This is a genomic window from Sediminibacillus halophilus (assembly GCF_900103695.1).
In the GTDB taxonomy this organism is placed as follows: domain Bacteria; phylum Bacillota; class Bacilli; order Bacillales; family Amphibacillaceae; genus Sediminibacillus; species Sediminibacillus halophilus.
In genome coordinates this window covers 749,273-979,958 of record NZ_FNHF01000001.1, presented here as the reverse complement: position 1 = coordinate 979,958, position 230,686 = coordinate 749,273, and the positions used below count along the sequence as shown (strand labels likewise).

The window sequence follows — 230,686 nt, the reverse complement described above, 5'->3', positions numbered from 1 at the left end:
CGGCAGCCAATCGATGGTATTTGCTGGAAAGTGGCCAATCCTTTTAACAACCTGGCCCGATCGTAAGTGATATCCATTAAATCAGATAGCGTTTTTAACTCTAAATTAGCAATCTGATGGAGTTTAATCTTTGCCTTGCGTAAAGAACTTCTCTCTTCCGCAGTCAGCGGAAGTTTAGGAGTTTTAGGTGTGCACATGTAATCACCTCTATTCCGAATACTTGCCTCCTAATCTAATTCGACTTAACCTTCTGCTTTCCTTTAAATAATTTCGTAATTTTGCAGGATTTTTGGTGATTTTTCTTGTATCTTTGTAGGGAGAGTAAGAGGAATGGTAAAGGAAGCAGTTCTTGGCGTTACCGATACGTAATCGGAAGCCCTTCAAAATAAACAATCTGGGAAATACGGATATGGAATGCCCGCGTTTTACTTATGTTTAATTGGATATGATCCACTGCAACGCCACTAAGCAGTCCCTCAACTTTTCCCGCAGTAGTCATCACGCCAATTTGCTGGCCTTGGTGCCGGCTTAAGTGGTCGATATAGACGGGTTCAAAAGGGGCCATATACTGCGTCGGCTGGGGCAAAGCCGGGACAGAATAAACAGGTGTTGTCGGCGAGGGCATTTGGTTGATATATGCCGGCTGTACGATCGGCTGCAGCATTACAGGGGTTTCTTCAGGTGTTCCGTCACGGATTTCCGATTCGGCTTTAAGTTGGGAACGATCTCTTTCTTCCATATTCCTATCACGTTCCTTCCATTGATGTATGGCTTTATATGTATGCCGCCAACATCATGATTATGCCGGTTTAAAAGGAGTTGACAGGAGTGTTAGTAACCAATCATTGTATATTGCAACTGTTACAGCCCAGTGATTACGAAAGTATTCTCCAGCTTTATCGAAATGAGAAAGTTAGAAAATATCTTGGTGGCACTGTACCCGAACATAAAATCAGGGAAAACTTTCAGCATTTATTTGCCTCCGGTACGCCCTCCTGTCATTGGGCGGTAAGGGAGAAATCAACGGAGAGCTTTATCGGCACGGTTTCGCTCGATCTGCATCACGATGGAGATGCTACCGAGATATCGTATCAATTCCTCCCTTTGTTTTGGGGAAAAGGCTATGCAACAGAAGCTGTCAAAGTTGTAATCGACCATGGGTTTAGTACTTTGGGGCTTCCAGAAATAGTGGCAGAAACACAAACAGCAAATGAACGATCAAGACGGCTTTTGGAAAGGCTGGGAATGGAAGAGTCACGATCCGTCGAACGATTCGGTGAACAGCAAACGATCCATCGATTGTCGAATTGGAATTGATTGTTTTCAGGAGTAAAAAACCTGATAAAAATGCCAGTAGGTGTCTTGTTGCGACCTTATGTCGGAAAGCGGAACATACATCCAGCCCATTTCCTCCAAAAAGGCTTCATATCTTCTAAGCAGCTCCGTCTGCTGCAGAGCCATCTCTACATGCGCATTTCTCACCGCCATATCCTTCATCATCAAAGCAGAAGAGAAATTGTCGCCAGCCATTTGCTTAGCCGTGGAGTGGACCTCCAAGGCAATCCACTGGTCGTTTTCTCCCGCTTCTCCATTTTGCCAGTTTTCATATCCTTTTTCCTCGAATACATATAAAGGCGGTACTTCAATCGGTTCATGAAAAGCAGGATCAATGAAAGCGAGCATGATATGGACATGCCCCTGCATGGCATTGGCCTGCTGACTGATGATCTTCTTCAATTCGGACGACTGGACCATTCGCTGGTAAACGTTCAGTTTATGGATGATTCCCTTGTGCGCAGATAAGTGCTGGGCCATGATTCCCAAATCGGCTGCAGGAAGAATGTGCATAACAGCACCTCCGGTAAGTTGTGTTGGTTTCACTATATGAATGGGCAGGAGATGTGTGCGATTAATATAGATAGATTTTGATTTATATTACAGAATTTTTACAATAATGTTGCAATTATACATCATAATGGTAAAATAAGGTAGTGAATAGAATAATAAACAATTTGTTTATAAATTCCTGATGAAGGAGGGCGGTGTGTGAAAAAATACCTTCCAGTTCTACTGATCACGATATTGGCATTGACGTTAACAGGCATCAAATTATATCCGACGATAGCCGGGGCGTTGGAACCGCAAAAAAAACAGCAGCTATCAAATGATTCAGATGAAATCGCCCAGGAAACGAAGCATAAAAATCCCCTGCTCGAAGATGACTTCCCATTTAAACTCGAGGAACAAGAAAAATATGCGCAAGAAAATCCCGATAAATTTGCTATCGTGGAGAAAATGTATTATGCATGGGACTACATTGACAATGCCGAAGGGTCCTACGAATACGGAAATAACGGCCAAGTGGAAAATCGCGTCACCTTTCATGTCGATTTTGAACAAAAGCAAAACAAAGCCGTCTATGAGACATTGGAGAATGGAAGTGTGGTGGAAATCGAGCACTTTTTATTGCATGACGGACAAATTACCAGAAGACTAGATGAACCACAAATTTATTATCAGGAGCCTGTGAAGAACAATTCGCGACAAGACGATATCAGTGCATTGACCGATGCGCTGGGACAATACTTGGGTTACGTTATTGGCAGTGAAAAGTGGAAGTTTCTTTTCGATAACTATGAAAGCTGGGAATACAAGGAAACGACTGCATTCGACATTCCCGCTTTCAAAATAAAGGGGACACTCACCAAAGATACTTCCGAGATGCTGGCTGGTCCGTTTGAGATGACGGTCGCCAAAGAAACCGGCGTATTGCTCGATTTACACTGCTATGGAGAGGAAGACAAAGATAAATCCGTATATTTTATAAAGGTCGCGGATATTTCCATTAACGACGGGATTGAAAATGCTGAGGAAGTTTTCCAGTTGGATATAGTAGGGAGTGAAAAACTGCCTTTTAAAGAATATATTAAGCAAACATATGGCGCCAAGGCCGGTGGCGTGAAAACAGGATGGGATTAGGATGCGGGTGTTTTGGAGAGGTTATTGGTCCTGGAAACTCTTAGTGGCTGGTTTGTTTTATGCGCTGCTTGTGATCATTGCCTCGATTGCCATGTCCCTATCGGGGCCTTATAATCATTCTTTATTTGACTATATAGCGAATTTGCAAAGCGGTGGAAGCGCAGGTGCGACTGTGCTGCTATATGGTGCACTTCCCATTATTACGCTAGTATTTCCATTGATGATAGACAGGATGGAAACCGTAATGGTCGTCACCAGGCTAAAGCAGCAAAAACAGTTGTTCTCTCAACATGTAATCTTTGCTGTTTGTTTCAACTTTTTGTTGATTTGTTTGATGGCAGCGGCTGGATTGTCAGCTGCATATTTCTTGACCGGCAGTCTGGACAATTTATGGGGAGAGGAATCGGGCGCGATTTATTATTTTCTCGACAATAAAGCGCATTTCCCGTTTTATGCTCCGCACGTGACGGGTTGGAAAGTTTGGTTCTACATATGGAGCAATCGTTTTTTATATTTAATGATGGTCAGCATGTTCGTTTTATGCTTCCAAACAGTGTTCCGTAAAAAAACACTCACGTTTATTGGCATGATGGTTTTGTTCGGAACGCCATTTCCCTATTTACTCGATTTTTCGGTGTTCTTACATCCGATTCATATTGAAATACCGTTATGGCTGTCCTGGCAGGATCAAATGTTTAATCTTGTCTATTTACTGTTTTGGAATGCAGTTGCTTATTTCCTGGCTAGCAAGTTATACACTAAGAAAGAATTTTACTAGAGAAAAAAAGGGGGGGGTTCCATGCTGGAAATGGAATGGAAACGTGTTTCTATACGTCCTGCGTTTTGGCTGGCAATAGTGGCGGGGGTTGTGTTGGCCGTTGTTCCGGCTATACTGACGTGGCCGCAGCATGTGACAGAGGATTACTATTATACGTATCCGAGAAGTGCTTTCATCTCCTGGTTTTACCTTGAAGGAGCAGGCTTGTATTACATATATGCGTTGCTTGTGCCGCTTCTTGCTTCGATTGCTTTTGCAGATTCACACGCTGAGGATGCAAACACAGGTTTTATTAAAAACATCTTGACTAAAGTGGAAAAGAAAAAATATTTTCTCGTTCGTTATGTTTTTAATTTTGTCATAGGCGGAGTGGTGGCAGTATTTCCATTAATCCTCAATTTTCTGCTTGAAATGGCAGCATATCCGTTAATTGAAAACAACTACTATTTCGGGATGAACCTGGTTCAAGATGGTAACTTGCTGCCGGGCTTGTTTTACGAGCGCCCGTTTGCTTATGTACTGGTGGTTGTGCTGCTCATTTTTTTGCTGGGCGGTATGCTGGCCTCTCTTGGCCTGGCGTTTTCATTACTGGTAAAGAACCGGTACATCGTTTTGATACTGCCACTACTGGTTTTTATGGCTTTAGATGTACTGGTTCCTTTTTCGCATAGTATTTCTGCGGTGTTTTTATACAACGGCAGTTGGAATTTCGCCGGCACGACTTACTTGGCAGTCGGTATCTTCGGCTCGTTTATTTGGTGTATTGTCCAGGGGTACAAACATGAAACAATCTAACGTATGGACGATCACCCGCAAAGGTATTGCATCCCTTGGAAGTCGTTGGTTCTATGTGTGTATTTACTTCTTGCTTATCATTCTGGGGCTGATTTTTTCTGTCTTCTATTCCTATGGCTCCAGAGAGGAAGGATTGATAGAAAAAGCAGGGGTTATGGATTTAGTCGTATTTCTTGATCAAATCTCCGGAACCACGAATCATTCCATGCTCACTTTCCTGGCGATCCCGTTGATCGTCAGTATCGTCCACTTGCTAGTGCAGTACCAGGAGAGAAGCAATGTGGTCCTGAAAATCGGTTCAAGGTTCACATTATGGCAAACTCATGCCGCTTTCGCTGTGATTGTTTCGTTCATCTTGACTGTTTGCCTGTTATTTATTTCGTACGTGCTAAGTGGACTGATTGTCGGGTTTGACAATACTTGGATTACCAAGGACAGCATTTTATATGAATTATTAGGTGATAAACAGCTTTTTTCATCCGTCGTGCCTTATGTTTCTACAGGGAGAGTATTGACGGTAGTTTTTGTGACCAAGTTTCTCAGTTTTCTGTTAATCTTTTTTCTAGCGTTGTTTCTTAAACGATTTATCAAAAATATAGCGATTATTTTCATCATCCTGCTAGCTATGTCTGGACTAGATAGAACGGGCATGGTTCCATTTGAATTTTTCACTTTCTTTGCTTCACTATCCCTTGAAGACTGGCTGCATCCTGTACACATCTATTATAAGTGCTTCTATTTATTTGTTCTATCCCTTTTTTTATATTGGATAACCGGGTTGCTTTATGAAAAAAAGGATTTTTTGAAATGAGAAAACGCCTTGTCTTTACGCGGTTGCTCTATCGCGATATAGCCTACAGCTTTTCCTACAGCAAAATAAAGTACGGTATCTTTTTTATTCTTACGGCGTTGTTGGCGGCAGGCAAAGCGCTTCAGCTGCAAGGCATAGACTCTGCCGGCAGTGTCGATGTCCTCTATTTTATGTTGAAGGATGAAGGATACTTTTTGAATCTTGATAATTATCAAGTCCCTGTCGATTGGATTTTCTTTCAAACTGTCGCGCTATTTTTGCTCAGTGACTATTATGTACACGATTTGGGGAGAAACGCGCTCTATGTGACCATCCGCAGTTCTTCCAAAACAACTTTTCTTCTGGCAAAGCTTTTCTGGTTGATTTTGCAGACGACTGGACTGTTTGTGGGGTTGTTTCTGGTTGTTTTCTGTGTGACGGGATTGGTGCTCGGCCACTTTTCTCTGGAAGTTACGCCTTTTTATCAACACCACATCATGCCGATGCTGCAGCTTGATAGATCGCCGTTGCAATTGATGGCACAGTTGCTGATCGGCTACATCGTGACGACGTTGGTTCTGTCGATGATTCAACTGCTGCTCGTACAATTTTTGGATCCGGTCGTTTTGTTTTTAATCGTCGTTCTGTTGCTCGGAATCTCGACGATAGGCGACAGCAGATGGCTGCCTGCTATCCATTCGATGATTTTAAGGCAGGAAATCTTTGATCTAGAGCACGCACTGAGCTGGCAATTTTCCTATCTGTACAGTGCTGCTTTGTTTATCGTTTTATCCATAGCTGCTTTGCTGGTATACAGGCGAAAGGACATTTTATAAAGGGGGAAACAAGATGACTGGCACTGCGTTTTTAGAAGCCAATCACGTTTCAAAACAAATCAAGAAAGAACAGGTATTGGCGGATATTGATTTATCCTTACATAAAGGGAAAATTTATGGCTTCCGCGGTAAAAATGGATCGGGAAAAACGATGCTGTTCCGCCTGCTTTGTGGATTGATACGGGCTAGCAAAGGTTCCGTGAAAGTAGACGGGAAAACGCTTGGGGAGGATATCTCCTTTCCGCCGAGTGTCGGTGTGTTAATCGAATACCCGGGTTTTCTAAATGGATACACAGGTTTTAAAAACCTGAAGCTTCTCGCTGAAATCAACAAAATCGTCGATGATGAAAAGATTAAACAGTCGATTCGGATGGTCGGTCTTGACCCTGATGACAAACGGAAATATCGCAAATATTCGTTGGGGATGAAGCAGCGGCTGGGAATTGCCCAGGCGATCATGGAAGAGCCGGAACTGATTATTTTGGATGAACCGACAAACGCCCTCGATTCTGACGGAGTGGAGGAAATAAAAAAAGTGCTGCTCGATCTCAAAGCAGATGGAAAATGTATTTTGATTGCAAGCCATGATAAGGAGGAGCTGGATTATCTTTCCGACGAGATTTTCATGATGGAAAACGGCAAAATCGTCGATCACTATGCGCTGGAAGGTGATTCCGCGTGAACAGGAAAAGATTTTTGGCATTACTTCTCGTCGTTGCCGTTGTGGCGGCATACTCGGCGCGAGTCTATGCGGTCAACAAAGGGGTGGCGAAAGAATACAGCATTGAATCCTTTGCAGTAGGAGATGAAATTTCCTTAGGGGATGCCGTACTGACAGTGGAAGACGTCCGCTTTGGCGAGGAAACCGAGGAACAGCATGGTCAGGAGTGGATACAGTGCACCGTGACAATGGAGTTGGAGAACACTTCGGAAGAAGCAATTTCAAAGGTGAAAGCCATCGAAACCAAGCTTGCTTACGGTAGGGATGTGTACCAAACGAACCAAGGGGATTTTGACATAAATGCCCTGCTAAACATGGAGCCCGGGAAGCAAGAGAAAATCGAGTTGACTTATGAAGTCAAAGTCGAGGACCGACAGGGGCAAGGCAAGCTTTATATTGTACAGGATTTGTATCCGGAACTGGTTGAGAAAGCGTATAAACAAGGCAAAAGGTATGGGATGGCAGTTGAATTTTAGCATCTTTTCTTAAAGGTGTTTTCGGGCAAGATAGAAATTGCGTAACTTTCTTATGATTTCTTTCATTCCTCGATTGGACGAGTGGTAATCTATCGCTGCGGATAAACACTCCGCTATGAAACACTTCCTGGTAAGTAAAAGGTATAGTTATCTGCTGAATTTATTAGGGCGAAAATCTCCCGCTATGGAACTTTAAAGGAAGACGCAACGGACTTTTACGAACTAATGTCTTCGATGTATGAGCAACCGCGGTCCCAAGGAAGCGAAGAGACTGATAATTTTATATTGGATGATAGTTAGCTGTTTGCACGTTACGTCGAAGTTTCTATCAAAACTATTATGAGAAAGAGATAAAGTTGGCGGACAGAACCTTTCTTAAAAACAGGTATCCACAGGATAGCTGTTTTTCCTTTTCCGTCTGTTTTAGCTCTTTACGGGAGTGGGTACAGCATAAAGGATGAGCTGTACCGAGGAAAGAGGTGGAAATATGGACAGAGCGAAAAAGAAAGCGCCTGGTGCCGTTTTTTACGTCAGCTTTTGCATCATCGTATTGTTCGTCGCATGGGGAGTCTTTTTTCCAGAACAGTTGAGCCAGGCGTCGACTGCCGGTCTGCACTGGATGCGCAATTACTTCAGCTGGTTTTACATGCTGGCTACGACTATTTTTGTATTGACTTGCTTGTATCTTGCCATCGGTCCTTACCGGCATTTGAAGCTGGGCAAGCCTGACAGCAAGCCAACCTACTCATTTTTTACGTGGCTCGGACTTTTGTTCGCGGCAGGGATGGGCGTCGGTCTCGTCTTCTGGGGCGTGGCAGAACCAGTCCTGCATTATGTCGAACCGCCACCGGGCTACGAGGCGGAAACAAATGAAGCGGCAAAAGCCGCATTGACTTACAGTGTGTTCCACTGGGCGCTCCAGCCCTGGGGTGTATTTACGATCATCGGCTTATCGATGGCGTTTTTTAAATTCAGGAGAAATCGGCCCGGATTGATTAGCCATGCCTTTTATCCTTTGCTTGGCGAACGGACGGATGGAGTAGTGGGAAAAGTAATTAACATTTTTGCCACGCTTGCTACCGCAATTGGAGTGGCAACAACCTTTGGACTAAGTGCCATGCAAGTGAGCGGCGGTATCTCCGAAGTCTTCGGAACGCCGAATAGTAAAGTGACCCAGCTAATTATCATTGCAGTTGTCACTGGCTTGTTCATCACTTCGGCGGTTTCAGGAGTAAACAAAGGCATGCGCTACTTAAGCTCAAGCAACATTATCATCGCAGGTGTGCTGATGGTTTTCGTGCTTGTCCTTGGCCCGACAGCATTTTTATTGGAAAGCTTTACGACGGCGGTCGGGCAGTATATCGGTCAATATATCCCGCTGAGCTTATCGTTGTCGCCATATTCCGATGGTTCCTGGAGGGGGCAATGGACGATTTTCTTCTGGGCCTGGGTCATTGCATGGGGACCCTATGTCGGTACGTTTATTGCCCGTATTTCACGAGGCAGGACGATCAGAGAGTTCGTTTTCGGTGTCTTGTTTGTCCCGGCTTTGCTTGGGGCGATATGGTTTTCCATCATGGGCGGCACCGGCTTGCATATGCAGATCAGCGAAGGTATCGACATTGCCTCAAGAGCACAAGAGCATGAGGAAGTGGCATTCTTCATGATGCTTGGCAACCTTCCGCTTGGATTGGTGCTGAATATATTGGGTATTTTGTTGATCACGATTTTCTTCATTACTTCAGCTGATTCTGCAAGTTATGTGTTAAGTGTTTTGTCTTCAAAAGGTACGCTGAATCCTAAGACGCTGACGAAGCTTTCCTGGGGTTTTCTAATTTCGATTACGGCAGCGGTTTTGCTACTAAGCGGAGGATTGGAAGCTCTACGCGCAGTAGCAATCATGACTGCGATGCCGTTCACAGTGATCATACTGGTGATGATCGTATCGTTGATCAAAGGGCTTCGGGAAGAATTCGGCAAGCTTCCGACAAATTGAAGAAAACCGGCAGGCAAGCTGCCGGTTTTTTGCTAGTTTCACGAAAATGCATTTTATGAAAAGCTCTGTTAAAATAGGCTTACTAAACGGACGTTCGTTTGTCTGCTAATTTAACAAGTACGTAATCTATTTAATCAAATGTTTTGTGAGGCTGTTCTGGTATTGAAATTCCCGTTAATCATAGATAAATAGCTTACGCTTTTTTTGCAGTAGCTTCGTATGTTATCATTTGGCTCGAATCGGTTGGGTATTGTCCGTACTTATAGTCAGCTGAAATAATTATGTCTCCAAATCCTATCTTTTCAAGAATCAGTTTAAACTCTTCAACTCCATACCATCGCAATGGAAATTGTTCTAATTCTGTTTGGATTAGCTCGCCATTATTCCATTTTTCGTAGCGGTTATGAGATATTTTGTACTGGTTTAAATAGTTAACCTCGACTACTTTTGATTCCAATGTAATAATATCGCCATTCTTCGTTTTCCAAGTTCTCGTTGATATTTTGTCAGTTGAAAAATCAGTTTCTAGAAAAGTATCTAAAATCAGCCTACCTCCATTAGAGAGGTGGTTATAAAAATTTTTAAGTGCTTTAATAGACTCATCTCTCTTATGTAACAGCAAGAATGTTCCATTCGGGACGATAATAACTTCATATGTAGTGTCTGGTGTAAATGATTCCATCTGTCCTTCAAATAGTCTGGGGCTGAGTCCTCTCTCATCACAGTGATTACGGCATATTTTTATCATTTCTTGCGAAACATCGATGCCATCCACTTTCAACTCCCTTTCTAAGAGCGGGATAAGCATTCGTCCAGTGCCAACTCCCGGTTCAAGGATAGGACCCTCACAAGAGGCTAGTCGATCGCTATAAAATTCAACATCTCCAAATGAATGACCAATATACTTGTCCATATCATATACTTCTGAAGAAAGTTTATGATAATAACCTAACACCGTATCATCTCCTTTATAAATTTATAGTACGCCTTCGTCTGTAACGATTATGCTTTGTAAATGGAATGATCAATGTCTTGGCGTTTTAATTGATAAACTGAGTGTATCATAAATTACCACATTCTGTATCAAGCCCTTTTCACGAATCAATTTTTCCTAGCGACTCTATTAATTAGGGGGTGATGGAATTTCGAATACTGGAAACCCCGCAAGTTGCTTGTTAAGGTATATACTCTCCAATTCTATGATAGCCACGTTTGTTTTGCGATCTGTTATCTTTTACAAAACAGGTCGGATGAACCAGTAATCGTATTAATTGGGGGGTAAATACAGGTAATTTCTAGTGAATTAATTTTTATATGAACGTTTTGGAAATGATTATATGGGTGAAAATAGGTTGGAAAATAACATTGCTTGAACAATTTTGGACCACATGATACATGGTAGTGGAATATATGTTGCTAATATATTCCACTGTTTTGTATCAAATAGTGTTCATTATTGCACAAATTTTATTCGAGTAGCTCTTTTTGCTTAAAGATTTGGATAGAGGAGAGGAGAACGACGATGATAATAGCAATAGTTGTAATAAGAGCGAGCAAGAAGCCAGACTCTAGTTCTCCTGACAACAAGACCTGTCCTGTGTGCTCAGGCATTTTGGCCGGGCTCCACGTCATATTCTTTCCTAGAATCGACGTAACCGACGAAATGGAAAAGATCACTAAAATTGTAACAAAAGCGACACTTGCATTTCCTTTCATTATCGTACTAAAAAAGAGCGTCAATGTAACAACAAAAACTAACCATATGCTGTAGATCACTACACTTTGAAAAATGCGCTCAAAAGCGACTGTTTCAATGAGTAAACTCGTATAATACCAAGAAGCTACATAGCCGATAAACAATGAAATGAGTGTAATTGTAAGTAACCCAGCCCATTTCGATAATATATACGAGGAATAAGGAACTGGTTTAATCATGACCATACCTGCTACTCCACTCTGTCTTTCTGAGGAAACGACACCCATTGCACTCAAAACTAGAATAAGTACACCAAGCATCCCATAATTAGATAGAACTTGCATTAATACTTCTGCCCCAGTTGGAAGAGGCATTTCAAGGATTGTACCTTCTGGAAGATCGCCAAAAGTGTCCAAAATTTCCGGCATATAATACGAACTAACCGGCTGCATGACACCTAGCAAAATAAAGACAATTGGAATCCATAAAATTTTATAATTTCGCACCATTTCCGTCATTTCTTTTCGATAAAGAACAGTCCATTGTGTCATGACTTCACCACCCTCATAAATAAATCTTCTAATGTTGTTTGAGAAATCTCGAACTTACGAACCGGAAGTTTTCGCTCCACGATATCTTTTAATAATGTTTGCTTCCCATTTACCATATCTTTTAATACGATGCTGGTTTTATTACCTTGAATGTTTACTTCAGATACAAAGCTATAACTCGCTATGCTTTTTAGCCAATCGGCAGCCGGTGCTTCAAATTCAATTTGTAAAATAGGTTGTCGATACTCTTCCATTACACTTCTCAGGCTACCTGATATCGCAATTTCCCCGGCATGCATGATCAAAATGCTGTCACTTATTTCTTCTGCATCGTGAAGGACATGAGTGGAGAAGAGAATGGTTGTTTCCTTTTTAATCTCTCTCATCATATCCAACACTTCCCGTCTACCAAGTGGATCGAGTGCTGAAACAGGCTCATCTAAAATAAGTAATTCCGGACGATGAATTAGTGCCTGTGCTAATCCAAGGCGCTGCTTCATTCCACCTGAATACCCCCGTATTTTTCTTTTCTTCGCATTCGCGAGGCCCATTCGTTCAAGTAATTCTTCACTTCTTTTTTCTGCTTCTTTACGATTCAGCTTTGCTAATTGTCCTGCGAAAACAAGAAACTCCTTTCCGCTCATCCAATTATAGAAAGCAGGGTATTGAGGTAAATACCCAATAAACGGCCTTAAATCCTTTGCTTTTTCGCCTTTAAAATCAATACTACCTGAAGTCGGTTCCAACAATCCGGATAGCATTTTTAATGTCGTTGTTTTACCTGCTCCATTTGGTCCAAGTAATGAAACGCACCTGCCTTCTTCAATATGGAAATTGATTCCATTAACAGCATTCGTATTCCCATATCCTTTTACTAAATCGCTTGCCTTTAATAACTCCATTAATTATTTCTCCTTCCAAAAACGAAATAAAGCACTGGTCCTATTAAGCTGATAAAGAGAATAAAAAGGATCCACAACCATTTTGGTCCGTTCGTTTTTTCTTCTCTGATACAAGAAACTAATGCGGTAATCATAAGAATTAATTGTAAGACAAGAATTGGCGCAATCGCTCCCCAAGGGATTTCATTTAACGGTACATTCATTTTTTTCTCCTCCAAATTGCTTATTTACCCGTAATACGATTACATTCATTTAATCGTTCACTCACGAAAAAAATCTCAGGAGTTTGATCCTGAGACCTTTCTTTTAAATATTTTTCTTGCAAAAATAAGATAAATAATAAGATATGTTGGAAATTGAATAAGGCCCAAAAAGCCCCATAGCCAAGCATTGTGTCCCCTCTTACGCGCATCCCAAAACATCCATGAGCCCTGGCAAATCAGAATGAATGCAGTCACGACCAATAACCAAAGCGGTATGCTACTTAGTTTGTTTGAATTCATACATTACTGACCTTCTTTCTAGGTTTGTTAAGAGCCAAGGGCAGCAAGATAATCCCCACAAGCTGAAAATAAAGAAAATTAATTGGCTGACGATAAACGACAGCAATCACAACTGAAAGCATAAATACTGCAACAGAGATAAATGTTAGGAGGTCTTTCCATTGTTTTTTTCGTATTCTTTTTTTCTCTAATTCAGCATTTTCTTGAAACCATTGTAAGTTTGGAGTAGATACTGGATTCCATTGATCCAGTTTTTCTAAACCATCTATTAATTGCTTAACCGTCAATTCATCTTCATCATCCAACATAGAATTACTATTTTTAGAATCATACTCATTCAAGTTCAGCCAACTCCTTTCGTACACTTTTTAGACCATTTGAAACCCGAGATTTTACTGTTCCTTCTGCAATACCCATCATTTTTCCAATTTCCTCATATGAATATCCATAATAATGCTTTAACACGATTGGCATACGTATTTCTTCATTCATTTGGGCAAGTACATCAAGTACATCTGCCCATTCTTCGTTCATATTGGCTGCATTCCATTTCATTTTTCGGAGCGCCTGTTCCTGCTCTAGCCAGTTTTTCTCCCGCTTCTTTCTACGCTGTTGATCGATGAAAAGGTTCGTTGCGATTGTGATGAGCCATGAGGAAAACTTGGATTCACCATTATACAGTTGGATTTTTTCAATACACTTCATGATCGTCTCTTGTGTTAAATCTTCTGCGATTTGTGGATGAAGGGTAACTTTCATTAAATACTTTATGAGGAACGAATAATTCTGTTGTAGCAGTTTCGAAAGCGCTATTGTATCTCCGTTTTTCGCCTTTCGAATTAAATCCTTTTCATCCATAAAATCTACTCCATATAATATAATCTTTATGTAATACGACTAACTGGGAAAATCGTTCATTTTAAAAAATACAAGAACCACAACAAAAACGTTTAGCCACCTAATAGTATTTATTAAGTTTACTTGTAAGTTAACTATTTGACCAAAAAACCAACAATATTGTTGCTCATTCAACGAGTTCATAATACTTGTTTCATCGTTAATTCCCATAAACCCATTTATCAACTGTTAATAATGAACGGAGCTTAAAATAACGTACAGGCTGACAGACGTTTTAGAGAGATAAAATCAACAGGGATACCACTCATAACTGCTTATACACACTTTCGCGGTACGGCTGGAAGCCCTGGTGATGATAAAAAGTCTTGGCTGATTCATTGGCGGTCCAATAGTCCAATTCAACACGGTTGATTCTTTCAGATGCGGCTCGATAGAAAATTTCTTCCATTAACCTGGAACCAAATCCTTTACCTTGATAAGCGTTTTCTATGCTTATTTGATGGACATAAATGGATTGGTGTGTTTCCAGATAGGCAATGCCAGGATAGGTTCTTTTTTCAAACCAGGCAAAGCCGGCGGGCTGTTGGTCCTCTTCAACGAGTAAAAAGGTAAATTCCGGTTTATCGACGATGCTTTCAAAGAAATCAAGCGCTTTTTCGGCATTGTATTCAGCGAAAATATCGGGATAAAGCTGTCTGTGAAGCTGGTGTACGGTTTCGTTCAGTTTTGCGATGGTTTGGCAGTCGCGGGTTTCATGGATTTTCACGTTTTATTCCCCCTATTAACGGTTTCCTTGTATTATAGCTTATAATGGACAAGAGTAGGGTGGAATTGTAGCGCTAATACTAGAAATGAATAAAGACGAAAGAAAGGATTTTTTATAAATGCCACAAGGAATTAAAACGTTATTTTCAGAGCCCCGACCGTATTTGCGTTCAGCGTGGGAAAAGGCCGGTTTTACAGAGCCGACAGCAATCCAGAAAAAAGCAATTCCGGAGATAGTTCAAGGAAAAGATGTGATTGCGGAATCACCGACCGGAAGCGGAAAAACGCTTGCTTACATATTGCCGCTTTTACAAAAAATAGATCCAGAAAAAAAGCATGTCCAGACAGTGATTCTTGCATCCTCTCATGAATTGGTCATGCAAATCCATCAGGAAGTCCAAACCTGGGCTGCCGGAAGCGGAATTGGCAGTGCATCGCTTATCGGCGGAGCGAACATCAAACGCCAGCTGGAAAAGCTGAAAAAACGCCCGCAAATTATAGCCGGTACACCGGGAAGAGTGCAGGAACTAATCAATAAAAAGAAGTTGAAGATGCATGAAGTGAGAACGATCGTATTGGATGAAGCGGATCAATTAGTGGTTACCGAGCATGAGAAAACAATCCAGTCCATCATCAAAAGCACCTTGATCGAGCGGCAGCTGCTGGTGTTTTCTGCTACCATTTCCAAAGCAGTGGAGGAGGCCGCCTTGTACATGATGGAAGAACCATCCATTATTCGTGTTGGCAGAGAAGAAACGGATACCCCTCCTGTCGAGCACGGCTATTTAGTAGTAGAGGCACGAGAAAAGCTGGAAGTCCTGCGCAAACTGATTCGTCGTAAGGACCATATAAAAGCGTTGGCCTTCGGGAATGATATCGGCAGTCTCACTGTCCTTGCTGAAAAGCTGGAATACAAGGGAATCAACGCTGGTATCCTGCATGGGGATTCCAAGAAACAGGAGCGAGAGCGGACAATCAAGGCTTTCCGTTCCGGTGAATTGGATCTTCTCTTGGCGACAGACGTAGCTGGAAGAGGGCTGGATATCAAGGATATTACCGATATCATCAACATCGATCTGCCTGGAGAGGCAGACCAATATATCCACCGCGCGGGAAGAACCGGACGGCTTGGAACTACTGGAGGAGAAGTCCTTTCCCTTATAACAGAACAAGAGGAAAAGAAACTCAAAAGATATAGCAGCCAACTAAACATCCCGATAACCAGAAAAAAACTCTACAAAGGCACCTTGCGATCTTATTAGAGGGGAACAAGAAGAGGGGTCAGTCCCTCGACGCGTTCTGAACCAAAAAATGACCGGTGGAGGGACTGACCCCAAAAGGCGTATTAAAGTGATAATGAGAAGCAGAAACCTTGCGTTGACGAGGTTTCTAGCGGTTTGGGGTCTGACCCCAAACCGCTTTCTACTGCGAAATAACCAGAAAAAGGGACAGTCCCCGAAGCGCTCTTAAAAGCAAAAAACAGCTTTTTTAAACGGTTTCGGGGACTGTCCCCCTCCATTTTTTTGGAACTTTTTGGCTGACTTATTCGTATATGTAGTAATGAGGGAAAAGGCAGGTGTTTTGTATGAAGGCTATATATTTTGGGTGTATCGGGATTGTAGTGGCACTAATTACAGCTTTTTTTACAGTCGATTTTACGTATCTTTATAAGATTACGGGAGCGGCTGCATTGCTTTGTGTGGCTCTTGCCGGTTTGACATCCGGGGCTTTTGTCAGCGGTCAGCAATATGGAAGGAATATTCATTCGGAAACAAAACAGACAAGACAAGAAAGGTATGGCATGATGTTGTTTTCGTTAAAAGCTGCCGTTCCCAATATCTGTTCAGCTATCCTATTTTATTTATTGATTGCATGATAAAGTTTGAATCCTAACATAAGGAGGGATTTAATATGACGATGTTTGGCTGGATTTTCTGGGGAGCAATTGCGGTGATAGTAGTCATTGCCATCATCTTAAAGCTCAAATTTAACATGAAGTCGCCTGATTCTAGTAAATCGACTGCTCAAATGCAGGCGGAGGAACGGGCGAGAAGCCAATTCGACAAGCTGCCGCCCGGTGGTGGTTTCGGTGGCTAATTTTTTTCTGTATTCTCAGGATAATCACAGTATTCGATGATGGTACCTTCTGTATCAGCTGGATTCAAATAAACCAAGCGGCGGCCGTGCTTGTTGACACGAAAACTGTCAGGCAAGGTGCGGATTCCTGCTGTTTTTAAATCCTCCAAGGCTTTTTCCAAGTCATGGACATGGTAGGCTATGTGGTGGACTCCCTTGCCTTTTTGCCTGATGAAACGGGCAATGGGGGAGGTATCGTTATTCGTCGGCTTTAGCAGCTCCGTCCGGCTTCCATTCACTTCCATAATGGCAATTTCGCTCTCGACCCCTTTTGTTTCACTTCGATAGCGGTCGATGAGTTTTCCGCCCAGGACGTTTTGATAAAAAGCAATGCTTGCTTTTAAATCACGGACTGCAATTCCAACGTGATCGAGTTCGTATGGCATAAAAATTCTCCTTTCATCAATCGGTTGAGCTCATTTTACCATATTGTCTGAAAAGCTATAAAATCTTAAAAAGGCGGGTGATTAATATACAACACTTATTTCTATTCGGCGGGAGTCCGCCATTTACACCAGAGTTGGGAAAAGTTTTTGCTGAAACCGCCAGCCAAGGATCTGAAAAAGTTGCGATTTTATTCCTGGAAAGAGAGGGCTGGCAGGAGTATATGTCGAAGTATACTTCGGTATTGATGCAGCATGGCCTCAAGGACTTTTATTACATTCCGCTCCGAGCTGAGAGTTCTGCGCAGGCGTTGGAAAAGTTGGCTGCGTGTAGTGGTATCATCATCGGTGGAGGCGATACCGTGCGCTACCACGACTACATAGTAGATACGCCAATTGGTGAACGGATAAGGGAACGTTACCGGTCAGGAGTGCCGGTCGCTGGATTTTCTGCAGGGGCATTGATCAGTCCGGAGCACTGTGTCATACCTCCTGTCGATAATCAGGAAGGAAAACATTTATTTCTTCCTGGTTTGAAGTTAATTGAAGATATCGTCATCAGTGCCCATTTTACGAAGTGGCAAGAAGAAGCAAACCTGCAAAAAGCACTGCGGAAAACGGCCGTTCCCACGGGTTATGGCATAGATGATGCTGCTGGGTGTTATTTTAAGAATCAGTCATTGGTTCTAACAGAGGGAAATATCAGAGTAATGAAAGGTTAAAGGGGGAGTAAAATGGTTCAATTGGCTGACGACTATAAAAAACGTTCGATTCGCTTCTTAGAAATTTGGCAAAAGCAAGGTTGGCGGATGAAGGTTTACGGTATTTCCTATCAGGGGGTACATCCTAGGAAAGAACTTGTCGAAACAGCCAGAACATTAGCATTGCAGACCGTGCCTTTTCCAGCTGTCAAACAGGACCGCTATGGTGTAGGTTTTATCGGTGTACACGACGGAAAGGATTCGGATTTTATTTTCATCGACTGGTGGTCCAATGAAAATGAACTCAACCATCATGTGTATATCTCGAAACATGGAGAAAAACCGCAGTTTGAGTATTGTACCCCTAAAGGGCTGATAGCCTGCACTTGGGATCTCAAGGTGCTGAACTTTGAACGGGACTGCTGGGTGATGGCGGTGTTAAACAACCCAGCCGGCACTCCGGATATAGATCAGTATTTACAGTATCACATGAACGTGGACTTTTAAACTAAGAGAAAGATGCTTTTCCGTAGTTTGGAAGTAGCATAAAATATGCGAAAAAAATCGTAGAAAAAGGGTCCTCGAATTATATGAAGACCCTTTAAATTTTCTAATCTTTTAAAACAGAAATGGCGTTTGAAAGCTTCTGGGCAAATATTTCCGGTTTTTCAACAGATTGAACGTGGAGGTACTTAATGTTTGGCTCGGCGAACAACCAATGATTGTGCAAGGCTGTTATCGTAAGATCATTTTTACCGAGGGTCCTGGTGAATTCGGGTATTTCTTCCGGGAGTACTACGATTTCAGCGTGGTTCAAAGCAGTACCGTCTTCTTCAAGTGATTCAAAATGAATTTCCATCGACAATTCGCTTTTGAAGGGCCGCCCTTGGACCGTAACGTCCAAGTCCCGTTCTTTTTCTGCTTCACACATTCCGTCCTCGACTTCGGCCTCCACACCGAGGATGTCACCGAACGTTTTCGCTATTTCCTGGATATCTGGCATACAAGTCATCTCCTTTAAATTATCTATGTAAATCTATTTCCCTATGAAGCAAAACGTACACCCTAGATTCAGAAAAAATGAAATCTTACTAGTCTGTGAAAAGAAAAGAGGGGAAGCCGCTTGATAACCATAATAAAAGCCCGTCCGGAACATGCTGCTGGAATTGCCAGTGTATGTACGGAAGCCAATTGGGCTACATACAGGGAATTGCGAAGTGCGGCATATATTGAAAAAGTCATTGAAGAATTTTATAAGGAGTCACGTATTCAGAAGGAAATCGAACAAACCGACAGATACTGGGGCGGCTGGTTTGTAGCGCTGGAAGAGGGAAACGTAGTCGGAGCAGCGGGCGGGGGAATGACAGAAGAAAAGGAAGGCGAGATATATGTGCTTTATCTAGATCCGGTTCGCCGGAATGAAGGGATAGGAACCATGTTGCTTGAGGCAGTCACAGAACAGCAAAAAAGGCTGGGAGCAATCAAGCAATGGGTGTCCGTAGCGGAAGGAAACCAAAAGGCGATTCCGTTTTACGAGGCTCGAGGGTTTCAATTACATTGCAAACAGGTGGACTATGGAAGTTTCCAAGACGAGCGTTACCAGTCAGTCCGCTACGTGCGCTTGTTATGAGGTAAGACAAGAATAGAGAGGGGGGGATTTCGATGGAGGATACCTTGATCGCCGTAGTACTGTTTCTAATTATCGCAATAAGCATTGCCATAAAATTCAGAAAGGCAATCTGGTTCAAAGTGGTTCATTCTGCGTTTTCATTAGAAGAATACAGCAGGATCGCTTCCCGGCTTGAGCAAAACGGAATTCCTTTCAACGTAACGTCCCACCAGAAAAACCATGTACCAATCGGGACGGTTCAACCGATCAGAACAGGAGAAACCTTTACCCAGTATGACTTTTTGGTGAAAAAAAGATATGCAGCCCAGGCTCGGCACGTTTTGCAAAACGTGAGGAGTTAATTTTTTTGTTGTGGAAAGGAAGAGACATTGACGTCATTCGCCCAAGCGCGATTGGTACAGGGATACTTTTCCGCGATGGATATCCTTGTTCCGGGTCTAAGAATAGTTTGGGTGATCTGTATGGGGAAGGAATACCGCAAAAGGGAAACGCAGCATGAAAAAAACCAAGCTCTCCACTTAGAGCTTGGTTTTTGGTTTACCATTTAATTTCGACCGGAAGGACCTTTTCGATTGCTTGTTGATAGCTGTTTGTTTCTTCTGGCTTCAGCCAGATGTGGATGGTACCCTTATCGTTACTAGACCTGATCAACCTACCGACCCCTTGCCGAAGCCGGAGAAGCATATAAGGCTTATCCACCGATTCAATCGGATTAGCAGCATGCTTGCGTTTGGCCTGGAAAACAGGATCATGCGGCGGGAATGGAAGGGATGCGATGATTACCTGTGTCAAAGCATTTCCTGGCACATCCAACCCTTCCCATAAATGGTAGGAACAGAGCACCGAGGACGTATCCAATTGAAACTTACGGACTGTTTCACTGATTTCCCGATCTCCTTCATAAAGCATACGGAAGGACCAGTCTTGCTTGTCCGCCCAGGAACGGAACAAATCCATCTCCTGTTTGGAGGAGAAGAGCAGCAGGGAACGACCTTCATTTTCCTGTAACTGTTTCCTGATTCGGCTCCACTTGTCTTCCTTGTCGACGTTCCCGTATATAGCCATTTGTCTCTCATAATCAAATGGAGAGGAGACAGAAAAAGAATCATAGGATTCGATCCCCAAACTACCCGCCAAGTGGGAGAAATCTCCTCCTTGTGATAAGGTGGCCGACGAGAATATGAACGGGATGTTTTGTGAAAATACTTCTTTTTTTAGAACATCTTCTACTAAACGCGGCATGATGACCAGCGTGGTATCTGTTCCGGCCTCTTCCAGCCAATAAATTCCTTCATCGTCTTTTAACAAAATCGATAGTCCATAGGAGAAAAATTCCAGATACTCTTCAATGATGCGGATGTGATAGGGATCGATGGTAAACAACTCCGAATCGAACACTAGTTGTTCCAACACTTGTTGTACCTTTTCATTCAACGTATATGCCATTCGCAGCAGGTTATCCGTGAGCGTGACTTCCTTACGAGAGGATCCTTCCACTATCGTTGATTTTTCGGATAAAAGGCCAAACCAATCTTCATGAAGGGTAAGAATGTCTTCAATCAAATAAAGGGTTTCTTCCCGTACATCCTGACTCATGTAACCTGTCAACACCTTGGTAAGGGTGTCAGCATGGAAGCGGTACGTCAATCCTTTTTGTGCAGCAAACTCCAACAGATGTCCCTCATCAAAAACGACACAACTGGCTTCCGGCAGCAATGGCATTTGACCTTCCCGTTTCCTCGATTCTTTCGTCCAGACATGCTCCATGTAAAAATCGTGGGAACAAATAATCAAATCAGTGGCATGGCGGTAGTACTCCCTGTTCAGTGTCTGGCCGCTCCGGTGGCGCCATTCGCAAGTAGAGCATTGTTGTAAGGGGTCCCAGGCGATTTTCTCCCATGTTTGATTGGAGACCCACGGATATTCTTTCCGATCGCCATAGCGCTCGAATGCCTTCATGGATGCCCCCTGGTCAAAAACAAAGTCAGGTATTTGATCGTGGACAGCCAATACGTTTTCATCATCGGTCCGATTCGCCAGGGCGTCCAGTTTTCGCACACAGACGTATTGCTCCCTGGCTTTGGCTAGACGTACATCAATGCTCAGGCCGAGTGCTTCCTCCAGTTTTTCGATATCGCCGCCCTTTTTGACCAACTGTTCGATCAATGTTTCATCCGCACAGGAAATGATAGCTGGTTTACGTTGATGGCGGGCATAACAAATGGCATAAAGCAGGTAAACAAATGTTTTTCCCGTACCGACGCCTGCTTCTGCGAATATGGCTCGCTTGTTTTTAAAAGCTTGTTCCAATTGAAAGGCCATGTAAATTTGTTCATCTCTTAATTCGTAACCTTGTTCCGGTAACATATCGTAAAAAACGTCGCCTACATAGTCGCCGAGACGATCGTAAAAATTTTCCGTCTTGTCAACGGTAAATGGAAGTGAACTTGTTTTAGACATAACATTCTCCTCAAATACATGATCAGTCGCTAAACTTTAATGATACCATAAAATATGATGTCTTACCGGGAGAATACTTGGAAAGGAGAATTTTTTCCTTTTTTAGGAGAAGAGATTTAGAAGGAAAGGACATAGAAGAAACTTTTCAGCAAATAGGAAAGAAAAAGAAGCCAGGAAAACGGATTTTTCCTGGCAAAATAATTAATTAGTATATGGACGGGTAACGATCAGCAGCAAAACGGAAATTATCATCAGAAGAAGGGAAATGCTACTGCCGAATGCTATCCAGACTGGAGCTATACCGGAGATCATAAGAAAACCAACACCTATTGTCACACCGATTATTATGGCTGTTGATGCCCAAGTAAAAGTTTCTTTAGAGAAGTGTCTTAGAATATGTCCTTTTGTCCATCCGATCATTTTGTACATGTGGAACTCGGAATGTCTTTCGGAAATCAACGTGTTGATACACTCATTCACTCCGATTATAGCTAATGCAAAAGTAGTCGCTAAAATAGCTAGTTGAAACCACATAGCTTGATCTGTAACATAAGCTCCAAGTGAGGTTAACTGGTTTTCGTAAATGGAATCTCCGAAAGCCGCCAGTTGAATGGAGAGCAGAACCACTGCCACGATGATGACTGACATGGCTGGAATAATGAACCGTTTATAATACCGCAGCCCCGCAAGACTATTGTAACCTTGAATTCGCTGTTTTCCCTTGTTTTTTCTGCTCATGAGGAAGAGAATCAACAATAAGGATAAAAGCCAAAGCCCGGTAGAGATTAAGAAAGAAACCGTACTCGTACCAAGCGAGTAAAGAATCAGCAGGGACAATATATAAGCTAGCGTTGTCAAGATGTATTGTTCCATGCAGTTACGAAGAAGAATGAACTTTCTATTCCAGCCGATTTGCCTTAACAGTTCGTTCTCATTATCCATGGTGTGGGCTTCAAAGGTAAGTCTTGCAGCCAACCAAACAATTGCAAAGATCAGAAAAAGTCCCGTCGTGAGCAAGGTTAGGAAGTTCCAGCTGTCGGTCAGTTGGCCAGCTACTCCAAGCGTCGTCCATGGGGTAAAGACGCTGCCAATACCTTCTGCATTTATTTCCATTTCTTTAAAGGAAGACCCTGCTACGATGTCTACTTCATAACCTTTTTCAAGTAAATTAGTGGCGACATCATTGATTTTTTCCTGTGCTTCTTGGTTATAAGAAGTAATTCCGGCCACCCGCAGTCGAATAGCATCAATTGGCTGCTCCCCCTTGATATATTCTGCCGCCTCCATGGTAGTGACCCCGCTGGCAAGAGCGGGAACAAAGCTGCCCGGTACGGTGGTGGCCTGTACAGGCTTCCCTTCAGCTGTTTTTATCTCTTTATCCGTATAAATGCCTAAAGGACTGGCTGCCAGCTTGCTTTCCTTTTCTAAATCGGGAGTGAAAGTGCCGACTTGATCCACTACGAATGGAATCGGACCGGACTCCGAAGCATAGGCGCTGACACCGTGCTGTTCGATTTCTTTATAGGCAGGAGGTTTATCGTCTTTCACAATTCTTACAGATAATGATTGATCTTTTATTCCTTGGTAGTCTATTTTAGAAGCAGTAAAATAGACGGAGGTATCCATATCTCCTGTATAACGTTCTGCTTTATGTGGCTTGAACTGATTATCAAGTCGTAATGCCTCCCCCTCAAAGGGGCTTTGGAAGGAAGAAAGATCGATATCAACTTTTTTTGTGTTAACTGCAGGTTCCTCAAGTAGATTTTTTGTGAACTCCTGCCAGTTGGGAGAGCCATTAGCCTGCATTAACCATTCCTGTTCAGACAATCCCAATTGGTCTAATGCTTCCTTTGTTTCTATATCCAATGTCTCAGTTTGAAGGGAAAGATATAAAGGCACTTGAAGTTTATCTCTTTGTAGAACGGGAAGGACACGCATGTCTGGGTTGGATTCCTGCATATTTTCCAGCAAAAAAGTGTCCTCTTCTTCTTTTTCCTGTTGAGTAAGTTGTGAAAAATCAATGCCTGTTAACGCCTGTTCACTATCTGGATCAATTCCAGCAAGCATATAGTAACTAGGCGGCATCATGAACATCAAAGCATTGCTCACTTGCTGCTGATCATCCTTATAATGCTTGATATATTGGATTAATCCAGGGTTCGTTTCTTCAAAGTATGTAATCGTTTTTCTATCATCCAGTGGATAATTGTTCAGCCCATCCGTCGTATAAAATTGAAAAGACAATCTTGTTGGCTCTGGTAAATTGGGCAGTTCGATGGAGTATTGAGCCCCAGTGAAATACCCAATAGAGGAAACAGGAGCTGCGACATCAATCGACGGGTCGGCTTTTATCTCTTCCCATTCACCAATGGAAATGCCGCCTTTACTGTCACCAATGTAGTTTTCTTCTACCATGTTCAAAGCCTGTTCCACATCGGTACGTGCTTTGGCGGGACGTACCAAGATGTCATAGGCACCCATCGCTTCATCGGCAATGGTGTTTTCTACGGTCAACTGTGATTCTTTCGCGTATTCTCTTCCTAGCGGTAAACATACATACAAACAGATAAATGCAAGCATAATGGAGATAGAAACCAACTTTCGGTTTACGATTCGTTTCAGTGCCAGTTTGATCATGCGGTCACCTCTTTAACGAATAGCGAACCACCTGACAGCTGATATGTTTTATCTCCTTTTCGGGCAATTTCCGGGTCATGGGTGACCATCAAGATAGCTTGTCCTGATTTTTTCAGCTCGGAAAAAAGGTCGGCAATTTTATCACGGTTATCACTATCCAAATTGCCGGTAGGTTCGTCGCAAATAAGAATGTCTGGTTCGGCTATCAGTGATCGTGCAATTGCTACTCGCTGTTTTTCCCCACCGGACAAACCGCCAGGCAGTCTGGAGAAGAAGGTTTCTTCTAAGCCAACTAGTTTTAACTTCTCTTTTGCCCTATCATAAAGCGGCCCTTTTGCCTCATCAAAAATCAGCGGGAGCGCTACGTTATCTAGCACAGAGTAGTGCGGCAGCAGTTTAAAATCCTGAAAAATAAAACCAAGATGTTTTCTTCGCCAGTTGCTCCTTTTCTTTTCACTTAAAGAATAGATATCTGTTCCTTTAAAGTGTACGTGCCCTTCATCCGGTTGTAACAGGCCGGATATGCAATGGAGCAGGGTCGTTTTTCCTGTACCGGATGGCCCGACTACTGAACACCATTCTGCCCTGTTGATTTGCCAATGAATATTATTGAGAATGGTAGACGTTTGGGTAGCCTCTCTAAAGGATTTGGAAACGTTTTTTATTATTAACACTTCATCCCTCCATCTAATTAAATGTAAAAAATAGGAATAAATTAATTATAACAATATTTTGAATTTACTCAACGGATTTTTAACAATATTTTACTCTGTATAATCGAAAAGGTTAGAGAAAGAGGAAATCCGCACCCATTTTCAGGTACGGATGTTTACATGTCAGCCTGTCTCCAGATGAAGGAGGACAACACCTGCTATGATCATACATATCGACATGATTTTTAGCCGGTTGTATGTTTCGTGAAAAAACAGAATGCCAATTACCGCTGTAGAGACCACCGTGACTCCAGACCAGACAGCATATACGAAGCCAACTTCAAAGTGTTGCACAGCCAGCGTTAAACAGGTTAGACAGAGTGCATAGCACAAAAAAGCCGAGACAGTAGGAACTGGTCTTGTATAACCTCTGGCCAGCTTTACCGATAAATTCGATAAAAAAGCCAGCACGAGGCTGCTGATTAAATAAACATACGCCATCATGCTCCCTCCCCGGCTACGGGGGATTTTTGTCTTGTGCTGACGTTCAGACCAATAACTCCGGCAATAATCAGTAATGTTCCGGCAAGCTTTACAGAGGAATTGGACTCTCCAAAAGCAAGAATTCCGACGCTGACGATTAAGGCAGTACCTACACCGGACCAAATCGCATTAACGACACTGATTTCTGAATGGTACGCAATCGTAATATACAATGTGAATGAGATGGCGTAACAGACAGCGACTATGGCTGCTGCCATCCAGCTGTTGTCTGCCAGCTTCATGAACGAGGCACCGGTCGTTTCCAAAATGATCGAGGTACTCAGCAAGCTGTAAAATTTCATGATGTTGTCCTCCTTGAATGTTGATCAGGTCCCAAAGCCGTTAATGATTATTGCTTCAAATAAATTTGCATTACGATACCTCACAAAAAAGACATTAAAACTAAGCGGGCTAAATTTTAACTTGTTTGTAATCTTTCACGAAGAAATTTAGTGGTTAGCTGATTAGTAGAAAGCTGAACCAGAAATTTTTATTTAGGAGGAAGTGGGGAGGATAATTTTTCATCAGAAAGCTTGTCAGATATGTTGACAAAAGATTAGATAGGATGCATACCCTGTGATACATTATTGTCAGATAAGAGAGAAAAGGGGAGTCAATACGAAGTACAAACGAAGCAGTCCAGGGTAAACGGATCATTGCTCCACCCAAAATCTGGTTTATAATTTCAAACATTCTGTAGGTTAGATTTTGCTTAATAATCCAAGGGAATTAACTCCCCCCTTGGAAGGCAAAAAAACTTGTAGAGAAACCTAGGTTTCTCTACAAGTTTTTTACTGTTCTTTTTCCAATTTATAGACACCTTCCGGGCTATGTACTATCACATGTGTTTGATCAATTATTTCCAAACCTACTTCTCTGGATGTGGATGGCTTATCCTCTTCATCCGGTTGATAGAAAAATACACCGGAGAACGTGTCCTCTGAACGGCCGTTGATGGCCAGGACTTGCTCTTGGTTATGGATGAAAATATGAAGGTTACTTGTGAGCCCTTTTGTAAAAGTGATTGTTTCATCCGATTCGGTTTCTTTCCAATCCCCATACAAAGTGTCAAGCTCTTGGTTATCAAAAGCTGTAAACGTATAGGAAGCAACACCATCGATTGTCAGCTCTGCAGACTTCTCGTCCGTTTTTTTCAGACTGGCATTTTTTCCTTCCCATTCTGGTCGGTCTTCGGGAGCCTTGACGATCTGTCCGAGTACGACATTGCCGTCCCTCTCTTGTATATCCATGAAGAAAGTCGTAAGAACATCCGCTTCCATATCCTTTTCTGACCGGTTTAATTTCTGGAAATGGATAGATCCCAATCCGAATTCCATACTAGGCAGCTCGGAATTACCCCATCCAAATTCATCCATTTTGTATAAAGCATTCAGCTCTTTTGTTAGTTCCTCTTCATCCTTTTCGCTGATTTCGGCGGGGCTTGCAGCATCAACCGACAGTTTCAGCTGCCTTTCTATGTGATTATCCTCCGAGTGTGTTTCTGCGGTGGAATTTGGCTGACAACCAGCCAATACCGCCGTCATAACCACTGGAATATATATGATTGCATTTCGCAAGGTAACACTCCTAAACTTAATTTTTCCGATAGAATTGCCGTATTATAGTGTATCAGTTTTCCTGTTTTTTTTATAGAGAAATTTTTGTGACGTGGATGACGACCCGGTGGTTGAAAAGCAGGGAAGGAAATCCTTATACTTGAAAAGAAGATGAACAGGAAAGGAAATTTGGCCATGTTACATGAATTTATAGTTCGGTTAGCGACAGAGAGTGTGGACGAAGCAATCGAAAAATTAAATGCGTTTGGTGTTTATAATCTGTATTACGAGCCTCCGATTGAAATTTATCAAGTTGAAAATGGGTATGACTATCGAGAAATCGAACAAAAGTATGCTGAGTTGAAAATATATGCAGAAGAGGACAGTCTTCCCGGACTTCCGCAGACATACTTTACGAGGATAAAGCAGGCATTGAATGTGCCAAAAGAAGCTATCCGTTACCGGGAAGTGGACGAGCAGCAGTGGAATACGGCTTTTGAAGACATCGATCTCGAAAATGGCTGGGTCCTTTGCTATTCGGGAAGCGAGGATAAATATCCGAACAAGCAAGTACTAAAATTCGAACCGCAGGCTGCTTTCGGGACGGGCCTTCATGAAACGACTCAGGACTGTCTCCGTATCCTGCTGTCAACGGATTTGTCCGGCCAAACGGTCCTTGATCTTGGAACTGGTTCTGGTGTATTGTCCATAGCGGCTGGATTGAAGGGAGCACATTCGCTGACCGCCGTTGATTATGAACCGGTGGAAAGGGAAATTCGCTTGAATGCAGAATTGAACAATTTGCAGCAGCCGCTACAGGTGGAAAAGGCCGACCTGCTAACAGGGGATTACCGAATCAAAGAGCATTACGATTTGATCATCATCAATATTGGGGCAGAGGAAACAAGAAAAATACTGGACAGACATCTGCTGGCTGAAAAAAGCAGTACATTCCTGATTTCCGGCATCGTCGAGTGGAATGTAGAAAGTGTTGTCGCTGATTTTCACGAAAAAGGATTTTTCATTAAGGAAAAACGACAGGCCAATGAATGGGTGACGATTCTTTTTGAAAAAACGGCTTAATGATTGAGATATCCCCGATTACATATTCCCGGGGATATTTTTTTCTTTATTAGAGAATCCTTACAGTAGGACAGGTGCATTCTGTATGGGGGGAGGAGGGCATCTACATAGAGGGATACGATATTATCGGTCTGGTTGATAAAAAGAGTCAGTATGTTACCCTTTTCATTGTGTGTCAATCGCTGCAGGATGGAAGATTGATCTAAACTTATAAAGGAGAGATTATCAACATGGAACTTACCAACAATCCAGCATTACTTTGGTTTGTGGGAGCCTATGGTGTGGTTATGATCGCCATGGGGATATACTTTTCAAAGAAGATTGCAAGCAGCGAAGACTTTATATTAGCCGGAAAAGGCTTGGGGACTTTTGTCCTGACGGGGACATTGCTTGCTACCTGGACTGGAAGCGGCAGCATCTCCGGCGGGGAGACATCCATGGCTTTCAGTTATGGCATCATTCCAGCATTATTAATGATGCTTCCAACTTTGGTCGGTATCGGTATATTATACCTAATCGCCCCGAAAATTCGTCAATTTGGCAAATACACGGTTTCCGGCATTCTTGAAGATAAATATGGGACCACTGCACGGATGATAGCCAGTATTATCATTATTTTAGCCTTTGTCGGTATTGTTTCTTATCAAATGACAGGGCTGGGATTTATTTTGAATCTGACAACCGGTATGTCCGTTGAAGTCGGAACCATTATTGGTGCGATTCTAATTATCTTTCTGGCCACTATTGGCGGACTGCGCTCCGTGGCACCGACGGATGCTTTAAGTGCTTTTCTTGCGATTGCCGCTTTATTTATTACGTTGCCGACTATCTTTATAATAGCTGGTGGCTGGGATGAGATTACTGCCAATGTACCTGCGGACCACCTAACAGCCACCGGAACGTTATCGAACGTACAACTACTCGGGTTTTTGCTTCCTTCTTTGTTTTTATTATTAGGCGATCAAAATATGTATCAACGGCTTGCTTCTTCATCTGGTGACAAATCCTCTAAGAAGGCGCAAATTGGCTGGTTGATAGGAATGCTGCTCATTTCGCCTTCCATTTCATTTATATCTTTTGCCTCCCGTTCTCTTTTCCCTGATATTGATCCGGGTATGGCGTTGATGACTACCACCGTGGTAATGCCTACAGTTGTGGGGGGGATCCTTTTAGCAGCGGCTACAGCGTTTATCGTTACTACCGGAAACTCCTATCTGCTGTCAGCTGCTACAAATGTCACCTACGATATTGTCGGCAAGTTTATAAAAAAAGACGCGACAGACAAACAGTTATTAAAAATGACTAAGCTTTTCATTATTCTGTTAGGACTGCTGGCCTATTTGCTCATCGCTTATTTTCCGACAGTACTGGAAGTGCAAATGTATGCCTATACGGTTTATGGCGCGGGCCTGACCCCGGCAATCTTAGCTGTTTTCTTTTGGAAGAGGGTGAATGCCGCAGGAGGTGTTGCTTCGATGGTCGCCGGAGTAATTACTACCCTGATTTGGGAAATACCGCTTGCGAAACCTTTTGATTTAAACAGTGTCATTATCGCTTTGCCAGTTGCGGTAATCGTACTCATCGTTGTCACGATTATGACCTCTTCCACCACAGAAAAATAATAACTTTTTTCTTGCTGGTTTCAGCACGAGGAAGAATCGGGAAGATACTTGTGAACGATATAACTGCCTTCTTTTTACTGGTGAAAAAATAATGCTAGCGTCAGGTAAAACAAGAAAAAAGGAGAGTTGTGCTTATGAAAGTACTTGTAGCGGGTGCCAATGGACATACCGGCCGCCTGATTTTGCAATATTTGCTGGAACGTGACCATGAAGCGTATGGCATGGTTCGTGATGAACAGCAGGCTCCTCGTTTGAAAAATATAGGTGCCCATGTTGTTACCGGAGATTTGGAAAAAGACTTATCCGACCTCGTAAAAGGCATGGACGCGGTTATTTTTGCCGCAGGTTCTGGTTCTAAAACGGGTCCAGAAAAGACCAAGGATGTGGATCGTGACGGAGCCATCAACTTAATCGATACGGCAAAAAAACAAGGTGTCGACCGTTTCGTTATGCTTAGTTCCATTTTCGCCGATCAGCCGGATGTAGCCGAAGGGCCGTTTGGCTATTATCTGCAAATGAAAGGGGAGGCGGATGAACACTTGCGTAACAGCGGTTTAACGTACACGATTGTCCGGCCGGGCGGATTGACACACGAAGACCCGACCGGAAAAGTCCACATTGCTGAAGACGTCGAAAGAGGCTCCATTAGTAGGGGCGATGTTGCAAATGTGATTGTAACCTCTCTGGAAGAATCAAACACGTATCATAAATCCTTTGATTTAATCGAAGGAGAAGACGAAATCCCAGAGGCATTGAAAAAACTCTAGGCAAAAAGCGTTCCTTTTAAAGGGACGCTTTTTGTCATGAAGCATTGTCTATTGGTTGAAAAAGGATAGGAAGGGGAAGGCCTGGAGAAAAGCACTCCACCGCGATGAAAATCAAAAAGAATCAGAAACTTTGTCTCCTACTGTTAACCTCTTTGGAGCGACTTTGATGCTGTAAGTAGACTTGTCGAAGGAGCCAGCCGCAAGATTTTTATATCCATACTCCGATTAAGTACACAAAAATGCCGATGATCAAACTGCAGATTGCTGGTACCAGTGTTTTGGAGTGGCTAACTAAACTCACCAACCCGAGGTAAAAGAAAAACACGGCTAGGTAGGTAAATGGTGATACCTGTTGAAAAACTGATGCTAAAAATAGCAGTATAAGGGCCACGAGGGTATGAAGCCCGGCCAATTTTCCGGACTGTTTTCTGTCTGTCATGAAAATCGATCCTTTCGGTTTGTTACCCTGCCATTATACGTCAATTTTCCTGTCAGGGGAAACCTATCGATAAACGCAAAAAAAGACGAAAAGGAAAGTATCCCGAAGCTAGCCTTTTCGTCTCTATATAATAGAAAGGAGACTAAAATTGGAGAACGCCAATAACATTACCTACTGCTGTTTTTTTGCTGCTTGAACAGCTCCGGCAAAGCGCTTCTTCACACTGTCAAGATTTGATCGCCTGCTGGCAGCCTTCGTTACCAACTGTTGCTTTTTGGATTGAACAGCAGCTCTAAGATCCTTCAGCTTTGCCCGGTGAGCATTTGCATTTGGGAGCATAAATGGTATCCCTCCTTCCATACTATAGCGTATGGAAAGGATGCTATTTTGCTAGTATGTTTCTACTAGAATATCTAACCATTTTTGAAATGGCCGCTTTACAATCCTTGGATGCCCATTTAACTTTCCTTTTCTTCCCCCATCATATCACTTAACATTTTGGTCATTGATTTAAATTTTTCTTCGTCATTAAGCATATCTTTCATCGCTCCGAAGGCTTCCTTTGAAAGCTCTGGATCATTGAGGACCTTTTCCATCAATTTACCGCTGTCCCCGCTAGAGGTAAAGTTCTTTAACAGCTCGCTAAAATCCTTATTTGCCATTTTGCTTATCACTCCATTCAAAAAATTTTTAGGCAATCGCTTCCGGGCCAATTCTATCACTTGCTGAAATCCATTTTTTATTTGCGGTGTGTTCAAGGTTTGCAGTAAACCTTGCAGTTTATCCAGAGAGTCAGTATTCAACTGTCTGGTGCGCCATTCAGCGCGAAGACGGTCAAGAAAGTTCGTCGATTCCACTAAAACTGCTTGCTGCTGCTCGCTTTGTTGTTGATTAAGCATCCGGTACTGTTCTTGAGGATCATTAACCTGCCGGAAACCTGCAGGGGTTTTTTCAAAAAAAAGCGTCCTTTTAGCCATTATTTCACCATCCTTTATTTATACTTTCTATACATAATTACGTAGGGAGGAAGGTTTCGTCCGTGTGAATGACTAATATTGAACGCCTTTTTGAAAAATAGATAGCAGTCCGTTTCCCGGCCGGTTCAGACGACTATTTTTATGTATTTCCGCGGTTTGTTGTCATGTCTGTCTATACCAAGCGTCGTAATTTTCATAGTTTGGTAATGTGAGGCCTCACCAAAAAACTTTTTAATAGAATAGAGGTGATATTGCATGGCTATCGTAGCTGCAATCCTATTGTTGTTCTTCTGGTTTGTAGTATTTACACCAATTATTCTATTAATTGCTGTTTTGGCTGCTCTAGGCATCTAAAACCACAATATGAGCCAGCTTCTCACCCCTCCTCCAACCAGGGAAATTGCTGAACGGTAGAGGGAAATGGCAAAATAAAAGCAATGGCGCAATCATGCCATTGCTTTTATTTCTATTCTTTTTTCATCCACTCCGGTTTTCCGAAGCCTTGGAATTCCTCATCGATGATTTGTTCAAATTCATCTGATTCGACTACTTCTTTGATATCTTTGACATATTGTTTATCGAGATCTTCCGTGTTGACTACCACACGATTTCGATAATCGTCAGGCATTTCTTCAAGCGCCAGTGCATCCAGCAAATCCATATCGGCTGCCAGAGCGTAGTTTCCTGGTACGGCTGCTAAATCCTCGCTCTCTACGGCTCTTGGAAGCTGACCGGCTTCGATTTCCTGGAAATTCAAGTTTTTAGGGTTTTCGACGATGTCATCTACTGAAGCACGTAATGGATCGACATCTTCGCTGATCGTAATCAGTCCTTCATCCTGGAGCATGATCAGTGTTCTTGCCAAGTTCGTTGGATCGTTAGCGATGACCACGGTACTGCCGTCTTCAATAGCGTCTATGCTATCATATGTATTGGAGTAGAGTCCCATCGGCGCTGTTGGTACAATGATTACTTCCGATAAGTCCATGTTGTTTTCTTCTGCAAAAGATTCCATGTAGATTTTATGCTGGAACAAGTTGGCGTCCAAATCGCCGTTCGCCAACGAATTATTCGGCTGAATATAGTCGGTGAATTCCTTATTTTCCACGGTGTAGCCTTTTTCCTCAAGAAGTGGAGCGATGGCCTTATTGACCATATCGCTGTATGGCCCTGTTGTGGCACCGAAGATTATCTCTTTTTTGCCGCTGTCACCCTCATCTGATCCGCAGGCAGCCAACACTGTAAGTAGTAATATTGTCAAAATGGTTAATAATTTTTTCATTTTCGTTCCTCCTCATTCTTCGTTGATAAACTATCTTTTATTTCTCAGCGCTTGTTGACCGCTTTTGCGATAAAATCACCGAGATACTGTACAAATTGAACCAATACAATCAACACGATTACGGTGGTGAACATCACGGTATCATCATACCGGTAGTAACCATACCGGATTGCCAAGTCGCCGATACCGCCGCCTCCAACGGTTCCTGCCATCGCTGAGTACCCGATTAGGCTTATCGCCGTGATGGTCAATCCGCTGATCAGGCCGGGTTTCGCTTCTGGAAAGATGATGTCCTTGATGATCATCCACGGAGAAGCACCAACGGCAACCGCAGCTTCGATAACGCCTTTATCGATTTCCCTGGCAGCCGATTCGACAATACGGGCATAAAAGGGAATGGCGGCCACCGATAAGGAAACCGATGCTGCCAGTGGGCCGATGGTTGTGTGTGTCAGCCATTTGGTAAAAGGAATCAGGAAAACGAGTAAAATAATAAATGGTATCGAGCGAATTAAATTAACAATGATTCCGACAACCAGTTTTACAAATTTGTTTTCCAGAAAAAGTCCTTTATCGGTGACATAAAGCAAAATCCCCATCGGCAAACCGATAAGAATTGCCACCAGCAAACTTATCCCTACCATCAGCATGGTTTCAAAAAAAGCTGTATTCAACTCAGGCAAAATTTCGATAATCCGATCAAGCATGCTGAATCACCTCCAGCTGATTGACGCGTTCTTTTAAGTAAGCAACCGCTTTGTCTATTGCGGTTCGTTCTCCTGTCATTTCCATAATAAAAATGCCGAGTGGTGTTTCGCCGATATATTCGACTTTCCCATGCAGGATGTTCCCCCGTACCGGGAAAGACTGCAGCATATCGGATACAACGGCTTCCCCGGCGATATCACCGCGGAATTGGAGCCGCATCAAGGTTCCGGTGCAGTTATCCAATAATTTGGCCGGCAGTTCAAAGCTCAGGACGGTTTGAATGAATGCTTTGGTGAGCGGCTCGGTCGGATTAGCGAAAATTTCATAGGTAGATCCTTCTTCGATGACGCGTCCATCCTGCATGACCGCACAGCGATTGCAGATTTCTTTGACAACTTCCATTTCGTGGGTAATGATGACAATCGTTATGCCAAGCTCCTGATTGATTTTTTTCAGCAGCTTTAATATCGATTTTGTCGTACCCGGATCGAGAGCGGAAGTGGCTTCATCACAAAGCAGTACCTTCGGGTTGTTTGCCAGTGCCCGGGCGATGCTCACCCGTTGTTTTTGACCACCGCTAAGTTGAACAGGGTAGTCGTTCGCTTTTTCGCGCAAGCCGACTAGTTCCAGCAATTCCAAAACGCGATTTTTTCGTTTGGATTTTGGGACACCGGCTGCTTTTAAGGCGAAAGCAACATTCTCGAAAACCGTTTTTGATGAAACCAGGTAAAATCCCTGGAAGATCATCCCGATAGACTGTCTCGCTCCCCGGAGTTCCTTGCTGGATAGACCCAGCAGATCCACCCCGTCAATCCAAACTTTGCCGGTAGTCGGCCGCTCTAAAATATTCATACAGCGGAGCAATGTGCTTTTTCCTGCCCCGCTATAACCGACGATACCGTAGATTTCCCCCTTATTGATGCTGAGAGAAACATTTTCAACGCCGTTCACCAAGCCAGCTTTTGTTTTAAATACCTTACTTACTTTTTCAACTGTAATCATCCTGTTCACCCCAAACATCGTACAAAAATAAAAAAACCTCTTTCATTCAGAAAGAGGGAAGAAAAACTATTCAATCCTTATCTTTCAGAATGAATCACCATTCTGCAGGAGGTAGCACCACTCCGCATGGAAGGTTGCTGTGACGTCGACAGGCCTGTTCCCTCGGTCACTCTGGATAAGATTTATTCGATATGCAATTTGTAAGTAAGATAGATTCTATCATAATTGGCCGATAATTGTTTGTCAATGTATTTTTATTGGTAAAAATCAAAAAATTCCGGCAATCCAAAATGACAGGGTTTTCATGGAAACGAAGGGTTTTTAATGGTAAGATGCAACCAGCAGTAATGGAAGGAGTGACCTTGATGGATGGAAGAAAACGAAAAGATATTAACCCGGGCGATTTAGTCGATATTGTACTGAAGAAAGATCAGAGGTCCGGAAATTTGACCAGGGGGATTGTGCAAGACATTCTCACCAATTCAAGCGAACATCCGCATGGAATCAAAGTCCGTTTGGAAGATGGACAGGTTGGAAGGGTCAAGTCCATCCATAAGGATTGAAAAGGGAGGAAATGAAACAAAGGAGCGATCGTCATATTTAAGAACAGACGGATCGCTCCTTTATTATATGGCAGTTGGAATCTAGCCCTCTAAGTTTGAATTTCAGCTTCAGTGAGGGATATGTTCTTCCTCGGCTGTCCTTAAGCTCGCCGGGATGATCGAGACGCCCTGCACGTTTCTTATTCTATCAGTCCCAAGCTTTGTAATCCTTTATAGATGCCGGAATCTTCTACAGTTGTTGTTCGATGCTTGGCATATTGGAAAAGATCAGGGTGGGCGTTCCCCATAGCAAATCCTTCGCCGACTGCCTGCATTAACTGTTTGTCATTCATGCCATCTCCGAAAGCAATTGCGCTGTCTTTCGGGATTTGCAGTCTTTCAAGTAACTTGGCCACAGCTTTTCCTTTATTGACACTGTCTCTTATGACATCATAGCAGTGCTCCAGCCCGCCGACATTTACTTGAGAAAAGTTAATATCATTTTCAACCTTGTAGAGAGCAGGATCTGTCTTCGAAAGCTTCATTAGGGTGACACCCAAAATCTCATCGATTTTTTCTGGTCCGAACAAGGCGTTTTTCCTTAATTCAAACACATCGATGAATTGTTTTACAACCTCTGCTTCCATCGACGTATAGTAATTTTTTTCACTTGTATAAAGCACCATTTCATGTCCATGCCTGCTGGCTGTTTCGATGAATTGTCGAACCGTATCAGCCTTCAGTGGCTCATCGACAATCACTTCATCCCGGTAGACGGCAAAAGCACCGTTATAGCCGATAAAAGAATGGATGTCGAGTTCCTTGGCGATATCTGCTATTTCATGGAGTGGACGGCCAGTTGCCAGGAAAACTTCCACGCCCTTTTCTTTGACCTCAAGCACTGCTTGTCTGGTGGAGTCCTGGATTGTATGATCTGGACGGAGGATAGTACCATCAATGTCTAAAAACAAAACCTTGTAGTCGCTCATGTGATTCTCCTTTTGCTTTGAGTGATTATTCGGTAACTAGAATGAATCGTATCACATCTTTTGATTTTAATGAAAACTTAACCCTTTTTTGTTTAATACTTGATAAATGTCGTTATGGTAAAATAGGATGAGTCTAAATACGGGAGAGCAGATATGAACCAAATACATAAGCAAAACACCAAAGTAATTGATTTTCGTAATGGAGATTTTACAGAAAGCATAGGACACCTTGGAATAAAAGACGATTTTTTCATCATCGCGGGGATAGAGGTATTTTCTCCTTCCAGAACCTCATTTGGCGAACTTTTTCTAAAAGATGATTTTGGGCTGGAAGGGCCGGAAATTAACGGTCGCCTGGTACCTGTCGTGCTGGAAAACCTTAGGAATATTGTCAGCAACTTGAGAGCTGTCCGTTTTTATACTGGACATGAGCATTTTACTATTCAGACGCCGAGTAAGGAAGAAATTCAAGAAAAGATAGATGAAGTCAATTCCCAGTACGACTGTCTGGACAGCAAACAAGTGCAGCGCTGGCTTTTTGAAAATAATTCAGAATATCGACGCAAACTAGCTTCCGCCAGGGTATGCACTGAACAAACGATTCAAACCTTGTACATTTCCAATCTGGAGTTTCCTGATGTTAAGGAAACAGCAGCCGACTATTTGCAGCTGCCTGATTTCAAGGATGATTCTCTGGAAACAGGAACGGACGAGGACAAAACATATGTCGGACTGCTCCTCTGTGGCAATAATGTCGTGTGGACGGAAAAAAATGCGAATAAAACCGTTGTGAAAGATAAATTGGAGCATGAATACAGGAATTGGTGGTTGGAAAACAAAGATGAAGAGCATTTGTGCCGTAAAGTGATTGTTCCGTTGGAGAGAGTCAAGGAAGATTTCTACATTGCTGTCCATCATTATGTTTTTCCGGGATTTGGCGGGAAGTATCAGTCGGGTCGGCTGCGTTTCAGCGTTTGTTCGAGTTTTTCCAAGGGCGTGCTGGCCAAAGACGATTTGCAAAAGCAAAATAAGCTGCGGAACAGCAAACAATCTGAGTATTTCCTATTGTTCAACCGTAACTTGGATGTCGTTTATACTGCAGGACTTAACGAGCGATATTGCCAGAACTGCAGAGAGTTTTATTACCCATTGCCAAAGCATTCCCTCATGGAGGACCGTTTAAGAAAATACAGCCCGTTTATCCAGCAAAGGCATATTTCTGTAGAGGTCGGTCTTTTTAACAAAAACAAGTATTTGTTTGATGATTTCGATTGTCCTGCGTGCAGAGAGAAGCTGAAGAAGGTCTATCAAGTATTCACCAAGCCTTCCAAACCAAGAAGGTATGAGCATGAAAGCCAGGAAGATTATGATATCGACGACTACCTGTCAATGGAAGCAAAAATGGAAGCAGAAGAGAGAAGCAGCCAGCATGAACTGGAATGGATTACCGAACAGGACCAGACTATTTTTGACCGAAGTCCTTATGAGGAAGACTGATAACGGTAAATCGCCTTACTGGTTAAGCAACTCTTTTTTCTTTTCTTATTTCGATTGTTTCCGTTATCCTTATAAAATAAATAGTAGATAAAGAAGGAGCAGCAGATGAAACAAATATACAGTAACATCATTCAATTCCGCGGCACCCATTATGAGTTCGGCCGAATACAGGGAGAAGAACTGCGGGGTTCTTTGATCGTCAAGAATCGCGAAAAGCAATGGAAGGTACGAAAGGCGCGTTTTACTGTGGATAAGAAAGAGGCAGAACAAGCAATCACCCGATTTGCCCCAGGGGTATGGCAGGAACTGCTGGGATTACGGGATTCCTTGGATTGGCCCATGGAACGGGTATTGATGGAGTTTGGCGGCTATCGGGTTGAATACGATAAATCGGGCTGTTCGATTGTGACTGGGGACAATTACTTTGTCCGTAATTATGACTATCATCCTAAAACATATGAAGGCCGGTACGTTATGTTCCAGCCGACTGATGGAGGATATGCGATTATTGGTCCTTCTCAGCGTATCACCGGGCGTCCTGATGGGATGAATGAAGAGGGGCTGGTGCTAGGTTACAATTTCATGCACCGAAAAAACCCTGGTGATGGCTTTATATGTGCGATGATAGGCAGACTTGTGCTCGAATCATGTGCAAATGTAGAGGAAGCCGTCACAATGTTGAAGGAAATTCCACACCGCCATTCGTTTAGTTATATCGTCTATGATCACAGGGGGAAAACATTTGTCGTAGAGGCCTCTCCGAGAGGCGTGGAAGTTCGTCGGTCCAATGTATGCACGAATCATTTTGAAATCATGAAGCAGGAGAACCGTAACTATTTAGTGGATTCGGAACGAAGACAAGGAATCATTGAAGGAGAAAGACAAGCTTTTAAAAACGGATATGATGCCTTCCGGCTGATGAATGACTCGGATAAGGGTGTGTTTTCCGATCAATATCGCAACTGGGCCGGTACTATCCACACCTCTGCTTATTTTCCTCAGGAGAAGAAAGCATGGTTTGCCTTGGGAGGAGATCAGGAGCCAACAGAAATAGACATAAAAGAATGGCTGGATGGGGATGATTATCCCTATCAGCGAATCTTAGGAGAAGTAAATACAGACATTCCGTTCGTCCATATGGAAGAAGGCGCAAGCTGGATGAACGGAAAACGATAAAAAGAGAATGGACGGCAAAGTAGCTGTCCATTTTTTTATAAACGCTGTATTCCAATTGCATTCTTACTTTTGCCATAATGGTGCCTTTTGTCCTTGTAAAAAAGAGTGGTAAGGCGGCGCTGCAGAAATACTCTATGCTTTCAGCGGGCGGCTGGTGAGCCTCCTTGAGCTTTCGCTCTGCGGGGTCTTACCGAGGCCTTTCCTCCCGCTGGAGTCTCCGGGTATTTCCGCCGCTATCATACAGTCTCCTGTTCAGAAAAGGGGAGAAGGGGCAAGGTCGCCCGCTATGGAGCTTTACCGGAAGACAGCGGACTTCCTCGAACCAAATGTTTATGGTGGGGAGAGTAACCGCGATCCCAAGGGAGCGAAGAAGCTCCTTCATGCAGCACCACCTTGTCTGAACCTTTCCCTATGGAATGTGAGTGTTTTTCCGCAAAGCCGGATTAGAACTTGCCTGTAAAGGATAGGAGGAAGTGGTGGGAGAGTATGGCACAGTTACTGTCAACCAACGCCAGCCTAAAATAGCAATCCCATCGAAGCAGCTCACTCAATATACAAGTGTTGGAAATTTGTAATATTATGCGTGATTTTTCCATTCTTTTGCCACAATAAACTGAGACAATGTCATAATAGACTTTCCCAAAGGATGGTTTTACATATGGGCAAACATAAGGCAACAATGGGGGAAATACAAGCAAAAATAGATAAAAAGCGCAAGGAGCTTTATGAGTTGGCTCGGGTAAAAGGTATTGCAAGTTCAGAAGTGTTAAGGTGCAGTGAGGAATTAGATAAATTGATATTTTTCCTGCAACATAGGAAGTATGCGCGCTACGGAAAAGAGTGCAGCAAGTGAAAACGAATTTGGTAAACAATGTTATTGCAATTTCTGTTAAGCTAATGTAAGATAAATATCAAGCTACGTTGTTCGTAATGATAATAAGTTTTAACCTTTAAACTGTAATAGGGAGTTTTAAATTGAATGTGGAATGTCAAGCCTCCATGATAGAGGAAGACAGGAAGGATTCTGCGAACACCCACTTTGAGGAGTGGTGGTTTAAAACTTTATTACGTGAGGTTACGGCAAATGTGGCTCTAAACACGATATGTAACAGCCAGTCCATATTGGGCTGGCTTTTTGAATAGGAAAAATCCCCTGTCTTTGCGAACAGGGGATTTTTCACTTTTCACTTTCTTTCTATAATATAACCATCATAGTTGATAGAAACTGCAAACTAGTTTGAATGCCGTCTTCCTAACTTCCTACCTTTATGGAGTTGGAGTTCTGCGCTGTGGAATCTCACCATGGCCATTCCTCCCGCTGGAGTCTCCGGGTATTTCCGCAGCTAGGAACAGCTTCCTGGCAAACCTTTTTAAGGTATCTTGTTGGGACTCAATGAAAAAGCTACGCTTGCAACATTCAGCATGCCTCTTAGCGCAGGTAGCATACGCAGACTCCTGCGGGAAAAGTACGAGCTGAAGATCCACTTGGGAAAGTGGTTTTCTTTACCAAGTTAGCTGAAGCCGTGTCCGCCCGCGGAAAGCGAAGTATGCTACCGAAGCGGTGGTTAACACTCTTTTAAATAGGCAATGGCACTTCCCTTTACAGTTATTGCGTATTTCCTTTCTATTGATAAAATAACTCGTGTTTAAGAAGAAGTGTACATACCACCATTGATATGGACGAATTGTCCGGTCATATAGGCGCCTTCGTCCGATGCAAGCAGGATATAGCTCCCTACATGATCTGCAGGCTGTCCAGGTCTACCGAGTGGTGTACTGCTACCGAATTCGCTGATTTGCTCCTCTGGTATTGTGGCAGGAATAAGCGGCGTCCAAATCGGACCTGGCGCAACCCCGTTCACACGAATTCCTTTGGGTGCAAGCTCCTGTGCAATCGAGCGGGTGAAAGCAACGATTGCTCCTTTTGTGGAAGTATAATCGACCAGTTGTTTGTTGCCGACATAGGCATTGATAGAAGCGGTATTAATAATCGCGCTACCTGTGCTTAAATGTGGGATGGCCGCCTGTGTGATATAGAACATAGAGAAAAAGTTGACATCGAATGTTCTGCGCAATTGAGCCGGACTGATATCACGCACGTTTTGTTTCACTTCCTGCCTGGCAGCATTGTTAACGACGATATCCAGCTTCCCGTGTTGGTTGACAACATCATCGACTAGCTGTTTGCAAAAACTCTCGTCGCCAATGTCACCGGGATGGAGTGTGCATTTTACGCCTTCTTGTTCAATCCGTTGTTTAGCAGCTTCCGCATCTTTGTGTTCATCTAAGTAAGCTATTGCCACATGGGCTCCTTCTTTTGCATAGCCAATAGCCACTGCTTTGCCGATGCCGCTATCTCCTCCAGTAATCAATGCAACACGATTTTTTAATTTCCCGCTACCGACATGGCTTTCCACTTCATAGATCGGTTTTGGGTCCATTTCGGATTCCAATCCTGGCTGGCGGGATTGCTGTTGAGTCGGGATACCCTCAGACAGGGGAGTTTGTTTGTTTAGTTTGTCCATATCTATTTCCTCCTTTAAGTGATTCCGTTGAATTCTTTTTGGATATACCCCTTTGGGATACAGGAGAAACAAGCATGCACCTTTCTCGCCTATTCTTAACATTTGTCATTCTTATCGGTTTATGAGTAATTAACCTCATTCCCGCTTTGGTCGATGATACAGCTAAGATTTCACTTCTAAAATAAAAGGTTTCCTGCGATTAGCAAGTATGGTAGCTTAGAACTATCAGAAATTCCCAGCATAGCTGAATTGATATAAACCTAATGCAGAAGAATCACTAGTAATTCACTGGACAATTGGGAGTGTGGAAATGGGGAAACAACAATGGCAAGAAAAATGTTATTTTTGTTGACAGGGATGACGATTTTTTTAGTGGTGTTTTTATTGATTGCCACTTCCGTCATGAACCGCTTGCAAATCAATAATGCAGCCAATCAATGTAAGGAAATTGGCGGCAGTCCCAATGTGGAAAAGGATTTGTTCGCCATTAACTGGTCCTTTTCCTGCGATGTTGACTAATTATGGGAAAGAGGTAGTGTCGTGGAGCGCATATCAAAGCATGATGCAAAAATTGCAGCGAAAAAATTTATCAATAAACATTTTCCTGATTGTCAGGGAGCGTTACTAGCAGGAAGTGTTGTAAGGGGAGAAGCAACAAATACTTCGGATTTAGATATCGTTGTTTTTGATTCACAGTATTCAAGTTCTTATCGCGAGTCTTTTGTGGAGTTCGATTGGCCGATTGAGGTATTTGTACATAATTTGCAATCTTATCAAGTGTTTTTTCAACTAGATGTGGAGCGAGCCAGACCGTCCATGCCTCGTATGGTGAGTGAGGGCCTAGTTTTAAAGGATAGCAGCGGCTTGATTGACACGATAAAAAAGGAAGCCGCAGCGCTTCTAGCGGCCGGACCAAAATGTTGGACTGCAACCGTGATTGAACAAAAACGGTATTTTCTCACCGATACGCTTGATGATTTTATTGGCAGTACCCTGCGGGAGGAAGACTTAGTGATTGCCAATACACTGGCTCAGCTGACGAGTGAATTTTACTTGCGCGTCAATGGACAATGGGAAGGAGCTTCCAAGTGGCTCATTCGTACTTTGCGACACTATGATTCTGCATTTGCAGATCGTTTTACTTTGGCCTTCGATACCTTTTACCGGGATAGCAATAAAGAAAAAGTCATCCAGCTGGTAGACAGTATGATGGAACCATACGGAGGGCGCCTTTTCGCTGGTTTTTCTTCTGGAAAAACTACAGCTGCTCGAAGCAAGTAAGAGCCCTATTATCAGCATGTAAAAGCGGAGGGGGGAGAACGAATGAAGGCACTGCTATCTGTAGTTTTTGAACTTCTTCGTATTGTTTTCATTTTTGTATTTTTGTCGGCGTTGATTTGGATGGCTCTGGGCAATATTTATACATGGTCTGCCGGAGTGGAGAAGTATCAGTGGCTTGTCGGCATTGCCATCTACCTGGTTTTATTTGTCCTGTATCGAAATAAGTGGCAGTTTTCCGGTTGGTATCAGGGAGAAGGACGGAAAAGACTCAGTAAAACAGTCACCAAGGGGCTTTTGATCAGTGCACTTGTCTTATTTGTTGCTCCGTTTGTATTGAGCTTAACGTTGTCTTGATGAGAATTTTGGAAAACTCGACTGGTGACAAAGGGAGGACGTTTTATGGATTTAACCACCAGCGGCCTCATCATCCTCGCTATCTTTTCCCTCTATTTACTGATTGCGACAACTGGTATGTTGTTTTCGTTACTGTTCTATAAATGAAATAAAATATCCGGCTATATAACTGCCATACTGATACCACTCATCGGTTCATACCTATTCGGTGCACATACCTACCTGCTTGCCCCTTTCCTCATCGGGGCACTTTATGTATACAGCAGCCGCCCGGAAAACAGGCAATGGATACGTCGAGTGGGGGAGCGATACTTCTGGTCGAGTTACCTTTCTCTCCTTTGCGGCATATTTGGATGGGCATCCTGTCTTCTCTTCCTTACTACTTGAAAGAGCTTGTACTTGTACGGATGGTGGATGTTTCCTTCCCTCTCGATTCTGACCTCAGTGGTGGCTTTGTTTTCAAAAAAAAAACCTGCTTGGGCTTCTTCCATTGTCTTTTCATCTTCCGCCCTGTATTGGCTGTCGGCAGTTTTAGCGACTTCCCAAATGAGCCAGCCCAATCCGCTAGGGATGTCTGTTCTGGGCCAGATGGAATTGGCGTCTTCTTAATAGATGGAAATAAAGGATAAGTTTAGTACAGGCGATTTTCTTACTCAAAGAGAGGCAGGGTTCTAAAATGAAACAATTCGGAAGGAAAGAAAAAGATAAACAGTATAATTTTCGACCAGGGGTGTATGGATTACTGATAAATGAAGAAAACTCACTTGCCGTCATCGAAACAGAGAATGGGAAGTTCTTTTTGCCTGGTGGAGGCATTGAAGCAGGAGAAACGCATCAGGAATGTCTGAAGAGAGAGGCAATAGAAGAAATGGGGATGGAAATAGCGGTTGGGTCGTTTATCGGTTGCGCCCAACAGTACTTCTATTCTACCAATCAGTGCAAGTACATGCTGAGTGAAGGTCATTTTTATAGCTGTTACCAGACAGGATTACTTGGAGAGCCAAGTGAGCCGGGGCACTATTTGCGTTGGTTCAGCCTAGTGGAAGCGATGGAGTACTTATTTCATGAACACCAGGTATGGGCGGTCGGGGAAGTGAAAAACCGACTGACCAATGTTGGAGATAGTTATGGAAAAGATGATTGATATAGGTGCCAAGCAATTGGAAGTACTCGATATAGGGGAAGGAAAACCGGTCGTTATCCAACCAGGAATGGCTTGCTCAATCTATGAGTGGGAAAACATTGCACGGCAGTTGGCCAACCATGCAAGAGTCATTCTGTTTAACCGTGCAGGATGTGGTAAATCGACGCTTGGCTATGGGTGGAGAAATATAGAGTCGAACGTGGTTGATTTATATAAAGTGTTAGAGCAATTACACATAAGCAACCCACTTCTGGTCGGACATTCATACGGCGGTTTATGTCTGCAGCATTTCACCAAGGCCTATCCGGAAATGATTTGTGGGCTTGTTTTGGTCGACGCTTCTTCCGTTGATTACCAACTGCTTGACGAAGTGGAGATAGAAGAAGATGAAAATTCAAACGATGCCTGGATAGAGAAGTGCGTCTACTATGCAGACTTAACAAGTGCAGAGTTAAGCAAAGAACTTGCTTCCTGGATAGAAGAGGTTCCGGATGGCATCGATCGAAGCAAATGGAAAGGTTTCCTATGTAATCCTGATTTGTATAAAGCCATGGCGGAAGAGATTCAATCGATGCCGGATGATACGGCCAAGGTAAAGACAATGGGTCCGTTTCCTGAAGTACCTTTGACTGTTATGGTGCGAGATGCGGATCAATCAGTTCGCGAGATGGTAGAACAAGAGGGACTGAAGCATTCAGAGGCACGGGGTTTAGAGGATGTTTGGCAAAAACTCGTCTTCAATCAGACAAAGTTGACGACAAGCGCTACTTTCGTAGTAGCGAAAAATGCTAGTCATCAAATTCATTTTGACAGACCTGACCTTCTTGTGGAAGTAATCATGGCAATGTTGAAAGAGAAGGGGAAATGGTAATGAAAACAGAAACCGATATTATCCAGCTAATTGAGGAGGATAGTTGGATGATGGACATTATCCATGCAACAGCAAAACTTCAACTGCCAGATTGGTGGGTGTGTGCGGGGTTTGTCCGAGCAAAAATATGGGACACCATGCATCAGTTTAGTAAGCGGACACCTCTTTCCGATATCGACGTTATTTTTTTTGATCCAACACAACCTGAAGAAGAATACGAGAAGCGATTGGAGAAGCAACTATCGTTCATTCTTCCCGGTATCCCATGGTCGGTGAAAAACCAGGCAAGAATGCATAAAGTGAATAGTCTTTCTCCCTATTTATCTTCGATGGATGCAATGGCAAACTTCCCGGAAACTGCCACAGCTATAGGAGTGAAAACCAATCAGTATGGAGATATTGTCATTTCCGCTCCGCATGGAATAAAGGATGTACTAAATCTTGAAGTGAAACCATCCCCAAGATTTCTGTCCGATAAAGAGCTGTTAAAGATATTTGAACAGCGGATGAAAAGAAAAGAGTGGAAACGGAATTGGCATAACTTAACCATTTATAAGGGGGATGTATGATGAGTAAAATTGATGCTGTTTTTATCGAGCGAACCTCGACGCCCCGTAATGACCAAGGAATGGCGGGACCACCATCGAAGTAGTACTGCCAACGTAGAGCAAGGTGCCCGAGCTGCGTTCCCGTCTGTGAGGGAGTACAGCTCGGTTAAGATCCCGGTTGCGTTGATATCATACAGATGTTGGATGGCCTCAGGTGTCAACGTCTCTACGTAGCCGATTACATGTATCTGGCATTATGCACAACGGTATCAGACTATCCTACGTCATCGAGGAATGAGGGATCAGAGCATCTGTCCACCAGATGCTTCAAGGCGTGTCGCATTTACCCAGCCCATCTCATCCGTGCATAAGGAGGCGACAACTCCGCCGATATCGTCGGGTTCTCCGACTCTTCCTAATGCTGTTTCCGAGCCAATAAATTCCCTCATTTGGTGATTATCCCTTACAGCGCCAGCCCCGAAATCTGTGGCGATTGCTCCTGGGGCGACGGTATTGACTCGAATGCCTCTTTTTCCCCATTCTTTAGCCATGTACTTCGTCAATACTTCGATTGCACCTTTCATCGCAGCATAAGCTCCGAAGCCTTCAATCACAAAACGGGTCAAGCCCGTGGAAACATTGACAACTCTTCCATTGTCAGCAATGAGAGGAAACAGCTTCTGAGACAGGAAAAAGACACCCTTGAACTGCACGTTCATCATACTGTCAAATTGTTCCTCGGTTGTTTCCGTAACAGGCACGTGTATTCCGAAACCAGCATTGTTGACCAAAATGTCGAATTGTTCCCGATCCCATTTTTCCTTAAGTACGTTGGACAGTTGGGATACAAAAGTTTCAAAGGAAGATACAACACCGGTATCCAGTTGCAGCGCTGCGGCTTTTCGGCCATTATCTTCAATTTCCTTAACGACTGCTTCCGCGTCTTTCTTGCGGCTGTGATACGTGATTATCACGTCAATTCCTTTTCGTGACAGTGCGATAGCAGAATTTTTTCCTAACCCGCGGCTGCCACCGGTTACAAGTGCAATTTTTTGAGTTGAATTCATAAATCTCTCTCCTTTTTATTTAAGAGTATTTACCACTAGGTCATAATTTGTACGTGGTCAATGTAACTATATCCCTTCGAGTTAACTCTAAGTCAAGAGGTGATTTTGAATATATTCATTTATTTTTTCTCCTTCCGTTTTTTAGTAAACTACTTGATATGGTATTCCTTGTGGTCTATGATAAGCATATTAATTCGAGTTAACTCTAAGTCAAGAGGGAAGGGATAAAAATGAACTTTTCCATTAATGAAGTTGCTAAAAAATTCGGGATATCTTCTCACACGCTCCGTTTTTATGATAAAGAGGGCTTGATGCCCTTTATTGGGAGGGACAAATCAGGAAACCGGGTGTTTACCGAAGAAGATCTCAACTGGGTGGCCATGGTTTGTTGCTTGAAGGATACAGGGATGTCGATCAAGGAAATTAAGCAATATGCTGATTGGTGCGCACAAGGTATGCAAACACTCGATGAACGGAAGGAAATGCTCGCCGAACACCGCCAACAAGTTTTAAAGCAGATTGAGGACTTGAAGAAAAACCTTGACCTTATCGACTATAAAATTGAGGTCTACGAAAATCCGGAGTGGGCCCAAAAATTGTACGGGAGTCTCGAAAAACAACAATAAGCTCTTGATGCACGAACAACTTGGTGCGTGTACAACACCTTTTGGAGTAGGGTCTGCCAGTCTAATATCGTTGGAGATGGCATTGACTAGTGGCAGTTCATTTGAGCCATGTCCACTATGCGTCATGCCGGACATCTTTGCTATTAGAAGAATTGCCTTAAGGAAAGGATTGATATTAATCGAATTACGACATTTAAAATATTTTTTAATGGTGAGTAAAGAACTCCATTTTACAAAAGCTGCAGAAAAATTAGGGATATCACAGCCAACATTAAGTCATCAAATCAAGTTACTTGAACAAGAACTAGGAGCACCACTTTTCAACCGTATTGGTAAGAAAATTGAACTTACCAAGGTAGGAGAAATTGTGCAAGCAGAAGCTTTGAATATACAAGGCTCTATACAAAATATTTCCTCACAAATTGAAGCATTTACTAAGGTGAAAATAGGAGAGTTAAAGGTTGCTGTGTTACCAGGAGAGATGACGGATTTAATCTCCACTTTATGTATCCAATTTAATCAATTGTATCCTGATATTAAAGTTTTCGTTCAAAGTACTGATCAAGTAGAGAAGGCTGTGCTCGAAAACCAGGCTGATTTTGGAATTGGTTTTCACTCCAGTCAAAATGGGTTAATGCAAGTTATAAAGTTATATAATGAGGAATTCTACTTGATAAGTAATCGTAAACATGGAAGTGAGAGCATTTCATTCTCCGCTTTATTAGACAAACCTCTTGTGCTATTTCCTAGAATACATCAATGTAGAAAAATACTTGATAAAACAAGTGACGGAATGGGGAAACAAATAGAACCTATTGTAGAAACTTCCAGTATTGAATCAATCTTAAATTTAGTTCGAAGTGGGATTGGTTGTAGTATTGTGTCACGTACATTGTTTGATTTTTATGATACAGAGGACTTGTTTTTTCAACGAATTGAAAATCCATATCTAAATAGAAATGTATACCTTACAATGAAAAAGAACGCTTTTGTCAATTTTGCAACACGCAGTTTTATTAAGTTGTTTGTACGTGAAATTGAGAAGTTGAAATTTAATATTGGGAAGGATTCAATAGCTGCTTTAAATAACCTTCTTTGATAGTTTTTAACTATGATTACGATAGAAATAATGGGATAGATAAATGATATCAACCTTTTTACAATGAAGATAGCCTCATGAAAATGAGGACTATACATTGAAAAGGGTGTATTAGATAATGGTTCGTGAAATAGCAGGTATTAAAATCCCGGATTCCAGAATGGCAAAGGACGCATCAGACATTTTGAGAGAGAATGGAAATGAATTGATATGGAATCATTCAAATCGTGTGTTTCTATTTGGTGCCATCATGGGAAAGAAGGCAAAAAAGAATTATGATTTAGAATTACTATATATCAGTGCTTTATTCCATGATTTGGGGTTAACGAAGGAGTTTAGCAGTCCGGATTTGCGATTTGAAGTAGATGGTGCAAATACGGCAAGAAGCTTTTTACAACAATATAAAGTTCCAGATGAATCGATTCGTCTTGTATGGGATGCTATAGCACTGCACACAACAATTGGTATAGCGGAACATAAAGAATCTCAGGTAGAGTTATTATACTCTGGTGTAGGGCTAGATGTTATGGGAGAGGGATTTGAACAATTTCCGGCTGACTTAAGAGAAGAAGTTGTAAAAGCTTTTCCGCGCAATCATTTCAAACAAGACATTATTCCAGCTTTTTATGAAGGTTTTAAGCACAAACCAGAAACCACTTTTGGTAACATTAAATCTGATGTCGTTCAATTTTTTAATCCAAACTATAAACAAAAAAATTTCTGTGAGTGTATCCTGCAATCAGCTTGGAAAGATTAAACATAAAGTAAACACAAGTATTCTTAGTTACTGTTTTTTGAAATTTTCTTTTATGATTGAGTTCATCAAGACTGCTGATAAGAATATTGGGCATCCAAAATTAATACTTAAAAAATAGGCGAGTGGCAAACTCGCCTATTGCACTTCACCGATGACCTCGGCTAGTTGATGCCACTTTCTTCCAATTCAGGGGTTGGAAGCTTAAGAATAAGACGGTTTAAGATGGAAAGTAGTTTGTATCTTAATAATAAATTTGAAAAAACTTTTACCTTAACAACCTAATTGATAATTATACCTATTCATAAGAAACAATACTCCTTGAGCAATGCGATAATTCTTGAAAGTGTCAAAGGCATTGATTTAAAGGCTGTGCTATTGATGAGCACTACAGGCTTGAATACGGCTGCGAATTGTTGGCCTTCAGATTGGCAGTATAATTATAAGCCCCTGAGCCGTAAACCTTGTACTCCATACAAAAGTATCCTTTGAGCAGAGTCCAAATTTAACTAATCTTGGAGGCTTCTTGGAAGGCTATACATATAATAAAAAAACTCTCTGGACATTACGTCACAAAGAGCATTTTTTAAGATAATTACGCTTGGTTATAGAGTGACCTTTATCAACCTTATTTATCTGCTGCTTCAAATGTTTTGACCACTTCATACATACCAGGGTCAAACTTAGCTAAAGTTAATATTTCTTGAAAATATGGCAGCGGTTTAGGGTCTCTTCGCATAGCATTATATTCTTCTTCACTCTTCCATTGAGCATACATTGTAACCTTGGTTCCATCTAAACTTTGATGAAGGCTAGATGAAATAAATCCTGGGGCATGCCGAACTGAGATATCTGTCGCTTTTGTTAATAACTCAACAACGCGTGCTTGATTTTCAGGATCTACGGTGAATACGTTGATCAATGTTAGTATAGGGTCATTCTTTGAAATTTGAGTCATAAAGTCTCTCCTTATAATTTTTTTCACTAACAGGAAGTCCAAGTCTGACTATTTTTTATCATCATTTTATACATTGGAGAAAAAATATTTGGACTAGCAAGTGTGAATTGTTAAAGACCAACACTCTCTGATGCCGTTATGATAGAAATTAAATGAAAATATCTCATTAAGGTGATCTAGGAAGAATCAAATAGGACCATAATCAATTTATGTCTTAATTTATGCTTTTCGTAGGTTGTGTCAATGACTCGCTTTCCTGTTTAATCGGTAAGCTTCTTTGAAGTGATAATGCAATAGTCGTTTAGCTAAATGTCTTTTGAGGTTGACTTCATAGATTTTGTCTCCTTTTATTTATGAGTATTTACCACTACATAAATTATCAGTAGTTAACAGTGAGTATACTACTTCGAGTTAACTCTAAGTCAAGAGGTAAATTTTTTTCATTGCAAGGTTTGCTAAAAAATTCGGGAGGTCTTCTCACACGCTATGTTTTTATGATAAAGAGGGCATAATGTCTTTTATTGGGATGGACAAATATGGAAAATAATGAAAAGATTAAGAAAAGACTACTAAAAAGGAGGGAGAAAAGTGGCTGATCAAGGAATAAACATTGTCATAGGAGCTGGGGATTACCACAATAATCCAGGCTGGCTACATACACAGGAAAAAGAACTGAATTTGCTGGAAGAAGAAGGGTGGCGGAAAAAATTTGCTCCCGGCTCGGTTTCTGCCATATTGGCTGAACACGTTTGGGAACATCTTACTTACGAGGAAGGGATAGCAGCAGCGGAAATATGTTACCGGTTCTTGCGTCCTGGAGGCTATGTCCGGTGTGCTGTACCTGATGCAAATTTTCAGAATGAAGTATACCAAGAAGGGGTACAAGTAGGCGGACCCGGGTCTCCGGATCATCCGGCTGCCTCCCACAAAATTGTACATGACTATAAGAGCTTATCGGAAATGTTTCAAGCAGCTGGGTTTGACGTGAAGTTGCTGGAATTTTGTGATGGGCAGGGGGACTTTCATTATAATGAATGGGAGGAAAAAGACGGTTTTATCTATCGTTCAAAACGATTTGATCATCGCAATGAAAAGGAACAGTTGGGATTTGTGTCTTTGATAGTGGATGCGATTAAGTAGAAATCCTCCTGAATGGAATGCTGATAAATGGATCTATCTATCCAGATTATTCACGATAAAAGAGAATAATGATGGGGGTATGAATGCTATCGTCTATTAGAGAATTTTTCTATGTTAAGGCTGTTGACAGCAATAAGCTGTCAGCAGCTTCTTTCTTTTATTGATGAATTAGTGGAATAGTGAGCCCGAACTATTCGACTTTAATCCAAATAAAATAGGAGTAAACAAGCAGTCGTGAATGAACGAAAGACAAAGCGCGGCAGCCGTCGTCCATTTTAAAATAATTATAGTTTTCACTTGATTTACTTCCCTTTTAGTTTATAATTAAAATTAGATAATAATTATTATAAATTGATAAAAAGAGTGAAAACGAGGGGAAGTGTTGGAAATGAGCTCGGAAGTTGTTAACGCAGGGGCAGCAAAGGAAAAAAACGCATGTACTCCTATCAGAAAATTAGAGGAAGGATTAAAATTGCATGGTGAGCTTATTGCAGCTATCATCAGTGGACTGCTGGTACTGACGGCCTGGTCGATGGAAGATAGGATAACGGCGTCATTGTTTATCTTTCTCCACCTGTCTGCTTTTTTGATCGGGGGCTTTGCAAAAGCGAAAGAAGGTATAATCGAAACCATTCAGGACAGGAAACTGAATGTCGAAATGCTGATGGTATTTGCTGCAATAGGTTCAGCGGCAATTGGTTATTGGACGGAAGGAGCCATTCTGATTTTTATCTTTGCTTTAAGCGGGGCTTTGGAGACTTATACGATGAATAAAAGTCAAAAGGAGCTTTCCGGCCTGATGGATTTGCAGCCGCAAACAGCGATGAGGCTTGTAAACGGAAAAGAAATAGCAGTAGCGGTGTCGGAATTGGAGGTGGGTGATCTTGTTTTCATTAAAGCAGGCGAAAGCGTACCGGCTGATGGACAGATAAGCAGAGGGAGCACTTCATTGGATGAGTCAGCGATAACTGGTGAAGCATTCCCAGTAGAAAAACAAAAAGGTGATAATGTATTTGCCGGTACTATCAACCTGAATGGCACCATTACTGTTGAAGTCAGCAAACTTGCCGATGAGACACTCTTCCAAAAAATCATCTATCTAGTCCAATCTGCTCAGAGTGAAAAGTCACCATCCCAGCTTTTTATAGAACGGTTTGAAGGTGTTTATGTGAAAGTAGTCTTGCTTGCTGTTCTATTGATGATGATTTTCCCTCCTTATGTAGTTGGTTGGAGCTGGCAGGAAACCATTTATCGGGCCATGGTGCTCCTGGTAGTAGCATCACCGTGTGCATTGGTTGCTTCTATCATGCCGGCGATGCTTTCATCGATTTCTAACGGGGCCCGTCGCGGAATTTTGTTCAAAGGCGGGATCCATCTGGAAAAACTGTCCCGAATGAAGGTTGTAGCCTTCGATAAGACAGGTACGCTCACAGAAGGATATCCTCATGTTACCGACGCTTATTTCCGTGATGATGATGGGAGTATTTTAGAAAATATTCGGGCAATAGAAGCGAACTCCAATCATCCTTTGGCTCAATCCATTGTAAGATACGCGGAATCACAAAAATACCTTCCCAAGTCTTTACCTGAACAAATAACGGAGGAACGTGGTCACGGAGTAAAGGCGGTACTGGGAGGATCGAGTTGGAAAATAGGCAGTGCCGAATTTGTCGGAAGAGAAGAGTCTGCCAAATTTCAGGGAGGAATTGCCGGCAAATTGGCTGCAGAGGGAAAAACAGTTGTTTTCGCTGCTGACGAGAAAGGGATTGCTGCAGTGATAGCCCTCAAAGACACGGTCAGGGCAGAAACAGCTACAGCCCTAAAATCGCTGCAACAAAATGGAATCATTACGGTGATGTTGACTGGAGATAATGAAAAAACAGCTGCAGCAATTGCTGCAGAATGTGGAATCGATGATTTTGCGGCAGCGTGTTTACCTGATGAGAAACTAAACCGTATCAAACAACTGAAAGACCAGTATGGAGCAGTCGGCATGGTCGGTGACGGCATCAATGATGCACCCGCCCTGGCCACGGCTAATGTGGGAATAGCCATGGGGGCGGGTACCGATGTGGCACTGGAAACAGCAGATATCGTTTTGATGAAAAATGATTTAAGCAAAATCGCCGACGCTGTGTCGCTTTCCAGGCGGATGAGCAGAATCATTAAACAAAATGTTTTCTTTTCTGTCGCAGTCATTCTGTTATTGATCATGACTAATTTTCTGCAGCTTCTCGATTTGCCATTAGGGGTAATCGGCCATGAAGGCAGCACGATCCTGGTTATTTTAAATGGACTGCGCCTTTTGCGCTAGCTGACAGTCTCCGATTGTCAGCTATTCCATACTTCATCGGCAATGTTTACAACATGGCGTAATTTAGCCCACTGTTCCTCTTCTGTCAGCAGGTTTCCTTCTTCTGTCGAGGCAAAACCGCATTGGGGGCTCAAGCATAACTGATCCTTGTCTACATGTTCCGCTGCTTTGTCGAGGCGTTTCTTAATAAATTCTCTGTCCTCTAAATTGCCGTGTTTGGAAGTGACCAGTCCCAAAACAATTTGCAAATCTGAACGATTGACAAAACGCAGTGGTTCGAAGCCTCCGGAACGGTCGTCATCGTATTCAAGGAACAGACCGTCTACATCCAGACCGCCGAAAATCACTTCAGAGACAGCGTCATAACCACCGGAAGCGGCCCAGGTGGACTGATAATTTCCCCGGCAAATGTGCATGGTGATAGTCAGGTCATCTGGTTTGTCGGCAATGGATTCGTTGATGCATCGGGCAAAAAAGTGGCTGAGTTCGTCCGGGTTCTGCCCGCTTGCGCGTATGCGCGAGCGTCCGTCTTCCGAGAAGAACAACGACCAAGAGGTATCATCGAGTTGTAAATAACGACAGCCGGCATCATAAAAAGCTTGGATCGCCTTTTTGTATGCAGTGGTTAAGTCAGCGAAAAACACTTCCTGGTCTTCATAAGGGGAGTATTCCAGTTTTCCGCGAAAATACAACATGTTCGGACTTGGTATCGTCATCTTGGCAGTATGGTCCCCGGCTATATTATGTAAAAATCTATAATCTTCCACCATTGGGTGCTCGCTGAAGTCAACTTTTCCTGTGATCTTTATACCGCGTGCCTTCGTTTTTTTACCATGGAACTGAATTCCGCTTTCCGGTACGTAAGCTTCTACGCCCTCTAGTTGTTCAAGAAAGTCAAAGTGCCACCAGGAACGGCGGAATTCACCATCTGTCACAGCCTGAAGGCCAGCCTGTTTTTGTTTTTCTACTACCCGGATAATCTCCTCGTCTTCCACGGTTCGAAGTTGTTCTGCTGTTATTTCCCCTTTTTGCTGTTGCAATCGTGCATGTTTAAGCCTTTCCGGACGCAGCAGGCTGCCGACATGATCTCCTTTAAACGGAGGGTTAAGAAGCACGTTTACAGGTTGGTCAAACTGATTTTTTTTCATGAGATTCTCCCTTTCATTAATGAGTAAAATAGTTTCCTTCTGTCTTTTTGATTAAGAAAACAAAAAAGAGACTTCTAAGAAGAAGGCTCTTTCAATCCACGTTCTTCTTATCTGCTAGACAAAAATGTCTACTGGATTTAGCACCATACCTGATTGGCTGGTTGCTGAGGCGTCTTCGGGCCAGTCCCTTAACCTCTCTTGATAAGCGCTTATTCAGTTTCAATGATTGTCATTAACCTTACACTAAATGAAAAAGAAAAACAATAGGAATTTTCAATTTTTTTAGATCGAGAAAATGACTGCGCTTCCAATTTGTTTCCGATATAATGAGTACAAAGATAGATAAAAAGATTTGTAAGAGGGGATGGAATGAAAAAGAGAATAGCTTGGATTACTGGCAGTATTGTCTTTCTGATTGTTGCAGTTCTTCTCGGAGCAAGTGATTATTTTTACAACCAGGGAGTGAAGCGCGGGGAGAAAGTTGAACTTTACAGTGAAGAACCTGTGGAGTTACCGAACAGCGAAACGGATCGAAAATTACTTGTTGAAGCGCAAGAATGGTTCGCCACGCAGAAACTGGATAAACTGGAGATGACATCATACGATGGGTTGAAACTGCGGGCGCATTTTTTAGAGCATCCCCAAGCTTCTGGAAAAGCGGTTATCCTGGCACATGGTTACCGTGGATTTGGGGAACAAATGGGGGATCTTGCTAAATTCTACTATGAACATGGATTTTCGATCCTTATGCCGGATGCCCGGGGGCATGGGGATAGCGAAGGAGATTATATAGGATATGGCTGGCACGATCGTCTGGACTACCAAAATTGGATCCAACGACTAATCGATGACTATCAAATGGACAGCATCTTTTTACATGGGAACTCGATGGGAGCAGCATTAGTATTGATGATCAGCGGGGAGGATTTGCCTTCTCAAGTAAAAGGAATCATTGCGGATAGTGGATATACGGATGTCAGCGAAGAATTGTCTCATCAACTTCGACATTTGTATCATCTACCTGCTTTTCCCTTGATATCCATCACCAGTGGTATGACTAAACTTCGTGCTGGTTACTGGTTTGGCGAGGCTTCAGCCATTAAGCAGGTCAAAAACAATACCCGGCCATTATTTATTATTCATGGAGACCAGGATGAACTCGTCCCCACCGAAATGGCACATCGATTGTACGAGGCAGCTAACAGTGAAAAACAGTTATGGATTGTTCCGGGAGCGGGGCATACGGATGCTTACGCTGCTGCCACCGCTGAATTTCAAAAACGATTGGAAGCATTTATCGAATCGGCTCTTGGCTTTTGAAAATGAAAGAATTTTCCTCTTTAGCGAAAGCCATCGTAGAAAGGGTTGTAAGCGTTTTTGGCAAGGAGAAACGTTTAGCCAGGATAAAATTATATTTGAAACAAAACCGTCCAGGTAGTATAGTAAAGGGCATAAAATCTGATAATCAAGAGGAGATTTTCATGGGCAGACATTCTAGAAAAGTAGAAATACTTACTGCTGCATCTAAAATCGTTAGTGAACGTGGGATATTTAATCTGACCTTGGAAGCTGTTGCGGAGGAAGCTGGTATCAGTAAAGGAGGATTATTGTACCATTTTCCTTCCAAGGAAGCCCTGGTAGAAGGAATGGTAGAACACTTAACCAATAACTATCGGGAAAAGATCGCCAACAATGCAGAGATGGATCCAGAAGAAAAAGGGCAGTGGGTGCGTGCCTATGTAAACGTCACGTTTAATCAAGTGTATCAAAATAAAGACATGAATGCCGGATTGCTGGCAGCAAAGGCGGTCAATGAAAAACTGCTTGATCCCATTCGGGAACTTTATGCTGAATGGCAGCAGGAAATAGAAGAGGATGGGATTGATCCTGTAAAGGCAACCATTATCCGTCTTGCTTCAGACGGCATCTGGCTGGCGGAGTTATTTGATATTTATCATATCGAGCCGGAGAAAAAGGAAGAAGTTTATAAAACTTTATTAGAGTGGGCCAACGAATAGGGCTGTTTCCTTTTTATAGACAGCATTTTTTCTCACCCTTTAACTGGACGGATAGTAATGATTGTCTTATACGGCTCAGGTCGCGAAATGTCGATATATCAGCGGCTCTTCAGCAAAAACGCCTGTTATTAAGTGATAGCAGTATCTTGTGCCAAAAGATGAAACGGAAAAAAGACGATAGAACCACTTGGAGGCAGGTCCAAAGACCTAGTGGCGAAACAAAACCGAGCGAATTCGCTCGGTTTTTATGTATTCAATAATCTGCAAATTAACTTAGCAGATAGAAAAACCTTCTCTTAGATAATTATCCCCTCTGGCAAGCTCACTATCTTGCTGCCATGGTTGGAAACGGCACTAAACCAATAGAATGAAAGGAAGTCGATTAAAGAAAAATCCAATCTTGTTATGTCCCAGACTCGTTTTATCGACGCTCCTCCTTTCTTTAACCTTTTTTTCTTGTGCATCCTTCAACAAAACCAAACAAATTTCAAAAAGTTTTATCCCACCTCTCAACCCACTCATGACAAGGTATTGGGCAGTTCTTCTTCAATTTTGAAAGATAATGTAACCCCTTACACACAGGTGGCCGGTTTGAAACATAACCGTCTGGATGGTATAGTTTAAAACGTGTTTTCAAACCGTCCGGACAGTACAGTAAAAATTCAAAATCTACTTACGAAATAAATAGGGAGGAATCCTTCATGAATAAAGTTCTTTTGACCGCAGCCGTTACAGGCGCAGGAGATACGACGAAAAAAAGCAAGCATGTACCTGTTGCCCCGAAAGAAATTGCAGAAGCAGCCATTGCTTCCGCGAAAGCCGGAGCTACTGTGGCACATGTACATGCCCGTGATCCGGAGACAGGAGGGATCAGTCATCATATTGATCATTACCGAGAGATTGTAGACCGTATCCGTGAATCGGAAACAGATGTGATCATCAACATTACTTCAGGTGGGGGCGGGGACTTCATCCCCAGTCTTGACACACCGGCAGCCGGTGGGAATGGAACCGATATGCAGACACCGGCAGAGAGACATGAACCGGTAGGAGAGCTGCTTCCTGAAATGTGTACGTTGGACTGTGGCAGTACAAATTTTGGCAACATGATTTATCTTAGCCCAACAGACTGGCTACGCGAACAGGCAAAGCTTGTCCAGGCAAGTGGAGTGAAACCGGAGTTGGAATGCTTTGACACCGGCCATCTTCGATTTGCTAAACAGCTTATCAATGAAGGACTGATAGACGGCGATCCAATGTTTCAATTCTGCCTGGGTATTCCTTGGGGAGCAGAAGCGGATGTCGAAACCATGACATATATGAAAAATCGATTGCCTGAAAATGCTTATTGGTCCGCATTTGGCATTGGCAGAATGCAATTGCCAATAGCTGCTCAAGCAGCGATGCTAGGTGGTAATGTCCGCGTGGGCTTGGAAGACAACCTGTATTTGAGCAAAGGCGTTTTTGCACGAAATGACCAGCTTGTCGAAAAGGCAGTCACCATGCTGCACGGAAACGGCATGGAAGTGATGACACCGCAGGAAGCCCGTGAAAATTACGGATTGAGAAACCCGAACGGGGGAATTAAATCATGAATCAAACAACACAATCAACGAAGACATTTGCAGTCATCGGTACCGGGGTTATCGGCAACGGGTGGATCGCACGCTTCTTGGCTAATGGCCATGATGTGGTAGCCTTTGATCCCGCCGAAGGAGCAGAAGAAAAAACACGCCGTGCAGTGGAATTGGCATGGCCGTCTCTGGAGGAAATCGGATTGGCTGAAGGGGCAACCATTGACCGCTTGCGCTTTGTTCCTACCATTGAAGAAGCAGTTGCACAAGCTGACCTGATACAAGAAAACGTTCCAGAACGGGAGGAACTGAAAAAAAGCGTGCTGGCAAGCATCGATCAGCATTCCAAGCCAAACGCGATTATCGGATCCAGTACTTCCGGCATTATGCCTTCGACCTTGCAGGAAGGCTTGCTGCACCCGGAACGTCTTGTTGTGGCCCATCCATTCAACCCAGTCTATATTTTGCCGTTAGTGGAATTGGTCGGCGGAAAAGCTACCAGTCAGGAAACAATCAATGCAGCAAAAGAAGTTTATGCTGCTATCCAAATGAAGCCGCTGGTCATCCGGAAAGAAATCGAGGGTCATTTAGCTGACCGCTTAATGGAAGCTCTATGGCGTGAGGCGCTTCATATGGTGAATGACGGAGTAGCGACAACTGAGGAAGTGGATGCCGCCATTATATATGGAGCAGGTCTGCGCTGGGCACAAATGGGTCCATTCCTGACATTCCATTTGGCTGGCGGTGAACAAGGAATGCGTCATATGCTCCAGCAATTTGGGCCAGCTTTGAAGCAGCCGTGGACCAAACTGGTCGCACCTGAATTGACCGATGAGTTGAAAGAAAGAGTCATTGAAGGGTGTGAATCCCATGCTGGTGATGCCTCTATTGCCGAATTGGAAAGCAAACGGAATGAATTTCTCGTCAGAGTCCTGGATTTAGTGGAGGATTACTGGCCGGAAACAAAAAGCATCGCTAAAAGAGGTGAGTAAAGATGACCAACAAACCGTTTCATTATCAAAATCTGGTCCATGATGAATGGGTGGATTACAACGGCCATATGAACGATGCTGCCTATGCGAAGGCATTCAGTCAGGCTGTTGATGCATTTATTGATGATATTGGATTGGATGAGGAAACACGTAAAAGTTGGGGATATACGATTTTTACCCTTGAGTCGCATATTTGTTATTTGCAGGAAGCACATCGCGGCCAGGAACTAAGACTGGACATTCAATTGCTTGATGAGGATGCAAAACGTTTGCATGTATTTTTCACCATGAAAAACACGGAAGGTGATTTGCTGGCAACGAGCGAGCAAATGCTGATGGGGATCAATAGCGAGCAAGGCAGACCTGCTCCATTCCCGGATCCAGTCGCTGCTGCCATCAGGCAGCTGCGGGAAGCTCAGCAACAATTATCAATACCGAAACAAGCGGGCAGGCGCATCGGCATCAAACGCTAGTCCACCCTGCCCGGTGGTTTCAGGAGAGGAGAATGCTTGTGAATAAGATTGAAGTAAATAATCTGACCAAGATTTTTGGCTCCCATCCCCAGCAGGGGCTGAAACGTTTGAAAAACGGGGAACAAAAAAGCGGAATCTTAGAAAAAACCGGCATGACTGTCGGTGTGAATCAGGCGACATTCGCTGTCGAACCAGGTGAATTTTTCGTCATCATGGGGTTGTCCGGAAGCGGGAAATCGACACTCATCCGTTTGATCAATCGTTTGATCGAACCGACAGATGGAGAAGTTCGGATCGACGGAAAAGATATCACACAAATGGATACAACCAGTTTAATAGAAACACGACGCAAAAAACTCGGCATGGTCTTTCAAAAATTTGGTTTATTGCCACACAGGACGGTCTTGAACAACGTGGCTTATGGACTGGAAATTCAAGGAGTCGAGAAACAGGAACGATACCAGAAAGCAGAGAAAGCAATCGAAGATGTAGGATTGAAAGGCTATGAAGCTAGCTATCCGAACCAACTGAGTGGTGGAATGCAGCAACGTGTAGGGCTTGCGAGAGCATTAGCCAATGACACAGACATTCTCTTAATGGACGAGGCATTCAGTGCACTGGACCCGATCATCCGAAAAGAAATGCAGGATGAAATTCTTCATCTGCAAAACAAGCTCGGAAAAACCGTCTTGTTTATTACGCATGACTTGGATGAAGCATTAAAACTTGGAGACAGAATAGCCATCATGAAAGACGGGCGGATTGTCCAAGTCGGTACCTCTGAAGAAATTTTAGAAAACCCCGCAAATGAATATGTCTCCAATTTTGTGAAGGATGTAGACCGATCCAAGGTCCTGGAAGCTTCTCATGTCATGAAAAAGCCGGAAGTGCTGATGACATATAAGGACGGTCCCCGTGTAGCCGTCCGGAAAATGGAAGAAGCCGGAGCGTCGAGTATTTTTGTCGTAGACAAAGAGAAGAATTTCAAAGGGTTATTGACCATTGACGACGCCATCCGAGCATATAAAGAAAAAATTGATCTGGAAGAAGTGCTGATTACCGATATCGCTTCTGCTGCACCGCATACGCCACTACATGACTTGATCGGAATTGCTGTCGATGCCAAGTACCCGATCACGGTTATCGAGGCCGGGCGGCTGTTGGGCATCATTTCCCGCGTATCGATCCTGTCAGGTCTGGTACTTGGAAAAGAGAAAGATGAGGTGACTTCATTATGAACTATTTCCATTTCCCATTGGAAGACTGGACAAATTCCTTTGTGAATAATTGGTTGCTGCCGGTTATGGGAGGATTTTTCAATTCAATCAGTGAAGTTTTGGGGGCTTTTATCGAAGCGGTCACCAATCTTTTGATTGTCGTTCCACCAGAAGTGATCGCCCTCATCCTGATTGTGTTGTCCTGGCGAATCGCCGGTAAAGGAATGGCATTGTTCACCTTAATTGGATGCGTCTATTTAGGCTCGGTAGAATTATGGCCAGCTGCGATGCAAACGGTGGCCATTGTGCTGGTTTCGACGTTGTTGTCGGTGCTTATCGGTGTTCCTGTCGGAATATTGACGGCTACCAGTTCCGTAGTAGACAAAATTGTTCGTCCGATTTTGGACTTTATGCAGACGTTGCCTAGTTTCGTTTATTTAATCCCGGCAATTCTGCTATTTGGACTCGGCGGTGTTCCGGCTGTTATTTCTACCTTTATTTTTGCTACGCCTCCGGCTGTCCGCATGACCAGCCTGGGTATCAAGCAAGTACCGGAAGATGTGGTGGAGGCATCCAGGGCATTCGGTACAACAAAATGGCAGCTTCTGTTTAAAGTTCAACTTCCGTTGGCGTTGTCGACAATCATGGCAGGTGTCAATCAAACCATCATGCTTGCACTATCGATGGCTGTCATTGCTTCGATGATCGGAGCTCCTGGCTTAGGGTCGACCGTCCTTTCTGGTATTTCAACGGTAAACGTTGGACTCGGTTTAACCGGTGGACTTGGAATTGTTGTTTTAGCCATCATATTGGACCGCATCACCCAAGGATTAGGAAAAAGGTTTTAATGAATCCATAAGCCCGTTTATGCACGGCTGGATTTCAACTATAAAAAAACAGGGGAGAGAAAATTAGTATGAAAAAATTTTTAATCGGTCTCATGGCCGCGCTATTTGTAGTTTTGACGGCCGGATGTTCTTCTGACAATCAATCAGAAGGAAGCGGAGAAGAAGCAAGTGAGAGTAAAGATCAAACCATCACATTCGGTGTCACACCTTGGACAAGCACTGTGCCTCCGACTGAAATTGCCAGCTTGGTTCTGGAGGATATGGGCTATACGGTAGAACACACGGATGCTGATGTAGGCAGTGTTTTCATGGGACTTTCCCGCGGGGACATCGATGTATTCATGGACTCTTGGTTTCCAATGCACAAAGTTCATCTGGACAAATTTTCCGATTCTGTCGAAGATACTGCAGTAAGTTATCCTGAAGCCGATACTGGCTGGGTAGTTCCAAAATATATGGAAGATATCAATAGCATAGAAGATTTAAAAGGAAAAGAAGATCTTTTTGACAATAAAATGTACGGCATTGAAGAAGGGGCAAGCGCAACGAAAGAATCAAAAGAAATGATCGAAGAGTACGGTCTTGATATCGAGCACGTCGCTTCTTCTGAAGGTGGTATGCTAGCTCAGGCTCAACGCTTGATGAGTCAGGAAGAACCGGTCATTTTCTTTGGCTGGCGCCCGCACACCATGTTTAATAAATATGATATAAAAGTATTAAAGAATGACAAAGGCTTCTTTGAAACGTCTTCTGTCCATGTGGTAACAAATAAAGATTTGAAGGAAAACGCCCCAGAAGCATATGAATTCCTGAGCAACTGGAGTATTTCCATTGATGATGTCGAAGAAATGATTGTGAAAATCGAAGAAGAAGACCAGGATCCAAAAGAGGTAGCGCGTGAGTGGATCGAAAACAACCAGGATAAGATAAATGAAATGACTGGTAAATAACAGTGGAAAAGGGGTCTGTTTGCGGCTGATGCAGCCGTGACAGACCTTTTCTCTAGATAAAATAAAGGAAAGAGGTGAAAGTAGTGACGAAAACTATACCAGTCGTATTCGAAAAAGACGTGCCCTGTCGGCTGCGCGATGGGGTGACATTATACGCAAATGTATATCGTCCAGACCGGGATGGCAGGTATCCTGTATTACTGACAAGACATCCGTACAATAAAAATCTCGCAGATTTTTCTCACCGGTATCTAGATCCTTTCCGCTTGGCAGCGTCCGGTTATGTGGTCATTATCCAAGATGTCCGTGGTCGTTTTTCATCCGAAGGGCAATTTGTTCCATTCATCCATGAAGCAGATGATGGCTACGATGCGGTGGAATGGGCTGCGAATCTACCTTACTGTGATGGCAAGGTAGGTATGTTTGGTTTATCGTATTATGGCTTTACCCAGTTATTTGCTGCGGCGGAATCACCACCTTCCTTAAAAGCGGTCTTTCCCGCTCAGGCCGGAAGCAGCATAAAGGAAGATATGCTGTTTCGGCAAGGTGCATTGAAGTATGGGTTGTTTGCAACATGGATGCTGGATTCGATTGCTCCGGATTTGATTCACAGGGAATGTCCAGATGATTATCCAGCTGCCAGGAAAGAAATAGAGACAGCACTTCACCATATCAATGATTTTTATCATCATGTTCCGCTAATCGAATGGCCGCCTTTGCTGAATCTCGGCCCGGTACTATCTTTGTATCAACAATTTATTACCCAGGAAATATCCAATGTCTCCAAAAGTAAAGCTTCGATAAAACATCGATTGCCTTCTCTTGAACTGCCCGCATATCATCTAGCCGGCTGGTATGATTGTTTTCTCGGCTCTACATTGGAAAATTACCAGGAAATGTGCAAAGCCGGGGAAGAGCAGTGCTTAATCATCGGTCCATGGGGACACGGAGATTTTTCTGCTGTTCAAGGGGAACGTTTCTTTGGAGCCCATAGTGCCGGAGATTGGATGAATGAAAAGCGAGACATTACTTCCTTGCATTTGGAATGGTTTGACAAAAAGCTGAAGACCGCCACTTCTGCTTCTGGGAGAGAAGGTGCGCCGGTTCAATTATTTGTGATGGGCATTGATGAATGGCGTGAAGAAAAAGAATGGCCGCTTGCACGGACCCGCTATACCCCTTATTATCTCCACAGCAATGGAAAAGCAGGGGTGAAAACTGGAACCCTCTCACCCATGAAACCTGGAGCTGAGCCGCCGGACCATTTCATTTATGATCCGGCCAATCCGGTACCAACCTTGGGGGGGAACGGCTTGTTTTATAAGGGACAGAATACAGGGCCTTGCGACCAGAGGAGAATAGAAGCAAGGTCTGATGTGCTTGTTTATACATCCGAAGAATTGAAGGAGCCTTTAGAGGTGACAGGCCCGATAGAGGTGGTGATATGGGCAGCAACCGATGCTGTCTCAACTGACTTTACCGCAAAACTAGTCGACGTTTGTCCAGACGGGAAGAGTTATAATATAACAGATGGTATTGTCCGGGGTGAACCAATCCCTGAGCGTATGACCGATGCCGTTTGTTATCGGTTGGATCTATGGGCGACAAGCAATGTCTTTCTTCCGGGTCATTCTCTTCGCGTGGAAATTTCGTCGAGCAATTTTCCACGTTATGATGTCAACCCCAATACAGGGAATTCAACAATAGATTCTGAAGCAATGCTTCCGGCCAGTCAGACCATTTACCATGACGAAGATCATCCATCCTACATTTTACTACCTGTCATTCCAACTTAAATATAACGGCAGCTGAATATGCTCAGCTGCCGTTTATTATCCCTATTTTTTGTTTTTCTTGCCTTGGTTTATACGACCAATGCCTAGCTCACGGGACTCCCGGTACAATGATTTGACAAAGCTTGCTGTCATCAGAAGCATGATAATCGAGAACGGCAAGGCTGCAATGATCATCGTGTTTTGCAGTGCCTGTAAACCGCCGGTGTATAAGAGTGCCAGTGCAGTAGCTGAAAGCAATACACCCCATGTAAGCTTGATGAAGTGTCCTGGATTCTGGGAACCGCCTGTCGTCATCATACCCAGTACGAACGTCCCGGAGTCTGCTGAAGTAATAAAGAACGTACCAATCAGAATCATGGCGATGATCGAAGCGACCATACCGAACGGATAGTTGGAAAAAACCCCGAATAGAGATTCTTCTGTGGCCAACTCGGAAATGTTGGCTATTCCTTCATGCTCCAGTGAAATAGCTGTTCCTCCGAAAGTAGCGAACCAAAGAAATCCAATTACGGATGGGACAAGCAATACAGTGAACACAAACTCCCGTATGCTGCGTCCTCTGGATACACGAGCAATAAAAATACCGACGAACGGAGACCAGGCAATCCACCATGCCCAGTAAAAGATGGTCCAATCATTGATCCATTGTCGGATATCCGGGTCAAGTGGTGCAATGCGGAAGCTCATCCCTGGTAAATGCTGCACATAAGATCCTAACGTGTTGGTAAATATGTTCAACAAGAATAATGTCGGTCCCATTACGAAAATCATACCAAACAAAATAACAGCTAGTACCATGTTGGCATTACTCAGGTAACGTATTCCTTTGCTGAGACCTGTCCAAGCCGAAATCATGAACAGCACCGTAACGATTGCTACAATAATAAACTGTATGATGATATTTACAGGTATATTGAATAAGTAAGATAAACCGCCGTTTATTTGGACAGCGCCAAATCCCAGTGTAGTCGCAACCCCCATAACAGTGGCGATAACAGCAAGAATATCGATAACCCTTCCGGTATTTCCTTCAGCTGTTTTTCCAATCAACGGCTGTAAAGTCGAGCTGACTAGTCCTGAGCGATCATGTCGAAAATTGAAATAGGCTAGCACAAGGGCAACAATTCCATAGATGGCCCAAGCGTGAATTCCCCAATGGAAAAACGTAAAACGAAGGGCATCTTTAATTCCCTGCTGTGTGCCTATTTCTCCAGTCGGTGAGCTGGTGGCATAGTGACTGATCGGTTCTGCTGTTCCCCAGAATACCAATCCGATCCCCATTCCGGCACTGAACAGCATGGCTATCCAGGTTGCTCTGGAGAATTCCGGTTTGTCATCCGGTTTGCCAAGTTTGATTCTGCCTACAGGGCTGATTAATAGAACTAAACAAACAATCACGAACAAGGTTACAACGATTAAGTAATACCAGCCAAATTTGTTGGCGATAAAGGCTTGAATATTGGTGGTGGCTGTTTCCAATCCGTCAGGCCACGCCACACCTAAAATGACTAAAACTAACATAACTCCAGCGGATACTTTAAATACTGGTGTGAATTTCTTCCACATTCTGTTCTAGCTCCTTCCTTGAACCAAAGTTTAAAAAAGAGTATGCAATACTTCACGAAGGCACTCTAATAGACTGTACCCTTGTGGCAAGAGAAAAAACGGAAAATGTGTCCCTAAAAAAATTAAAAAAAGATGACTGGATAAATACAGCCTGCTATGTTGTACCATTTCATTTATATTTAGCATTAAATCTGTTTTTATAATTCGCTTTTATGTTTCTGTTAGATACTTTCTTTCTGCAGTTCCGGCTTGGCATGGGAAACAACAGTTTACAGGATAAGGAGAGGCATATTTAAAATGTGTATAAAAAACAGAAATTACATCTTTCTTCCAATGGTGAAAAGGAGAAATGAATGGTAAAATGCAGCTTTGAGGGGGAATTGGATTGAAAAAGAAATGTTTATATTTTATTGCCATCCTGTTATTGCTGCTTTTAGGAGGATGCGGTACGGGGGAGCAGGATTCCGCTTCTATAGACAAACAGGATAACCAGCAAACAGAAGAAACCCAGGATAAGCCAGAACCATCTTCAAATGAAACAGACACTGAACAAGAAAATTCAGAAAAGGAAGCAGTTGCTGAAGAAACCGACACAGGTTCAGGTTCCCTTCCGGAAATGCAGGTGCATTTTATTGATGTAGGCCAGGCGGACGCAACGCTGTTTTCATTTGGTTCTTATAAGATATTGCTCGATGCTGGAGACTGGGATAACCATGATGTAGTCGACTATTTACATTCCCAAGGCATTTCTCAAATCGACATCGCCATCGGAACACATCCTGACGCTGATCATATTGGCCAACTTGATAAAGTGATCAATCAGTTTGAAGTTGGCGAAGTATGGATGTCTGGAAACACAAGTACATCGGACACATATCAACGGGTCATGGAAGCAATCGACTCCAACCAAGCAGGTTATGAAGAACCGCGTTTAGGAGATCGGTACGATGTTGGTGATTTACAGGTTGAGGTTCTTTATCCTGCCTCGATTTCCGGAGAGACGAATCAGGAATCGCTTGCTTTTAAGATGTCCTATGGAGATATTGATTTCATTTTTACCGGCGATGCGGAAAAGGCACAGGAACAGGAAATGATCGACAGTGCAATCAATCTGGACGCGGAGATTCTGCAGTTGGGTCACCACGGTTCCGATACGTCAACCAGCCAAACTTTTTTGGAAGCCGTTTCTCCTGAATTGGCCATTTATAGTGCAGATGCCGATAATCAATATGGACATCCACATGAGGAAGTGATAGACCGAGTCAGGAATGTAGGGGCGGAGTTATACGGAACCGATGCACATGGTACTATCATGGTGACAACGGATGGAAAATCCTATCAAGTGACCACTCATGAAAATGGAGAAATCAAAGCAGGGCAGTCTAATCAGCAGGAGCAAACAGTGGAAAAAGAGACGGAGTCAACAGAAGCAGGACAAGACACGAAGGGACAATGCATCGACATTAATAGCGCCGGTTCCGAACAGCTACAGGGAATTATCCATATTGGGGCGGAGCGAGCAAAGGATGTAATCGATCTGCGTCCATTTCAGTCAATCGATGAATTGACAAAAGTCAGTGGCATTGGACCATCCCGACTGAATGACATTAAAGGTCAAGGAATTGCTTGTATAGGAGGATGATTATACATGAAAGGTGTTTTGGACCGTATTGAAGACGAAAAATTTGCTGTTATTCTTGCTGAAGAAGAGGGCAAGGAATTTGTTACTGATAAGAGGCTACTTCCTGAAGGAGCAAAAGTACACGACAGGTTGGAATTTACCGTCCATGAAGGTGACATAGAAAACATTCGTATTGATAAGCAAAAGACGTCAAACCGTCAAGAGAACGCGGAAATGTTAAGGGATCGGATGCGTTCCCGATCAAAAGGAAGTAAATTTAAACGGTAGTAATCGAAATGGGGGAGCTTGAGCAAGCAGCTCAAGCCTGTTTTGTTTTTAACCAGACACGTGCAGAGAAATGACATGGGAAGTGGTTGGAAGCAAGCTTTGATTTTGGCAGACATGGCTATTCCAGCCTTCATGCAAAGTATACTTCCGCTAGATGAAGCGATATTGGACTGAGCCAAATATCCTTCAATCACTGGGTGCATAAAAAACCATCAGCGTATGATAAGAACGCTGATGGTTTTTTATGCAATAGTAGACTGGATTTTTTTCGTCGTTTTATCTACTTCATTAAGTCTCCAACGATTTCATAGGAACGCAGCCGGTCTTCGTGATGGAAGATTTGAGAATTGATGATCAGCTCATCGGCTTCTGTCTCCTTGATGAATTCCTTCAATTTTTGTTTTACTGTTTCCGGACCTCCAATAATAGATGCCGGTGATTCGAGCGTTTTTGCTACGGCTGCCTTTTCATGCGGAGCCCATAAGTCGTCAATGTTTTCCACAGGCGGCTGCAGTCTGGATGGCTGGCCGCGAGTAATGCTCAAAAACTGCTGCTGCTGCGAAGTTGCCAAGTACTGAGCTCGTTCGTCCGTGTCGGCGGCCACGATATTTACGCCTAGCATGGCATACGGTTTGTCCATGTTTGCCGACGGTTGAAAATGATCCCGATAAATTTTCAAAGCAGGAAGGGTGTAATCTGGTGAAAAGTGACTGGCAAATGAAAACGGCAATCCCTTCATTGCAGCCAGTCTGGCACTGAACCCGCTGGATCCAAGCAGCCATATCGGGATATTCAGTCCTGTTCCCGGATAAGCGCGAACCCTCGCCGAAGAATTTTCATCAAAGTAACTTTCTAATTCTTCCACCTGCTGAGGAAAGTCTTCTGGTGTCGTATTCAAGGTGCGTCGAAGAGCATAAGCTGTAGCCTGGTCACTTCCGGGTGCACGGCCCAAGCCAAGGTCAATCCGTCCTGGGTACATGGATTCCAATGTTCCGAACTGTTCGGCGATTACTAAACTCGCATGGTTTGGCAGCATGACACCTCCAGAACCGACTCGGATACGGTCGGTAGCTCCCGCTACATGGCCGATTACTACAGAAGTTGCAGAGCTGGCAATCCCCGGCATGTTATGATGTTCTGCCAGCCAGTAGCGGTTAAATCCCCACTTTTCTACATGCTGAGCCAAATCGACTGTGTTTTTATAGGATTGTCCCGCATTGCTTCCTTCATTGATGGGCGCAAGGTCGAGAACCGACAAGGGTATATTGTTAAAAAAAGTTGCCTGATTGGTTGTCATTACATTCCCACTCCTTTTGTAAATCACTGCCACTAAATCATACGGCTAATCACCAACACCGTCCAATATTCTGTTTCATGGGCAGCTAGATTCGATGGTGGTAGAAGAGGAAGTCAGCATGGAGCAATTAAGATAAACAGGCCATCATTAATCTAGCTATTGTTAAAAAGGATACCTGTTCTAAGGAAGTGATTTATACCAGTTGTATTCTCTTTGGCATGAGGACTGAACCATATACCCTTCATATTAGCATTTTGACAACCGGCAATATCCTTTCTCAGGTCGTCTCCCACAAATATTACTGCTTCCGGTTGGACTTGTAGCTCCTTTAATGCTAATTGAAATATGTGTTTGTCAGGCTTACTGTAACCCACTTCTTCGGAAATGATTACCGTATCAAAGCAGTGGTTGAAACCGGTAGTAATTATTTTTGCTTCGCTGCGTCGTACCGTTTGTGATAATAGCAACTTCCACATGTTCCTTTAATGTATTTATGATATTTATAGCAGTTTGAAAGCATTCACTACTATCTATTTTAAAATAAACATAAAATGACAGCTGATTATTTGGATCTTAATAAATAAAGAAGCGGACCCGGAGTTCCGCTTCCATATTAAAATCAATCTGATTCATCCATTTTTAAAATGATTTTACCAATGTTTTGATTGCTTTCCATGCGGCGGTGTGCATCCTGGACCTCTTCCATTGGAAAAACCTTATCAATGATTGGTTTTAATTTATTTTGTTCAAACAAAGGCAGTGCTCTTCCTGCAAAGTCGGCTGTAAGTTCAGCTTTATAGTGATCAGACCTTGGCGTAAGCAGAGTGGCTTTCCATTGAACCCGTTTGCTCATCAATTCCATTAAGTTAATGTTTTCCAGATGCGCGCCACCTAACAAGCCTATTAAGATCCACCGGCCATCGGTTTGAATGCTGTTCAGGTTTTTCCGGTAATACGAAGCACCGATGAAATCAAGGATGACTGCCGCCCCATACTGGTCGGTGGCGGCCAGCACTTCTTTGTCAAAGTCCTGCTCTTTATAGTTGATGGTGGTGTCAGCGCCTAACGACTTACAAAAATCGAGCTTTTGGCTGGAACCTGCAGTTGTAAGGATATGAGCGTCCGCAAGCTGCCTGGCCAATTGAATTGCGGCGGTTCCGACTCCACTCCCGCCTGCGTGGATCAGGACGGTTTCTTTATCCTTCAGTTCTCCCAGCCAGAATAATGTTTGGTAAGCGGTTAAAAACACTTCTGGTATTGCTGCTGCTTCTTCGAACGAGAGGTTGTCAGGAATGATCATTGCCCGGTCTGCAGGCATAACAGCGTATTCCGCATAACCTCCGCCATTTACCAATCCCATTACCTTCGTACCGGGCTTGATTCCTGTATCATTTCCGGCTGACTCGACTATACCTGCTACTTCAATACCTAACACGTCAAAATCTAAATAACCGGAAGAGGTCTGACGATTGATAATATCGGTTCGGTTGATGGCTGCTGCTTTTACCTTGATCAACAATTCACCGGATTTCAGTTCCGGTTTTGGACGTTCACTTAGCTGGAGTTGTTCAGCGCCGCCTGGCTGCTTGACTGTAATTACTCTCATTATAAAAACTCCTTTATCTCCAGTATTTAATGGTCTCTATCGTTTTTATCCTATCACAGCCCCCTGCCAACGGGAAAAATTTGAACCGGCTGGATATAGATTCACAAGCATAGACGGGCCTTATGCGATATATAAATGTAGAAATGACTATTTGGAGGGAGGTCCTGGATGAACAGCAATCAAGAAGTAGCATTAAGCGATATCCGTCTGGCCCAAAACCGAATTTCTAAACTCATCGGAAAAACTCCGCTTCTTAAAGCACCTGCACTTTCGGAGCATGCAGGGATTGAGGCGTATTTGAAATTAGAAACAATCAATCAAGTTGGTTCCTTTAAAATCCGGGGAGCAGCCAACAAAATGCTGCAGCTTACAGAGATACAGCGCCGGAAGGGGGTCACCACCTATTCGACCGGCAACCATGGCATGGCTGTTGCGTTTATCGCACGGGAGCTGTCCATACCGGCGGTGATTTGTATCTCCAACCGTGTGCCACATGTGAAGGTAGCTGCGCTTCAAAGACTGGGAGCAAAGATTGAGATAGTTGGCGATGGGCAGGATGATGCAGCGAGACGTTGTCAACAGTTACAGGAGCAAGATGGTCTGACGATTATACCGCCGTTCGATGACCGGGATATAATAGCGGGACAGGGGACGATTGCTTTGGAACTATTAGAAGATTTACCGGGACTGGAGGAGGTGGTCATTCCTGTATCGGGAGGAGGATTGATAGCCGGGATAGGGTTTGTGTTGAAACAACTAAAACCAGATGTCCGGGTAACAGGTGTATCCATCGAGGCGGCATCAGCGATGCATGAGAGCCTTAGAGAGGGAAGACCCATCGATATACCGGAAAAAAACACGATAGCGGATAGTTTACTGGGAGGAATCAATCTGGATAATCATTATACTTTTAAGATGGTACAGCAATACATGGATCAGATGATTCTTCTTTCGGATCGGAATATTGTCCAAGCGATGACGTTCCTGCTGGAACAAGAACGGATCGTTGCAGAGGGTGCCGGAGCGGCTGGAGTTGCTGCCGTGTTAACCGAACCGTCTGCCGTGAAACAATCTACTGCTATCCTTATCACCGGAAATAATCTCGATTGGCAGCAATTTTTCACAGCAAGGGAGGAGGAACAGGGATGATTGTATGTACGGAAGCACAAATAAGAGCGCATATTCAACAGAATTTTCAAATAGTGAAAGCAATGGAGACAGGATTCTCCCGCCATTCTGCAGGGGAAGTGACCATGCCGTCTATCATGCGGATCGATTTTCCTGAACAGCATGGGGAAATAGATATTAAATCCGCTTATGTACACGGTTTGAATCAGTTTGCGGTAAAAATGTCGACTGGGTTCTTTAAAAACCAACGATTAGGACTACCGAGCGGGAATGGGATGATGCTAGTATTTAGTGCGGAAACAGGCATACCACTTGCAGTGCTGCTGGATAATGGCTATCTAACCCATTTACGTACAGCAGCTGCAGGAGCTGTTGCGGCAAATTTTTTAGCAAATGAGACGGTGGAGGCAGTAGGATTGATCGGGACCGGTGCCCAGTCACGCTACCAGCTCGAAGCATTACAGCTAGTCCGACAGTTTCCTAAACTGTATGTCCATGGACGGAAGGTTGACAATGTGCGCAAATTTATAACAGATATCAGGGGCATATACAGTGGGGAAGTGATTGTCTGCGAATCAGCGGAAGAGCTAGTACGGAATAGCGGTCTTGTGATAACAACCACTCCGGCAGAATCTCCGTTGATTCAGGCAGAATGGCTGCATCCGGGCCTGCACATTACAGCGATAGGAGCGGACGCCGAACATAAGAACGAACTTGATCCAGCAATTTTTAGTAAAGCGGATAGAATTGTCTGTGACAGCAAATCACAATGTAGCCGCCTAGGAGAGCTTCATCATGCTTATGAAGCAAATATTCTGGACGCTCAAACTCCTGTCGAAGAAATAGGAGCGATAGTCTCCGAAGCGAAGCCGGACCGGCGGGAGAAGGACTCCATCACGGTTTGTGATTTAACAGGTACTGGTGTGCAAGACACGATGATTGCTGCTTATGCCTATGAATTGCTAAGCAAAAGCAACGCAGGTACGGTGTATTGAAAATGGAAGGCGGGGAGCAGGGCGTGTTTACTAAGGAAGAATATAAAGAACGTGTGAAGCGTACCAAGGAACAGATGGCAATCGACGGTATTGAAGTCCTCCTGATCACAAATCCATCCAACATGAATTATCTGACCGGGTATAATGCGTGGTCTTTTTATGTACACCAAATGGTCGTTGTCCTTCCTGACGAGGAAGAGCCTCGTTGGATTGGCCGTAAGCAGGATGCAAATGCAGCGAAAGAAACGACCTGGCTTCAACATCAGCATATTTTATTTTATAACGATGATTATATTCAGTCACCGATTCTGCATCCAATGGACGCAATTGCCCGTGTTCTGGATAAGATGGGAAAAGGGAACCGCCGAATCGGTGTGGAAATGGAAAACTATTATTTCACCGCAAAATCGTTGAAACAACTGGAAAGAGGGCTCCCCAACGCAGTATTCCTCGATGCTACGCTTCTGATCAATTATTTACGGATGGTCAAGTCGGACAAAGAAATCACCATGATGAAAAAAGCGGCAATGATTGCCGGGCAGGCAATGGAAAAGGCAGTAGAAGCCATCAAGCCTGGCCGGAGGGAAAATGATGCGGTTGCCGACATCTATCATGCTCAAATCAGCGGTACTGCAAGTTTCGGAGGGGACTATCCTGCGATCGTACCGCTCCTTCCTGCAGGTAAAAGGACATCTTCCCCGCACATCACCTGGTCAGATCGCGCTTATCAGAAAAACGATACGGTGATTGTTGAATTAGCAGGCTGTTATCAACGCTATCACGCTCCATTGGCGCGGACAGTTAACCTTGGAAGCCCAACGGATAAAGTGAAAAATTTAGCCGAGGTGGTTGTCGAAGGTTTGAATGAGGCCCTGCATGCAGTGAAACCGGGATTGACCTGTGAGGAAATAGAGGAAGTTTGGCGGAAATCAATCGCAAAGTATGGTTTTCTCAAGGATTCGCGAATCGGTTATTCTGTCGGACTAAGTTATCCACCTGATTGGGGCGAGCATACAGCAAGTATCCGCGCCGGGGACAAGACAATACTTCGGCCAAACATGACATTTCATATGATTCCCGGAATTTGGTTTGACAGCTATGGAGTCGAAATCAGTGAGACGTTTCAGGTTACCGAAACAGGATGTGCTGCGTTGACGGACTTTCCCAGAAAACTTTTCGTGAAGTAAATGAAGGATGTTAGCTCCTTGGGCTAAGGGGACAGAAATTGGCAAAGTGACAAATGAAAGTATAAAGCAATTCTTATAAACAGAAGCGAGCCTGCATACAGCTCGCTTCTGTTTTACATGTTTAATTCCGTTTTTTTCTCTAACGGTTTGATATATTTTTTCAATAACCGTCGAGAAATAGGGCCGACAATCAGTAACTGTGATGGTAACGCGACAAGAAAATTCAAACCGACTAACTTTAAATAGGCTTTAAATAGGTTACCTTTCACTCCGGCCATGATGGAAGTTAAAATAAGTCCGTACCCTGACATAATCAGGACCATAACAGGAACCATGCAAAAAGCGATGGCTACTATTATGTTACTTTCTTTCGTTTTATCATAAGGTAATGATAGTGCTGCTTTACGCGCTGCCGTTCCCACTAATGATTCAGCGAAGAAGGCAACGGAGAAAGTTATCAAAAATTGTATCGCCATGGAACCCGGTGTTACAGAAGAAAATCCATGCAATGCTGTATTGTAGAGGGTCATAATGCACACCATTCCAAAACACATAAATAATCCGAAAATAATACCCTCTTTCTTATTGCTAGGCAAATAGATCATCCTCCTTTAGTCATAGATGATATTATATCGACCTTCCAGCTTTTACATAAGTGACAATTTTGTGACATTATTGCGAGACTACAATTGTTGTCTAGAAAACAAACCAATAGTTTAAATAGAGAAGGGGATAAAGTGAAGTTTGTTGACCTATGCTAACAGTGCTTTTCTTTCTTCCTTCCTTAAGTTGAAATAAAACCATAAGGTGTTATAATTAAAGTGAAACCAAATGGTTATATATTGAGGGGGTTATCGAGAAATTGAAAAAAGTGTCGGACATTAAACAATCGGTTTTACTAAACGCGCCGATTGAAAAAGTATGGAAAATCGTTACGTCTGCTGAAGGTTTGGAGTCTTGGTTTATGCCTAATGATATGAAAGCAATACCGGGTAAGGAATTTCACGTCCAGTCACCATTCGGTTCCTCTCCATGTAAAGTCTTAGAGGTAGAAGAGCCGAACTTCTTTTCTTTTGCATGGGATACGGAGGGATGGATTGTTTCGTTTTATTTAAAGGAAAAGGATGGGAAAACAGAGTTCACGCTGGTACATAGTGGTTGGAAGGAACCGGATGCTATATTACCGAAAGCCAATGAAAAAAGTTATGTGATTCGCGAACGGATGAACAATGGGTGGAGAAATCTTGTTACAAACCGGCTGCGAGAGGCAGTGGAAGAATAAGTGGCTGCTGAAAAACATGATGTGTTTCAGGCTATTGCGGATCCTACTCGCAGGCAGGTTTTACAGCTGCTTGTTGAACAAGATTTACCTATTTCAGAAATTGCTTCTCATTTTCAAATTAGCCGCACAGCTGTTGTGAAGCATCTTGGTGTGTTAACGGAAGCAGGTCTCGTAGACAGTGAGAAAATAGGCAGAGAGAAGCGTTACCATCTTCGGCCAGAACCACTTTCCGAGGTAAAGGACTGGCTTGGGTTCTACGAACAATTCTGGGAAAACAAGCTGACAAGACTGAAGCACGTGTTGGAAGCAGAAGAGGGACGAGAATGATTTTTATAGGAATTTAAATAAAGTAGAGGAGATACTCAAGCAGTTGCTAGTTCTCCCGTAGGGTCATCAGTTAACCAAATCGAGTCGAATTGTCATAATTGCAGGTTGTTTAATTGTTGTAAAAAAATGGTATAAACTCCCTTTCCAAGTAAACAATACAGGTAAATAGTTTTTACTTGGAGGGATACCCATGATGGATAAAAGTGATAAGGAAGGAATTTTGCCAAAATTTCCGGACTCCTATTGGCTGGAGCGTTCAAATATTCCGCAATTTTCTCCTTTACAGGAAGATATACAAGTCGATGCCGTTATCGTTGGCGGCGGCATTACTGGAATAACAGCCGCTTATTTGCTCGTCAAGGAAGGATTAAAGGTAGCCTTGCTGGAAGGTGATCGGCTGATGAATGGAACAACCGGCCACACTACCGCGAAAATAACTGCCCAACATAATCTAATCTATGATGAATTGATTCGTCATTTCGGAGAAGAGGCAGCGAAGCATTATTACGAAGCCAACACAGATGCACTGGAATTTATTGCTGAAACGGTAAAAGAACATGATATTGATTGCGGATTCATCCGGCAAGAAGCATATTTGTATGCAACGACAACTGAATATGCCAATAAATTGGAAAAAGAGTACGAGGCATATCAAAAACTGGGGATTAGTGGCGAGTTACAAAATGAAATTCCGTTTGATCAAAAAGTAGAAAATGTTCTATCGATGAAAAATCAGGCACAGTATCATCCGTTGCAATATCTAATCAAGCTTGTAGAAACAATTGATAAATCAGGCGGGCAGATTTATGAAAAGACAACTGCTGTGAATGTAGAACATACCGATAAGGGTACCGCTGTATTGACAAGAGGTGGTTTGCGTGTGGTAGGGAAACATGTTTTGGCCTGTACGCATTTTCCTTTTTATGAGGGAGCGGGGCTGTACTCGACAAGGATGTATGCAGATCGTTCCTATTTAATGGCAGTCAAGACGAAACAAGACTATCCTGGGGGCATGTACTTAAGTGTAGATCAGCCAAGCCGTTCTCTCCGCGCTGCAACAGCTGGCAAAGAAAACATTGTTCTTGTCGGAGGGGAAAGCCACAAAACGGGCCAGGGGAAAGATACACTGGAATATTACAAAGCGTTGGCTTCCTTCAGCGATGAAGTATTGCATTCAAACGATATCCTTTACCGCTGGTCGGCTCAGGACTTGACGACCTTGGATAAAATCCCCTATATAGGCGAGGTGACTGCAGGGCAGCCGAATGTGTTGATTGCGACAGGTTACCGTAAATGGGGCATGACAAGTGGGACCGCAGCAGCAAGACTGCTAAGAGATATCGTGATGGATAGACAATCCCCATATCGGGCCTTATTTGCTCCGTCACGTTTCCAGGCCGATCCTAGCGCAAGAAAATTTGTGAAAGAAAATATAGACGTAGCCAAGCACCTAATCAAGGGCAAGCTTACATTGCCTGTTCAAAGAATCCACGACTTATCCAGGGACCAGGGGGCGGCTGTCACGATTAAAGGGAAACGGAAAGGTGCATATCGTGATGAAGAAGGAAAAATGCACGTTGTTGATACAACCTGTACCCATATGGGTTGTGAGGTGAATTGGAACCATGGGGACCGGACGTGGGATTGTCCGTGCCATGGATCCAGATTTTCTTTTACTGGAGAAGTGGTCGAAGGACCAGCCGAAAAGCCACTTCAAAAAGATGAACATACCTTTTTCGATAATATTTTCTCGGAGGATTCAGGTTACTGATGTTGAAGTCTGCGAAAGGGAAAAGGGATCGCCTAAATGGCGATCCCTTTTATTCGTGCTGTTGCATACTGTTTAGATTCTTATCTTAAAAAGGCGCTTAATCAGCCAATTTTAACGCTGCTTTAGAAGTCTTTAGGTCTACCTCAAGCTGTTCTTCCAAATCACTTGGATGATAATAGCCCTTGTCGATCATATAATGGCTTATTTTTTCATGGGCTTCAATTGCATAGTTCAACTGTGTACGTAAAACATCTCTTACTTCCGGAGTTGCTGCCTCGGTCAGCGCAAAAGTCATATTCCGGACAGCCGATTTAGTTGTAATTAAAAAATCAGTAGCAATAACTTGATCTGTCATTCCGCTCAACCCTGCCACTTTTTGCAGCATATTTGTCATGTCAATTCCTCCTCTCTTGTTTTAACAGCTGATTCAATTGTTCTACATGCATTTTCCCTTCACTTACATCCGTTTCCAAAATCGACTTCAGCTGATCACATCCTACCAGCCCGTGCATGGTGGCCGACTTTGTCAGGCACAAATTTTTGAAGGTGAGTATTTCATGAAGTTCTAATCGTTCATGGAGCGCTAATTGATCCGACATTTACTCACATCCCATCGTCTGCTTTTTTTTTAGATTGCTTCCTTTAATCGTAATTATTCGTTGGTGCAGTTTTGTATAGACTCTCCGGATTGAGATAAAATATCATTTAGTTCAATACATTTTAGGAGGATTCCGATGGGACAGGAAGACTTAGCTTTTCATGAAACAATGGATCTGCACGAACTATTGAATCTAAAGACCGTGGCCTTGCTGAAAGCCAAAATGATGCAGGGAATCGTATTTGATCAGGATCTTCGCGCTATGTTGGATAAAAGTGTCCAAATATCGATTATGGACATCAAGCAGCTTCAACGCCTTTATCCATACACAAAGACACAGTAAAAATGGGGTGGAACAAATGAACGATTACCTAGATCCAATCAATTCGGTGGGTATGCCGGAGAAAATCGATTCAGCGATAGCGCTGGACTTGCTTATTACAATTAAAGAAGCAATACGTAACTATTCCGTAGCTTTGACAGAGGCCGCCAGTCCGGAGGTCAGGACGACCATCCGCAACCAAATGGAAGCTGCCCTTGATTTTCAAGAGGAGATCACCGATTTGCTGGTAAGGAAAAAGTGGTTTCATCCGTATGATGTAGCTGAACAGCAAATGCTTGATTTGAAGTCCGCTCAGACGGCGGTCGATATAGCCGGACTCGACCTCTTCCCGGAAAACAATAATCGAAAAGGGTTGTTCCCGACGCCGCCGCAATAAGAAAATAACGGAGGAGATAGACACCATGAAAGCAGTAACATACCAAGGAGTGAAAAATGTTGCCGTCAAAGACGTCGAAGCACCTAAAATAAAAAAAGCGGATGACGTCATTGTAAAACTGACTAATACCGCCATTTGTGGCTCCGATTTACACTTGATTCATGGCATGATCCCTAACACCCAGGAAAATTACATTATTGGACATGAACCGATGGGAATTGTGGAGGAAGCAGGGCCTGAGGTTACGAATCTGAAAAAGGGCGACCGTGTCGTTGTTCCGTTCAATGTCAGCTGCGGAAAGTGCTGGTTTTGTGAAAACCAACTGGAAAGTCAGTGCGATAACGCCAATGATAATGGGGAGATGGGTGCCTATTTTGGTTACTCGGGAACCACAGGAGGCTATCCTGGAGGTCAAGCAGAATACATGCGTGTACCCTATGGGAATTTCACTCCCTTTAAAATTCCGGAGGATAGTGAGGTGGACGATGATAACCTGGTGTTACTCTCCGACGCCGGTACAACAGCCTACTGGAGTGTCGATAACTCTGGCATGAAAGAAGGCGATACCGTCGTTATATTGGGGTGCGGTCCGGTCGGACTGTTGGCTCAAAAATTTGCCTGGCTAAAAGGAGCAAAAAGGGTAATCGCAGTGGACTATGTCGGTTATCGACTGGAACATGCCAAGCGCACCAATCGAGTGGAAATTATCAACTTTGAAGACCATCAAAATACCGGTGCCTATCTTCATGAAATAACCAAAGGCGGTGCGGATGTGGTGATTGACTGTGTAGGCATGGATGGAAAGATGACCGACCTGGAATTCCTCATTACAGGCTTAAAATTGCAAGGCGGCTCGATGGGGGCTTTGGTAATGGCGAGTCAGGCCGTACGAAAAGGTGGGAATATCCAGGTGACAGGGGTCTATTCCAGCCGGTATAATGCTTTTCCTTTTGGCGATATTTTTCAGCGAAATGTTTCGATAAGGAGCGGACAAGCACCTGTCATCCATTATATGCCGTACTTACACGACCTTATTTCTCAGGGAAAGGTTGACTTAAGTGATATTATTACGCATACATTGCCGCTGAGCGAAGCAAAACATGGCTACGAAATATTTGATACGAAGACGGAAGACTGTATAAAAGTCGTTTTGAAACCTTAATACATGATTCCTTGGCATTTTATACACATTAAGGTCGTAAAAGGAAAGGAGGTCACACTTATGGATGCACACCGTGCGCAGGAAATCACCTCGTCTGAGATAATGATCGATGTCACCTACAATGGAGGAAAAGTGTATATTGAACACGTCGACCAAGGAGCAGGGATGGCGACCATCCATCCGCTCGAAGATCCGGAAACAAAACAAAGTGTTCAGGTGGAAGACTTGTTAGAACAGTGACAGCGCTCAATACTTGCTAAATCAATGTTAACAGGATAGGAACCCATGGACTAGTTGATAACATTAGGAAGCAACAGCAGATGAAAGCAAACGCTTAGACTTCCTTTCATCCTGTTGCTTGCTGCACCTCGCTGTTCCGAGCAACTGTGCTTTCCTCGGCTATGGCTCCTACTTCCTCCGAAGTTTTGCATCCATTCTTTCTAAGCAGAAAGATTATTCGCTTTTTATAGGAACAACAAAAAACCGAGCGATTTGGAATCATCGTTCGGTTTTTGCTTTGGACAAGAATTCCAGTAAAAGTATACTTTCCTGCAGCTGGTTTGCTTACATACTGCTTGTTTAGGTTTGTTATTTTTATGGCTATAACTGTATATCGCCATCTTCTTTGACCGGTAGATATTTCGTGAAATAGGCTCCTGCTATCAATAACAACAATGTCATTGTCCAGCTGATGGTACCCAAAAAGTCCAACCAGTAACCTAACAGCTGTATGACAGCGATCAAATAAAAACAAATTGATGTCAAGGCGGTCTTTATTCCGGTTACTTTTGCTTTTCTTCTTTTCTTTATGTTGATGCTTATAGAAAAAACCAGAGCTACCACCGTGAGTATCGTGAGAAAAATCGGAAGCAATTTACCACTCCTTATCTAACGTTTATTCAATTGATAGGTTTAGTTTAGCATATTTTGGGAGACTTGGAAGGATCGGCAACTAATGATTTCAAATTGGAAGAAAACAAATTTGATTGATACGGAGGGATAGAAGGTTATGTTAAGATAGAAACTATCCAGAATGTCAACGAACAAAACCCAGTATAGAAGTTTTTTAGGGTGTATGGCCGACTATCAAAATAGGTACAAGGAGTATAAAAAGATGGAAATAAGAAAACCTGACGAATTTGAGCAGGAGCTGATTTTGAAATTGTCTCCTCAAGCGGTACGAGAGGGGACAGCAGGAGAATCAGCACCTGATGCAAATAAGACGAAAAAGCTGATCGAGTCCGTTCTGCAAAAAGGTGGCTGCTATTGGGCTGCTTTTGAACACGACCAATTGCTTGGATGGAGTTTAATAGGTAAGGGGAAGGATTCGTTTACAGACAAGCCCTTCGGTTTTGTTTATGAGCTGTTCGTCGTTCCTGCTTATAGAGGAAAAGGGATTGCCGAACAATTGCTGCATGCTGTTTGTGATCAACTTAAGAGTGCAGGGCATCAGGAAGTGCGCTTGAGTGTTCATGCAGAAAACAGTGCGATTGAACTTTATAAAAAGTTGGGATTTACAGAAAAGACGTTTACGATGAAAAGGGAGTTATAAGTACTATCGATTAATTGTTGTGTTGCCAGGACTCATAGAAATACCAAATAAAAAACAGGATACTGATCAACAAAAACACGGGTATGAAAAGATTTTGGTAAATGAGCTGCATGTCGGGATTGGTAGGGAATTCACCAGTAGAAGTTTGGGCGAACCAATAGATATAACGATTTAACCGTTCCATTGTGTATAAGAAGCCGCTTGCTAACAAAAACACTAGTCCAAAAATCAGTTTTGTTTTGCGATCGATCATTTGTAAGAGTTCCCCTCCCTTTGTTATTGCTTCCATTTTACCTCGATTTAAATTCCAGTTCCAGCTATTAGGAGAAAAGAGGTGATTTCAATTGATAATAAAAAAAATTTCGTGCCACGTACCCCCTGAAGCTAAACAGGTATTTAGTGAACAGCAAGCCATGTGGAATGCCTTGAAGCAGTGTAATGGCTTTCTTGGCCAGTTTGGCGGCTGGGAAGAAACCAACTCATATACAGCTTCCATTTACTCTTTTTGGGAGACGCTTGACGATTATCGGCATTTTATGGAACATACACATGATTCAATCGTTGAGGGAACAAATCAACAAAAAACCTATAACTCCATTTCAATAGACTTATTCGAGAGGCAATTCAACTTATCGGAAGAACGGGACATCTACAATGTTCTAGAGAAAGCGCATTTTGTGCGAATTGCGTTAGCTACTGTGAAATGTGAATTTATTCCTCGTTTCATATATTTCCAACAGGGGATATGGAATCCTGGTATGCAGCAGGCTGAAGGGATGCTGGGTGGTGTGTTTGCTCGTTCCCGAGAGGTTGAAAACCAGTTTCTTGTATTGTCAGGCTGGAAAAGTGCATATGATCATCGACAATACATGCAGAGCTTTTTCCCATCCCTTTTGGAAGCTGCCAATCCTAAAAGGGATGTCTCTTTCCTTGTAGGAGAGCAGTTCAGTATTCAAGAAACCTGGCGGGTTAGCAGATGATATCAAATCTGGATATAAGGAAGAAAAACGATGGCAGCAGATAACTTTCGAAATGTTAGGTTAGATAGCCAGATACCATTTTCATAACCTGCTTGTCAGGATTTAGCGTTAACTTGACGGCTTAAAAGTTTGCCTGTTATGCTAATTTCATTCTTTCCCTGGTGAATGGGTATCCTGTGCAAAGAAAGATAGCATTACGTTTTATCCTCTCTGAGGAAAAACGGTAATATCCTCTTACACGAGATGCCGCTTAGAATGTAGGAGGTAGCATGATGGACAGTGTATTGGAAATGATAAGGAAAAAACTTACATATAAATATGTTTTGGCTGTTGCTCTGCTAGCACTTCTAGTTGCCTGTTCGATGTATTTTGTGCATCATAACTATTCCTTTTACGATCGACCGATTGCAAAAGTATTGGAAACGAACCAGGTTGCTAACAAAGAAGTAACAGCAGAGCATGGGAATAAAGATAAGGTTTTCACACAAGAGATTTTGGCAGAAATCATGAATGGCGAAAAAAAAGGACAGCAACTTCACTTAACGAATGAGTATTCCGCTTCAGCTACTTACAGTCAGGCATATCGTCCAGGAAATGATTTATTTGTATCCATCGACACTGACCATGCAAATGAAAATGCGAAGTTGACCGGAACTATCTTGGATGTCAAACGAGACAAATATATCCTGCTTGTTGCGTGGGTGTTTGTGTTCATTTTATTGGTAGTCGGAAAAAAACAAGGTTTGTATTCTGTCCTCAGCTTAGCCATCAATGCTGTATTAATTTCTTATGCTTTAGATATGTATATCCAGTACGCAAATTTCGGCTTGCTGTTGATGTGCGCATGCAGTGTGGTTTTATTCACTTTAACTTCCTTATTGCTTGTCAACGGATTCAACCAAAAAACGTACGCGGCGGTAGCTGCTACCCTGTTAGGAACCTTGACATCCTTGCTGATTACTTATTTGGTTATGTGGATCACTGCTGAAAAAGGCCTTCGTTACGAGGAAATGGGCTTTTTAACGCGTCCGCCGCAAATGGTCTTCATGGCAGGCATTTTGATCGGTTCATTAGGAGCAGTCATGGATGTGGCGATCACGATGTCTTCTTCCATTTTCGGGTTATATGAGAAGAATGCTGACATTACAGTCAAAGCGCTTAAAACTTCTGGGATGGAAATTGGAAAAGATATTATGGGCACGATGACCAATATCCTGTTCTTCGCTTATATCAGCGGCTCGATTCCGACCATGATTTTATATTTGAAAAATGAGTATCCAGTGTCTTATACGTTTTCCATGAACCTTTCCTTGGAATTAGCCAGGGCTTTAGCTGGTGGAATAGGAATCGTGCTTACCATTCCTATCGGGCTATATACAGCGATATTTTTTATAAATCGAAAGCGGGCGAAATCATGAACACTTTAGTTTGGCTGGCAGTGATCCTGTTTTTATTGATGATTGGCATTGGAGGAAAAAAGGGAGCACGATCCTTTTTCGCCATCATGTTGAACTTTGGTGTACTGATTATTATCTTGTTTATGATGCTTGGAAGAGATAACGATCCGGTTATTTTAACGATTGTTGCCAGTACCCTTATTAGTTGCATCACACTCTTTTTTATTAATAAAGTCAACATTACGACTAAAACGGCATTTGTGTCTACGGTTATCACCATTGTCCTGTTAATCTTTTTTATTGTCTACCTGACGGATCGATCGATGATTCAAGGATTCAGTGAAGAAGAAATGGGTGAACTGTACGTATTTACGATGCATATAGGGGTGGACTTTGTAAAGATTGCAGCATCTGTGATCATTATGAGTACAATCGGCGCAATAACAGATGTTGCCATTTCGATTTCCTCTCCTATGCGGGAAATTTTTTACCATAATCCCTCGATGAACAGGAAAGAGTTATTTTTTTCTGGTCTAAGTATCGGCAGGGATATCTTGGGGACGAATACGAATACGGTTTTCTTTGCGTTTATGGGAGGCTATTTGGCATTGTTGATTTGGTATAAAGACTTGGCTTATTCACTTGGCGAAATTATCAACTCCAAGGTGTTCGCAGAAGAAATGATCGGCATTCTCTGTGCGGGAATGGGAGTGGCTATCGTCATTCCGATAACTGCATGGATTACCGCTCTTGCGTTAGTGCGGACCAAAAAGAAGAGTGGGGCAACCCAATAAAATGTTAAACAGAAACAACCCAGCATGAAACGTGACCCCTGAAAAAGTCCTTTTTAATCAAACGAGCCGTCAACAGTGGCCAATCTAAAAAGAGTGATTTTCTTTGATTTATAAAAGAAAATCACTCTTTTTCCTTGAGGGAGAAGGAATTATAAAATTAAGTGCCTGTGGATTATTAGTGACAGGGACAGTCTCGTCCAGCTCCAGCGCCTATCCCCTCGAGGTCTTAACCCCACCCAGTAATTCATAAAGTGAAGGATTTGATGCCAGACTGTCAATTATCCATTCATGGAACTTCAGTTTTTCAGTCGCCTCGCATAAAACCAGAGGGTCTGTTGAGTTAGTGGCTGAAATAATGTTGAATTCCTTCGCTTATGCCAGCGGCCACGTTATTCTGATAGGCTTCGGTTTTGATTTCCCCAAGCTCTGCTGGATTGGAGACAAACCCCAGTTCAATCAAAACGGATAAATCGCTATTTTTCTTAAGTACACGATAGTCTGCTTGTTTTGTCCCCTTATCCTTAAGAGAGACGCGGTCTATTATGCCCGATTGTATGTTTTCCGCCAATTCCAAGTCTTCATCGTCGGTATAGTGATAGGTACTGATTCCACCGACTGTACTGATAGGAAAGGAATTGTAGTGAAAACTGATAAAAGCGTCAGTATTGGAACGATTACTGATTTTAATCCGCTTTTCCAGAGAAATATACGTATCATCATATCTAGTCAAGATAACGTTGGCGCCGCTAGCCTTCAGGTTTTTGGCCACTTTGGAAGCCGTCACCAATGTTAAATCTTTTTCATAGGTTCCGTCAATTCCGATCGCACCAGGGTCTTTACCGCCGTGCCCTGCATCCAGAACGAAAGTATAGCCTGTCAATGGTTCGACTGTTTGGCTTTGCTCCTGTTCATTGTTAATAGTGACAGAATTCTGTTTTTGCTTTCCCTTTTCTTCTGTCAACCTGCTGCCATTTTGCTTCTTGTACATTGCTGTCTGCTTGCGTTTATGTAAAGAATCTTGATTTTGTTCCACAGGGAAAAGATGTTGCGAGGCTACCCAGCCTACTTGATTATTATAATAGGTTTTTACCCAGCCATAGGCTTCATCGAACACGGTGACCTGATCCCCATTCTGCAGTTTTCCGACTACTTCTCCACTGCTGGAAGGCTCATCTCGGATTAAAAGGGAAGAACCATCCACCACGTCTACCATGTAAGTCTCGTTATCTGCTGCCATAACAGATGGAGCGAACAACAAGGAGAGAAGCAGCAATATTACGCCTGCCGTTAAAGTAATTAATCGGTTCATCAAAAAACCCCTTTCTATCAAACTATTTTCCTGCCACAGCTGTCTAGCACGATATTCCTCCATCTTACCCAGTCTGCAATCCTTTTAAACATGTTCTCTATTATTTATAGAGAACTATCTAGCAAAATAGTACTTCCAAAGGAAAAATAGTAAGAAAGATAGGGATGACTAGGAAAATAGAAAGGGGGGAGAAGGCGGATGATTTTCCCTGAAAAAGGCAGGGGAAAAGAAGAAATTCTCCACGGACCCAAATAGGCCATTGTGGGAATTTCTTCTCTGAATCAGGATGACAATTTTTGTTTGAAAGCAGTCAGTTTTTCTTTTACTTCTGAACTCAATTGTTTGATTTGTTCCATATCCGGTGTTTGGTTTTGGGCATACGCAATCAAAGGATAGAGACTATCTTCAATGTTTTTGTAATCGTCGGGAAAGTTGGTTTCCACTGCTTTTTCAATCTTGTCCCATTCCTCAGACAGGCTTTTACCCAGTTGGTTTATGGTTTCCGTTTGGTCCGGTTGGTTGGTAACAGCAGTAACCAGTTCCTTGAGGACTTCCAATACATTTTCCACACCGTCTGCAATTTTTTGCTCGCTTCGTGCGTCGAGGGAAGTAACCTCTTCCACAGGAAGCGTTTCCGTCGGCCCAGATTGCTGCTGTTGTTCCTGTCCGTCCTCTCCAAGGTAATAGTACAGTCCGAGTCCTAGCAAGGCAATCCAAAAAAGCTGCTTCAGGGGAATCATCTCCTTTTGTTTTGTCGAAGGTAGCTTTCCCCTAAAGCAGGTAAAATTATGCAAATGAATATTTAGCAGGAGTTAATGGAGACTTTTCTATTTGAGCTTCTACCCATCTAGTCCAGCCAACGATGGATTGCAAATTGATTGGCCCCGCTTGAGATCCTATTAAAAGCTTTCAGATAAAAACAGACTAATCATCATGGTTCTTTTCCAGGTAATTAATCAAATCGGAAACCTCCTGGAATATCGCTTCAGGCTCTACTGAGTATTCCGAGGACTGGTATTCGGGCAGCCATTTGGCCGCGCCAATGTGAACGCCCGCTTTCTTACCAGCATTCATATCATCATCACTATCCCCGATATACATTGCCTCCTCGGGAGAAACCTCTAATTTTTTCAGAGCTTGCAGTATTCCTTCTGGCGCCGGCTTGGCCTCCTTGACGTCATCGCCTGTAATCAATATATCAAAATATTTTTTCATATTCAGTTCTGCTAAAGAATATTCAAAGCTTTTTCGGGATTTTCCGGTAACGACTCCCAGCTTCATTTCCCGGTCTTTTAAGTTGGATAGCAGCTGGTCGATCTCCTGATTATTATCGACCAACCGGTTATGATTTTCTTCATATTGTTGGTAATAATAAGAGACAGCTCCTTTCACATCATTGCTCTGTAAGTTTTGTTCGATTAATTCCGGCTCGGGCGGCCCGAACATTTCTTTGATTTCCTCTTTCGAATAGTCTTTTTGATCAAATTTTTTAAACACCTCTTGAAATCCGAAAATGTTGACGGGGAGTGTGTTAGCTAGTGTGCCGTCAAAATCGAAGATGATTGCTTTCATTGTTTCCATCCTTTCTTCTAGTTTCTTTCTGCTATCGTCTGTTCCGGTCTTTGATGTTATACCCGAAAAATGGTATAGAAAAAAGTGACATAGGAATGAAATTGGCTACCACTGCTGTGCTAACCTAACAATCAATAGTCGCCAAGCCGAAGTTATTTTTCTTTCTTCTCTTCGGACACTTTTGATCTTCCAGTAGACAAAGAAGGAAAGAGACAACTCCCTCTCCCTGAATATAAAATTTAGAATTATATATATTTGATGGGATTGAATATGTCCTCTGTCATCGTTAAACTTGTTTTCGTACATTAAATCGTCCACATAGATGTTTGAAATGAAACCGGGAAAGGCATTAGATTAGTATAGAGAATAGGAGGGTGGCAAATGAATAGACTGATTGCTGGAAAGACGATTAATGACTGGATTCAACAGTTTCCTTTACTAGAACAAATCAAACAATATCAGCCGGTATACTGGGAGAACGCAGGGGTCCGGGAAGACCTTCCGGGTGTGGAGAAGTTAAAAGCAGATGATATTACCGATGCAGCGGAAAGATGGAAGCGTTTCGCTCCCTTATTAAAGGAACTTTTCCCTACCTTGCAGGATACGGAAGGGAAGGTTGTCTCCCCGCTTCGCAGGCTTGACAGGTACAAGGCAGCCCACCTTAAAGTGCTGAAAGAAGACAGCCCCTTTTTTCTGAAGTGTGACAACCAGCTGCCGGTGGCAGGATCGATCAAAGCCAGAGGCGGTATGTATGAGGTGCTCAAACATGCGGAATCTCTGGCACTTAAAGAAGGATTGCTTAAGCAGTCAGATGATTATCGTGCGCTTACTTCCCCGGCCTGCAGACAGTTTTTTAGCAGACATTCTATTGGAGTTGGCTCGACCGGCAACTTGGCTCTCAGTATAGGTATTGTCGGAACGGCACTTGGATTTGAGGTGCATGTGCATATGTCGAGCGATGCCAAACAGTGGAAAAAGGATCTGCTGCGAAAACATGGTGCGCAGGTTCATGAATATAAAGGCGATTTTAGTGAGGCAATCACTAAAGGCAGACAGCAGACAGAAGCAGATCCAGCTGCTTATTTTATCGATGATGAAGATTCCAAAGATTTGTTTCTGGGCTATAGCGTAGCAGCAGCTGAACTAAAACAACAGCTGGATGCAGAGAATGTTTTCATCAGTGAACAAAACCCACTTTTCGTTTATTTACCTTGCGGTGTCGGCGGAGCACCGGGTGGTATTGCTTATGGTTTAAAGCAGTTGTTCGGCGGGTTGGTTCACTGTGTTTTTGTAGAACCGACTCATGCACCGGCAGTATTGCTTGGACTAATGACAGGTCTCCATGAAGGTATATCTGTTCAGGATTTTGATTTGGATAATCGTACTGCTGCGGACGGTCTTGCGGTGGGAAGGCCATCCAGGTTTGCCTCTTCTATCAGTCAACATACGGTAAGTAGTATTTATACAGAAAACGATGACATTTTTTATCAGTTGACTTATGAGCTTTGGAACCAGGAAGGCATTTTTTTGGAACCTTCGGCAGCGGCTGGATTGTCAGGGCCAAATCGGATTCAGGAAGATTCCCGTTTATCATACACAGCGCCGGATGGAGTCCATGTCGCTTGGGCGACAGGTGGAGCGTTAGTACCTGATTCGGAACGGGAAGTGATTTATCAGAAGGGAAAGCAGCTTGCTGAAAAGAAATAACCCTCGAATAACAAACGTTTTGCAAAGGGCTCCTGTGGACATATGTTCTGCAGGGGCTCGTTTTACGGAGGAATGGCTATTTAAAAACAAACATATTATGGTATAAATTCCGTGATGAAGGTATGATGAGAATATAGACAAAGAGCAAAAGTTGAATAATCAGGGGGGTTGGGGATGAGAAAATGGGAAATACTTTTGCTTGGACTAACAGGGTTGTTTGTTTTGTTTTTAATTGTAACCGGTTTCAAGTTTGTTGCCTTGACCAGCAAACAGCCTGCAGCACATCCGGTAAAGATCGACCTGACTGAAGAGGATGCGGTTGCCAGGTTTTCTAAGGCGATTACCTATCCCACCATATCTCATCAAGACTACAGCCAATTCAGTTATTCGGAATTTGATGGTTTTCTCGATTTTTTAAAGGAAAGCTATCCCCTCGTCGATGAGCACCTCCATCTTGATAAGGTCAACGAATATGGATTAATTTATAGGTGGCAAGGCAGTGAAGAAACAAAAAAACCAATTGGCCTCACAGCCCATTATGACGTAGTCCCTATATTAGAAGGGACAGAAACAGATTGGGGTCAGTCCCCATTTAGTGGGGAAGTGGTGGATGGGAAGATTTGGGGAAGAGGAACACTTGATGACAAGATCGGGGTTATAGGTATTCTCGAAGCAGTCGAAAAGTTACTGTCCGAAGACTTTCAACCAGAACGGGATGTGTATCTTTTGTTTGGCTTTGATGAAGAAGTCGGCGGTGAGAAGGGAGCGCAGGCTATTGCGGATGAATTGAAGCAGAGGAACATCAAGTTTGAATTTATCCTCGATGAGGGGGGCGCCATCATCGAGGGAATGGTCCCGGGATTAGATAATCCTGTTGGCGTGGTTGGCTTATCGGAAAAAGGGATGGCGACAGCCGAACTTTCTACCGAAGGAAGCGGAGGGCATTCTTCACAGCCAGAAAATCGAACGAATATCGGCAGGATAGCACGGGCGATAGCCAAACTGGAAAAAGAACAATTCCCGGCTGATCTGCAAGGCCCGGCAGAAGAACTATTCGCCTATACTGCTCCTGAGATGAAAGGAGCAATGAAATATGTTTTTGCCAATCAGGCCATATTTGAACCAGTAATCGAGTCAATCCTGTTGGAAAAACCGGCTACCGCCGCCCTGCTTCGCACGACAATTGCCCCGACCATCTTCCAGGCAGGCGAGCAGTACAATGCACTACCAGAAAAAGCAACAGCGGTGGTTAATCTGCGTGTTATGCCGGGTGAATCTTTAGAAGACGTACGGACTTTTATTGAAAAAACGATTGATGATGACCTCGTCCAAGTAAACGTAACCGGAAATGAAGCATCCCCCGTTTCTTCTATTGACAGTTGGCACTTTAAAGCCGTCCAGCAGGCTGCCCGGAATGTATATCCGGAGGCAGTTATCGCTCCCTATTTAATGTTTGCGGGTTCTGACGCCAGGCATTACGATCGAATCGCCGACAATACGTATCGCTTTTTGCCGGTATTGATTACTGCGGAAGATTTGAACCGTATGCACGGAAGCAATGAGCATATCAGCATCGATAATTTTCTTCATGCCATTTCTTTTTACCAGGAAATCATTAAAACTGCCGACCAACAGGCAGGAGATCAATAGGAGGCTATAGAAGTGTTCAGTAAATATTCAAGCAAAGGGTGTGATCTGTCATGAATAGGGTGTTTTGGGTGGTATCAATTCTGGTCGGTGTGATCGCTTTTCTGGCAGCTTTGCTAGTGTTTCTGTGGATAGATTCTCCATCACCGTACCTTGGTGCTTTGGTAATAGGTTTCTTGATTTTTGAAATAAGTTTCTATCACCGTTTTCAGCAGAGTAAAGAAAAACGATTGCAATAAGAGAATCAAGGCCGTTCGTCAGAATTTCAACGTTGTACACAAAAGGCTCGTAGCCGAGAGGAGTGTGTCCATTTAATGAAGCTTGCCTTTACTACACTAGGCTGCCCGAAATGGAACTTGGATACCATGATCACTTACGCAGTTGAAAATGGTTTTCAAGGCATAGATTTTAGGGGATTCCAAGGAGAAATGGACATCTTCCGCACGCCTGCGTTTTCCAGCCAGCGGGAGGAAACCAAACAAAAATTTGATCAAGCAGGTCTCGAAATCCCCTGTTTTTCCAGCTCTGTCAGGTTATATACAAAATCAGCAGAGCAATTTCAAACTTACATGGAAGAGTTGAAGAACTATGCAAAATTATGCCAGTTTTTTCATACTCCTTACATTCGTGTTTTTGGAGGAACAATCGGTGACATTGCAAGGGAACAGGCGGTGGAAATAGTCGAACAAAATCTTAAGGGAATGTTGGCCATTGCAGAGGAGTACCAAATAACATTGCTGCTGGAAACGCATGATGATTGGACGGATTGCGGCTATGTGGAAGAAGTTCTACAGCGTGCCCGATCCCCTTATTTGCAAGTTTTGTGGGATGTCCACCACCCATACCGAATAGCTGGCGAAACACCGGAACAGACATGGGAGAGACTTGGCGGACATATTCGGTACACCCATTGGAAGGACTCTTACAAAAGCAGTAATAACAAAAAGGGGTATCAGCTTTGTTTGATGGGAGAAGGAGATATGCCATTACAGCGCATTTTTCAGTTGCTTCAAACGAAAGGATTCAAAGGTTATTTTACATTGGAATGGGAAAAAGTATGGTGGCCGGACATTGAAGAACCAGAAGTGGCTCTTCCCCAATATGCAGCGTTTATGAGAGAAATGGGCTGAAACAAGGTGGTGCCAGAGAAACATATAAAAAATCAGAAGACAATCGGCAGTTAATTAAATTACTTCCGAAATTAAGAAATCCGTTCTTAGATTAATAAGACGGATTTATTTGTTTTTTATATGATAGGGATAATCTATTGAGGGAGATTTTTGAGAAAAATGCCTTCCGTAAAGCAAGGAGGTAGGAGTTCTTGCGAAACAAAATTTATCAGGATAAGGGGCTGTCAGCACAGGCAGAGTGTTCGAACTATGTGAGTCGTACCCCCTGGTAAGAGCTTTACCGCCTTTGGGAAGACAGAGGCTGTGCCGGGAAAGTGAATTATCTTATTGTTTTAAAGGATTAAGCAGGTTGCAGTAAATTACTTATTGACTAAACGCCTTTCGTAAATTTTAATTTGGGGAAGAAACGAAATGGATGTAAGCGTTTTACAAAAGGAGCGATAACAGGTGATCAATTTTGCAGTAGTGGGGTGCGGACGTGTAGCCGGGGTACATACTGAAGCTATTGCGGAAGCAGACCATGCGAATTTATACGCATTGTGCGATATCGACCAAGATAGAATTCGGCAATATGCCAATCGTTATCATGTCGAAAACGTTTATACCGATTTTGAAGCCATGTTACGAAACCCAACTATAGATGTGGTGAATATTTGCACCCCGCATGGTTTGCATGCAGATATGGCTGTGAGAGCAATGGAAGCAGGAAAGCATGTCATGATAGAAAAACCGCTTGCCCCTACCTTGGAGGAGGCCGATCGCATTATCGAGACTTCCAGGCGGCATCGTGTGAAAGCGACAGTGGTTCAACAAAACCGTTTTAACGAAGCGATACAGATCACCCGACGTGCTTTGCAGAACGAGCGCTTCGGCAAGTTGACCTACGGAACCGCCTATATCCGCTGGCGGAGGGAACAGGATTACTATGATCAGGACGCATGGCGTGGAACAAAGGCTATGGCTGATGGCGTTCTGATGAACCAGGCAATTCATACCATAGACTTACTCGTTTGGCTCATGGGACCAGTTAAACGGGTAACCGGCAGGACTGTAACCAGTCAGCATAGATTGGAAATGGAAGACCTGGGGATAGCCATGCTGGAATTTGATAGTGGAACGTTAGGAATCGTCGATGGAACTACTACGATTTTTCCCTCTGATTTAGGCGCTGGTTTAAATTTGTTTGGTCAGAATGGAATGGTCTGTATTGGAGGAAATGCTGCAAATCGTATTGAAAAATGGCGGTTTGGCCGGAATTTTCAGCAGGAAGAAAACCAAGTGCTCGCTTTACAAAAGGAGAATCCTGCGAGTGTTTACGGTATCGGGCATAAGCACTGTGTGAAGGACTTTGTACAAGCTATCCGGGAGGACCGCAATCCATTCATATCGTTAGAGGATGGACGTTATGCCTTGAAGTTAATATTGGCAATCTATCAATCTAATGCGACGGGTCTTCCGGTCGATTTAACCACATAAGTTTCCATGAAACTGAAGCTGTTGGCAAGCTGGTCAAGGAAAGGATGAGCGAAGATGGAGCAAGTACGTATCGGAATCATCGGGGTTGGGAACATGGGAAGTGCCCATGCGAAGTACCTGCAGGAAAATACTGTCCAGGGGGCTAAATTAACCGCTGTTCTGGATACGAATGAAGAGCGTGCCCGGTGGCTGGAAAGTCAACTAAAGGAAGAGATCTCCGTGTATTCGGAGGAAGACGCCTTTTTTGATTCTGGTTTGGTTGATGCAGTTCTAATCGCCACACCGCATTATCAGCATTCCCGGTTGGCAATAACAGCCTTTCATCGAGGGCTTCACGTGCTTTGTGAAAAACCAGCGGGTGTTTATACGAGCCAAGTACGTGAGATGAATCGGGCTGCTGAAGAAAGCGGAAAGGTATTCTCTATGATGTTTAATCAACGAACCAATCCGCTTTATCAAAAGCTGCGTGATGTCATTCTATCAGGAGAAATTGGGGAAATTCGTCGGATCAATTGGATTATTACCAATTGGTATCGCTCACAGAGCTACTACGATTCCGGAGGATGGAGGGCAACCTGGGCGGGGGAAGGTGGTGGAGTACTGATCAATCAGTGTCCTCACCAGCTCGATTTATGGCAATGGATGACCGGCATGATGCCAGAAAGAGTACGTGCTTTTTGTTATTTCGGTAAACACCGGGATATCGAAGTGGAGGATGAAGTGACCGCTTTTGCTGAGTATGACAATGGAGCGACCGGTGTTTTTATCACAACAACAGGAGAAGCGCCTGGTACGAACAGGCTTGAAATTGCTGGAGAGCGAGGCAAACTGGTAGTGGAAGACGGCCGGCTCCAGTTTTGGAGGCTGCGGGTTCCTGAGCCCGAATTCAACCGGACTTATAAGGGCGGTTTTGGATCACCGGAGTGCTGGGAAGTCGAGATTCCAGTAACGGGGGAGGAAACTGCACACCGAGGTATCACCCAAAACTTTATTAATGCCATCTTAAAAGGAGAGCCCCTTTTGGCTCCTGGTACGGAAGGAATCAAAGGGCTTACGCTATCCAATGCCATGCACATGTCTGCATGGCAAGATGACTGGGTGAATCTTCCTTTAGATGAAGAGGCTTATTACAAGATTTTGAAGGAAAAGATTGCGACTTCTGAGAAAAAGCGTACAAATGGCGATGTCCGGCTTGACGTAGACGGGACGTATTAAATAGGAATCGGGCATGGGATATAAATCTTGTCAAAAGGGGGAGGAGAGGAAATGCGATTTTCCGTATTTACAGTGATGACACCTGATCTTACGCCGAAGCAATTAATAGAGCATCTGGTGGAAACAGGTTATGACGGAGTAGAGTGGCGGTATAAGGAAACCCCGGAAGAATTTAAGCGGGAACAGCCGAGCTATTGGCGCTTTAACAAATGTACCTTGCAGCCAAACACTACCGATGAAGAACTTGCAAGTCTGCGTAAGTCAACGGATGAAAAAAGGATTGAAGTAGTCAGCGTCACGCCTTACCTTGATGTGGATGACTTGCAAGCGACGGAGAAGGTTTTGCAGACGGCTCAAAAACTGGGAGCCTCCACTATAAGGATTGGCGTTCCCCGGTATGATAGGACGGAAACGTACCAGGAATTATTTAAAAAGGCGGTACAGTACGTGAAAGAAGTGGAAGGAATGTGCAAGCAGTACAAGGTGAAGGGATTGGTGGAAACGCATCATCAGACAATCACGCCTAGCGCAAGCCTTGCTTATCAGTTGGTTTGTCATTTCGACCCCAGCCATATCGGCGTGTTATATGACCCTGGCAATATGGTGCATGAGGGCTTTGAAAATTATCGCATGGGATTGGAATTGCTAGGAGATTATCTCGCACATGTTCATGTTAAAAATGCAAGCTGGCAGATCGGACAGAAATACCCGGATGGAAGCATAGGGTGGGAAGTACAATGGGCACAGCTGGAGCATGGCGTGGTCGATTGGAAGCAGGTATTAACCGATTTGAAGGCAGTAGGATATGACGGATATGTCGGGTTTGAAGATTTTAGTGGCGTGTTTCCTACGAGGGAGGCACTATCCCATAATATCAACAGAATCAAGCAGTTATTGACCGAAATATAAGGAAAGGGAGACGGTGAGTCATGAATATTGGGTGTTGCACCGATATCCAAAACGCCAAATTAGTGAAAGAGGCAGGATTTGATTTCTTGGAATGCAAAGTCGTTTCCCTTATGGAAGAGCAAACAGATATCATTGAACAACAGGCTCAATTCTGTCAGGAAATCAAGCTGCCAGTAATGTCCTGTAACATTTTTTTACCGGGAACTTTAAAAGTAGTTGGCAATGAAGTAGATGAAGCGGCTATCGCCGGATATCTGGAAACGGCAATGCCTCGAATCAAGCAAATAGGGGCTGAAACGATTGTCTTCGGAAGCGGCGGTTCACGTTCAATACCGGAAGGTTTTTCACGACAGAAGGGGGAAGAACAAATTGGCCATTTTCTTGATTTAGCAGCAGATTATGCGGAACCACTTGGTTTGTCTATTGTGATCGAACCGTTGAATCAGTTGGAAAGCAATATGATTAACAGCATTCCCGAAGCCGTTCGATTTGCCAAGTCGGTCAACCGTCGATCGATTCAAGTGCTGGCTGACTTTTATCATATGGAGATAGAGAAGGAGCCATTAGATAATATCATCACAGCGAAAGAGTATTTGAAGCATGTCCATGTGGCCGACACAGACCGGAAACCGCCTGGTACTGGGAGCTATCCGTACCATAAATTTAAGGAATGCCTGACAGCGGCCGGATATGACGGCAGCATAGCTGTGGAATGCAATTGGTCCAATCTGTCTGGTGAATTACATGCTGCCCGAAAATATCTAACAGAAGTTTTCGCTTGTCCATCGTAGTGTACTTTTTTCATAGATATCCCTATAAATCCCTGCCAATAATCTACTACTCCTATTTCTCCATAATATACCATTTGAAAGACGTTCTATTAACTAGCATAAAACAACATAACGGGCAATATACTAGGACAAACAGAAAGATAGTTTTCGATTTAATGTAAGCGCTAACAGAACTGCTGTCAGGTTTTCCGAGTCCCTGAATTCTATGAAGGAAATCTTCAGGAAAGGAGAATACGAGAATGAAAGACAAGGCGGAAATCGAGAATCAAAGTCCGGCAGGTACGGCTCAAAACAGACTTATACCAGCCAGATCGACAAAAAAACGTCCTCTCCGTTAACTTGGTATGTTTTTCTGATCCCCAGTTTCTTAGGTATCTTGTTGTTTATGATCTATCCCATCTTTGAATCTTTGCGGTTAAGTTTTTACCAGTCAAACGGAACGATCGAACACTTTATTGGTTTGGCAAACTTTAAAACGGTTTTGACATCAGGCCCTTTTTGGAACGCTGTTGGAAATACATTCTTTATCGGTATTTTTCAAATTGTCATTACGATACCACTCGGCTTTATTTTTGCTTCTTTGATTAACTCCACCCCTAGAGGAAAAAACTTTTTCAAAGTCATTTACTTTCTTCCTAATGTCACTTCCATTGTAGCTGCAGCCATGATCTTCGCATTTGTACTCCATCCAGAAATGGGGATTGTCAATTATTTACTTGATATCCTCGGACTACCGACACCGGGCTGGCTTTCGGATCCATCGACATCGAAGTGGGCTGTTATTTTATTGGCGGTCTGGCATTGGATCGGGTTTGTCATCATCATTTGCCTTGCCAATCTGCAGGCAATTTCACCTGAAATGTATGAAGCGGCCCGGATTGACGGCGCTAGTGGTATACAGCAGTGGTTGTTTATCACCGTTCCCAACATGGGAGGAACATTTGCCTTCTTATTGATAACCGGTTGGATCGGAGCCTTACAACGATTTAACGAAGTCTATGTGCTTGGCGGACCGAACGGCAGTCCAGCCCGTTCCATCCAAACCATGGGCGCATTTATTTATGAACGAGGGTTTACTGGATTTGAGTTTGGCATAGCCTCGGCGGCCACCTACATTATGTTCATGATTATCCTGGTGTTCACCTTTATCAATCTCAAGCTTTCCAATATGAAAATTTAGTAAGAAAGGGGTGAGTGAAGTGACACGTACGCTTTCTAATAAGCAAGCTGAACGTATGTCTGGTGCCTTCAAATTTATCGTTTTACTGTTTTTCGGACTATTATTGATGGCCCCGTTCATTTGGATGGTAAGTGTTGGTTTTGACCGAACGGCAAATATCAGTATGCCTTTTCCTCCACGCCTGATACCAGAAGAGCCTTCCGGTTTTAATTATGGCATTGTTTTTGAAAATGGGCGATTGATCCAGTCCTATATCAATTCAGCCATTGTAACAGTAAGCTCGGTGTTGCTAGGAGTAACTGCGTCTCTGTTTGCCGGTTACGCTTTTTCTAAAGGCAGGTTCAAAGGCAAGAAACTTCTATTTATTCTTGTGTTGTGTACACTGATGATCCCAATGGAACCTCGATTGATTCCGTTGTACAAATTGTTCAATTCAGTCGATTTGCTGAATACGTTTTGGCCGTTGATTTTGCCTACAGTCATCAATGGCATGTTGATTTTTCTTTGCAAGCAGTTTTTTGACCAACTGCCGGATACCTTAAGGGAAGCAGCGCAAATCGATGGTGCTGGTGAATTTAAAATCTTCTTCCGGGTATATTTGCCTTTGGCCGGACCGATTGCTGCCACCATGGTCATCCTCGCCTTTATTTGGAGTTGGAATGATTTCATGTGGCCGCTCGTCGTTCTCAATAATCAAGAACTGCATACAGTCCCTCTTTATCTGGCAAGCTTCTCGCTGGAAAATGGCACAAGTCTTGGCGGATTGACGATGGCACTGGCAACCGTGAGTATTTTGCCAATCATTATCCTGTACTTGTTCCTGCAGCGCTACATTATCCAGAGCATCGCTTTAAGCGGAGTTAAGGGTGAGTGAACTGCGTCATGTTGGCCGTCCCTTTTGTTTCTAAAAAAGTCGAGGAGGATAAAGCATGGAGAAAAAATGTTTTTCCAAAGTGAATGTACTGTTGGCTGCAGTGTTGGTCGTGGCAGGTCTGCTTGCCGGCTGCAGCAAGTCAGGAGCAGGGTCGGGAGAGGCTGATGGAGAATGGGCTGGACAAAAGATCAATGTTCAATTAATTGGTGACTTTGCGATGGAGACGAAAACAGATCCGGTAACTGGTGAGTCTGTCAAAGGAGTGGAAGTGCTGAAAGAGGAATTTGAAAAGCAGCACCCAGGAGCCACAGTTGAATTTACACTAATGCCATGGGAGGGATATACCGAAAAAACACAGGCTATGATTACATCGGGAGATGCAGATGTCTATCAAATGCCTGGAACCGTCGATTTTGCTCCGCAAGGTGTACTGGAACCTCTTCAACCGTACATCGATAAAGATGAAGAGTTCGATTTAGACATCTTCATCGAAAATCAGGTCGAAGGCTGGAAAGCGTTGGGACCGGATGATGATGAACTGCAAATATATGGTCTGCCATTTCTGGGAGACGCCCGTTTCATTGCTTATGACAAGCAATTGTTTGATGAATGGGGCGTAGATTATTTGTCAGATCATCCAACGATGGAAGAAGTAGCTGAAAAAGCAAAACAAATGACTGGAAAAAACCCGGTTACCGGTGAACAAAACTATGGGATTTGGTTCAGGGGAGACTGGTCATCAGCATTTACACTGATTGATCTGGCAGAAGGGCAAAATGGCTCTTGGGGCTCTGGTTTTGCCTGGGATGAGATTGAATTCAATTTTGATTCACCAGAAATGGTCAACGGTTTGAATTGGCTGCTTGATATGCAAGAGCTTGCCCCTGAGGGATTGGTGAGCAATCAAGGGAATGAGAAATGGCTGACAGAAGAAAACAATATTGCCATCATGCTCAATCAAGGACCGGGAGATACAGTTAAACCAGCCTACGCACAAGGGCTGGAGGACAGGATTGGGATAGCCCAGGAGTTCAAAAATGATGAGGGAGTCGGTGGATTGTTTGCCGGGAGTCCGATAACGATTGCCAAGGATAGTGAAAACAAGGACTTGGCTTGGGAATGGGTCAAGTTCGCAACAAGTGAATTTACTCAACAGTACATTTTTGAAGAAATGGGCCTGGTTCCATCCATCAAGTCGGCAATGGAATGGGATAGTGTAAAGGATACCGAATTGATGCAGCCAGTGTTTGAAGCGATGAGTTCACCGTGGACACCGCGTTATCCATGGGGGTCGGCACAGCCGAGGTTTATTCTGACATCCGAAGTGGAAGCAGCGCTCACGGGAGAAAGAAGTGCAGAAGAAGCACTTAACAAGGCCCAAAAAGAGAGTACGGAGTGGCTGGAGAACAGGTAACCAATCAAAATCTTAGCAGGAAGCAGGGAGTATCCTTCTTCCTGCTAAGTGCTCTTTGTCGGGAGGGGATGAGAAGTGGAAGCAGGAGTATTAGCTAAGGTTTGTATTTGGATAAACCGGTTCGCTTATCTTAACTTATTGTGGGTGTTATTTTGCCTTGCGGGATTATTGCTGGCAGGCATATTTCCAGCCACCGCTGCCATGTTTGCCGTTCACCGGAAATGGATTAGCGGGAGGACGGAAATACCTGTCTTCCGTACCTTTTTTTCAACTTATAGGCTGCTTTTTTGGAAGGCCAATCAACTTGGATTTCTCCTTCTGTTATTTGGGAGCTTGCTTTTTATTAATTTCCGTATGGTTACGAACTGGGATGGAGCGCTAACCGATCTGTTTCAATTGCTCCTTCTGTTGCTTAGCTTTTTATACATGCTGGTTTGGCTGTATCTTTTTCCGGTATTGGTTCATTTTGAGGGAACTGGCTTTGATACCGTGAAAAATGCATTGTTCACAGCAATATCGTCCCCATTTTTGACTATTTTAGCGATTATAGGAGTTTTTTTGCTTTTCTGGTTTAGTATGATTTTACCTGGAATCTTACCCGTGCTTGGGTGCAGTAGTATAAGTTTTATCCTGTCTGTCTTTGCCCAACGTGTGTTTCGTAATATCGAGGCTAAGGTCTCTTGATTTAACATGGAGAGTGAGGGAGCGGCAATCGAACATACCAAAAATAAAGAACGGCATTATTGGTTGAAGATGATGCGAAAAGTCGCTGATCCGGTACTTTATGCTTTAGAGGACCGTCAATTAATAGCTACCATGCCGGTGGAAATGAAATCGAGAACTACTCGGGAAGCGTTTTCGGCTCTTGAAGCGATGGCTCGGCTATTGAATGGAATGGCCCCTTGGCTGGAGAAGAAACAAGAGGATTCAGAGGAGGAAAAAATCCGTCAGCGATATAGTGCTTTAGCACGGAAAGCGATTGACGCGGGTACCGATCCAACGTCCCCCGATTATATGAATTTCACGGAGGGATTTCAACCGATTGTGGATGCAGCTTTTCTGGCCCATGCCATTATCAGGGCACCACAGCAGCTTTGGGAATCGCTTGACAGTCGGGTTAAGGCAAATGTGGTGACGGCTTTACGAGCTACTCGCGATCGAAAACCCTATTTTTCAAACTGGCTGTTGTTTTCTGCTATGATTGAGACTGCTTTATTTCAACTAGGCGAACTGGATTGGGATCCTATGCGGATTGATTATGCTTTAAAACAAACAGAACAATGGTATGCAGGGGATGGAATGTATAAGGATGGCCCGTATTTTCACTATGACTATTATAATAGCTTTGTCATTCAGCCTATGTTGTTTGATATAGTGAGAACAATCGGGGGTCAATATCAGGAATGGCAGGACCAATACTCAAAAATTTTACACAGGGGACAAAGATATGCAGAAATTCAGGAACGCTTGATAGCTGCTGATGGAACCTTTCCTCCAGTAGGAAGGTCACTTGCCTATCGAACCGGTGTTTTTCACCACCTTGCCCAGCTTGCACTTCATGAAAAGCTTCCTGATTCTCTTGAGCCAGCTCAGGTTCGGACCGGTTTAACCGCTGTTATAAAGCGAAGTTTGGGAATGCCGGACAACTTTACAGAGGATGGCTGGCTTACCATTGGTCTTAGCGGTCATCAACCGAGTATCGGCGAAGGTTACATATCGACCGGGAGCACGTATTTATGTGCAGCAGTCTTTTTGCCGCTTGGTTTATCTGCAGATGCACCGTTCTGGCAGGATCCGCCGCAGAACTGGACTGCCAAAAAGGCATGGTCGGGGAAAGAGTTTCCAATCGATCATGCGCTTCAGGATTAATCGGAAAGGAGATATCGGATGGAAAAAGGACTATTCATCATGCGCCTGGAACCGTTTGACTACGTTTATCCTTCCGCAGTACGGGAGGAAATCAAACAATTCATTGAAATATTAGCCCCTCCTATGACAGAAGAAACGGCCAGGTTGCATCCAGAACTGTTAAAACAGGCGGATGTCATTTTTTCCGGTTGGAGTGGACCGAGGCTGGATGAATCCTTTTTGGAGACAGCTGAAAAATTAAAGGTCCTTTTTTATGCGGCCGGCTCTGTTAAACCGATTGTGACCGATGCAGTTTGGAAGCGTAACATCAAAATTACTACTGCAGTCAGAGCAAATGCGATTCCTGTAATAGAATTCACCTTGTCTCAAGTATTGTTCTGCCTGAAGAACGGTTGGCAGTATGTCCGGCAAGTCAAGCGTGATAAAATGTTTCCTGAAAAACCGTTTCCTATAGCAGGTTCCTTCCAGAGCACGGTAGGGTTGATTTCCCTAAGTACAGTCGGTAGGGGTGTTGCTGAGCAGTTGAAACGCTTCGACATCGAGGTGCTTGCTTATGACCCTTTCGTGAACAAAAAGGAAGCAGAAAGACTAGGCGTCACGTTGTGTTCCTTAGAACAAGTTTTTCAGCAATCCGATGTTGTTTCCCTGCATACTCCTTTATTGGGTGAAACTCGAGGGATGATTAGAGGGGAGCATTTTGCCATGATGAATCAGCATGCCAGTTTGATCAATACCGCGAGAGGAGCTATCATAAGGCAATCAGAAATGATCCGTGTATTAACGGAACGAACGGATATCACTGCGGTCCTCGATGTCACCGATCCGGAACCACCAGCAGTTGATTCACCATTATATCAAATGGAAAACGTCGTGCTTACGCCGCATTTGGCAGGCAGTGAAGGTGCGGAATGCGGGAGGATGGGAATGTATATGTTGGAAGAGTTGAAGAGGTATGTGTCTGGAGAAAGGTTAAAATGGCAAGTAAATCCGGAAAATCTCCGCATTCAAGCATAATGGAAATTTAGATAAATGGGAGGGCATACAGGGGTGAATATCACCTATGAAAATGTAGTCAATATACCAGAGGACCCAATACTTGAAGGGATACTGCTGCTGCATGATTCCATATTTGAGGATGGAGACAACCTAGCTGAAAAAATAACAAAAAGGCAGCAGCTGCTATTTACGCTGGCTTTTGATCACGATACGGTGATCGGTTATAAAATCGGCTACCCGCTTGATGAGAAAAAATTTTATAGCTGGTTAGGGGGAGTGAACGCTAATTACCGAAACATGGGGATTGCTTCCGCTTTGATGCACCATCAGCACGGATATTTACGCGAAAAGGGGTATGACAGGATACAAACAAAAACAATGAATCGGTGGCGTTCTATGCTGCTACTGAATATCAAAACAGGTTTTGCTATCACTGGCACGTACCTTGATACGGCAGGGGAATTGAAAATCGTTTTAGAAAAGGAATTGAACTAGAAGTTACGTGAAAACATCTTTTACTAAGTGGAAAAGTTATGAATCAGCCGGAAAATACAAGGCCTGGAAAGAGGCACGGCTTCCGTTTTCACAGGAAGTCCGAAACGCTTTTATGCGGGACTTTCAGCTTGTGCCTGCTGAAAGTGAAGTGGATTTGTGTAGTATTTATCACCCTTCAAAAAAAGAGAAAGTTAATTTGCGCTATTGTAAAAAAATTAAAAAGACCGAACGTGTTCGAATGGCCCAGTTGGTACCGCCCCCCAAAAGTTAGAGTGAAAAAACTAACTTTTGGGGTAACCACCGTTCGAACACGTTCGGTTTTTTGTTTTGGCAACGATCCTTTTGTCTGAGCCTCTTTAATGTACGATAGAAAAAACTTTTCTAAAGAGCGGGTAGATTAGATAGCCAAGTAGAATGCCACTGGTGTTCAGGATTAAATCGTCGATATCCATGCTTCCGCGGTGGGTAAGAAACTGCAGAATCTCAACCAAGCATACGGAAGCAATGGCCATTCCCACCAGATACGTAAGTTTCGCTTCCTCTCTTTTACAGCAATAGTAGATACCAAAAGGGATAAACAGCCCGATATTGGCAGCGAGGTTGTAAAAAGAAATGAATGGAGACGTCTCTCCATCCAGGTAAAACATTATTGTTTTGAAGGGAATTATATTGTAATTGTCATAGACTGGGCCTGCCGGACGGAAAAACAAAAGGACAAGCAAGAAAATACTATAAACGATGATACATACATTCAGCGACTTTTTGGCAATCTTGAAGCGCTTCTTAAATGCGATGCTGCTAATAGAAAAGAAAGCAAAACTGTAGCAAACCCAAACAACAATCAACACGAGGGAATGCAGATATTCAGTAAGGGTTATCCAAATCGGAAGTAATAAAACAAATACGATTTGTGACACCCATAGACTGATAACAAACCTTTTCTCCACTTTATAACCACCATCTTTCCTATTTAGTTTACCATCAAATCTGCTCAGGTCGTTACGTTAGAATCAAAAAGAATATTGATTACAATAATGTGTCATTTACAATAGTGTGCGACATACACTATAATGGAATCAGGAGTTGATTGTATGAGCGAAGTAGATGAATTGGTCGACAAACTGCTGCAGGAATTGCGTCGCGGAACGATTACAATAGGGGTTCTCAGCCAGTTGGATAAACCACAATATGGCTATTCACTGGTAAGCATTCTCAGTGATAAAGGAATGCACGTAGAACCGGGAACGTTATATCCGTTGTTGAGAAGATTGGAAAAACAAGGGTTGTTGGAGAGCAAGTGGGACACCAACGAGGGTCGGCCGCGCAAATATTATTTGTTAAGCAGGAAAGGAAAAGAAGTCTTTGCCCAGTTGAAAAACGAGTGGAAAAGCATTGTCGGCAATATGGAAGGATTACTCAGAGAAAGTGAGGAAACAAACGATGGAAATGGTTGAGCGCTATATATACGCGGTCACGCAACGTCTTCCGCAGGGGCAGCGGATAGATATTGCTGAGGAATTACGAGGCTTGATTGAGGATATGCTGGAAGAAAGGAACGATGGCCGTCCGGTAGAGAATACGGATATAGAAAGGGTATTAATAGAATTAGGGAGTCCAGCAGAGTTGGCGGAAGAGTACCGTGGTACCAGCCGCTTCTTAGTAGGACCAGACCTGTTTCCAGCCTATTTATCTGTAATGAAAATGGTTTTAATTATAACTGTCTCCGCCATGGGGATCATTTTTGCAGTGGAAACAATCCTGACGCCCATGAGCATTCTACACCATTTTGTCGATCTTCTTATTTCCCTATTTGTTACCGCAACACAAGTGTTTGCCTGGATTACGGCTGGTTTCGCTGCTGCTCAATATTTTGGTGTGGCACCACCTGGATTGTCAGGGGGATATAATCGGAAAAATTGGAACCCGTCCGAACTCCCGCCTGTTCCTGACAAGAAAAAACAAATAAAACGCGGTGATGTCCTAACAGGAATTATTTTTTCCATACTACTATTGGTACTAGTGCGGTTTTCTAATCACTTGTTCGGAGTTCTTTTATTCGAGGATCATCACTTGGAAGCCACAATTCCTTTTTTGAATGAAGAGAAGCTGTTAGAACTAATGCCGCTTATTTACCTAATGGTAGCAATTGGAATTGTAAAAGAGATCTCAAAACTAATGGCTGGAAGGTGGACCAAAAATCTGGCAATCGCCAACCTGGTGATAAATGGTGCAATTTTTTTACTGGCGATGTTTATATTGAGAGATCAGGCGATTTTAAATCCAGATTTTGTTCAACAGCTCAGCGATAGCTGGGGAATCAGTAAGCAGCAGGAAGAATACACGACCATAAAAACAGTCTGGAAGCTATCGTACAATCTGGCTCTTGCTGCTTTTGTTATAACTTTGCTGATAGACACGGTGACGGGTTTTTATAAAGCTTTTAGGAAGTGAGAGTACTGACTTGAACTGCCTATTCGGCAAGAGGTCTTTTGGTAGAGAAGCGATTCCATTTGCCTGAAAGGATCCGTATTTCCTAACATTCCCCTCTGGACATTTGTTACTTGGAGCGGTTAAGAATGCCCAAGTATTCCTGCCAGGGTCCTACATCAGTACGGTAGCGTTCTGCCATCACCCGGACGATTTGAGAAATGTGGGTAAAATCGTGAACTACCCAGGTTGAAAGCAGTTCCCGGAGTTTCACTTCACCAAAGGCCGGGTGGTTGCCGATCCATTCAAACTGCTGTTCAGAAACAATAAGCCGTTGAATAAGAGAGATGTTTTCGGCTCTCAGTGTTTTAAACTCCTCCAACTTTTGATCAACCGTTTTTTCTTCCGATTGATTCAAGTGGGCAAACCGATCAAAGGGTGGAAAGGAGGTATCTTCCCCTTGGTCTAAAATAGTTTTGATTCGCGGCACCCAGTTTGTTTTTTCCGCATCAATAAGATGGCCGATTACTTCATCAGCATTCCAAGTCCCTTGGCCCTCATTACAATGAAGCCAGCCGTTAGATAATCCTGTCAAAAAGGCTCCTAGGGTGTGAGGTGTTCGTTCGAGAATTTCGATTGACTCGTTTATCCGAAAGTTCATTTTCCAGCTCCTCTCCAGATTACGTACATTTATTTTATGCTTCCGGTTCTTTGTTTCATTCGGCAAATTACAGGGATATCCTTCTGTAATTTGCTGTTTTCACTTTAGAAAAATTTGTTAGACTAACTATGAAGAAGCATTGTGAAGGATAGGTATTGGGATGGCAAACATTTTTCTGTAATTATGCTACTTGTCCCTTTTTCTTTCGCTTATATTCCCCGGGAAAGGGGGGAAGTGAGTGTCTTATCTAGAGAGTAATATAAGCAAAGAAGACTTTGATAAGACGTAACGAAAGGAGTCAATTATGGATTATAAAGTAAGAGAAAAATCGGGTTACACACCCCAAATCGGACATCTTGTGTCGATGATGGAGTATGCAAGAAAGACGACACTCGATGCTGTTAGTGGCCTTTCGACGGAGCAGCTCGATTACTTGCCAACGGAAAAAAGCAATAGTATTGGTGCCTTGTTACTACATATGGCAGCAGTAGAAGTCGGTTTCCAAATAGAAGTATTTGATGGACGAAGCCCAAATGATGAGGAAAAGACCGAGCGGGGAGCTGCTTACAGCCTTGGGCATCAAGGTCGATCTGAAATTAATGGAAATCCTCTTGATTTTTATCTTGATAAACTTGTTAAAGTTCGTCAAAGAACATTGGCGGAATTCCGGCTGCGGAATGATAAATTGCTTTATGAGGATATACAATGGGATGGTCAGCCTTCTAATCACTTTTTTATCTGGTTCCATGTAATGGAGGATGAAATTAATCACAGGGGGCAGATACGGATTCAGAGAAAAATGGTGGAATAATAGATCGACAAGCTCATGCCATTATGGGAAATACAATTTGATTGTCCTTGGATGTTTTTATCAGCTCCCCTTTTTCTGACGGCAGTGAAGAATTTCCGTCTTGGGTATCAAGCCGAGGCTTTCATTCCGATTACAAAATGCGCAATGGCTTTCGATCAGATAAGGGTTGTTCCTTTATCATGCTATAATAAAATGGAGAAACAGAATCGTGATTCAACTAGTTTAGGAGTTTTTAATATGAAAAGTATTGCTGCTTCAGGGTTTGCGGCAGCCGTCCTTATCTATGCTGTGATGCATTATGTTACCTTTTTGACTCCTTCTTATGCAGGGGAATGGATTTTGTCTGTGGCAGGAATTGCAGCTGTCCTTTTTGCTGCATTGATTTTACCGCTCCGCTCGTTTACGGTTCCATTGTTTTTGTTGGCAGTGGCAACCTCTATTCAACTAGCGTCAGGCGGTTCTTTTCTTTCCTTTCTTCTGGAAGGAATCATTCAGATGCGCAGCCTGATTGCTTTATTGCTGATTGTTCCGGTCATAGGCTGGATTCTGCGTGAGGAACCTTACATTGACAGTATTATGAATGCTGCCCACCATTTTCTGGATACTAGCAGAAAGTTTTATTTTGGCATCATGTTGGTCAATCAGCTTATTGCCTATTTTCTGCTGTTTGGCTGTATTCCGATGATGTATCAATTTATCCATGCGTTTCTTCGCGACAAAACGGGCGAGGCCTGGGAATATTTCAAGGGTACTGCCTTGTTGCGTTCCTTTGCGTTGACAACACTTTGGGTTGTCAGCATACCGAGTTTTGCATTTGCCGTCGACCATTTGGACGCATCTTTGGGAGGAACAATCGCCCAAGGGCTGATGATTTCGCTCGCGGGGACTGGATTGGCTGTATGGTTTGCTGCAAGAAAAGAAAAACAGTATGGAATAAACTTTACAGCAGGAATTAAATCTGAGATTGATAGACTGGTAAAATCAAATGAACAAGAAAACCATACAAGAAAACATGTACTGGAATTCGCCATCCTGTTTGTCTCATTGTTTACGACTATTTTTCTTCTTCATATCTTCCTAGGGTGGGGATTATTAATAGTCATCCCGCCTGTCATTATCGTATGGACCTGTGGTTACTTTATCCTTAAAAAACGAATAGGAAGTCTTATAGGCCAGGCAAAGCAATATTTTGGGGTGGACATGAAATACAAATCCCAGCAATTCAGTCTACTGCTTGCTGCCGGGATGCTAATCTATGCAGTCAATCAGTCGGGTATAGGCAACTACTTGGTAGAAGGGTTGTTTTATTTAGAGGATGCTGTACCGTTCATGAATTTCCTAGTCATCTTGCCATTCACAACCATCCTTCTAGGGTTTTTGGGCTTGGGTCCATTGACGGTCATCGTTTTGGTTGCCGGAATTCTCCAGCATGTGGATATGCCATATCCTCCGGAGTTGGTTGTGTTGTCGTTGACCTCTGGGAGCGTCATATCGGTTCTGCTGTCGCCGGTCATTCTCCCCATCATTATTTTGAGTGCAACGAACGGATTGAGCATTCTGAAAAACGGCTTTCGTTTCAACCTTGGCTACAGCATTGTTTTTTATTTCATGGTTCAAGCCTATATCCAATTTATGTGGTATGTTGTTTATTAAGCTGAAGAAAAGCAGGCTGAAAGACGTTTGGAAACGTTTTTCGCAAGGAAGGGTGAAAAAATGAAACAATTGCAGCAAGATGCAGATTCTTTTCAGAAGGAAATGGGCTGGGAAATCAGGAAGGAAAGCTATGAAGCAAGCAGGGAAGATTTATTAAATAACTATATGCTGCTGACAACGGAAGTGGCAGAGGTGGCCGAAGAGTTTAGAAAGGCTTTTAATCTTACAAATAAAGCTATTCAAGAGGGCAAGGCAGAACAGGAAGCGTTTGATAGGGCTAAGGCTCACGTTAAAGAGGATGTCGGAAAAGAACTCGCTGACTGTGTTGCTTACATAACCAAAATGGCGAATTATTTTGAGATAGATTTAGAGGACAGTTTTTATAAGAAAATGGAAGAAGTGAAACATCGGAAAAATAAGGATGGCAGGAAAAGCTGAAATGGACTGCCCAAAGTCATGTTCGATGACTGAGGGTGGTCCTTTCTTTATTTTAGACATCCATACAATAGGAGTTTCTTCTATAATGAAGAAGTTGACTTTCAATTTATTAAGCATTTATAAAGATTTTCTCTAAAGCTAATACCCGCCATTATAATAGAACGTGAAAGAGGGGTCTGGTAATGACAAATCAAGAAAAAATATTAATCGTCGAGGATGATGCAGAGATTGCCAGAGTTATGATGGATCACCTGCGGCAAGAGTGTTACCTTCCGACATGGGCATCCACTGGCAGCGAGGGATGGGATGAATTTAAAAATAGCAGATTTGATTTGATTTTGGTCGATTTGATGCTTCCAGAAATGGATGGCTTTCAATTAAGCGAAAAAATCCGCCTGGAAAGTGATGTGCCGCTTTTGATCGTGAGTGCAAGGCAAGAGCAGGAGCACAAAATACAAGGGCTGGATTTAGGTGCGGACGATTATTTAACCAAACCATTCAGTCTAGGTGAATTGAGCGCGCGAATTAGTTCACACCTCCGCCGATATCGCAGGTACAGGAATAAAACCGGACATGCTGATAAGCAATTTTTCTCCGGTGGGTTGGAAATCGATTTTACCAACAATGTTATCAGGTTGGATAAGGTTGTCGTCCCTTTATCTGCGAAAGAAAGGGAGTTACTATTCTTACTTGCCAAAAATACGTTTAAAACCTTTTCAAAATCGGAGTTGTACCATCACATTTGGGAGCAGCAGGAACTACAAGGCAACAATACAGTAACAGTCCATATCAAAAGTCTGCGTACGAAATTAAAGGATGAAACAAGATCGGCAAAATACATTGAAACAGTATGGGGTGTCGGCTACCGCTTCATCGGGGAGTCTATTGAATGAGGATAAAAACCTGGCTTGCTTTAAGTTACTTGATCGTACTTCTTCTGCCTTTCGCAGCCGTGTATGGATTATACATAAGCATCAGTCACTTTGATCGTCGTCAGGATCTTCGGGAGTTTGTAGCGGCGAGACAGCAAATGGAGGAGTTGGAGACTATCCTGCAGGAGGAAAAACTATATCACATTCAGCCTCGGGAAAACTATCAGGAAATCGAGAAAGCGGCGACAGGCTCCATTCGAATCACGCTTTATCGTCCCGACGGTATTACCCTCTATTCTTCATGGGATGATTCATATGCTGGCAGACTCTTGCAGGTAGACACTTCCCGCCTTTACAGTGGATTGAATCACTTGAGCAAGCATGCTCGTACCTATTCGTTGAAACAAACAGTCTTTCATGATAGAGAGTTGACAGGCATTTACGAAATCACGCTTCCAAGGGATGTATGGATAGATGGTGTGAACAACAGAACCATCATGGTCGGCGGTATTCTCGGCTTGTTTGTTGTGCTTGTCTATGGCACGGTTATCTGGCTTCTTCATCGCAAGCTAACCCGGCCGCTTGGCCAATTGCGCGAGAATATGATGGCATTTGCCAATGGGGAGCCGTTAAACGATCAATGGAACCATTCTCGTGACGAGATCGGTGAATTGATTGCCCATTTCTATCAAATGAAAAAACAAATAGAGAGAACAAGGCAGGAACTTGTTCAACAGCAGCAAGAAAAGCAATTTATCGTGGCTGCCCTTTCCCATGATTTAAAGACACCCTTAACGGTCATCCAGGCGTACTCGGAGAGTTTGTGGGGAGGACGGTTGCTGTCGGAAGAAGAAAGACTGGAGTATGCAGAAATTTTATTCAATAAAATAGCATACATGAAGCAGCTGCTACAAGACTTGTCGTTGTACACCTCCCTGCAATCGGAAGAAAAAGAGGCTGAACAAGTACTGGTGGATGGTGAAGAATTCTTTGACATGCTGTTAAATGGTTATGAAGAACCGTGCACCCAAAACAAAATCAAACTCCATACGGAAGTATGTGCAGCAAATACATACTGTTTGAACCCAGGACAGATGATGCGGGTGGTGGATAACGTAATGTCCAACAGTATCCGCCACACTCCGCCTGGTAAGAACCTGTGGCTTGCCGTCGTTTCCAGTGATTGTCCATTACCGGAATGGGTGTTCCATCCTTTTCATAGGGAGCTGGAATCCTTTTGGAAAGGAGGGACCTTGCTGTTGATACAAAACCATGGAAAAGCAATACCCAAGGAGTTACAGGAACGAATTTTCCTCCCCTTTGTTCAAGGGGAAGATGCAAGGGCAAACGGTAGCTCAGGACTTGGGCTCAGTATAGCGAAGAAAATAATCGAACAACACGGCGGGAAAATCGGTTTATGGTCTGAAGATGGCTATGGAACCTTGATCGCATGCTGGTTGAGAGAAGGAGAACAAAAAGATGAGGCATAGAGCTTGGTTGAGTATCGGATTATGGTTGTTAATTGTCATGACAGGGTGTAAAGGAGAGGTGAGTGTGTCCTCGGAGGAAATTTTTACAAAAATGTTGGCTGAAAGTGAAGAACCCCTTGCCTATTATGGAGAGGGCAGGGTATCAATTAAAGATGGTGAGACAGTTGAAAAGACAACCTTTGAGGAATATGCAGGCCGGAATGGGCAAAGAAAAGTGATTACGGAAGAACCTGCCACAAGCAAAAGGTCGATAGCAATTTTGGATGGGGAATCCATGACCATGTATGAGGAGGGGAGTAAATCAGCTCAGCGCATGGACTTATCATCTGGTGAACTGCCTGCTGCTTTGACGCAGAAGGAGCAGTTACTGAGCATGCTTGAAGTGGTCAAGGATACACACGATACGGAGTTGGTCAGTGAAGATACCATTTTGGATATGGAGACCTATCATCTAAAACTAACCAGTAAGGAAGATGGATTATTGGGGGACATGGATATTTGGGTCGAACAGGGAAACTGGTTCATTGTCAAAATGAAACAAAAAAACGCCGATATCGAGACAAGTGTGGAATACACAAAGCTTGATTTAGAGCCGGGTTTTCCAGATGATACGTTTTTGGTAGATTTGCCGGAAGATGTAGAAGTATCTGACCTAGAGGAGGGGATGGCTGTCCCGGCTTCCTTGGAGGAGGCAGAACAAGCCTTGGGAACGGAATTTCTCCTAGTAGATGATGAGAAACAGGACTTGGATCGGATTGAGATGGACAAAATCGGTGGCGAAATAAATCGGACAGAGGTCACATTCTATTATCTTCAAGATGGTGTCCCATCTTTTTCTATTTCGGTATTTCCGACTCCCGAAGGGGAAGGGATGTCTTTGGGTGACGGGAAATTGAAAGTACGTGGCAAGGATGCCGAAAAAATGGATGAAATCCGCGGAATCAGTTGGGATGAACAAGGGCTTCGTTATTCCCTGCTGATGGAACATCCGGATATGACGACTGAAGAAGTTTTGCAGCTAACTGAAACGATGAAAATGCGTTCCGAAATGTAGGTGAGAATGTATGCTGCCGGGTTTTTATGAAATTATTGTATGTGTTTTTCTCGGACTGACGACCCATTTAATCGGTCTTCTGGCCGGAAAGAAAAACAAAAAGCTGGGCATAGCGGCCGAAGGGGTTGCAGCCCTGCTCGTAACAGGTATCGTTTTTTATTTGAATCCCTCTACGGACGGATTCCTCTACTTTTCGTTTCTTGCGAGTGGATGGTCTTCTGGCTTCACCCTGACCAGGGGATTAGAAAAGTATCGAGAGGTAAAGCGAGAATTGGACACGGCTGGTGTGGAACAGATTATTACCGTCCGTAGTAGCTCCCGGATAGCCTTCGATTTAGTTTTTGTCATTATCGTATATGCCGGGGCTATCTTGTTTCTTTTCTATGGACCAAAAGAAAGTCCGCTTCATTTCGTGATTGTTTTCGGCATGTTTCCATCGCTTTCTATGCTGGTGAAAAGAGTGATTGACTGGAAAAAAGTCCGATTTTATTATGGAGAAGCGGAGCAAAAGCTCTATATTATTTCCTGGTTCCATGCACGTACATACACGCTGCAGGATGCCGAGTCTGTTGCGGTGGAGTCTGCAGTGGATTTGCTAAAGCTTCATCCTTATTTCACCCTATTCACTAGCAGGGTTGACTTTACTACATCGATGCAAAGGGTGCTTCGAATCCAGTTTCCGGGAGAAAGCGTGTATATGACCGTTGAGCAAGCGGAACAGTGGCAAAAGCGGTTGACAAACTTTACCGCCAACCAAACCGGAGATGATCAAGAGCTAGTGGTGTTGCCGTTTTATCATCGTAAAAACATAAAGAGATTATTCGGAAAGCTTTACTTTGCGATGACAGTCAAGGGGATATCGGCGTATACTGGGCTGGTTTTGCTACTTTATTTTTTAAAGGCTCCTCCGATGATGATGGCTTTTTTGGCTGGTTGTTATTGGGTTTTCAATCTATACATCTCCGACAGGGTGTTGAAAACAGCGATGGATGCAAAAGAAGTAGAAGATCCAATCGTGATCAAGGCTGCCCGGAAGGTGTTTTCACGGGCGGGAATTCCAAATGTGAAAGTCTATGTAACAGAATCAGACGAATATAACGGCTTGGCCGCCGGAATGAACATCGGCCATTCACTGGTTACGTTGACTTCAACAACATTAAAGCTTCCTCCAACTGTTTTGGAGGGGATTCTGGCTCACGAGGCAGTTCATGTTAAAAAGAGAGACGTGATGTGGAAACAAATTGCCAACGCGCTCTTGTTGCTCGGATATGTAAGCATTGTATTCGTCATTGCGGAAAACATTTCCGACATCGAAGCTGTTAAGACGCCATTATTCTTCGTTTTCTGGCTGATGTTTATGTTGTTTCCTGTTTTTCAATCTTTGTTGTCGCAATGGTGCGAAGTCCGTGCCGATTTTCTTGGTTCCTCTTATTTAGATGGAGGTACGGAGCAGATGGCGGAGAGCATGACGGCAATCGCTGTCAAACAAGACGAGGCAGCATTGAAGAGCGTCGGTTACAGCGAAACAAAACAGAGCGAGATGGTGAAGGAATCCTCGCTTGACCGGTCACCATGGTGGCTGCGGGTTGTGGAATTTCAAATGATGCCCCATCCGCCGATGTATTGGCGCATTCAGGCTTTGCATTCACAACCGTGCGGATGGGGAATAGCGGTCTGTAAGTATTGGTTTATATCCAGGTGGAAAGAATCTTTTTACCGGAAAAAGTAGAAAGCAAAAGCTTGAATTCCTTTCAAGCTTTTGCTTCGTTATGCCGAGAGGATAGTGCTTCCTGCCAAATGAATCAGCGCGTGTTCTTTCTCAAAATCCCTAGTAAATAATAAGTAAAGGAGGATGAAGATGACGACTATTAATCCCCAAAAAACTGTTTTTTTACCGGTCTCTCCCTTAAAAAAGAAAAAGACAAATAGAAAATAAACAATACCTGCTATTATAAAGAATACGACACCTGATACAAGTTCGTCCTTTGTGTATTCCGGTGAATATCCCCAAAAGTGGAGCACTATAGTGATAAACGAAAATATACCGAAGCCATACATGATTTTTTGTATTTTAATTTTTAATCCTTCCCTTCTGTTCGTAGGTTCATAGAAAGTCCTTATCTTATATTTTAATGACTTTTTGTTTTTAAAGCTTGTAAAAACAAGGAAGGTCACCAATACAAAGAAGACGATCCCCACACCAAGTAATAGCTTAACAATCTGGCTAATAAGTTTCTCCTAAATAAAAGTGCCTAAAGTACAAATTAGTGAAGCCTTTTACAGAATAAAATCCGGTCTTGTTTATTTCCTTCATAGTTGGAATGTATGTCGATATGTTCTACCTGCTTGTCTCCTTTTTCGATTTCAAATCCTAAACGGGTGTGATAGGCAATGGACGTCTTGTTTATCGGAGAAGTGACAGCCCTGACCATGCTTCTGTCGTGACCGGCGGCAGTTTGGAAGAATCGCTCATAAAGTTGTGTGCCGATATGCTGATTGCGGTAATCGGGATCGACGCCGACAAAATGGATATATGCCTCATTTAAATTGGTTTGTGAGAGGAAGCCAATCAGAAAGCCGATGATTTTTTCATCCTCCTCCATAATAAAACTGGTCGGCTGAAAATGCACAAAAAAGAGCTTTGGAAGTTTATCCTCCATGGCCCTGCCACCCCACCAGTTATTAATAAGGGGACTGATTTTTTCAAAATCTGAACTTCTTACATTTCGAATGTGCATAGGTACCTCCTCAAAATCATTTATTCCATATTCTGAACACTTTGCAGTTGAAAGGTTTTTAAGTCAAGTTTTACATAAGCAGGCATACCGAGCTTTTGCCAAATTTCATACGGATTTACGAGATTATATCTTGCAACGAATAAAGAGATCACTGTTCCATGCGCAACGATAACCATGTCTTCCTGCCTGGATTGACTATGGATCAATGATTTTACCGCAGCATCGAACCGGTCAAATGCTTCAGAAGCTGTTTCTGCTCCGAAAACTAAATCGTTTGGACAGTCGAAAAAAGACTTGATTATAGACTGCCACTCATTTTCTGGATAAATTATCCGATTTTGATGGCGTTCGTGTTCATGTAACCCTTTTTTTATTTCAACTTGTTGATTCAACTCTGTTGCAATAATTCTCGCAGTATGAATAGCTTTTGGTTCCTCGCTTGTAAAAATCGTGCTGAAGTCATACTTATCAAGGAAGGGAGCCAACTTTGCTGCCTGCTTAATCCCCGCATTTGAGAGCACCCAGTTTGAGGATGGAATGGAAGAGGAGATGATCGGCTTTGCGTGTTTAATCAATAGTAATTGTCCCAATTAAATGGCCTCCTATTCCTATACTTATTTTAAAGATTAATAGCTTTTAAACAAAAAATTTAGTAAACCAGGCAATATATTCTGCACCTGGGATGAACAGGAATTGTGCCAATATGGTTCCGAGCAGCCGGGAGAAAATCATCATTAACGATACGCCTTTAAGGTTTAAATAATTGCCTTTTTTATTGATGACATCATCTGCGATAATCGAGATTTTTGGATCAATAAAGATGATAAGCAGAATTGTTGCTATGCCATTAATCAAACCTGAAGCCATAGTTGCTGTCAACGCTCTTTCCGGAGCCAGAAGTGCAGCATACAAGGCTGCTAACACACCGATTGTATAGATGGCGGTGATGACCATATTAGTTAAAAACAATTGAACCGGGATGTCTTTCCAGTGTATGTCTTTTAAATACGATATTCTGGGTAGATGGATATGCTTTCTTCCGCGTTTTATGTATTCAAACGTAAATCCCTTCCACAAAAGTGCTGGTATCGAGCCTCTTTCTTTTGACAAGTGAATGATTGCTCGGGAGAAAATCGCAATGAAAGTGGGAAGTAAAAGCATTCCAACTATCGTTCCGACCGTTGCAGAACCGATAATAAATCGGAACTGTGCTGCTACAAATGTTAATGGATCGGTTGTTGGGGCATTATCAATCAGGCTTCCAGTAAATGGCTGCTGCATCATGTTTGCCAGGCGGGATACCATGACCATCAGGTTGAACAAAGACAAAGCAGATGCGAGCAGCATGACTCTCGCTCCTGATAAAACGAACTGCATAAGCCAACGTTTCTATCGAATGGATAATAAAGATAAACAAGGAGATGAGTAGTAATTTTTCTGTGATTAATTCCACTATTTTTAGCTCTTTTCTATCTGTTTATTTTGGAGGCAATAACAGGTCATTTATTTTGACTCCAACGCTTTGTTAACAAATCGATTATCAAACACCCGATCGTACCGCCCATCATCATGCCTATCCACCAGCCCCAGTCAAAATCATTCTTCCAAATGCTTGCAAAGAGGAAGGCGATCGTAAATCCTAACAAGATGCCGATATATAGGGAGAACCTTCTCAAAAATTTCAGCCTCCTAATAAAAACATTTGAGTAAATTTTAACATAAATTTCCTAGTAATAAGAGGCGCATTCGATCATAAAAAAACAGAGTGCCCATCTTTAACGTAAATGGGCCTCTGTTTTTTTGGATAGTTTACTTATCTTCATGTCTCCAAGTGGTTTCTTCACCAGTAACCGGGCACATCGGAAAAGACTCCCCTTCCTTGAAAGTCACTTTTCCCCCGGACTGGCATTGATACTGCCCGCCTACAGGAACCCCTTGCCCAGTTCGGTATTCGTCATATCGTTTTTCCATTTGGATACCTCCTGTACTGCTATTTTTTCCTGACCAATTGGTTCTTACTCTCCTCATTCTGATTCTCATAAGTAAAGAGAAACAGGAAAGAATAGTAAAGCTAACATTCAACTGGTCAGGGAGGTCATTCACAGTGAAGAAAAATAATATTTGGCGGAATCCTGTGTTTTCCGTATCTGCGGTCATCATATTTGCATTGGTTATTTTAGGCGCTCTGATGCCGAAAGGATTCGGAGCTGTTGCGAATCGACTGTTCGATTTTACTGCGATTAATTTTGGCTGGTTGTATTTATTTGGCGTTTTTATTTTGATCGTTTTTTTAGTTGGGTTGGCTGTCAGTAAATTCGGTGCTATCCGTTTAGGCAAGGATGGGGAAAAACCCGAATTTCCGTTCTTTACTTGGGTAGGAATGCTATTCTCGGCAGGCTTCGGGGTAGGACTGGTGTTTTGGGGAGTTGCTGAACCGATGAGTCACTTTTTCACCACACCATTTATCGGAATGGAAGGGGAGACCGATGAATCAGCAAGAGTGGCAATGGGTTACGCGTTTTTCCACTGGGGAGTAAGTCAGTGGTCCGTTTTTGCCATCGTTGGATTGGTGATTGCTTTTTATCAATTCCGTAAGCAGGAAAACGGCTTGATTTCAACTGCGTTACAGCCGGTATCCGGAAACAATCCGCTCGTGAAGAATACAATCGATTCACTTGCGGTCATTGCAACCGTTATGGGTATTGCCACTTCGCTCGGGCTGGGGGTTCTACAGATGAACGGTGGACTGCACTCCGTTATGGGAATAGAGAACTCCGGTACGGTCCAGGTGATCATCATGGCCGTACTGCTGGTGGCCTATATGTTTTCATCGGCTACGGGGCTTGATAAAGGAATCCGTTATTTAAGCAACCTTAATCTCGGACTGGCATTAGGCCTGCTGCTATTCGTGTTTATTGTTGGTCCCACGGTGTTTATCCTCGAAACCTTCACACTGGGAATTGGTGATTATTTCGCCAATTTCGTATCTTACAGTTTTCGGATGCAGCCCTACAAAGAGGGGACTTGGGTCAGGGAATGGACGATATTTTACTGGGCATGGGCGATTGCCTGGTCGCCATTCGTGGGTGCGTTCGTAGCAAGAGTCTCCCGGGGCCGGACTATTCGCCAATTCATTTTGGGCGTGATGGTGATTCCACCCTTGATAGCCTGCTTGTGGATTGCGGCTTTTGGCGGAACAGCATTATGGCTGGATTTAAATCAGGGAACCGATATAGCTGAAGCAGTCAATGAGGATGTTGCGACTGCACTGTTTCAGTTATTCAATCATCTCCCACTCAGCCTGTTGATGTCGATTTTGTCTATCTTGTTGATTTTTACTTTTCTTGTTACGTCCGCCGATTCTGCCACCTATATTCTTGGAAGCATGACGGCTTTTGGAAGCCTGCATCCACCGAAGTTCGCCAAGTTTGTTTGGGGATTTTTAATGGCAGCAATCGCTGCTGTATTATTGTTTTCCGGGGGATTGGAAGCCTTGCAGACGGCATCCCTGATCGCTGCTTTGCCATTTACGATCATCTTATTGTTTCTTATCGTTGCGATTATCAAGCTGCTTAGCAAGGAACCACTCCCCGTGCGTAAGGCTGATGTCAAACGTTTCCGCCGGATTAGTAAAGAAGCAGATAGACGAGAAAAAGAATAAAGACAACCGCTCCTTTATGGTGGGTTAGGAAAGCCGGAAGAATTTACTTCCGGCTTTCTTCTAGCCCTTTATTCCTTATAGAAAAAGCGGTAAGATGAGGGAAGGGTGATGGATACCACAGGAAAGGATTAGAGGAATGGACAAGATTATTCAGCAAGATATTAATGATAAGTATGGAAAATATTATTTTCTGAAGGTATTGTCTCTTCTTACCTTTAGAAAGTCAGCGAAACTTGAGGCATTAAAGCAGCAGGTCAAACAAGAGCTGGAAGAAGAAAAAGAATATACCCGATTATAAATTAGAGAAAAAGAGGGGGGACGGGTCTATGAGCGAAGCAACAGCAGTGCAAAAAATCGACAGACCTAATACGCGTTCAAGCCTGCATTACCAGTTCAAAGAATTAGGTTTAAAAGAGGGGATGGTAGTGATTGTCCATTCATCGCTTCGTTCCTTGGGCTGGGTATGCGGCGGACCGACTGCTGTTATTCAAGCATTGATGGATTCAGTTGGAAAAGAAGGGACGATTGTCATGCCTGCGCAGACAGCAGAAAACTCTGATCCGAGCGCTTGGGAGATGCCTCCGGTACCAAAAGAATGGTGGCCGGTTATCCGAGATGAAATGCCAGCCTTTGACCCAGAATACACTCCTACGAGAGGCATGGGCGATATTGCCGAAGCGTTTCGCAGCTTTTCGGGAGTCAAAAGGAGCAATCATCCGACTTACTCGTTTACTGCCTGGGGAAAGCATGCGGAGGAGATTATCCTTGAACAACCATTGACTGCAGGATTTGGCGAGGGTTCCCCATTGGCAAAAATCTATCGGTTGGATGGATTTATTCTGTTGCTTGGTGTCGGCCATGACAGCAATACCTCCCTTCACCTGGCAGAACATGCCGTTCCGCACAAGAAGAAAGTGGAAAAGGGGACAGCACTTCTGGAAGATGACAAACGAGTTTGGAAAACATATGAAGAAATCGATTATGACTCCGAATTGTTTGCTGAGTTGGGAAGTGATTATGAAAAAACTCACACGGTAGCTGCAGCTAAAGTCGGGGCTGCTGAGGTAAAGCTCATCAGACAGCGCCCGATGGTCGATTACGCCCGTCAGTGGTTGAAAAACAAACATTAGAAAACGGCACTACATAATAATTTCTTCGTAATCTTTTTTATTCAGAAAAGCCAAAGAGTATCCGTTCTTTGGCTTTTTGTCTACCCTGTTTCACTCATCAGGGTTTATCACAGTAAAAGGTCGCATCATATCATAATCCTCATGCTCCAGTATATGACAATGCCAGACATAATCGCCGGTATATGGAGCGAATTTGGCAATGACACGTGTGACTTGAGCAGATGGGGCTGCAATCGTGTCCTTCCAGCCGCGTTCACTCAGAGCGGGTGCAGTTACTGAACCGCTATAGACAATTTTGCCGTCCTTGTTATAACGCTCCAGGTCAAACGGCTGTCGATCAAGTACTTGGAATTGAATAAGATGAATATGGATTGGATGCGTAAAATTCGTGACATTGACTAATGACCATATTTCGGTAGCTCCGAGTTCAGGTTTCTCCGTTACAGGATCGTGCCATTTCTTGTTGTCCAACAGTAGCAGTGGCCGGTCATACTCATCGGTGGAACCGACTAACTTTAATTGACGGATAGCAGTAATATTGTTTTGTTTAAGGGAAGGTATTCGAGATAAATGCCGAGGAATTTTGCTTGTGTCTTTTCTCGAGAGTGGTTTTGTCACCCGGAACTGCATGATTTCCCCGGTCGGATCATTTGGGTCGGCGTTGGCTCCAAGGTTGTTTCTCATCACTACTGTCTTTCCCTTTAGCTTGGAAAAATCCACAATAACATCTACTCTTTCAGCTGGTTCGACCCCGATTTGTTCCAATTTTACTGTTCTCTTCAGCAATCCGCCGTCCGAACCGATTTGATAAAAAGACTGGCCGGAATCCAGCGACAGCTGATAGTCCCTCGTATTCGAACCATTGAGAATACGAAAACGGTATTTACGAGGTTCCACTTCTAAATATGGCCACACTTTTCCGTTCACCACAATCGTATCACCCAGAAAGGCTGGCACGATCGATGGATTCGGTAGATTGTCCGCCGCGTCATCAGGCTGACGTGGATAGGCCAGGGAGCCATCTTGGTTAAAAGAACGGTCTTGAATCAGCAAAGGTATTTCGTATTTGCCTGCTGGCAGTTGCAGTGCTTTCTCCTGTTCACTGCGGATGATATACATTCCGGCAAGCCCTGCATAAACATTCAATCTGGTAATCCCCATGGCATGGTCATGGTACCACAATGCAGTAGCCCGCTGGTGGTTCGGGTATTCATACACTTCACGGCTGAATGATGGGCCGGTCTCCTTAAAGCCGTTCGTAAACCAGGCTTCTGGATAGCCATCACTGTCCGGCCTTGTTTCACTCCCGTGCAGGTGGACGACCGTTCTCACCTCCGGTTCATTGGCGACATTGTGAACCGAACCGTCAATTGGAAGAATGTGTCTGTTCGGTAAGTGATTCATCCAACGAACACGAATTGGTTTATTCTGATTCACCTCGAAGGTAGGGCCGGGAAATTGACGGTTATATCCCCAAAGCCTCGTCGGCGGCAAATCCCTGTGCAGCTTTTGTCGGAATTCTTCCATCCTTACTTCGTAGTAAGGACCGTCCTTTGTCCTGTGATTTGGCTGTAGAACGTTCATAATCGGCAGCTGATCCACAAATTTCTCAAGTGTCGGACTCATAGTCTCATCTCCAGTCTTGGTGCATTTACTATAGTAGATGACAGACGCACAAGTATTGGAAAGGCTGATATAACAAATTGCCGTTTTTGTACTAGTCGAGAATGTATTTTAAGTTCCAGTCCATGCAGTACGATTTTTAAACATGGTACAATGGGGAAAGGAAAAACAGAGGTGAACGAAATGAAGCCAACACAGATAGTAAAAAGATTACAGGGTCATGAGCCAGCTGTATTAGGGAGTGAACAATTTGCCAAGTTTGCCGTGTTGCTCCCACTTATTGAAAAAGAAGGGGAGTTGCACGTATTATTTGAGGTTCGTTCCCACACGTTGAGAAGACAGCCGGGCGACATTTGCTTTCCAGGTGGAAAAATTGATCCAAGCGATCAGTCTGCACAAGGGGCTGCTGTTCGGGAAACGGTGGAGGAACTTGGAATTAAAGCGGAAGAGATAACGGATGTTTATCCTATTGATTATATGGTTTCCCCATTTGGAATGATCGTGTATCCCTTCACAGGATTTATCAAGGAGAGGGCAGACATCAGTCTCAATCCGCAGGAGGTCGAGGAAGTATTTACTGTACCACTATCCTTCTTTTTAACTACGAAACCTATTATTCATGAGGTCAATATGCACATCGAACCAAAGGAAGATTTTCCATTCGAACTGGTAGCCGGCGGAAAGAACTATGAGTGGCGGCCTTTAAAAATGGAAGAATATTTTTACCAATATGAGGACAAAGTTATCTGGGGACTGACGGCAAGAGTAATCGCCCACTTTGCATCATTGATGACTGGCTGAGTGGGAAACGTACGGAAGACTGTCACTTAGGCAGTCTTTTTCTTTTGTTTTTATATAATATAGGAAAGAATATAAGAAAGTGAAGTATGAATAGAAAAGATATAAAAAAAATTGCAGAAAAAGCACTACCATCTTCGTCAAAATAGGAGTATGATGGGTAGCAAAATGTGTAGCTTCATGGCAATATGGAAAGGAAGTTTTGGAAGTGAAACCTTCAAGAAAAGAATTCGCCATTATCGGACTGGGCAGGTTTGGCGGAACGCTTTGTAAGGAATTGGCAGAGTCGGATATCGATGTGTTGGCAATCGATAAAAGTCCGGAGCGCATACAGGAATACGCTGCAATCGCCAGCCATGTTGTGGTGATGGATGCAGTGGATGAACATTCGCTTCAGTCCGTGGGCATCAGCAATTTTGATTGTGCTGTTATCAGTTTTGGAGAGGACATTCAATCCAGTATCCTTGCCTCCCTGTTGTTAAAAGAGATGGGGGTAAAGAAAGTGTGGGTAAAGGCCAGGAATGAAAGTCATCAAAAGGTTTTAGAGAAAATAGGAGTCGATAAAATCATCAACCCGGAGCAAGATATGGCAAAGCGGATCGCCCATCATATTGTCTCCGATCAAATTGTCGATTATATACAGCTATCCAAACGACATAGCATGATGGAGGTGATCGCGACGAAGGACATGGAAGGAAAAGCGATAGGCGACCTGAATATTACCAAAAAACATTTTTGTCGCACAGTTGCGATCAAAAAGGATGAAGAGACACTTCTCATGGAACCATCTCTTGATACGAAGATTGAGCATGGGGATATCCTCATCATAATGGGGGAAAATGAACGGTTGAACCGATTGGAAGTCAGAGGAGTATAACTGCCATGATAATGAAGAATGACCTTGTTAATATCAGTCCTCCCAGGTTTTTACTGGGGATTTTTATCCTGTTTATTTTTATAGGAACCGTTTTGTTAAAGCTACCGATTGCAACTACAGAGTCAATAAGTACTTTGGACGCCTTGTTTACTGCGGTTTCGGCAATGACCGTTACGGGTCTCGCAGTTTTAGACACCGGTGCAGTTTTCACAACTTTCGGCGAAGTGGTTATTCTGTTGTTAATCCAAATCGGCGGACTAGGGATTATGACTTTTGCGGTATTGATCTTTTTAATAATCGGGCGGAAAATCGGTGTTAAAGAACGAGTGATTGTAACCCAGTCTTTGAATCAAACATCCCTCGGCGGCGTGGTGTCTCTGGTAAAGAAGCTATTTATTTTTTCGATTGTAATGGAGAGCATTGCCTTTATGCTGTTATCCATACGCTGGATTCCAGATATGGGATGGAAGCATGGTCTATATGCTGGTTTATTTCATTCTATTTCGGCCTTTAACAATGCTGGTTTTTCTATTTGGTCTGATAGTCTATCAGAGTTTGCGGCTGATCCTATTGTAAACATTGTGATTACTCTTTTATTCATTATTGGAGGGCTTGGATTTACTGTCATCTTTGATATATGGAAAAAAGGAGATCCAAACAGCTTAAGTCTGCATACCAAATTGATGCTAATTGGCACTTTCTTATTGAATAGTGTTGCGATACTGGTCATCTTACTATTAGAGTATGACAATCCTGGTACATTAGGGACCCTTTCAGGTTTGGACAAACTCCAGGCCGCTTATTTCCAGGCAGTGACTCCCAGGACAGCGGGTTTCAATACCGTAGACATAGGGAGTATGAATGATTCGACTTTATTTTTCATTATTTTGTTAATGTTCATTGGGGCTGGAAGTGCTTCTACTGGCGGGGGAATCAAATTGACCACCTTTTTGGCTTTGATTTTTGCGGTATTTGCCTTTTTGAAAGAAAATGATGAAGTAGTAATGTTCCGGCGAGCCATTAAATACAATACAATCGTCCGCGCGTTGGCTATTACTGTCATTGGCTCAGGGTTGATTGTTACCGGTATTTTTATTTTGAATATAACCGAGGATGCGACCTTCATATCTATAGTATTTGAAACCGTTTCAGCGTTTGGTACAGTAGGTTTATCGATGGGGCTTACTTCGACCCTGACAACTGTCGGGAAAATAACAATTATCCTAATCATGCTGATTGGAAAAATCGGTCCGCTTACGTTAGCTTTTTCTTTTGCGCATTCCTCACAAGCGAATATCCGGTATCCAAAAGAGGATATTCTGACAGGTTGATTATCTTGATTTTTAAGCCTGTATATTAACAAATGTCCTTCTGGTAATAGATTATAAAGGGGCTGTCCATTCATTAAAAATCGCAATGGGCAGCCCTCAAAAAATAGGAAATATAAATATTAATTTTCCGTTTTTGCTTCAGCAGGCTTCTTTGTCAACGTAAAGAAGGCACTAAACCCGATAAAGGAACTAATAAACAGAATCAAACCCATAGGAACTGCAGAAGTTTCATCAATTCCTACAAGCGGGGAAGCTACTGACCCGATAATCAGTGGAAGCAATCCCAACACTGCACTAGCGCTGCCGGCGCGATGGCCTTGATGCTCCATTGCCAATGTAAACGAACTGGTCAAGGTCATTCCCATGGTGGTCATGTAAATAAAAATGGCAATGACCAGTAGTGCAAGCGGACCTTCGATAATACTGATGAACAAAATAAGCGCTGTGGCAGTAGCGGCGGTACAAACTGCGATCCGAAGTAAATTACGTTCGTGGATGATGCCGCCAAAACGTCCGACAATCGAACTTCCAGACATTATTGCCAGACCGTTAATCCCGAATAATATACCAAATACTTGCGGGGAAACACCATAGATTCCCTGATAAACGAACGGTGTACCGGATACATAGGCAAAACTTCCACCATGGACAAAACCGACAATAATCGCATAGCCAATAAACGAGCGATCTTTAAATAGGCTTCCCATTGTCTTTACAGTATTACCGATCGAACTAGGAATCCGCTTTTCTGGTGGTAAAGTCTCCTTCAAACGGAAGAAAACTGTCATCACGATCAATAAACCGAGAAGGCTCAAGAAATAAAAAATAGTGTGCCAGCTGGCAAATGGAAGCAAGAGAATGGCACCGCCTGCCATCGGGGCAATCATTGGTGCTGCTGCAAGAATTACCATTAACAAGGCATAGAACTTTGTCAGTTCTCTTCCGGTAAAGACGTCCCTTACTACAGCACGGGATAGGACAACACCGGCAGAGGCAGTCATTCCTTGTAAAAAACGGGCAGCAATCAGTGTGAAAATATTAGGTGCAAATGCACAGAGTATCGATGCCAGGGCAAATAACATAATTCCGATTAAAAGAGGCTTGCGTCTCCCGACTGCATCGCTGATTGGTCCAATGATTACCTGGCCGGTTGCCAGCCCAATCAAACAGGTCGTCAAGCTAAGCTGGACAAGCGAAGCACTTGCATGTAAATCGGAAGCGATATCCGGAAAGCTGGGCAAATACATATCAATATTCAGTGGGCCCATTATGGCAAGCATTCCAAGTAATAAAGCGAGCGAAAAACGCTCTTTTCCAGTTGGGTTTTGCAGCATGAATTACCAAACACCTTTCATCAATCGATCAATCTTTTTCTTTAAATATCAATAGATTATAGTCTAATTCAGAAAGGCGCGGCTGTCCATTGAATTATCCTGAAAAGAAAACCAGGCAGCTGTCGAAGGATACCCGACAACTGCCTGTTTGTTTTACATTAAATCATAAATGGATTCTTCTAAATAGAGCCAGTGGTAGTATTCCACTTCTGCGTCCGTCATGTTGTTCACTTCGTTTTCATTAAGAGATGCCAATTCGCATAAATCTTGTTCCAGATTATTCCGAAGGGCTTGGCTCATTGTAAAGTCTCCTTTTTATTAATGGTTTTGGGAAATTTATTCTACTTACTATATATCTCATTCTGCGATAAATAAAATATCATTTTTCGATTGATTTTCTGAATATGATGCTAAAGTGATATTTAAAGATGATTTGAGACTCTTTAATTTTCTTATAGGAAGAGAAATAGGGAAAGGAAGAACATCCGCTTATTTTTGAGCCTTTATTTTAAAGGATTCTCCCTTTTGCACAAACGGTATAAACAGCGAACTAACCTTAATGAGTCTTCCTGACATCCAACCTTTATTGAGAAGGTGAACAGCGCTGCGGAAAAATGCGAGACTCCAGTGGGAAAGTCTGAAGACCCCGCAGCTGGCTTTTCCAGCGAGGAGGCTGAAGTTGCTTCCCACGGAAAGCGATTGTTTTTCCGCAGCGCTGGATTAGCACTCATTCTGAATATAACTAGGAGGAAGCAGTGACAGAGGTAGTTAGCAGTTTCTATCAACTGAAAAAAGATTAAAATGGTAAAGTCGGAGAGAAGAGCTATTTAAAAATGGCAGGAAAAATAAAAGAGAAAGGAAGCGCATTCATTGACTTCTATTATCCCTGGGAGTATACTTTTTATCAAAGCTACTTACTCTTAAAATGGCAGGCAGGGGACACTTTTGGAGCGTTACTAAATCGATTTAGTAATGAGTTTACTGAAATTATTTTTCTGATGGCTGGTTGAATCAGTCGTTCTCTAAAGGTGGCTTGCATCGTAAGAGGATGGCAGGAAATAGAAAACAGCTAATTGAAACCGCTTCACCTGCGTGAAGGGGGAACTTATAAGGGGGATGGACAATGCCACAACAAAATTGGGGAATTCTTGGCCCAGGGACAATTGCCAGAGAGTTTGCGGTTGCAATAAATGAAGTGAATGGAAAAATTGCCGCAGTTGGAGGCAGAAAGCTGGAAAAAGCCCAACAATTTGCTGAGGAATATAACATAGACAAGGTTTATGGCAGCTACGATGAATTACTGCAGGACGAGGACTTGGACATTATATATATCGCGACGCCTCACACTTTTCATTATCAATATATCATGGAGAGTCTAAGACAAAATAAGCATGTGCTTTGCGAAAAATCGATTACCGTCAATTCGAAGCAGCTCCAGGAAATTGTCGAGTTGGCAGAAGAAAAGAATCTGGTAGTTGCGGAGGCCATGACAATATTCCATATGCCGGTGTACCGAAAAGCAAGGGAAATCTTGCAGTCTGGCAAACTGGGAAAACTGCGAATGATCCAGGTATCACATGGGAGTTACAAAGACCCTGATCCTGCCAACCGGTTTTTTAACCCGGAACTGGCTGGCGGCGCTATGCTGGATATAGGAACGTATGCGTTATCCTTGTCACGGTTTTTCTTATCGGAACAGCCGGACTACGTAGAGAGTACGGTGAAAAAATTTCAAACCGGAGTGGATGAACAAGTAGGCATTCTGTTGAAAAATAAAGCAGATGAAATGGCGACCATTTCGATGACACTGCGGGCAATCATGCCGAAAACCATCTTGGTGGCAGGGGAAGAGGGGTACATTAAAGTCGATGACTATCAACGCCCGACCAAGGCAACGATTTATTATACCCCTGAGAATCGGACAGAAGTTATCGAAGCCGGCGAATCGGAAAAAGCGTTCCATTATGAAGTAGAAGCCATGAATGATTACGTTGCGAATAACCGTGAAAATGATACCCTCCGGTTATCTGTCGATGTCATGAAATTGATGGACGAAGTTCGTAAGCAAGGCAATGTGCATTATTCTTTTGAATGAATAGGATGTTTGAAGGGCGTCGCATGGAAGGATATTCTGTGTGGCGCTTTTTTGTGCTGGAAGATTGGCCGTCGGTGAAACCAAAACGGTTTTCATTCCGTAAGAATAGAGGAGGAGCAAAAAATGATCGGGCTGCCTTTCATCCTTCGTCGAGAGAACAGACATTATGGTAGAATGAAAGCAGTGTGCAAATGAAAGGTTTAGAGGGGGAGAAGATTGGAAAATCAAACGTTTAACATGAATACTCAACAGAAGGCGAAGCTGAAGAAATTCGGCGGATTCTTCGGTAAATTGATTGGTTTCCTGGTAGTATTATTGATTCTGGGCGGCTTGTCATTGCACTGGATCACGGATTATATATGGATGGATTCGCTCGGATACCAACAGGTATATACAACCATTCTCGGCAGTAAGGTACTACTTGGTGTAATCGGGTTTGTCGTATTTGCGGCATTGACCTGGATAACGGCAGCATGGATCCGAAAATCGTTCTTGAAACAATTTAACCCGTCACAGCTGCCAGCGGTTATTCGCAGCAAGCGATTGAGCGCATTTACTATATTATGCATATCTTTGTTTGTCGGATTCATCGGAAGCAGTATTGTACAGGGATTCGGCTGGGAGCTTTGGTTGAAGTTTCTCAACCATACTTCCTTCGATATAACAGACCCGCACTTTGGCATGGATGTTTCGTTTTATATGTTTGTATTACCGTTTATACAATTTGCAGTAAATACACTGATCGGTTTAGCGTTCTTTTTATTGCTTGCCGAAATTGGTGCCTATTCTGTATTTCATATGTATCGAATCAGCCGTTCCGCGCAATTGCAACTAGGCATTACCTTGGGCAGCATTGGTTTGTTGATGGCAGTGTCCCAGGTGTTGGAACCATATAGCACGATGCTGACCAATAAGGTCAACCTATTCCAAGAAAGCGTCGTACATGGCATGAGCTATACCGACAAAGTTATCAATATCCCTGCGTCCTACGTCATGGCCGCTGTCGCCGTGATTGGAACGATTTGGGTGATTGTCTCGCTTGTGCGCGGACGATTGAAGGCAATGCTGATACCGGTTATTGCTTATATGGCAATTGGCGTCCTAGCAGAAGGGGCTTCCATCATTGTACAAAATTATGTTGTGTCGCCGAACGAATTTTCCAAGGAAAGCCCTTATTTAGAGCATAACCTGGAATTTACCCGGGCAGCTTATGACCTTGATAACATTGAAGAATTCGAACACCCGGGGAACGAGTCGCTTGATCAAGCAATGGTCGAACGCAATGAGCTGACGATCAATAATGTTCGTATCAATGATGCAAGGCCGATTCTCGATATATACAATCAATTGCAAACCTTCCGGACTTACTATCAATTCAATGACATAGATATCGATCGTTATCAAATTGACGGCGAGTATCAACAAGTCTTTCTTGGTGCCCGGGAATTGAATACCGTCGATTTGCCTTCTCAGGCGAAAACATGGGTTAACGAAAATCTGCGTTATACACACGGTTACGGAATTGCAATGAGTGACGTCAATCAAATTACTTCGCAGGGACAGCCGGAATATTTATTGAAAAATGTTCCTTCAGAAGGTGCTATGGACGTGGAAAGACCACAAATATATTTTGGGGAAGAAAACTATGATAATGTCATCGTTAATAGTGAAGTGGATGAATTCGACTACCCTGCTGGCGATGAAAATATGTCGAACAGGTACGAAACGGATAAAGGGATAGCATTATCTGGTTTAAATAGGCTGTTGTTCGCATTGGACGCTGGTTCATTTAGAATGTTTGTGTCCGATCAGTTGAACAGCGACAGTCAGCTGTTAGCAACACGTAATATCATGGACCGGGTCGAGCGGATAGCACCGTTCTTGGAATATGATGAGGATCCTTATATTTTTGTAAGAGACGACGGCAGCATGGCGTGGATGATCGATGCTTATCTGACAGCAGACCGTTATCCATATTCAGAAGCACATCAAGGTAATGAAAGCTATATCCGCAACTCGGTAAAAGTGACGGTGGATGCTTACAGTGGGGAAGTCCATTTTTATGCAGCCGAGCCGGACGAACCGCTGCTTCAAACCTATCAAAAGATGTTCCCGGATTTGTTTACAGAGGAAATACCGGAAGACGTGGCAGCGCATTTCCGGTACCCGATTGATATGTTCAAAATCCAGGCGAAAATGTATGGTACGTACCACATGTCCAATCTGGAAGTATTCTACAATCGGGAAGACTACTGGCAATTTCCAACCGAGAAATACTTCAATGAAGATGTAGAAATGGAGCCTTATTACATTACAATGAAGCTTCCGGAAGCGGAAGAAGAAGAGTTTGTGCTGATGATGCCTTATACACCGAGAAACAGGCAAAACATGGTAGCCTGGATGGGTGTGCGAAATGATGGAGAGAATTATGGCGAAACCTTTGTCTATCGTTTTCCGAAGCAGCGAAACGTATATGGTCCGCAACAAATAGAAAACAGGATTAACCAAGACAGTACAATTTCTCAGCAACTGAACTTATGGTCTCAGGGTGGATCGGAAGTCATTCGCGGAAACCTGCTGGCTATTCCACTTGAAGATACCGTCATCTATGCGGAACCGATTTATATCGAGTCTTCCAACGAAACATCGCTTCCTGAGGTGAAACAAATTATTCTTGCTTATGGCGATGAAATCGTCATGGAACCGACATTTGATAAGGCGATGGATCGGATGCTTGGCTTGATTGACCCGGATGTTGAACTTGATGAGGGAGAAGATGACACAGAAGGTAATGATCAAGTAGACGAAATTATGGGCTCTGATCAAATTTTAGAGGAAATTTCTTCCTTGTTCGACCAATACCAGCAAGAACTTTCTGCTGGAAACTGGGAGGAAGCTGGCGCGATTATGTCGCAAATTCAAGATCGACTAAGTGAAAGGGAAGAAGAACAGGCAGAGACGGAAGGAACGGAACAGCCAGAAGATCAGGCAGAACAGGATGGAGAAGAAGACCAACAGGAATAATAGAAGGGAGCTTCCTTGTGAAGGAGCTCCTTTCTTGTATCTAAAATTAGTCCTGCAATATGGTGCACAAATAATCGGATATCAATTTTTCTTACCTGCTATTCTTTAGGAGAGAGGAGGTCATTGAATGGATTCCCTGAAACAAATGAATGAAGCAATCAAGTATATTGAAGCCCATTTAGCTGATGAAATGGATTATAAGGAAGTCGCAAAGAGGGCGTTTTGTTCAGAATATCATTTCAAACGGATGTTTTCCTTTTTGGCAGGGGTCACCCTTTCCGAATATATCCGGCGAAGAAGACTGACCTTGGCAGCATTCGACCTGCAGGAGGGACAAGAAAAAGTTATTGATTTAGCAGTTAAATATGGATACCAATCGCCGGATGCATTTACGAGAGCCTTTCAAATCTTGCACGGTGTAACCCCGTCAGCAGCCAGAAAACTTGGCCATCCCTTAAAAGCCTATCCACCGATGACCTTCCAGCTTACCATTAAAGGAGGGAACGAAATGGAATATCGAATAGTAGAGAAACCAGCATTTCGTATTGTGGGCATCAGGAAGAGAGTCCCCATTGTTTTTCAAGGAGAAAATCAGCATATCGCTTCGATGTGGAAGTCATTGAACCAGGAACAGATTGATCAGCTTAAAGGCCTGTCCAATACGGAGCCGCACGGACTCATTCAAGCGTCGACCAATTTTTCGGAAGGGCGCATGGAAGAGAAAGGAAAACTTGATCACTATATTGGTGCCGCGACCACCAGTGACTGTCCTGATAACCTGGCAAATCTGGAAGTGGCTGCGGGTGTATGGGCAGTGTTCCGAGCGATCGGTCCGTTCCCGGATACGTTGCAGAATATTTGGGGTCGCATCTATGCAGAATGGTTTCCTTCATCTGGTTACCAACAAAGACAGGGGCCGGAAATGTTGTGGAATGAGCATATGGATACCGGTTCTCCAATGTTTACCAGTGAAATATGGATACCGGTGGAAAGAAAAAGATGACATATAAAGAGGGCTGTTTTGTCAGCTCTCTTTTTCTATTTGGATGACCTCCTAGGTTCATATTCAGCTGTGGTAAACTAAGAGAAAATAGTTCTGGAAAAGGAGTGTGGAAGATGAAAGCTGGTTGGGAGCGGTCAACCCCTTTAATTGTGCCAAGCCTTGAAACAATCCGGCAGCTATCAATTCCGATATTAAATGACAGGGAATTAACCGACATTACACCCTTAAATGGAGGTTTGAGCAACTCGAATTTAAAAATCACCACCGATAGTGGAGAAAGATTTGTACTGCGTATCTACAGTAAGGATAATACGTCTATTGAAATGGAAAGAAACATTTTGAATATGCTGGAAGACCGGATTCATGTACCTAAGGTTCTCTATAGTGATTCTTCATGTGCGAAACTGCAGTATCCTTTTTTAGTCCTAAGCTGGATGGAGGGTGTACGGTTTTCTGATTTTATGCAAAATGGCCAGAAACAGGAGATCGTTTCCTTGGCAGGTGAAGTTGGAGAAACGCTGGCAAAAATTCATCAAATCCATTTTCCAGATGGAGGCTTTTTTGATGCCAGTTTAAACATTGATGAGACAGTTAAATTGGACCGGAGCAGTTTTCTGGAATTTATTGAAGGAAGTCTTGTAGCAGGGCATGGATGCAAGCACCTTGGGAAAAAGACTTGCGAGGAGATACTTACTTTTGCCCGGGAGCATGCCAGCGTACTTGATTGGCTTGGAGAACAGGACTGCCTCGTTCACAGTGACTTCAATCCATTAAATATACTGGTGGATACTCGGGAGAAGGGTTATACGATTAGTGCTGTTCTTGATTGGGAGTATGCTTTTAGTGGTTCCCCGTTATTCGATATCGGAAATATGCTCCGCTATGAAAGCGTAGAAGATTCGGATTTTATTCCCCCTTTTATTTCCGCTTATCAGAAAAAGGGAGGCATCTTGCCAAAAAAATGGTTGCAGCAGGCTAAGCTATTAGATTTAATCGCATTATGTGAACTTACTAATAAAGAAGTATGCGGGAAGGCAAAATTGAAAGATATAAAACGGCTCATACTGAAGATGACGGTAGATTGGGAGAAGTATGAAGCTGTACAAGCAAGTTACGTGTGACTGGAAGACAATATTTTTTGTATATCACTATCTTGCGCTTTCATTCGCATGTCGTTTCAATCCTGGTTATATCCGTTATAATAAATCAAGAGGTGATGAAATGGACAGACAGGATTCAACTTTCATTCCTGAAGCATGTTGGCATGCGATTACGACCAATGATTCCAGCTTTGACGGGGTGTTCTACTATGGTGTACAAACAACCGGGATATTTTGCCGTCCCTCCTGTAAATCCCGGTTACCCCTGCCGGAAAATATACGCATCTTTTCTTCCGCCAAAGATGCGCTAGCCAAGCACTTTCGGCCGTGTAAAAGATGCAGACCGGACCAGCTAGTAATGCCGGAAGAAAAGTGGGTAGAGGAGCTGGTCAACTGGATCGACTGTCATCTCCATCGTAAAATAACCTTGAACGATTTGGCAGAAGTTGTCCATGTCAGTCCTTATCATTTACAGCGAACCTTTAAAAGAAAGAAAGGGAAAAGTCCTCAAATGTATATCCGTGATGCCAGGATGGAAATGGCAAAGGAGTATTTGGAAACTACGGGAAAATCAATAGAAAATATTGGAGCGGTAATCGGACTGAAAAACACGGCTTATTTCATAGCTTTATTCAAAGAGATCACGAATTTAACGCCCGCAGCTTATCGGGTTAAATACAAAAGAAAGGAGGCTCTATCTTGAAAGCCAGTCAGCCACAGACAATCTATTATTCTTTGTTTGAGGATGAAAAGTGGAAATTATATCTTGCCGCAACCGAAAAGGGTCTATGTTATGTCGGTTCACCTGATAAATCCTTTAACGAGATGAAAGGATGGAAGGATAAACGATTACCTCAAGCAATCCTGCAAGAAAACAACCAAGTGCTTGCGCCATATAAGCAGGAACTAAGCGATTACTTCAATGGGAGGCGAAAAGTTTTCACGTTTCCGATCGATTTACACGGCACCGCTTTTCAAAAGGCTGTATGGGAAGAGTTGGGCCGAATCCCTTATGGCGAGACATACACGTATGGGCAGGTCGCAGAATTGATTGGGCGTCCGAAAGCGGTACGGGCGGTTGCCGCCGCCATAGGCGCCAATCCAGTGATGATCCCCATCCCCTGCCATCGTGTGATTGGAAAAAATGGTAAGTTGACAGGCTTTCGCGGTGGCCTGGAGATGAAACAGGCTTTGCTGCGATTGGAACAGTCACCGCTTTCCTGTGAAACCATCACTTAACTTTATGATAGAAGAAAGATAATTTCCATAAACAATAGTGGTTCAGATATAGAGGAGTGTAGGCTAAATAGCAATTTATACAGAACGAAACTGGGACCAAAGCATCGTGACCAAAATAAAAAGTTAACCGTTCCACCCTTCTCTTATGAATCGAGCAACGTTCCACTCCGGCAAGGCACTTCGCTTTCCGCGGGCACGGCTTCAGCTAACTTGGCAATGAATCCCGCTTTGCCAAGTGGATCTTCAGCTCGCGCTCATCCCGCTGGAGTCTACGTACCTTGCCTCCGTTGGATGGAGATTGTTTTTCTTCTGGTGTGATTTCCGTGTTGCCGATTGCCGTTACAGGGAGAAAGCTAAGTCGCATGGTAACCGTGAGTGTTTCTTTATTCTTTTTATCTGTTGGTTTGCACCTTCCAACTTCTGAAGAATAAAAGAATCCCCTATTTTTTCGTCTTCGTCACTGTTAGATACCTATAAGCCAATAGAAGAATACGGTTCTATTCATCGTGTCTTTAGCATGTGGAAATCAGACCGCGAAAACGTAGCGAAGGCAAGATACGGAGACACCAATGGGAACAGCACGAGCTTCAACTCCCTCAGAAAGTGGTCGGTGCTTTCTGAGGGAGTTGAAGCCGTGACCGTGGAACGCGATACCTTGCCGTAGCGATTCGAAGCACGCTAAAAACCGCATGGATTCAATTAGCATTTAGTTCGTTCGGTTTTTGCCTTGATAGCCATGCCATGCTTTTATCCCAGCCTCGTTCTGTATAGTAAAAAGAAACTCAATGTGTCTGTCTACAGTTCAAACCCTTAGCGAACCACGAAACCCTCTGGCAGCGTAGTAGGATTCTGCTCCATTGTGATAGACAAAGACGTGACCAAAACGACGATCGCAAAAAAGAGCACCACCGAGTTTTCTTATATCCTTCGGTGTTTGTACCCAACTCGATGTTTTCAAATCGAATTCGCCAAGATTTTGCAACGCTCGATATTGTTCTTCAGTCAACAGGGTTATGCCCATAGAGGCAGCCATATCGATAGCGTTATTTTCGGGTTTGTGTTTTTTTCTGGACTCCAGGGCTTCCCGGTCAAAACAGACACTTCTGCGTCCTTTAGGGCTTTCCTTGGAACAATCATAAAATATGTACTCGTCCTTCTTCTGATCATACCCAACAACATCCGGTTCACCACCCGTTCTTTCCATTTCATGCAGCGACCACATTTTTTCTGTATCAGCTTCGAGTTTTTCTTGTACCCCGGCCCATTCAATCTCCTCGTGCCGGTGCCTGTTTTTCTCAAAACGGGCTTTCAATATGCTGCATAATTCTTCCTGTTGTTCACGGGATAACTGCTTGTTTTTCCCTGTCATATTTATTTCCTCCTTATTGCTTTTATATAAAGACTAAACAGCTGTCTGCTTCTATATTCTCCATAATGCCGTCAGCCTCCTTCATGAAGAAAAAGTATACCAGATAGTTAGAAAGCAGTTTCGATGTCTTTATTTTTGCTTCTTCCATTCCTCATAAAACTTTTTCAAAATCGAGTTGATTTCATCCAGCGTAAGCAGGATTAACAGGAGCATCATAAAAGTGACCATTTCCCCTGTGAAAATGGATAACACGGCAATAATGCTTATCCAAAACCAAAAATACTTTTTGTTCATACGCCCCCTCCACTGTCAACGTAAAACAAATACGCTGTTGCATACGTCCACTGCAACCACCGCCTTTATTAAACGAACTTCCTCTTTAACTTAAGAACCCTGTTTAAAGACTCTACATGTATTTCAATAAGAAATGATTATTATCCTTTTTTTGTTTAAACAAATCGTCCAAGTAATGGATTTACTCACCTGTGAATAACCTGGATGGGCAGGAGACTACAGTCATTTTCTTAACCAGGCAAGGAAGGATTCAGTAAGGCGCTGGCTGATAGAAGTAATTGGGAGTCTTCACTTCATCGTTATATTTATTGTGGAAAACATGGGTTGACGCAGGTGAAACTGGAGGAATCAGCCATGACCAGCGCCCAGTAACATTCCTTCCACTTTCCGTTTCTTTTTGTTCAAACATGTTGAATTGCTGGGCGGCGGTATGATGATCGACGATACTGACGCCAGCCTGCTTGAATGAATTGAGCACGGCTACATTTAACTCAACGAGTGCTTTGTCTTTCCAGAGCGATGCGTTTGATTTCGTGTCCAGTCCAATCGCTTTGGCGATGTCAGGTAAAAGATTGTACCGATTTACATCGGCCAGGTTGCGGGCGCCGATTTCGGTTCCCATATACCAACCGTTGAACGGAGCGGCTTCATACTTTATTCCGCCTATTTCAAGCCGCATGTCCGATATGATCGGGACAGCATACCACTTGATTCCAAGCTCGTTTACTTGCGGGTACTCCGGATGGTTGATTGCTACTTCTTTTACCAGGTCAGTTGGTAAGTCAAACCAGCGAGGTTTTTGGCTGCCGATCTGGACGACCAATGGCAGTAAATCGAAGTCGGTCCCTTTTCCTGTCCAGCCTAATTCCAGACAGGCTTTCGTAAAAGCTAGCGAGGATGAATCACCGATGATTCCTTGTTCCGTTTGATAACCAGCATAACGGATCAGCTGATGATTCCAGATCCGGACATTTCTTCCGTCATTTGTTTCTTGTTTGAAGATAGTAATGGAAGGACGGATTTTCCCCTGATTGGTGGCGAACTGCACATGCTCGAAAAGTGCTTCAATAATTGCATCTTCCGTATCTAGATCACGAGCGTCGGTGACATGGAGCCTGTCCCAAAATAATCTGCCGATACAGCGGTTGGAGTTCCTCCAGGCCATTTTCGCCCCACGGACTAATTCTTCTTCTGTATGTTGGTAGGTTCCTGTTTTGAAAATTTCCCGTTCGATTGATTGAAGTCGGCGTTCCGTTTCTGTTTTTGTTTTCCCTAGTTCCTGGTAGCATTGGGAAATAAACGGAGTGGCCTCAGTATATATTTTTCCTTTCATATTTACGCCTCCAGACGATTGACTAGCAGTCTACTTTTATTCTAAGTGACTGCCTGTTGCAAGGCAACGACTTCACGAAACCGTCATAATTGCGGCGGCAAAGGATTAGGAGGATAATGAGAACAGAACATTGTGTTAGGAAGGAGACAGTACAGCATGGTACTATCCGTAAAAAAATCTTTATATAAAAAGCTATTGGAAAATTTGTCGACTGAACCATTCACCGTTACTTTTTGGGACGGCACCGTCACACAATACAATCAAGGTGTACCGGAGTTCCATATTGCCATTCATCAACCACTTGACACCAAACTGCTGGCCGAGGATCCGATGCTGGCGTTTGCGGAAGGGTATATGGATAAACGCATTGAGGTGGACGGGGATTTGGAATACATCATCGAAAGCATTTTCAACCAGCAGGGCAGTATTCTCAATCAGCCATTAGCACTGCGGACGTTGAAAAAGTTTAAATCGACCGGTAAGAAGCAGTCCAAAGATAACGTGGCCCATCATTACGATTTGGGGAATGATTTTTACAAGCTATGGCTCGATGAAACGATGAATTATTCTTGTGCGTATTTTCAATCGGCGGAGGACAGTTTGTATCAGGCACAAAAGAATAAAACTCATCATATCTTGAAAAAATTGAATCTACAACCAGGACAAAAGCTGCTGGATATCGGGAGCGGCTGGGGCTATTTATTGATTGAAGCTGCGAAAGAATATGGAGTACAGGCACTTGGCGTCACGCTGAGTGAAGAGCAATACAAACAAACGAAGCGCCGCATTGAAATTGAAGGCCTACAGGACCAAGTAGAAGTCAAAGTAATGGACTACCGGGAATTGATCAAGGAAGGGACAACGTACGATCGGATTGTCAGTGTTGGGATGCTGGAACATGTCGGCCATGTCAACATCCCGACATTCATGGAACATACCAATCACCTGTTGAAAGACAGGGGAGTAGCTCTCTTGCATTGTATTACCGGCTTAGTCGAAGTGGAAGGCAATGCATTCTTGAATAAGTATATCTTTCCGGGCGGGCAAATTCCTTCGGTCCGTGAACTGGTTGACGGAATGAGCCAGAATGATTTGCGTATCACCGACATGGAAAGCCTGCGATTGCATTACACGATTACGCTCAGACACTGGAAACGCAATTTTGAAGAAAATCTAGGAGCGATCAGCCAGCAATTCGATGAACGGTTTATCCGTATGTGGCGGCTTTATTTGAGTGCCTGTGCGGCCAATTTTACATGTGGTATCTCGGATCTTCATCAATTCCTGGTCACCAAAGGCCCGAATAATGAATTGCCAATGACAAGGGATTACTTGTATGAGTAGTTTGGAAGCAGCGGGGAACCGTTGCTTTTTTTATGGCGACAAGAAGTTTCTGCTAAAAATCTACGGAAAGTCTTGGAATCTATGAAAATTGGAGTAAAATGAAGACATGTCATGCAAAAGCGGGATTTTTAGCCAGCGAAATACACCAAAATTTTTAATGAAAAGTTAACTTACACCAGGACGGCAGTCAGCGAATGATTGTCGTCTTTTTTATTGATGTGGGGAGCGTGAAATGGACGCTTAAGCGAGGTGTTTGATCGAGGCTATTCCAGAATGAAGATGGAGGCGGTTCATTACGAAGATTTAAAACGTCAGCAGGAAGCACTGATGAACAAATGGGCAACAATCCGCATAATGTTAAAAATTTGCGAAAAGCTTTCGGAAAATAAAGCGGTTGCAAGAAAGGAGAAAGCCAGATGGATTATCAGGTACGATTCCTTTTGAAATCAGATTTACTGATTTGCTCTAAAACGTACACAGATGTATTCAACCGTCCGCCATGGAACGACGGCTGGGAACGGGAAAAGGCACAGGAGCGGCTGGCCGATATCTTTTATCAGCCAAAGTTTGTTGGGATCGGGGCATTCACTGAAGAGGGCACATTGATCGGATTCCTGTTAGGTTATTCAGAGAAATGGGTAAAGGCAAATCACTTTTATCTCAATGAAATGTGTGTGGCATCTGCATATCAAGGACGGGGCATTGGTTCCAGTTTGATTGATGAATTGGAAACCTATTGTGTTGATCATAATATCAACAGTATATACCTATTGACCGCCAGAGAAGGACTGACGGAGGCGTTCTACAAGAAGAATGGATTTAATAGTAATACCGGGATGGTGATGTTGGCCAAGCGTTTGGAGGCAAATAATCAGTAAGAGGAAAAAAGATATAGACGCTGCCTCCTGTCTATATCTTAGTTTAGCCATTCTTTCTGTCAATCTCTTAATAATATGGATAAGAAGGAAAAGAAGGATAGTACCCCTGATGGCCGTACGGCATATTAGGTTGGCTGCCTTGCTGGCAGTCTTTATATGGTCCGATGTAAGTGGAAGGCTGGATAGGGGCAATCGTTTTCTCCCATTGCTGCTGATCCAGGCAATACGTATGGGCCATGACATTGGCAGGGGTGAACTTCAGCAGGTCAGAACCGAGAATTACCTCAGGTGTCGGTGCATCAAAAATGGCCAGCAGATGGGTGTTATCAACCGTCGCCATTTCATAATGCCACCAGCCCTGCGGCACGTTGGCCACCTGGCCCGGGGTGATCGGAAAGTTGAGTATTTCCTTTGTATAGGGATTCATAATCGAAACAGTTGCGGCGCCTGAAATACAATACACGAGCTCTGCAGCATTTTGATGGTAATGCGGTTCGACGACATTCGTCCTGCTTAGGAAAATGTCGAGCAACGAAACGTTTTCCAATGTATTGAGTTGTTGAATGCCTAAAATATTAATCAAATTTTGGTTGTCTTTTTTGAACAAATTGCTTTTATTCACGTCAAACGTAAACTGAGCAGAAGGGGATGTGTAATCAACATTAGGGTTCATCCAGTTCACCTCTTTAAATTTTATACAGCCTTCCTCCGTATTCTATGCCGGAGGCAAAAATGGGTGAATGTCATGATTACAGAAGGAGGTATTCCCATGAAAAAATCTTTAGTCATTGCCATCTCGGCAGTATCGGGAGGTGGCAAAACCACTCTCACTAAAGAGCTTGCTAGTAAGTTGCCAAAGGTCAGCGTTTTACATTTCGATGATTATACTTTTCATGGACCGGAAAACCTTGCGAAATGGTCGAAGGAAGGAGCAGATCACAATGCTTGGAATCTTGCGCCTTTGGTTGAAGATGTCCTGCTTCTGAAAGAAAGATATGATTACATTTTGCTGGATTATCCTTTTGCCTATCAAAATCATTGGATGAAGGATTTCATTAATATCGCCGTATATATCGATACGCCATTGGATGTCGCTTTAGCACGGCGGATGTTAAGGGATTATCCAGAAGGATCTGCAGAGGAGATAAGAAATGACTTATCGTATTATTTATCTTACGGAAGAGAGGCTTATTTGGAAATGGAACACAAAATCAAGCCAAACTCTGACCTCGTGATTGATGGAACACTTTCGAGAGAAGAGATCATGCAACGAATCATAGAGGAAATACACAAGCGGTAACGATAGAAAAAATGAAAAAATTTGGATTTTTAATGTGATAGCCAATATTTTTTAGTAAAATAAACGTGTAGTTGTCATAATTTAGCAATAAATAGTGAAAGTGAGGGAGTTCCAGTTGTCTACCTACCATAAACTAGTCCGGGATTACATACCACAAATCATCGAACAGAACGGGAAAAGCTGTTTAACGAGCATATTGTCAGATCAGGAATACAGAGCGGCCTTGAAAGAGAAAGTGACCGAAGAAGCGGAAGAATTGGTCACTGCTGAAACGAAGGAGGAGATCATTGAGGAAGCTGCGGATATGCTGGAACTGTTGCATGTAATAGCAGAAATGAATGGGACTTCCATACAAGAAATAGAAAAAGAGAGGAAGAAGAAAAAGGCAGAGCGTGGCGGATTTAAGGAGCGGGTGTTTCTTGTAGAGGTGGATAATTGAAAATGAAAATAAGGTAGCTGAACCTTAATATAGCAAAGAAGAAAAACAGTGAGGAGAAAGAAAATGGGAATGAGTTTTGGAGAAAGTTTAAAAATGGGGTTTGATTTATTCTGGACGTTCGTTACTGCGGAGCCTAAGCTGACAATGTTTTTATTATTAATGATTATCTTTCATGGCATTTATGCGGTTATCATTAACACCATCAAGCAGAGCAGACTAAGAAAATCCGGTATCCTGGAAATTGATAAAATGAATGGCAAAACTTTCGAGGATTATCTGCACGCTTTATTAAAAACGAGAGGTTATCAGATTAAATTGACGCCGGCTTCAGGGGATTATGGAGCAGATCTTGTACTAAATAATAAGGTGAAGAAAATTGTTGTGCAAGCCAAGCGATACAAGAAAAATGTAGGAGTTAAGGCGGTACAGGAAATTGTTTCGGCAAAGACCTATTACCGAGCTGATGAATGCTGGGTGATTACCAATAGTTATTTCACTGTAAATGCTAAAAAACTAGCTGCCTCGAATCAAGTGCGTTTGGTAGACAGACCTGAGTTGATGAGCTGGATGTTAAAAGAGAATAAGACGGCATGAGGGAACCGATTTGGAAGCCTTATTATACTGCGTAGTAGACTCATACTGTGCAACAAATTATTTTTCATAATTGTGGAAATTAAGAACAAATATCCATTATCTTCTGCTATGATTCTAGTATAAAGATTGGTGACATTGTGAATTAATTCACTTGAATTAACGAAGCAGGAATGTTTAATAAGGACTGTGTTATAGTAAGTAAAACAATTGTTAATGAGGTGAAAGAAATGGTTAGAAGGAGATAGTTAGCCTCCTGAATTAGAAGTTGTTTAATTTTAGGAGGCTAACTTAATCATTAGGAGTTGTATAAAGTTATGAAGCAAAACAAATATGATGATGTTAATTTCTTTTCTGCATATAAAAAAATGGAACGTTCTGTCAAAGGACTTGAAGGTGCAGGAGAATGGCATATATTAAAGGGACTTTTACCCGAACTAAAAAATAAAAGTGTACTTGATTTGGGATGCGGTTTCGGTTGGCATTGCCGTTATGCTCGTGAACAGCAAGCAAGGTCTGTTATTGGAGTAGATATATCTGAAAAAATGCTTCAACAAGCCCGTGAAATGACTAATGATTCCTTAATTTCATACATTAAAATGCCAATTGAAGACATTGCATTTTCAGACTCTCAATTTGATGTTGTTATCAGTTCATTGGCTTTTCATTATATTAAGTCCTTTAAAACAATCTGTAAAAAGGTCTATGATTGTCTAAGGCCTGGGGGTTCTTTTATATTTTCGGTTGAACATCCAATCTTTACTTCAAGAAACAATCAAGATTGGATTTATGATGACAAAGGGAATCGCCTGCATTGGGCAGTTGACAATTACCAATTGGAAGGATTACGTGAAACCTCATTCCTAACTGAAAATGTTATAAAATATCATCGTACATTTTCAACTTATATCAATGACTTAATTATTGCTGGTTTTAATATAAGGACAGTCAAGGAGCCAATCCCCTCTAAGGAATTTTTAATAAATAATCCTGAGATGAAAGATGAACTCCGAAGACCAATGTTCTTAATAATTTCATCAGAAAAGTAAATATTTATTATACGTTGCGTTCCTACGAGATGTAGGAACGTTTCTCTTATTTGAATTAACGGGGGCAAGAGTTGAAGATGAAATCGTCAATACGACTGTCTTTTTTAATTAAAGGGGCAGGTTTTGTTGAATAAATTTAGTTATTGGTATTTGGATTAAAAGATAACTCTCAATTGAAATGTATAATCTCTTAATGAAACCTTTTGTCAGAACTGTTCGTATATCAAACATAGAGAAAATTAATTGAGGTGAAAAATAATGCACAATCGGCAAGAGAGAACTTGTCTTAAATGTGGAGACAAAATAATTAAATGTTATGTTGATGATGGATTGAAGGGACTATTGGTTAAAAATCCTGATGGAGATAGGTTGTTCAGCAACAAGAAAAATACAAATATAAATCCATTTATATGTACCAATTGTGGGTTTGCAGAATGGTATGCAGATAAACCAGAAGATTTAATTTAAAAGTAAACTGCAAATTATATACTAAGTGAACACCCCTCTTTTACTTAGGAGGACTTCCCCGTAATGAGGTTTCGTTTTAAAGATGTTTTAAAAACGGTAATGATAAGTTTGGGATGGTTAATAGCCATTTCCATAACAGCAATTTTAATATTATTTGTGTTTGGTAATCCAGACGATTCAGACCCTATCTTATTGTTAGTCGGTATCTGCTTTATCCCAACCTTTACTACTACAATGCTTTACTATTAATAAATACTTGCTTAGAAAAATTGGCTTAGGTTGGAATTCATTAGGTTTTGTTCCATTGAAGAAAAAAATTTCTAAATTTAGCGTGGCAGGTTCCTTTGTGTTGGTTTTTAATTTTTTTGACCGAAATAATCTTTTTAGTCTTGCTTTTTGGGGAAAGTGAAAATCTACCAGATACACAAGCTTCCGCACAAATAATGGAGTTTACCCCTTTTATTTTCATACTGGTTTTTTTGGCTTATGCCATCTTTACTCCCATTTTAGAAGAAATTGTATTTAGAGGGGGAGTGTTACAGGCTCTTGAAAATAAAATTAACGCCCCTATGGCGATGATTGGAAGTTCCCTCTTATTTATGATTGTACATGGAATACCTCTTATCATGCCTGCATTATTTGTTAGGGGTCTATCATTTTCCTACCTTTATCAAGAGTACAAGAGCATTACGCACCGATTATTTTGCATATGTTTATCAATGGAATAAATGTAATTGCTGTAAATGTCGTTTTTAAATTTAATTTATAAATGTATCAGTATCTTAAAAAAATAAGTTGCATAATGTATTTGTGAATAGGTGTACTTAAAGTAACGGATCCGTTAATTTAAGAAGCCATTTGGTTTAAGGGATTATATTAATGCGCAGTACAACCATACTGTGAAGTAAACACAACCTTATGTGGAGGATTTTCTTTCAACTATCCCTATAAAGTTTCTTCTGTAGCAGAACAACATAAACCCATACAGGATGACAAGTAAAATAGCTAAGAGAAGTAAAGAATGATCGAAGAATACATGAAGTAATAGAATGTTGGTGATAATTGGTGCCAATATCGAAAGGGCTAGTGGTACAAACCGATTAATTAATAGTAATAAACCACAAATAATTTCTAATGATTTTTCAAAGATAAGTAGATATTGAAACTCAAACAATGCCATTGCTTCAGGACTGGTTGCAATAAATGGTTCTATATTGAAAATTACAAAATAACCATTTATTCCTGCCGTTAGGAATATGAAACCTAAAGAAATCCTTGAGAAAACAAGAAAGTAATTGGTCATTTTACACACCTTCTTACAATTTTATATTTGTAGGGATTATAACATTTAAGAACGTGGGAGTATATGGAATTGTGGTTGCACACTGCTACGAAACAATGCATTTATCTTATTCTTTAGAATCATATGCCATGTCAATCCATAAGTATTCTAGATATCATGATAGGTCACTAAACAAAGGGGGATGAATTTTTGGCAACCATGACTAGCTAATAAAATGTTTGATAAAAAATTGTTTTGTATTTTTAAGGGTCAAGATGGAGAAGTATGTGCCGATTTGTTAAATACATCCCTTCCAAAACCCATGCATATGATTTTTCCATCTTTGGAGAAAGATATAGGATGGAAGTAAGACAAAACCAATCGAGGAGATATCATGACACATAACAATATGGGATGGAACTTTGACAACAGTTATGCACGTTTGCCGGAACGGTTTTTTGAAAGTACGGAGCCGACGCAGGTATCCTCTCCAAAAACCAATCTATTCAATAAGCAGCTGGCAGAGGATTTAGGGTTGGACATAAACGAACTGCAAACGGAATCGGGTACCGCGATTTTTGCAGGGAATACAATCCCGGAAGGAGCGCAGCCGATTGCACAGGCCTATGCAGGTCACCAGTTCGGTAATTTCACCATGCTTGGTGATGGCCGGGCGGTCATGCTTGGAGAGCAAATCACTCCAGCCGGTAAAAGGAAGGATATCCAACTCAAGGGATCAGGTCGCACCCCTTTTTCCCGTGGCGGTGACGGGCGAGCTACACTTGGTCCGATGCTTCGTGAATATATTATCAGTGAGTCGATGCATGCTCTTGGTATTCCGACCAATCGCAGTTTGGCTGTAGTGACGACAGGCGAATCGGTTAGGCGTGAAATAGACCTTCCCGGTGCGGTTCTTACCCGGGTGGCAGATAGTCATTTGCGGATTGGAACATTTGAATATGCGGCCCGTTGGGGAAGCGAAGAGGAGCTTCGCATGCTGGCGGATTATGCGATTAACCGGCACTATCCGGATATTGAAGACAATTCGGACCGTTATCTGACCTTTTTCCGGGAGGTAGTCAAACAGCAGGCAGAATTGATTGCCGAATGGCAGCTTGTCGGCTTTATTCATGGCGTGATGAATACCGATAACATGACGATTAGTGGAGAAACGATCGATTATGGTCCGTGTGCGTTTATGGATGAGTATGATCCGACAACTGTATTCAGTTCTATTGATGTGCAAGGACGTTATGCGTATCAAAACCAGCCGGGAATCGGTCAATGGAACCTGGCCCGTTTCGCCGAGGCTCTGTTACCGCTGCTTCATGAAAAGCAAGAACATGCCATCAATCAGGCGAAAGAAATCCTTGGTGAGTACAAAGAATTCTATGATGATTATTGGCTTGCGGGAATGAAGAAAAAGCTTGGGCTCCACAATCACGAGGAGCAGGATGAAGTGTTGATTCAAGACTTGCTCGACATTATGGAAGAACACGATGCCGACTTTACCAATACCTTCCGCGCTTTGACGTTAGACAAACCAGAGAAGACGCCCATGCATGATACATCAGCATTTTCGGACTGGCATAACCGCTGGCAGGAAAGGATTTCCAGGCAGGGAGAAACGAAGGATGCAGCTTTTCAATTGATGAAACAGTCTAACCCTAACGTGATTCCCCGGAATCATCTTGTCGAGGAAGCGTTGGAAGCTGCAGTGCAGAAAGGGGATTATACCTTGACAGAACGCCTGATTGAAGTGCTTTCCGCGCCGTATGCTTATACTGACAAACAGGAGCCTTATACTGAATTACCAGAACCATCCGACCGTCCGTATCAGACTTATTGCGGAACGTGAGGTTATAGAAGTAGTCCCCCTTTGATAAAGGGGGGGCTCGTCTATCCTTCCTCTACTAACTTTGAGAGGCCTGACAACAACTAACCTAAGAAGGTATGGAGGTAATTTATAGCACCGAGGAGAAGACAGCTTTAACTATATTGCCGGCTCTCATTTTTGATTCAGTATTACCATTCACACCAACTTGTGGTGGACTAATTTTCATTGTGTTTTACTACAGAATCCAGTAATTTTTTCAATTCTTCCGGTTTTTGAGTGCCAATTATCACTGTGTTATCTTTCAACTTTAATACGATTCCTTGCTTACCACCCAAATTATAAGCTATTTCACCTTTAGCATTCCTTCTGATTCCCCAACCACCAAATTGTTTCAGCGAGTTGTAAGTAATCCTTTCATATTCATGTAGATCTCTCAAAAGGTATTTCTTAAATTGAAAATGAAAGGGGGAAAAACGAATATAAATCCCATCTTTATGAACTTCAACTATCAACCTTAATAATCCAAACAACATTGGAATAGTGATACCAAAAATCAACCAAAACACAATTGTTATCGCATCTGGTGCGGGGTTACTCCCGATAGGAGCATCAAAAATAATTTGTTGAATGAACCAATACCACATGAAAGCAACATCCAGTAATATAAATCCCCATAGCCAAACTTGACGTGGTCGCTGGACTTCACGATACTCGAATTTATTTTCTTCCGTCATTAAGATTCTCCTTTTTCCTTACTCTATACTTCTATTAAAGCACAATTCAGGGGGCGGGAACGATGGGAATTTGTTTCTTATTCAACTAACAGGCAAGTTAGCCAAGAGCGGTTTATTTGGTTCAAAAATCGAGCCAGGTTGTTGAGAGGATAAATTCTGTATTTGGCGAAATAGAATGATAAACAAACTTATCAAGAATACAGAAATGGCAAAACAACAGGAAAAAGGAGGTAAGGATATGAAAATTAGTAGAATAGACCATGTAGGTGTAATCGTAAACGATCTCTCTGCTGCTAAAGATTTTTTTCTCGATTTTGGCCTTGAAATGCTTGGAGAGGGAGAAGTGGAAGGAGAGTGGGTAGAGCGAATAATTGGACTTCATGGCGTTAGAGAGACGGTTGTTATGTTAGGGATGCCGGACGGTCAGGCAACTTTGGAGCTGGTCAAATTCCATACACCGGTAGATGATAAAGGTATGCAGCAGTCTTTTGCAAATACTTTGGGGCTCCGGCATATTGCCTTTGCTGTTGAAGATATTGAAGGTGTGGTGGCCAAATTGAAAAAGAAAGGCACGGAACTTTTTGGAGAGATACAAAATTACGAAGACACTTATAAGTTATGCTACGTTCGCGGGCCTGAAGGGATTATTTTGGAGTTGGCGGAGAAAATCAGATAATTAGAGAGGTTATAAAGCAATGTTGTTTGATTAGATGATACCTTACTTGATGGATAAGCAGTAGATAAAATGTGTTTAATTATTTTATAGAAGTTAAGTGTTGTGCGAATTTGGCACTTATCTTATCCATATGCTTATACAGACGAACAGGAGTCTTATACTGAATTGCCAGAACTGACCAGCCGTCCAGATCAGACTATTTGCGGCACATGACTTATAAGAAGACTGCTCACCTTAAGGAGGATGGGCAGTTTTTTACGCTTAATTTCAAACACCCGTATCTTTTTTACTCCACTTTTCGTTTATAATAAGTGAAAGACTAAATTCAAGGAGTGATTGGCAATGCGGCCGCTTGTTAAACAAACTCCAGCCGAAACGAAGGAAACCTTCACAAATGCTATCGAAGCTTATGTGCCTCATTTGAAGAACTATTGCATTTCTCTGACCAGATCAAAGTGGGATGGGGAAGACCTTATGCAGGAAACGCTGGCAAAAGCCTTTCAAAGCTATAGGAAAGAAACGAAGTCAATCACCAAAGCATACTTGTACCGAATCGCTTCGAATACCTGGATCGATCAGTACCGTAAACGAAAGCCGGATGAAGACTTCAACAGGGAGTTATCTAGTCTGCCTGCGGAGAAAACAGCGGATACGGACTTTGCTTGGGGAGCAATTGAAACGGCTTTGCGTCGGTTGTCCCCCAAACAGCGCGTGTCTCTGCTTTTGACTGAAGGCTTTGGGTACACTGCCTTGGAGACAGCGGAATTGATCGAAACGAGTGAAGGTGCGGTAAAGGCAGCGCTTCACAGGGCTAGGGCTGCGTTAAAACGTCGAAGCAACTTCGAAGACACCGACAATGGCGGGGGGAATGTAGCCGGCTATGTCGCGGCGATACAAAGTGACAACCCGCAAAAGGTCGTCGAGCTTTTTAAAACAGAATCGCAGAATCCTGTCATGGCTTTTGGATTTTCCGGCTTGCCTGCTGCCTCAATTTCAATCCAGCCTGTTTCAGGGGCAAACGCTTCTTATCTACTTGTTGCTATTCTGTTGTCCGATGGTAGTATGATGACTATCCCGTTTTACCGACAAGAGTGGCAGTCTATACTAGTCTTAATGGAGGGGGAGGTTTCCTTCGCGGCATAACGAAGGGAGTTAAGGAAATGTCCAATGTAATACCTTATGTGGTGGAACAGACAAATCGTGGAGAGCGTTCCTATGACATTTACTCACGCCTGTTAAAGGATCGCATCATCTTTCTCGGTTCAGAAGTGACAGATGAGACAGCCAACAGTGTGGTGGCGCAGTTACTGTTTCTTGCTGCAGAAGATCCGGAGAAAGATATATCGTTGTATATTAACAGTCCTGGTGGCTCGATTACAGCCGGTTTTGCGATTTATGACACGATGCAATTTATCAAGCCGGATATTCAGACAATCTGCACTGGGTTGGCCGCATCTTTTGGTGCTATGCTATTAGTTGCAGGAACGAAAGGGAAGAGGATGGCCCTGCCAAACAGTGAAGTGTTGATTCATCAGCCGCTGGGCGGTGCCAAAGGTCAGGCTGCCGATCTGGAAATAAGTGCACGCCGGATTTTGCAAATGCGGCAGCGTATTAACAAGATTATTTCCGAAAGAACCGGACAGCCAATCGAAAAAATCGCAAAAGATTCTGACCGTGATTATTTCATGACCGCCGAAGAAGCGAAAGAATACGGGATGATTGATGAAGTCATTCATTCCAAGGATTTACTGTAGAATAGGAAAATGGCCGATCCAATTACTGGGTCGGCCATTTTCTTCCTTAATAATGATTCGGTTTTCGTTCTAATTCAAACGGGGAAGTTACTTCAACAAGCTACAAAAAATGGATATAATAAAATGGCTCAGTCCATCATACTGAGCCATTTTATATTTAATTGCAAACAGAAACATAAGGCAATATAAATTAGGCTTGCTTTTTTAAATTATTGCGATAGGTATCGCAACTTAATTTGAAATTAATGACAGCCTTTTTATTTATTTTCCTATAAAAAAATGGAACCATCCCTAATTAAAATACATCTTAACTTCGAAGGACAAAAAACAAAGTGATAAGGAGGGGGATTCTTGAATAAGAAGGAAGTTCTGGAGGTAAGGATAGATGAGTACACCAATAGACTTGCCTGCTAACTGATGACTAGCTATTTAATATTTGATTAGAACATTGTCTTGTTTGGATAGAGGGTCTGATTTCTATGATCATTATTGGCTTGCGGAAATGAGGGAAAAGCTTAAGCTCTACAATCAGGAGGAGCAAGATGAAGTGTTGATTCAAGACTTGCCCTACATCATGGAAGAACACGATACCGATTTTATCAATACTTTCCGCGCTTTGAAATGAGGCCAAACGGAGAAAACAACAATGCATGGTACATCAGCGTTTATGGATTGGTTTCAAAGTTTGATTGACAGGAAAGGATTTCCAGGAAAGAGGAAGCATTGTAAGCTGCAGTGCAAAAAGGGGATTTCACCTTGACAGAGCGACTTAATGAAATACTTTCCGCGCCGTATGCTTATACCGACAAACAGGAGCCTTATACTGAATTACCAGAACCATCCGACCGTCCATCCATATCAGACTTATTGCGGTACGTGATTAAGAAAAAAATGTTTATCCTAAAAGGGAAGGGCAGTTTTCATGGGCTTTTTTCGTCTCTATAATATTGAGGGTTTAGGGAATTTTTATTTAAATACAAAAAGTCCTATCTTTACTCCTCGCGACTATTCGAAGTAACATGTGCGGTAAAATTCGAAGAAACTCAACACTAAGTGGGGATCCCGAGTTTATAATATTGCAAAAAAACCACATTCGCCGAGGTGGCAAGACCAAAGGGTTCATCATTGATGAATATAAAGGCTATACCAAGGCGAATAAATACTTGGTCATCCTAGTGTTTTATAAACAAAAAAACCGATAAATATACTGCCCGAATATGAAAGAGTTATATATATTGAATATTTAATATATGCATTTTCCGTTTTAATAAAACCAGTAAGCGCTTTATTTTTATTCATATATTCTGTTGTGTGTAAGTGATTATAAAAAAGCAATCATTTTACCATTCTTTTAGTTTTTTGTTAAGTTTGTCTTATTATTAACATCACCTGTTTGATGACTAGTCTTTATTGTGTTTTAGTACTGAATCTAATGCTTTTTTTAATTGATCCGGTTCTTGAGTGCCGATTATCACTGTATTATCTTTCAACTTTAATTTTATGCCTTCTGTTCCACTCATATTATAAGCAATTTCACCTTTTGTATTAATGCGGATTCCCCAACCGCCAAATTTTTTTAGTGAGTTGTAAGTAATCCTTTCATAGTCGTTTAGATTCCTGAAAAGGTATTTCTTATATTGAAAATTAAACGGGAAAAAACGAATATAAATTCCATCCGTATGAACTTCTATTATAAGCTTTAGTAATCCAAACAATCCTGGGAGAGCGACTCCAAAAACCAACCAAAAAACTATTGTTATCACATCTGGTGCAGGGTTATTCCCTATATCTACATCATAAATAATTTGTTGAATGAACCAATACCACATGTAAGCAACACCCAGTAAAATCAAACCCCATAACCACAATTGTCGTGGTCGCTGGACTTCTCGATACACATTTTTGTTATCTTCCCTCATAAAATTCCTCCTATTTCACTACCCATATGTTCTTATTAAAGCATATTCCAGGGTATTTAAAATGTCAGCTGAAATCATTTTTTCTCATCTGATTAACAAAAATATTAGAGTGTTAGTTAAATGAGGAGTAAAGTTATGGTAGTAACAATGGTATGTGTGTAAAAGAAATCGGCGGATTGACTAGTTGAAACATGCTGCTAAGGCCCCATATCTAACCGCCGACTATGATTCTGCCTTTTTGCATTTTACTTCTCATTAGAGAAGAGTGGGGAAATCCCATCCTTTTATAATGTTATTGTACAGAATCTACAATTTTATTCACAAGCATCTCTAGCTCCATATCCCCGGATACTGAATTACTACTTACTGTCTCATTATACGCTGCTGCAACATTAGCAACAACAAGACCATTCGCTGCTATTGCTGCATTAAGAACATATATTCCAGCAACAAAGACAATGCCTACGGCAACTGCTGCCATGCAATTTCCATTAAACTCACCATTTGGGTTTGATACATCAAAATCTAAATTTTTTATAGCTTGTTGCAATACTTCTGATCCTTTTACGATAGCACTGTAAGTTGCCTTGTGATTTCCACTCTTTATTGCTTGCTCGAACTCATTAAAAAAATTTGGGTTGACATTTTCCATCTCATTTAAAATTTTTTCTGCTCTTTTTACATTTTCTTCAGATTTATTTATTTTCTTCTGTTCCTCAGTCCAAATATCAGATAGCAATTCACTAACTGGTCCTTGACCAAAGACTAACCCCCTGTATATGGTTTTGCCATCATAATTATTAAGATTAATTGTTGATTGGGCTGAAGTAAAACTGGCTGAAATCATAGTAAATATAATGGTCATGGATAAAATAGTAACGAGGTATTTTTTTAACATAACTTCCTCCTTTCTAGAAATTGATGCTTAGTTCTAATTTTTACTTATGTTTTGTCTATAGGAGTTTCCCCTACTAATGCAATTACTTTATGCGTTTAAATTCAACATCACCTCCTTTAAAAAACTGTTTTTTTGTATTAAAAAAATTAAAATTCTTAATTCCACCAAGAGATTTGAAATTAATCTCTGATTCTACTGGTCTAAAATATAAAAGTAATGCCGCAAACATAATCAATGAAAATGTATATAATCCTATTACTACGGCAATACCACTGTGCAAAAGCATTCCTAAATATAAGAGATATTTCCAATACTTCTTGGATACGAATAACCCAATAAACATCATTGCTTCTATCACTAGTGTGCCCCAAGTAATTACTACTACAAACTTGCTAGTTAATAAAAGGTTTAGTGAATTAGATAGAAAAGGAAGAGAACCCAACATGATATCATTTAAATAATAATAGACTGCAGTACCATTTAACCACTCTTCCTCATTGAGTTTGCCAACAAATGCATGAAAATAAATGATTGAAACTTGAATTCTTATAAATACTAAATTAAGTTTAGCTATTAAAGCGCTATAAATATTTGAATTATAATAATCAGCTTTTGACAGATTACTCCAATGCCACCTTCTTGGGTCTGTAAGGGTCAAAGGTAAAAGAAGAATAGAGATTACCATTGCAACTTGTTCCCCTCCATCAAGAGTAACGGCTGATGCTTGAATACTGTATGCTATCCAAGCCTGGACAATCCCTGTTATTCTAGGCCTCCATCCTGAAGCGACAACTACCAACAGTAGTACAGCAATCCATTTCACGATGTTAAGATATAGATAATCATTAGGAACTAAACAAAAGATACTTATACTTGAAGTGCTACATTGAGGATATTCAGAAATTCCTGCAGCGGGGCGAAATAAAATACTAGCATGATTCACAGCTAATGTTAGCGCTAACATAGAAGCGATTACAGTTCTTGATAATCCATATACATTTGTCCAAGGAGAGTCAGCCCATGTCCATCTTATTACAAATCTACCTAATCTATTGAACAAGATACATCTAACCTCACAATCTTTGACGGCATATCAATAGTCTGTTTTCTACTCCAGGCCCAAGGGACGGGCTCTTGTAAAACAATATCTATTTGCCCACATATTGTTGGATATTCTAATGGGTTCTTGACACTGTGACTAATTAAATTATCACTGCAATTTTTGTTACCGGGATCACATTCAACGAAATCTTCATCCGAAATGTTAGATCTTAATAAACCTATTTCAATTCCTTGACTTCTTCCATGCCGATTTATCCCAAAAGCATTTTTAATAGAACTATTTGGCCAATTAGCGGCTAATTCGCCATTTTCATCATAAGCTAAAAACAAATCGCTTCTAGGATCACGACTATAAAATGCCCAAGTTTGCGGAAGCCATTGTTCAATTTTAATTTGTTCAGAAAAAGGCAGTTTCAATGGACTATTTGGCAACATTCTATGTATTGAATAAAAAAATATAGTAATCCATATTAAAATAATTAAAAAGGAAACCATGCCTATTGTACTATAACTTTCACTTTCAATTCTATTTTTCTTAGACATAACACCCTCCTGATCCTAAATTTTGTTCCTATACAATCTTTATGGATTCTATATATAATTGTTACATAGACTTTTATAGTTTTTTTCTTCCCTTTCTCGTTTATTGAAACTGAGGGGGAAGTAGGTATAAAAGCTGAGTGGGAAAAACTAGAAATAATAAAACATCAGGATTTGTCTTAATGTAAGAATTGAGATTGAATGATTCTGTGTATTTAGTTATCCATGAGTGAAGTGAGATTTTAAAACGAAGTAGTTATAATCTTAGGAGAGAATGCTTAGATAGTTTACATATAATTGTTATTATTGTAACATTTTATTTTTAATTGTTAATATAGTAAAAAAGTACCCTTTCAATACATAAAGGGATTTTGATTTCCATTAAATTTCCATTGGGCAAAAGTTTTAGCCGCATCCAATTAGATTATTTCTAAACTTCTCAAAATAATTTAGGAATCGGCACTGTCGGATGTACCAACATATGCACCGGGTTGGCCGCATCTTTTCGTGCTATGCTATTAGTTGCAGGAACGAAAGGGAAGAGGATGGCCCTGCCAAACAGTGAAGTGTTGATTCATCAGCCGCTGGGCGGAGCCAAAGGTCAGGCTGCCGATCTGGAAATAAGTGCACGTTGGATTTTGCAAATGCGGCAGCGTATTAACAAGATTATTTCAGAAAGAACCGGACAGGCAATCGAAAAAATCGCAAAAGATTCTGACCGTGATTATTTCATGACCGCCGAAGAAGCGAAAGAATACGGGATGATTGATCAAGTCATTCATTCCAAGGATTTACTGTAGAATAGGAAAATGGCCGACCCAATTACTGGGTCGGCCATTTTTAATGCTCCGGCTTTTGCCCTAGAGCATGCTTGCCGGCGTTAACTTGAAGGGATTGATAAAAAAGTGAAATAAACCCATATATAAGCCATCGAGAAGAAAAGAAGACTATTCTCAATGGCAGAACAACTGTAGTATTATGGAATAATTTTCTAAAGAACAAGTGTGTAAAGAATTATTTAAATCAAAAAGGAAAATTATGTCCTCAAACAGAATGTTTTTAGAAATAAATTAATATAGGTTAGGTGGTTTTTTTGGAAAGAAATGTCCCAAGAAAGATTCATATTATTGGCTCCGTTGGAAGTGGTAAAACAACTTTAGCAAAAGAAATATCCTTAAAGTTAGATGTACCATATTACGAATTAGATAATGTGGTTTGGATAAGGGAAAAGTCGGAAGATATAAAAAGGACGGAAGAGGAAAGAGAAGAGTATCTAAATAGTATCATACAATCAGATAGTTGGATAATTGAAGGGGTGCACAACGAGGACTGGGTAAGCAATTGTTTCCAAAATGCAGATTTAATTATTTTTTTAGATACAAAATATTCCGTAAGAACCTACCGAATAATAAAAAGGTTTCTTAAACAAAAACTTCGATTAGAGAAGTCAAATTACAAACCAACATTAAAAATATTTTTTAATATGTTTAAATGGAACCGATATTTTGAAGAGGTAGGGAAAATTAATTTTTTCAACAATTATTACATCCACAGAAACAAAATAGAAGTTATTAAAAATACAGATTGTATAAAGAGATACTTCAATTAACGGATATTCGGTAGTTCCAAAAGTAAAAAAATCGCCGCAACCATGCCTACAGGTGATATAGTAAAAACAAAGCGATTTTTTTGGAGGATACGATGTACCGTTATACATTTTGGCTTTGTTTTTTATTATTGGCAGGGTTATGGGGATTTGCCCTCCTGCAGCCACAGGGGGTGGTCGGGATTTCTCCTGTCCGCTGGTTTGGCAGTGCTTTGTTTTTTGCATTATATTTTTTGCTTCCGCTGTTCCGCAGCCGGGCAGCAATCCAGGCAATATTACTAAGCAGCTCCAGTCTAGTCATTATGGCTGTATTTTGGCCGTTACATACCGATACACCTAATCATTTAATCTTGTTGTTGTTTGCTTACTTGGCGGGAGAGGCTGTCTATCGGCTGCCCGGCCGTCATGCACTTATCTCCGGGGCAGTCATAGGGATCTGTGCCGTTCTTCCGGCACTTGAAGAAAATGGGGAGTATTTTTCCTTTCCGTTCTTGTTCTTTTATCTGGCTATGCTCGGCTTGGCGCTTTCCATCTTTCATCGCATCCATCAGGAATTAGAGGCAGTCGCAGTGCGGTACGATGCCTTGCTGCGTGAATATCGCGGTCTAAAGCGGAGAGCCGTTTCGGATGAAAAGCTGGCCAGGCAACAGGAACGAACCCAAATCGGCCGAGAGATTCACGACAGTGTCGGACATAAGCTCACCAACTTATTGATGCAGCTGGAAGTGGCACGGATGGAAGCAGAAGAAGCGCAAAAAAAACGGATCGGCCTGTTAAAAGGATTGGCCCAGGAAAGCCTGGATGAAACCCGCACTGCGGTCAAAGCTTTGAGCCAGGAGGAAATCGGCGGTATTCCGGCAATGATACGTTTGATCCGCAAGCTTGAGGCGGAGAAGTTTATCCGGATACAATTTGCCGTCAAAAACCGTGCCTTTTCTGCTCGGTTGACGCCTGAACAAGCCGCAGCAATGTACCGGGCTGTGCAGGAATCATTGACCAATGTGATGCGCCATGGATCGAATAGAGAAGCTTCCATCACGTTTGAATCAGCTGGCGAACGAATATTCCGGTTTGAAGTTTCCAATCCAATTCCATCTGGTTATCGATTTGAGGAGGGCTATGGATTGACCTCCATGAAAGAACGTGTCCAGCAGGCCGGCGGGAGTCTGGAAATTTTGGCTTATAACTGCTTATTCATCATCCGGGGAACGTTCCCGCTGCAAAAAAAGGAGGACACCGCAAGTGGTTCGGATTCTATTAGCTGAGGATCAGTCGCTGGTTGCTCAGGGGCTTAAAATGATGATGGAAACAGATGAAGCACTGCAAGTGACCGGAGAAGCGAAAAACGGAAAGGCAGCGATAGCTCTCTGTGAAAAACAACGGTTCGATTTGGCAGTCCTTGATATCCGTATGCCAGTAATGGATGGGCTCGAAGCGGCTAAGATAATTCGCAGCCGCTGGCCAGACATGAAGATATTGATGCTGACGACGTTCAACGATGACGAGTATGTCCTGCAGGCACTGAAGATAGGTGCGCATGGCTACATGCTTAAGGATGCGGATGCCGATACGCTGATCCACTCGGTGAAAAACTGCCTTGCGGGAGGGCTCCAGCTTCAAGGGGAAGTTGCAGCCAAAGTGATGCCGCGACTATTGCATGCAAAAAAGCCGGAGATGGAGAAAGAGCATAATTTAACTCCTCGCGAACTTGATATATTAAAGCAGATTGGCGAAGGAAAAAGCAACAAAGAAATCGCAGCTGAATTGTCTTTATCGGTAGGCACGGTAAAAAATCATATTTCCCAGCTGCTGGATAAACTCGAGCTCCGCGATAGGACCCAACTGGCTATTTACGCCATACGCAATGGTTTTGTATAAAAAAAGTGACGCAGGTCACGGTTTGTCATTTCAATTAGTGACGGGAGACAGTATGCATGCTGTCTTCTTTTTTTTATACTTTAAAAGAGATAAACCAAACGGTATCGAAAATGGCATTAAAGGGGGAATACGCAGTGTTGGAAACAACGAATTTGAAAAAAATGTTTAAAAAGAATGTTGCGGTGTCTGACGTCAATTTATATTTAGATAAAGGAGAGTCAGTTGGCCTGCTAGGACCGAATGGAGCAGGAAAATCGACGGCGATTTCGATGATCTCATCGCTCGTTAAACCGACAGCGGGAGATGTGACATGGCATGGGAAGAGCGTTGTCAAAGATCCAAACGTCATCCGTATGTACTTGGGCGTTGTGCCGCAGGATATTGCGCTATATAAGGAACTTACGGCCGTGGAAAATCTCAGGTTTTTCGGAAGAATTTATGGTTTGAAGGGCAAAGCGCTGGAATCGCAAATGGCAAATGTTCTGGAAATCGTCGGGCTTACCGAACGTAAAAACGAACTCGTTAAACATTATTCCGGCGGTATGCAAAGAAGAATCAACATCGCCGTTGCCCTGCTTCATGAACCGGAAATCATCATCATGGATGAACCGACTGTCGGAATCGACCCGCAATCGCGTAACTACATCCTGGAAATGGTCCAAAAGCTTAATCAAGAAAAGGGTATGACGGTATTGTACACAAGTCATTACATGGAAGAGGTCGAAAGGCTTTGCGATCGGATTTATATTATGGATCACGGCAAAGTGATCGCTTCCGGAACCAAGCAAGAGCTCACCAGTATTTTGTCCAGTGAAGAAACGATTTGGATAGAACTGGATCGCTCCTACCCTGATCTTGCCGCTGAGTTGAATGAGATGGAGGGTGTGCTCCGTGTCACCGAGACTGACAATGGCATCAAGCTGATCACACCTAAAAATAGCAGGCTGCTCGGAAGTATTTTTCAGGCTGCGGAACGCCAACAAGTCCAGATAACCAGTTTGAATGTCCAAGTGCCGACACTCGAGGATGTATTTTTACATCTGACAGGCCGCAAGCTGAGAGATTAGGGGGGGACGATGGATGCTATCATTTTTGAAAAAAGATGTAATGGTACTGATCCGGGATCGAACCGAATTACTCGTCTTATTATTAATGCCGATAATCTTGACGGTGATTTTAGGATTTGCATTGAAAGGGATGTTTGCTGGAGGGTTTTCTTCTTTTGATATGAAGGTTGCAGTTGTTGACCACAATGATCGTCAGGCAGGGATCGAGCAATTTACAGAAGAAGTCAAGCAACTTTCCGTACCAGAGGAAGCGAAAGATCGACTTATAGAAGCGGCGGAGTCTTCCGAGCCTTCCGCTCTGATGATGAACATGCTTGAAGGCGATGAACTCGGCCAGGTGTTGGAAACGGAAAAAGTGAATGAAAACAAGGCAATTGAAGCATTAGAGAATGGCAAAGTTACCGCCCTACTAAAGATACCGGAAAATTTCACTTATTTATCGCTGAAAAAGATGCTGCTGGACGAGGGGAAGAGCGCGGAGCTTGAAATGGTGGAGGGAAAGGATTCCTCGCTTATGGCTGGTATTTTCTATGACACGGTTGAGCGCTTTGTCCGTACGTTCAATTTTGAAACAGCTATTGCACAAGCCGCTGACGGGACGGATGTCACAAGAAAATCGTCTGAAGGGAATCAGGAAGATTTAGGGGGCGTTATTACAGTAACAGACCAGGAGCCTATTTCATCGATTGAATACTATTCAATCGGTATGGCTGTGATGTTTGCCATGTTTGTGGCTTCGACCATTGCATCAAAGGCTTATGTAGAGAATTATCAAAACGTGTTTGCTCGAATTCTATTGTCGGGAAAACATCCGCTTCTCTTTTTATCCGGAAAAGCGATTTCTACAACTGTTTTAGTGTTCATACAGCTTGTCCTGCTATTCGGCATGGGAAGACTTGTATTGCAAGCTTTTGCCGATAATTCCTGGCGGTTTTGGCTCGGCATGCTGGTGATAGGAGCAGTCTTTTCCTTATGTATCGGTGGTTTGGGTGCTTTATTGACCGCCATTACGGTGAAATCGGAAAGCAATGTTGTTCCAGGTATATTTGCTGGAGGGATCGTGACCGTATTGGCTATGCTCGGAGGAAGTTTTTTCCCCGTGTCCGGAATGCCTGCACTGTTTACAACCCTTGGAAATTGGACGCCGAACGGGATTATGTTAAATATGACACTTCAATGGGCGCAAGGTCTCGGAATGTCTTACATTTTGCCGTTGATCTTTCGGCTGCTGCTATTGACAGTTGTACTAATCGCAGTCAGTTTGTTGATTTTTTCAAAAAGGAGGGCGGCTTAAGTGAAATCAATTTTTCTTTTACAGCTGCAGCGGCTGCGCCGTGAACCTTTGATGGTCCTTTCCATGTTAGGGATGACTTTTATCTTTGTATTCTTTCTTGGCGGGTTTAAAACTTACGGACAATTGGATGTTCCAGTTTATCTTGACCAGTCCATGAATGAAGAGGAGCAGGATGCCTTGCTGGCAAAGCTAAACGAATCTGAGAGCTATGTGTTTACCGAAACAGATCAGAAAACGGCCGAAAAACAGGTCGCCTTAGGCGATGCTGCCTTTGCGATGAAAGGGATGTCTGATAACTACAGGATGCTGACTGCCGCTGATGATCCTAATCAAGTGCTTGTCGATCAGTATGTTAAACAGATCTATGTAGAAAAACTGCGTCTGAAGGAAGCAGAGCAAGCTACAGGAGATGCAGATTACCGCAGTAAGGTTGAAGCCGCCTTAGTGAATGCCCCTATTACATTGACTGCATCGACAGCTGAAGGGGAGTCGACCTCCGGCGGATATTCTCAACGCAATCATTTCTTGTTTGGCATGACGTTGTTTTTTTCGATATACACGATTATTTTCAGTTTGAGTAAAGTGGCCGAAGAAAAACGGACTGGAACCTGGAACCGAGTGATTTTATCACCGGTCAAAAAACTCCACTTATATATCGGACACTTGGCTTACTCGTTTATGATCGGGTTTTTGCAAATCGTGTTTATCTTTTCGGTATTCCGATATGGGTTTGATTATGAAATCGGCGACAATTATGGCATGATTTTAGTGGCGGTAGCCTGTTATACTTTTGCCGTAGTAGCGTTGGGGATGTTGCTGTTAGGATTGGTGAAGAGCCTTGAACAGCTCAATGCACTTGTACCAATTATTTCGGTTAGTATGGCAATGATTGGGGGAGCATACTGGCCGATTGAAGCGGTTAGTAACAACGTTATTCTCGGTATATCCAAAGTGGTTCCGGTTACGTACGGCATGGAAGCATTAAAGGGAATTTCCCTTGGCCAATCGATGTCTACCCTGGCTCAGCCTTTAGCAATCCTAGTGGTGATCGGGGTCTTATGTATGGGAATAGGAATCAACTTGATGGAGCGTAAAGTCTAACATTCCCAGTTAATGGGAGAGGCAGTCCGGTAGAGAGGACTGCCTTTTTTTTGGAGAATATGATTCCTTTCAGCTAGTGAGTATGAATTAGGGGATAAAAGCAGGAACTGCGTACAGTAACTAGAAGATTAATACAAGCAAAAGAACAAGGAGGTTTTTGATGAGCAAAGTGGAGGAAATCCGGGATAGCTGGTACGGCCACCGCCAGGTATTACAGGAATTGCTGACAAAAATTGATGATAAGCATGTAGATTTCAAGCCTTGGGACGGGGCTTTCTCCTTAGGTGGACTGGCCGTTCATTTGGCAACTTCCATGGAGATGTTCACCAAGTCCATCAAAGAAGGTGTATTCACTTTTCCAGATAGCAAGCCGGAATTCGAGACATTGCAGGACGTCCGGAATATAGTGGATAACTATACGCAAACTACTTTAAAGCATTTTGAATCGATTACTGACCAACATTTGGATAAGCAGTTAGAGATGAATGGGTTTGATGCTCCTGCGGCTGTTTGGCTGAGCAATGCAAGAGACCATGAAATCCATCATAAAGGACAGCTCTATACTTATGCGCGAATTGCCGGAGTGCAAGAGGTTCCGTTTTTTATGAAACAACCGAACAAACGTTGAATCTGCAAAGTTTTACCATAGCTTGGATGACTAGCGCATTGCTGGTTGGGATGACTTTTTGGTGTGTGAAAAGTAACGTGGTACTAATCAGAATAGTTGAAAGAATAAAAGCTCCCGTTTAGGATATGGATACAAAGGGCGGATTAGTCAGAACTTTCACCTATTTAGGAGGCGGGTTTATGGATTTAATGCTTCATGGAAAACGTGCGTTAGTAACTGGATCGACATCAGGAATAGGGAATGCAATTGCTTTAAGATTGGCAGCTGAAGGCGCAGAAGTGATTATCAATGGACGCGGGAAGGAGAAAATCAACCAGACAATCGATGAAATAAAATCAGCATATCCAGAAGCCATCCTTCATGCAGCAGAAGCAGATTTAGGTACAGCTGAAGGCTGCCAAAAGATCATGCAGGAACAACAGAATATCGACATTTTAATTAATAATCTCGGTATATTTGAGCCGAATGATTACTTTGACATCCCTGATGAGGAATGGTTCAAGTTATTCGAGGTCAATATCATGAGCAGTGTCCGGTTGACACGCCAATATTTACAGCGAATGATGGAAAAAGATAGCGGTAGAGTGATTTTTATCGGCAGTGAAGCTGCTTTAATGCCTTCACAGGAAATGGCCCACTACAGTGCGACAAAGACGATGCAGTTATCCTTGTCGAGGAGCCTTGCTGAACTTACTACTGGAACAAGGGTAACGGTGAATACGATCATGCCGGGTTCCACACTGACTGGCGGGGTCGAAGTCATGTTAGAGAAGTTATATCCAGGGGAGAATCTATCGCTTGAAGAGGCGGAAACTAAGTTTATGAAAGAGAATCGTCCAACTTCGATTATTCAGCGTTTAATTAGACCAAAAGAAATCGCGGACTTTGTGACGTTTGTCAGCAGCCCGCTTTCATCCGCAATCAACGGTTCTGCCTTACGGATAGATGGCGGTCTTGTCCGGACTGTTTTTTAACCTTACACAAAAAGCTGTTCCGTTTTTGGAACAGCTTTTTGTATAGGTTCTGTGAAAGGGAAGTTGATAGAGAAACTGGAAAAATATGCATGATTTTCTCTTTTGCTTGTTTATCAGTTTTTTACTGAAAAAATTTTATTTATTATTGCTTTTTATCTCTTCCCGTAAGTTTTTAATCTCTTCTGTTTGGTTTAATAAATTATTATTTATCTTTCTCAAAGCATCGTAAACAGCAAAAATACCTGCAAATATTAAGAAACCAAATAGGAAATTCATGTTAAAAGCCCCCTTATTGACCTGACACATATTATTTGTATACCCGTTCTCACTCAACAGCAGTGGGTATCAACCTTTCATACAGGCTCACTATTATATCTTTCCATATTTTCTACTTTATTTCCTTCCCATTAAGCCAAACTTTCACCTTTACGATCTGTTTTTTTGTGGAGGGGATATTTCTTGTGGTGACGAAAGAGATGGAACCAGCAAGGAGATTCTAAGACCGTTTAGAAACGTACATTTTCGGAATAATTATTATTTTTGTTCGTTTTAGTTCGTCATTTGGTTGATTTTTTTCTGTTTAAAAGGGTATGATGTTCGTAAATGGTAAGAGGAGGGATTCTATGTTTGGAGTGCCAGGTCAAGAAAAGGCTATGAAAATGGTATTACTAGGTTCTGGGGAACTAGGTAAAGAGATGATCATTGAAGCACAGCGTCTGGGAGTGGAAACCGTCGCTATTGACCGTTACCAAGGTGCGCCTGCCATGCAAGTCGCCCATCGTTATTATGTGAGGGATATGCTTGATGGGGCTCAACTGAGGGATGTGATTGAAACCGAGAAACCAGATTTAATCGTGCCGGAAATTGAAGCAATTGCTACGGATACATTGGTTGAACTGGAACAGCAAGGGTATCGTGTGGTTCCGACTGCTTATGCAACACAGCTGACGATGGACAGGGAGGGGATTCGGCGCTTAGCTAGTGAACAGCTAAAACTTCCGACAGCAGATTATGCATTTGCCGAATCATTAGATGAATTAAAACAAGCTGTACATAAAATCGGGACACCGTGCGTAATCAAACCCTTGATGAGTTCCTCTGGAAAAGGCCAGACAGTTTGCCGTAACGAAGGGGAAATCGAAATTTCCTGGCAGGAGGCACTGAAAAGTGGACGCGGAAAAAGTACCAGGGTGATTGTGGAAGAATTCGTCTCTTTCGAATCGGAAATCACTTTACTGACCGTCCGCTCCTCTTCCGGGACAGTGTTCTGTCCGCCGATTGGTCATAAGCAGCAAGATGGAGATTATATTCAGTTGTGGCAGCCTCATACAATGAGCAAGGAGCAAATACGGGAAGCAGAAGACATCGCTAAAAAGATCACAGACCATCTTGGAGGTTTCGGTGTCTTCGGAGTAGAATTGTTTCTTACCAGACAAGGCGTTTACTTTAGCGAAGTTTCTCCACGGCCTCACGATACGGGGATGGTAACACTGGCGACCCAGGATTTATCCGAATTTGCATTACATGTACGGACGATACTGGGATTGCCGGTGGATAAGGTGACATTCATTTCTCCTGGTGCAAGTCAAGCGGTCAAATCGGCGAGCGACATGGAATCCTATTTCTTCGAAGGTGCTGAACAGGCACTACAGACTCCTGGTACTCAGGTAAGATTATTTGGGAAGCCTACAGCCTCGATCGGACGCAGGTTGGCTGTCGTGCTTAATAGAGCAGAAGATGTAGAAGCAGCAAAACAGCAAGTGGCAGAAGCGGCATCCCAGTTGAAAATGAAGAACACGGAGTCAGTGGGAAAATAAATACGCTTTATATGGAAAGGGATGGAAGCATGAAAGCAACGTTGGCGGAAGCATTCAACCAAACGTCGTATCGGTTATCGGGCCATACACCGCGTAACCTAGAAGTGCTTAAACAGGCTTTGAATCAAGTGGATGGTGAGAGAGCGAGCGACATGTATGGAAAAGGCGAGATAATCGAGGATTTTCAGGATAAATTGGCCGATTTTTTGGGTAAGGAGGCGGCAGTGTTTTTCCCTAGCGGTACGATGGCACAGCAAATAGCGTTAAGAATTTGGGCAGATGAAAAGCAGGTGAAGCGGGTCGCTTACCATCCATTGTCCCATCTGGAGATCCATGAAGAAGACGGACTGAAAGAGCTTCATCATCTAGAGACAATATTATTGGCAGACGAAAATCGTGTGATCGAGCTGGAGGATGTCACGGGGTTGGATAAAGAGATCGCATGCCTGCTGCTGGAACTGCCGCAGCGGGAAATCGGCGGCCAGCTTCCGTCCTACGAAACCTTGGAAGCAATTTCCGAATATTGCAGAAAGCAGGGCATTCGTCTCCATTTAGATGGCGCGAGACTTTTGGAGATCCTGCCTTATTATAGAAAGTCTGCAGCAGAAATAGGTGCTTTATTCGACAGTGTCTATATCTCCATGTACAAAGGATTGGGCGGTGTAGCCGGTGCGATACTTGCTGGCGAGGCATCTTTCACAGAGAAGTCCAAGGTGTGGAAACGGCGGCACGGCGGGGACCTTATCAGCCTTTATCCATACATTCTTTCCGCCGATTACTATTTTGAAAAACACAAAGACAAAATGGACCAATATTATCAGGACGCCGTGCAGTTGGCAGAGCAGTTTAATCGTTGCCCGTACATTTCAACAGTGCCAGAAATCCCGGTATCGAATATGTTCCATGTATATTTGGCAAAAGGGAAGGAAGCTGCAGAATCTCTCTTAGCTTCGATTTATGAAGAAGGTGGAATAGGGCTCACAAGTTACGTTAAAGAAAAAAATGAACAAGCTTGTTATTTTGAAGTAAGTATTGGCGAGGGGTACCACTCCATTCCGAAACCTGAGATAAAAAAAACTTTTGAGTTGCTTGGTAAGAAGATAAGCGATCAGGAAGAAAACGAATATTGTGGCTGACGCTTGCTCCGAATTGATAAAGGAGGACACAAGACTATGCCTGTTTTCTGCATGGAGATCAACAAATAAAAAGATGGGAAAGCTCTTTTCCCATCTTTTTATGCAAGTTGCAGCTCAACATCTTGTTAGCTCCGTAGTTCTCGAGCCAGTATCTATATGGTGAACCAATTGAATTATTTGCTCTGGTTAGGTATGTTTGGAGCCTGCGTTTTTCAACCATTCTCGCAGCTTGGCTTTCGGATAATAAACTTTATGGTTGATGACGATATGGGGGATATCGGGAAAATCCTCTTTTAATGATTTTGCATCTTCCTTTGTGATCCCCATAAAATAATGCACTTCGCTTTCTTTCAATAATTGTTGGTCATCCTCTTCGCTAAATGAATCAATCAGTCCTTTGGTTTCGGGATTTTTAAAATTTTTAAGCCCTTCACCAATAAAGTAACCAGCCACAGCAATTCCAATTGCCAGCCAGAAAAAATCCATTTCCATGGTTTTCCTCCTATGTTTGTTATAAAATGCTCTACGTTTGGTTACGTTTCTCTACTCTAGAAAGTTTCACCTTTTATTGAAATCGAAAGGATGAGTGGCTCGGTTTAAAGCAAGCTACGTAACAGGAGGTGAAAGTATGCTGTCAAACATACAGGATGAACATTTTGACGGTGAACGGGAAGGTGTTTATAACGATTCGATCGGCAAAGAAATCGGTGTGCAAAGCGATGCAACTAAAGAATCGGCAAACCCTTTTCACGTGAAGGCACTGAAAAAAGATACCGAATTGAAGCGATATGATCGAACACAAAAGTGATAGAGTAAAAAAGAACAGCGGTGAGAAGGGATTCTCGCCGCTGCTTTTCCTACAAGTTGACGCCGCCCATATTAGGATAGCGATCCCCGGCAGCTACATGTTGCGGAGAAACCTTGTCGATTCGCTCCAAATCTGCTTTCGTCAAGGTAACATCAAGTGCTACTACGTTTTCTTCCAAATACTTAATACGTTTGGTGCCGGGAATCGGCACAATGTCATCTCCTTGTGCCAGCAGCCATGCTAATGCCAGTTGTGCAGGTTTACATTCTTTTTCCTGAGCGATCGCTTCAATATCGGCGACTAGGTCCAGGTTTTTTTGGAAGTTTTCTCCTTGGAAACGAGGAGAAAAGCGACGGTAATCATCTTCGGCTAAATCATCGAACCGTTTGATTTGGCCCGTCAAAAAGCCTCGTCCTAGTGGACTGTAAGGCACATAACCTATGCCGAGTTCGCGGCATGTCGGCAGGATTTCGTCCTCTACATCACGGCTCCATAGTGAGTATTCTGTTTGCAGAGCGGTGATTGGATGTACCTTGTGTGCCCGACGGATGGTTGACGGAGCAGCTTCCGACATGCCAAGAAACCGGACTTTCCCTTCTTTTACTAAGTCAGACATTGCACCGATTGTCTCTTCAATCGGGACATCAGGATCCACGCGATGCTGGTAATATAAATCGATGTGATTCACCCCAAGACGTTTTAGACTGGCATCACAGGCCTTTTTAACATAATCAGGATGCCCATTGACGCCGAGAAAGGAACCATCGTCTCCGCGGACATTCCCGAATTTGGTAGCAAGAACTACTTCGTTTCTACGTTCTTTCAAAGCCCTTCCTACCAATTTTTCATTTTCGCCTACACCATACATGTCAGCTGTATCCAAAAAGTTGATTCCCAGTTCCAGCGCCCGGTCAATCGTTTTTAAAGATTCATCGTCATCGCGACCGCTGTAAAAATCCGACATCCCCATGCAGCCTAACCCGAGAGCAGATACTTTCAATCCTTGGCTTCCAAGTTTCTTCTTTTCCATATTCCTGGTTCACATCCTTTTCCCAAATTTTCATGCTTCAGTGTTGTGATAAAGTGTAACGAAAAATAAGAGAAGATACCATTAATTGGTTTTGACTTGCTAAATAGAGGTTGTTTTATATCGTTATATAAGATATAATCTTAGTAAACGATATAATCAGAGGTGAAGAACTTGGGGCTGGACGAAAAGCTTCTCAATGAGTATTGGACCGATATATATTTTTTATTGCACTATCCGCATAAAGAGAAAGTAACACATCAGGTAATCCGAATCATGCAGTTGATCGAAAAAAAAGAAACTGTCGGTATAGGCGATGTAGCGGAATACTTTGGGATTTCCCATAATACGGCATCGGAGCATGTGAAAAGGATAATCGAAAAGGGGTTCTTGGTAAAAAACAGGGATAAGGCTGATGAAAGAAAAGTCATCTTAGCGTTGACCACCTTCGGACAAAAGGTATTGCAGCGCAATACAAGTCTGGATGGTGAGAAATTAAAACAAGTACTCGCAGGCATGACAGAGGAGGAGAGACAACACATTGAGTCAGCTTTTCAATTATTGAGGGAGCGATCGATAGATGTTTGTTCTGTTTAAGATTCTTTTGTCGGCAATAGTGATTGGGATAGTTACCGAGATTTCCAGACGGATACCTGCTTACGGGGGAATTCTGGCAGCTTTGCCGTTGGTTAGTTTGATCAGTATCATCTGGTTGAAAATACAGGGGGAAACCGGAACAGACCTAAGTAAGTTCGCTTTAGGAGTTCTTTCGGGATTTCCGGCTACTGCTGTTATGTTAGTCGTGGTTTATTTTTCTTTGAAACATGCAGTCAACCTTTACATATCCATTTTAATGGGATTAACTGGATGGATTGTTTTTCTGGTACTACAGGAAGCGGTACTTCGTTATGTGAAACAGACCATCATGTCTTAACATGACAGGAATAGTCGGGAGGATATAAATGGATATAGCAAAAAAAGCAATCCGTAACACGGACGGAGAACTGATTTCTTACAGGTTTATTCGAAACAACCCAAACAACAGCAGACTTTGTGTCATGCTTCCGGGATTAGGCTACTCAACGGATCAACCTTTGTTTTATTTTGCAACCGGGTTGTTTTTTGATAAAGGGTTTGATGTCTTACATATTCAATATGAATATGAGGTTGCTTCTTTTACAAAACGGGGCAGGGAAGAACAATTCAGACTCATAAGTGATGATGTAGAGAAAGTAATGGAAGAGGTCGTCCCAGTAGCTAAATACACGAATATTTATATGATGGCCAAGTCTATCGGTACAGGAGGGCTTGCTCATTTGCTGGAAAAAAGCAAGACAAAACTGGAGATAACAAAAGTTATTTGGCTGACTCCGCTGCTGCAAGTAGATATGCTCTATCATCATTTGCAAAAGTGTTGGATTGAGAGCTTATTGCTTATTGGCGACAAGGACAAATGCTTTGTTAAACAAAGGGTGAGCGGACTCGCTGCCAAGAGCAACTTTAAGGTGCAGATTTTTAACGGTACAGACCATTCCTTGGAGCACAAGAATGGAGTATACCAATCTATTGATTGCTTGAAGGCTGTCATGAAGGAGATAGAATTGTTTACGAAGGAATAATGGAAAAGAGCAGATGGCCAGGGCATATAAATCCATGGCCCTGACCCTTTTACAGATGCTGGTCGGCATATCGCCAGAAACCGAGAGTCCCGGCAACCCCTAGCAATCCGGCAAGGATAACGAGGAAAAGACTGCTGGCATTTAAAAGATTTCCAGTCCCCGAAATGTTACTGAACAATGCAGGTACAGCCCAGGGAAAATAACTTCCATATCCGATGACCGCAATAACTTGAGAGAGAATTAACGTTATCACAATAAATCCTAAAGGGGCTAAGTATCCCTTTCCAATACATGCAAAGAAGGCTACGGGAGTACTTACAAATATAGTAAGAAGCGTTGTAACGGAAAGCACATATATCCCGTCCTGCCAGACAGCTGTAGACCAAAGGGGTAACCCGATTGTCATTCCAATCAAAAAGCCTGCTCCAATTACCCAAGCAGTTAGAACAAACGACCACAGGATGATCGTGAGAAACTTGGCGATCGGAATGTGTGAGCGTGGAAAAGGCATCGCCAGCAAGTCTTTTACAGTACGATCCGTATATTCTCGTCCAAAAACCCAGCTGGTGATAAAACCATACACGAACAATCCGCCAACCGCTATCCCTTGTGCAAGTAACCCTAAGAAGGAAGGCCAATCAGCACTTCCGGCGAGCTGTGCTTTCGCTCCGATTAAACCAATCCTTTCGGCAAAGTCCGGATTTTTCAACACGTACATAAAGAAGCCGCCCATCACCGGCAGCATCGTGAATGCCAAGGCTGTCAGCCAAATCGTTTTGGATTTATAGGATTTGTATATCTCTACTGACACAATGTTAAAGAATGATTTCATGATCAGAAACTCCTTCCCTGCCAGTTATACGTAAAAAGTAAGCTTCAAGGTCTTCTTCCTCCACGAACAGTTTGGTAGGCGGGTATCCAGCGTTGACTAGAAAAGAATTAACGATGTCAGGATGATTAATTGCCTCCCTGTTTTTTATCTCCAAATAGCCCTCCTTACCGTCAGTAACCTGATATCCTGCATGAGATAGTATCCTTTCCGTGTATTTAACATCTCTTGTTTTCACTTTTAATGTTACCGATAGGTGGTAATCAAGCTCTTCTTTCTTTAACTCCTGTATTAATCGGCCATCGTCAATAATAGCGATTTTAGTAGCTGTTCTGGCAATCTCGCCAAGTATATGGCTGGAGATGAAAATCGTTTTGCCGTGTTGATGCGCCAGGTCCTGAATTAATTGCCTTATTTCTACAATGCCGGCCGGATCTAATCCATTGGTTGGTTCGTCCAACACCAATATTTCCGGCTCGTGTAGTAAAGCTTTTGCTATCCCTAAGCGTTGGGCGTTTCCCATTGATAGGTGCCTCACCTTTTTGTGCTCATATTTGTTCAGCTGTAACCGATTGATTATACGAGGGACGGTTGACGAATCTTTTACACCTCGTATTTTTTGTACAAGTAGCAAATTTTCCTTTACGGTAAGTTCCGGATAGGCATAAGGCGTTTCTACCATGTACCCGACATGATGCCAAACATGATGACTATTCGCAGCTATTTTCCGGCCTTTTATATAACATGCGCCGGATGTCGGACGGATCATGCCAAGCAGCATACGGATAGTAGTTGTTTTCCCGGCACCATTTAGACCTAAAAACCCATAAATATCGCCTTGATCTACCGTAAGAGAAACATGATCGACTGCTTTTACACCCTGAAAATTCTTCGTCAGATTCTCTGTTCTAATAGTCTCCATGATTCCCCTCCTTGGCTGTTATACCGCTAATAATCAAATCAATCATTAATCTCATTGTTTCGTCATAAATCGCTTCCCCGATTTCTTTTTTATGAAGGGTCATTAAAAACAAGGAACGGAACAGTCCTGTCAAAACGTCCTCTTGTATATCAACCTCTATTCCAGCTTCTTTCCACAAATTCGTGAAAACGGTCAAGGTATCTGCATCTTTCTTAAAATGTGCTTCCAATCTCTCTTTTGGTAATTTCCTTCTCAGTGCCTGAAGATTGTCTTCCTGTAACATTTGGCTAAACAATGGATTTCCCTCGACCCTTTTTAAGGTTTGGAACAGCAATTGTTTGATTGCTTCCATGGGATCCGCTTTTCGTTTGGGAGAAAAATGAGCAAGCTCTTCTTTAATGGCTTCTTCTTCCTTTTCTAAAATAGCGAAATACAAGTCCTCTTTAGACGAATAAAAAGAATAGAAGCTGCCTTGAGCAATCCCGGCGGCTTTTGATAGCTCGGCGATACTTGTTTTCTTTAAACCATACAAACTGAATAATTGTTTGCCATGTTCTAAAAGTTGAGCATAGATTTCCTCTTTCTCATTCTCGTCAAAACCCCTGGGCAAAGAGATCACCTCCATAAAATATATATGAATTAATTTATTTTTTATTCATATATATTTTATGCGATATGGACAATTTTTTCAATAGCTCTTTTTCAACACTTCTGATAAAGGAATTAAAATAGATTGTTGACGAATCCGTTTAATTTTTATATAGTAAGTAATAATTTAACACTGAATAGTGCGAGGAAAAGGACACACTTTTTTCTTACCGGTTTACAGAGAGGGAAGGCATGGCTGGAAACTTCCTAATGCAGAAGAAAAAAGTACCACCTTTGAGCTGTATTGAGGAAGTCCTAGTATTCAATACCGCAGCCGCGGCGATAAAGCGGAATGAGCCGTCACTTTTTGCAGGAGTGATGGGAAACTGGGTGGAACCACGGGTCTGACACACACTCGTCCCTTTTGTATAGGGATGCGGTGTGTTTTTTGTTTGCATAAAAATAGAAGAATTGCGAGGAAAAGGACAATAGTTTTTCTAGTACGACCTACAGAGAGGGAAGGCAAGGCTGAGAACTTCCCGGTGCAGGTAGATAAACTTACCACCTTGGAGCAGTCCCGGGGAACTTTTAGTAACCGGACCGCAGACGCTGCGATAAAGCCATAACGAAGCTGTCTTGTATCATACTTACTTGACGGGAAGCTGGGTGGAACCACGGGTATCAAACACGCTCGTCCCTTATTTTATAGGGATGGCGTGTTTTTTTATTTATTTGGAAAAGAAGGAGTGACAAGTGATGAGGTCAGAGGAAATAGTTATCCGTTTTCCGGATGGAAGGAATGAGCGGTACCAGCGAGGTGTAACGCTTGAAGAAGTAGCGGGTTCGATCAGCTCGTCTTTACGAAAGAGATCAGTTGTCGGTAAAGTGAACGGCGTGTTGGTAGATTTACGAAGCAGTATTTTAAATGATGCAGAAATAGAGCTGCTAGACGTCCAGTCACAAGAGGGATTGAAGGTGATGCGTCATACTGCTGCGCATGTTTTGGCACAGGCTGTCCGGCGTATTTATGGGGACGTTTATTTGGGCACAGGACCTGTTATTGAAAATGGATTTTATTATGATTTGGAATTGAACCAACCGTTATCGCAAGATGATCTGGAACAAATCGAGAAGGAAATGCAAAAAATAGTTTCGGAAAACCTGCGAATCGAGCGAGAAGAAGTGTCGCGAAATCGGGCAAAGCAATTGTTTGCTGAAGATCCATTGAAGCATGAACTGCTGGAGGATATACCGGATAGTGAACCGATTACTGTGTACCGACAAGGGGAATTTATGGATTTGTGCAGAGGGCCGCATCTTCCGGAGACTCGTCACATTAAAGCATTTAAGCTAACACATGTTTCTGGCGCCTATTGGCGCGGAAACAGGGAAAACCAGATGCTGCAACGAATTTACGGCGTGGCTTTTGCTTCTGAGCCGGATCTGCAGGCTTATTTTGAATATTTACAGGAAGCGGAAAATCGGAACCACCGCAAGCTGGGCCGTGAGTTGAATCTGTTTATGTTTTCGGAAGAAGCGCCAGGCATGCCTTTTTATTTGCCGAACGGTCAATTCGTACGAAATCAATTAGAGGCATTTTTGCGGAATATCCAGTATCAGTATGGCTATCAGGAAGTGCGGACACCGTTCATGATGAACCAGCGGCTTTGGGAACGATCCGGCCATTGGAACCATTATAAAGATAACATGTATTTTTCCGAGGTTGATGACCAGCGGTTTGCCTTGAAGCCAATGAATTGCCCAGGACATATGCTGATTTTCAAAGATAAACTTCGATCTTACCGGGAGCTGCCAATCCGAATGGCTGAGTTTGGCCAGGTGCACCGCCACGAATTCAGTGGTGCGTTGAATGGGCTGTTAAGGGTTCGGACGTTTTGCCAAGATGATGCCCATATCTTTGTGACACCAAATAAAATCGAAGAAGAAATTACCTCCGTGTTGAACTTGATAGACGAAGTATATAATACCTTTGGATTTGACTATTCGATTGAACTTTCGACAAGACCGGAAAATTCGATGGGAGACGAGTCGCTTTGGGACAAAGCGGAAGCGGCCTTAAAGAATGTACTGGAAAAACTGGACTACGACTATCAAATCAATGAAGGAGACGGAGCATTTTACGGGCCGAAAATTGATGTGCACATTAAGGACGCACTAAATCGAAGTCATCAATGTGCGACCGTTCAATTGGATTTTCAAATGCCCGAACTATTTGACCTGTCTTATGTGGATGAAGACAATCAGAAAGTCCGCCCTGTTGTCATACACCGTGCTGTTTTCGGTTCCATTGACCGCTTCTTGGGAATTCTGATCGAGCATTTTGCCGGTTCGTTTCCTGCATGGCTTGCGCCCGTACAAGTAAAATTGATACCGGTGTCCAGTGCTGTTCATGGTGATTACGCAGTGGAAGTGCAAAATCGCTTACAAACAGAAGGAGTACGAGCTGAAGTAGATTTACGAGAGGAAAAAGTCGGTTACAAAATGAGGGAAGCGCAAGTCAAAAAAATCCCATATATACTGGTAGTTGGCGACAGGGAACGCGACAGCCAATCAATTAATGTCAGGAAATATGGTGAAGAGGAGTCTGAAGAGATGAAATGGAGTGTCTTTATCGAATCATTGAAGCAGGAGATTGGTAACTGACGTGGAAATGATGAAGGAAGAGCATCACTTGGCAAATAATAAACTTGGTAATTGGCAATACCTCTATTTTTTCGTAATCGTTATGCTGGTGGCATCATTTTTTGATCTGTAACCGCTCTTTTTTCAGGAATGGGGATAGAATGCTGAAGGATGGTCAGAAGTGGGTGGATCTGTCGTTTTGTTTAGGGCCTTTGTGCCTGTCTGTGAGTTATAAGGAGTGTTACTATCGCTTGTAAGAGAGAGGGAGAAGGAGGAAGCAGGAATGGATGATCAGCAATATATTTTTAAAAAAATGACCCAACAGCAGGCGGAAGAAATCGCCTATAAGTGGCATTATCCAGGTGAATACAGTTTTTATGATATGGAAGCGGATGAAGAAGACCTGGAGGAATTTTTAGATGCAGATCAGCGTGCGGATGATTACTATGTAGTGGAAGAGAATGGTCAATTGATGGGATTTTTCAACTTTCATCAAAAGCAGAATGGAAAGGTGGAAATCGGGCTTGGTATGAAACCTGAATATACAGGGAAGGGGAGAGGGCTGGATTTTCTTCAAGCTGGATTGGAACTTGCGATTAAAACCTATTGCCCGTCAGCAGTCACGTTATCCGTAGCAGCCTTTAATAAAAGGGCGATCAGGCTATATCAAAAGGCAGGTTTTGTCGTAGTCGGTACATTTATTCAAAACACAAATGGAGGCAGCTATGACTTTGTATCAATGGAATGGAAGCTAAGAGAATAAACGAGCTTGAAAACATAGTCGACGAATGAGACGCTAGACCAAGATAAAGACAAAACAGCATCCTTGCTATCTTCCTGAATTTATAGCAATATCGTCTATCCCTCTCTGCTTAGATAGATAAAACCAGCAAGTACCATAATGGAACTTGCTGGTTTTATTTTTTTGACAAATTTATTTTTTGTTAACAGATGCATCATAAATGGATTCTACTGCATCTCGAAGGGCAGCGTTGAATTCCTCATCTGTTTGATTGACATTTAAGTCAGCGCTCAATGCTCTGGAGAAGCTTGCAATCAAACCGTCATTTTCTTTTAATTTCTCATTGGCTTCATCACGGGAGTAACCGCCTGAAAGGGCTACAACACGTACAACACGTGGATGATCGATTAGCTCTTTATACGTGTTTGCTACGGTAGGAATTGATAACTTGAGCATCACGTTATCTTTATCATCAAGCTTATTCAAGTGGGCGAGAATCTCGTCCTTTAAGATTTGCTCTGATTTTTCTTTATCGTTACTATAAATATCTACCTCTGGTTCAATAATTGGTACTAATCCAGCTTCGATGATTTGTTGTCCAATCTCGAATTGCTGATCAACAACAGCCTTTATTCCTTCCGGATTGGCTTCTTTAATAACGGAACGCATTTTTGTCCCAAAGATATGGCGTTCGTTCGCTCGTCTTAGTGTCTCATCCAAGTCGTGAATGGGCTTCATCAACTGTACACCGTTGGATGCTTCTGCCAATCCTTTGTCAACTTTTAGAAAAGGTACGATTCCTTTTTTATCAGCGAGATAGTCAGCAGTGTACTGGCCTTCTATTTCCCGATCCATGGTTTGTTCAAACAAAATGGCGCCCAGAATGTGAGTAGAGTCAAAAGCAGGGGACGTAATGATACGGGTCCGCATTTCATGGACAAGATCAAACATCTCCTCTTCGTTTGAATAAGCGTCTTCGGAGACACCATAACCAGCCAATGCTTTCGGCGTACTTCCACCGCTTTGGTCAAGGGCTGCAATAAAGCCTTTCCCGTTTTTGATTTTCTCCAATTGATTTGCTTGCATCTTTCCCACTCCTTTACCGGATTTCAATCACTTCTCCTGTATAGTGATAGAACAGAAGACAGCTTCCACCCTTTAGTTTAGCCTAAATAAAAGAAAACTTGTAGTAATCGGACTTGAAGTTAAAAGGGATAGATAATAGAAATGATAAAAATTCCTTCTCAGACAAGCATGGTCAGATACGTTGTCCTGATCTATCCTATATTGTTCTATAACCTGTTAAGCGAAACGTCTAAACATGCACTAATTTTCCATGTCGTACGATGGACCAAAGTTCAGATTTAAACGAGAAATTTGCAGGAATTTTTCTTGCCATAAAGAATGTAATGCTTATGGAAGAATGAGAAGGAGGTGGTAGTGTTGCGGATGGAGGATGAAATAGCTGCAAAAGTCCATCGGATGCGAGAACTTCACGAAAAATTTTCTCAAGGTCATTATCAAGAAATGAATGATAATTACTCTGATCATTTTATCGGCAGGCTTTACATGCCTGCTGAAGATAAAGTATTGACCTTTACAGGAGAAGAAATCAAGCAGGGTAACCAACAGGCGGCAGACTATTATCATGGCAAGGAGCTCAAATTCATTTAATCAGACTTACAGATTATTCCGCAGTCCGAAAAACAAGCAGCTGTATCTTACTACGTCACACATCAGGCAGACGGGAAGCGTGTAAACGCACTTTCGTTAGAAGTGTGGAAAAAAGAAAAAGACGGGGAATGGAGAATGATAAGGTGGTATGAAGAAAAAGGTCCTGGACAGCCAATTTAAATGGTATCTGCTTTATTTGTCTGCATATTTTGGGTTTATCGCAGGTATTGTTTTTGGTGGCATGAACCAAGTAAGTGATGTAGTTATAAGTGATACGAACTATGTGGCGGATACCGACATGGCCGAAGTCCTGGAAAAAATGAGAGAGGATAAGGGCGAGGAACCGCTTCATGAGGTCTACCGTGATTTACCTGTAATCGATGTGCATAGCCATAGTGTAGATGACGTTCATAGGAGCGAGACTCGAAACATGGATCATACAAACTCCGGGATAGACGTATGGGAAAAGTATGGAATCGATAAAACAGTCTTGTTCGGAGATGTTTCCGAGCCTTCTGCTGTCTGGACGGATCGACTTTCCTGGCGCTATTACCAAGTGTATCCTGATTTGATTTATCCTTCTTTCGCCGGTGTTCCTCTCGAGAAGGGTGAGGGTGGGCTGGAAAGAGTGAAAGAAAACCTGGAACAGGGATATCTGGCAGTGGGAGAGCTTTATGTGGCCTCCACTCATTCACCAAGTGCAAATGTATTATGGAAAGGCAAGCATCCTTATTGGGGAGAGCTCCCCGAAATTTATCAACTTTTAGCATCTTACCATGCCCCCGTGTTATTACATATCGATCCGCCGGAAGGCGTAAATATTAACTATCTGAAGGCAGCCCTTCGCAAGAACCTGGATACGATTTTTATCTTTGCGCATGCCAATGTCTATAATTCTCCCGACAACCTCGAGCCGCTGCTTGCTGAATTCGACAATCTTTACATTGATTTTTTTGCGGGTTTTACCAAGTACAATTCAAAAAGCAGCCACAAACTGACGGATTTTGTTCCGTTAATCGAAAAATATCCTGACCGTTTTTTTCTCGGTTCTGATTCAGGAGTGGAAATCGGCATTGATAAAGCTTATCAGGCTATGTACGAAGTCATTGACCGATTGACTCCTCAAACAGCAGTGAGAGTCGCCTATCAAAATTATGAGCAAATAATAGAAAATCAGCCGCCAACCGAGACGCAGAAACGAACCATTAAAGAACTCGTGAGGGAGTTATCGCTGGAAGGCAAAACGTATCGACTCAATAAGCGGAAGGCCAATGAATTAATCTTTTCCTTGCAGAACCAGGTGAAGAGATAATGACATACAAACAGGAGAGCGGTAATGCCGCTCTCCTGTTTGCCGTTAATATACTTTGTCGCCGTTGAAAATGGAATTTTTAACAACTACATAGTCCACATTGCGAATGGCTTCAAGCTTGTTGCCTCCCGCGTAAGATATCGCTGACTGTAAATCCTGTTCCATCTCTTTCAGCGTATCGGAAAGCGAACCCTTATGCTCGACAAGCATCTTTTTCCCTTCGACATTCTTCTTTTCCCCTTTTTGGAACTCAGAAGCAGAACCGAAATATTCTTTGAAAAGTTTGCCGTCCGTTTCGATGGTCTCACCAGGTGATTCTTCGTGGCCCGCAAACAGTGATCCAATCATAACCATGGAGGCGCCAAACCGAATGGACTTCGCAATATCCCCATGCGTCCGGATACCGCCATCAGCAATGATCGGTTTACTGGCAGCTTTTGCGCACCAGCGCAACGCGGCTAATTGCCAGCCGCCAGTTCCAAAACCAGTTTTGATTTTCGTAATACACACTTTACCTGGCCCTATTCCGACTTTTGTCGCATCGGCACCGGCATTTTCCAATTCCCTTACGGCTTCCGGAGTACCAACATTTCCTGCAATGACAAAGCTGGCAGGCAACAGTTTTTTAATATGCTGAATCATGTTGATAACAGCATTTGAATGGCCATGGGCTATGTCGATGGTGATATATTCCGGCGTAAGCTGCGCTTTTGCCAGTTCTTCTACAAAACGGTACTCTTCTTCTTTAACCCCCACACTAATAGAAGCGATTAAACCACGATTCTTCATGTCCTTCGTAAAAGCCAGGCGTTTCTCTGGTTCAAATCTGTGCATAATATAGAAATAACCATTTTCGGCTAAATAGAGTGCGATATTTTCGTCGATTATAGTCTGCATGTTGGCGGGAACTATCGGAAGTTTGAATGTGTTACCGCCAAGCGTTACTGTTGTGTCACATTCTGAGCGACTGTCTACGATACACTTTGCAGGGACTAGTTGTATATCTTCATAATCAAATACATTTTCCATGTTGCACACCTCTAAACACGAATATTTTAAACAAGTTAAATGTTATTGTTCGTACATAGGGTAATTTACATCATTTTATTCTAGATGTCAAAGGTTTTATTTGGTTAAACCAGAACTATCTTTTATAAATAGAGTTTCACAGGATGATTTCCGTTCTTCTTTGGAAAGAATGATATAATACATGCTGGCCGGGTACATTAGTTATTAAACTAATAGGCAAGTAAAGGAAGCTGTCTTAGCCCTTGGATCGAGGAAGCTCGCCTGCCGGATTGTATCTTACGCGCATAGTCTTTTTTAAACGACTATCTAAAATCGTCCTGATTAAGGAGGCAGTCTTATGGATATCCGAATTGAAATGTCATACCAGACCCCGAAGGGAACTACTACCAGTTTCCAGTCAGAAGAAATGAATCCTGGAAAAGCCATTTTGATAGCAGAGGACTTAGAAAAATCTGGGCGAGCAAAGCAAATTAAATTTCTTGACAGCCGTGATACAGAATGGACTTTAAAGGAATTAAAAAAATTTATTGCAGAAATTGAAACGGAACCACATAATGTCACGGTGTATTTTGATGGCGGCTTTGACCAGGCGTTACGGCATTCGGGTTTAGGATGCGTTATTTATTATGAACAAAACGGAAAATCGCTTAGGCTCCGCAAAAATGCCCAAGTAGAAGAGTTGGATACGAACAATGAAGCTGAATATGCTGCGTTTCATTTGGCGCTGCAAGAGCTTGCATTCATGGGGGTGCATGACCTTCCTGTAACGTTTATCGGTGATTCGCAGGTTGTCTTACATCAATTGAGTGGAGAATGGCCGTGTTATGAAATAGAACTTTCCAAATGGATAGATCGTATCGAAACACAGTTGGATAAACTGGGTATTGATCCTTCCTATCAGCTTGTTTCCCGTAAGTTGAATAAAGAAGCCGATCAGCTTGCTACACAGGCACTGCGTGGGATAAATATAACCGGCACCAAAGAGGTAAATTAACCATAATAAATTGATATATGCTGAAATCGGGAGCAGAGACAGCTTCCGGTTTCAGCATTTTTTATTTGATTATACTTTGTAACATATTATTATTTGTGATAAATTACATTGACAGACAAAGTAATATGTTTTAAATTGTATCGTAGGAGGTGAAGATAAATTGGCTAGCAACATTTCGACAGACCTAATCAGGGGTCATACCGATACGATTATATTGAATGTTTTGCAGCAAGGCGATAGCTACGGTTATCAAATTTATAAAACGATTATCGCTTTAAGCGGAAATCAGTATGAATTAAAAGAAGCGACGCTTTATACTGCATTTCGTCGGTTGGAGAAGGAGGGGTATATCGCCTCCTATTGGGGTGATGAAACTCAAGGGGGGCGTCGAAAATATTACCGCATTACGGAGACGGGTGTTGAGCGGTACAGAAAGAACAAACAGGACTGGCATTTTGCCAAGAATGTATTGAATCAATTAATCGAGGGAGGAATTCAGAATGAAGAGAATAAACCAGGATCTTAATCAGAAGGTTCGATCCTATGTAGACAATTTGTTTGCTGGAATCGGTGAAAGTCAACAATTATATGAATTAAAAGAGGAGCTGTCCATTAATCTGAAGGAAAAGATTATTGATTACAAAAAGGCCGGCATGAATGAAGAGGAAGCCTTTAAGGAGGCGGTTAGTTCGCTGGGAGACCTGAGCGGCCTGATCGAGGATATGCGGCAGATCGGCCAGGACCAGACAAGGAAATCTGTTTATTCATCCATGACTGCCCGTGTTTCCACTGCGGGGTTAATTACTGGCACACTGGTCGGTCTGTTCGGTCTGTTGACGATGGCCATGTTGTATTTTATGGGGTTGCCCCTTGAGGCTGTGACCGGACCGGCTATCTTTATCGTAGTCGGCGGAGCCATCGTCGCTTACAGTTTGTTGACAAGGGAAACCAACAAAAAGTACGCCATGACCAAAGTGCGTGCCATGCTATATGGTTTGTCGGTCGGATTAATTTTGTTCAGCTTGTTTACAGCCTTTACTTCCGGTTTTGCGACAGGTGAAATTTTCATCGGAATCAGTTCCTTCATGGTATTTTTCTTGGCCGGGTTTGGCTTGTTGCTCGGACTGCTGTTCACAGGGACAGACCGGAAAAAAGAAAGGTAGGGGGAGTGTTATGTTTTTAGCATTCAAAGAATTAAAATTTTCCAAGCTGAAATATGCAATGGTCGGCTTTATTTTAACAGCAATTCTTTTCCTGTTGTTTTTCGTTAATGGCCTGGCAAGCGGATTGGCTACTGCAGACAGTTCCTCGCTAAAAAATCTGCCCGCAGATTATGTAGTGATGAATTCGGAAGCCGAAGGGAATATTTTAAAATCGGAAGTTGGCGAAAATGCGCAGGAAGAGTTGGGAGACTCTGTCGCAAAAGATCAATTCACTCCACTTACGATTACCATGTCTACAGTGAAGGGGAAAGATGCTGTCGCAGATGTGGTGTACTTTGCATTAGAGACAGATCATCCATCTCTTCCGCCAGTCATTGAGGGAAAGCCAATAGAAGAGATTACCGGGGAAGAGGTCGTAGTGGATGAATCAATAAAAAGGCAGGGATATGCCTTGCATGATACCTTGCATGATGAAAACCTAGGTGCGGATTTTACGATTGCTGGCTTTCTTGAAAATCACACCTACAGTCATATGTCGGTTGTTTATACGAATTTAAATGATTTTAACAAGCGGTCATTCAGCAATCCGGACAAAAATCAGGCACTGCTTTACTATGGAAAGGAAACAGACGTGGCAAAGATGGATGTTTTGACATTAGAAGAGACAGTAGAATCGATGCCTGGTTATTCTGAAACACAAGGCTCGCTGCTGATGATGGTCACATTTTTGTTTATTATCTCAGCATTTGTGTCAACTGTATTTTTCTACGTGATTACGATTCAAAAAAGAAACCAATTTGGTGTTTTAAAGGCAATCGGAGCCAGCACTGCTTTTATCGCAAAAAGTTTGGTGTTGCAGGTGGTTTTCCTAACAATCTCTGGTCTTGTCCTCAGTCTGCTCGGAGTATCAGGGATGACGAAGTTACTTCCTGATGAAATGCCGTTTGAGATCTCCTGGCAAATGATTGGCTTCACGGGCATTGTTTTCTTAGCACTTAATGTTTCCGGTTCGCTGGTATCCGTTCATCAAGTTGCAAAGACGGATGCTTTGGAAGCAATAGGGAGGGCTGATTGATGAATGGGATTATAAAACTGGATAATATATCAAAGGTATTTTTGGATGGTGATAGATCGGTCGAAGTATTGAAAAGTGTTTCAATGGAAATAAAACGGGGAGAGTTCGTGGCAATTGTCGGTCCTTCCGGTTCTGGGAAAAGCACCTTACTATCGATTATGGGAGCATTATTGACACCAAGCAGCGGATCGATAGTACTCAGCGGACAAGAAGTGACCAATGCCAGGGCGCGACAATTGAAAAAAATTCGTAAACACAAACTAGGATTCATTTTTCAGACCGCACATTTGATTCCGTATTTAACGGTACAAGAGCAGTTATTATTGGTAGCGGAAATTGTCTCAAAAAGAGACCGGGAACAGCGAGAAAAAGCCGCACACTTAATAAATGATTTGGGATTGGCCCATCGGGAAAACAGTCGTGTGGACCAGCTATCCGGCGGGGAAAAACAGCGGGTTGCAATTGCCCGGGCATTTATGAATGACCCTGATTGTATCTTGGCCGATGAACCAACAGCCAGCCTTGATTCAGAGAAAGGGAGAAGGGTGGTAAAGATGTTGAGGAAAGAAGTGAAAAATAGACAAAAGAGTGCGGTTATGGTCACACATGATGAACGTATGCTGGATTTATGTGATAGAGTTCTCTATTTGGAAGACGGCATGATGTATGAGGAGCGGAAGATTCATGATGAAAAGCTCCCTTTGCGTTAAAGCAGAAGGAAGCTTTCCGAAAAAAATTGTCAGTTTCGTCCCTTGAAGACAGGGACCGGGGAGAAGTGTTGGCGCACTTCTCTCTATTTATTATAACGAATAAGATAAATTGATTCTACTAAGTTAACCTATTTATAGTGCGTGTTCAAAAGGAGGATGAAAACGGCTGGGAAATTTGAGGAGGGGATAGATTAAGTACTAGAAGTATGCGAACTGACACGAGAGTAGCCAACGAAAAAATTGAAGGATTATTTTCACGGACATTTTTGACAGCCTTTATAGAATCCTCACCCAATCTGGTATTTTCAGTGAACAAAGGATTTCTCTTTCAGCATTGCGTGGTTCTGCATAGGAACTGATTGCTTGAAGCTCGGTATCCACAAAAGCCGGATGGGTCATGACCTCCACTTTGTCGGCTGGGATCATGCGTAATTGATCGAATATGTTGCTGGTTACCCCTTTACCATAAAAGTCTGTCCACAGGGCTTCGGTCAATAGATAATCGGGACTTGTGCGAAGCGATTCTACAAAGCGAACGGGAACTCGATAGTCTTCCGCTAATCGAAGCGTTAACTCCCTCAGTGGTTCCCAGCCATGAATATGGTGGTGGCTGTCGATATGATGAAGGGGTAACCCTGTGGAAAGAAACGCCTCCATTTGTGTCCGCCATTCTTTTTCGGTTTCCTTCAGATCAGGAACAGTCCTTTTACGAAAATCACTACGCCAGCGAAAAATGCCTTCTCTGTCGACAATCGAATGTAAGTCAGGGCAGAGAGCTTTTCCCCAAGTAAGAACAAGGTGGATTCCGACTTTTAAACCAGGATGCCGTTTTGCGGCTTTTACAGCATGTTCAACGGCAGGTCCGTTCATCATTAATGTAGCGGAACCTACCACCCCATTCACAAAAGCCTCGATGATTCCATCATTCACGCCTTTCGTCAAGCCAAAATCATCTGCATTAAATAAAACTTCCATCTGTTTCCTTCCTTTATTTATGGATTTTGGTCATACAATCGTTCGATGATGAAATTTGTTTTGTCTCCGCGAAAGTAGGAGCGTGAAAATTCGATTTTATTTCCGTGTTTATCTTCTGCAGTTGTCTCGATATAGAAGAGTGGCAATCCAGCGTCACAACGTAAATGGCTGCATATCCGCTCGTTTGCAAAGGTGATTTCTACTTGTTCGGTTGTCTTGGCGATATGAAGTCCGAAGACTTCTTGTAAAGCTGCATAGAGGGAGGTTTCGGCATGTTTTTTTGTAAGACCTGGAGCCATGCTCCAAGGAATATAGGATACCTCGTATTGGGTTGGATCTTTATCGGCCAGCCGGATTCTTTCTATCCGTTGAACGGCATCATTCCTGGATATGGATAAAGAATGGGAAAGATGTTGGTCAGCAGGGATGACCTGAAGTCCGAGTAACATAATTTTTGGTTTCTTTCCCTGTATTGCAACCTGGTCGCTATATCGTTTGATTGTATGGGAAAGGGTTTGTTTTACCTTTTGATCTGCCACATACGTTCCCCGGCCTTGATGTCGTGCCAGATAACCTTCTTGTGTCAATTGATTCAGGGCTGTTCGCACGGTCGTTCTGCTCACGTTAAACCTGTTGCAAAGTTCCATTTCCGTCGGAATCTTTTCACCAATTTGGTAATGGCCGGTTTTAATGCTAGTAAGCAATTCCTCTTTAATGAATTCATGTAATGATAGATTTTTGTTCATTGTATAACTCCCATCTGCAAAGCGGCTAATACACAAAATGCCTTTGGTTTGTTATGACAAATCCGGCTCTTACTCCCTATTGTATGGGAGGAGAATTATTTGTATGATACATTTTCTGTGCCTTTGACGCATAAACATCTTTAAAAAGAACTTGTCACGACATTCGACTCCTGATCTGTGAAAGGAATGATCAACAATGTGAAGGATGGGTAACTAGGTGTTGGCTGCGGACTGAATAGGAATGGCCTTGATTTGGTGAAGTTTAGGAATGAACCGACAGGAAAAAAGCAGGGGAGTTAATGGAAATGTTGATTCGGATCATCTGCGGACTGGCATATGCCGACTCCTGCCATCAATTCATTTAGGGGGTAATCAGAATGAATCATCCGCTCATGCAAAGGTTTATTGAAGTAGCCGGGAGGATAGGAGCTCAGCGCCACTTAGTTGCTATCCGAGATGGATTTGTCGCTATCATGCCACTGGTTATCATTGGATCGCTAGGAATCCTGATAAACAATTTTCCACCTTTCGGAAGTTTCGATTTGCCAGGTATTTTAAATGGCATTTTTGGAGAAGGAAATTGGCAAAAGGTTGGCGGGAGCATTTGGAATGGCACGTTTGCAGTTCTCGGTTTGTTGATCGCATTTTCCATTGCATATAACCTGGCAAAATCTTACGAAATAGACGGTTTATCTTCAGGATTAATAACTGCTGCTGCTTATATCATGCTTGTACCGGAAACCCCTGACTGGGGCTTGAGTTTTGCCTGGTTGGGGGCTCAAGGATTGTTCGTCGCAATCATACTTGCCTTGGTTCTTACTGAATTATTTCGATACCTGCTCCAATCCAGGCTTGCGATAAAAATGCCGGAAGGGGTTCCCGATGGAGTTTCCCGTTCGTTTACCGCCCTGATTCCTGCATCCATCATTTTGATTCTCGTAGGCTTATTCCAAGCCTTGATGAGTCACTTCGCGGAAATCAGTATTTTTGAGTGGATTTTCAATATCATTCAAGAGCCTCTGCAAGGACTTGGAAATACGCTGCCGGCGGCAATGGTCGTATCCTTTTTGAATCACTTGTTATGGTTCTTCGGTTTACATGGAACCAATATTATTGGTTCTGTCATTGAGCCGGTTTATCTGCCGCTCATCGAAAAAAACCTTTCTTTGTACCAAAGCGGCGTTTCCGCTTTTGATGTCCCAAATATCGTGACCAAACCTTTCCTTGATTCTTTTGTGTTTATGGGCGGTTCTGGGACGACGATTGCTTTGCTGATCGCAATATTTTTTGTCATCCGCCAAGAGAAAAACCATCCATATCGGGAAGTGGCAAAGCTGTCAACACCTGCTGGCCTTTTCAATATAAATGAACCTGTTATTTTTGGCCTGCCAATCGTATTAAATCCAATTATGATGCTCCCCTTCATACTCATTCCTGTAATACTTACCGTTACTTCCTATATCGCGCTGGCAACTGGAATTGTTCCTAAAACAGTAGCGATACTTCCTTGGACGACGCCTCCTATTTTGAGCGGGTACCTGGTGACGGGAGGAAGTTGGCGTGGGATTGCTCTCCAGATTTTCAACCTGGCGTTGGCAGTAATTCTATATATTCCGTTTGTGGTGGCTGGTGTCCGGGCGTTAAAACAAAGAATGGAGACACGGTAGAGGCGAGAATTGGAAAACCTCGGTATGTGATAACTTCACGGTCAAGACGGCCTTCAGCGATGAAAAGGAGGATGAAATTTCTCAGATTTTATCAGAGCTGTTTTCCAAAACATCAGGCAAGATTTGCTTGCTATGAAAATATGACAGATAGAAAATATAGTGTTCCTAGTATGTCTTTTGAGAGTACGTGAGGATTGAGATAGAAGTAGTAGGCGATAAAAACCTTTATATGGAAAGGGGGAGGAAAGGAAAATGAATATCATTCTTGTATGCTCGGCTGGTATGTCGACCTCGATGCTAGTTACCAAAATGAAAAAAGCAGCAGAAGATAGGGGAGTGCCGGCAGATATCGAAGCGGTTTCCGAGTCAGCGCTTAAGCGTAAACTGGATAATCTCGACGTGGTGCTGATAGGACCGCAAGTAAGGTATTTGGAGAAAAAAATAAAAAGCCAGTTGGAGCCTAAGGGAATAAAAGTTGCAGTAATCGACCAAATGGCTTATGGCATGATACAAGGAGAAAAAGTACTTGATCAGGCGCTCGGACTATATAAAGGGAAATAAATCGTTTTTGCGTGCGGGTTGCCAGGAGCGCTTTGTAGGAAAGAGCGTTCCTGGCTTATTTGTATTGGTGAACCGCTAGGATGCAGTAAACAGAAATACAAAGTTCCTATTTACATATTCCGTGAAAAAGGGAACAATAAGAAAGCAGCACTTAATGAGGGAGATTAATGCATGGGAAAATATCTAAGCTATAAAGAAATTCAAAATAGATGCGGTAAATTGCAGGAAAAATATCAGATTGAGGAAGAAAGGTTTTATCGTGTGGTGGAAATATGGGCGGAAAGCAATGTTTCGCCGGGAGACAAATTGCTCGGAAGTTTTCATGAGTTGCTGCATATCGTCAACGAGGAAATGGACACGATTGAAAGTAACTTGGACTTGGCGTCCTCTTGTCAGATGGGCTGTGCTTTTTGCTGCTATTATCCTATTATTATCAACAAGATGGAAGCTAAGCTGATGAAACAGGCGATTGCGGCCTTTCCTGAACAACGCAGGAAGAAGCTTCATGCTCATTTTACTCATTATTTTCAGGAGTACGGCAGCCAGCTTGAAGAACTGTCAGCCATTGAAACGGAAACCGACCAGGAGTTCAAACTTGCCTACCGGGTAAAACAGCTGCCTTGCGTCATGCTCGATACAGAAACCAATCAATGCATGGCTTATGAAATCAGACCGATTCCTTGTCGCACTTACGTAAATTACGCTGATCCAAAAGTTTGCCAGCAAAACCTCATGCCAAAGGAAACCGTCAGCTTCGAGTTTTTATATGGCGAGTATATGGGCGCACTCAATGAATTTCTGCAATTCCTTTATGAAGAAGAAGATACAGCCTTCATTGACTATCCAAACGACCTTTATACCCAAGATTACCTGTTTAATTGGTTCAAAGAGGGCGAGAGGGACTGACTAGGGGGTCTAACTAAGGGGTCAGTCCCCAATAAACGAATTTCTTACGTGCCAATCCGCTTTAGGGACTGACCCCCCGATGGGGATTGTGCGAGTCTTTTAAGGGACTGAATGTGGACAGGCCGGGGATTAGGGAGAGTGAAGGTGTGTCCCCGATTCTATGGAATTTCTCATCAGTTAGGTTAAGGGGTCAGTCCCTCCTACGGTGCCTGGAGACCATTTTCGGGGCGGGAGGGACTGACCCCAAAATCTTTATTCTCTCATTCTGCTTTTGACCAGTTGCATGCGTTCGTTGAACAAGGTCGGATAAGACATGTAACCGAGCAAAATGCTGGTGACCACTGCTGTTGTCAGGATCAGAAATAAAATTAACAATTGAAATTGGACGGCTTGGACTGGGTCTGCACCTGCTATGATTTGGCCGCTCATCATTCCTGGTAGCTGGACAAGTCCGATTGTTTTTTGACTCTCAATCGTAGGAATGGTACTTGCTTTGATGGAAGTGATCAGTTGGCGATGGATCGCTTGTTTTGGCGTACCACCCAATGAGAGGATCAACTCGGTTTCGTCCTCGTGGTCTTCCACTTCGGCCGTAAATCGATTCAAAAACAATATCGACAATACCATGGAATTCCCAATAATCATTCCACTGATTGGAATGATATATTGGGGAGTAGGTGGTGTGATCGAAAGCCCGAGCAAAATACCTTGGGTAAGCACTTCCACAACTACAAAGGTGAGAATCAGTTTCCAGGTAATCCCCTGAATCGATCTGCCTTTCCGTCTTGCGTTTTGTGTAGCTGCCGCAATCATCAGGACGATCATTAATAGAATGTAGAGCATGTTTTCAGCATCAAATACATACTGCAATAGATACCCAACCGCTAGCAGCTGGATAATCGAGCGAATCGCAGCGATAATCGTATCCTTTTCCAGTTCAAGTCTCAATACTTTTGATAATAAAAGCGGAATAATAACAAAGATCAGTGCAAGGGACAATGTAAGATAATTCATGCATTTTCCCCCTTCACAAACCGTTTGACCTGTTCATTGGAAGGATTGTTCAACAAACTGCTATCCCCTGTTTCTACCACTTCCCCTTCAATCATCACCCAAGTATAGTCACCGAGGCTTATCGCCTGCTGTAAGTTGTGTGTGATCCAAACGATTGTTGTACCATAGTTTTGATTGATTCGAATGATCAGTTCTTCGATATCTTGCTGCGAAACACGATCCAGCGAAGCTGTGATTTCGTCCAACAGCAGCACATCAGGACGATTAACTAAGGTACGGGCAATCGACAGCTTTTGCCGCTGACCGCCGGACAAATCCTTAATGTTCTGTTGTATGCTATCCCGCTTCAGTCCGACTAAGTCTAACAAATCCAATGCTTCATCCTGTGCTAGTTCTTTTCCCTGCAGCTTGAGCGGAAGGGATAAATTTTCGAAAACACTCCCATTGATCATGGTGGCACTTTGCAAAGCCACTCCTACTTTTCTCCGGAGCTCTACAGGGTTATATACTTCTATCGGTTTTTCTTGCACATAGATGTTACCGGATGTGGTCGCGCGCAGCCCGTTAATCAACCGGAATAAACTGGTTTTACCCGCGCCGGACGGCCCGACCAGAGTCGTGATTCTTCCTTCTGGAAAGGAGCCTGTTACCTGTTTCAGTATCTGCTGGCCGTCAGCGGAGTACGATACGTTTTCTAGGCGAACAGCTTCTGTTTCTGTCACTGGCATGATGATTCTCCTTCTCTCTATTTTGCTAGTACAAACAGTATCCCCGATGAAAACTGTTTCTATTTTCTTAAAGCGTCAGCATTATTTTATCAAACTTATTGGAAATTTGTTGATTGAGAACATTTAAGAAGTGATTGTGAATGGAAAGCAAACCTCTACCACACTCAAGGAGAATCGGTTATAATAAAAGAAGAGCAACACAAAATTACATAAGCGAAACCACAAGGGGAGCCTAATGCTGAGAGTGAACGAGACTGTTCTGACCCTTTGAACCTGTTAGTTAATGCTAGCGCAGGGATGTGGATGATGGTGGATCGGATTCTGGCTGTCTGTATACATGTTCTCCCTTGGTGTTTCGTTTGGAAAAGGGGAGTTTTTTTATATGTTGAAGAAGTTGGGATTGGTTGCATTGATTGAAGCTTCATTTTTCGCTGCACTGGCATATGTTTTTGATTTGCTTCCTTCAATCAGATTGTCACCATCGATTTCCATCTCGTTTGCCATGGTACCAATTTTCCTGCTAGCCTTTCGAAGGGGTTTCCTAGTCAGTGCTTTGGCGGGCTTTATTTGGGGACTGTTGCAAGTAGCGCTGGGGGATGCGGCACGCTCATTTCTTACGCCATTACAAGGGTTCATCGAGTATTTTGTTGCTTTTGCATTTATTGGGTTTGCCGGCTTTTTTTATCAACCGGTTCAGACAGCATTTCGCAAAGGGAGAAAAAAAGCCGCTTTATGTTTGGTGACTGTTGCTGTTTTTGTCGGCACTATCGCCAGATATTTTTGGCATTTCATTGCCGGCTTTATATTTTGGGGTGAATTTGCGCCAGAGGGCATGAACCCTGTCTGGTTTTCCTTTGTTGCCAACGGGGTGACTTCGCTGGGCGCCGCGGTGTTGTGTTCCCTGTTGACGGTATTGATTGTAAGCAGTGCGCCGACATTAATTCGGCACAAAACCACTGCCCCTGTTTTTCCCCCGAAAAAAGCTTCTTGAGAGAAAAAGAATAGAATGATAACGGAAGGTAGGGGTAACTCATGGATCCATTGGATATACTGGACAATTTAGAGAGTATAAAACCTGTCTACCAGCCGATTGTCAGCGCGATTCGTCATACGGTAGTAGGCTATGAAGTGCTGGGCAGATTCAGAAACAAAGAAGAATGGGAGAGTCTCGGCCCTTTTTTTCATGATCCGGAGGTGCCGGAAGAGTTTAAGGTGGAAGTTGATCAACATTTGCTTCAAATCGCTTTAACGGAAATGCTTGACGCGGAAGCAGATGGTTATTTATTCATTAACCGGAATGCCAAGCAGCTGATGGTCAATGATGGCGAAGATCTATTGCAATTGCTGCTTGATTTCGAGGCAAAAGGTTTTTCGATGAACCGAATTGTCATCGAAGTAACGGAGCATGATTTTGATGAGGCATTTGAAAACTTGAATCATCTTCTGCTTTATTATAAGACTTTCGGCATTCAGATTGCAGTCGATCATGTTGGAGCGAAAAGCTCTAATATTGACCGGATTCGTCAACTGGAACCGCATATATTAAAAATAGATACAGATATCATCCGTAGACACAATGCAGATGGTTTTCAGGATATCATGCATTCGCTTTCCATGCTCGCCAGGCGGATCGGAGCAGCTTTATTGTTTGAAAACATAGAGGATAACTTTCAGCTGCACTTTGCCTGGAAACACGGCGGCCGTTTTTACCAGGGGTATTATCTGGCGAAACCCGGTTTTGCTTTGGACGGTCAGTCCGTATTAGGGATAAATGTGACAGAAAAAGTATCCGAATACATCCAGCGGGAAAAGCAACTGGTGGAACAACGTTTGCACCATGTGTTGAATTGGGAGCAAAAAGTGAAAAGGATTCAGTCTCAGTGGGAAGGAACCAAAAAGGCTGATCACTTCATCGAAGGCTTGACCAGTGACTTTGAGGAAGAGAGTTTTCGGATGTTCATTTGCGATAGTGATGGTCACCAAGTATCTTCCAACTTTCGGAAAAGAGACGACCATTGGGAGATGGAACCTGATAAAAAAGGATCGAACTGGGCCTTTCGCCCTTACTTCCTCGAAAATACCATCCAGATGAAAACATGGAGCAGGGGGATACTGTCCGATATCTATTCGGATATTGAAACAAGAGAAATGATTCGAACTTTTAGCTTTCCGCTGACAGATGAGTATTTTTTATTTATTGATATCCGCTATGCTTTTTTATTTGAGAACGAATCGCTGCTAATCTGATCAGAGCAGCCATCACGTATAAAATCAGCTATGAGCCTGGCAAATGTCGGGCTTTTTTTGATGGGCAGAAGGCAGGTTATTAGGCCGGATGAAATGGAGATATATAGTTCCATTTACTTATTTTTCTAAAAAGTTAGTTCGTTCAATTGATAAACAAAGTGAAGCTGTTTATAATGAAAGGGCTTACAAATAAGGGGAGGCAGTTTATACTATTGCTTCTCTAAGTTTATAATACGGGAGGGATGGAGGAGGGTTTTGTAACTTATTATTTTTAAAAGGAGGAAATGGTTGATGCTACAAGTCCTACGAAAACCTATAATTGCAGGCCTTGCCTTTTCTTTGCTGGTTCCTGTTGGCGCTCGTTCTGTGGGGGCAGAGCAAACAGAAAGTGCTGCTAGTGCCTTAGAAGTTCCATCTATCCAGGAAAGATATCAGGATTCCTTTGCCATTGGAGCCGCTGTGGAGCCTTATCAGTTGGAAGGAACACAGGGAGAAATACTTAAACACCATTATAATAGCATTGTTGCGGAAAACGTCATGAAACCGGTCAACATTCATCCGGAAGAAAAGCGTTATGATTTTGAAGAAGCAGACAAGATTGTACAGTTTGCCAGGGAAAATAACATGGAAGTCCGTTTCCATAATCTCGTCTGGCACAGCCAAGTACCAGAATGGTTTTTCCTCGATAAGCAGGGGAATAAGATGGTGGAAGAAACAGACCCGAAGCAACGGGAGAAAAACAAGCAGTTACTATTGAAGCGGTTGGAAAAACATATAAAAACTATTGTGAAGCGATATAGAGATGATGTAGATTCATGGGATGTAGTCAATGAAGTAATCGATGAATATGCTTCTAATGAGCGCGGACTGCGTGAATCCCCATGGTATCAAATAACGGGGACCGACTATATTAAGACTGCCTTTGAAACAACCAGGAAATACGCTGGCGAAGATGCAAAACTTTATATCAATGACTACAATACAGAAGTAGAACCGAAGCGCACGTACTTATACAATCTTGTTGTTGACATGCTCGAACAAGGTGTTCCGATAGACGGTGTGGGCCATCAATCCCATATTCAGCTTGGATGGCCATCCCTTCAGGAGATGGAAGATTCGATCAATATGTTCGCAGATCTGGGGCTTGATAACCAAATCACCGAACTCGATGTCAGCATTTACGGCTGGCCACCAGTTCCAGCATACCCAACATACGATGCCATTCCGGACAGTGTCTTTACAACCCAGGCACAGCGCTATGATGATTTGTTTGCATTGTATGAGAGACTGGAAGATAAAATCAGCAACATCACCTTTTGGGGAATTGCAGATGATCACACCTGGCTTGATGATAGGGCCGAAGAGTACAATGGTGGGATAGGAAAAGATGCTCCGTTCGTATTTGACCCGGATTATAATGTGAAACCTGCCTATTGGTCAATAATGGACTGAAAAGGTAGTGAAGAAACACATAATGTTAAGGACTGCCTGGAACTCGGCAGTCCTTAACATTTTAACCGATTCCCATATATGGAGCTTATGATTCCATTCGGTTTAAAGGAGACCGCCTTCACACTTATGTTAATACAACAGATCAGGTAACCATCCTGCACTTCATGATTGCATACCCAACCTTATAAAAAGCAACACACTCAATGCGGTTTTGTTAATTGAGGAAGCAGTCGCTTGTATACTTGGCCGATTACACCTTTCAATTGGTGGACACCCTGGTCTGCATTCGTCATGATAACCGCCCCCGTTCCCAAGGAAGGATAAGCGACAAGCATTGATTGAAAGCCAATTCCCCAGCCGAGAGAAGAAATCTCTTTTTCTCCCTCGGCCCAGTCCAAAAACATACCAAGGCCAGAAAAGGGAGCGCACCCTTGGGGGGGAGGACATTTCTTCTGCAAGAGAATGTGAGAGTACTACGGAGCTTTTTCCGACCGCTGCAAGAAGGAATTCATTCAATAAAAAATTCAAATCAGTAGGGGTTGTCCATAAACCTGCTGCTGCAGGAAATGGATACTCCGGATATTTTTCATTCACAGGCCGGCCAACCTTATTGTGACCGGAGGAAAGCTTTTCTTTTTCTGTTAATGTATATGTACTGTTTTTCATACGCAACGGTTCAAACAATTCCTTTTTCATTATTGTTTCAAAAGATTTTTCGGTAATATCTTCTATCAAAAGCTGAATAATGCAATAGCCAGCATCTGAATAATGAAAAATATCCCCTGGTTTTTCTTTGATATGGACTGGTTGGGGGCAGTAAGCGGTTTTACCTATTAATACATCTTCCATAAGGGGTAAGCCTTCAGCTTTGTTAAGAGGGCCGAAGCTTTCTTCGGGATCTTTTATTCCTGCTTGATGGCTTAGCAATTTGCGTAGTGTGACTTTGTTTGTTTTTGTAAGGGGTGATTCGGGTACCTTCCAGGAGACTAGTTTCCGATTCACATCCTCATCCAAGTCCAGGATTCCTCTTCCAGCGAGTTTCATTACAAGCATGGCTGTGACAAACTTACTGATGGAGCAAGCGCTGAATAACGTTTCAGGTTTTACGCGCTGGTTTGTACCAGCTTCTATGATACCGAAACATTCCGTTGATTGAAGGTTATACTTCTCGATAATCGCCAAACTCATTCCAGGAACAGTGGATTGCTCCACCAAGGATGCTAACTGTTTACCCATTTTTTCATCTCCCCATCTGCATTTCTTTCTATTGTATAATAAGAACATGAGTTCGTAAAAAAGATAATAAAAAGTTTTGTTAAGGCATAAATATAGAACCATTTATCAAAAGCGTCCAACAGAGCTGGAATCAAAGCCAGAGCATCCCATTCTTTAACATCGATAATACAAAAAACCGAACGAGACTCGAAGCATCGTTCGGCTTTTGCTTTGGCAATTATCTTTTGGGTCGTTGTTATCATTCGTTAAAACACTTTCGTCGTCCAATCTTCACAATTCCATTTATCCGTGACAATTCCCTCGTAAAACTCCGGCTCGTGAGAAATCAGCAATACACTCCCTTTGTATTCGGAAAGGGCACGCTTCAATTCTGCTTTTGCATCAGGATCAAGGTGATTGGTCGGCTCATCCAAAACGAGAAGATTCGTTTCCTTGTTGAGCAATTTGCAAAGGCGTACTTTGGCCTTTTCCCCGCCACTGAGGACTTGTACTTTGCTTTCAATATGCTTTCTTGTAAGTCCGCACTTAGCCAGTGCAGCTCGCACTTCCTGTTGGGTGAAGTGCGGGAATTCGCTCCATATTTCTTCAATGCATGTGTTGTCTGACTCTTTTTTTAACTCTTGTTCAAAATAACCTATATGGAGATGCTCGCCTAATTGAACAGAACCTGAAACAGCAGGGATTTCTCCAAGAATGCTGCGCAGCAAAGTCGTTTTACCAATTCCGTTTGCTCCATATAAAGCTATTTTTTGCCCGCGTTCCATGGAAAGATTTAAAGGACGGGATAAAGGTTCATCATAACCGATGACCAATTCGTTCGTTTCAAACAAATACTTACCAGGAGTCCGTGCTGTTTGAAATTGAAAGGAAGGCTTCGGCTTTTCTGCATCGAGTTCGATAAGATCCATTTTATCCAACTTTTTTTGGCGTGACATCGCCATTTTGCTTGTAGCAGCGTTTGCTTTATTGCGGGCGACGAAATCCTTTAAATTGGCGATTTCCTTCTGCTGCTTTTTATAAGCTGCCTTCAGCTGCTGTTTTTTCATCTCATACACACGGAGAAATTCATCGTAGTCTCCCGGATAGCGATTTATTTGCTGGTTTTCCATATGGTAGATAACATTTACCACACTATTTAAAAACGGAATATCATGCGAAATAAGGATGAAGGCATGATCATATGCCAGTAAATAACTTTTCAACCATTCGATGTGTTCGACGTCCAAATAGTTGGTTGGTTCGTCGAGCAGGAGGATGTCCGGTTTTTCCAGAAGCAGCTTAGCCAGAAGCACTTTAGTACGCTGGCCGCCGCTCAAATCGTGTACATCCCGTTCAAGTCCATAATCATTCAGGCCGAGCCCGTTTGCTACTTCTTCAACTTTGGCATCGATCGTATAGAAATCATTATTGGTCAGGGCATCCTGGATATGCCCGGTTTCTTCCATGATCGTTTCCAGTTCTTCCGGCTCCGCTTCTCCCATTTTTGCATAGAGAAGATTCATCTCTTCTTCCATGTCATATAAGTATTGAAAAGCGGTTCTCAGCACATCACGAATCGACATCCCTTGTTTTAGATCGGCATGCTGGTCGAGATAGCCGACTCTCGAGCGCTTGGACCAGGTAACGGTTCCGGCATCTGGTTCTAGTTTGCCAGTGATAATATTCATGAAGGTGGATTTCCCTTCACCATTGGCACCGATCAATCCAATATGTTCGCCTTGCAACAGGCGAAACGAGACATCGTCGAAAATCGCCCGGTCTCCAAATCCATGGGTCAAGTTAGCTACAGTCAATATACTCATTGTAAACACCTTTTCTAGTTGTTATCGTCTTTCCTATTATAAAGGGGATTGGATAAAAGCGATAGGGGGGAGAATAGACAGCGAAGTGCCAGCAAGACAGAGGGTCATGATATAATGATAAGCAGCACTTTTTACAATACCCTTTTAAATGATGGAGGGGCACTCAATGAAGCTAAACCTTACCCAAAAAAAGATCAAAGATAGATGTGGTACAGTCTCCTTTAGAAGTGGGGAGACTTTCTTTCGCAGTCGGAAAGTAGAACTGACTGCATCCCAACCTGGGAGATGGGAAGCAATCGTTATCGGCAAGGAAGACTTCCATGTATTAATTGAAATGGACAAAAATGGAGATATCCGTACTTCTTGCAGTTGTCCATCTTTAGCGGGATTTCCTAAAGACTGTCAGCATATTGCCGCTGCCTTGCTCGCAATCGAACAAAATGAGGCAGATGCTCAAGCATCGACGCAGGGGGGAAGTGAACTGACTGATAACCTGGTTACCTTGTTTAAACAGCCGGAGGTACGTCCAGCAAGTCAACAGTCCCATTTTGAAAATCGTCAACTGTTGGATGTCCAATTCACTTGTAAGCTTGTTAGTTTACCTGGAGCAGAGAATTATTTTGTTATTGGCCTGGCTGTATCTAATTATAAAGTGAAAAATATTCCAAGCTTTCTGCGTCAATTACAGGATGGGAAACCGGTGTTGCTGTCTCCCGCTTTGACGATCGATATGCAAATGCATTGTTTGACGCAGGAAGAAGATGCTGTGCTTAAGCATCTGACTGATGTCATCCAGGATCAACGGGAAGATATGGATAATACGGAAAATGAATTCTTGCCGATTCCGCCATCAGCCTGGGAAAAGCTCCGTTACCTCTTACAGACAGTCAAACATGTTGAACTTGAATACCTAAGGCAAAAGTACCCATATTTTGAAGCATCTGAGGAAAAATTACCCCTGCGTTTTGAATTGGTTGAATCGGAGGGAAAGCAAGGTTTTTTACATGTTGAGGGTTTGGAGAACATCGTGCTGGTGGAGCCTTATCAAACCGTACTTGCGGAAGGGAAACTGATAAAGGTAGAACGACATGACTGCAAGCGTCTTGCAGAATTGATGCGGATGTTGGGGCAATCCGGAACAAAAAAGATCCCGATTGAACGTGGACAATTCTCGTTTTTTATCGAAAAGGTTGTGCCTGGACTGAAAAATATCGGCATGGTAACCATTTCGGGAGGAGAGCATCTTAGTCTTGCGAATAAGCCTCTTATTGCAAAATTGTATTTGGATAGAGTGAATAGCCGTTTACTTGCAGGCCTGGAATTCCATTATGACCAAATTGTGATTAATCCACTGGAAGGACGGGAGCTTGCTTTGCATTCTTTAATTGTCAGGGATAGCGAAAAAGAGGAAGCGATTCTACAGTTAATGGAGGGCAGTCTGTTCACCAAAACAGATAGTGGCTATTATTTGCATAACGAAGAGTTGGAGTACGACTTTCTTACCTATACTTTGCCTGAACTCCAGAAATTGGCCAGAGTCTATACAACAACGGCTGTCAGGGTCCGGGTTGTAAAAGAAAATATTTTTCCGAGAATCAGGGTCAAGGTACATAAAGACCGCATGAATTGGCTGGAATATAAATTTGAATTGGATGGGATTGCCGATGACCAGGTTAAAGAGCTGTTGCAGGATTTAGAAGAGAAGCGTAAATATCACCGGTTAAGAAATGGTTCACTGCTTTCATTGGAAACGAAGGAATTCCAAGAAATCAGGCGATTTCTAAATGATGTTCCAGATGGGGAAGGGAACATAGAAAACGGGTTGAAGATCCCATTTGAGCAAAGCCTTCAGCTGCTTGATCAAGTAGACAGTAATCCGGTCCTGTTAGTGGAAGATTCTTTCCGGGCATTTTTGAGAAGTATCAGCCGGCCAAATGAGCATGCATTCGACTTGCCACCTGGTTTGGAAAGGGTGCTTAGGGAATATCAGATTCGAGGCTTTCAATGGTTGAAAACATTGGCATTCTACGGATTCGGTGGTATTCTTGCCGATGATATGGGCCTTGGGAAAACGGTGCAGGCTATCACATACTTATTGTCTGAACAAGAACGGATTAGGAAGCATCAGCAGCCGGCATTGATTGTTTGTCCTTCTTCGGTTACTCACAACTGGCTCCATGAATTGAAAAAGTTCGCTCCCGACATGAATGCCATGGTCATAGAGGGAGAAAAACAAACGCGGAAAAAAATCATCGAGCAAGCGTGTCAGCAGGATATCCTGATTGTCTCTTATCCTATTTTGAGAAGAGACATCGCCGAGTTGGAGAAGGCTGCAGTTTTTCATACCGTTTTCTATGATGAAGCACAAGCGTTCAAAAATCCTGTTACCCAAACGGCACGTGCAGCAAAAAGGGTTCAGTCAACTCATCGATTCGCGTTGACTGGCACTCCCGTGGAGAATACCTCTGAAGAACTATGGTCCATATTCCATGTTGTTTTCCCTAGTCTATTTCAAGGACTTCGGACGTATAGTTTTTTGTCTAAGGAAGCAGTTGCCAAACGGGCCAAACCATTTATTTTACGTAGAATGAAGACAGATGTACTTGCTGAACTTCCAAAAAAACGGCAAAGCATCGATATGCTAGAACTGCTCCCTGAACAGAAAAAACTTTACGCAGCTTATCTGGCTAAGCTTAGGCATGATACCTTGAAACACTTGGATAAGGAGACGCTCCATAAAAATAAAATAAGGATACTGGCCGGATTGACGAGGTTAAGGCAGATTTGTTGTCACCCTGGTTTGTTCGTTGATAATTATCAAGGAAGTTCGGCAAAATTCCGTCAGTTGTTTGAATTGATAAGAGAGGCAAAACTAGCCGGAAGAAGATTACTGGTGTTTTCCCAGTTCACCAAAATGCTCGATTTAATCGGAAGAGAGTTGACTGCCAGGGGATGGACATTTTTTTATTTGGACGGGCAGACTCCGGGACACGAAAGAGTGGAGACTTGTGAAAGGTTCAATGAGGGGGAACGGGATCTGTTTCTGATATCCATGAAGGCGGGCGGGACTGGACTCAATTTGACAGGTGCCGATACCGTTATCTTGTATGACAGCTGGTGGAATCCAGCCGTCGAGGAACAGGCAGCGGATCGTGCTTACCGAATTGGCCAGCAACGGGATGTTGAAGTGATTAAACTTGTTGCCCGAGGAACGATTGAGGAGAAAATGAATGATTTGCAAGAGAAAAAACGGAAAATGATTGGCGAGATACTCGATTCAGATGCAAAGCAAGAAGCATTGCTTACAGAAACAGATATCAAAGAATTATTGGCGTTCAACGAATACTAAACATGACAGCATATTTTAGAAGATGTTTTCTGCATGGATTTACAAGCAGCGGTTGGCAATAGCCAGCCGCTTTATTATGTTTGCTTTACTTTACGTTCTATTTTTTCTTATTGCCTATCCTTCTATGAAAACGATCGAGCAATTTGTGGTTGCCAATAATCGTTGCCCGGAAGGCCTTTACTATTATGAAAGGGAAAACAGTAACGACATTATAGCTTAAATCTAACTGATTAACAGTATAAATGTCTTGAAAAAAGACAGCATGTTCATGGTATGTACAGTGGGTTGCCTGATTGGGGAGGAACAGAGAGAAACTTACATTGAACGGTAGGGTTAAATATGGGCTTATCTAAAGGTTCCTAAATAAAAAAATCGATAACTCCAAGAACCCAGGCAAGCCAAAATTTTATCCCTTCATTTTAAGCGAAAATTCGATTAAAGAAGTCCATTCCGCAATACAAAAAATAATCTTGTTAACCATAATTGTCGCTCTTCTTATTCAGCGATGAACTTTCACAAGGATAATTTTCTTTGTAGGATATCCTGTACTTCTCGCCGACCAAGAAGTTTGCACGATGAATAATTCTTTCTTCCATGTAATCTTTAAAGGAAAAAGCAAAGAAATGACGAAATAGATATAAAAGAGGAAAGGGGGAGATTTGGTGGAAACGACTTGCTTTTTCTGTAAAAAGGAATTCACCATTGACTATTCGGATGACCAGTATTTAAAAATCAAAAAGAATCCCCAAGCCCGGTACGTATGTAAAAACTGTAACCGGTCGATGCAGCAGGAAGCACAGCAGTCAACCGGATTAAACCCTGACACAATAGATAAGTATGATAAATTTTTTCGTTAACAGAAATTGAAACGAGTAAGGAGGGAATTGTGCGTAACGTTGAAGTAGTACCTTACAATGATCAATGGCCTAAATTGTTCTTGAAAGAGGCAGCGGCGATCAAAGAAATTTTCGGGGACGAACTGATCGATGTTCATCATATTGGGAGTACATCTGTTCCTGGTTTAGCGGCAAAACCGATTATCGATATCATGCCGGTAGTCCGGAAAATCGAGAATGTAGACAAATACAATCAACAGATTGCTGCAATCGGGTATGAGGGAAAAGGAGAATTCGGCATACCGGGACGCAGATATTTTCGAAAAGGTGGCGAAAATCGCAGCCACCATGTACATATCTTCCAACAAAGGGATAAAGGGGTGAACCGGCATCTAGCATTTCGTGATTTTTTACGGGAGCATCCCAATATTGCCCGGAAATATGGGGCGAAAAAACAGGAATTAGCCGCGCAATTTCCATCTGACATAGAAGCGTATAGGAATGGAAAAGATCAGCTAGTTCAGGAAATTGAGCAAAAGGCGCTGGCATGGTATCAGAACAATTGAAGACAATCCCAACACGTGTTTACTCGTTTTCCATGTTAAACCAAAGCGGATCATCGTTATCTACATCGCCATTATAATTAATCAAAATTTCTTCTCCAGCTTTAATATCCTTATGGGCGAAGTAGTCAAAGGTATGCTTGGAAAAATTGATATCATAATCTGCATTTGGCTGGTAGGAATGGTTGAACAGCATGCCATAACCGAGAACAACCGCCGTGTGATTTTTCCCATATTCAAAAACATAATCATCCAGAACTGTTTGCTCGATGTATTGATGCTGATCATTCGGATAAGGAATGACAGGTGCCTCGTGGATGATTTCCCCTTTGGAAATATCACGAGTGGCAAAGACACCACGGTTAAATTCCCCATCACTGATCTTAGATGTTCTTATTTCAATCATGCATATACCTCCAAAAAAATATTTATCTATACACAATGACACCAATCATCAAGTAATGCAACCATTTTTGGATATTCTTTTGAGGGGGCAGTTTTTTCATGTCGGAAAGAAAGCGCGAGGAGCATAAAAAAGAAAGGGTGAAACGGTTTTGAAAGAGAGCTATAAGCTTTTGGAAGTACCGGGTTATCGAGCAGTAGGATTAAAGTGGGAAGGGGCTTACAAGGATGTTGGCCAATTAAAACAAACGATCCGACGTATGAATGAAAGAGTGGGGGAACTTGATAAAGCGGTTGAGCCTGATGTTCAACTGGGGCTGTCTTATCATCTGCGTCCTGATGGTTTTGTTCATTATTCTGCTTACAAAGTAAGTGAGGAACAGCAGGTTCCAAAGGGAATGGTGGAAGTCAGAATTCCCGCAATGACTTGTTTATATACGGAGCACCAAAAAGGGGAGGTTATTGGAGAAACATATTGGAAATTGAATCTTTGGCTAAAGTCTAGTTCATACCGTCCTTTTAAGGAAAAGGGTGCCGTTTATTACGACGACTTGCCGATAAAGCATGAAAGATATCCGGCAGACCGCGATGAGGAAGATCCGCATTTTTCCATATTGATTCCGGTAGTCAAGCGAAATGAGACTAATGACTGACATAACCTAAATGAATTTACCGACTTTTGGATAAGGAAGGGGGAATCAAAATGAATGGGAAAACAATCAATCAACCAATTATCAGCAAGGTTGGTGGTGCATTGCTTCATGTGGAAAACCTAAAGAAAATGGCTGCCTGGTATGGGGCATTGTTCAATATCGATGTCACAATTGATAAAGACATCCCGTTCTATGTACTCGATATGGATAATAACATCAACCTTACGCTTGATGATCACCGCAACCTACCTAGTGTTGGTAAAAGGTATCCAATCTGCCAGCTGAAGACAAAGCATATAGAAACAGCTTACAAAGTGATACAGGAAGCAGGAATACCAATTACCCTTGATTTACAGCGTCCACATCCCGGCTTGGCCTACTTTAACACACAGGATTCGGAAGGAAATCTCTTGATGATCTGTGAATCAGACTGGATTAATCCAGCTCCCATTAAGCAGAATGATACTTCGCATCCGATCAAGAACCATTTAAGTAATATAATCATTCCTGTTTATGATTTGGAAAGGGCGTCCGAATGGTATAGCAAAGTGCTCGGCTTTCCGATAAGAAAAAATCACCAGATTGGTGGTCCCGTTAACTCGTTCGATTATGAAGAAGGCACTGGGATACTGCTCGATGACAACCGAAACAATCAGGACTTAACTGCCTTTCCAGGTTTCATGTTAAAGGCGCAGGATATTAATGAAGCTTTATCCTATGTTAGGAAGAGCCATGTGGATGTTGTAAGAAATGTCCAACATGACCATTACTTTGTCATCAAAGACATCGAAGGAAATTCGATCATGATTAGTACATGAGAAAGGTGGGAAGATGTCTGCGAGGTGAAGCTTTCAATCTTCCCTTCCTTTCATTTTCGGAGGTGTACGGTTTCTTGCATCCAGTTACCGGATTTCTGTTTATTCTCCCATCAGGTGTAGAAAAAACCTGCTGCAAGATAGCACAGAGCGGCTACTCCGGCTCCGGCAGCGCAAAATTTCAACTTATAATAGGCATATTCAACCAGCGACAGCTCCATAATGGAGGCTGTAGTAATCGTTGTATCTCCAAGTGGGGAAGTCATCGCACCGAATGAACCGCTGGCGAACACGGCGCCTACTGTCATTACAATCGGTGCATCGGTGGCTGCGGCCAGGGAGAATCCTAAGGGCATAAACAATCCCCACGTACCCCAGGAAGAGCCAATAAAATAACCTACAATCGATCCCAGAACAAATAAAATTGCCGGAATTGTAAATGCAGGAAGAAAATTGCCCAGCGTTGAACTGACGAACTGTGAAAAACCTAAATCCTCCGCATTCAGTGATAAAGCCCAAACAAGAATCAACAGAATAATTGCTTGCATCATTTGGTTACCGCCATCCACGAAATGATACAGCAATTCATTTAACGGTAATTTGCGTATTGCATAGAAAAGGAACGTTACCGTCAAAGTTAAAAACACTGCCAGCAGCATGACAAATGTTGCATCGGCTTTCGTAAACGCATCGAACACCGTTTCCGCCCCTTTTGAAAGGCCATCCTGCCAAAGCAAATACAGTGACAAACCCAAAAGCAGAAATAACGGGACGATCAGATTCCAAGGCTGGGCTTTTACCAGTGATAATTCTTTATCAATACTTGCACGGTGAAAGGGATGATCTTCGTCAGTATCCCCTTTGTTCGGTTCTTTTTCAATGGCTTTAGAAGACCAAAACGTACGAGCGAGACCGAACAGAAGCATGATGATAGCAAAAAAATTAAATGGAATACTCATTAGAAATACGCTATAAGCGCTCATTTCCAAACCATTTTTATGAATCCCGTTCTCAACAAGTGAGACCATAAAACCGACAAAAGCGGTCGCGACAGGCAAAAGGACAATAACGGATGAAGTAGAAACATCCATCGTAAATCCGACCTTTTGTCTGGAAATACTCCATTTGCCCAACAATGATTTAACAACGGGACCAATCATCATAATTCGGAACATCGGCATCATAAAAGTAAAAGGCAGGGTCAACCAGATAAGGCCTAATAGACTCCGCTGAGAATGAATTTTTCCCGCTATCCATTCCGCGAATCCTTTAATTCCCCCTGATATGGTCATCATCCCGACCAGTCCACCAAATAAGTATAAAAATCCAATAATCTTGATATTAGTTTCGTCTGATAGCGTTTCAACCATGTAAGTGACAGCTTGCTCAGATCCACTTAACCATCCAGCTTTTAAAAGGATAGAACCTAACAGAACACCAAGAACAAGACCAGGCAAAATTCTCTTTAACCAAATCGACAGGGCGATCACAATAGAAAACGGTAAAATGGAAAGCCACTCGAATGACAATTGGATCCCTCCTTACGTTGTCTTAGGATTCCCATAATAAGATCTTCGATACCTGTCCATCTGTATGGCCACGGATTAGGAGGAATAAGCAATTCACACTTGACAACTAGGAATAGTTGCAATTAAGATATTTAATACAATTGTATAATCTTATCAAGAGAAGTTTAGGGAACTGGCCTGATGACACTTCAGCAACCTCTGTACGCAGAAAGGTGCTACATCCAGCATTCTTGAGAGATAAGAGTTAGCAGAACCTTCCATCTTTCTCGGAAGGTTTTTTGTGTGTTAACGAAACCGTTTTGACTAACAAGGAAAGGAGGAAATTGAATGAGCCAATTGAATGGAAAAATAGCCGTAGTGACAGGCGGTGCCAGAGGAATCGGCAAAGAGATTGTCAAAAAGCTGGAAGAGGCAGGAGCTATGGTGATCGTTGCCGATAAAGGAATACATGCTGATAAGCCTCAAACTCTTCACTTTACTGTGGATGTAACGGACAGGAGAGCTGTGGAGCAGTTTTTCCAATCCGTCACTAATAGGTTCGGTTCCATCGATATTTTGGTGAATAATGCCGGAATATCCACGATGGCAGAAGTGCTGGAAATGGAGGAAGAAGACTGGGATTCGGTCATGGATGTCAATGCGAAAGGGGTATTCCTTGCCAGTAAGTACGCTGCAAGACAGATGAAAATAGAAGGGAATGGCGGCAAAATTATCAACATATCCTCTCAGGCAGGAAAAAACGGATATCGGTACATGGGGAGTTATGTTGCTTCAAAACATGCAGTCCTTGGATTGACAAAAGTTATGGCTTTAGAACTTGCAGTCGATAATATCCTCGTGAATGCTGTTTGTCCAGGCATTATTGAAACCGAAATGAAACGTACTGAACGAATCTGGGGAGGCAAGCTACGCGGTGTGGAAGCAGCAGCGATCGAGGCAGAAGATCATTCCCAAGTCCCTTTGGGAAGAACGGGGTCTCCAAAAGATGTCGCAGAGGCCGTATTATTCCTGGCATCAAATGCCGCAGACTATATAACCGGTGAAAGTATCAATGTTACCGGTGGAATGACCATGAATTAAGAATAGGTTTCTTCCAATTTTTGCTTTAGAAAAAAGATAAACTGCGAACTAACTTGAATGAGTTTTCCTGACATCCAACCTTTATGGGGTGAGAGAACAGCGCTGCGGAAATACCCTGCGCTTTCCGCGGGCGGCTGGTGAGCTTCCTTGAGCTAACGCTCTCCGGGATCTCACTCAAGCTGCGGAAAATTGCGAGATCCTTAAAAATGAAGCCTGCATTTTCTACATGCGGTGAAAATTCAAGGGAGATTATCCATATCCTGTGGAAAGGAACAGTCTGAAGACCCTGCACGGCTGGGTCTGCTTCTCCCTGTTAAGCTCTGCAGCGGGCTTCCTCGATCCAAGGAACGAAGAGGCAGATTCATGCAGCAACCTGGCTGAAGCGTTCCCCACGGAAAGCGAGTGTTTTTTTCGCAAGGCTGGATCAGGACTCATTTTTATAAATAAGAGAAAGCAGTGTGAAAGAGGCCTAGCACACCTCCGTTGGGCAAGAGAAGCATTCCATATAATTAGTTGTTATGAAAAGGAGGACGAGAAAAATGAAAAAAGAAAAGATAGAAGGTAATCCGTATGCATTGCTGCCGTTTCTTGTATTTGTATTGTTATTTCTCGGGACGGCATTCATCACGAAAGACTTTAGCAGTATGCCAGTGGTAGTGGCAATTTTGATTGCCGGTTTGTTTTCATTGACAATGAACCGTAAAGAAAGCTTTGCCAAAAAAGTCGAAGTGTTTTGCAGGGGTGGAGGCGACCATAATATTATTCTGATGGCACTTATTTTTATATTGGCCGGTGCCTTTGCTTCCGTGGCAGAAGCTACAGGTGGAGTTGACTCGATTGTCAGTTTGGGCACCTCGATATTACCGGCGAATTTGCTGCTGGTCGGTTTATTCGTAGTCAGTTGCTTTATCTCTATTTCAATGGGAACATCCACTGGGACAACTGTCGCCATTGTGCCCATAGCTGTGGGTGTGGCGCAACAGACCGGTATCGATACAGCAATGGCGGTCGGCGCAGTCATAGGTGGTGCCATGTTTGGTGATAACTTATCGATGATTTCTGACACAACCATTGCAGCAGTTAGAACGCAGGAAACCAACATGAAGGAGAAGTTCAAATCGAATTTCTTTATCGTTCTGCCAGCGGCTATAGTAACGGCTTTGATATTGGCGTTTATTCCGGTCGGGGAAGCAGCTGTCAGTCCAGAGCAAAGCTATCAACTAATCACAGTCCTGCCATACCTGGCGGTTCTTGTCATCGCCCTGCTTGGTGTGAATGTACTGCTGGTCCTTGTCGGGGGAATCGTCTTTTCCGGCATAGTCGGCCTGGCAAATGGCTCCTTTGATTTTTATGGCCTGCTAGGTGTCATTGGAGATGGGATAGTCGGAATGGAAAACTTAGCAATCATCGCGATCTTGATCAGTGGCATGGTGGAAATTATCAAATATAATGGCGGAATCACATTCCTGTTAAATTACATTGTCAGCAAAATTAAAACCAGAAGGGGAGCGGCTTTCGGAATTGCCGGCTTGGTTAGTACGGTCGATGTTTCTACTGGTAACAATACCGTGTCCATTTTGATGTCCGGTCCGTTGGCAAAAGATATCTCGACGAAATATGGAATAGAGCCTAAGCGATCTGCAAGTATTCTTGACCTGTTCTCCTGTTGTTTCCAAGGTCTCATTCCTTATGGCGGACAAATGCTTGCTGCAGCGGGGTTGGCCTCGATTTCGCCTGTGTCCATCGTTCCATTTACCTTTTATCCAATGTTAATCGGGATCAGCGGGATTATTGCGATCCTGATTTTGTTTCGAAAAGATACTGACTTAGCTAATGAAGCTGTAACAGAACAACAAGTCCAGTAAGAGCTGATCTCTACCAACAACTAGAACACTATCTAGCAGGTTATCCAGCAAATCGCATTCTTCATGTAGACAAAATATGAACAATGATTCGAATACATTCGGTTTTATTTATCGAATCAACTGGCAAATAACAAAGCTTCCTATCTTTTTATTGATTAGAATGAGAGTGGTAAGTACCCCCTACGCTCTCTGAAGAAGCCTGTGGAAAGAGCACAGTAACTTAGCGGTCGGTGTGATTGGAAGCGCCCATTCAACAGTGAATAAAGGTAACTATCTATGGCGGATTTCCTTTATTCACTGTTTGTTTTGTTTAAACAATGGTAATTTTATGCTTCCTACCCTGTTATGCTTCTACATGCAGAGTAGTGTTATAACGAAGCCACTTTTTTATTAGCCTGTCTATCTTAAGAATTCGCTAGGTCGATTTTGACGCGAATTTAAGGAGACGAACGGTCATAATCTTTGCAAACAAGTTTCCGTAATTCGAAGAATAGAGCCTATCACTTTTAACATCTTTTCATTAATTCTGCTCGGAAGGTTTGTACATTTTGTTTTTGAAGCATTATAGGTGAATAAATGCATGATAAGGTACGTTTGAAAGAATGATCCTTCAATTCGATTATTGATAGGTCTTTCTGTATGACATCTCTTTGGATTACACTCTCGGATAGTAATGAAATCCCTATACCTTCGGTGATGAATTCCTTGATTCCTTGGCTGCTGCTAATGCTGTGCTGCGCCTTAACTTTTATTCCGAGTGAACGAAGGACATGTTCAAGGTAAGCACGAGTTCCTGACCCTTCTTCCCGTGTAATCCAAATCTGATTTTGAAGATCATCGATGGTAACCTTCCCTAGACTGTTCAGGTGATGGCTGCTAGCAGCCACAATGAATAACTGATCCTCTGTGAATGGTTCGACAATCAAGTCTTGATCACTCGTCTGTCCTTCTATTAACCCTGCATCCACATTCAATTCCCGTACAGATCCAATGATTTCTTCGGTGTTGCCGATTGTTATTTTCAATTGCAAATTTGGATAGTGTTTTTGCAGATCCACAAGCACAGCTGGCAAAATATATTCACCGATCGTAAAGCTTGCCCCTATCCTTAACTCTCCTTGTACAGCATGGTGGTGTGCGAGTATTTCCTGTTTCGTCTGCTCATAAATTTGAATGATTTGTTTTCCACGATAATAAAGCATTTCACCTGTAGGGGTGATATGAAACTGTTTGGGGCTTCTCACAAATAATTCCGTTTCAAACTCTTTCTCTAAGTTTTTGATATGTAAGCTTACACTGGGCTGTGAGATGTGCAACAACTCGGCAGTCTTGGTGAAATTTTTGGTTTCTGCTGCAGTAAGGAAGGTCTGGAGTGCATCATATTGCATATGTTTCGCTCCTTATCATTATTTTTTTTAATAGTAAAGATTACAAATATTTATTTTACTAATGGTTGGTCTTTTTATAAAGTTAAACTAGTTAATTTTATAAGGAAGAGGTTCACATAATGTGTAAAAGAAAAAGAAAGAGCTTTCCGTTAAATGGGTTTATAACAGGATTGGGTACCACCTTGCTGCTTGCACTCATTGCAACTTACTTAGCGCGTTTTCCGTTTTTATCGATAATGGGACAGTTGGTACTGGCCATCCTGTTGGGGATCGCTTGGCGGGCGATAATAGGGGTTCCGCCAACCATCATGTCGGGTATCACTTTTTCCAATAAAAAATTGCTGCGGGCTGGAATCATTTTACTGGGAATGCGACTCGACTTACTAGATATTTATCACGCGGGTCTAGGTGTATTTACTATTGCTGTTGTGAATGTGATTTTTGCATTAATCACGGTCTACTGGTTGACTCGCTTGTTTGGCATTAATAAGAAATTAGGCTTGCTAACGGCTTGTGGTACAGCTATTTGTGGGGCTGCGGCGGTTGTTGCATTAGCTCCGCAAGTTAAAGCGAAGGATAGCGAAACGGCAATTGGAGCAGCCACCGTGGCAGTGCTTGGTACTCTTTTCACCCTTTTGTACACATTTATCTATCCGATTTTACATTTAAGTTCCTTGCAATATGGTGTTTTTGCCGGGGGAACCTTGCATGAAGTCGCACATGTAGTTGCCGCTGGAGCGGCTGGAGGCCATCAGGCAGTCGACACAGCAGTAATTACAAAGTTAACAAGAGTAGTCTTGCTGGTTCCGATAGCAGTACTTGTCGGTATGATATTTTCTCGAAAAGAGCAAGGTGCTGGTAAAACAATGTTTTCTTTATCGATTGTTCCGTGGTTTATTCTGGGATTTTTGGTTATGAGCGGAATAAATACGTTGGGAATCGTTACTCCTGCCGCTGCTGATTTTATTGTTTCATTGGCTTATTTGTTGATCGGCATGGCGATGGCTGGGTTGGGTTTAAATGTTGAACTGAAAACATTCCGTACGGCCGGGTCAAAATCGTTGGCTGCAGGTTTGATTGGTTCTATCATATTGTCAATATTTGGATATGCAATGGTCGTTTGGATAATTTGACGAAGACAATTAGAATGTAAATATGGGCTGGTGGAAAACTACTTTCCTACGAAGAGAAAAAGGAGGAGGAGATGTGTGAAGAACAAAAATTATAAAGGTGTATTTCTCGTTGTCTTCCTTCTGGTATTGGCTGTTGCTGCGGTATTTTACTTACAGAAACATACTGTAGTCGACTCAGCTAGAAATCATGTTTCTTTCCTGCCGCCACGGTCACCGGTAAAAGAGATTCCTGGAATCAACCAAAACCCTGAAGAACAAATTGAAGAAATATTGAAAGATGCAAGAGAAGGAAAGATAAGGGATGCTTCTTTTATCGATGGAGAAACGGATAGACAAATGGTGATTGATCAGTGGGGAGACCCCGATCAAAAAACGGAAACGGATCTCGGTGTCTATGAAGATTATCACGAAAAAAAAGTAACCATAGGTTATGTTGGCGATTTTGTTTTTGATTTGCGTTCGTTTTCCAACACGGTACAGGCGCTACACTTCAAAGATATCATCGCTGTACTCGGTGATCCGGATAATACAACTTATTATGAGGATGAAAAACATAACCAGGAGATCCTCCATTACCAGGTAAATGATAGTTTTGAACTCAGGTGGATTTTGCCTAAACCTGATAAGGAACTTGCCAATCCAACGGTGGATCATATATCGCTTATTACCGATCCTGACGGAATAAAGGTAGAAGATTCTTCCGCTTCTACCTTGGTTAAGCAAATGAATCTATCGGAGAAGATCGGCCAGATGGTGATTGGCGGTATTTCTGGCACTGGGATGGGGAAACAAGAACAAAGCTTGATCGATGACTATCATATTGGCGGATTTATATTTTATGCCGCTAACTTGGAATCTCCAAAGCAGACAAATAAGCTCTTGAATAATTTGAAGGCAGAGAACAAGCAAAACAAGTTGCCACTATTGTTGAGTGTCGATCAGGAAGGGGGGAGAATTTCCCGTCTACCAGGAAATCTTTCGAAGCTCCCCACCAACGAATGGATCGGAGAATTGGATAAACCCGATTTTTCCTATCAAGCAGGAGAAATATTGGGAAATGAGCTAAAGGCATTTGGATTTAACATGAATTTTGCTCCAGTGTTGGATGTCAATAGTAATCCGGATAATCCGGTGATAGGCGACCGATCGTTTGGTGCTGATCCGGAAATTGTCAGTGAACTTGGCGTACAGACAATGAAAGGAATCGAGTCGAAGCAAATTATCCCGGTGATCAAGCACTTTCCCGGGCATGGGGATACTTCTGTCGACTCCCACTATCAATTGCCGAAGGTAAATAAAACCTTAGAACAATTAGAAAAACTTGAATTGCTTCCATTTCGGCGGGCAATCAACCAAGGAGCGGATGCGGTTATGATCGCACATATTCTACTTCCGCATCTGGATGAGTCCTATCCAGCTTCCATATCAAAAGAGGTTATCACAGATTTGCTTAGGAATCGTTTGGGGTATGATGGTTTGGTTATGACCGACGATATGACAATGGAAGCGATAATCGACAACTTCGAAATAGGTCAGGCCTCCGTGGATTCCGTGTTAGCAGGGAGTGACGTTATCCTGGTGGCACACGATTATCAGAAAGTAGTCCGTGTGATCGATGCGTTGCGCACGGCAGTTGAAAATGGTGAAATATCGGAGGAGCGGATTAATGAAAGCGTGAAAAGAATTATCCGGCTCAAGCAACAGTATGGATTGAAAGACGATCCAGTGAACAAAGTAGATATCACGTCGTTGAACCAGTCAATTGATACGTTGCTAAACAAATATAATCAATAAGTTCTTCTATTATTCTTGTTACCACTCTATCTTGGGCATTGAAAGGACAAGAAATAATCTGAATGTCCGTTCGTTAGAACTATATGACATGATATAATAAATATAGATAAAGTTCTTTTTAGGGTGGGTCGGCTAGCCCCGTGAAAGGGGGTGATGCCGTGAGCATGTATCAAGTATTTATGGTTCTGATTGGCTTTGGTTCTTTTTTGATTGCATTGCTCGCTTTGATCATTACCATGATCAATAAAAAATAGACCTCCCTATTTGCCCTTCAAGTGACTAGGAGAGGTCTATCTCTTGATAGCCGATCCCTCTGGGGGAACCGCTTATCTATCCAGACCACGGCATTCGCTGTGGTCTGTTTTCTATTTATATTATACCCCAATGATCTGGTTAAGAAAAGGAAGCTAAACTGCCTGTATCAAAAATGGGTCCTTGCGTTTATTCGGCTTCCAGCCTGTCTATGCTATAATAAATACCAGATAATGTTCTTTTAGGGTGGGTCGGCTAGCCCCGTGAAAGGGGGTGATGCCTGTTGAGCATGTATGAAAGTTTTATGGTGCTGATTGGATTTGGTACCTTCTTGATTGCTTTGCTCGGTTTGATCGTTTCGATGATCAATAAAAAATAGACCTCCCTATTTGCCCGTTAAGTAACTAGGAGAGGTCTATCACCACTATGATAGCCGATCCCTCTGGGGGAACCGCTTATCTACAGACCACAGTGCCCGCTGTGGTCTGTTTAGTTTTTATCCCCATTTTTATTATACCCGATTTTTGTGCGGTTGAAAAGCTGTTCATTGTCGGGAAGTCCCTTCAGATAATAACTGATAAACAGCAGCGAAATCTTTTTTGCTCAATCCCTTATGCTTGGCAAACGCATAAAGCTCCTTAGCACCATGGGTTACAGGTAACGGAGAACCAGTTTGATAAGCTGCCTCGGAAATCTGCTGTAAATCCTTATGGGCATGCTCTAGAGGAAACTGTGCTTCAAAGTTCTCATGCAACATCATATTTCGTTTTCCCTTTAAGACAGGGGCGGTGACAGGGAGATCGAATAGTACATCCATCAACTGCTCTCGGTCCAGACCTAGGGAAGTTCCAAAGCTTATGGCTTCTGCAAATGTGGCCATCGAAGTGACTAGTGAAAGATTGACAGCCAGTTTTGTTGCAATGCCGTTTCCGTGTTTTCCCATGTGTTGAATCGATTTTCCCATTGCATTTAAGTATGGTTTTATTTCCTCTACATCCTCGTCGTTTCCGCCAATCAGAAAATTCAACTGTCCCTGTTCAGCAGGTCCTTTTGAACCTGCAACAGGTGCATCGATAAACCTGCAGCCAGCCGCTTCTGTCTTTTTTGCCATTGCTTTACTAAACGCGGGGTTGACCGTGCTACAATCCACCCACAGTTTATTTTTTGTCAGTCCCTTTAGTAGCCCCTCTTTCCCTAATGCCACAGATTCTACAGCCTCAGGGTTGGTCAGCATAGTGAAAACGATATCTGCTCTATGAGCAACCATTTTAGGGGAATCTGCCCATTCTGCTCCTTTTTCCAACAATGGCTGGGCTTTTTCTTTTGTCCTATTGTAAACGATAAGTTCCTCTCCATTAGCAAGCAAATTTGCTGCCATGTTGGATCCCATTATACCTAACCCGATGAAACCTATCATGATTTTCATCCTTTCCATTCAAAGTTTGTAACAAGAAAATATTCCCTGAAATGCAGATAGAAAAACCCGGAAGAACGCTGTAAGAAAAAATATTTTACACAGTTGCACGCTCAATCAATTGAAAGGGAAGGGAAACCTTGCTCCTTTTCTCTGTATTTTGGATAAATTGGACTGCTTTTTTCCCCATTTGTTTGATCGGTATATCGATCGTTGAAATATGCATAGCTTTGGCGATCTGTTGATTATCAAAGCTCAGGATGGCAAGCTCTTCGGGCATATGTATTCCCTTTTCTTTTGCCGTAAGAACCATACCGGCAGCCACCTGATCATTGGTTACGAGGAAGGCGGTTGGTCTCTCGGTCATCCGGCACCAATTTTCCGTTAAATGGATACCATCCTCGATAGTCAAACATTTATCAAATATCCATTGTTCCCTTACTGGTTGATTAATCTTATCCATTATCGTTTGATAGGCCTTAATACGTTTATGGCTATTTGTTCCTTGTTTTCTTCCCAAAGTGCAGGCTATTTTGGTATGTCCTTTTGTCAACAAGTAATCCAAACCATCCATGAATGCCTTCTCGTGAGGAATGCTGACAGATGGAAGATCCGTTTGGTCGGAGTCTTCGCAGAGAATGATCGGGCCATGTGGATTGTATTCTTTAATGATTTTGAGAGAAGCAGCACGAGAAGTGAAAATCAACCCGTCGATTAAACTACCCCGAAGCAGCTCTAAAGCCTCCAGTTCCTTTTCAACATTGTAGTTTGTTTGAATCAGGACAAGTTGTAAATCATGTTTTAAACCCTCCTCCGCTATCCCTTCTACAATGTTACCGAAATAGGGAATCTCAATGGAAGGGAGGACAACACCCAGCAAGTTTGTTGTCCCTTTCGATAAATGGATAGCAGGAAGATTCCGATGATAATCGAGTCTTTCCATCGCTTGATGCACGGCTTGCCTTTTTTCATCCCGAACATAGGGATGGTTGTTCAGTACGCGTGAAACGGTCGAAACCGAAACACCGGCAAGACCGGCAATTTCCCGAATGTTAGCCATGTTAGGCGACTTCCTTTCCCTAAGAAATTTCTTCTTGACCTGAAACGCGTTTCATACATTACCTTTTGTTTAAACTTAAGAAAGGGTGAAGGCAGGATGATAAGCGGGTTTTTGGTTTTGGTTTGTTTATGTATGTGTGAGATTATCATAGCAAAACTGGTGGTGAAAGACAAAACAGCTTTTCTCATGGATTTTCAATCGTTTTTTGACTGGCCGGATACTAATGAGGAGAAAGGGAGTAGTAAAAAATTGAAAGAATAATTGCACTGAAAGGAACGGTTGTTAAGTTGAGTTTGATCAAAAGTGCTGCTGAAAAATACTCAGCAGCACTTTAACATTAATGGTTAAATTTAAACTTCCTTCAAAACAAACACTTGAGAACTGAAGTCATGAGGCTGTTCACTTATATGTCGATTTAGCAATATACCGATATTCATCAATTCATCCCCAAAATGATCGACAGAATCACTGTTGATCATATATCGTTTTTCGGGATCAAGTCCTTGCAGTTTAACCCTATTGTACTTATCATTTGGTTTTGCTAACACTTGATAATATCCCACAATAGCCTCTGACTGATCCTTGGAAACGACCATCCAGGCTGTTTCATTTCCGTCGAACGGACTAAGCAGCCGGTAAAATCGGCCAGTACGAATTAACGATCGTTTCTCCTTAAAAAAACGGACCTGTTCCTTTACTTCTTCTTTTTCAATTGAAGTTAGGTTTGTCACATCCAATTCAAATCCAAAAGTACCGAAGTAGGCAGTGTGTGCACGGGTATGCAATGGAGTCGTCCTGCCGACCTGATGGTTAGGAATGGCAGATACATGACTTCCCAACGCACTTAAAGGATATACGAGCGAGGCGCCATATTGTATTTTTAATCGCTCGATAGCATCGGTATTATCGCTGGTCCAAGCTTGTGGTGTGTAATACAGCATACCTGGATCAAATCTTGCCCCGCCGCCAGCGCACGATTCAAAAAGAATATCCGGATATTTATTGATCAATCTTTCATAAAGGTGATAAACACCGAGAATGTAACGGTGCATTACTTCTCCCTGTCGGTCAGCATCGAAAGCAGAGGAATAGGCCTCTGTTATATATCGATTCATGTCCCATTTTATATAGGAAATCTTTGTCTTTTCTAAAACGCTGTCCATTAAATTGTAAATGTAATCGACAACTTCCGGACGTGAAAAATCCATCACGTACTGATTACGGCCATGAGAAGCCCGGCGATCAGGAGTCGAGAGCACCCATTCCGGATGTTCTGAAAACAGTTTGGTGCCTTTGCTAACTATTTCCGGCTCAAACCATAAACCAAACTTCAACCCCAATGCGTCTATTTTCCTGGCAAGCCCGTCAATACCTTCAGGAAGTTTCTGCTTATTTTCAAACCAGTCACCTAGTGAAGAGGTATCGTCATGCCTTTCACCGAACCATCCGTCATCAAGAACAAACAATTCCATCCCTAGTTCCTTGGCAGTGTTGGCAATTGCCAACACTTTTTCTTCATTGAAGTCAAAGTAGGTTGCTTCCCAGTTGTTGATTAAGACAGGACGGTCTTTGTCCCGCCAACGACCTCTGGCAAGTCTCTCTCGATACAACGCATGATAGATGTTGCTCATACCATTCAGCCCTTTGTCTGAATAAACCATGACACATTCTGGTGTTTGAAAGCTTTCACCTGGAGCTAACTTCCATTTGAATTGAAATGGATTGATTCCCATCATCACTCTGGTCACCCCAAATGTGTCCACTTCAATTTGGCCAACGAAGTTTCCGCTATAAACAAGACTGAAGCCGAATATTTCACCACTAGATTCGCTTGTTTGCTTGCACTTTAAAGCAAGAAAGGGGTTGTGTATATGGCTGCTTGCACCTCGAGAGCTTGAAATAGACTGAACCCCTTTGAATAGGGGTTGCGCCTCAAGGTGGGTTTCACGTGCCCAGGCACCATTTAAATGTACCATTTCGTATTGATCATCAGGTAAATCGACATTTGCGCTCATCGCACTGTCCAGAAAGCAAGCTTCATTACCTAGGTTGACGAAGCGGGCATTCCGCGTAATTACGTTGCGATCTGTGTAAATGCTATAACTTAAAATCAATCTGCACTGCAGTACTTTATCGAAAAGGACAACTTGTAACGTTTCCGCTTCTCCCTCTTGCTCTGTATAGGTTGCAGGGAGGTTTTCAAGTGCCGGTTTCCCTTTGGTGATGTGATAGCTTTCATATTGGAAGTTGGTAATATGGCTGCCGTGCTGATCAATAATTTTATGAGCAGGGTAGCGATAATCTGTCGTTCCATAGCTCGGATATTCCTGTTTGATATGCTCCAGGGAGGAGGTGTAATCGCCTTCTAACATATTTGTCGAAGCGGGCCTTGCTTCACGTTCAATTAAATGTTCAAAACTTTTTCGGTGTTTCACGCCTTTTCCATAGTACAAATGTTCCAGTTGGCCAACTTTCTCCATGACACGAAAAATATAGCTTATCTTCCCATTGGTCAAGTGAAATTCCCGGGACTCCTGGTTTACTTTTATCGCCATTCTGAAAAACTCCTCTCCAAAGGATTGAGAATTCGCAATCCTATTCCTTATGAAACCCTTTACAAGCATTTAATCATAAGTTGTTAAATTGAGGAAGGTTTGAATAAAAAATGCCTTTACTTTCTTTTAAGAGGATTAAACGAAGACTAGTGGGGGAGTATGGAGTAATTGTAAGTAGTGAAGAAAATTTAAGGAAGAGTGCCAAGTACCTCCGTCAATAAAGAGGCCCTGGCACTCTCGAATTAATCGATGGAGAATTTTTCTTTTATCAGTAAATCCTCAGGGTTTTTCCCAATGTCGTCCTGATGAAAATAATCTCTGAGAATACCGTCCTTCAAATAATTCGCTATGGCGGCCATCGTCATACCTTGATCAAGAGCAAGGTATGCTTTTGTAACTTCACCTGTTTCGACATTGACGGAATCAAGGAAGCCATACTTTCCATAAGCATCAAAACTTTTTAACGTTTGAATATTTTGGAATGCCTCCATTGGGGCATATTCTAACGCTAGGAAAGTTGCATGCGGAGTGATCGTTCCATCCGACTTGTAACCGTCCATACCGAGAGGCGTCGCGGCAAACTCGGAATAACCTTCGGGAGTGGCAGCCGGTGACATTCCCCAGGCTGGATACCCTTGTTCTGCAGCATAGTTAATTTGAAGATCTACGTGTCGTTGATTATTCAACCCTAAAGCTTGTGTACCAAGTTCTTTTTCTTTCATCACAAGCGAAGGCATTAAAGCCTCAAACATACTTCCTCCCCAGCTAGGCACATATTTCTCGTCATTATAACGATAGTGGCCTTCGAATACCTCGACTCCATCATATGTTTCCATATGGCCTTGAGGAATTTGAGCTTGCCAATCCCAGCTCTCGGGCATCGTACGATACATTTTCCACCAGTGTTCTTTCGGTACATCTCCCTTTCCGATAGAAATATAGCTTGCTACTCGTGGTTCCGTATAAAATGCTCCATAATGATGGGCGGTTAAACTTCCGGCGTCGACATCATAACCTCCTCTCATTTGTCCAACTTCCGGATCATAGAGAGTAGAATAATCCATGTTTTCAACAATGGTATTGGTTTCTTCATAAAGTTCCGGATATGCTTGTCCCGCCACTATTAATCCAGCTGATAGCCAGCCGTTGTCCACGGTGGAAATGAACTGTCCCCAATCTGTCATTAGAGTGGCATCTTCCGTATAATACCAGTTATAGTAAAGACCGTTCCACGTCTCCATGTTTTTTAAAGTTTGGATGGTTTTTTGGAGGTTATTTAGAGCTTGTTGGTGGTCGATGTGTCCTAATTCTTCAGCAGAGACTACACTCATCATGTACATGCCTATGTTGGTAGGAGATGTGTGTGCCTGGATGTTCCTTTTTCCGTCACTCCAGCGTACAGCATCAGCGGTAAGACCTGTCTGTTTATCCGTAAATTCTTCAAAGTAACGGTATGTTTGTTTTGATATAGCCTTTAATTGCTTCGATAAGGCCATTTCCTTTCCTTTTGGAGGAGTAGCCGCAAAAACAGGTGTTGTAATGGCAGCATTGACTAGCAATAAAAATGTTAATACCAACGCAAACTTTTTCTTCATTCTAGCACCCTTTCTTATTAGTTATTGAAACGTTTCAATTGGTATTATACTAAACATATTTGTAAGCGCAATCATTCAAGCGCTGAAAAAGTCAAAACAGGAATTTTGCCTCATTACATGGAATGTGAAGGTTAGGACAATAGTACATCATGTAGTGAAATAGGTACATTAATGCGAGAGATTTGTTCGGCTTTTAAAAAAGAGCTGAAGCATTCTGTTTCAATTTCCATCCAATATATGTAATGATATTATCTAAACAGAAAAGGAGTTGATATCATATGACAGCACAAACCCAATTAGGAAAATCTGGTTTGAAGGTCAATCCGATTGGTCTGGGTACAAACGCAGTCGGTGGGCATAATCTTTATCCAAATCTCGACGAAGAAGCGGGAAAAAGCTTGGTACGTACAGCGATAACCAACGGAGTCAATTTCTTAGATACCGCGTTTATCTATGGACCGGAGCGCTCCGAAGAACTGATCGGGGAAGTGCTCCAGGAGACAGGCAGACGGAATGAGGTCGTCCTTGCTACAAAAGGGGCACACAAATTTGTCGGCGATGAAACCGTCATGGATAACTCTCCGGAATTTTTGAAAAAATCGGTAGAAGAAAGCTTGAAAAGGCTGCAAACAGACTATATTGATTTATTTTATATCCATTTTCCGGATGAAAAAACTCCAAAAGACGAAGCTGTTGGAGCACTGAAAGAACTAAAAGATCAAGGCAAGATCAAAGCCATCGGTGTCTCGAACTTTTCGATCGACCAATTGAAAGAAGCAAATAAAAACGGCTACGTCGATGTTTATCAAGGTGAATATAATCTGCTTCAGCGGGATGCAGAGAAAGAATTATTACCTTATACGGCAGAAAACAATATTTCCTTTATACCGTATTTTCCGCTTGCTTCCGGACTTTTGGCTGGCAAGTACACAGAGGAAACAACATTTAATGATTTGCGTAAAGAAATGCCGCATTTCCAAGGGGAAAATTTCAAGAAAAACCTTGTGAAAGTGGACAAAGTACGCAGCATTGCCGAAGCCAAAGGGGCAGAGGTTGCTCATGTTGTTCTAGCCTGGTATTTAACCCGTCCATCCATTGATGCGATCATTCCTGGCGCTAAGCGATCTGAGCAGGTACTAAATAACTTGAAGACATTGGATGTAAAATTGACTGAAGAAGAAATAAATGAAATTGACCGTATTTTTAGTTGATAAGGGAAACAAGAAAACGAGTGCTGAACCTCATTTAGGCAGTGCTCGTTTTCTAATAGATTCAGAAATTGCCGAATAGGGTATACGATAGGCAATTCCAATCTAGAAGGAACTTCTAACGTTTTCCTGTTAGATAAAATCACCAACAGATTGATTCGATACAAAATTAATGATACGATATTCGATAATTTAACCAAAATCACCCGCAGAGGAGGCATCATCATGAGGTCTGTCACAATGAAAGATATTTACCAGCATTCAATTACCCAAAAATATGTCAGGCGCTCTGGAATGGCGCATGCAATTTCTGTAGCATTTCACGCTTATGAGTTGGCTTTGTCCTACAAGGTGAATCCGGATTGGGCAGCTAAGGCAGGTTTTCTCCATGATATCGGCCATTATCAATGGTTTCGAAATGGAGAATGGGATTATCAATTATACCGGGCTTATGACATTCATCCTATTAAAGGAGCGGAAAGGGCTCATAAATTATTGGTTCGTCTAGGGGAAGACAAGCAAGCTGCAAAAGAGATTGCCCATGCGATTCTATTTCATACCGAATCTGCCCTGCCGGAGGGGAATGTGCAGTTAAATGATTTACAACGAGTGATTCATTTGGCTGATGAGAAAGATAAGCAGCCGGGGGATTCCCATCATTATCGTCACATGGACAAGCAAAAGGAATTACAGCTGATTGAACTAATCGATGAAAAAATAGATCATAGCTTGACTGCAGGGATGAATGTTTAATTTCGCACGACTCTGGAGCACATTCCCGTCCCTTCCTTCTATTGCTCGTTGCAACACATCCCAACACACCATCAAGCATGGTGTATTTTTATGCTCTCAGTGTGTGCAGGACAAACGGTTGTTAGGATATATGCCAATGCCCCTCTATCTCCCCGCCCTAAAAACTCCACAATTCTTTCTATTGTCTTCTATGTTAAAAATTCTCTTGCAGGTTGAGAGATTAGGAGCCCTTCCTCTTGAAATAGATTTTACGTGTCATCAGTTTCTTAATGGGAATAGGTAGAATAAAAGATGATAAGGAGGTATTAGGATATGAATCTCGAAACACATTTGGAAAGTCAATTGCCGGAAATGAAGGCGTTGCTTGAGGAATTGGTCAATACGGATAGTAATACGCATGATAAAGAAGGAGTAGACAAAGTAGGGACATTGCTGAAAAATAAGTTTGAGGAGTTAGGAATGTATGTTCATACTCACCGGGAAAAAAAACAGGGGAATAATCTTGAAGTTAAAGCGGAACGCAGTAGCGAACCTAAAATTTTAATTGTCGCGCATATGGATACTGTTTTTCCAAAAGGAACAGCAAAAGAACGTCCTTTTGAGATTATCGATGATTTTGCATATGGGCCGGGGGTCAGTGACGAAAAGTCCAGCCATGTCGCTGTATTATATGCACTCAAAGCATTAAAGGAGAACGAATCGGAAGCTTATAAAAACGTCCATGTCATTTTTAACAGCGATGAAGAAATTGGTTCCCCAACCTCCAAACCGTTGATAAAAAAAGCGGCGGCAGATAAGCACTATTCGTTAGTGGTTGAATCTGGGCGACCTGGTGATGCGGTTGTGTCCGAGCGAAAAGGAGTTGGCCGGTTCGACATTGAGGTCGAGGGAAAAGGTGCACATGCGGGAGTAGAACCGGAACTTGGCAGGAGTGCGATAAATGAACTCGCACATAAAGTCATAAAACTACAGAATCTGAATGACTATGAATCTGGTCTTTCGGTCAACGTTGGTCTCTTTAATGGCGGTACTTCGAGTAATACTATACCACCTGATGCTGATGCCAAGGTCGATGTGCGTGTGAAGGATAAGCAACAGGCGAAAGAGGTGACAAAAGAAATCTCCGATATTGCCGACGAGGATACAGTAGAAGGAACCACAACTCATCTGGAAGGTGGGATGGCACAGCCGCCGATGGAAAAAACAGAAGAGACTGAAAAACTGCTGGATGTCATTCGGGATGCCGGAAAAGAGTTGGGGATGTCCATAAAGGATGTCGGAACAGGAGGCGCTTCGGATGCAGCGTACACAGCAGATGAAGGAATCCCTACCGTTGACGGCATGGGACCACTGGGAGAGTATTCCCATAGCCTTACCGAAGAATATGTCGACCTCACAACCTTTGCCAAGCGGACTGCCCTGCTGGCAAGGACCATCCAACTTTTGACACCTGTAAATAAATAAAATAACAGTTGGGGACTGTCCCTCAGCACTCTGCCGCTGCGACTTGGTAGGGTGTTTTTTTATGATAGTATAGGTTCAAGGATAATGACATTTAACTGAAAGCGCCAATCGGAGGCCGGCCTTAAGCATGCTTCGAATGCAGGAAAAGGCAGAGGGAATGCGCAGTAACATGATCAGCAATGAACTATAACGAGCAATTAACACTCTGTCACGCTTGAAGCTTCTCCAATCGGGTGCGTTTTCTTTTTATCAGGATGGACAAGGTAATTGTACTGCTTTTCTGATAATTTTAATTTTTATGTTACCCTATATATTAACTGGTTAACTTTCCATTGTGGAGAAGGGAAGAATTTTTGATGAAAACAGAAAGAGAAAAAATGATCGGCGGTGAATTATATAATGCTGGCGATCCAGAGTTGGTTGCTGATCGCAAGAATGCCCGCAGGCTGACCAGACTTTACAACCAAACGGCTGAGTTTGATGACGAGAGGCGCAGGGATCTTCTTAAGGAGCTGTTTGGTTCGAGTGGTGATCGTTTTTTTGTAGAGCCGACCTTCCGATGTGATTATGGTTATAATATTCATGTTGGAGAAGGGTTCTATGCAAATTTTGATTGCACGATACTTGACGTTTGCGAGGTGCGCATAGGCGATCATTGTTTATTGGCTCCTGGTGTACATATATACACAGCTGCTCATCCACTTGATCCGGAAGCTCGTAAGGCCGGTGCTGAATTTGGAAAACCAGTTACCATTGGAAATAATGTCTGGATAGGTGGAAGGACAGTAATAAACCCTGGTGTTACGATTGGCGATAACGCTATTATTGCCTCCGGCTCTGTTGTCACAAGGGATATCCCGGCAAATGTTGTAGCCGGGGGAGCGCCGGCGAGTATTCTTAAGGAAGTAAAATAACAACTGACAAGAGGGGGGACTCCATTGAATCCTGTCTTATTGGATATACCTGTTGAATTAAAAACAGAAAGGCTGCTTTTACGCAGGCCCGAACATGGTGATGGAGAAATTGTCAATCAGGCGGTCAAACGATCAATCGAAGAATTGCGTCCATGGATGCCGTTTGCTCAAACTACTCCAACGGAATCAGATAGTGAAGCGGATATTAGAGAGGCATATATCCGTTTTCTTAAGCGGGAAAAATTAAGATATTTGTTATTTCACCGGGAAACAAATGCGTTTATCGGTTCTTCCGGTTTACACAATATTGATTGGGATGTACCAAAATGCGAGTTAGGTTACTGGATCGATACAAAGTACACTGGGCTTGGATAAATGACAGAGGCAATTGACGCCTTGACCAGCTTTGCATTTGATCAACTAAACTGTAATCGTGTGGAAATTAGATGTGAGGAAAAGAATTTTAAAAGCCGGGCAATTCCGGAAAAGCTGGATTACGAACTTGAAGGGATATTGAAGAGCGAGGATGTCTCGGCGGATGGTAAGCATCTTAGAAACACTTGTATTTACGCAAAAGTTAACGAAAAGACCAGGGTTCCCTTGCTGTAAGAGGGAGCCCTGGTCTTTTTATTCTTCTCCCGGTATGGTGAAGGATTGTTCGATTTTGTATTTCTCCCCGCCGCTCGGTGTCAACCAAGCTGTCAACTTGTAATCGCCTGGTTCCATGTCACGTTCACGTAAATCGATCTGATAATCAAGGGTGTCACCAGGATTAAGCGTTTCTTCCCCCATAACTTGGGCAAAAGATGTAACACTGGAATAGAGAAAAACTTGTTCGCCGGCATCATTGGTTATTTTGTAATCATACCGTTGGGAACTTGTGAATTCTAGCTTAATCTTTTCATCGCTTTGATTGCTAATGGAATATTGATAAACCAGTGGACTCTGTTCCATTAATTCTGCATTTACCTGATTCGGGGAACCGTCACCGTTTCCATTCACTTCTTCCGCCTCCTTATCCTGATTGTTTGAACCACAGGCTGCCAGTATTGCAGCTGCCAATAATAAAAAAAGGAATGCTCTTTTCATTCCACAACCTCCCGTATCATTTGTCGATTAGACGTCCTTAACAGCAATAACGTTACAAAAATAACTGTATCATTAATGGGATGGACAAAAAATCCAAAAAGCATACCTTTTTTAATAGAAAAAACGTCCAGCTGCCTCTTTCAAAAGAGAGGCAGCTGGTCACCGTTCACTTTATTGTGGCATTTCCCCAGTCGGCATGGTCATAACTATTTCCATCATCTGCATCTGTTACAACCAGTTTCAAAATTTCTACCCCTTCGATGTCCACTGATAGTGCATCAGCTGGAGTATCGCCGTTCTTTGTTTCACTTTCATAAAGCTTCTCTTCATCTCCGTACACTTCAAATGTTACAGATCCACTACTGCCTACTTCGGCGTCAACCCCGGCCGTTGCCTCAAATTTTTTGGCTCCAATTCCTGTTAGGTCAAAAACGATTTCAGAATTGGCATGCGTACCGATCCCTTTTTCAAACTGGCGAACGCCATCCTTTGTCATTAAACGCAGATCATTGCCTTCCACCGATTTATCTCTTTGTACCGAGCGCCATCCGCTGTTGGCACTTCTCCAGTCCATATCACTGAGGTACAGTTCATCAAAGGTTTCAAACTGGATAGTGTAGGTTTGTTCCAACAAACCGTCGTTTGATCGAGCCTTGATAATTGCTTGACCAGGTATTTCCACCGCTTGAACAATTTCAAGGTCAACATGGTCATCAATTGGTACGGCCTCAACTTTCGGTATCTCGGTAAGGCTTCCGGTTAAATAATGCTTCGTGTACTCGGTTTTTCCCGGGTGGAACCCTTGGAGAGTTTTGCCATCAACTTCGATGCTTTTCACCAGGTTGGTCGTTATCAGTTTATTACTCTCTTCCATGGCGGATTGGTCATTTGAAATCGGCTTGAGACGATAGGAATAGCTATAAGACTTATCAGCTTGTAGGGTGAATTCTGGATGAGGACGTGCTCCCCAGCTGTCGTCACCGCCTAATCCCATTTGGTGGTAATCGAGACTAACAAAGATATCGTCCTTTTTCTCTAATTCATAGGGATGCGCATGGTTTTCCAAATCCTGTTCCGTATAGTGTAAAGCGCCGACTTCCAGAGATGGCTGGCCGATTGCCATTAAGCCAATGCCTTGTTTATTGGTAAAAGTCGTCCAGCGGACTCCGGTGTGGTTTCCGGTTTCCTGTGGCTCTAAGTACGGGATGAATTGTTCCTCTACCGTACTTTGATACAAGCCGATGTCCGCCGCCTTGTTACGATCCCAATAGTTCTCATGCGGTCCCCGGCCAAACCAGGTCATCGCTTCATAATCCTTTGGCAATGTCAACTCCATTCCGATTGCAGGGATCTCTGGAAGATCCTCACCAGGCCTCAAGGTACTATCTATCACGACATCGCCACTTCCGTAAATGACGTACGATACACTGTAAGAGGATGTGTTGGTTGTCGGCAATGTAGACTGGACATTGATTTTGACAGCTTTGTCGCCTATCGGAATTACTTTTACTTCGTCAATCGTCCTATTTTTGCCCGCCTCACGCCAAGTGGCTGCTCTAGAAGGCATTCCATTTCCTTTGTCATTATCATTCGGCGCCCTCCAGAAATCGGGTTCCGGTCCTTCTTTGATCAATTGGTTTTCGCGGAAGGAAAAGCTGGAGATTGTTCCGGCTTCCTTATCGAAGTCCAATTGAAATTGGTCTCCTTCAACAGTAACTGAATCGTTCGTTTCTTCCAATTTCATGCTTGGCATTTGAGAAAGGTCTTCTACAGGCTGGTCTGGTACTTCGTAGGGGATTTTCAGCTGTTCCGATGCTACTATGTGCCCTTTATTTGCCCAATCTGTCTTATGAGAAAGCGTGAAACGAATGTTCAGCCAATACTCAGCACCAGGGGTCAATTCCGGCTGACTGTATCCAAGATCTATCTGCTTTATTTCTCCCGGTTCGATATTTAGCTTTTTCTCTTTTCCTTTTTCTATCGTTTTATCATTCTCCTTTAATTTCCACTCCAAATCATAGTTGCTCAGGTTGGTAAATAAAAAGTCATTTTGAATGTTGATTGTACCATCAATCAAGTCTTCTCCGGTGACCTTGATATTTTGATACATTTTTTTGACTTCCCAAAGTTCAGGCTGAATGGTGCGGTCTGGGAAGACGAGTCCATTAGCAAGAAAGTTACCGTCATTTGGATTGTCTCCCCAGTCTCCGCCGTAAGCAAAGTATTCTTTTTGCTCAAATTCTTCCTCAGTGACTTTGTTGAAGTCCATCCATAGTACGGTGGAACTGTCCGGCTCTCTACTGCTCGTCAATTCTTCCGCCGTTAAAGGCCGGTTATGAATGGCAGCTTGGTCAATGACTGCAGTAGTCACACGGTTGGCTTCTGTGTTCCGGCCGATATTGACAGCAAAAGCATTGCTGGTGATTTCTCCATCATAAGCTTTTTCACCCAATAGTTGTCCGTCCACATATAGTTTTAAAGTATGCCCATCATAAACCCCCGCTACATGGTGCCAATTGCCTTCCCAGTTGTCGGGAAGAGGAGCGGATACAGTTACCCATGGATTGGAGAGATTTTGGTTATAAACAAAAAACTCCAGTCGGCTGCCATTTTGTTTTAATGCATACTGACTGTCTCCTTTCGCGATAAATGGACTGTGGGTACTGGTTGCTTCGGGTTTTACCCAAGCCTCCAAAGTCAGTTGTTTCTCCGTTATGTCCAGCTTCTTTTCTTGTGGGACGGAAACATATCCATCGATTGCTTTACCATCTTCTCCTTCTATCGATTCACCAAACAAACGGCCATCGACAGGGTTAGCGCTTTGATCATTGACGATTTTTTTGACTGGTGTAGGTTCACGCAGTGATTGGTCGACCCAATCCCAAATAAATCCACCTTGAAGGTTCGGATACTTGTTGATAACATCCCAATACTTATATAGATTGCCGACGCTGTTTCCCATGGCATGGGCATATTCGCAAAGGATATATGGTTTATCATTCCCCGACTTGCCATAGCTTTCGACTGAAGTGACGGAAGGGTACATATGACTTTCTATGTCAGTCCAGCGATTATCCCCTTCATAATGGACAAGTCTGGTAGGGTCAGCTTCATGAGCCCACTCTGCCATTTTTTTAAAGGTTTCACCGCGGCCGGCCTCGTTACCCAATGACCATATCAGTACGGATGGGTGGTTCTTGTCCCTTTCGATCATAGACTCCAGCCTGTCCAATGAGGCATCAAGCCATTGCGGATCACTAGCCGGCAAAATGTTGTTTGCCCCGTGTGACTCCAGATTAGTTTCATCAATCAAGTAGAGCCCGTATTCGTCTGCGAGTTCGTACCACCGCTCATTGTTGGGATAGTGAGAAGTACGTACCGCGTTAATATTAAACTTTTTCATTAATTTTATATCTTTAATCATCGTTTCTTCGGAGATATTGCGGCCAGTATCCGGATCGATTTCATGTCTGTTTACTCCTTTGAAGACGATAGGTTTCCCGTTTAAATGCATTTGCCCCTCTTTTAATTCGAATTCACGAAAACCGATTTTACTGCTTTCTGTTTCAATTATATTCCCATTGCTGTCCTTAAGAACAAGCACCAACTTATACAGGTTCGGATTTTCTGCTGACCATTTTTTCGGGTTTTTGATTAGTTGACTGCCGTTTCGAGTAATTGCTTGCTTCCCATCCAGGCGAACATCCATTTTAATGGGTTCTTTACCAACGAGTTTGTTGTCTTCATTATATAGATGAGCTTCAACTTGGTATTCATTGGCTTCTCTGCTTTCCGAGAAGTTCTGAACATCGACTTCTACATCCAAGGAAGCGTCCACATATGCTTCATCTAAATCCGTTGTTACCGTGAAGTCGCTTATGTGTGTGGATGGAGTACTGTATAAATATACATCCCGGAATATACCGCTAAGCCTGACAAAGTCCTGGTCCTCCAGCCAGCTGCCGTCCGACCACCGATACACTTCAACCGCCACTGAATTTTCACCTGGATGAAGATAATCGGAAATATCAAATTCTGCCGGTGTATAACTGTCTTCACTGTAACCGACTTTTTCGCCATTTATCCATACATAAAAAGCTGATTCGACCCCTTTGAAGGAAAGGAATACCTCCCTGCCGTCCCAGTTGTCTGGAATAGTAAATGTACGTTTATAAGAGCCGACAGGATTGTAGAGAGTAGGTGCCTTAGGCGCTTCAGGCTGCTCATACCCTGTCCAGGGATACGTAATATTGGTATAAATCGGATAATCAAAGCCCTGCAGCTGCCAGTTGCCGGGGACTTGGATCGTATCCCAATTTGATACGTCATAGGAATTCTTGTAAAAGTCCTCTGGCCGGCCTTCCGGGTTTTTGGACCAGTGGAAACGCCAATCACCATTCAAGGACTTATAAAAGGATGAGACAGTCCTATCTCCTGCTAATGCTGCTTTTATAGAACCATAAGGCATTAAAGTAGCGTGAGCAGGTTCGCGATTTACTTCGAACGTTTCTGGGTTGTTGTTCCATTCTGGTTCGGAGTTATCCGCAGCTTCAACACTTGCCGAAACGACGAAAAAAAGAAAAAGTAAAGCTGATAAAACTATAATCCATTGTTTCTTCATTACTCAACGTCCTCCTTTTTCTTTGATTAAGATAAGAAAGCTAGAGTAATTCCTCCTTTCAAGGATTAAATTAAGCACCTTTATAAGAATGAAAGCTGCTTGTGCCAAATAAATACGCAGAGAACGGAAGCCAACAATAACGTGGTGTAGGACAAAGGTGGGAATCGGGGAGCGCTTATGCCAGTTTAAGTAAACGCTTACATAGACTATAATTGTTTTTGATAGAAATACCAGGGATAAAAACTGGATAATTTTAAGATTTTCTTCAAATTTTTAAGATTGCTAAACCCCTTTGAGAGCTGCTTAGTACTAAGGACTTAACTGGAGCAATCGCTTAAGCGGAAGATAGATAAATAGAATTAACGCTTTATTACTAAGAGAAGCTGGTTGGATGATAACGCAAAAAGGAATCAGGGCAGCATTCTGGCAGTCGTTGACATCCTTGCAGGTAAACTATATAGTCGAATTGACAGAATTTTTCAAAAGGAGGCGGAGACTGATGGAAATAAAACAGGACGAAAATTGGTGGAGCAGAGACTACGCAAAACAACTGGATCAACAGGACCCACTAGCCGACTTTCGCAATGAATTTTACATAGAAAAGGATATTATCTACTTTGACGGCAATTCATTGGGATTGCTCTCAAAGCCTGCAGAAAAAGCTGTCCATCATGTGTTGGATTCTTGGAAACAATTCGGTATTAACGGCTGGACTTCAGGAGAAAACCCATGGTACTACTTGGCGGAGTCGCTAGGGGAGTTATCTGCACCGTTAGTAGGGGCTGAACCGGAGGAAGTGGTCGTCACTGGTTCAACCACAATTAATTTGCACCAGCTTGTCGCCAGTTTTTATCAGCCAAGTGGCAGCAGGACTAAAATTTTAGCGGATGAACTTAATTTTCCTTCAGATATTTACGCTTTACAGAGCCAGCTAGAGCAAAAAGGATATGATCCGGATAAACATCTCATCCAAGTGAAAAGCACGGACGGCAGAACACTGGATGAACAACAGATTATTTCGGAAATGACGGACGAAATTGCTCTGATCGTGTTGCCGAGTGTCCTTTACCGAAGTGGTCAGGTGCTTGATATCAAACGTTTGACCGAGGCTGCACATTCACGTGGAATTCTGATTGGTTTTGACTTGTGTCATTCTATTGGTGTAATACCCCATCAATTGGATGAATGGGAAGTCGACTTTGCTTTCTGGTGTACATACAAGCATTTGAATGGCGGGCCAGGGAGTGTGGGAGGTCTGTATGTAAACCGGCGCTTTTT

General features: G+C 42.7%; 239 protein-coding genes, 1 other RNA gene, 5 pseudogenes and 4 riboswitches (2 of these 249 cut by a window edge). Of the genes and pseudogenes, 160 read left to right on the top strand and 85 right to left on the bottom strand.

The window, feature by feature from the left end; translation table 11 throughout:
• Positions 1-197, bottom strand: the beginning of a protein-coding gene (locus BLR82_RS05030; RefSeq protein WP_074597872.1) for a helix-hairpin-helix domain-containing protein. The gene continues 262 nt to the left of window position 1, outside the view; 197 of the gene's 459 nt are visible here — the first part of the coding sequence; its start codon is at positions 195-197; its stop codon lies off the left edge, out of view.
• Positions 198-355: 158 nt separating this feature from the next.
• The gene (locus BLR82_RS05025; RefSeq protein WP_083334708.1) at positions 356-739 is read right to left on the bottom strand and encodes a DUF2642 domain-containing protein; all 384 of its coding nucleotides are present in this window, start codon (positions 737-739) and stop codon (positions 356-358) included.
• Between the two features lie 89 nt (positions 740-828).
• On the opposite strand from BLR82_RS05025, the gene BLR82_RS05020 reads away from it, so the two are divergent.
• Complete coding sequence (locus tag BLR82_RS05020; protein ID WP_074597871.1) at positions 829-1,317, top strand: GNAT family N-acetyltransferase; 489 nt, start codon at positions 829-831, stop codon at positions 1,315-1,317.
• 6 nt (positions 1,318-1,323) lie between these two features.
• Here the strand turns inward: BLR82_RS05020 and BLR82_RS05015 are convergent, their stop codons facing one another.
• Positions 1,324-1,848, bottom strand: a complete 525-nt coding sequence (locus BLR82_RS05015; protein WP_074597870.1) for a hypothetical protein — start codon at positions 1,846-1,848, stop codon at positions 1,324-1,326.
• 198 nt (positions 1,849-2,046) lie between these two features.
• Between BLR82_RS05015 and BLR82_RS05010 the strand changes: the two genes are divergently transcribed.
• The 8 genes from BLR82_RS05010 (at position 2,047) to BLR82_RS04975 (ending at position 9,371) form a co-directional block, all read left to right on the top strand.
• Entirely contained in the window at positions 2,047-2,979 is a 933-nt protein-coding gene (locus BLR82_RS05010) for a hypothetical protein (RefSeq protein WP_074597869.1), read from the top strand.
• Position 2,980: 1 nt separating this feature from the next.
• Positions 2,981-3,757 carry a hypothetical protein gene (locus BLR82_RS05005; protein WP_074597868.1) on the top strand — a complete coding sequence of 259 codons (777 nt, stop codon included), beginning with the start codon at positions 2,981-2,983 and terminating at the stop codon, positions 3,755-3,757.
• A gap of 21 nt (positions 3,758-3,778) precedes the next feature.
• The gene (locus BLR82_RS05000; RefSeq protein ID WP_074597867.1) at positions 3,779-4,552 is read left to right on the top strand and encodes a hypothetical protein; all 774 of its coding nucleotides are present in this window, start codon (positions 3,779-3,781) and stop codon (positions 4,550-4,552) included.
• Positions 4,539-5,363 (top strand): hypothetical protein, encoded by an 825-nt coding sequence (locus BLR82_RS04995; protein WP_074597866.1) that lies wholly within the window; start codon positions 4,539-4,541, stop codon positions 5,361-5,363. The genes BLR82_RS05000 and BLR82_RS04995 overlap by 14 nt, the downstream gene beginning before the upstream one ends.
• Positions 5,360-6,178 (top strand): hypothetical protein, encoded by an 819-nt coding sequence (locus BLR82_RS04990; RefSeq protein ID WP_074597865.1) that lies wholly within the window; start codon positions 5,360-5,362, stop codon positions 6,176-6,178. Before BLR82_RS04995 ends, BLR82_RS04990 begins: the two co-directional genes overlap by 4 nt.
• A 13-nt stretch (positions 6,179-6,191) precedes the next feature.
• Positions 6,192-6,860, top strand: a complete 669-nt coding sequence (locus tag BLR82_RS04985) for an ATP-binding cassette domain-containing protein (RefSeq protein ID WP_026771585.1) — start codon at positions 6,192-6,194, stop codon at positions 6,858-6,860.
• Positions 6,857-7,375: a hypothetical protein gene (locus tag BLR82_RS04980; RefSeq protein ID WP_074597864.1), complete on the top strand. Its 519-nt coding sequence runs from the start codon at positions 6,857-6,859 to the stop codon at positions 7,373-7,375. The genes BLR82_RS04985 and BLR82_RS04980 overlap by 4 nt, the downstream gene beginning before the upstream one ends.
• Positions 7,376-7,862: 487 nt before the next feature.
• Positions 7,863-9,371 (top strand): BCCT family transporter, encoded by a 1,509-nt coding sequence (locus BLR82_RS04975; protein WP_074597863.1) that lies wholly within the window; start codon positions 7,863-7,865, stop codon positions 9,369-9,371.
• 193 nt (positions 9,372-9,564) lie between these two features.
• On the opposite strand, the gene BLR82_RS04970 is transcribed toward BLR82_RS04975, so the two are convergent.
• The 7 genes from BLR82_RS04970 to BLR82_RS04935 form a co-directional block, all read right to left on the bottom strand.
• Entirely contained in the window at positions 9,565-10,326 is a 762-nt protein-coding gene (locus BLR82_RS04970; RefSeq protein WP_074597862.1) for a class I SAM-dependent methyltransferase, read from the bottom strand.
• A 512-nt stretch (positions 10,327-10,838) separates the two neighbouring features.
• A complete protein-coding gene (locus BLR82_RS04965) occupies positions 10,839-11,618 on the bottom strand; it encodes an ABC transporter permease (protein ID WP_074597861.1) in 780 nt (259 codons plus the stop codon).
• On the bottom strand, positions 11,615-12,520 hold the full coding sequence (locus BLR82_RS04960) for an ABC transporter ATP-binding protein (protein ID WP_074597860.1): 906 nt from the start codon (positions 12,518-12,520) through the stop codon (positions 11,615-11,617). The genes BLR82_RS04965 and BLR82_RS04960 overlap by 4 nt, the downstream gene beginning before the upstream one ends.
• Positions 12,520-12,723, bottom strand: coding sequence for a PLD nuclease N-terminal domain-containing protein (locus BLR82_RS04955; RefSeq protein WP_074597859.1), 204 nt, complete (start codon positions 12,721-12,723; stop codon positions 12,520-12,522). The genes BLR82_RS04960 and BLR82_RS04955 overlap by 1 nt, the downstream gene beginning before the upstream one ends.
• 296 nt (positions 12,724-13,019) lie before the next feature.
• Positions 13,020-13,364 carry a YxlC family protein gene (locus BLR82_RS04945; RefSeq protein ID WP_074597857.1) on the bottom strand — a complete coding sequence of 115 codons (345 nt, stop codon included), beginning with the start codon at positions 13,362-13,364 and terminating at the stop codon, positions 13,020-13,022.
• Entirely contained in the window at positions 13,357-13,881 is a 525-nt protein-coding gene (gene sigY / locus BLR82_RS04940) for an RNA polymerase sigma factor SigY (protein ID WP_074597856.1), read from the bottom strand. The genes BLR82_RS04945 and sigY overlap by 8 nt, the downstream gene beginning before the upstream one ends.
• Before the next feature lie 304 nt (positions 13,882-14,185).
• Positions 14,186-14,647: a GNAT family N-acetyltransferase gene (locus tag BLR82_RS04935; protein ID WP_074597855.1), complete on the bottom strand. Its 462-nt coding sequence runs from the start codon at positions 14,645-14,647 to the stop codon at positions 14,186-14,188.
• A gap of 118 nt (positions 14,648-14,765) precedes the next feature.
• Between BLR82_RS04935 and BLR82_RS04930 the strand changes: the two genes are divergently transcribed.
• The 3 genes from BLR82_RS04930 to BLR82_RS04920 all read left to right on the top strand — a co-directional run bounded on the left by BLR82_RS04930 (position 14,766) and on the right by BLR82_RS04920 (position 16,743).
• Positions 14,766-15,908, top strand: coding sequence for a DEAD/DEAH box helicase (locus BLR82_RS04930; protein ID WP_074597854.1), 1,143 nt, complete (start codon positions 14,766-14,768; stop codon positions 15,906-15,908).
• A gap of 323 nt (positions 15,909-16,231) precedes the next feature.
• On the top strand, positions 16,232-16,522 hold the full coding sequence (locus BLR82_RS04925; protein ID WP_074597853.1) for a DUF5316 family protein: 291 nt from the start codon (positions 16,232-16,234) through the stop codon (positions 16,520-16,522).
• 35 nt (positions 16,523-16,557) lie between these two features.
• The gene (locus BLR82_RS04920) at positions 16,558-16,743 is read left to right on the top strand and encodes a hypothetical protein (RefSeq protein WP_074597852.1); all 186 of its coding nucleotides are present in this window, start codon (positions 16,558-16,560) and stop codon (positions 16,741-16,743) included.
• Here the strand turns inward: BLR82_RS04920 and BLR82_RS04915 are convergent.
• Entirely contained in the window at positions 16,740-17,168 is a 429-nt protein-coding gene (locus tag BLR82_RS04915; protein ID WP_074597851.1) for a VOC family protein, read from the bottom strand. The two genes, BLR82_RS04920 and BLR82_RS04915, sit on opposite strands and share 4 nt — an antisense overlap.
• Positions 17,169-17,245: 77 nt before the next feature.
• Between BLR82_RS04915 and BLR82_RS04910 the strand changes: the two genes are divergently transcribed.
• Positions 17,246-17,887, top strand: coding sequence for a Type 1 glutamine amidotransferase-like domain-containing protein (locus tag BLR82_RS04910; RefSeq protein WP_245693643.1), 642 nt, complete (start codon positions 17,246-17,248; stop codon positions 17,885-17,887).
• A gap of 12 nt (positions 17,888-17,899) precedes the next feature.
• Entirely contained in the window at positions 17,900-18,373 is a 474-nt protein-coding gene (locus BLR82_RS21240) for an isochorismatase (RefSeq protein WP_074597850.1), read from the top strand.
• A 103-nt stretch (positions 18,374-18,476) separates the two neighbouring features.
• Here the strand turns inward: BLR82_RS21240 and BLR82_RS04900 are convergent, their stop codons facing one another.
• Complete coding sequence (locus BLR82_RS04900; RefSeq protein WP_074597849.1) at positions 18,477-18,869, bottom strand: DUF1259 domain-containing protein; 393 nt, start codon at positions 18,867-18,869, stop codon at positions 18,477-18,479.
• A 120-nt stretch (positions 18,870-18,989) separates the two neighbouring features.
• On the opposite strand from BLR82_RS04900, the gene BLR82_RS04895 reads away from it, so the two are divergent.
• Positions 18,990-19,496, top strand: coding sequence for a GNAT family N-acetyltransferase (locus BLR82_RS04895; RefSeq protein WP_074597848.1), 507 nt, complete (start codon positions 18,990-18,992; stop codon positions 19,494-19,496).
• A 32-nt stretch (positions 19,497-19,528) separates the two neighbouring features.
• The gene (locus BLR82_RS04890) at positions 19,529-19,837 is read left to right on the top strand and encodes a hypothetical protein (protein ID WP_074597847.1); all 309 of its coding nucleotides are present in this window, start codon (positions 19,529-19,531) and stop codon (positions 19,835-19,837) included.
• Positions 19,838-20,033: 196 nt separating this feature from the next.
• On the opposite strand, the gene BLR82_RS04880 is transcribed toward BLR82_RS04890, so the two are convergent.
• From BLR82_RS04880 to BLR82_RS04855, 6 genes are all read right to left on the bottom strand, one after another.
• Positions 20,034-21,956, bottom strand: a complete 1,923-nt coding sequence (locus BLR82_RS04880) for an ATP-dependent DNA helicase (RefSeq protein WP_074597845.1) — start codon at positions 21,954-21,956, stop codon at positions 20,034-20,036.
• Positions 21,957-22,157: 201 nt separating this feature from the next.
• Positions 22,158-24,593 carry an FtsX-like permease family protein gene (locus tag BLR82_RS04875; protein ID WP_074597844.1) on the bottom strand — a complete coding sequence of 812 codons (2,436 nt, stop codon included), beginning with the start codon at positions 24,591-24,593 and terminating at the stop codon, positions 22,158-22,160.
• The gene (locus BLR82_RS04870) at positions 24,590-25,267 is read right to left on the bottom strand and encodes an ABC transporter ATP-binding protein (RefSeq protein ID WP_074597843.1); all 678 of its coding nucleotides are present in this window, start codon (positions 25,265-25,267) and stop codon (positions 24,590-24,592) included. Before BLR82_RS04870 ends, BLR82_RS04875 begins: the two co-directional genes overlap by 4 nt.
• A 162-nt stretch (positions 25,268-25,429) precedes the next feature.
• Positions 25,430-25,747, bottom strand: coding sequence for a DMT family transporter (locus BLR82_RS04865; RefSeq protein ID WP_074597842.1), 318 nt, complete (start codon positions 25,745-25,747; stop codon positions 25,430-25,432).
• Entirely contained in the window at positions 25,747-26,091 is a 345-nt protein-coding gene (locus BLR82_RS04860; protein WP_074597841.1) for a DMT family transporter, read from the bottom strand. Before BLR82_RS04860 ends, BLR82_RS04865 begins: the two co-directional genes overlap by 1 nt.
• Positions 26,092-26,580: 489 nt before the next feature.
• Positions 26,581-27,366, bottom strand: coding sequence for a hypothetical protein (locus BLR82_RS04855; RefSeq protein WP_074597840.1), 786 nt, complete (start codon positions 27,364-27,366; stop codon positions 26,581-26,583).
• 174 nt (positions 27,367-27,540) lie between these two features.
• Here BLR82_RS04855 and BLR82_RS04850 point away from each other — a divergent pair, with 174 nt between their 5' ends.
• From BLR82_RS04850 to BLR82_RS04840, 3 genes are all read left to right on the top strand, one after another.
• On the top strand, positions 27,541-28,428 hold the full coding sequence (locus BLR82_RS04850) for a 50S ribosomal protein L11 methyltransferase (RefSeq protein ID WP_074597839.1): 888 nt from the start codon (positions 27,541-27,543) through the stop codon (positions 28,426-28,428).
• Between the two features lie 230 nt (positions 28,429-28,658).
• Positions 28,659-30,050, top strand: coding sequence for a sodium:solute symporter family protein (locus BLR82_RS04845; RefSeq protein WP_074597838.1), 1,392 nt, complete (start codon positions 28,659-28,661; stop codon positions 30,048-30,050).
• A 134-nt stretch (positions 30,051-30,184) separates the two neighbouring features.
• Positions 30,185-30,817, top strand: coding sequence for an SDR family oxidoreductase (locus tag BLR82_RS04840; protein WP_074597837.1), 633 nt, complete (start codon positions 30,185-30,187; stop codon positions 30,815-30,817).
• Between the two features lie 208 nt (positions 30,818-31,025).
• Here BLR82_RS04840 and BLR82_RS04835 read toward each other — a convergent pair whose 3' ends face one another.
• The 6 genes from BLR82_RS04835 to BLR82_RS04810 form a co-directional block, all read right to left on the bottom strand.
• Positions 31,026-31,256 (bottom strand): hypothetical protein, encoded by a 231-nt coding sequence (locus BLR82_RS04835; RefSeq protein WP_074597836.1) that lies wholly within the window; start codon positions 31,254-31,256, stop codon positions 31,026-31,028.
• 171 nt (positions 31,257-31,427) lie between these two features.
• The gene (locus BLR82_RS20965) at positions 31,428-31,595 is read right to left on the bottom strand and encodes a hypothetical protein (protein WP_175486754.1); all 168 of its coding nucleotides are present in this window, start codon (positions 31,593-31,595) and stop codon (positions 31,428-31,430) included.
• 119 nt (positions 31,596-31,714) lie between these two features.
• Positions 31,715-32,233, bottom strand: coding sequence for a hypothetical protein (locus BLR82_RS04830; protein ID WP_074597835.1), 519 nt, complete (start codon positions 32,231-32,233; stop codon positions 31,715-31,717).
• 466 nt (positions 32,234-32,699) lie between these two features.
• Positions 32,700-33,515 (bottom strand): MetQ/NlpA family ABC transporter substrate-binding protein, encoded by an 816-nt coding sequence (locus tag BLR82_RS04820; protein WP_074597833.1) that lies wholly within the window; start codon positions 33,513-33,515, stop codon positions 32,700-32,702.
• A gap of 44 nt (positions 33,516-33,559) precedes the next feature.
• The gene (locus BLR82_RS04815) at positions 33,560-34,222 is read right to left on the bottom strand and encodes a methionine ABC transporter permease (protein WP_074597832.1); all 663 of its coding nucleotides are present in this window, start codon (positions 34,220-34,222) and stop codon (positions 33,560-33,562) included.
• Entirely contained in the window at positions 34,215-35,225 is a 1,011-nt protein-coding gene (locus BLR82_RS04810; RefSeq protein WP_074597831.1) for a methionine ABC transporter ATP-binding protein, read from the bottom strand. The genes BLR82_RS04815 and BLR82_RS04810 overlap by 8 nt, the downstream gene beginning before the upstream one ends.
• Positions 35,226-35,299: 74 nt before the next feature.
• Positions 35,300-35,407: riboswitch (SAM riboswitch) on the bottom strand.
• A 183-nt stretch (positions 35,408-35,590) separates the two neighbouring features.
• On the opposite strand from BLR82_RS04810, the gene BLR82_RS04805 reads away from it, so the two are divergent.
• Positions 35,591-35,788, top strand: coding sequence for a YwbE family protein (locus BLR82_RS04805; protein ID WP_074597830.1), 198 nt, complete (start codon positions 35,591-35,593; stop codon positions 35,786-35,788).
• Positions 35,789-35,967: 179 nt separating this feature from the next.
• On the opposite strand, the gene BLR82_RS04800 is transcribed toward BLR82_RS04805, so the two are convergent.
• Positions 35,968-36,756: an HAD family hydrolase gene (locus BLR82_RS04800; RefSeq protein WP_074597829.1), complete on the bottom strand. Its 789-nt coding sequence runs from the start codon at positions 36,754-36,756 to the stop codon at positions 35,968-35,970.
• Between the two features lie 153 nt (positions 36,757-36,909).
• Between BLR82_RS04800 and BLR82_RS04795 the strand changes: the two genes are divergently transcribed.
• The 4 genes from BLR82_RS04795 to ssrS all read left to right on the top strand — a co-directional run bounded on the left by BLR82_RS04795 (position 36,910) and on the right by ssrS (position 40,526).
• Positions 36,910-38,253 carry a hypothetical protein gene (locus BLR82_RS04795; protein WP_074597828.1) on the top strand — a complete coding sequence of 448 codons (1,344 nt, stop codon included), beginning with the start codon at positions 36,910-36,912 and terminating at the stop codon, positions 38,251-38,253.
• 105 nt (positions 38,254-38,358) lie between these two features.
• Entirely contained in the window at positions 38,359-39,429 is a 1,071-nt protein-coding gene (locus BLR82_RS04790) for a C45 family autoproteolytic acyltransferase/hydrolase (RefSeq protein ID WP_074597827.1), read from the top strand.
• Between the two features lie 658 nt (positions 39,430-40,087).
• Entirely contained in the window at positions 40,088-40,282 is a 195-nt protein-coding gene (locus tag BLR82_RS20740; protein WP_074597825.1) for an aspartyl-phosphate phosphatase Spo0E family protein, read from the top strand.
• A gap of 57 nt (positions 40,283-40,339) precedes the next feature.
• A non-coding RNA gene (gene ssrS / locus BLR82_RS04775) (6S RNA) lies at positions 40,340-40,526 on the top strand.
• Positions 40,527-41,075: 549 nt separating this feature from the next.
• On the opposite strand, the gene BLR82_RS04770 is transcribed toward ssrS, so the two are convergent.
• Positions 41,076-41,954 carry an SDR family oxidoreductase gene (locus tag BLR82_RS04770; protein ID WP_074597824.1) on the bottom strand — a complete coding sequence of 293 codons (879 nt, stop codon included), beginning with the start codon at positions 41,952-41,954 and terminating at the stop codon, positions 41,076-41,078.
• A 324-nt stretch (positions 41,955-42,278) separates the two neighbouring features.
• On the opposite strand from BLR82_RS04770, the gene BLR82_RS04765 reads away from it, so the two are divergent.
• The 6 genes from BLR82_RS04765 to BLR82_RS04740 all read left to right on the top strand — a co-directional run bounded on the left by BLR82_RS04765 (position 42,279) and on the right by BLR82_RS04740 (position 46,173).
• Entirely contained in the window at positions 42,279-42,473 is a 195-nt protein-coding gene (locus tag BLR82_RS04765) for a hypothetical protein (RefSeq protein ID WP_074597823.1), read from the top strand.
• A 21-nt stretch (positions 42,474-42,494) separates the two neighbouring features.
• The gene (locus BLR82_RS04760) at positions 42,495-43,235 is read left to right on the top strand and encodes a nucleotidyltransferase domain-containing protein (protein ID WP_074597822.1); all 741 of its coding nucleotides are present in this window, start codon (positions 42,495-42,497) and stop codon (positions 43,233-43,235) included.
• Between the two features lie 42 nt (positions 43,236-43,277).
• Positions 43,278-43,589: a hypothetical protein gene (locus tag BLR82_RS04755; RefSeq protein WP_074597821.1), complete on the top strand. Its 312-nt coding sequence runs from the start codon at positions 43,278-43,280 to the stop codon at positions 43,587-43,589.
• A gap of 676 nt (positions 43,590-44,265) precedes the next feature.
• The gene (locus BLR82_RS04750; protein WP_074597820.1) at positions 44,266-44,733 is read left to right on the top strand and encodes an NUDIX hydrolase; all 468 of its coding nucleotides are present in this window, start codon (positions 44,266-44,268) and stop codon (positions 44,731-44,733) included.
• The gene (locus BLR82_RS04745) at positions 44,717-45,604 is read left to right on the top strand and encodes an alpha/beta hydrolase (protein ID WP_074597819.1); all 888 of its coding nucleotides are present in this window, start codon (positions 44,717-44,719) and stop codon (positions 45,602-45,604) included. Before BLR82_RS04750 ends, BLR82_RS04745 begins: the two co-directional genes overlap by 17 nt.
• Positions 45,598-46,173, top strand: a complete 576-nt coding sequence (locus BLR82_RS04740) for a nucleotidyltransferase family protein (protein WP_074597818.1) — start codon at positions 45,598-45,600, stop codon at positions 46,171-46,173. The genes BLR82_RS04745 and BLR82_RS04740 overlap by 7 nt, the downstream gene beginning before the upstream one ends.
• A gap of 281 nt (positions 46,174-46,454) precedes the next feature.
• On the opposite strand, the gene BLR82_RS04735 is transcribed toward BLR82_RS04740, so the two are convergent.
• Positions 46,455-47,219: an SDR family oxidoreductase gene (locus BLR82_RS04735; protein ID WP_074597817.1), complete on the bottom strand. Its 765-nt coding sequence runs from the start codon at positions 47,217-47,219 to the stop codon at positions 46,455-46,457.
• 230 nt (positions 47,220-47,449) lie between these two features.
• On the opposite strand from BLR82_RS04735, the gene BLR82_RS04730 reads away from it, so the two are divergent.
• The 3 genes from BLR82_RS04730 to BLR82_RS04720 all read left to right on the top strand — a co-directional run bounded on the left by BLR82_RS04730 (position 47,450) and on the right by BLR82_RS04720 (position 49,701).
• A complete protein-coding gene (locus tag BLR82_RS04730) occupies positions 47,450-47,845 on the top strand; it encodes a MerR family transcriptional regulator (RefSeq protein WP_074597816.1) in 396 nt (131 codons plus the stop codon).
• A 7-nt stretch (positions 47,846-47,852) separates the two neighbouring features.
• Positions 47,853-48,944 (top strand): LysR family transcriptional regulator, encoded by a 1,092-nt coding sequence (locus tag BLR82_RS04725; RefSeq protein ID WP_245693642.1) that lies wholly within the window; start codon positions 47,853-47,855, stop codon positions 48,942-48,944.
• Positions 48,945-49,062: 118 nt separating this feature from the next.
• The gene (locus BLR82_RS04720) at positions 49,063-49,701 is read left to right on the top strand and encodes an HD domain-containing protein (RefSeq protein ID WP_074597815.1); all 639 of its coding nucleotides are present in this window, start codon (positions 49,063-49,065) and stop codon (positions 49,699-49,701) included.
• Positions 49,702-50,326: 625 nt separating this feature from the next.
• Here the strand turns inward: BLR82_RS04720 and BLR82_RS04715 are convergent.
• A complete protein-coding gene (locus tag BLR82_RS04715) occupies positions 50,327-50,656 on the bottom strand; it encodes an antibiotic biosynthesis monooxygenase family protein (RefSeq protein WP_175486753.1) in 330 nt (109 codons plus the stop codon).
• Positions 50,657-51,244: 588 nt separating this feature from the next.
• Between BLR82_RS04715 and BLR82_RS04710 the strand changes: the two genes are divergently transcribed.
• Both BLR82_RS04710 and BLR82_RS04705 read left to right on the top strand, forming a co-directional pair.
• Positions 51,245-51,796 carry a class I SAM-dependent methyltransferase gene (locus BLR82_RS04710; protein ID WP_245693641.1) on the top strand — a complete coding sequence of 184 codons (552 nt, stop codon included), beginning with the start codon at positions 51,245-51,247 and terminating at the stop codon, positions 51,794-51,796.
• A 388-nt stretch (positions 51,797-52,184) separates the two neighbouring features.
• Positions 52,185-54,110: a heavy metal translocating P-type ATPase gene (locus BLR82_RS04705; RefSeq protein ID WP_074597814.1), complete on the top strand. Its 1,926-nt coding sequence runs from the start codon at positions 52,185-52,187 to the stop codon at positions 54,108-54,110.
• Positions 54,111-54,127: 17 nt separating this feature from the next.
• On the opposite strand, the gene BLR82_RS04700 is transcribed toward BLR82_RS04705, so the two are convergent.
• The gene (locus tag BLR82_RS04700) at positions 54,128-55,258 is read right to left on the bottom strand and encodes a 5-methyltetrahydropteroyltriglutamate--homocysteine S-methyltransferase (protein WP_074597813.1); all 1,131 of its coding nucleotides are present in this window, start codon (positions 55,256-55,258) and stop codon (positions 54,128-54,130) included.
• Positions 55,259-55,362: 104 nt separating this feature from the next.
• A riboswitch (SAM riboswitch) is annotated at positions 55,363-55,466 on the bottom strand.
• Between the two features lie 161 nt (positions 55,467-55,627).
• On the opposite strand from BLR82_RS04700, the gene BLR82_RS04695 reads away from it, so the two are divergent.
• From BLR82_RS04695 to BLR82_RS04655, 9 genes are all read left to right on the top strand, one after another.
• The gene (locus BLR82_RS04695) at positions 55,628-56,578 is read left to right on the top strand and encodes an alpha/beta hydrolase (RefSeq protein WP_074597812.1); all 951 of its coding nucleotides are present in this window, start codon (positions 55,628-55,630) and stop codon (positions 56,576-56,578) included.
• Between the two features lie 161 nt (positions 56,579-56,739).
• Positions 56,740-57,276, top strand: coding sequence for a TetR/AcrR family transcriptional regulator (locus tag BLR82_RS04690; protein WP_074598274.1), 537 nt, complete (start codon positions 56,740-56,742; stop codon positions 57,274-57,276).
• A gap of 701 nt (positions 57,277-57,977) precedes the next feature.
• Positions 57,978-58,871, top strand: coding sequence for a beta-keto acid cleavage family enzyme (locus BLR82_RS04685; RefSeq protein ID WP_074597811.1), 894 nt, complete (start codon positions 57,978-57,980; stop codon positions 58,869-58,871).
• On the top strand, positions 58,868-59,842 hold the full coding sequence (locus BLR82_RS04680) for an L-carnitine dehydrogenase (protein ID WP_074597810.1): 975 nt from the start codon (positions 58,868-58,870) through the stop codon (positions 59,840-59,842). The genes BLR82_RS04685 and BLR82_RS04680 overlap by 4 nt, the downstream gene beginning before the upstream one ends.
• 2 nt (positions 59,843-59,844) lie before the next feature.
• Entirely contained in the window at positions 59,845-60,315 is a 471-nt protein-coding gene (locus BLR82_RS04675; protein ID WP_074597809.1) for a thioesterase family protein, read from the top strand.
• 38 nt (positions 60,316-60,353) lie between these two features.
• Entirely contained in the window at positions 60,354-61,553 is a 1,200-nt protein-coding gene (locus BLR82_RS04670) for a quaternary amine ABC transporter ATP-binding protein (RefSeq protein ID WP_074598273.1), read from the top strand.
• The gene (locus BLR82_RS04665) at positions 61,550-62,380 is read left to right on the top strand and encodes an ABC transporter permease (RefSeq protein WP_074597808.1); all 831 of its coding nucleotides are present in this window, start codon (positions 61,550-61,552) and stop codon (positions 62,378-62,380) included. The genes BLR82_RS04670 and BLR82_RS04665 overlap by 4 nt, the downstream gene beginning before the upstream one ends.
• Before the next feature lie 68 nt (positions 62,381-62,448).
• Positions 62,449-63,330: a glycine betaine ABC transporter substrate-binding protein gene (locus BLR82_RS04660; protein WP_074597807.1), complete on the top strand. Its 882-nt coding sequence runs from the start codon at positions 62,449-62,451 to the stop codon at positions 63,328-63,330.
• 83 nt (positions 63,331-63,413) lie between these two features.
• Positions 63,414-65,126 carry a CocE/NonD family hydrolase gene (locus tag BLR82_RS04655; protein ID WP_083334703.1) on the top strand — a complete coding sequence of 571 codons (1,713 nt, stop codon included), beginning with the start codon at positions 63,414-63,416 and terminating at the stop codon, positions 65,124-65,126.
• A 42-nt stretch (positions 65,127-65,168) separates the two neighbouring features.
• On the opposite strand, the gene BLR82_RS04650 is transcribed toward BLR82_RS04655, so the two are convergent.
• Entirely contained in the window at positions 65,169-66,692 is a 1,524-nt protein-coding gene (locus tag BLR82_RS04650) for a glycine betaine uptake BCCT transporter (protein WP_074597806.1), read from the bottom strand.
• A gap of 385 nt (positions 66,693-67,077) precedes the next feature.
• Between BLR82_RS04650 and BLR82_RS04645 the strand changes: the two genes are divergently transcribed.
• Together BLR82_RS04645 and BLR82_RS04640 are read left to right on the top strand one after the other, a co-directional pair.
• Positions 67,078-68,334, top strand: coding sequence for an MBL fold metallo-hydrolase (locus BLR82_RS04645; protein ID WP_074597805.1), 1,257 nt, complete (start codon positions 67,078-67,080; stop codon positions 68,332-68,334).
• A 6-nt stretch (positions 68,335-68,340) separates the two neighbouring features.
• Positions 68,341-68,601: a DUF3006 domain-containing protein gene (locus tag BLR82_RS04640; protein WP_074597804.1), complete on the top strand. Its 261-nt coding sequence runs from the start codon at positions 68,341-68,343 to the stop codon at positions 68,599-68,601.
• Between the two features lie 280 nt (positions 68,602-68,881).
• On the opposite strand, the gene BLR82_RS04635 is transcribed toward BLR82_RS04640, so the two are convergent.
• The 3 genes and pseudogenes from BLR82_RS04635 to BLR82_RS04625 form a co-directional block, all read right to left on the bottom strand.
• A complete protein-coding gene (locus BLR82_RS04635) occupies positions 68,882-69,898 on the bottom strand; it encodes an LLM class flavin-dependent oxidoreductase (protein ID WP_074597803.1) in 1,017 nt (338 codons plus the stop codon).
• 152 nt (positions 69,899-70,050) lie between these two features.
• Positions 70,051-70,420 (bottom strand): annotated as a pseudogene (locus tag BLR82_RS04630) (HAD-IA family hydrolase); the annotation flags it as partial.
• A gap of 97 nt (positions 70,421-70,517) precedes the next feature.
• The gene (locus BLR82_RS04625; protein ID WP_074597802.1) at positions 70,518-71,504 is read right to left on the bottom strand and encodes an NAD(P)H-quinone oxidoreductase; all 987 of its coding nucleotides are present in this window, start codon (positions 71,502-71,504) and stop codon (positions 70,518-70,520) included.
• A 168-nt stretch (positions 71,505-71,672) separates the two neighbouring features.
• On the opposite strand from BLR82_RS04625, the gene BLR82_RS04620 reads away from it, so the two are divergent.
• Genes BLR82_RS04620 through BLR82_RS04610 form a run of 3 tightly spaced genes read left to right on the top strand, consistent with a single transcriptional unit; the run spans position 71,673 to position 74,814 of the window.
• Positions 71,673-72,653: a pyridoxal-phosphate dependent enzyme gene (locus BLR82_RS04620; protein ID WP_074597801.1), complete on the top strand. Its 981-nt coding sequence runs from the start codon at positions 71,673-71,675 to the stop codon at positions 72,651-72,653.
• Positions 72,650-73,627: a cyclodeaminase gene (locus BLR82_RS04615; protein ID WP_074597800.1), complete on the top strand. Its 978-nt coding sequence runs from the start codon at positions 72,650-72,652 to the stop codon at positions 73,625-73,627. The genes BLR82_RS04620 and BLR82_RS04615 overlap by 4 nt, the downstream gene beginning before the upstream one ends.
• A gap of 23 nt (positions 73,628-73,650) precedes the next feature.
• Entirely contained in the window at positions 73,651-74,814 is a 1,164-nt protein-coding gene (locus tag BLR82_RS04610) for a M24 family metallopeptidase (RefSeq protein ID WP_281242159.1), read from the top strand.
• Between the two features lie 113 nt (positions 74,815-74,927).
• Here BLR82_RS04610 and BLR82_RS04605 read toward each other — a convergent pair whose 3' ends face one another.
• Positions 74,928-75,419, bottom strand: coding sequence for a DUF2798 domain-containing protein (locus BLR82_RS04605; protein ID WP_245693640.1), 492 nt, complete (start codon positions 75,417-75,419; stop codon positions 74,928-74,930).
• A gap of 248 nt (positions 75,420-75,667) precedes the next feature.
• On the opposite strand from BLR82_RS04605, the gene BLR82_RS04600 reads away from it, so the two are divergent.
• From BLR82_RS04600 to BLR82_RS04590, 3 genes are all read left to right on the top strand, one after another.
• Complete coding sequence (locus BLR82_RS04600) at positions 75,668-76,096, top strand: SRPBCC family protein (protein WP_074597797.1); 429 nt, start codon at positions 75,668-75,670, stop codon at positions 76,094-76,096.
• Complete coding sequence (locus BLR82_RS04595; RefSeq protein WP_074597796.1) at positions 76,097-76,423, top strand: ArsR/SmtB family transcription factor; 327 nt, start codon at positions 76,097-76,099, stop codon at positions 76,421-76,423.
• Positions 76,424-76,613: 190 nt separating this feature from the next.
• A complete protein-coding gene (locus tag BLR82_RS04590) occupies positions 76,614-78,194 on the top strand; it encodes an FAD-dependent oxidoreductase (protein WP_425440887.1) in 1,581 nt (526 codons plus the stop codon).
• 97 nt (positions 78,195-78,291) lie between these two features.
• Here BLR82_RS04590 and BLR82_RS04585 read toward each other — a convergent pair whose 3' ends face one another.
• Positions 78,292-78,588: a spore coat protein gene (locus BLR82_RS04585; RefSeq protein WP_074597795.1), complete on the bottom strand. Its 297-nt coding sequence runs from the start codon at positions 78,586-78,588 to the stop codon at positions 78,292-78,294.
• Between the two features lies 1 nt (position 78,589).
• Positions 78,590-78,793, bottom strand: a complete 204-nt coding sequence (locus BLR82_RS04580) for a hypothetical protein (protein ID WP_074597794.1) — start codon at positions 78,791-78,793, stop codon at positions 78,590-78,592.
• A 135-nt stretch (positions 78,794-78,928) separates the two neighbouring features.
• Between BLR82_RS04580 and BLR82_RS04575 the strand changes: the two genes are divergently transcribed.
• The 4 genes from BLR82_RS04575 to BLR82_RS04560 are packed head-to-tail and all read left to right on the top strand — an operon-like array spanning position 78,929 to position 80,913.
• Positions 78,929-79,135, top strand: coding sequence for a spore coat protein (locus BLR82_RS04575; protein WP_074597793.1), 207 nt, complete (start codon positions 78,929-78,931; stop codon positions 79,133-79,135).
• A gap of 16 nt (positions 79,136-79,151) precedes the next feature.
• Complete coding sequence (locus BLR82_RS04570; protein WP_074597792.1) at positions 79,152-79,511, top strand: spore coat protein; 360 nt, start codon at positions 79,152-79,154, stop codon at positions 79,509-79,511.
• Between the two features lie 25 nt (positions 79,512-79,536).
• A complete protein-coding gene (locus tag BLR82_RS04565) occupies positions 79,537-80,673 on the top strand; it encodes a zinc-dependent alcohol dehydrogenase (protein WP_074597791.1) in 1,137 nt (378 codons plus the stop codon).
• A 60-nt stretch (positions 80,674-80,733) separates the two neighbouring features.
• Positions 80,734-80,913, top strand: a complete 180-nt coding sequence (locus BLR82_RS04560) for an H-type small acid-soluble spore protein (protein ID WP_074597790.1) — start codon at positions 80,734-80,736, stop codon at positions 80,911-80,913.
• Between the two features lie 360 nt (positions 80,914-81,273).
• Here BLR82_RS04560 and BLR82_RS04555 read toward each other — a convergent pair whose 3' ends face one another.
• Positions 81,274-81,546: a hypothetical protein gene (locus BLR82_RS04555; protein WP_074597789.1), complete on the bottom strand. Its 273-nt coding sequence runs from the start codon at positions 81,544-81,546 to the stop codon at positions 81,274-81,276.
• 241 nt (positions 81,547-81,787) lie between these two features.
• On the opposite strand from BLR82_RS04555, the gene BLR82_RS04550 reads away from it, so the two are divergent.
• Positions 81,788-82,225, top strand: coding sequence for a GNAT family N-acetyltransferase (locus BLR82_RS04550; protein WP_074597788.1), 438 nt, complete (start codon positions 81,788-81,790; stop codon positions 82,223-82,225).
• Positions 82,226-82,235: 10 nt separating this feature from the next.
• On the opposite strand, the gene BLR82_RS04545 is transcribed toward BLR82_RS04550, so the two are convergent.
• Positions 82,236-82,478, bottom strand: a complete 243-nt coding sequence (locus tag BLR82_RS04545) for a hypothetical protein (protein ID WP_074597787.1) — start codon at positions 82,476-82,478, stop codon at positions 82,236-82,238.
• Positions 82,479-82,569: 91 nt separating this feature from the next.
• On the opposite strand from BLR82_RS04545, the gene BLR82_RS04540 reads away from it, so the two are divergent.
• The 3 genes from BLR82_RS04540 to BLR82_RS04530 all read left to right on the top strand — a co-directional run bounded on the left by BLR82_RS04540 (position 82,570) and on the right by BLR82_RS04530 (position 85,396).
• Complete coding sequence (locus BLR82_RS04540) at positions 82,570-83,205, top strand: YdbC family protein (protein WP_074597786.1); 636 nt, start codon at positions 82,570-82,572, stop codon at positions 83,203-83,205.
• Between the two features lie 272 nt (positions 83,206-83,477).
• On the top strand, positions 83,478-84,623 hold the full coding sequence (locus BLR82_RS04535) for a YibE/F family protein (protein WP_083334702.1): 1,146 nt from the start codon (positions 83,478-83,480) through the stop codon (positions 84,621-84,623).
• Positions 84,620-85,396, top strand: coding sequence for a YibE/F family protein (locus BLR82_RS04530; RefSeq protein WP_074597785.1), 777 nt, complete (start codon positions 84,620-84,622; stop codon positions 85,394-85,396). The genes BLR82_RS04535 and BLR82_RS04530 overlap by 4 nt, the downstream gene beginning before the upstream one ends.
• A 340-nt stretch (positions 85,397-85,736) precedes the next feature.
• Here BLR82_RS04530 and BLR82_RS04525 read toward each other — a convergent pair whose 3' ends face one another.
• The 3 genes from BLR82_RS04525 to BLR82_RS04515 all read right to left on the bottom strand — a co-directional run bounded on the left by BLR82_RS04525 (position 85,737) and on the right by BLR82_RS04515 (position 88,277).
• Positions 85,737-86,705 (bottom strand): N-acetylmuramoyl-L-alanine amidase family protein, encoded by a 969-nt coding sequence (locus tag BLR82_RS04525; protein ID WP_074597784.1) that lies wholly within the window; start codon positions 86,703-86,705, stop codon positions 85,737-85,739.
• A 281-nt stretch (positions 86,706-86,986) separates the two neighbouring features.
• Positions 86,987-87,445, bottom strand: a complete 459-nt coding sequence (locus BLR82_RS04520) for a hypothetical protein (RefSeq protein WP_074597783.1) — start codon at positions 87,443-87,445, stop codon at positions 86,987-86,989.
• Positions 87,446-87,629: 184 nt separating this feature from the next.
• On the bottom strand, positions 87,630-88,277 hold the full coding sequence (locus tag BLR82_RS04515; RefSeq protein WP_074597782.1) for an HAD family hydrolase: 648 nt from the start codon (positions 88,275-88,277) through the stop codon (positions 87,630-87,632).
• A gap of 381 nt (positions 88,278-88,658) precedes the next feature.
• On the opposite strand from BLR82_RS04515, the gene BLR82_RS04510 reads away from it, so the two are divergent.
• The 15 genes from BLR82_RS04510 to BLR82_RS04440 all read left to right on the top strand — a co-directional run bounded on the left by BLR82_RS04510 (position 88,659) and on the right by BLR82_RS04440 (position 103,980).
• A complete protein-coding gene (locus BLR82_RS04510; RefSeq protein ID WP_074597781.1) occupies positions 88,659-89,984 on the top strand; it encodes a D-serine ammonia-lyase in 1,326 nt (441 codons plus the stop codon).
• Between the two features lie 174 nt (positions 89,985-90,158).
• On the top strand, positions 90,159-91,634 hold the full coding sequence (locus tag BLR82_RS04505; RefSeq protein WP_074597780.1) for a M20 family peptidase: 1,476 nt from the start codon (positions 90,159-90,161) through the stop codon (positions 91,632-91,634).
• Between the two features lie 50 nt (positions 91,635-91,684).
• On the top strand, positions 91,685-91,870 hold the full coding sequence (locus tag BLR82_RS04500) for a hypothetical protein (protein ID WP_074597779.1): 186 nt from the start codon (positions 91,685-91,687) through the stop codon (positions 91,868-91,870).
• Between the two features lie 75 nt (positions 91,871-91,945).
• Positions 91,946-92,761 (top strand): sugar phosphate isomerase/epimerase family protein, encoded by an 816-nt coding sequence (locus tag BLR82_RS04495; RefSeq protein WP_074597778.1) that lies wholly within the window; start codon positions 91,946-91,948, stop codon positions 92,759-92,761.
• A gap of 447 nt (positions 92,762-93,208) precedes the next feature.
• Entirely contained in the window at positions 93,209-94,237 is a 1,029-nt protein-coding gene (locus BLR82_RS04490) for a Gfo/Idh/MocA family protein (RefSeq protein ID WP_074597777.1), read from the top strand.
• Between the two features lie 54 nt (positions 94,238-94,291).
• Positions 94,292-95,452: a Gfo/Idh/MocA family protein gene (locus tag BLR82_RS04485; protein WP_074597776.1), complete on the top strand. Its 1,161-nt coding sequence runs from the start codon at positions 94,292-94,294 to the stop codon at positions 95,450-95,452.
• Between the two features lie 51 nt (positions 95,453-95,503).
• Complete coding sequence (locus BLR82_RS04480) at positions 95,504-96,361, top strand: sugar phosphate isomerase/epimerase family protein (protein ID WP_074597775.1); 858 nt, start codon at positions 95,504-95,506, stop codon at positions 96,359-96,361.
• Positions 96,362-96,381: 20 nt separating this feature from the next.
• Complete coding sequence (locus BLR82_RS04475; RefSeq protein WP_074597774.1) at positions 96,382-97,152, top strand: sugar phosphate isomerase/epimerase family protein; 771 nt, start codon at positions 96,382-96,384, stop codon at positions 97,150-97,152.
• 385 nt (positions 97,153-97,537) lie between these two features.
• On the top strand, positions 97,538-98,332 hold the full coding sequence (locus BLR82_RS04470) for a carbohydrate ABC transporter permease (RefSeq protein WP_245693639.1): 795 nt from the start codon (positions 97,538-97,540) through the stop codon (positions 98,330-98,332).
• A 19-nt stretch (positions 98,333-98,351) separates the two neighbouring features.
• Positions 98,352-99,206, top strand: a complete 855-nt coding sequence (locus tag BLR82_RS04465; RefSeq protein ID WP_245693638.1) for a carbohydrate ABC transporter permease — start codon at positions 98,352-98,354, stop codon at positions 99,204-99,206.
• Positions 99,207-99,261: 55 nt separating this feature from the next.
• Positions 99,262-100,620, top strand: a complete 1,359-nt coding sequence (locus BLR82_RS04460) for an extracellular solute-binding protein (protein WP_074597773.1) — start codon at positions 99,262-99,264, stop codon at positions 100,618-100,620.
• A gap of 75 nt (positions 100,621-100,695) precedes the next feature.
• The gene (locus BLR82_RS04455) at positions 100,696-101,304 is read left to right on the top strand and encodes a YesL family protein (RefSeq protein ID WP_074597772.1); all 609 of its coding nucleotides are present in this window, start codon (positions 100,696-100,698) and stop codon (positions 101,302-101,304) included.
• Positions 101,305-101,310: 6 nt separating this feature from the next.
• The gene (locus BLR82_RS04450) at positions 101,311-102,489 is read left to right on the top strand and encodes a DUF2264 domain-containing protein (protein WP_074597771.1); all 1,179 of its coding nucleotides are present in this window, start codon (positions 101,311-101,313) and stop codon (positions 102,487-102,489) included.
• Positions 102,490-102,507: 18 nt separating this feature from the next.
• A complete protein-coding gene (locus BLR82_RS04445; protein ID WP_074597770.1) occupies positions 102,508-103,503 on the top strand; it encodes a hydroxyacid dehydrogenase in 996 nt (331 codons plus the stop codon).
• Positions 103,504-103,536: 33 nt separating this feature from the next.
• Positions 103,537-103,980: a GNAT family N-acetyltransferase gene (locus tag BLR82_RS04440; protein ID WP_245693637.1), complete on the top strand. Its 444-nt coding sequence runs from the start codon at positions 103,537-103,539 to the stop codon at positions 103,978-103,980.
• 356 nt (positions 103,981-104,336) lie between these two features.
• On the opposite strand, the gene BLR82_RS04430 is transcribed toward BLR82_RS04440, so the two are convergent.
• Entirely contained in the window at positions 104,337-104,927 is a 591-nt protein-coding gene (locus BLR82_RS04430) for a VanZ family protein (protein ID WP_074597767.1), read from the bottom strand.
• A gap of 144 nt (positions 104,928-105,071) precedes the next feature.
• Between BLR82_RS04430 and BLR82_RS04425 the strand changes: the two genes are divergently transcribed.
• Complete coding sequence (locus BLR82_RS04425) at positions 105,072-105,434, top strand: PadR family transcriptional regulator (RefSeq protein WP_074597766.1); 363 nt, start codon at positions 105,072-105,074, stop codon at positions 105,432-105,434.
• Positions 105,421-106,431 (top strand): HAAS signaling domain-containing protein, encoded by a 1,011-nt coding sequence (locus BLR82_RS04420; protein WP_074597765.1) that lies wholly within the window; start codon positions 105,421-105,423, stop codon positions 106,429-106,431. The genes BLR82_RS04425 and BLR82_RS04420 overlap by 14 nt, the downstream gene beginning before the upstream one ends.
• A 106-nt stretch (positions 106,432-106,537) precedes the next feature.
• On the opposite strand, the gene BLR82_RS04415 is transcribed toward BLR82_RS04420, so the two are convergent.
• Entirely contained in the window at positions 106,538-107,068 is a 531-nt protein-coding gene (locus tag BLR82_RS04415; protein WP_074597764.1) for a DinB family protein, read from the bottom strand.
• A gap of 304 nt (positions 107,069-107,372) precedes the next feature.
• On the opposite strand from BLR82_RS04415, the gene BLR82_RS04410 reads away from it, so the two are divergent.
• The 7 genes from BLR82_RS04410 (at position 107,373) to BLR82_RS04380 (ending at position 115,115) form a co-directional block, all read left to right on the top strand.
• The gene (locus BLR82_RS04410; RefSeq protein ID WP_074597763.1) at positions 107,373-107,879 is read left to right on the top strand and encodes a DinB family protein; all 507 of its coding nucleotides are present in this window, start codon (positions 107,373-107,375) and stop codon (positions 107,877-107,879) included.
• 237 nt (positions 107,880-108,116) lie between these two features.
• Positions 108,117-109,532, top strand: a complete 1,416-nt coding sequence (locus tag BLR82_RS04405; protein ID WP_074597762.1) for a hypothetical protein — start codon at positions 108,117-108,119, stop codon at positions 109,530-109,532.
• Positions 109,533-109,592: 60 nt separating this feature from the next.
• Positions 109,593-109,970 carry a MazG nucleotide pyrophosphohydrolase domain-containing protein gene (locus tag BLR82_RS04400; protein WP_074597761.1) on the top strand — a complete coding sequence of 126 codons (378 nt, stop codon included), beginning with the start codon at positions 109,593-109,595 and terminating at the stop codon, positions 109,968-109,970.
• Between the two features lie 182 nt (positions 109,971-110,152).
• Entirely contained in the window at positions 110,153-110,863 is a 711-nt protein-coding gene (locus BLR82_RS04395; protein ID WP_074597760.1) for a response regulator transcription factor, read from the top strand.
• The gene (locus BLR82_RS04390; protein ID WP_074597759.1) at positions 110,860-112,332 is read left to right on the top strand and encodes a HAMP domain-containing sensor histidine kinase; all 1,473 of its coding nucleotides are present in this window, start codon (positions 110,860-110,862) and stop codon (positions 112,330-112,332) included. The genes BLR82_RS04395 and BLR82_RS04390 overlap by 4 nt, the downstream gene beginning before the upstream one ends.
• Entirely contained in the window at positions 112,322-113,386 is a 1,065-nt protein-coding gene (locus tag BLR82_RS04385) for a LolA family protein (protein ID WP_074597758.1), read from the top strand. The genes BLR82_RS04390 and BLR82_RS04385 overlap by 11 nt, the downstream gene beginning before the upstream one ends.
• Positions 113,387-113,396: 10 nt before the next feature.
• Positions 113,397-115,115 carry a M56 family metallopeptidase gene (locus BLR82_RS04380; RefSeq protein ID WP_074597757.1) on the top strand — a complete coding sequence of 573 codons (1,719 nt, stop codon included), beginning with the start codon at positions 113,397-113,399 and terminating at the stop codon, positions 115,113-115,115.
• Between the two features lie 535 nt (positions 115,116-115,650).
• On the opposite strand, the gene BLR82_RS04370 is transcribed toward BLR82_RS04380, so the two are convergent.
• From BLR82_RS04370 to BLR82_RS20960, 5 genes and pseudogenes are all read right to left on the bottom strand, one after another.
• On the bottom strand, positions 115,651-116,124 hold the full coding sequence (locus tag BLR82_RS04370) for a GNAT family N-acetyltransferase (RefSeq protein WP_074597755.1): 474 nt from the start codon (positions 116,122-116,124) through the stop codon (positions 115,651-115,653).
• 20 nt (positions 116,125-116,144) lie between these two features.
• Positions 116,145-116,714: a histidine phosphatase family protein gene (locus tag BLR82_RS04365; protein ID WP_074597754.1), complete on the bottom strand. Its 570-nt coding sequence runs from the start codon at positions 116,712-116,714 to the stop codon at positions 116,145-116,147.
• Between the two features lie 46 nt (positions 116,715-116,760).
• Positions 116,761-117,577 (bottom strand): annotated as a pseudogene (locus tag BLR82_RS04360) (lipid II flippase Amj family protein).
• 46 nt (positions 117,578-117,623) lie between these two features.
• A complete protein-coding gene (locus tag BLR82_RS20735) occupies positions 117,624-117,800 on the bottom strand; it encodes a hypothetical protein (protein WP_175486751.1) in 177 nt (58 codons plus the stop codon).
• Positions 117,801-117,933: 133 nt separating this feature from the next.
• Positions 117,934-118,095, bottom strand: coding sequence for a hypothetical protein (locus tag BLR82_RS20960; protein ID WP_175486750.1), 162 nt, complete (start codon positions 118,093-118,095; stop codon positions 117,934-117,936).
• A gap of 133 nt (positions 118,096-118,228) precedes the next feature.
• On the opposite strand from BLR82_RS20960, the gene BLR82_RS04355 reads away from it, so the two are divergent.
• From BLR82_RS04355 to BLR82_RS04350, 3 genes are all read left to right on the top strand, one after another.
• Entirely contained in the window at positions 118,229-119,785 is a 1,557-nt protein-coding gene (locus BLR82_RS04355) for a BCCT family transporter (protein ID WP_074597753.1), read from the top strand.
• A gap of 136 nt (positions 119,786-119,921) precedes the next feature.
• Positions 119,922-120,083 carry a hypothetical protein gene (locus BLR82_RS20955; RefSeq protein WP_175486749.1) on the top strand — a complete coding sequence of 54 codons (162 nt, stop codon included), beginning with the start codon at positions 119,922-119,924 and terminating at the stop codon, positions 120,081-120,083.
• 28 nt (positions 120,084-120,111) lie between these two features.
• Positions 120,112-120,915 (top strand): AAC(3) family N-acetyltransferase, encoded by an 804-nt coding sequence (locus tag BLR82_RS04350; protein WP_074597752.1) that lies wholly within the window; start codon positions 120,112-120,114, stop codon positions 120,913-120,915.
• A 90-nt stretch (positions 120,916-121,005) separates the two neighbouring features.
• Here BLR82_RS04350 and BLR82_RS04345 read toward each other — a convergent pair whose 3' ends face one another.
• Positions 121,006-122,541 carry a multicopper oxidase family protein gene (locus tag BLR82_RS04345; protein WP_074597751.1) on the bottom strand — a complete coding sequence of 512 codons (1,536 nt, stop codon included), beginning with the start codon at positions 122,539-122,541 and terminating at the stop codon, positions 121,006-121,008.
• 180 nt (positions 122,542-122,721) lie between these two features.
• Here BLR82_RS04345 and BLR82_RS04340 point away from each other — a divergent pair, with 180 nt between their 5' ends.
• The 3 genes from BLR82_RS04340 (at position 122,722) to BLR82_RS04330 (ending at position 125,544) form a co-directional block, all read left to right on the top strand.
• A complete protein-coding gene (locus BLR82_RS04340; protein ID WP_074598267.1) occupies positions 122,722-123,339 on the top strand; it encodes an NUDIX hydrolase in 618 nt (205 codons plus the stop codon).
• Positions 123,340-123,544: 205 nt separating this feature from the next.
• Entirely contained in the window at positions 123,545-124,213 is a 669-nt protein-coding gene (locus tag BLR82_RS04335) for a potassium channel family protein (RefSeq protein WP_074597750.1), read from the top strand.
• Positions 124,214-124,218: 5 nt separating this feature from the next.
• Complete coding sequence (locus BLR82_RS04330) at positions 124,219-125,544, top strand: TrkH family potassium uptake protein (RefSeq protein ID WP_074597749.1); 1,326 nt, start codon at positions 124,219-124,221, stop codon at positions 125,542-125,544.
• 119 nt (positions 125,545-125,663) lie between these two features.
• Here BLR82_RS04330 and BLR82_RS04325 read toward each other — a convergent pair whose 3' ends face one another.
• Together BLR82_RS04325 and BLR82_RS20950 are read right to left on the bottom strand one after the other, a co-directional pair.
• The gene (locus tag BLR82_RS04325) at positions 125,664-126,878 is read right to left on the bottom strand and encodes a Bcr/CflA family efflux MFS transporter (RefSeq protein ID WP_074597748.1); all 1,215 of its coding nucleotides are present in this window, start codon (positions 126,876-126,878) and stop codon (positions 125,664-125,666) included.
• A 153-nt stretch (positions 126,879-127,031) separates the two neighbouring features.
• Positions 127,032-127,178, bottom strand: coding sequence for a hypothetical protein (locus tag BLR82_RS20950; protein ID WP_175486748.1), 147 nt, complete (start codon positions 127,176-127,178; stop codon positions 127,032-127,034).
• A gap of 533 nt (positions 127,179-127,711) precedes the next feature.
• Here BLR82_RS20950 and BLR82_RS20945 point away from each other — a divergent pair.
• The 7 genes from BLR82_RS20945 to BLR82_RS04295 all read left to right on the top strand — a co-directional run bounded on the left by BLR82_RS20945 (position 127,712) and on the right by BLR82_RS04295 (position 135,339).
• Positions 127,712-127,888 carry a hypothetical protein gene (locus tag BLR82_RS20945; RefSeq protein WP_175486747.1) on the top strand — a complete coding sequence of 59 codons (177 nt, stop codon included), beginning with the start codon at positions 127,712-127,714 and terminating at the stop codon, positions 127,886-127,888.
• A gap of 113 nt (positions 127,889-128,001) precedes the next feature.
• Entirely contained in the window at positions 128,002-128,973 is a 972-nt protein-coding gene (locus BLR82_RS04320) for a Gfo/Idh/MocA family protein (protein WP_074597747.1), read from the top strand.
• A 216-nt stretch (positions 128,974-129,189) separates the two neighbouring features.
• On the top strand, positions 129,190-131,997 hold the full coding sequence (locus tag BLR82_RS04315; RefSeq protein WP_074597746.1) for a UPF0182 family membrane protein: 2,808 nt from the start codon (positions 129,190-129,192) through the stop codon (positions 131,995-131,997).
• 127 nt (positions 131,998-132,124) lie between these two features.
• Positions 132,125-133,000 carry an AraC family transcriptional regulator gene (locus BLR82_RS04310; RefSeq protein ID WP_074597745.1) on the top strand — a complete coding sequence of 292 codons (876 nt, stop codon included), beginning with the start codon at positions 132,125-132,127 and terminating at the stop codon, positions 132,998-133,000.
• 113 nt (positions 133,001-133,113) lie between these two features.
• Complete coding sequence (locus BLR82_RS04305; protein WP_074597744.1) at positions 133,114-134,121, top strand: phosphotransferase family protein; 1,008 nt, start codon at positions 133,114-133,116, stop codon at positions 134,119-134,121.
• Between the two features lie 100 nt (positions 134,122-134,221).
• Positions 134,222-134,803, top strand: coding sequence for a bifunctional transcriptional activator/DNA repair enzyme AdaA (locus BLR82_RS04300; protein WP_074597743.1), 582 nt, complete (start codon positions 134,222-134,224; stop codon positions 134,801-134,803).
• Entirely contained in the window at positions 134,800-135,339 is a 540-nt protein-coding gene (locus tag BLR82_RS04295; protein WP_074597742.1) for a methylated-DNA--[protein]-cysteine S-methyltransferase, read from the top strand. The genes BLR82_RS04300 and BLR82_RS04295 overlap by 4 nt, the downstream gene beginning before the upstream one ends.
• Before the next feature lie 802 nt (positions 135,340-136,141).
• Here the strand turns inward: BLR82_RS04295 and BLR82_RS04290 are convergent.
• The 3 genes from BLR82_RS04290 to BLR82_RS04285 form a co-directional block, all read right to left on the bottom strand.
• A complete protein-coding gene (locus BLR82_RS04290) occupies positions 136,142-136,708 on the bottom strand; it encodes a DUF4256 domain-containing protein (RefSeq protein WP_074597741.1) in 567 nt (188 codons plus the stop codon).
• 129 nt (positions 136,709-136,837) lie between these two features.
• Positions 136,838-137,002 (bottom strand): hypothetical protein, encoded by a 165-nt coding sequence (locus tag BLR82_RS20940; protein WP_175486746.1) that lies wholly within the window; start codon positions 137,000-137,002, stop codon positions 136,838-136,840.
• A gap of 250 nt (positions 137,003-137,252) precedes the next feature.
• Entirely contained in the window at positions 137,253-138,335 is a 1,083-nt protein-coding gene (locus tag BLR82_RS04285) for a nitric oxide synthase oxygenase (RefSeq protein ID WP_074597740.1), read from the bottom strand.
• A 156-nt stretch (positions 138,336-138,491) separates the two neighbouring features.
• On the opposite strand from BLR82_RS04285, the gene BLR82_RS04280 reads away from it, so the two are divergent.
• Positions 138,492-139,679 carry an SAM-dependent methyltransferase gene (locus BLR82_RS04280; protein WP_074597739.1) on the top strand — a complete coding sequence of 396 codons (1,188 nt, stop codon included), beginning with the start codon at positions 138,492-138,494 and terminating at the stop codon, positions 139,677-139,679.
• A gap of 416 nt (positions 139,680-140,095) precedes the next feature.
• Positions 140,096-140,557: a GNAT family N-acetyltransferase gene (locus BLR82_RS04270; protein WP_074597737.1), complete on the top strand. Its 462-nt coding sequence runs from the start codon at positions 140,096-140,098 to the stop codon at positions 140,555-140,557.
• Positions 140,558-140,624: 67 nt separating this feature from the next.
• Here BLR82_RS04270 and BLR82_RS04265 read toward each other — a convergent pair whose 3' ends face one another.
• Entirely contained in the window at positions 140,625-141,230 is a 606-nt protein-coding gene (locus BLR82_RS04265; protein WP_074597736.1) for a cupin domain-containing protein, read from the bottom strand.
• 96 nt (positions 141,231-141,326) lie between these two features.
• Between BLR82_RS04265 and BLR82_RS04260 the strand changes: the two genes are divergently transcribed.
• The 6 genes from BLR82_RS04260 (at position 141,327) to BLR82_RS04230 (ending at position 145,132) form a co-directional block, all read left to right on the top strand.
• The gene (locus BLR82_RS04260; RefSeq protein WP_074597735.1) at positions 141,327-141,857 is read left to right on the top strand and encodes a nucleoside/nucleotide kinase family protein; all 531 of its coding nucleotides are present in this window, start codon (positions 141,327-141,329) and stop codon (positions 141,855-141,857) included.
• A 115-nt stretch (positions 141,858-141,972) separates the two neighbouring features.
• On the top strand, positions 141,973-142,296 hold the full coding sequence (locus BLR82_RS04255; protein WP_074597734.1) for a nucleoside triphosphate pyrophosphohydrolase: 324 nt from the start codon (positions 141,973-141,975) through the stop codon (positions 142,294-142,296).
• A 63-nt stretch (positions 142,297-142,359) separates the two neighbouring features.
• A complete protein-coding gene (locus BLR82_RS04250) occupies positions 142,360-142,890 on the top strand; it encodes a restriction endonuclease (RefSeq protein ID WP_245693636.1) in 531 nt (176 codons plus the stop codon).
• Positions 142,891-143,204: 314 nt separating this feature from the next.
• Positions 143,205-143,936: a class I SAM-dependent methyltransferase gene (locus tag BLR82_RS04245; protein WP_074597733.1), complete on the top strand. Its 732-nt coding sequence runs from the start codon at positions 143,205-143,207 to the stop codon at positions 143,934-143,936.
• 258 nt (positions 143,937-144,194) lie between these two features.
• Entirely contained in the window at positions 144,195-144,404 is a 210-nt protein-coding gene (locus BLR82_RS04240; protein WP_074597732.1) for a hypothetical protein, read from the top strand.
• A 365-nt stretch (positions 144,405-144,769) separates the two neighbouring features.
• Positions 144,770-145,132, top strand: a complete 363-nt coding sequence (locus BLR82_RS04230; RefSeq protein ID WP_139186888.1) for a CPBP family intramembrane glutamic endopeptidase — start codon at positions 144,770-144,772, stop codon at positions 145,130-145,132.
• 188 nt (positions 145,133-145,320) lie between these two features.
• On the opposite strand, the gene BLR82_RS04225 is transcribed toward BLR82_RS04230, so the two are convergent.
• Entirely contained in the window at positions 145,321-145,707 is a 387-nt protein-coding gene (locus tag BLR82_RS04225; RefSeq protein ID WP_074597729.1) for a hypothetical protein, read from the bottom strand.
• Between the two features lie 373 nt (positions 145,708-146,080).
• On the opposite strand from BLR82_RS04225, the gene BLR82_RS04220 reads away from it, so the two are divergent.
• A complete protein-coding gene (locus BLR82_RS04220; protein WP_074597728.1) occupies positions 146,081-147,544 on the top strand; it encodes a protein adenylyltransferase SelO in 1,464 nt (487 codons plus the stop codon).
• 194 nt (positions 147,545-147,738) lie between these two features.
• Here the strand turns inward: BLR82_RS04220 and BLR82_RS04215 are convergent, their stop codons facing one another.
• Positions 147,739-148,257: a DUF6141 family protein gene (locus BLR82_RS04215; RefSeq protein ID WP_074597727.1), complete on the bottom strand. Its 519-nt coding sequence runs from the start codon at positions 148,255-148,257 to the stop codon at positions 147,739-147,741.
• A 238-nt stretch (positions 148,258-148,495) separates the two neighbouring features.
• On the opposite strand from BLR82_RS04215, the gene BLR82_RS04210 reads away from it, so the two are divergent.
• The 4 genes from BLR82_RS04210 (at position 148,496) to BLR82_RS20935 (ending at position 151,312) form a co-directional block, all read left to right on the top strand.
• Positions 148,496-148,933, top strand: a complete 438-nt coding sequence (locus tag BLR82_RS04210; RefSeq protein WP_074598265.1) for a VOC family protein — start codon at positions 148,496-148,498, stop codon at positions 148,931-148,933.
• A 342-nt stretch (positions 148,934-149,275) separates the two neighbouring features.
• Complete coding sequence (locus tag BLR82_RS04205) at positions 149,276-150,076, top strand: RNA polymerase sigma factor (protein WP_074597726.1); 801 nt, start codon at positions 149,276-149,278, stop codon at positions 150,074-150,076.
• Positions 150,077-150,093: 17 nt separating this feature from the next.
• The gene (gene clpP / locus BLR82_RS04200) at positions 150,094-150,687 is read left to right on the top strand and encodes an ATP-dependent Clp endopeptidase proteolytic subunit ClpP (RefSeq protein WP_074597725.1); all 594 of its coding nucleotides are present in this window, start codon (positions 150,094-150,096) and stop codon (positions 150,685-150,687) included.
• Between the two features lie 457 nt (positions 150,688-151,144).
• Positions 151,145-151,312 carry a hypothetical protein gene (locus BLR82_RS20935; protein ID WP_175486745.1) on the top strand — a complete coding sequence of 56 codons (168 nt, stop codon included), beginning with the start codon at positions 151,145-151,147 and terminating at the stop codon, positions 151,310-151,312.
• Positions 151,313-152,087: 775 nt separating this feature from the next.
• Here BLR82_RS20935 and BLR82_RS04185 read toward each other — a convergent pair.
• The 4 genes from BLR82_RS04185 to BLR82_RS04170 form a co-directional block, all read right to left on the bottom strand.
• Entirely contained in the window at positions 152,088-152,606 is a 519-nt protein-coding gene (locus BLR82_RS04185; RefSeq protein ID WP_074597722.1) for a DUF6141 family protein, read from the bottom strand.
• Positions 152,607-152,898: 292 nt separating this feature from the next.
• Positions 152,899-153,504 (bottom strand): sporulation delaying protein family toxin, encoded by a 606-nt coding sequence (locus tag BLR82_RS04180; RefSeq protein ID WP_074597721.1) that lies wholly within the window; start codon positions 153,502-153,504, stop codon positions 152,899-152,901.
• A gap of 82 nt (positions 153,505-153,586) precedes the next feature.
• Positions 153,587-154,564 carry a sporulation-delaying protein SdpB family protein gene (locus BLR82_RS04175; protein ID WP_074597720.1) on the bottom strand — a complete coding sequence of 326 codons (978 nt, stop codon included), beginning with the start codon at positions 154,562-154,564 and terminating at the stop codon, positions 153,587-153,589.
• Positions 154,549-155,109, bottom strand: a complete 561-nt coding sequence (locus tag BLR82_RS04170) for an SdpA family antimicrobial peptide system protein (protein ID WP_074597719.1) — start codon at positions 155,107-155,109, stop codon at positions 154,549-154,551. Before BLR82_RS04170 ends, BLR82_RS04175 begins: the two co-directional genes overlap by 16 nt.
• 476 nt (positions 155,110-155,585) lie before the next feature.
• Between BLR82_RS04170 and BLR82_RS04165 the strand changes: the two are divergent.
• The 9 genes and pseudogenes from BLR82_RS04165 to BLR82_RS04125 form a co-directional block, all read left to right on the top strand.
• Positions 155,586-155,906: pseudogene (locus BLR82_RS04165) on the top strand (ATP-dependent Clp protease proteolytic subunit); the annotation flags it as partial.
• A gap of 293 nt (positions 155,907-156,199) precedes the next feature.
• Positions 156,200-156,715, top strand: coding sequence for a P-loop NTPase family protein (locus BLR82_RS04160; RefSeq protein ID WP_074597718.1), 516 nt, complete (start codon positions 156,200-156,202; stop codon positions 156,713-156,715).
• 92 nt (positions 156,716-156,807) lie between these two features.
• Complete coding sequence (locus BLR82_RS04155) at positions 156,808-157,977, top strand: sensor histidine kinase (RefSeq protein WP_074597717.1); 1,170 nt, start codon at positions 156,808-156,810, stop codon at positions 157,975-157,977.
• Positions 157,955-158,590 carry a response regulator gene (locus BLR82_RS04150; RefSeq protein ID WP_074597716.1) on the top strand — a complete coding sequence of 212 codons (636 nt, stop codon included), beginning with the start codon at positions 157,955-157,957 and terminating at the stop codon, positions 158,588-158,590. The genes BLR82_RS04155 and BLR82_RS04150 overlap by 23 nt, the downstream gene beginning before the upstream one ends.
• A 134-nt stretch (positions 158,591-158,724) precedes the next feature.
• Positions 158,725-159,657 carry an ABC transporter ATP-binding protein gene (locus tag BLR82_RS04145; RefSeq protein ID WP_074598264.1) on the top strand — a complete coding sequence of 311 codons (933 nt, stop codon included), beginning with the start codon at positions 158,725-158,727 and terminating at the stop codon, positions 159,655-159,657.
• A gap of 13 nt (positions 159,658-159,670) precedes the next feature.
• Positions 159,671-160,951: an ABC transporter permease gene (locus BLR82_RS04140; RefSeq protein ID WP_074597715.1), complete on the top strand. Its 1,281-nt coding sequence runs from the start codon at positions 159,671-159,673 to the stop codon at positions 160,949-160,951.
• A complete protein-coding gene (locus BLR82_RS04135) occupies positions 160,952-162,052 on the top strand; it encodes an ABC transporter permease (protein ID WP_074597714.1) in 1,101 nt (366 codons plus the stop codon). It begins immediately after the preceding gene.
• A 160-nt stretch (positions 162,053-162,212) separates the two neighbouring features.
• Positions 162,213-162,680, top strand: a complete 468-nt coding sequence (locus BLR82_RS04130; RefSeq protein ID WP_074597713.1) for a DinB family protein — start codon at positions 162,213-162,215, stop codon at positions 162,678-162,680.
• Positions 162,681-162,859: 179 nt separating this feature from the next.
• Positions 162,860-163,654, top strand: coding sequence for an SDR family NAD(P)-dependent oxidoreductase (locus BLR82_RS04125; protein WP_074597712.1), 795 nt, complete (start codon positions 162,860-162,862; stop codon positions 163,652-163,654).
• Positions 163,655-163,789: 135 nt separating this feature from the next.
• On the opposite strand, the gene BLR82_RS20930 is transcribed toward BLR82_RS04125, so the two are convergent.
• Positions 163,790-163,930, bottom strand: a complete 141-nt coding sequence (locus tag BLR82_RS20930) for a hypothetical protein (protein ID WP_175486744.1) — start codon at positions 163,928-163,930, stop codon at positions 163,790-163,792.
• A gap of 347 nt (positions 163,931-164,277) precedes the next feature.
• Between BLR82_RS20930 and purT the strand changes: the two genes are divergently transcribed.
• Positions 164,278-165,471 carry a formate-dependent phosphoribosylglycinamide formyltransferase gene (gene purT, locus BLR82_RS04120; RefSeq protein ID WP_074597711.1) on the top strand — a complete coding sequence of 398 codons (1,194 nt, stop codon included), beginning with the start codon at positions 164,278-164,280 and terminating at the stop codon, positions 165,469-165,471.
• Positions 165,472-165,500: 29 nt separating this feature from the next.
• Entirely contained in the window at positions 165,501-166,607 is a 1,107-nt protein-coding gene (locus tag BLR82_RS04115; RefSeq protein WP_074597710.1) for a threonine aldolase family protein, read from the top strand.
• Positions 166,608-166,793: 186 nt separating this feature from the next.
• Here the strand turns inward: BLR82_RS04115 and BLR82_RS04110 are convergent, their stop codons facing one another.
• Positions 166,794-167,099, bottom strand: coding sequence for a DNA-binding protein (locus BLR82_RS04110; protein WP_074597709.1), 306 nt, complete (start codon positions 167,097-167,099; stop codon positions 166,794-166,796).
• A 136-nt stretch (positions 167,100-167,235) separates the two neighbouring features.
• On the opposite strand from BLR82_RS04110, the gene BLR82_RS04105 reads away from it, so the two are divergent.
• On the top strand, positions 167,236-167,415 hold the full coding sequence (locus BLR82_RS04105; protein WP_074597708.1) for a hypothetical protein: 180 nt from the start codon (positions 167,236-167,238) through the stop codon (positions 167,413-167,415).
• 49 nt (positions 167,416-167,464) lie between these two features.
• Here the strand turns inward: BLR82_RS04105 and BLR82_RS04100 are convergent, their stop codons facing one another.
• On the bottom strand, positions 167,465-168,445 hold the full coding sequence (locus BLR82_RS04100) for an aldo/keto reductase (RefSeq protein ID WP_074597707.1): 981 nt from the start codon (positions 168,443-168,445) through the stop codon (positions 167,465-167,467).
• 171 nt (positions 168,446-168,616) lie between these two features.
• Here BLR82_RS04100 and BLR82_RS04095 point away from each other — a divergent pair, with 171 nt between their 5' ends.
• From BLR82_RS04095 to BLR82_RS04085, 3 genes are read left to right on the top strand one after another with little or no spacing between them, the layout of a single operon-like run.
• A complete protein-coding gene (locus tag BLR82_RS04095) occupies positions 168,617-169,039 on the top strand; it encodes a MarR family winged helix-turn-helix transcriptional regulator (RefSeq protein ID WP_074597706.1) in 423 nt (140 codons plus the stop codon).
• Positions 169,023-169,376: a DUF3147 family protein gene (locus tag BLR82_RS04090; protein ID WP_074597705.1), complete on the top strand. Its 354-nt coding sequence runs from the start codon at positions 169,023-169,025 to the stop codon at positions 169,374-169,376. Before BLR82_RS04095 ends, BLR82_RS04090 begins: the two co-directional genes overlap by 17 nt.
• Before the next feature lie 28 nt (positions 169,377-169,404).
• Complete coding sequence (locus tag BLR82_RS04085) at positions 169,405-170,061, top strand: alpha/beta family hydrolase (protein WP_074597704.1); 657 nt, start codon at positions 169,405-169,407, stop codon at positions 170,059-170,061.
• Positions 170,062-170,110: 49 nt separating this feature from the next.
• On the opposite strand, the gene BLR82_RS04080 is transcribed toward BLR82_RS04085, so the two are convergent.
• The 3 genes from BLR82_RS04080 to BLR82_RS04070 are packed head-to-tail and all read right to left on the bottom strand — an operon-like array spanning position 170,111 to position 172,422.
• Positions 170,111-170,893, bottom strand: a complete 783-nt coding sequence (locus BLR82_RS04080) for an ABC transporter permease (RefSeq protein WP_074597703.1) — start codon at positions 170,891-170,893, stop codon at positions 170,111-170,113.
• Entirely contained in the window at positions 170,877-171,812 is a 936-nt protein-coding gene (locus BLR82_RS04075) for an ABC transporter ATP-binding protein (RefSeq protein ID WP_074597702.1), read from the bottom strand. The genes BLR82_RS04080 and BLR82_RS04075 overlap by 17 nt, the downstream gene beginning before the upstream one ends.
• Positions 171,799-172,422, bottom strand: coding sequence for a TetR/AcrR family transcriptional regulator (locus BLR82_RS04070; protein WP_074597701.1), 624 nt, complete (start codon positions 172,420-172,422; stop codon positions 171,799-171,801). Before BLR82_RS04070 ends, BLR82_RS04075 begins: the two co-directional genes overlap by 14 nt.
• 230 nt (positions 172,423-172,652) lie before the next feature.
• Between BLR82_RS04070 and BLR82_RS21200 the strand changes: the two genes are divergently transcribed.
• The 3 genes from BLR82_RS21200 to BLR82_RS04060 all read left to right on the top strand — a co-directional run bounded on the left by BLR82_RS21200 (position 172,653) and on the right by BLR82_RS04060 (position 175,806).
• On the top strand, positions 172,653-172,808 hold the full coding sequence (locus BLR82_RS21200) for a hypothetical protein (protein ID WP_217629880.1): 156 nt from the start codon (positions 172,653-172,655) through the stop codon (positions 172,806-172,808).
• 348 nt (positions 172,809-173,156) lie between these two features.
• Positions 173,157-175,064, top strand: coding sequence for a threonine--tRNA ligase (gene thrS / locus BLR82_RS04065; protein ID WP_074597700.1), 1,908 nt, complete (start codon positions 173,157-173,159; stop codon positions 175,062-175,064).
• 262 nt (positions 175,065-175,326) lie between these two features.
• A complete protein-coding gene (locus BLR82_RS04060) occupies positions 175,327-175,806 on the top strand; it encodes a GNAT family N-acetyltransferase (protein WP_074597699.1) in 480 nt (159 codons plus the stop codon).
• Between the two features lie 171 nt (positions 175,807-175,977).
• Here BLR82_RS04060 and BLR82_RS04055 read toward each other — a convergent pair whose 3' ends face one another.
• Positions 175,978-176,871, bottom strand: coding sequence for a fructose bisphosphate aldolase (locus tag BLR82_RS04055; RefSeq protein ID WP_074597698.1), 894 nt, complete (start codon positions 176,869-176,871; stop codon positions 175,978-175,980).
• A gap of 354 nt (positions 176,872-177,225) precedes the next feature.
• Here BLR82_RS04055 and BLR82_RS04050 point away from each other — a divergent pair, with 354 nt between their 5' ends.
• The gene (locus tag BLR82_RS04050; protein WP_139186886.1) at positions 177,226-177,459 is read left to right on the top strand and encodes a hypothetical protein; all 234 of its coding nucleotides are present in this window, start codon (positions 177,226-177,228) and stop codon (positions 177,457-177,459) included.
• 148 nt (positions 177,460-177,607) lie between these two features.
• The gene (locus tag BLR82_RS04045; RefSeq protein ID WP_074597696.1) at positions 177,608-178,771 is read left to right on the top strand and encodes an amidohydrolase family protein; all 1,164 of its coding nucleotides are present in this window, start codon (positions 177,608-177,610) and stop codon (positions 178,769-178,771) included.
• Positions 178,772-178,816: 45 nt separating this feature from the next.
• On the opposite strand, the gene guaC is transcribed toward BLR82_RS04045, so the two are convergent.
• Positions 178,817-179,800 (bottom strand): GMP reductase, encoded by a 984-nt coding sequence (gene guaC, locus BLR82_RS04040; protein ID WP_074597695.1) that lies wholly within the window; start codon positions 179,798-179,800, stop codon positions 178,817-178,819.
• Between the two features lie 337 nt (positions 179,801-180,137).
• On the opposite strand from guaC, the gene BLR82_RS04035 reads away from it, so the two are divergent.
• From BLR82_RS04035 to BLR82_RS04015, 5 genes are all read left to right on the top strand, one after another.
• Positions 180,138-180,794, top strand: a complete 657-nt coding sequence (locus tag BLR82_RS04035; RefSeq protein ID WP_074597694.1) for a ribonuclease H family protein — start codon at positions 180,138-180,140, stop codon at positions 180,792-180,794.
• A gap of 160 nt (positions 180,795-180,954) precedes the next feature.
• Entirely contained in the window at positions 180,955-181,320 is a 366-nt protein-coding gene (locus BLR82_RS04030) for a PadR family transcriptional regulator (protein WP_074597693.1), read from the top strand.
• The gene (locus tag BLR82_RS04025) at positions 181,295-181,957 is read left to right on the top strand and encodes a permease prefix domain 1-containing protein (protein WP_074597692.1); all 663 of its coding nucleotides are present in this window, start codon (positions 181,295-181,297) and stop codon (positions 181,955-181,957) included. Before BLR82_RS04030 ends, BLR82_RS04025 begins: the two co-directional genes overlap by 26 nt.
• A gap of 10 nt (positions 181,958-181,967) precedes the next feature.
• Complete coding sequence (locus tag BLR82_RS04020; RefSeq protein WP_074597691.1) at positions 181,968-183,032, top strand: ABC transporter permease; 1,065 nt, start codon at positions 181,968-181,970, stop codon at positions 183,030-183,032.
• Positions 183,032-183,742, top strand: coding sequence for an ABC transporter ATP-binding protein (locus tag BLR82_RS04015; RefSeq protein ID WP_074597690.1), 711 nt, complete (start codon positions 183,032-183,034; stop codon positions 183,740-183,742). Before BLR82_RS04020 ends, BLR82_RS04015 begins: the two co-directional genes overlap by 1 nt.
• Before the next feature lie 276 nt (positions 183,743-184,018).
• Here the strand turns inward: BLR82_RS04015 and chbG are convergent, their stop codons facing one another.
• Positions 184,019-184,717, bottom strand: a complete 699-nt coding sequence (gene chbG / locus BLR82_RS04010; RefSeq protein ID WP_074597689.1) for a chitin disaccharide deacetylase — start codon at positions 184,715-184,717, stop codon at positions 184,019-184,021.
• A 17-nt stretch (positions 184,718-184,734) separates the two neighbouring features.
• Positions 184,735-185,463 (bottom strand): GntR family transcriptional regulator, encoded by a 729-nt coding sequence (locus BLR82_RS04005; protein ID WP_074597688.1) that lies wholly within the window; start codon positions 185,461-185,463, stop codon positions 184,735-184,737.
• A 377-nt stretch (positions 185,464-185,840) separates the two neighbouring features.
• Here BLR82_RS04005 and BLR82_RS04000 point away from each other — a divergent pair, with 377 nt between their 5' ends.
• From BLR82_RS04000 to BLR82_RS03990, 3 genes are all read left to right on the top strand, one after another.
• Positions 185,841-187,130: a PTS sugar transporter subunit IIC gene (locus tag BLR82_RS04000; RefSeq protein WP_083334695.1), complete on the top strand. Its 1,290-nt coding sequence runs from the start codon at positions 185,841-185,843 to the stop codon at positions 187,128-187,130.
• A 252-nt stretch (positions 187,131-187,382) separates the two neighbouring features.
• Complete coding sequence (locus BLR82_RS03995; RefSeq protein ID WP_074597687.1) at positions 187,383-187,691, top strand: PTS sugar transporter subunit IIB; 309 nt, start codon at positions 187,383-187,385, stop codon at positions 187,689-187,691.
• A gap of 171 nt (positions 187,692-187,862) precedes the next feature.
• Positions 187,863-188,597: a YkgJ family cysteine cluster protein gene (locus BLR82_RS03990; protein ID WP_074597686.1), complete on the top strand. Its 735-nt coding sequence runs from the start codon at positions 187,863-187,865 to the stop codon at positions 188,595-188,597.
• Positions 188,598-188,849: 252 nt separating this feature from the next.
• Here the strand turns inward: BLR82_RS03990 and BLR82_RS03985 are convergent, their stop codons facing one another.
• Positions 188,850-189,611, bottom strand: a complete 762-nt coding sequence (locus tag BLR82_RS03985; protein WP_074597685.1) for an ABC transporter permease — start codon at positions 189,609-189,611, stop codon at positions 188,850-188,852.
• On the bottom strand, positions 189,608-190,339 hold the full coding sequence (locus BLR82_RS03980; RefSeq protein WP_074597684.1) for an ABC transporter ATP-binding protein: 732 nt from the start codon (positions 190,337-190,339) through the stop codon (positions 189,608-189,610). The genes BLR82_RS03985 and BLR82_RS03980 overlap by 4 nt, the downstream gene beginning before the upstream one ends.
• A 214-nt stretch (positions 190,340-190,553) precedes the next feature.
• Positions 190,554-190,654: riboswitch (TPP riboswitch) on the top strand.
• Between the two features lie 67 nt (positions 190,655-190,721).
• Here BLR82_RS03980 and thiT point away from each other — a divergent pair.
• From thiT to BLR82_RS03965, 3 genes are all read left to right on the top strand, one after another.
• Complete coding sequence (gene thiT / locus BLR82_RS03975; protein ID WP_342721133.1) at positions 190,722-191,330, top strand: energy-coupled thiamine transporter ThiT; 609 nt, start codon at positions 190,722-190,724, stop codon at positions 191,328-191,330.
• 41 nt (positions 191,331-191,371) lie between these two features.
• A complete protein-coding gene (locus BLR82_RS03970; RefSeq protein WP_074597683.1) occupies positions 191,372-192,586 on the top strand; it encodes an EAL domain-containing protein in 1,215 nt (404 codons plus the stop codon).
• A gap of 291 nt (positions 192,587-192,877) precedes the next feature.
• On the top strand, positions 192,878-194,038 hold the full coding sequence (locus tag BLR82_RS03965) for an endo-1,4-beta-xylanase (RefSeq protein ID WP_074597682.1): 1,161 nt from the start codon (positions 192,878-192,880) through the stop codon (positions 194,036-194,038).
• 200 nt (positions 194,039-194,238) lie between these two features.
• Here BLR82_RS03965 and BLR82_RS03960 read toward each other — a convergent pair.
• From BLR82_RS03960 to BLR82_RS03950, 3 genes and pseudogenes are all read right to left on the bottom strand, one after another.
• Positions 194,239-195,274 (bottom strand): annotated as a pseudogene (locus tag BLR82_RS03960) (serine hydrolase domain-containing protein).
• A complete protein-coding gene (locus BLR82_RS03955) occupies positions 195,259-195,516 on the bottom strand; it encodes a hypothetical protein (protein WP_074597681.1) in 258 nt (85 codons plus the stop codon). The pseudogene BLR82_RS03960 and the gene BLR82_RS03955 overlap by 16 nt, the downstream one beginning before the upstream one ends.
• A gap of 3 nt (positions 195,517-195,519) precedes the next feature.
• Positions 195,520-197,076, bottom strand: a complete 1,557-nt coding sequence (locus BLR82_RS03950; RefSeq protein ID WP_074597680.1) for an ABC-F family ATP-binding cassette domain-containing protein — start codon at positions 197,074-197,076, stop codon at positions 195,520-195,522.
• A 166-nt stretch (positions 197,077-197,242) separates the two neighbouring features.
• Here BLR82_RS03950 and BLR82_RS03945 point away from each other — a divergent pair, with 166 nt between their 5' ends.
• The 4 genes from BLR82_RS03945 (at position 197,243) to BLR82_RS03930 (ending at position 201,827) form a co-directional block, all read left to right on the top strand.
• Positions 197,243-200,425 carry a DEAD/DEAH box helicase gene (locus BLR82_RS03945; RefSeq protein ID WP_074597679.1) on the top strand — a complete coding sequence of 1,061 codons (3,183 nt, stop codon included), beginning with the start codon at positions 197,243-197,245 and terminating at the stop codon, positions 200,423-200,425.
• Between the two features lie 22 nt (positions 200,426-200,447).
• Positions 200,448-200,645, top strand: coding sequence for a hypothetical protein (locus BLR82_RS03940; RefSeq protein WP_074597678.1), 198 nt, complete (start codon positions 200,448-200,450; stop codon positions 200,643-200,645).
• Between the two features lie 442 nt (positions 200,646-201,087).
• Complete coding sequence (locus BLR82_RS03935; RefSeq protein ID WP_074597677.1) at positions 201,088-201,282, top strand: DUF2197 domain-containing protein; 195 nt, start codon at positions 201,088-201,090, stop codon at positions 201,280-201,282.
• A gap of 29 nt (positions 201,283-201,311) precedes the next feature.
• Entirely contained in the window at positions 201,312-201,827 is a 516-nt protein-coding gene (locus BLR82_RS03930) for a GrpB family protein (RefSeq protein ID WP_074597676.1), read from the top strand.
• Between the two features lie 19 nt (positions 201,828-201,846).
• On the opposite strand, the gene BLR82_RS03925 is transcribed toward BLR82_RS03930, so the two are convergent.
• Positions 201,847-202,230 (bottom strand): SET domain-containing protein, encoded by a 384-nt coding sequence (locus BLR82_RS03925; protein WP_074597675.1) that lies wholly within the window; start codon positions 202,228-202,230, stop codon positions 201,847-201,849.
• A 148-nt stretch (positions 202,231-202,378) separates the two neighbouring features.
• Here BLR82_RS03925 and BLR82_RS03920 point away from each other — a divergent pair, with 148 nt between their 5' ends.
• Together BLR82_RS03920 and BLR82_RS03915 are read left to right on the top strand one after the other, a co-directional pair.
• Positions 202,379-202,879 carry a GyrI-like domain-containing protein gene (locus BLR82_RS03920; RefSeq protein WP_074597674.1) on the top strand — a complete coding sequence of 167 codons (501 nt, stop codon included), beginning with the start codon at positions 202,379-202,381 and terminating at the stop codon, positions 202,877-202,879.
• 50 nt (positions 202,880-202,929) lie between these two features.
• Positions 202,930-203,697 carry a VOC family protein gene (locus BLR82_RS03915; RefSeq protein WP_074597673.1) on the top strand — a complete coding sequence of 256 codons (768 nt, stop codon included), beginning with the start codon at positions 202,930-202,932 and terminating at the stop codon, positions 203,695-203,697.
• A 110-nt stretch (positions 203,698-203,807) separates the two neighbouring features.
• Here the strand turns inward: BLR82_RS03915 and BLR82_RS03910 are convergent, their stop codons facing one another.
• Entirely contained in the window at positions 203,808-205,223 is a 1,416-nt protein-coding gene (locus BLR82_RS03910; protein WP_074597672.1) for a Na+/H+ antiporter NhaC family protein, read from the bottom strand.
• Between the two features lie 147 nt (positions 205,224-205,370).
• Positions 205,371-205,467, top strand: a riboswitch (SAM riboswitch).
• A gap of 83 nt (positions 205,468-205,550) precedes the next feature.
• On the opposite strand from BLR82_RS03910, the gene BLR82_RS03905 reads away from it, so the two are divergent.
• Positions 205,551-206,303, top strand: a complete 753-nt coding sequence (locus BLR82_RS03905) for an SDR family NAD(P)-dependent oxidoreductase (protein ID WP_074597671.1) — start codon at positions 205,551-205,553, stop codon at positions 206,301-206,303.
• Positions 206,304-206,842: 539 nt separating this feature from the next.
• Positions 206,843-208,168, top strand: a complete 1,326-nt coding sequence (locus tag BLR82_RS03895) for a Na+/H+ antiporter NhaC family protein (protein WP_074597669.1) — start codon at positions 206,843-206,845, stop codon at positions 208,166-208,168.
• A gap of 506 nt (positions 208,169-208,674) precedes the next feature.
• Here the strand turns inward: BLR82_RS03895 and BLR82_RS03890 are convergent.
• Entirely contained in the window at positions 208,675-209,556 is an 882-nt protein-coding gene (locus BLR82_RS03890; protein WP_074597668.1) for a LysR family transcriptional regulator, read from the bottom strand.
• Positions 209,557-209,675: 119 nt separating this feature from the next.
• Here BLR82_RS03890 and BLR82_RS03885 point away from each other — a divergent pair, with 119 nt between their 5' ends.
• From BLR82_RS03885 to BLR82_RS03870, 4 genes are all read left to right on the top strand, one after another.
• The gene (locus BLR82_RS03885) at positions 209,676-210,689 is read left to right on the top strand and encodes a YeiH family protein (protein ID WP_074597667.1); all 1,014 of its coding nucleotides are present in this window, start codon (positions 209,676-209,678) and stop codon (positions 210,687-210,689) included.
• Positions 210,690-210,764: 75 nt separating this feature from the next.
• Positions 210,765-212,483 carry a beta-N-acetylhexosaminidase gene (nagZ, locus tag BLR82_RS03880; protein ID WP_074597666.1) on the top strand — a complete coding sequence of 573 codons (1,719 nt, stop codon included), beginning with the start codon at positions 210,765-210,767 and terminating at the stop codon, positions 212,481-212,483.
• Positions 212,484-212,647: 164 nt separating this feature from the next.
• Complete coding sequence (locus BLR82_RS21235) at positions 212,648-212,737, top strand: putative holin-like toxin (RefSeq protein WP_074598261.1); 90 nt, start codon at positions 212,648-212,650, stop codon at positions 212,735-212,737.
• A 287-nt stretch (positions 212,738-213,024) separates the two neighbouring features.
• The gene (locus tag BLR82_RS03870; protein ID WP_162832890.1) at positions 213,025-213,114 is read left to right on the top strand and encodes a putative holin-like toxin; all 90 of its coding nucleotides are present in this window, start codon (positions 213,025-213,027) and stop codon (positions 213,112-213,114) included.
• A gap of 165 nt (positions 213,115-213,279) precedes the next feature.
• On the opposite strand, the gene BLR82_RS03865 is transcribed toward BLR82_RS03870, so the two are convergent.
• Complete coding sequence (locus tag BLR82_RS03865; protein WP_074597664.1) at positions 213,280-214,152, bottom strand: NAD(P)-dependent oxidoreductase; 873 nt, start codon at positions 214,150-214,152, stop codon at positions 213,280-213,282.
• Between the two features lie 94 nt (positions 214,153-214,246).
• Positions 214,247-215,209 (bottom strand): LacI family DNA-binding transcriptional regulator, encoded by a 963-nt coding sequence (locus BLR82_RS03860; RefSeq protein WP_074597663.1) that lies wholly within the window; start codon positions 215,207-215,209, stop codon positions 214,247-214,249.
• Between the two features lie 96 nt (positions 215,210-215,305).
• Here BLR82_RS03860 and BLR82_RS20925 point away from each other — a divergent pair, with 96 nt between their 5' ends.
• The gene (locus BLR82_RS20925) at positions 215,306-215,470 is read left to right on the top strand and encodes a hypothetical protein (protein ID WP_175486743.1); all 165 of its coding nucleotides are present in this window, start codon (positions 215,306-215,308) and stop codon (positions 215,468-215,470) included.
• An 89-nt stretch (positions 215,471-215,559) separates the two neighbouring features.
• Here BLR82_RS20925 and BLR82_RS03855 read toward each other — a convergent pair whose 3' ends face one another.
• Together BLR82_RS03855 and BLR82_RS03850 are read right to left on the bottom strand one after the other, a co-directional pair.
• Positions 215,560-217,764, bottom strand: a complete 2,205-nt coding sequence (locus BLR82_RS03855) for an alpha-galactosidase (RefSeq protein ID WP_074597662.1) — start codon at positions 217,762-217,764, stop codon at positions 215,560-215,562.
• A gap of 242 nt (positions 217,765-218,006) precedes the next feature.
• Positions 218,007-219,359, bottom strand: a complete 1,353-nt coding sequence (locus BLR82_RS03850; protein WP_074597661.1) for a glucoamylase family protein — start codon at positions 219,357-219,359, stop codon at positions 218,007-218,009.
• A gap of 278 nt (positions 219,360-219,637) precedes the next feature.
• On the opposite strand from BLR82_RS03850, the gene BLR82_RS03845 reads away from it, so the two are divergent.
• The 5 genes and pseudogenes from BLR82_RS03845 to BLR82_RS03825 all read left to right on the top strand — a co-directional run bounded on the left by BLR82_RS03845 (position 219,638) and on the right by BLR82_RS03825 (position 224,307).
• The gene (locus tag BLR82_RS03845) at positions 219,638-220,570 is read left to right on the top strand and encodes an aldo/keto reductase (RefSeq protein ID WP_074597660.1); all 933 of its coding nucleotides are present in this window, start codon (positions 219,638-219,640) and stop codon (positions 220,568-220,570) included.
• A 222-nt stretch (positions 220,571-220,792) separates the two neighbouring features.
• Positions 220,793-221,320 carry an HD domain-containing protein gene (locus BLR82_RS03840; protein ID WP_074597659.1) on the top strand — a complete coding sequence of 176 codons (528 nt, stop codon included), beginning with the start codon at positions 220,793-220,795 and terminating at the stop codon, positions 221,318-221,320.
• 312 nt (positions 221,321-221,632) lie between these two features.
• The gene (locus BLR82_RS03835; RefSeq protein WP_074597658.1) at positions 221,633-222,784 is read left to right on the top strand and encodes a M20 family metallopeptidase; all 1,152 of its coding nucleotides are present in this window, start codon (positions 221,633-221,635) and stop codon (positions 222,782-222,784) included.
• Between the two features lie 356 nt (positions 222,785-223,140).
• Complete coding sequence (locus tag BLR82_RS03830) at positions 223,141-223,698, top strand: sugar O-acetyltransferase (RefSeq protein ID WP_074597657.1); 558 nt, start codon at positions 223,141-223,143, stop codon at positions 223,696-223,698.
• Positions 223,699-223,722: 24 nt separating this feature from the next.
• Positions 223,723-224,307 (top strand): annotated as a pseudogene (locus BLR82_RS03825) (GNAT family N-acetyltransferase).
• An 18-nt stretch (positions 224,308-224,325) separates the two neighbouring features.
• Here the strand turns inward: BLR82_RS03825 and BLR82_RS03820 are convergent.
• Together BLR82_RS03820 and BLR82_RS03815 are read right to left on the bottom strand one after the other, a co-directional pair.
• Entirely contained in the window at positions 224,326-224,787 is a 462-nt protein-coding gene (locus BLR82_RS03820; protein WP_074597656.1) for a BsuPI-related putative proteinase inhibitor, read from the bottom strand.
• Between the two features lie 166 nt (positions 224,788-224,953).
• Positions 224,954-229,408 (bottom strand): glycoside hydrolase family 2 TIM barrel-domain containing protein, encoded by a 4,455-nt coding sequence (locus BLR82_RS03815; RefSeq protein WP_074597655.1) that lies wholly within the window; start codon positions 229,406-229,408, stop codon positions 224,954-224,956.
• A 499-nt stretch (positions 229,409-229,907) separates the two neighbouring features.
• Between BLR82_RS03815 and kynU the strand changes: the two genes are divergently transcribed.
• Positions 229,908-230,686 carry the 5' portion of a kynureninase gene (gene kynU, locus BLR82_RS03810; protein WP_074597654.1) on the top strand. 514 nt of this gene lie beyond the right edge of the window, so the window shows 779 of its 1,293 coding nt (coding positions 1-779); the start codon lies at positions 229,908-229,910; its stop codon lies off the right edge, out of view.

Excerpts from the sequence above, each read along its gene's own strand:
- BLR82_RS04680 (WP_074597810.1), top strand. The coding sequence starts at position 58,868 with ATGAATCAAACAACACAATCAACGAAGACATTTGCAGTCATCGGTACC.
- BLR82_RS04480 (WP_074597775.1), top strand. The coding sequence starts at position 95,504 with ATGCGATTTTCCGTATTTACAGTGATGACACCTGATCTTACGCCGAAG.
- BLR82_RS20955 (WP_175486749.1), top strand. The coding sequence starts at position 119,922 with ATGGACAAGATTATTCAGCAAGATATTAATGATAAGTATGGAAAATAT.
- BLR82_RS04560 (WP_074597790.1), top strand. The coding sequence starts at position 80,734 with ATGGATGCACACCGTGCGCAGGAAATCACCTCGTCTGAGATAATGATC.
- BLR82_RS04385 (WP_074597758.1), top strand. The coding sequence starts at position 112,322 with ATGAGGCATAGAGCTTGGTTGAGTATCGGATTATGGTTGTTAATTGTC.
- BLR82_RS20925 (WP_175486743.1), top strand. The coding sequence starts at position 215,306 with ATGATAAGCGGGTTTTTGGTTTTGGTTTGTTTATGTATGTGTGAGATT.
- BLR82_RS03870 (WP_162832890.1), top strand. The coding sequence starts at position 213,025 with ATGTATGAAAGTTTTATGGTGCTGATTGGATTTGGTACCTTCTTGATT.
- BLR82_RS04125 (WP_074597712.1), top strand. The coding sequence starts at position 162,860 with ATGGATTTAATGCTTCATGGAAAACGTGCGTTAGTAACTGGATCGACA.
- BLR82_RS04660 (WP_074597807.1), top strand. The coding sequence starts at position 62,449 with ATGAAAAAATTTTTAATCGGTCTCATGGCCGCGCTATTTGTAGTTTTG.
- BLR82_RS05015 (WP_074597870.1), bottom strand. The coding sequence starts at position 1,848 with ATGCACATTCTTCCTGCAGCCGATTTGGGAATCATGGCCCAGCACTTA.
- thiT (WP_342721133.1), top strand. The coding sequence starts at position 190,722 with ATGTTGAAGAAGTTGGGATTGGTTGCATTGATTGAAGCTTCATTTTTC.
- BLR82_RS04745 (WP_074597819.1), top strand. The coding sequence starts at position 44,717 with ATGGAAAAGATGATTGATATAGGTGCCAAGCAATTGGAAGTACTCGAT.
- BLR82_RS04100 (WP_074597707.1), bottom strand. The coding sequence starts at position 168,445 with ATGGAAAAGAAGAAACTTGGAAGCCAAGGATTGAAAGTATCTGCTCTC.
- BLR82_RS04845 (WP_074597838.1), top strand. The coding sequence starts at position 28,659 with ATGGAACTTACCAACAATCCAGCATTACTTTGGTTTGTGGGAGCCTAT.
- BLR82_RS04735 (WP_074597817.1), bottom strand. The coding sequence starts at position 47,219 with ATGAATTCAACTCAAAAAATTGCACTTGTAACCGGTGGCAGCCGCGGG.
- BLR82_RS05000 (WP_074597867.1), top strand. The coding sequence starts at position 3,779 with ATGCTGGAAATGGAATGGAAACGTGTTTCTATACGTCCTGCGTTTTGG.
- BLR82_RS04705 (WP_074597814.1), top strand. The coding sequence starts at position 52,185 with ATGAGCTCGGAAGTTGTTAACGCAGGGGCAGCAAAGGAAAAAAACGCA.
- BLR82_RS04835 (WP_074597836.1), bottom strand. The coding sequence starts at position 31,256 with ATGACAGACAGAAAACAGTCCGGAAAATTGGCCGGGCTTCATACCCTC.
- BLR82_RS04055 (WP_074597698.1), bottom strand. The coding sequence starts at position 176,871 with ATGCAAGCAAATCAATTGGAGAAAATCAAAAACGGGAAAGGCTTTATT.
- BLR82_RS21235 (WP_074598261.1), top strand. The coding sequence starts at position 212,648 with ATGTATCAAGTATTTATGGTTCTGATTGGCTTTGGTTCTTTTTTGATT.
- BLR82_RS20945 (WP_175486747.1), top strand. The coding sequence starts at position 127,712 with ATGGCAGGAAAAATAAAAGAGAAAGGAAGCGCATTCATTGACTTCTAT.
- purT (WP_074597711.1), top strand. The coding sequence starts at position 164,278 with ATGTTTGGAGTGCCAGGTCAAGAAAAGGCTATGAAAATGGTATTACTA.
- BLR82_RS03860 (WP_074597663.1), bottom strand. The coding sequence starts at position 215,209 with ATGGCTAACATTCGGGAAATTGCCGGTCTTGCCGGTGTTTCGGTTTCG.
- BLR82_RS04880 (WP_074597845.1), bottom strand. The coding sequence starts at position 21,956 with ATGTCTAAAACAAGTTCACTTCCATTTACCGTTGACAAGACGGAAAAT.
- BLR82_RS04850 (WP_074597839.1), top strand. The coding sequence starts at position 27,541 with ATGTTACATGAATTTATAGTTCGGTTAGCGACAGAGAGTGTGGACGAA.
- BLR82_RS04400 (WP_074597761.1), top strand. The coding sequence starts at position 109,593 with ATGAAACAATTGCAGCAAGATGCAGATTCTTTTCAGAAGGAAATGGGC.
- BLR82_RS04035 (WP_074597694.1), top strand. The coding sequence starts at position 180,138 with ATGGATATCCGAATTGAAATGTCATACCAGACCCCGAAGGGAACTACT.
- BLR82_RS04960 (WP_074597860.1), bottom strand. The coding sequence starts at position 12,520 with ATGGAGTTATTAAAGGCAAGCGATTTAGTAAAAGGATATGGGAATACG.
- BLR82_RS03820 (WP_074597656.1), bottom strand. The coding sequence starts at position 224,787 with ATGAAAAGAGCATTCCTTTTTTTATTATTGGCAGCTGCAATACTGGCA.
- BLR82_RS04530 (WP_074597785.1), top strand. The coding sequence starts at position 84,620 with ATGAACACTTTAGTTTGGCTGGCAGTGATCCTGTTTTTATTGATGATT.
- BLR82_RS04350 (WP_074597752.1), top strand. The coding sequence starts at position 120,112 with ATGAGCGAAGCAACAGCAGTGCAAAAAATCGACAGACCTAATACGCGT.
- BLR82_RS04415 (WP_074597764.1), bottom strand. The coding sequence starts at position 107,068 with ATGAACTTTCGGATAAACGAGTCAATCGAAATTCTCGAACGAACACCT.
- BLR82_RS04115 (WP_074597710.1), top strand. The coding sequence starts at position 165,501 with ATGAAAGCAACGTTGGCGGAAGCATTCAACCAAACGTCGTATCGGTTA.
- BLR82_RS04380 (WP_074597757.1), top strand. The coding sequence starts at position 113,397 with ATGCTGCCGGGTTTTTATGAAATTATTGTATGTGTTTTTCTCGGACTG.
- BLR82_RS03950 (WP_074597680.1), bottom strand. The coding sequence starts at position 197,076 with ATGAGTATATTGACTGTAGCTAACTTGACCCATGGATTTGGAGACCGG.
- BLR82_RS05025 (WP_083334708.1), bottom strand. The coding sequence starts at position 739 with ATGGAAGAAAGAGATCGTTCCCAACTTAAAGCCGAATCGGAAATCCGT.
- BLR82_RS04340 (WP_074598267.1), top strand. The coding sequence starts at position 122,722 with ATGAAGCCAACACAGATAGTAAAAAGATTACAGGGTCATGAGCCAGCT.
- BLR82_RS04520 (WP_074597783.1), bottom strand. The coding sequence starts at position 87,445 with ATGATTCCCCTGAAGCAGCTTTTTTGGATTGCCTTGCTAGGACTCGGA.
- BLR82_RS03980 (WP_074597684.1), bottom strand. The coding sequence starts at position 190,339 with ATGCCAGTGACAGAAACAGAAGCTGTTCGCCTAGAAAACGTATCGTAC.
- BLR82_RS04515 (WP_074597782.1), bottom strand. The coding sequence starts at position 88,277 with ATGAAAGCAATCATCTTCGATTTTGACGGCACACTAGCTAACACACTC.
- BLR82_RS04925 (WP_074597853.1), top strand. The coding sequence starts at position 16,232 with ATGAAGGCTATATATTTTGGGTGTATCGGGATTGTAGTGGCACTAATT.
- BLR82_RS04985 (WP_026771585.1), top strand. The coding sequence starts at position 6,192 with ATGACTGGCACTGCGTTTTTAGAAGCCAATCACGTTTCAAAACAAATC.
- BLR82_RS03925 (WP_074597675.1), bottom strand. The coding sequence starts at position 202,230 with ATGATTGAAATAAGAACATCTAAGATCAGTGATGGGGAATTTAACCGT.
- BLR82_RS04370 (WP_074597755.1), bottom strand. The coding sequence starts at position 116,124 with ATGCACATTCGAAATGTAAGAAGTTCAGATTTTGAAAAAATCAGTCCC.
- BLR82_RS04815 (WP_074597832.1), bottom strand. The coding sequence starts at position 34,222 with ATGCTTGATCGGATTATCGAAATTTTGCCTGAGTTGAATACAGCTTTT.
- BLR82_RS04750 (WP_074597820.1), top strand. The coding sequence starts at position 44,266 with ATGAAACAATTCGGAAGGAAAGAAAAAGATAAACAGTATAATTTTCGA.
- BLR82_RS04930 (WP_074597854.1), top strand. The coding sequence starts at position 14,766 with ATGCCACAAGGAATTAAAACGTTATTTTCAGAGCCCCGACCGTATTTG.
- BLR82_RS04395 (WP_074597760.1), top strand. The coding sequence starts at position 110,153 with ATGACAAATCAAGAAAAAATATTAATCGTCGAGGATGATGCAGAGATT.
- BLR82_RS04915 (WP_074597851.1), bottom strand. The coding sequence starts at position 17,168 with ATGCCATACGAACTCGATCACGTTGGAATTGCAGTCCGTGATTTAAAA.
- BLR82_RS04585 (WP_074597795.1), bottom strand. The coding sequence starts at position 78,588 with ATGACAAATATGCTGCAAAAAGTGGCAGGGTTGAGCGGAATGACAGAT.
- BLR82_RS04450 (WP_074597771.1), top strand. The coding sequence starts at position 101,311 with ATGGAGAGTGAGGGAGCGGCAATCGAACATACCAAAAATAAAGAACGG.
- guaC (WP_074597695.1), bottom strand. The coding sequence starts at position 179,800 with ATGGAAAATGTATTTGATTATGAAGATATACAACTAGTCCCTGCAAAG.
- BLR82_RS03990 (WP_074597686.1), top strand. The coding sequence starts at position 187,863 with ATGGGAAAATATCTAAGCTATAAAGAAATTCAAAATAGATGCGGTAAA.
- BLR82_RS20965 (WP_175486754.1), bottom strand. The coding sequence starts at position 31,595 with ATGCTCCCAAATGCAAATGCTCACCGGGCAAAGCTGAAGGATCTTAGA.
- BLR82_RS04245 (WP_074597733.1), top strand. The coding sequence starts at position 143,205 with ATGAAGCAAAACAAATATGATGATGTTAATTTCTTTTCTGCATATAAA.
- BLR82_RS03815 (WP_074597655.1), bottom strand. The coding sequence starts at position 229,408 with ATGAAGAAACAATGGATTATAGTTTTATCAGCTTTACTTTTTCTTTTT.
- BLR82_RS04105 (WP_074597708.1), top strand. The coding sequence starts at position 167,236 with ATGCTGTCAAACATACAGGATGAACATTTTGACGGTGAACGGGAAGGT.
- BLR82_RS03985 (WP_074597685.1), bottom strand. The coding sequence starts at position 189,611 with ATGAATTATCTTACATTGTCCCTTGCACTGATCTTTGTTATTATTCCG.
- BLR82_RS04005 (WP_074597688.1), bottom strand. The coding sequence starts at position 185,463 with ATGAACAAAAATCTATCATTACATGAATTCATTAAAGAGGAATTGCTT.
- BLR82_RS03905 (WP_074597671.1), top strand. The coding sequence starts at position 205,551 with ATGAGCCAATTGAATGGAAAAATAGCCGTAGTGACAGGCGGTGCCAGA.
- BLR82_RS04995 (WP_074597866.1), top strand. The coding sequence starts at position 4,539 with ATGAAACAATCTAACGTATGGACGATCACCCGCAAAGGTATTGCATCC.
- BLR82_RS04830 (WP_074597835.1), bottom strand. The coding sequence starts at position 32,233 with ATGGCTAAAAGGACGCTTTTTTTTGAAAAAACCCCTGCAGGTTTCCGG.
- BLR82_RS04285 (WP_074597740.1), bottom strand. The coding sequence starts at position 138,335 with ATGAAAGGAAAAATATATACTGAGGCCACTCCGTTTATTTCCCAATGC.
- BLR82_RS04300 (WP_074597743.1), top strand. The coding sequence starts at position 134,222 with ATGGACAGACAGGATTCAACTTTCATTCCTGAAGCATGTTGGCATGCG.
- BLR82_RS04345 (WP_074597751.1), bottom strand. The coding sequence starts at position 122,541 with ATGAGTCCGACACTTGAGAAATTTGTGGATCAGCTGCCGATTATGAAC.
- BLR82_RS04720 (WP_074597815.1), top strand. The coding sequence starts at position 49,063 with ATGGTTCGTGAAATAGCAGGTATTAAAATCCCGGATTCCAGAATGGCA.
- BLR82_RS04495 (WP_074597778.1), top strand. The coding sequence starts at position 91,946 with ATGAAGCTTGCCTTTACTACACTAGGCTGCCCGAAATGGAACTTGGAT.
- BLR82_RS03830 (WP_074597657.1), top strand. The coding sequence starts at position 223,141 with ATGAAAACAGAAAGAGAAAAAATGATCGGCGGTGAATTATATAATGCT.
- BLR82_RS20740 (WP_074597825.1), top strand. The coding sequence starts at position 40,088 with ATGGGCAAACATAAGGCAACAATGGGGGAAATACAAGCAAAAATAGAT.
- thrS (WP_074597700.1), top strand. The coding sequence starts at position 173,157 with ATGAGGTCAGAGGAAATAGTTATCCGTTTTCCGGATGGAAGGAATGAG.
- BLR82_RS04225 (WP_074597729.1), bottom strand. The coding sequence starts at position 145,707 with ATGACCAATTACTTTCTTGTTTTCTCAAGGATTTCTTTAGGTTTCATA.
- BLR82_RS03890 (WP_074597668.1), bottom strand. The coding sequence starts at position 209,556 with ATGCAATATGATGCACTCCAGACCTTCCTTACTGCAGCAGAAACCAAA.
- BLR82_RS04425 (WP_074597766.1), top strand. The coding sequence starts at position 105,072 with ATGAGCGAAGTAGATGAATTGGTCGACAAACTGCTGCAGGAATTGCGT.
- BLR82_RS04695 (WP_074597812.1), top strand. The coding sequence starts at position 55,628 with ATGAAAAAGAGAATAGCTTGGATTACTGGCAGTATTGTCTTTCTGATT.
- chbG (WP_074597689.1), bottom strand. The coding sequence starts at position 184,717 with ATGGAAGTTTTATTTAATGCAGATGATTTTGGCTTGACGAAAGGCGTG.
- BLR82_RS04545 (WP_074597787.1), bottom strand. The coding sequence starts at position 82,478 with ATGATCGATCGCAAAACAAAACTGATTTTTGGACTAGTGTTTTTGTTA.
- BLR82_RS03940 (WP_074597678.1), top strand. The coding sequence starts at position 200,448 with ATGTTTTCTGCATGGATTTACAAGCAGCGGTTGGCAATAGCCAGCCGC.
- BLR82_RS04865 (WP_074597842.1), bottom strand. The coding sequence starts at position 25,747 with ATGGCGTATGTTTATTTAATCAGCAGCCTCGTGCTGGCTTTTTTATCG.
- BLR82_RS04310 (WP_074597745.1), top strand. The coding sequence starts at position 132,125 with ATGGATTCCCTGAAACAAATGAATGAAGCAATCAAGTATATTGAAGCC.
- BLR82_RS04790 (WP_074597827.1), top strand. The coding sequence starts at position 38,359 with ATGAAACAAATATACAGTAACATCATTCAATTCCGCGGCACCCATTAT.
- BLR82_RS04240 (WP_074597732.1), top strand. The coding sequence starts at position 144,195 with ATGCACAATCGGCAAGAGAGAACTTGTCTTAAATGTGGAGACAAAATA.
- BLR82_RS04730 (WP_074597816.1), top strand. The coding sequence starts at position 47,450 with ATGAACTTTTCCATTAATGAAGTTGCTAAAAAATTCGGGATATCTTCT.
- BLR82_RS04990 (WP_074597865.1), top strand. The coding sequence starts at position 5,360 with ATGAGAAAACGCCTTGTCTTTACGCGGTTGCTCTATCGCGATATAGCC.
- BLR82_RS03945 (WP_074597679.1), top strand. The coding sequence starts at position 197,243 with ATGAAGCTAAACCTTACCCAAAAAAAGATCAAAGATAGATGTGGTACA.
- BLR82_RS04485 (WP_074597776.1), top strand. The coding sequence starts at position 94,292 with ATGGAGCAAGTACGTATCGGAATCATCGGGGTTGGGAACATGGGAAGT.
- BLR82_RS04590 (WP_425440887.1), top strand. The coding sequence starts at position 76,614 with ATGATGGATAAAAGTGATAAGGAAGGAATTTTGCCAAAATTTCCGGAC.
- BLR82_RS04920 (WP_074597852.1), top strand. The coding sequence starts at position 16,558 with ATGACGATGTTTGGCTGGATTTTCTGGGGAGCAATTGCGGTGATAGTA.
- BLR82_RS04085 (WP_074597704.1), top strand. The coding sequence starts at position 169,405 with ATGGATATAGCAAAAAAAGCAATCCGTAACACGGACGGAGAACTGATT.
- BLR82_RS04215 (WP_074597727.1), bottom strand. The coding sequence starts at position 148,257 with ATGACGGAAGAAAATAAATTCGAGTATCGTGAAGTCCAGCGACCACGT.
- BLR82_RS04475 (WP_074597774.1), top strand. The coding sequence starts at position 96,382 with ATGAATATTGGGTGTTGCACCGATATCCAAAACGCCAAATTAGTGAAA.
- BLR82_RS04875 (WP_074597844.1), bottom strand. The coding sequence starts at position 24,593 with ATGATCAAACTGGCACTGAAACGAATCGTAAACCGAAAGTTGGTTTCT.
- BLR82_RS04765 (WP_074597823.1), top strand. The coding sequence starts at position 42,279 with ATGGCAAGAAAAATGTTATTTTTGTTGACAGGGATGACGATTTTTTTA.
- BLR82_RS04265 (WP_074597736.1), bottom strand. The coding sequence starts at position 141,230 with ATGAACCCTAATGTTGATTACACATCCCCTTCTGCTCAGTTTACGTTT.
- BLR82_RS04130 (WP_074597713.1), top strand. The coding sequence starts at position 162,213 with ATGAGCAAAGTGGAGGAAATCCGGGATAGCTGGTACGGCCACCGCCAG.
- BLR82_RS03955 (WP_074597681.1), bottom strand. The coding sequence starts at position 195,516 with ATGATAACAACGACCCAAAAGATAATTGCCAAAGCAAAAGCCGAACGA.
- BLR82_RS03970 (WP_074597683.1), top strand. The coding sequence starts at position 191,372 with ATGGATCCATTGGATATACTGGACAATTTAGAGAGTATAAAACCTGTC.
- BLR82_RS04725 (WP_245693642.1), top strand. The coding sequence starts at position 47,853 with ATGCACGAACAACTTGGTGCGTGTACAACACCTTTTGGAGTAGGGTCT.
- BLR82_RS04045 (WP_074597696.1), top strand. The coding sequence starts at position 177,608 with ATGAAGAAAAAGGTCCTGGACAGCCAATTTAAATGGTATCTGCTTTAT.
- BLR82_RS20960 (WP_175486750.1), bottom strand. The coding sequence starts at position 118,095 with ATGGAAAAACGATATGACGAATACCGAACTGGGCAAGGGGTTCCTGTA.
- BLR82_RS04665 (WP_074597808.1), top strand. The coding sequence starts at position 61,550 with ATGAACTATTTCCATTTCCCATTGGAAGACTGGACAAATTCCTTTGTG.
- BLR82_RS04280 (WP_074597739.1), top strand. The coding sequence starts at position 138,492 with ATGGTACTATCCGTAAAAAAATCTTTATATAAAAAGCTATTGGAAAAT.
- BLR82_RS03850 (WP_074597661.1), bottom strand. The coding sequence starts at position 219,359 with ATGAAGAAAAAGTTTGCGTTGGTATTAACATTTTTATTGCTAGTCAAT.
- BLR82_RS04025 (WP_074597692.1), top strand. The coding sequence starts at position 181,295 with ATGAAGAGAATAAACCAGGATCTTAATCAGAAGGTTCGATCCTATGTA.
- BLR82_RS04640 (WP_074597804.1), top strand. The coding sequence starts at position 68,341 with ATGAAAGGTGTTTTGGACCGTATTGAAGACGAAAAATTTGCTGTTATT.
- BLR82_RS20930 (WP_175486744.1), bottom strand. The coding sequence starts at position 163,930 with ATGAATTTCCTATTTGGTTTCTTAATATTTGCAGGTATTTTTGCTGTT.
- BLR82_RS04140 (WP_074597715.1), top strand. The coding sequence starts at position 159,671 with ATGCTATCATTTTTGAAAAAAGATGTAATGGTACTGATCCGGGATCGA.
- BLR82_RS04620 (WP_074597801.1), top strand. The coding sequence starts at position 71,673 with ATGAACAGCAATCAAGAAGTAGCATTAAGCGATATCCGTCTGGCCCAA.
- BLR82_RS04155 (WP_074597717.1), top strand. The coding sequence starts at position 156,808 with ATGTACCGTTATACATTTTGGCTTTGTTTTTTATTATTGGCAGGGTTA.
- BLR82_RS04615 (WP_074597800.1), top strand. The coding sequence starts at position 72,650 with ATGATTGTATGTACGGAAGCACAAATAAGAGCGCATATTCAACAGAAT.
- BLR82_RS20950 (WP_175486748.1), bottom strand. The coding sequence starts at position 127,178 with ATGAGCCAAGCCCTTCGGAATAATCTGGAACAAGATTTATGCGAATTG.
- BLR82_RS03895 (WP_074597669.1), top strand. The coding sequence starts at position 206,843 with ATGAAAAAAGAAAAGATAGAAGGTAATCCGTATGCATTGCTGCCGTTT.
- BLR82_RS04580 (WP_074597794.1), bottom strand. The coding sequence starts at position 78,793 with ATGTCGGATCAATTAGCGCTCCATGAACGATTAGAACTTCATGAAATA.
- BLR82_RS04270 (WP_074597737.1), top strand. The coding sequence starts at position 140,096 with ATGGATTATCAGGTACGATTCCTTTTGAAATCAGATTTACTGATTTGC.
- BLR82_RS04220 (WP_074597728.1), top strand. The coding sequence starts at position 146,081 with ATGACACATAACAATATGGGATGGAACTTTGACAACAGTTATGCACGT.
- BLR82_RS03845 (WP_074597660.1), top strand. The coding sequence starts at position 219,638 with ATGACAGCACAAACCCAATTAGGAAAATCTGGTTTGAAGGTCAATCCG.
- BLR82_RS04505 (WP_074597780.1), top strand. The coding sequence starts at position 90,159 with ATGAGAAAATGGGAAATACTTTTGCTTGGACTAACAGGGTTGTTTGTT.
- BLR82_RS04405 (WP_074597762.1), top strand. The coding sequence starts at position 108,117 with ATGAAAAGTATTGCTGCTTCAGGGTTTGCGGCAGCCGTCCTTATCTAT.
- BLR82_RS04090 (WP_074597705.1), top strand. The coding sequence starts at position 169,023 with ATGTTTGTTCTGTTTAAGATTCTTTTGTCGGCAATAGTGATTGGGATA.
- BLR82_RS04605 (WP_245693640.1), bottom strand. The coding sequence starts at position 75,419 with ATGATCTATTTGCCTAGCAATAAGAAAGAGGGTATTATTTTCGGATTA.
- BLR82_RS03840 (WP_074597659.1), top strand. The coding sequence starts at position 220,793 with ATGAGGTCTGTCACAATGAAAGATATTTACCAGCATTCAATTACCCAA.
- BLR82_RS04550 (WP_074597788.1), top strand. The coding sequence starts at position 81,788 with ATGGAAATAAGAAAACCTGACGAATTTGAGCAGGAGCTGATTTTGAAA.
- BLR82_RS03865 (WP_074597664.1), bottom strand. The coding sequence starts at position 214,152 with ATGATAGGTTTCATCGGGTTAGGTATAATGGGATCCAACATGGCAGCA.
- BLR82_RS04290 (WP_074597741.1), bottom strand. The coding sequence starts at position 136,708 with ATGACAGGGAAAAACAAGCAGTTATCCCGTGAACAACAGGAAGAATTA.
- BLR82_RS04805 (WP_074597830.1), top strand. The coding sequence starts at position 35,591 with ATGGATGGAAGAAAACGAAAAGATATTAACCCGGGCGATTTAGTCGAT.
- BLR82_RS03855 (WP_074597662.1), bottom strand. The coding sequence starts at position 217,764 with ATGGCGATAAAAGTAAACCAGGAGTCCCGGGAATTTCACTTGACCAAT.
- BLR82_RS04525 (WP_074597784.1), bottom strand. The coding sequence starts at position 86,705 with ATGAACCGATTAATTACTTTAACGGCAGGCGTAATATTGCTGCTTCTC.
- BLR82_RS04460 (WP_074597773.1), top strand. The coding sequence starts at position 99,262 with ATGGAGAAAAAATGTTTTTCCAAAGTGAATGTACTGTTGGCTGCAGTG.
- BLR82_RS04470 (WP_245693639.1), top strand. The coding sequence starts at position 97,538 with ATGATCTATCCCATCTTTGAATCTTTGCGGTTAAGTTTTTACCAGTCA.
- BLR82_RS04420 (WP_074597765.1), top strand. The coding sequence starts at position 105,421 with ATGGAAATGGTTGAGCGCTATATATACGCGGTCACGCAACGTCTTCCG.
- BLR82_RS04510 (WP_074597781.1), top strand. The coding sequence starts at position 88,659 with ATGAATAGACTGATTGCTGGAAAGACGATTAATGACTGGATTCAACAG.
- BLR82_RS03995 (WP_074597687.1), top strand. The coding sequence starts at position 187,383 with ATGAATATCATTCTTGTATGCTCGGCTGGTATGTCGACCTCGATGCTA.
- clpP (WP_074597725.1), top strand. The coding sequence starts at position 150,094 with ATGTCCAATGTAATACCTTATGTGGTGGAACAGACAAATCGTGGAGAG.
- sigY (WP_074597856.1), bottom strand. The coding sequence starts at position 13,881 with ATGGATGAAAAGGATTTAATTCGAAAGGCGAAAAACGGAGATACAATA.
- BLR82_RS04820 (WP_074597833.1), bottom strand. The coding sequence starts at position 33,515 with ATGAAAAAATTATTAACCATTTTGACAATATTACTACTTACAGTGTTG.
- BLR82_RS04305 (WP_074597744.1), top strand. The coding sequence starts at position 133,114 with ATGAAAGCTGGTTGGGAGCGGTCAACCCCTTTAATTGTGCCAAGCCTT.
- BLR82_RS04800 (WP_074597829.1), bottom strand. The coding sequence starts at position 36,756 with ATGAGCGACTACAAGGTTTTGTTTTTAGACATTGATGGTACTATCCTC.
- BLR82_RS03965 (WP_074597682.1), top strand. The coding sequence starts at position 192,878 with ATGCTACAAGTCCTACGAAAACCTATAATTGCAGGCCTTGCCTTTTCT.
- BLR82_RS04210 (WP_074598265.1), top strand. The coding sequence starts at position 148,496 with ATGAAAATTAGTAGAATAGACCATGTAGGTGTAATCGTAAACGATCTC.
- BLR82_RS04625 (WP_074597802.1), bottom strand. The coding sequence starts at position 71,504 with ATGAGAGTAATTACAGTCAAGCAGCCAGGCGGCGCTGAACAACTCCAG.
- BLR82_RS21200 (WP_217629880.1), top strand. The coding sequence starts at position 172,653 with ATGGCTGGAAACTTCCTAATGCAGAAGAAAAAAGTACCACCTTTGAGC.
- BLR82_RS04410 (WP_074597763.1), top strand. The coding sequence starts at position 107,373 with ATGGATTATAAAGTAAGAGAAAAATCGGGTTACACACCCCAAATCGGA.
- BLR82_RS04325 (WP_074597748.1), bottom strand. The coding sequence starts at position 126,878 with ATGCTGCAAAACCCAACTGGAAAAGAGCGTTTTTCGCTCGCTTTATTA.
- BLR82_RS20940 (WP_175486746.1), bottom strand. The coding sequence starts at position 137,002 with ATGAACAAAAAGTATTTTTGGTTTTGGATAAGCATTATTGCCGTGTTA.
- BLR82_RS04170 (WP_074597719.1), bottom strand. The coding sequence starts at position 155,109 with ATGTCTAAGAAAAATAGAATTGAAAGTGAAAGTTATAGTACAATAGGC.
- BLR82_RS04840 (WP_074597837.1), top strand. The coding sequence starts at position 30,185 with ATGAAAGTACTTGTAGCGGGTGCCAATGGACATACCGGCCGCCTGATT.
- BLR82_RS04390 (WP_074597759.1), top strand. The coding sequence starts at position 110,860 with ATGAGGATAAAAACCTGGCTTGCTTTAAGTTACTTGATCGTACTTCTT.
- BLR82_RS04755 (WP_074597821.1), top strand. The coding sequence starts at position 43,278 with ATGAAGGCACTGCTATCTGTAGTTTTTGAACTTCTTCGTATTGTTTTC.
- BLR82_RS04635 (WP_074597803.1), bottom strand. The coding sequence starts at position 69,898 with ATGACAACCAATCAGGCAACTTTTTTTAACAATATACCCTTGTCGGTT.
- BLR82_RS04795 (WP_074597828.1), top strand. The coding sequence starts at position 36,910 with ATGAACCAAATACATAAGCAAAACACCAAAGTAATTGATTTTCGTAAT.
- BLR82_RS04205 (WP_074597726.1), top strand. The coding sequence starts at position 149,276 with ATGCGGCCGCTTGTTAAACAAACTCCAGCCGAAACGAAGGAAACCTTC.
- BLR82_RS04080 (WP_074597703.1), bottom strand. The coding sequence starts at position 170,893 with ATGAAATCATTCTTTAACATTGTGTCAGTAGAGATATACAAATCCTAT.
- BLR82_RS04900 (WP_074597849.1), bottom strand. The coding sequence starts at position 18,869 with ATGCCAGATATCCAGGAAATAGCGAAAACGTTCGGTGACATCCTCGGT.
- BLR82_RS04015 (WP_074597690.1), top strand. The coding sequence starts at position 183,032 with ATGAATGGGATTATAAAACTGGATAATATATCAAAGGTATTTTTGGAT.
- BLR82_RS04060 (WP_074597699.1), top strand. The coding sequence starts at position 175,327 with ATGGATGATCAGCAATATATTTTTAAAAAAATGACCCAACAGCAGGCG.
- BLR82_RS04690 (WP_074598274.1), top strand. The coding sequence starts at position 56,740 with ATGGGCAGACATTCTAGAAAAGTAGAAATACTTACTGCTGCATCTAAA.
- BLR82_RS04740 (WP_074597818.1), top strand. The coding sequence starts at position 45,598 with ATGGTAATGAAAACAGAAACCGATATTATCCAGCTAATTGAGGAGGAT.
- BLR82_RS04570 (WP_074597792.1), top strand. The coding sequence starts at position 79,152 with ATGAACGATTACCTAGATCCAATCAATTCGGTGGGTATGCCGGAGAAA.
- BLR82_RS04330 (WP_074597749.1), top strand. The coding sequence starts at position 124,219 with ATGATAATGAAGAATGACCTTGTTAATATCAGTCCTCCCAGGTTTTTA.
- BLR82_RS04810 (WP_074597831.1), bottom strand. The coding sequence starts at position 35,225 with ATGATTACAGTTGAAAAAGTAAGTAAGGTATTTAAAACAAAAGCTGGC.
- BLR82_RS04650 (WP_074597806.1), bottom strand. The coding sequence starts at position 66,692 with ATGTGGAAGAAATTCACACCAGTATTTAAAGTATCCGCTGGAGTTATG.
- BLR82_RS04535 (WP_083334702.1), top strand. The coding sequence starts at position 83,478 with ATGGACAGTGTATTGGAAATGATAAGGAAAAAACTTACATATAAATAT.
- BLR82_RS04955 (WP_074597859.1), bottom strand. The coding sequence starts at position 12,723 with ATGAATGTACCGTTAAATGAAATCCCTTGGGGAGCGATTGCGCCAATT.
- BLR82_RS03885 (WP_074597667.1), top strand. The coding sequence starts at position 209,676 with ATGTGTAAAAGAAAAAGAAAGAGCTTTCCGTTAAATGGGTTTATAACA.
- BLR82_RS21240 (WP_074597850.1), top strand. The coding sequence starts at position 17,900 with ATGGTTCAATTGGCTGACGACTATAAAAAACGTTCGATTCGCTTCTTA.
- BLR82_RS05005 (WP_074597868.1), top strand. The coding sequence starts at position 2,981 with ATGCGGGTGTTTTGGAGAGGTTATTGGTCCTGGAAACTCTTAGTGGCT.
- BLR82_RS04500 (WP_074597779.1), top strand. The coding sequence starts at position 91,685 with ATGAATAGGGTGTTTTGGGTGGTATCAATTCTGGTCGGTGTGATCGCT.
- BLR82_RS04965 (WP_074597861.1), bottom strand. The coding sequence starts at position 11,618 with ATGACACAATGGACTGTTCTTTATCGAAAAGAAATGACGGAAATGGTG.
- BLR82_RS04000 (WP_083334695.1), top strand. The coding sequence starts at position 185,841 with ATGAATCATCCGCTCATGCAAAGGTTTATTGAAGTAGCCGGGAGGATA.
- BLR82_RS04675 (WP_074597809.1), top strand. The coding sequence starts at position 59,845 with ATGACCAACAAACCGTTTCATTATCAAAATCTGGTCCATGATGAATGG.
- BLR82_RS04445 (WP_074597770.1), top strand. The coding sequence starts at position 102,508 with ATGGAAAAAGGACTATTCATCATGCGCCTGGAACCGTTTGACTACGTT.
- BLR82_RS04685 (WP_074597811.1), top strand. The coding sequence starts at position 57,978 with ATGAATAAAGTTCTTTTGACCGCAGCCGTTACAGGCGCAGGAGATACG.
- BLR82_RS04975 (WP_074597863.1), top strand. The coding sequence starts at position 7,863 with ATGGACAGAGCGAAAAAGAAAGCGCCTGGTGCCGTTTTTTACGTCAGC.
- BLR82_RS04180 (WP_074597721.1), bottom strand. The coding sequence starts at position 153,504 with ATGTTAAAAAAATACCTCGTTACTATTTTATCCATGACCATTATATTT.
- BLR82_RS04890 (WP_074597847.1), top strand. The coding sequence starts at position 19,529 with ATGGAGGATACCTTGATCGCCGTAGTACTGTTTCTAATTATCGCAATA.
- BLR82_RS04320 (WP_074597747.1), top strand. The coding sequence starts at position 128,002 with ATGCCACAACAAAATTGGGGAATTCTTGGCCCAGGGACAATTGCCAGA.
- BLR82_RS04770 (WP_074597824.1), bottom strand. The coding sequence starts at position 41,954 with ATGGACAAACTAAACAAACAAACTCCCCTGTCTGAGGGTATCCCGACT.
- BLR82_RS04185 (WP_074597722.1), bottom strand. The coding sequence starts at position 152,606 with ATGAGGGAAGATAACAAAAATGTGTATCGAGAAGTCCAGCGACCACGA.
- BLR82_RS04110 (WP_074597709.1), bottom strand. The coding sequence starts at position 167,099 with ATGGAAATGGATTTTTTCTGGCTGGCAATTGGAATTGCTGTGGCTGGT.
- BLR82_RS04715 (WP_175486753.1), bottom strand. The coding sequence starts at position 50,656 with ATGACTCAAATTTCAAAGAATGACCCTATACTAACATTGATCAACGTA.
- BLR82_RS03915 (WP_074597673.1), top strand. The coding sequence starts at position 202,930 with ATGAATGGGAAAACAATCAATCAACCAATTATCAGCAAGGTTGGTGGT.
- BLR82_RS04075 (WP_074597702.1), bottom strand. The coding sequence starts at position 171,812 with ATGGAGACTATTAGAACAGAGAATCTGACGAAGAATTTTCAGGGTGTA.
- BLR82_RS04250 (WP_245693636.1), top strand. The coding sequence starts at position 142,360 with ATGGGAATGAGTTTTGGAGAAAGTTTAAAAATGGGGTTTGATTTATTC.
- BLR82_RS04565 (WP_074597791.1), top strand. The coding sequence starts at position 79,537 with ATGAAAGCAGTAACATACCAAGGAGTGAAAAATGTTGCCGTCAAAGAC.
- BLR82_RS04260 (WP_074597735.1), top strand. The coding sequence starts at position 141,327 with ATGAAAAAATCTTTAGTCATTGCCATCTCGGCAGTATCGGGAGGTGGC.
- BLR82_RS04020 (WP_074597691.1), top strand. The coding sequence starts at position 181,968 with ATGTTTTTAGCATTCAAAGAATTAAAATTTTCCAAGCTGAAATATGCA.
- BLR82_RS03835 (WP_074597658.1), top strand. The coding sequence starts at position 221,633 with ATGAATCTCGAAACACATTTGGAAAGTCAATTGCCGGAAATGAAGGCG.
- BLR82_RS04575 (WP_074597793.1), top strand. The coding sequence starts at position 78,929 with ATGGGACAGGAAGACTTAGCTTTTCATGAAACAATGGATCTGCACGAA.
- BLR82_RS04700 (WP_074597813.1), bottom strand. The coding sequence starts at position 55,258 with ATGAAAAAAAATCAGTTTGACCAACCTGTAAACGTGCTTCTTAACCCT.
- BLR82_RS04860 (WP_074597841.1), bottom strand. The coding sequence starts at position 26,091 with ATGAAATTTTACAGCTTGCTGAGTACCTCGATCATTTTGGAAACGACC.